Source organism: Curtobacterium sp. RM9, from assembly GCF_054956955.1.
Genome location: NZ_CM143271.1, coordinates 1,640,202 through 1,866,974 on the forward strand (window position 1 = coordinate 1,640,202; position 226,773 = coordinate 1,866,974).

A 226,773-nucleotide genomic window follows, 5' to 3' on the forward strand; every position below is an offset into this window, starting at 1 on the left:
GCTCTCGCTGATCAGGGCACGGTCGGCACTGAGGGCGTCGACCAGGCTGAGCGCCTCGAGCGCGTGACTCGTCAGGGAGTACTGCTCGTCGCCGTCGGGGGAGTTCGAACGGACGAGCCACTGCGCGGCGACCCATTCACGGCAGAGCGCCCGGCCGTTCGGGCGGTGCTCGGTGTCCGCGTCGGACTGTTCGCTGGCGGGGACGCGAGCGCCGGTGGCCTGCAGCCGGGCGACGTGCTCCTCGACCTGCAGGTGCATCCGGTCCGCGGGGACGTACTGGACGTCGCGGTCGAACACCGTGCGGAACACCGCGAGGACGGCGGCGCTCGTGGGACGCGACATCAGCCGGAGCGTGGGGCGCTCCAGGACGGAGCGGACCCGCGCGAACTCGAGGTCGACGTCGGTCATGCTGCCCTTGCGGTCGTGTTCGTTGCAGTACGGGAACAAGAAGAGCCCGACGCGACGGCGCCGGGCTCTTCTCGGGTGTTCTTCAGGCCCTGGATGGGCTCGTGGGCGATACCAGACTCGAACTGATGACCTCTTCGGTGTGAACGAAGCGCGCTACCAACTGCGCCAATCGCCCCCTGCACTGTGTGTGCGGATCGATAGTAGCGGATGTCGGGCGGTCCGCTGAACACGACGCGTCGCCCGGGTGTGGCGGAGATGCCGGACGCTGCCCGATCCGCATGAACCCGGGGGACACGCCCGGTGAACGGGAAGGATTTTGGTGGATGGTGCTGAGTTCGTATAGAGTTCTTCTCGTCGCCGCGACAGCGGAGAGACAGAAGCGGCCCCAGGGTCCTTCGAAATGCGGATGTGGCGCAGTGGTAGCGCATCACCTTGCCAAGGTGAGGGTCGCGAGTTCGAATCTCGTCATCCGCTCGAGTGTGGGAGTCTCCGGACCTCCACGACTCACCAGAGGGTATCCCACCGTTCGGGTACTCACGGAGACGTGAACTCCGATGGTGGGGTGGCCGAGAGGCTAGGCAGCGGCCTGCAAAGCCGTCCACGCGGGTTCGAATCCCGTCCCCACCTCCAGTTCAACTCCTCTGGGCGATTGGCGCAGCGGTAGCGCGCTTCCCTGACACGGAAGAGGTCACTGGTTCGATCCCAGTATCGCCCACCACGAGAAAACCCCCGGGAAACCGGGGGTTTTCGTGTTTCCCGACTGCCGCGGCAGTGGAGCGCGATGGTGCCGGTCGCCGACCGATTGTCGCGACCGGCGACTCGTAGGCTTGCTGGGTGATTGCCCGCGTTCTCGGTTCTGGTCGTCCTCTCGTCGCTCTCCACGGATTCGGTGTGGACCACCGCATCATGCTGCCTCTGGCGGACGCCGTGCAGGACCTGCCCTGGCGGATGGTGTTCCTCGACCTGCCATGGGCCGGAGCCGTCGCGGGGACCACGACCGCGAAGAGCGCGGTCGACGTGGCCGACGAGGTACTCGCCGAGATCGACGACCACCTCGGGGACGAGCCGTTCGCCGTCATCGGCAACTCGTTCGGCGGCATGATCGCCCGACACGTCGCGCACGAACGCCGAGACCACGTCCTCGGTGTCGCGACCCTGGCGGGTGTCGTGCATCCGGAGCACGCGGAGCGTTCCGTCCCGCCGCGGACGGTGCTGCACACCGACCCGTCCGTCCTCGATGCCGCCGGTGACGCGCGAGCAGCGTTCGAGGAGGTCAGCGTCATCCGGGACGCGGCCGCGTTCGCAGCGTTCGAGCGGTACGTGCTGCCCGGTCTCCGAGGCGCTGACGCGGCGGTGATGGACCGCATCGCCGCCGACTACGCACTGGACGCTGTGCCGGAGGAACTCCACCCGGAGCCGTTCACCGCGCCGGCGCTGCATCTGTTCGGGCGGCAGGACGACGTCGTCGGGTACGAGGACGGGCTCGCGCTCCGGGACCACTACCCGCGAGGGAGCTTCGTCGTCCTCGACGCCGCTGGACACAACGTGCACCTCGAGCAACCCGACATCACGACCGCCCTGGTTCGCGACTGGCTGGCGCGTATCGACCGGTAGCGAATCGTCAGCAGGGGACGGGGTCATCGCTGTGGCGGCCGCCGGTCGGGCGTCCGGACACGTTCTGGCATCCTTCCGACGACGGGCTGGGCCTCGGCGTCGGATCCGCCAGGTCCTAGCGCTCGCTGACCGTGGTGACTTCCCCCACCACCTGCTGCTGCACCGCGAACTGCGTCCGGTGCAGCTCCTCGTACCGACCACCGAGCGCCAGGAGCTCGTCGTGCGTGCCACGCTCCACGACGGAGCCGTCCTCGACCACCAGGATCTGGTCGGCGCTCCGGATCGTGGAGAGGCGGTGCGCGATCACCATCGCCGTCCGCCCCTCGAGCGCCTCGCTGAGCGCGGCCTGCACCGCCGCCTCGGAGGTCGAGTCGAGTGCCGCCGTCGCCTCGTCGAGGATGACGACGCGCGGCTGGGCGAGCAGGAGCCGCGCGATGGTCATCCGCTGGCGCTCCCCGCCGGACAGGCGGTAGCCGCGTTCCCCGACCATCGTCTCGAGCTGGTCCGGCAGGGACCGGATGAGCGGTTCGAGGCGGGCGCGGCGCACGGCGTCCCAGACCTGGTCGTCGGTGGCGTCCGGACGCGCGAGGCGCAGGTTCGAGCTGATGGTCTCGTGGAACAGGTGTCCGTCCTGCGTCACCATGCCCATCGTGTGGCGCAGTGACTCGAAGGTGACGTCGCGGACGTCCGTCCCGGCGAGGCGGACCGCACCGCTGTCGGCGTCGTAGAGGCGCGCGAGGAGCTGCGCGATCGTGGACTTGCCGGCGCCCGAGCTCCCGACGAGCGCCACCGTCTGACCGGGCTCGATCCGGAACGAGACGCCGTGCAGGACCTCGTCGCCGCCGCGGGTGTCGAGTGTGGAGACCTCCTCGAGCGAGGCCAGGGACACCTTGTCGGCGGACGGGTAGGCGAACCGCACGTCGTCGAACTCGACGGACACCGGGCCGTCGGGGACCGCCACGGCGTCGGTCTTCTCCTGGATGAGCGGCTGGAGGTCGAGCACCTCGAAGACCCGCTCGAAGCTGACGACCGCGCTCATGATCTCCACCCGTGCGTTCGCCAGGCTGGTCAGTGGCACGTACAGCCGCGTGAGGAGCAGCGCCAGCGTGACGACGTCGCCGGTGTTCAGCTGCCCGCCGAGTGCGAGCGCGCCGCCGAGGCCGTACACGAGGGCCAGGGCGAGCGCGGCGACGAGCGTCAGCGCGGTGACGAACACGAACTGGAGCATCGCTGTCCGGACACCGATGTCCCGGACCCGGGCTGCCCGGACGCGGAACTCCTCGGACTCGTCGGCCGGCCGCCCGAACAGCTTCACGAGCGTGGCGCCGGGGGCGGAGAACCGCTCGGTCATCTGCGTGCTCATCGCGGCGTTGTGGTCGGCGGCCTCACGGCGCAGCGCGGCGAGCCGACCGCCCATCCGCCTCGCGGGGACGAGGAAGAGCGGCAGCATGACGACCGCGAGGACCGTCACGAGCCACGACGTGCTCAGCATCACGATCAGGGTGAGCGTCAAGGCGACGACGTTCGTGACGACGCCGGACAGCGTGCCGCTGAAGGCCTGCTGCGCGCCGATCACGTCGTTGTTGAGTCGGCTCACGAGGGCGCCCGTGCGGGTCCGGGTGAAGAACGCGATCGGCATCTTCTGCACGTGGTCGAACACGGCGGTGCGGAGGTCCAGGATCACGCCCTCGCCGATCCGCGCCGAGTACCAGCGGGTCAGCAGCGACACCCCGGCGTCGGCGACCGCCACGAGGGCGATGACCACGGCCAGCCAGACGATCGTCCCGACGGCGCCGCGGGCCGCGATGACGTCGACCACCTGTCCGGCGAGCACCGGCGTCGCGACCGCGAGGAACGCGCCGACCACGGAGAGCGCGATGAAGAGCACGAGCTTCGCCCGGTACGGCACCGCGAAGGTCAGGATGCGCCGGAGCGTGGCGCGCGAGAACCCGCGCCCGTCCTTCGCGGTGGAGATCTTGTAGAGCGAGCTCCAGGCTGCGCCTTCCATGCTCATGGCGGTTCCTTCCGTCGGCGTCGAGCCGGCAGCCAGGATACGTGCGACCGTGGGGGAGCGGACGCGAGCCGGGAAGCAACGCCGGCTCGACCGGACCCTGGAGCACGGACGATCTGTCCGGCCTACGATCACCACCGTGGATACCGACGACGACGACCGCACCTGGACGGTGCGCTACCGATGGCAGATCGCGATCGGGACCGGCCTGCTCGCCCTGCTGTGCTTCGTCGGCGTGTGCTCCGACGATCCCACGATGCGCTGGGTCGGCGGCGTCGGGCTCCTGCTGCTCGTCGCGTGGGCGTTGACGTTCCAGGTCCTGTTCCGCCGCGGCTGGTAGGCCGACGTCTCGACTACGGCCTCCGCTGCTCCCCGCCGGAGAGGTCCGCCTCGACGTGCTCCCTCGGTTCGAGCGTCGACACGAAGTCGTCGAGGAACGACTGGAGGTCGAACGACTGTCCGTCGTCGGCCGCGGTCCGGCTGTGGTCGCTCATGCCACGAGCGTAGACGACTTCCCTAGACGACCTAGCGAAGTGCGTTTCCGGGAGTGTCAGCCGCGGACCGCACCAGCAGCGCGCAGCGACAGCGTCGACCGCATGCCGGGTGTCGCCCAGACCCGCCCGTCCACCCCGAACGCGAGGACGTCGACACGGCCGCCGGCTCCGCCGACCTCGGTACATCGGGCGAGGTCCTGCTCGTCGCCCGCCACGATCGCCGTCGCCAGGACGTCGGCGGTGACGATGTCGTCGGCGACGACCGTCGCCTGCCGGAAGGCGGGTGCCGCCCGCCGCCACACGTGCTCGCCGCGCTCTGCGGTGCCCGACGTGGCGACCGCCCGCCGGGGGTGGGCCAGCGGGACCACGGCGATGAGCGCCTCCCGGTCGTCCGGGTCCACGATGCCCACGGTCCACGGCCCGCCGACGCACCCACCCCGGACCAGCACGTCGCCGCCGGCGTCGAGGAGCCACGACCCGGTCGGCGCGGACCGGTCGAGGACCGCGCCGGCGTCGCGAGCGGCGAGGGCCTTGACCAGCCCGGAGAGGTCGACGACCCCGTCGGGGCGGTGCGGGGTGAACGCCCCGCCGGTGCGGTCACGCCACTCGAGGGCGAGTGCGTAGGTCTCGCGGACCTCCTCGGGCGTGTCGGCGAGGCGGAGGTCGCCCCGGGCGACCGCCCTGAGGGGCGATGCCGCGTCCCACAGGCTGTACGTGCGGTCGTAGGCGGCGAAGACACGCGACACCTCGCGGACGGCCGCTTCGTCAGCGCCGCGGAGCGAGACGACGGTCCCCATCGTCGCGACCGTGCGGGCGCTCACGACGCGGCCTGGTCGAGGGCGGACTGCAGCGAGGTCACGTACCCCTCGCTCGTGTAGGTGGCACCGCTGACCGCCTGGACGGACGCGGACTGCGCCTGCAGCGCCTCCTGGCGGAGGATCGGCGCGGCTTGCTGGCTGATCGCGACCGAGCGGCCGTCGCGGTCGGTGAGCTGCACGGCCTCGACGTCGGTGAGCTGCCCGCCGCTGACCGTGATCCGCACCTCGACCGGCCCGTACTGCGTCTGGGCGACCGTGCCGGTGTAGGTCCCGTCCTCCCGGCTGGTCGGACTGGAGGCGCTGCTCCCGCCCGACCCGCTGCTCGCGGAACCGTCGGTGCCGGTCGACCCCTCGGTGCCGGTCGAGCCGCCGGTGCCGGTTCCGCCGGTGCTGGTTCCGTCGGTACCGGCGGCGGACCCGGTACCGGCCGTGCCGGCGGTCCCGGTCGAGGTGGACGGCAGGGTGGTGGTCGGCTGGCCGCCGACCTGCCAGGCGATCACGAGGACCGCGGCGGACGAGAGCACGCCCGCGACGACCGCACGGGCCCTCACGAGCCGAACCGTTCCTGGTGGATGCGGTGCTCGGGGACCCCGGCGAGCCGGGCGTCCCGCACCACGAGGTCCGACCACGCCGGTGGTCCACAGACGTAGAGGTCGCTGTCGAGCAGGTCGGGGAACACCGACCGGAGGGTGACGCCCCGCTGGACGTCGTCCTCGGGCATCCAGCTCGTGACCGATCGGGCACGGGGTCCGACCATGGCGTACAGCCGACTCCCGGTGCGGGCGGCGAGGTCGGCGGTCTCGTGCCAGAGGTACTGCTGATCGGCGTCCGAGCCGCGGAGCAGGACCGTCGCCTCGCCGGGGCGGAGGTCGGTGTCCTCGAGGAGCGCGCGGACGGGGGTGATCCCGATGCCCGACGCGACGAGCGCGAGGTGCGGCGCCGAGCGCGCTGCGGTGGTGAACAGCCCGTAGGGGCCCTCCAGTGACACGGCGGCGCCGGGGCGGATCCGTCCGAGCCGAGCGGACCCGGCGCCGAGCTCACGCACGGTGATGCGGGCGCGGTCGGAGGTCGGGACGGCCGAGAACGAGACCGGATGCGCGTGCCACCAGGTGCTGCCGGTCCAGAAGCGCCACACGCCCCACTGCCCGCCGCGGACGCCGAGGCGGTCGAGGTCACGGCCGCTGAGGTGGATCGACACCACCTCGGGAGCGATCGGCTCGACGTCGACGACGCGGATCCGGTGCCGCAGACTGACGACGACGGGCGCGACGAACCGGTACCCGACGACGAGGCCGAACGCGGCGACGTACGACGCGATCCAGTACGCCCGCTGCCAGGTGCCCGCACCGAGGACGCTGCCGACGTTGAGCATGTGCGGGACGGCGACGAGCACGGCCGCGTAGCTGAGCAGGTGCACGACGTGCCAGGCCTCGTACGGCAGGCGCTTCCGGACGGCGACGAGCGAGGTGACGACGACCGCGACGAAGAGCCCCAGCGCGATGTACGCGAGCGGCACGTCCGGCGTGCCGAACAGCGACACGGTGGTGGCGAACAGGGTCGTCCGGTCGCTCGCGCCGTACCCGAGGGTCAGGAGCACCCCGTGCGCGAGCAGCAGGGACAGCACCGGCTTGCCGAGCGCCCGGTGCTGTTCGATCGCGCGGTCCTGTCCCACGAGCCGGTCGATCACCGGGACCCGTGCGGCGAGCACGAGCATGACGAGCACGAGGTCGGTCCCGACCAGCCCGGCGACGATGCCCGCGGCGGTGAGCCAGCCACCGGCACCCTGCACGTGGTGCGATCCCGGCGTGACGAACCAGAGCGCGACGGCGACCGCGGCGGAGGTCCAGGTGACGACGCCGAGGAGGTCCGCACCGACGAGCCGTCGGCGGGTGGCGCGGGCTCGTCGTCGTGCGGCCGTGGGCAGGGACTCCACCGCAGGAGCCGTCGGCAGCGCGGGCGGTCGTGGTGCCGGGCGAGCGGTCTCGATCATGACCTGTCCTGTTCAGCTGGGGTCCGGGTGGCCTCCAGCGTCGAGGCGGCTGCTTGGGCGGTGCTCGGAGCGCGACGAGTGTTCCGTTCGAGATCTCGAGCGTTCTGCCGCGTGGGGAGCCAGCGACGCCGGGAGCCGGACCTCGGCGACCGCGCCGTGCCCGTCGGCCCGGTTGCGGAGCGTGGCGGACCCACCGGCGCGCTCGGCGGTGCCCCGGACGAGCGCCAGTCCGAGTCCGCTGCTGCCGAGCACACTGCGGCGCGACGGGTCGGCGCGGGCGAAGCGCTCGAAGGCACGGGGCAGGAAGCCCTCGGGAACGCCCGCGCCTTCGTCGGTCACGATGAGCACGACCTCCCGGTCTCGTTGGTCGAACGTGAGCCGGACGGCGCCGCCCGGGCCGGTCGCGGCGACGGCGTTGGCCGCGAGGTTGTCGACGATGCGCGCGAACGCAGGAACGCCGATCGGGAGCTCGACGGTGTCGTCCGTGACCGTGGTCTGCAGGTCGACGTCTCGTCCGGCTGCCTCCGGCAGCGAGCGGATGCGGTCGACGGCGGCCATCACCTCGGTGACGAGCTCGGCGACCGTCGCCCGCTCCGAGTCGGTCGGTGCGTCGTCGAGGCGGGTCAGTTCGAGCAGCGAGGTCGCGAGTGCCGCGAGCCGCGCGGTGTCCCGCTCGGCGGCGGTGAGCTCGGCCTCGAGGGCCACTGCGTCGCCACGGTGGCGGTGCGCGAGCTCGAGTCGGGCGGTGAGGGCGGCCAACGGGGTGCGCAGTTCGTGGCTCGCGTCGGACACCATCCGGCGCCCCCGGGCGGCGTCCTCGCGCTGCCGGTCGACGAACCGGTTCAGCGTCCGGGCGAGGGCGGCGAGCTCGTCCTCGACCGGCCCGACCGGCAGGTGCCCGTCGCCGTCCGTGCCGAGGGTGTCGGCGGTCCGCTGCATGCGCTGCACCGGTCGGAGCGCGGCGCCGGTGAGCAGCCAGGCGGTGCCCGCGAAGGCGAGGGCGGCGAGCAGGGCGCCGACGACGAGCGTCCGGTCGATGCGACGCAGGGTCTCCGCACCGGCACGCGCGTCCCGCGCCGCCCACACGTCGACGTCGGCCACCCGTTCGCCGACGACCGTCCAGCGCTCGTCCCCGTCGCGGACCACGATCGTGTCGTCGCGGCCTGCGTCGTCCTCGGCACGTGCGGCGGTCGGCAGCGCGCGCCGCACCGCTCCGGGCAGCGTGTCGACGATCCACCGTCCGTCCCGCGCCCGGACCCCGACGAGGGCGCCCTCGGACGGACGGTCGGGCACCTCGTCGGGGTCCTGCCGGAGGTCCTGCACGAACGGAGCGACGTCCCCCGCGGCGAGCGACCGGTCCGTCGCCGCGATCGCGTGCGTGAACTGCACGTGCAGCGCCACGGACGCCCCGACCAGGACCACGAGGGCGACGAGCACGCTCCCGAGCGTGATCCGGGTCCGGATGCGCAACCGGCCCGGCCGGAGCGTCACGACGGGGTCACCTCGGCGGCGTAGCCGACCCCGCGGACCGTGCGGATGCCCACGTCGGCGCCCGCGGCCTGCAGCTTCTTCCGCACGTAGCTGACGTACTGGTCGACGATGGTCGGGTCGAAGTGCGCGCTGCTTCCCCAGACGTCCTCGAGCACCGATGCCCGGGTGCGGGGCTCCGGCGCGCCCTGGAGGAGGAAGCGGAGCAGCGAGAACTCCTTGACGCTGAGCGGCAGGTCTCGACCACGGACGGTCGCCCGCACCGCGACGGTGTCCAGCCGCACCGAGCCGGCACGCACCACCGTCGGGGTCCCCGCGGCGCGGCGTCGGAGGTGGGCGCGCAGCCGGGCGTTGAGCTCCGCGATCGCGAACGGCTTCGTGAGGTAGTCGTCCGCCCCGGAGTCGAGGCCGAAGACCCGGTCGTCGACGGCGTCGCGGGCGGTCACGAGCACGACCGGGAGGTCCTGGCCCATCTGCCGCAGCCGTCGGCACACCTCGAACCCGGTCATCTCCGGCAGCATGACGTCGATCGCGGCCGCGTCGAAGTCCTCCGCCCGGGCGCGGACGAGCGCCTCGACCCCGTCGGTGACGAGCGTCACGGTGTGTCCCTCGGCGCGCAGCCCCGCGGCGACGAGTGCGCCCATGTCGGGGTCGTCCTCCACCACCAGGATGTTGCCCATCGCCGACCTCCTCTCCGCCATCCTGCCGCGTCGCCCGGCGACCGGGTCGACGCGCACGCCGCGTCGGCTCGCGTGTGAGGTCTCGAGTGAATTCCGAGTGCGTCGAACGGCTGGTCGGGCGACGCCGACGCGGCGCAGGCGCTTGTCTGAGCAGACGTCGTCGGACCGGTCGGCGGTGACCAGGAAGGGCGTCATGCGCTGGCAGTTCGACGGGATCCCGCTCCACCCCCTCTTCGTGCACCTCACGACCGTCGCGGTGCCCGTCGCCGCCCTGACCGCGGTCGTCGTGGCCGTGTGGCCGACCGCGCGCCGGTGGCTGTCGCTGGGGGCACCGCTGATCGGACTCGTCGCACTCGTCTCCGTCCCGCTGGCGACGAGCTCGGGGGAGTGGCTGGAACACCGTGAGCGGGAGACCGCGTTGCTGGAGCGGCACACCGAGCTCGCGGACGGCCTGCTGCCCTGGTCGGTCGCGGTGTTCGCGCTGCTCGTGCTCTGGTGGGGCTGGCACCGGCTCGCTCGCGACCGGGTGACGAGTCGCGGAGTCGTCCGAGCGGTCGGGCTGGTCGGTCCCGTGCTGCTGGTCGCGGTCGGTGTCGTCTCGCTCGTCGAGGTCGTGGTCATCGGGGAGGCAGGGGCGGCCTCCGTCTGGAAGGGCTGAGCACGTCGGGACGGCGGTCGGCCCGACGACCGTGCGCCCCGGCGTGCTCTGGGGACCGCTCAGACGGGCCGGTAGATCGCGATCGGGGGAGCCGACGGGTCTCCGTCGTCATGCGATTCGCCCGACGCGAGCCAGGTCCGGCCCTCGTGCTCGATGGTCGTCGGCAGGTCGCCGTGCACCAGGATGCGGACCGCCGGGTCGTCGCCGTCGATCAGGTCGACGCCGTGCGCCTCGGTGCCGCCGGGGTTGTCGTGGACGTAGCTCATGGTCCGATCAAACCCCCGGAGCCTGGTAGGCTGGTCTCGTACGCGGATGTGGCGCAGTGGTAGCGCATCACCTTGCCAAGGTGAGGGTCGCGAGTTCGAATCTCGTCATCCGCTCGGACAGCAGGCCCCGGTCACTCGACCGGGGCCTTCGTCGTTCTCGCGCTCCGTCGAGCACGTGCCGGGCCGGTCGGTCGTCGGCGCGCCCGGGGTGCGCAGGCTTCGGGTCCCCGCGCACACCGGGCGCAGGGGCTGCACTGCCCCGCGGGCGCGGGATGGGTGGTCCCGCGCTCCGAGAGGACATCCGGAGAGCCCGCCCGATCGGATGGGTCAGACGACGGAAGTGGTGACGACCCGGGCACCCGGGAGTCCGATCCAGCGACGGCCGCCGCCGTCCACCACGGTGACCAGGACGGCGTCGCAGTCGCGGCAGCGTGCCACGGAACCCATGGGCGACATGTGCACGCGCGTCCGGCCCAGCGCACCGAGCGTCCCGCAGCCGGCGCACCGGAGCAGGGTCGTCGTGGGTTCGTCACCGAGCAGGTCGGTGAGGACCCCGGCGAGGGCGTTGCCGTCGACCACGGTCATCACGCACCCCCGAACCGTTCCGCTCGGACGTCCGTGAGGTCGTGCCCCAGCTCGCCGAGCCAGCGCAGGACCTGCTCGACGAAGGGCGTCGACCCGCACACGTAGACGAGGGCGCCGGCGTCGGGCGGGAACACGGCCTCGGCGAGGCGCTCCCGGGTGAGGCGCCCCGCCGGCACGGTCGCGTCCGGCGGAGCGACTCGGCTGTACACGGTCGTCACCTCGAGCGGCGCGTCCGCGGCCACGGCACGCTCGAGCTCGGGCCGGAAGAAGACGTCGGCGGGCGTGCGGACCGCGTACACCAACCGGAAGGGCGAGGCGTCGCCGGCGTCCGCGTGCGCTCCGGCGATCGCGGCCAGCGGCACGATCCCGGAACCGCCGGCGATGAGCTGCACGGGGCGTCCGGAGCCGTCCGGACGCCAGACGAACCACCCGCCGAGCGGGCCGTGCACCTCGACGGCGTCGCCGACCTCGACCGCGTCGACCAGGAACGGCGAGACCTCGCCGCCCTCGACCCGGTCGACGGCCAGCGTCACGCGCGAGCCGTCGCCGGACGACGCGATCGAGTACGAGCGGGACGCCTGGTAGCCGTCCTCGGCGGTGAGGCGCAGGTCGAGGTGCTGCCCGGCGTCGTTACCGGGCCAGGTCGGGACGTCGAGGACGATGCGGCGCGCGTCGGGCGTCTCCGGGGCGACCGACGCGACCGTCGCGGCGTGCCAGGCCGGCCGACGCCGGACGGGAGCCGGTGCGGCGGTGGCGGGGCGCGCCTCCAGGCCGACGCCGGTGGGGACGGGGGCGGGACCGCTCACCAGTACCGCTCCTCCTTCCACGGGTCGCCGTGCATGTTGTAGCCCGCGTTCTCCCAGAAGCCGGGCTCGTCGTCGGCCTGCATGACGATGCCGCGCACCCACTTCGCGCTCTTCCAGAAGTACAGGCCGGGAACGAGCAGTCGGGCGGGGCCGCCGTGCTCGGGGTCGAGCGGCTCGCCGTCGGCCTCGAACGCGATCCACGCCTTGCCGTCGAGGAGTTCGTCGAGCGGGACGTTGGTCGTGTAGCCGCCGTGGCTGTGCACCATGCAGTACTCGTACGAGGTCTCGACGTCGGCGAACAGCTTGTCGAGCGGAACCCCGCGCCAGGGCATGTCCAGCTTCGTCCAGTGCGTCACGCAGTGGATGTCGACCGTGACGTCCTCGACGCCGAGTGCCTGCACCTCGTCCCACGTCCACTCGTGCAGGCCGGACTCGGTGCGGATCGAGAACGTCCAATCGGCTGTGTCGAGGTCGGGCGTCGCCCCGGCGGAGAGCACCGGCCAGTCGCGGACCAGGGTCTGGCCGGGCGGGATGCGGGCGTCGTCGCGGTCGTCGCGTCGACCGCCGAACCCCCTCGTGAAGGTCGCCATCGGTGCTCCTCGTGTCGGTCCCTGCGGGTGGGTGCGGGACCGCTCGTGGTCCGCGCTGTCGTCAGCGTACCGACGCTCGGTGCGCTGCGGTCGGCGACGTCCGGGCCCTCCGAGGGCCCCCGTCGCCCGCGACGACCCTCGCTCGAGTCGACCGCGGCCCGGACGGCCTCGTCACCGCGACGGCGGGACGAGGCCGCTCTCGTGTGCGAGCACGACCGCGTGCACCCGGTCCCGGAGCTGCAGCTTCGCCAGGATCCGACCGACGTGCGTCTTCACGGTCTGTTCGGCGATGAAGAGCTCGGCGGCGATCTCGCCGTTGGACCGTCCGCGGGCGACGAGCAGGAACACGTCACGTTCCCGCTCGGTCAGTGCGTCGAGCACCTCGGTACGCGGGGCGGTCGGCGGCGGGGCGGCGACGAACGCCTCGACGAGGTGCCGGGTCACGCGGGGCGCGAGCAGGGCCTCGCCGGCCGCGACGGTCCGCACCGCGGCGACGAGCTCCTCGGCACTGGCGTCCTTGAGCAGGAAGCCGCTGGCACCGGCGCGGAGCGCGTCGAACACGTAGTCGTCGACGTCGAAGGTCGTGAGCATCACGATCCGGACGGGTCGGTCGGCAGGCGCCGCCGTGATCCGGCGGGTCGCCTCGATCCCGTCGAGGTGGGGCATGCGCACGTCCATCAGCACGACGTCGGGCTGCTCGCGCAGCACGACCGACACCGCCTCGGCTCCGTCCGCCGCCTCGCCGACGACGTCGAGGTCGTCCTGGGCCTGGAGGATCGCCCGCAGTCCCATGCGGAACATCTGCTGGTCGTCGACCACCACCACAGCCGTCATCGGTCTCCTCCGTCGGGTCGCGTGGTGCGCGTGGGGACCGCCGGCGGCGCCGTCGGCCCGGCCGTGGGCAGCGCGACCGTGACGCGGAAGCCGCCGTCCGGGGCCGGGCCGTGCTCGATCGTGCCGCGGAGCGCGGCGACGCGCTCGCGCATGCCCGCCAGTCCGAAGCCACCGTCGTCCGGCGGGACGGCGGCGAGTGCGCCGGACGGCGGTGCCGCGTTGGCGACCTCGACCACGAGGGCGACCCCGCGCCTGGCGACCGTCACGACCGTCTCCGCGCCGGGCGCGTGCCGGGCCACGTTGCCGAGCGCCTCCTGCACGACCCGGTACGCGGTGAGCTGCGCGAGCCGGTCGGCGTCGTCGTCACCGGCGTCGAGCGACAGGCTCACCGGGATGCCGGCGGAGCGCGTGCGCGCGACGAGGTCGGGCAGGTCCACGAGCCGCGGCTGCGGCGCACGTTCGGCGTCCGCCTCGCCGCGGAGCGTGCCGAGGAGCTGCCGCATCTCACGCAGGGCCGTCCGGGAGGTCCCGGCGATCGCGGCGAACTCAGCACGTGCATCAGGCGGCAACCCGGCGAGCCGGTAGGGCGCGGACTCCGCCTGCATGTGCACGACGGACATGCTGTGTGCGACGACGTCGTGGAGCTCGCGGGCGATCCGGGCACGTTCCTCGACGCTGCGGCGCCGCGCCTGCTCCAGTTCCGCGTCGCGGCGTGCCTCGGCGAGCTCGACGCGGACGGCTCGACGCTGCCCGATCGCGACCGCTGCGCCGGCCAGCAGCAGCGTCGACCCGGCGGAGACCACGAAGGTGGACGCCCACACGTCCGCCGGCTCCCACCGGGCCGGGACGACGGCGACGAGCGCGAGGGTGACGACGGTCGCAGCCGTCCACACCGCGGCGGTGATCCGCCAGTCGGTGCGGACACCGAGGACGACCACGAGCGCGCCGAGGCCGATGATCGCGGTCACGGGCAGCGGCCACGGCGCCACGTCGCCGCCGGCGGTGAGGAGCCCGAGCGCGGCGACCGCGACGAGGTGCACGGCCGAGGCCGTCCGGGGCAGGACGGGGGTCAGACCGAGCGAGACGGAGAGCACGGCGGTCACGAGGAGCGCGAGCGGTACCGGGACGTCGTACACGACGGCGGTGACCGGGGCGGCGACGGCGAAGAGCGTGCCGGCGACGACGACGAGGACCAGGCGGGCGACGACGACCGGCCACGTCGCCCACTCGCGTCGCGTCGACCAGGGCCGTCGACGGCGGGTCGTGGTCGGGTGGTCGGGTGTCACGGTCGGGCGGTCTCTCCGGTCGGCGCGGGGGTGCGGACGGTGCGCGGGCTGCGCGTCGGGGTCGTGCCGGGTCGGACGGTCCCGCCCGGTCGCTCGGCGGCTGCGGCGCGACGGACGGCTGCGGCGTCGCGCCTGCGCCCGATGGTACCGACGACCCGGTCCACGACGACGCCGAGCACGATCGCGACCATCATCGACACGAGGGCCGCGACGACCGGCTCGTGCAGGACCGACGACGTCGCGAGGGCGATCCCGACCGAGGTGGCCGCCCATGCGCCGCCGGCGAGGGCGCTGATGCCGAGGAACCGCCGGTAGGGCAGGCGCGTGGCACCCGCGGTCGTGTTCACCGCGACCCGCCCCACGGGGATGTACCGACCGACGAGGATGAGGCTGGCGGGACGACGCTGCATCTGCCGCTCGGCGAAGGCGAACGCCGCCGCGATCCTCGGCCGTCTCGACGAGGCCATCCGGGCGAGACCGATGCGTCGGCCGATCCAGTAGGCGACCGAGTCGCCAGCGACGGCGCCGGCCGCTGCGGCGGCGAGCACGCCCAGGAGGACCGGCTGACCGGAGGTCGCGGCGACCGCGGCGACCGCGACGAGGGCCGTCTCGCTCGGTACCGGCGGGAAGAAGCCGTCGAGCAGGCAGAGCGCGAAGAGCACGACGTACACGAGCGGACTCGCCGCCAGGTCCACGACGAACGGGGTGATCTGGTCGAACACGGTGCGCTCCCTCCGCCGACGACGTTCGTCGACGAGACCGACGCTACGGACGGAGCGTGCCGCTGCCATCCCACCGCGGGGTCGACCGCCCCCTACCGGGGTATGACCTCGTGGCGGTCGAACAGCACGTCCGGCGCGTCCACCCGTCGGTCGGTGACGGTCGTCGGCGCCTCGAGGTGGACGGCCCCGGACGGCATGATGCCCGCGCCGCCGAACCGCTCCATGACGCGCCACTGCGCGACGACGTCCTCGCCGGAGTGCTGCGGCGGGAGCAGGTCCCAGAACCGGAAGCCGCCGACCGCTTCGAGCGCCGCCCGGTCGTAGAGCACGCAGGCCCCGACCCAGGCGACGCGGTACGGCACCCAGGCGCCGGGTTCCACGTCGAGTCCGGCGGCGACGTGCGCCGGGTTCGCCGCGTTGTGCAGCGACAGCCGGTCGAACGCGGGCGTGCCGCGGCGGACCACCTCGGGGACGACGGGGCCGTCCCACGGCTCGAAGACCGCGGTCTCCGCCGGCCGGCGGTCGGCGAGGTAGGACAGGCCCTGGACGGCGCTGCCGACGAAGCCGCAGCCGAGCCGGCGGAGGGCGTCGAGCATCCGCGCGATCGAGCCCGGTTCGAGCCAGACGTCGTCGTCGAGGAAGAGCACGGCGGGGGCCTCGGCGTGCTCCAGCAGGAACTGCCGGTGCTCTGCCAGGCCACGCCGTTCCGGATGGGCGAGGACCGTGACGGACCTGCCCTGCGCCTCCAGGACGCGGAGCATGGCGGCGACCGCCGGCTCGGTGGCGGCGTCGGAACCCACGGACTGGTCGCTGAGGACCAGGCGCAGGTCGACGTCGGTCTGCGCGGCCAGGCCGGCGAGCGTCGTCGCCAGTTCGGCCGGACGGCCGACGGTGGGGACGAGGACGTCGACTTCGGCGGCCGGCCCGCTCGCGCGGGGCGCCGCCCAGGAGCCCGACCAGCGCGCGGTCACGATGCCGGGTCGGGCTCGGTCCGTGCTGCGGCCTCGCGGATGCGACGCACCACGGCGCTGGTGGAGTGCTCGGGCACGTAGTCGACCATGACGACCTCGCCGCCGTAGGCGCGCACGACCTCGGTCTCGCTGAGCATCTCGGGGGAGTAGTCGCCGCCCTTCACGTAGACCTCGGGCTGGATCCGCTCGATGAGGGGGATCGGGGTGTCCGTGGCGAACACGGTCACGAGGTCGACGCAGGCGAGCGCCGCGAGCACGCCCGCGCGGTCCTCGGCGGGGTTGATCGGCCGCTCCGGACCCTTCAGCCGACGGACGGAGTCGTCGTCGTTGAGCGCGACCACGAGCAGGTCGCCGAGGTCACGCGCCTGCCGCAGGTACGTCGTGTGCCCGCGGTGGACGACGTCGAAGCAGCCGTTCGTGAAGACGACGCGGCGACCGGCGTCACGGGCGCGGCGGACGGCCTCGGCGAGTTCGTCGTGGTCGACCACCGTCGCGGCGGGAGCGGTCACCGACTCGAGGAGCGCGGCTGCCGAGCAGACCGAGGTGCCGGCCTCACGCACGACCACGTCGGCGGCGGCCTGGGCGACCCCGACCGCGGTGCGCAGCGGCGCGCCGACGGCGAGGGCGACCGTCGCGGCGGCGCAGAAGGTGTCGCCCGCGCCGGAGGCCTGCTGCTCCGAGGCCGGGATCGCGCGTGTGCGGTGGTGGTCGTCGCCGACGGCCCCCGGTTCGAGCAGGACGGTGCCGTCGCGGTCGAGGGTCACCACGGCCGCACGGGCACCGGAGCGGGCCAGGACGTCGGCGCGGGCGTCGAGCACCGCGGCGACCCGGTCCGGACCCGTCACGATCTGCTTCACGCGGGCGGCCTGCTGCGCGGTCGCACCGCTGCTCAGCAGCGCCACGGTCTCGCCGGCGTTCGGCGTGACGAGGTCGGGGTGCAGTCCGGCCCAGCGCGTGAGGTCGTGCGCGTCGACGACGACCGCACCCGGGCGGTCGCGGTCGAGCATCGGGACGACGTCCTCCGGTCGGACGCCGAGCCCGTAGTCGCACACGACGGCGGCGTCGGCACAGCGGACCGCCCGCGCGACGGCGTCGGCGAGCAGCGCGCCGTGCTCGGCGGTCGGCGACTCGGCGAGCTCGTCGACGCGGACGACGACGCGGTCGCCGCCGACCACGCGCGACTTCGAGGTCGTGCGTGCGCCGGGGACCTCGACGAGGAACGTCGTGTCGACCCCCGCCGCCTCGAGTCGCTGTCGCAGGACGGCCCCGGCCTCGTCGTCGCCGATCAGCCCGACCATGCGGACGCGGGCACCGAGGGCGCGCGCGTTCACGGCGGTGTTGGCGGCGCCGCCGGGGACCGAGACGGTCTCGGTGACGCGGACGACGGGCGCGGCGGCCTCGCGCGACAGCCGCTCGGCCTCGCCCACCGTCCAGCGGTCGAGGATGACGTCGCCGATGACGACGACGAGGGGCTCGCGGTCGTCGACGGTCGCGACGAGGTCGCGCACCATCCGGACGTCGGCGGTCATCGGGTGCTCCCGGTGGTGTCGCGCGTCTCGGGCGTCTCGGGCGTCAGGGCGTGGGGCTCGGCCGTCGCCGCGCCGGGCGCCGCGGTGGCGGCGCTCGGTGCCGGCGGGGCGGCCTCGAGGTGGACGACCGTCGTGGTCGTCATCTCGTCGAGCAGGTGCGGACCGTAGCCGAAGCCGGCGCCCGAGGCACCACGCGGCTGGGCGCTGCCGCCCGGAGCACCACCGAAGACCGCGTTCACCTTGACGGTGCCGACGGGCAGCTCGGCGGCGGCTCGGAGCGCGCGGCCGGTGTCGTTCGTCAGCACGGTGGCGGCGAGGCCGTAGCGGTCCTGGGCGGCGAGTCGGACACCCTCGTCGAAGTCGTCCACGACCCGCACCGGGGCGATCGGCCCGAAGGTCTCCTCGGTGAGGACGAGCATGTCGTCCGTGCAGTCGGTGAGCACCGTCGCCGGGTAGAAGCTGCCCAGGCCACCCGGGGTGACCCCGCCGGTCCGGACCGTCGCTCCCTGTGCGACCGCGTCGTCGACGTGCGCCTGCACGAGTGTGCGGAGCCGGTCGTCCACGAGCGGGCCGTACTGCGCGGCGTCGGACGCGGTCCGGCGCTCGGCCTCGGCGACGAGGGCGGCGACGAAGGGCTCGGCGACGTCGCGGTGCACGTAGACGCGCTCGACGCTCGTGCAGATCTGGCCGGTGTTGGCGAACGCGCCGAGGGCGACCTGCGCGGCGGCCCACTCCGGGTCGACATCGGTGTCGACGATCACGGGGTCGTTGCCGCCGTTCTCACGGATGACGTGGGCACGGGTCGACGCGGCGACCTCGGTCAGCCGGTCGCCGGTCGCGGTGGAACCGACGTGCGCGTAGACGTCGATGCCCTCCTGTGCGAGGAGCAGCTCACCGGTGGCCCCGTCGCCGTCGACCCCGACGAGGACGCCGTCCGGCAGGACCTCGGCGAGCAGGGCGTTCAGCCGGGCGATGGTGGCGGGGGAGCGCTCGCTGCCCTTGTGCACCACGGTGTTGCCGGTGACGATCGCGGCACCGAGGATCCCGCACGCGACGGCCACCGGGTCGTTCCACGGGGTCAGGGCGAGCACGACGCCGCGCGGGTGCGGCAGCGACCAGTCAGCGGCACCGAACTGTCCGCGCAGGGCCTCGCCGCGGTGGACCGGACCGAGCTCCGCGTACTGCACGAGCGTGCCGATGCCGGCCTCGACCCCGCCGAGGGCGTCGCCGGGCACCTTGCCGGTCTCGCGGGTGTTCAGGTCGGCCAGCTCCTGCGCGTGCGCGCGCAGGTTCGCGGCTGCGGCGTGGAGCAGGGCACCGCGCTCCGCCGGTGCCGTCCGTGCCCACGCGGGCGCGGCGGCGCGGGCGCGCGCGACCGCGTTCCGGACGTCCTCCTCGGACGCGCGCCGCACCGTCGACGCGATCGAGCCGTCGACCGGGTTCGTGACCGTGATGACGTCGGCGGTGTCTCGCTGCACGTCGGTGTCGGTGGGGCGCGGGGCTTCGAGCGTCATGGGGTCCTTCCGGGACGGCGGGGTCGAACGGTGGTGGCCGGGAGTCGAACGCTGCTCCCTCGCGCCTGAGCACGCGTCCGGCTTCGCGCTCCGTGACCTTCCGTACCCCGGCCTGTGCCCCGCCCCCGACGCACCCGGTAGACGTGGAGTGTGCAGCAGATCGGTGTGGGCGGAGAACGGTTCGACGACGTGCGGGAGATCGCGGTGCTCCGCGGCGGGGGACTGGGCGACCTGATGTTCGCGGTCCCCGCCTTCGAGGCCCTCGCCGCCGCCTACCCCGACGCCCGCATCACCCTGCTCGGTGGGCCTTCCGCCCCGGCCGTCCTGCGCGGTCGAACGGACGCCGTGCACGCCTTCGAGGAGCTGCCCGTCGTCCCCGGGGTCCGTGACGCCGGCGACGACGCACCGTCCGAGGAGGACTTCTTCGCCCGGCTCGCGGGACGGTTCGACCTCGCGGTGCAGCTGCACGGCGGCGGTCGCAACTCGAACCCGTTCCTGCTCCGGCTCGGCGCCCGACACACCGTCGGAACCGCCACCGAGGACGCCGAGGTCCTGGAGCGCTGGGTGCGCTACGTCTACTACCAGCACGAGGTGGTCCGGGCGCTCGAGGTCGTCTCGCTCGCCGGGGCCGCCCCCGTGACCCTCGACCCCCGGATCGTCGTCGGCGACGACGAGCGGGCCGCGGTCCGCGAGCGGCTCGGCGTCTCCGGTCGACTGCTCGCGATCCACCCCGGTGCGACCGACCCGCGACGACGGTGGAGCCCGGAACGGTTCGCCGCCGTCGCCCTCGCCCGACTCGAGGCCGGCGACGACGTGGTGCTCGTCGGTGACGCGAGCGACGTCCCCGCTGCCCGCGCGATCCGGTCCGCGCTGCCGTCCGCGTTCGTCGACCGCGTGCACGACCTGACCGACGCACTGCCCCTCGCCGAGCTCCCGGCCGTCCTCGCCGCGGCGGACGTGCTGGTGGGCGACGACTCCGGGCCGCGACACCTCGCCGTCGCGGTGGGCACCCCCACGGTCGGGGTGTTCTGGTTCGGGAACGTGGTCAACGCCGGGCCGTTCGACCGCGGGCGGCACCGGGTGCACCTGTCCTTCGTGACGCGGTGCCCGGTGTGCGGCGTCGACGTCACCCAGGTCGGGTGGACCGCCGAGCGCTGCGCGCACGACCCGTCGTACGTCGACGAGGTGCTGCCCGAGCCAGTGCTGGCGGACGTCGCCGACCTCGCCGCGACGCTGCCGGCTCGGGCGGTCCCGGCCGTCCGCTAGTCGGCCGCGCGTGCCCGCGCCGAGCGGGCACCTGCCGCGTCGAGCGGGCAAGACGCGCCGCATGCGTGTCACCGAGCGGGCAGGACACGCCGTCCGGGTGCCGTGAGCGTGACGTATCGGCCACGCTCGGTGGGCAACGGCCGGGCGGGTCCGATCATCGTCATCGTCCGCGCCGAGCGGGCAGGAGACGCCGCGTGCGTGTCACCGGACGTTCAGGACACGCCGTCCGGCTCGGGTGAGCGTGACGGATCGTGCCCGCTCGGCGGGACCCGCTCGGCGGGACGTGCCCGGCGGGACCTGCCCGGACGCGCTGGAGGCGCGGTGCCCGCGGGCACCGCGCCTCCAGCGCACCGCGCGAGCGCGGCGGACAGCAGCCCCTACGGCCAGCTGGGCTCCGTCGCCGGCATGATCGACAGCTCTCGGATCTCGCACCCGGCCGGCTGCGACAGCGCGAACATGATCGAGTTCGCGACGTACTCCGGCTCGATGAGCTGCGCGTCCGGACCCGGCTTGTACTGCTCCGTCCGACCCTCGAAGAACGCGGTCCGCATGCCCGCCGGGATGATGTTCGTCACGCCGATGCGCCCGGCGGTCTCGGCCGCGAGGGCCTGCGAGAACCCGCGCACGCCGAACTTCGACGCCGAGTACGCGGTGCCGTCGCCCACGCCGCGGAGGGCGAGCGACGACGAGATCGTCACGACGCGCCCGTGCGTGGCCTCGAGCGCCGGCAGCGCCGCGCGCACGACGGCCGCCGTGCCGAGCAGGTTGACGCCGACGATCCGCTCCCACGCACCGGACGAGATGTCGCCGATCGGCGCGGGCGTGTCGATGCCCGCGGCGGTGACGACGGCGTCGAGGCCGCCGTGGCGCTCCGCGGCCTCGCGGACGGCTCGCTCGGTCGCCTCGGTGTCGGTCACGTCGACCGCGACGGCGTCGGTGCCCTCCGGCACGGCGTCGACGCGCAGGTCGAGGACGATCGGGGTGCCGCCGGCCTCGGCGACGGCGGCGACGACCGCCGCGCCGAGACCCGAGGCGCCGCCGGTGACGAGGACGCGGCCGATGGGGGTGGTGGGGACGGGCATGGACTTCCTTCCGTGGTGCCGGACCGGGCCGGCGTGGTCGCCGGTGGTGCCGGCTGGGCAGTGCGCGGGGACGGACCGGAGGCGCGGTGCGGACCCGCCCCGCGCCTCCCGTCCGTCAGGGGGTCTCGTCAGCCGACGCGCGCGATGGCGGCAGCGAGGCGGGTCGTGGAACGACCCGGGTGGAACGGGACGGTGACGACGCGGCCACCCCACTCGGCGAGCGTCGCCGTCTCCGGCAGCTCGCTCGCGGTGTAGTCGCCGCCCTTCGCCCAGACGTCCGGGCGGAAGCGGCGGAGCGCCTCGTCCGGGGTCTGCTCGTCGAACACGACGACGGCGTCGACGCAGTCGAGCGCGAGGAGGAGCTCCACGCGGTCGTCCTGGCTCATGATCGGCCGGTCCGGGCCCTTGAGCGTCCGGACCGAGTCGTCGGAGTTGAGGCACACGACGAGGCAGTCGCCGAGCGCGCGCGCCGCGGAGAGCGTCCGGGCGTGGCCGGCGTGCAGAAGGTCGAAGCACCCGCCGGTCGCGACCACGGTGCCGCCGGCGCTCCGGACGTCGTGCACGAGCCGCATGGCGTCGCGGTCGGCGCCGGGGACGGTGAGCGGCGCGGGCCCGGCGTCGGCGAACAGCGCGGTGACGCCGCCGGCGGCCAGGTACTCGGACGCGGCGGTGACGCCGGCGTCGACCGCCTCGGTCACGTCCGCTCCGGACGCCAGGGCGACGGCGACGCTCGCGGCGAGTCGGTCACCGGCACCGCACGGGTCGCCGGCGGTGACGGACGGGGCCGGGACGAAGCGGTTGCCCGTGCCGTCGGCGACGAGCGCACCGCGGTCGCCGAGGGTGACGGCGACGGCGCCGACGCCCCAGCGCTCGACGAGTGCGGCGGCGGCCCCGGTGACGAACGGGACGCCCTGGCCGCTCAGGCCGGTGACGCCGCGCGCCTCCGAGGCGTTCGGGGTGGCGACGGTGATCCCGGGAACGGGTTCGGCGCCCTTGGGGTGCGGGTCCCAGACGACCGGGATCCGCTCGGCGGCCCGCGCGATCGCGTCGCGCACGGCGTCGGCGGCGGCGACACCGCGGCCGTAGTCGGCGACGACGACGGCGTCGACGTCCTCGAGCGCGGCGGTCATCTCGGCGGTGGCCTCGGGGACCGGCGGGGTCGCACAGCCCTCGTCGATGCGGACGAGGGCGTGGTCGACGACGCGCACGCGGGTCTTCACCGGGGTCGGCGCCCCGGACGGTCCGGCGACGACCCGCACGTCGGGCAGGAGGTCGCGGATCTCCGCGCCACGGCCGTCGTCGCTGAGCACGGTGACGAGGGTGACCTCGTGGCCGTCCTTGGCGAGCATGGTCGCGACGAGACCGGCTCCGCCGGCACGACGGTCATCGGTGTGCACGTCGACGACGGGGACCGGGGCGTCCGGGCTGAGTCGTTCGCTCGTGCCGGACACGTCGACGTCGAGCAGCGTGTCGCCGATGACGGCGATGCGGAGACGGCGCGCGGCGGTGCCGTGGACAGCGGTGCCGTGCGCGGCGGCGCCGTGACCGGCGTCCGCGCTCATCGGCGCCCGCCGCGACGGAGGGCGGGTTCCATGGCCCGGCACAGCGCGTGCACGAGGACGAGCTGCGCCTCCTGCACGTTGGCCGACGGTCCGTCGATGCAGATGGCGTCGTCGACCGCGTCGGCGAGCGGGTTCGGCCGCGAGCCGGTCATCGCGATCGTCCGGGCGCCGACGGCACGGGCGGCCTCGGCGGCGCGGAGCAGGTTCGGGCTCTTGCCGCTGGTCGACAGCAGCACGACGACGTCACCGGCGCGGGCGTGTGCCGACACCTGGCGGGCGAACACCTGGTCGTACCCGTAGTCGTTGCCGATGGCGGTGACCGCGGAGCTCTCGGCGTGCAGGGAGATCGCCGAGTAGGCCGGGCGGTCCCCGTCGAACCGACCGGTCAGCTCCGAGGTGAGGTGCTGCGCCTCGGCGGCCGAGCCGCCGTTGCCCGCGGCGAGCAGCCGTCGTCCGGCGACGAGCCGGGCGGCGATGTCGTCCGCCCAGGCCGCGATGTGGTCCTTGTGGTCGACGAGGGACGCGATCACCGGCACGGAGGCCGCCACGTGGTCGACGACGACGCGCGCGCTGGCGGTGGTCGTCTCCTCGTCGAGCCCGGTCTGCTGGTCGATGGTCATCGTGCGTTCCTCTCCGGCTGTGCGGCGCGGGGGATCCGGGCCGCGCGGGTGGTACGGGTGCGGGTGGGCGTCGTCGGGGTGCCGGACGCGGCCGGGGCGACGGGTGCGGCGACGCCCGCGAGCACCCGCTCGTAGACGCGCTCGCTGTCGGCGGCGACCTTGTGCCACGTGTACCGGGTCTCCGCGCGTGCGCGTCCGGCGCGACCGTAGGCCTCGCGGCGCTCGGCGTCGTCCAGCAGGCCGCCGACGGCCGCGGCGACCGCGTCCTCGTCGCGCGGCGGGACGTGCAGGCCGGTGGCGTCCTCGACGACCGTGTCGATGAGGCCGCCGACGCTCGACGCGACGACCGGGCGGCCGCACGCCATCGCCTCGAGCGGCACGATCCCGAACGGTTCGTACCAGGGGGCGCAGACGACCACGTCGGCGCTGCGGTACACGGCGGGCATGTCGTGCTGGCCGAGCTGCCCGCGGAAGGTGACGTGGTCGCGGACGCCGAGCGAGCGGGCGAGCGTGTCGAGGCGCTGGTACTCCGGGTCGTCCGCCAGGTCCGCGCCCGCCGTGCCGGCGCCGCCCACGACGACGAGCTCGACGTCGCGGCCGGCGTCGACGAGCTGCGCGAGTGCGGCGATCGTGGTGCCGACGCCCTTCCGGCGGACCAGTCGCGACGCGGTGAGGACACGGAAGGGACGACCGCGCTCCTCGACGGGCCCGTCCGGGCGGAACAGCTCGGTGTCGACGCCGCAGGGCACCACCGAGATGCTGTGCAGCGGGACGCCGAGCGTCTTCAGCTCGAACGCCTCGTCCGAGCACGTCGCGATCACCTGGTCGACGCTGCGGCCGACGGCGGGTTCGATCCACTCGCGTTCGGCGGGGCTGGTGTCCGCGGATCCCTGGTGGCGACGCTTCACCACGCCGAGCGCGTGGAAGGTGTGCACGACCGGGATCCGGACGCCGCCGGTCCGCGCCTGCACCTGCTGCACGGCCTCGAGGGCCGCGTGCCCGGACATCCAGAAGTGCCCGTGCACGACGTCGGGTCGGTCGACGAACCACTCCGCGGCCATCACCGACGCGAACGTGCCCATGTACGGGAACAGCTCGTCCTTCGGCACGTGCCGTGCGGGTCCGGCGTCGACGTGCACGACCTCGACACCCTCGCGGAGCATCACGCGCACGGGCTGCGTCGGGTCGTCCCGACGCGTGTAGACGGTGACCTGGTGGCCGCGGTCGGCGAGCGCACCGGACAGTTCGGCGACGTGCACGTTCTGCCCACCGGCATCCACACCGCCGAGCACGGCGAGGGGGCTCGCGTGTTCGGAGACCATCGCGATCTTCATCGCACACTCCCTTCCAGGGCGGCGTCCGCCACCCGGTCACGTCGCGCGCCGCGGCTGACGGCGTCGTCGAGCAGGTCGTCCCAGTCCGCGGTGAACCGGGCCAGCGCGTGCCGCGCGAGCACCGCCTCCCGTGCCACGAGGCCGCGTCGTCGCGCTTCGTCGGGGTCCTCCAGGAGCGTCCTGGAGGCGCGCACCAGCTCCTCGACGTCCGTCGCGATCGCGCCGGCCTCGGCGGGCACGGTGCGCGACGCGTCGGTCGTCGCGAGGACGAGCACCGGCATGGCCATGTGCATCGCCTCGATGAGCGAGAGGCCGAGGGAGGTCCAGCGGTTCGGGTGCACGTAGGCGCGTCGTTCGGCGAGCGCGGCGTGCATCGGGTCGGCCTGCACGTCGCCGCGGGCGACGACCCGCTCGCCGAAGCCGAGCTCGGGGAGCCGCTCGGTTCCGATGCCCCAGACGTCGACGGGCGCGACGGCCGCGAAGCGGGGGAGCAGGTCGGTCCCGACGACGCGGTTGCGGCGGACGGGCTCGTTGATGACCACGCCGAGGCGCTCCAGGCTGCCGCTGTAGAGCGGGCCCGGGTCGACGACGCCGTGCTCGACCACCGTGGTCCGGGTCGTGCCGCAGTCCCACATCAGCGCGTTCCAGTGCGTCACGTGCGCGATGGTCAGGTCGTCACGGTCGCGGAAGGGGTGCAGGCTGTTCGGTACGTCGACGCGCGGGGCGTTGTGCTCGACGAACACGATCGGGACGTCGCGGCCGCCGAGCAGGCGCCGGGCCTCCTCGAGCTCCTCGGTGCGCTGCAGCACGACGACGTCGACCTCCGCCTCGGCGACGTCGGCCGGGTCGATCTCGATCGCCGAGTCCGGCCAGTCGCGACCGCCGCGGCCGAGCCCCCACGCGTCCCGAGCGGGAGTGGTCGGGATCAGGTACTCGTGCTGGCCGCGGACGAAGGCGTCCATCCAGCCGCCGTGGACGTGCCACACGAGGATCCGCATGCAGGGCCTTCCGTCGAGGTCGTGGTCGGGCTCCTCGGCCTCCGGGACCTCCGGGGAGGAGGAGAAGGAGGAGCAGTGGCGCACGCTACGCAGGACCCGCTGAACCGGGCCGCAGGCTTCTCCCCGTCATCCGCTGAACGCGGTCGAGGAGCCGTTCGTGCGCGTCGAGCACGTCTTCGACGCGGACCGTGGACAGGCACGGGTGCCCCGGGACCGGGCAGTCGCGGGCCCGGCTGAGGCGGCACGGCGCCTCCTGGTCGCCGAGCAGCTCGACGAACGGCGCGTACGGCGCCCACTTGATGGCGGGCACGACGGGGGAGAACAGGCTGACGATCGGTGCCCCGACGGCGGCCGCGAGGTGCGCCGGGCCGGTGTTGCCGACGACGACCACCTCGGCGTGCGCGAGCACCTCGGCGAGGCCGGCCGGGCTCGTCCGACCGCCGAGGTCGATGCCGGTGTCGCCTGCCACCTCGGCGGTGAGGTCGCGTTCGCCGGGCGACCCGGTGACGACCACGGGGACCCCGCGCGCGGCGTAGGCGGCGACGAGCGCGCGGTGGTGCGCCGGCGGCCATGAACGCGCCTCGACGCTCGCGCCCGGGTGGACGACCACGTAGCGGTCCAGACCGGCCACCTCGTCGGGGAGGTCGGCGTCACGACGCACGGCGAGCCTCCCGTCGTCCTCCGGCGGCAGCCGGAACCCGGCCGCCTCGGCGATCCGCAGCGCGCGCTCGGCCTCCGGGATCTCCTCGGGCAGGTCCTCGCCCGGTCGGAGCCGCACGTCGAGGAGCGACCCGGGGTGGTCGACGGACGCGCCCGTGATCGTCGCGACCCCGGCGAGGCGCAGGAGCAGGGCGACCGGCAGCGGGGACTGGTGGAACGACGTCAGGACGACCGCGACGTCGGGGCGCTCCTCGGTGACGAGCGCGCGGAACTCGCCGAGGACGGCGTCGTCGATCGGCCGTGCGGTCTCGGTGACCCACGGGGCGGCCCAGACGCGGACGCGGTCGACGCCGGGCAGGAGCGCGGCGGCGGGGGCGCCCTGGGGGCCGCAGAGCATCGTGACGTGCGAGGCACCGGCGGCGACGGCGCGCACCGCCGGGCCGGCGACGAGGACGTCACCGAAGGAGTCCAGGCGCACCACGAGGACGCGCGGGCCGGCGGGCACCGCTGCCGCTGCCACCCCCGACGCGTCCGTGGGGCCCTGCCGTTCCGCGCTCACGCCCGCGGCACCGCGACGCGGGCGAGCACGAGCGTGACGGCCTCGTCGAGGTCCGCCGCGACGGTGTCGGCGGCCTCGACCTCCTCGGTCCGGGTGCGCGGTGTCGGCACGAGGATCCCCTGGGCGCCCGCGGCTGCGGCAGCGCCCACGTCGGCACCGATGTCCCCGACGACCACCAGTTCCGTCGGTGACAGCCCGAGCCGCTCGGCCGCGTCGAGGACCATGCCCGGGCGGGGCTTCCGGCACGCGCATCCGTTGCCGGCGTCGTGCGGGCAGACGCACCACACGTCGAACGGGCCGACGAGCTCGTCCACCCGCGCGTTCGTCGCGTCGACCTGCTCGCGGGTCGCCAGGCCCTTCGCGATCGCGGACTGGTTCGTCACCACCCCGACAGCGAGCCCGGCAGCGCGGGCCCGCTCGACGGCCCGGTGTGCACCGGGGACCGGGACGACCTTGTGGGGGTCGGCGTTGTACGGGACGTCGATCACGAGGGTGTCGTCACGGTCGAAGAGCAGGCCGCGGATGACGCGGTCCGGTGCGAGAGCCATCCTCCAGTCGTACCGGTCCGCCGGTGTGGGCGTGACCGGAGCGGCGCGTCGCTGCGTTCAGCGGACGGGGCCGACGTCGCCAGGGTCCGCCCGGTACGTTCGGCGGGTGACCGCCGCCGACACCATGCCCCCGTCCGACGGGCGCCCCGAACTGCTCGTGCTCCGCGCCATCAAGCTCGGCGACGTCCTCGTCGCCGTGCCCGCGCTGCACGCCCTCCGCCGCGCCTTCCCGGACCACCGCATCTCCCTCGCCACCACCGCCTGGCTCGCCCCCGTGGTCGAACTGCTGCCCGGGGTCGAGGTGCACCTCGCCCAGCACGGCCTCGACCACCCGATCCACGCCGCCGCCGGCACCGTGGACGTCGCGGTCAACCTGCACGGTGCCGGTCCGGAGTCCTCGGACCTCGTCGCGGCACTGGGTGCCCGCCGCGTGATCGGCCACCACGACCCGGACCACGGGTACGACGGCCCCGAGTGGGCGCACGACGTCCACGAACGCGACCGATGGACCCGTCTGCTCGTTTGGCACTGCATCGAGGCCGACCCGGACGAGGTCACCATCGCACGCCCCGCTGCACCGCCCGCCGTGGACGGTGCTGCCGTCGTGCACATCGGCGCCTTCCACGGGGCGCGGCACTGGCCCACCGACCGCTTCGCCGCGGTGGTGCGTGGGCTGCGGGAGCGCGGTCTCGACGTGGTCCTCACGGGAGGCGCGGACGACGTCGTCCGGTCGCTGGAGGTCGCCGAGGCGGCCGGCCTGGCGCCGGAGGCGGTCCTGGCCGGCTCCCTGGGGCTGCAGGAGTTCGCGGGCGTCATCGCCGCCGCGCGACTCGTCGTCACGGTGGACACGGGCGCCGCGCACCTCGCCTCCGCGTACGGCATCCCCTCGGTCGTCGTCTTCGGACCGGCCCCGCCCGAGGCCTGGGGTCCGCCCGCCTCGGGGCCGCACATCGTGCTGACCGACGCCTCGGTCCGCCGCGGCGACGTGTTCGCCGAGGACCCGGACCCGGCGCTGCTCGCGGTCGGCGTGCAGGACGTCCTCGACGCGGTCGACTCGCTCGGCGTCACCGCGCCGCGGTCGGCGTGACCGGTCAGGCGGGGCGTCCGCGGTCGCTGTGACCGGTCGGGCGGGATGTCCGCGGTCGCTGTGACCGGTCGTCCGGTCGGTCGGTAGCGTCGCTCCGGAAGGCCCGGAGACTCCGGCGCCGACGAGGAGGCACACGTGTTCGAAGCCGCGAACATCCGGGACTGGATCGGCCTGCCGGTCGTCGACGAGACCGACGACAAGGTCGGCACGCTGGAGAGCATCTACTACGACACCGCGACCTCGGAGCCGGCGTTCGGCGCCGTCACGACCGGGCTCGTCGGCTTCCAGAAGATCGTGTTCGTGCCGCTGCAGGGCGCGCTCGTGGCGCCGAAGCACCTCCGGGTCCCGTACCCGAAGAAGGTCGTGAAGGAGGCTCCCACGATCGCCACCGACGGCGAGCTCGACGCCGCGACCGAGCCGGAGCTGTACCAGCACTACGGGCTCGAGTACCGCACGGGCACCGGGGGAGAGCGGCGGCTCGGACGGCGCTGACCGGGTCGTCCGGCGGGTTCCGGGTCAGCGACGGCGCGGACGCCGCTGACCGGTGCGTTCGGCGGGTTCCCGGTCGGGGGGCCGGTAGCCTGGTCCGCCCGACCCGACCCAGGAGGCATCCCTGTCCCACTCCGTCCGCTCGACGCTGCTCGCCGCCCTGGCCCTCGCCGGCCTGCTCGCCGGCGCGCTGAGCGGACCGGGGGCTGCGGAGGCTGCCCCGATGTGGCCGGTGCCCCAGCCGTTCCCGGCGACGACCGCACCGGCCGAGGCGCTGGCCGGTCTGCCGCCGGGCAGCGAGTACGTCGCCCTCGGTGACTCGTACTCGGCTGGCTTCGGGTTGTCGGACCCGACCCACCTGCCGACGAACGCGTGCGGCCAGTCCGCGCAGGACTACCCGCATCGCCTCGCAGCACGGTTCGGTCTGGCCCTGACCGACCGGACCTGCGGCGGGGCGACGAGCGCGGACGTGACGAGCGGGTTCCAGTTCAAGGGCGTGCCTCCGCAGATCCGCTCGTTGTCCGAGGACACCCGGCTCGTGACCCTCACGATCGGCGGGAACGACGCCGACCTGTTCGGCACCGCCGCGTCCTGTCTCGCCCTGTCCGCGGACGGTCCGGTGTTCTCCGGCCGCGACGCCCCGTCGTGCCGCAGCACCCTCGTCCACGACGGTGCGGACCAGCTCGCGACGAGGATCGAGTCCCGGGTGGCACTCGGCGTCGCGGACACGCTCGCGCAGGTGCGGGCCGCGGCCCCGAACGCCCTGGTCGTGCTGCTCGGGTACCCCGCGATCTTCCCCGACGCCGAGCACACCCCGAAGGGCGGCTGCTTCCGGTCGGCCATCGACCTCGCGACCCTCACCGGGTCCTTCCCGCGGAACTCCTTCCCGTTCACGAAGACCGACGTGCGGTACCTGCACGGCGTGCAGGAGCGGCTGAACGACGTCTCCCGCACCGCGGCTGCGGCCGCGGGCGTACGGTTCGTCGACGCCTTCGCGGCATCGCAGGCGCACTCGGCGTGTGCGACGAAGCGGCCGTACGTCTCCGGGGTGTCGCTCGACGGCTCCTCGAACCTGCGACAGATCGACCTCGAGCCCGGCGCGCTGCACCCGAACACGCGGGGTGTGGCCTGGCTGACGGACCGGGTCGCGGACGCGGTCCGCGACGAGGTCGGCTGACCTGTCGGGTCAGGCGGTGGCCGCCGCCGCGTGGGAGTGCGCCGCAGGCGGCACGACACACACTGGCGACACTGTCTCCCTGAGGACGTCGTGCAGGACGGAACCGGAGAGCGCCCGCACGTGACCGAGCCCGAGCACGACGAGGCAGGCGCGGCGGGTGTGCGACGCGATGGCGTGGCCGGGGTGCCCCTCCACCAGCAGCGGGCGGAAGCGCACGTCGGGGTACCGCGACGTCAGGTCGACCGTCGATCGTTCGAGCACCTCGGCGTTGCGGGAGCGCCACCGGAGCGGGTCCTCGGCGAAGTCGGTCAGCCCGGTGCGGGTGAGCACGGGCATCTCCCACGGGCGGAGCAGGGTCACCCGGCGGTGCCGCCGTCGGGCCTCGTCGACCGCGATCGTCACGGCCTCCTCGTCCAACGGGTCGTCGACCGCCAGGACGACGTCCCCGTCGATCGGGTGCGGGCCGTCCGGCACCAGGACGGTGGGCACGGCGGCACGTGCGGCCACCCGGGCGGGTGCTGCTCCGGCGGTCGAACCGCGGCGGCTCCGGAACGTGCCGATCACGAGCAGGTCGCCGTCGTCCGACTCCTCGACGAGCGCACTCGCGAAGGACCCCGCGTGCCGACGGATCTCGACCCGGGCGTCCGGGAGGGCCCGACGAGCAGCATCGGCGACGGCGTCAGCGACCCGGACGCCGTCCGGCCCGACCCGACCCTCGATCGCCGGGTCGACACCGATCACGCGCACCCGGTCCACCCCTGTCCCGGCGCGCCCCGCGAGCCAGTGGAGCGCCTCCTCGTGCGGATGCGCCGCGTCCGCCGCCACCGTGATCGTCCGCCATCGTCCGTCCATCCCGATCGACCTCCTCGTCGCGGGGTCCTCGGGGCGTCACACCGGCGCTCCGTGGCGTGCAGGCTACTCCGCCGGACCGCGCGCGTAGCCTGCTCGTGTGGATGTCCTCAGCGCCGGGCTGCTGCTCTGGAGACCGTCCGACGACGGCGTCGAGGTCTTCGTCGCGCACATGGGCGGACCGTTCTGGCGACGGCGGCCGCGTGCCTGGTCGATCCCGAAGGGCCTGGGCGAGTCGGGCGAGGAACCGCTCGCCACTGCTCGCCGCGAGTTCCACGAGGAGATCGGTGTGCCGGCGCCCGACGGGGACGTCCTCGACCTCGGCGAGGTGCGCCAGGCCTCCGGCAAGCGCGTCCGGGTGTTCGCCATCGCCGCGCCGGGCCTCGTCGTCGACGAGGTGCGGTCGAACACCGTGCGGCTCGAGCTCCCGCGCGGGTCCGGGCGCTTCGTCGAGGTGCCCGAGGTCGACGAGGCTCGATGGGTCTCGGTCGAGGCGGCGCGCGAGCTGCTCGTCGCCGGACAGGTCGCCGCACTCGATCGGCTGCTCGCGGCGCTGCGCGACGCCTGACGTCACGGATCGGTCACGGCACGACCCCCGTTCGCGGGACGCCGATACCCTGAGCAGACGTCGCGGCAGGGCGGCGTGGGTACAGGGGAGTACGCATGCAGCGCTGGCGTGTGGCCACGGCGGGATCGACCGCGATCGTCCTCGGGGTGGTGCTGGCGATCGGTGGGGCGACGAGCGCATCGGCTGCGCCGACCGGGCACTGGGGGACCTTCACGCTCAGCGGATCGAGCAGGGCGTACACGGGCACGATGACGCTGCCCGGTTTCCCGGACACCACCTTCACGTCCGACTCCCGGCAGTCGACCGTGATCAGCGGCGCATCGACGTGGCAGGGGCCGACGACGGGTCCGGGCGGAGCGTACGGCTCGAGCCGCGGCAGCACGTACCTCAACCAGCGACCGGTCGCCGACTCGCCCACGGCCGCCGGCGCCTCGACCACGACGTACACGTTCGACGGCCCGACGCCCGGGAACGGCAGCTGGTCGTTCGTGCTCGGCGACGTCGACGCCGATCAGGCAACGGTCTCCGCGACGGTGCAGGGCGGGGCCGCTGCCACCGCCGTCCAGCTCGGCCACCAGAGCACGTACAACTCGTGCTCGTCGGTGTCCCCGGGTGGATGGTCGTGCCCGGCCGACCCGGGGGGCGTCCCGCCCGGCCGTGACGTCCCGACCTGGGACCCGGCGACCCGGACCCTCACCGGCAACGCGGCGGCGAACGACACCGCCGGCGCCACGGCCTGGTTCACGCCCACGGTGCCGCTCGAGACGCTGACGATCACGTACCAGCAGCGAAGCGGTTTCCCGGTGTACCAGACCTGGTTCGCGAACCGGACCGCCGGGATCAGCGGCACCGCGACGCTGGACGGCACACCGGTCCTCGGAGCGACGGTCACGGTCACGGCACCGCGCGGCACGGTGTACGCCACGACGACGAACCCGGACGGCGCGTACTCGTTCCCGCAGCTCCCGGTCATCGGCGGCTACGAGGTCGCGATCACACCGCCGGTCGGAGCCACCGGCCCGGTGCAGCCGATCGTCGTCTCGTTGAACACCCCGCCGGGCGGGGCCGACGCCGTGGCGGACTTCCCGTTCGCGACGCCGGAGGAGACGACCTCGGTGATCGGCACCGTCACCGACTCCCGGGGCAACCCGGTCGCGAACGTGCCGGTGACGATCACCGACCCGACCGACCCGACCGCGCCGCCGCTCGTCGAGACCACCACGAACAGCGACGGGGTCTACACCGGCTCCGACCTGCCCGCGAACACCGCCCTCGACCTCTCGATCGCGGGCGGGACCCCGACGACGATCACGACCGGTGACGCCGGTGCCGCGCCGGCGGAGCCCGCCGCGATCGTCGTGTCGCCGGCGGTCGTCGCCACCGTCATCGGCGTCGTCACCCTCGACGGTGCAGCGGTCCCCGCCGGAACGGTGGTCGAGCTGCTCGACCAGACCGGCGCGGTCGTCGGCGCGGACACGACCGACGCCGCCGGCAGCTACACCTTCGCGACCGTCGCCGGCACCTACGCGGTCCGCACGACCGTGCCGATCCCGGGCGCGACCGGCGCCACGACGGCCTCGGTGTCCGCGGTCGCGGGCACCACGGTGCGGTCGGACCTGCCGTTCCTGACCCCCGCAGCCCCGGCGCTCGTCACCACGAGCCAGCCGGGCACGGTGAGCGACACCGCCGGCGCTCCTGTGGGTGGTGTCGTCGTCACGGCCACCCCGACCGATCCCGAGGCCGGCGCCACCGTCACGACGACGACCCGGGCGGACGGGGCCTTCGCCCTCACCGGCCTCCAGCCGACGACGGAGTACACCGTCGCCGTCGACGGAGCCGACCCGGTGACCGTCACGACGCCCGACACCGGCGCGGCCGCGGCCGTGTCGTTGCGGGTGGCGGCGGCGACCCCCGCCCCCACCCCAGGTCCGACGGCCACACCGTCGCCGAGCCCGACGGTGCCCGCTCCCGCGCCCGGCGGCTCGGACCCGGTGTCCTCGACGGGCGGCTCGTCGACCGCCGGGGCGCTGGCGTACACCGGCGTCGAGGTCACTCCGGGAATCATCGCTGTCGGGGTGCTGGTGCTCCTCGGTGCCGGACTGCTGACCTTCCGCGCGGTGCGCAACCGCCGGCGCACCTCCCACCTGCAGGACTGACGGCCGGGCGGGCAGCCGGGGCTCCCGGGCCGACCCTCCGGTCCCACGACCGGTCCGGGTACCACTCCGGTCGCACGACACGCCGCCGACACCTGCGCCCGACGACGCGTCGTGCGACCGGAACGCCCGCGCGGCACGTCGTGCGACCGGGACCGTGGGCGGGAGGTGTGCCACCGGCGCCCGAGCGTGCGGGACACGCCGCTCGCGTTCGCCCGACGCGCACGACCTGTCGCCATGCCGGTCCGAGTGTGACGGATCGTGCACGCTCGACGACGCGGAGGGCCGGCGGCACGTGCGCCCGCGGGCCTCAGCCGCGCTGCGTGCCGACCGACCCCGTCGCCGTGCTCGACCCGGACCGCGTCCGCACGGCCCCGGTCACGACGCCGATCGACCCCGTCATCGTCTGGATCGCCCGACCCACCACCGGCACCGACGTCGTGACGACCGCGAGCGAGGACGTGATCGCCTCGATCGACGACGTCGACAGGTGCTCCTGCACGTGGGAGTGCACCGGGAAGCCCCGACGGGCCAGGACCACGACGCTCAGCGCGCCGACGAGCACGACCGCCCCGGCCATCGGCAGGAACTGCAGCCCGACGATCCCGAGCGCCTGCCCACCGATCGCCGCGCCGCCCGCGATCCCGATGTTCGACGCTCCGTTGACGAGCGCGCCGGCGATGTCGGGGGAGACGCCGCCGGTCCGGATCGCCGCCGCCATGAAGAGCGTGCCCGTGGTGCCGTTGGCTGCCATCCACACCCCGGCGACGACCATCGTGCCGACGAGGGAGCCGTGCACGAACGGCATGACGCCGAGCGCGAGCGCCATCACGGCGACGGCGACGACGAGCGTCTGCCGCGGGGCCTTGTCGACGAAGACCCCGGCGAGCCAGAGCCCGACGACCCCGGTGCCGCCGAGCACCAGCAGTGCGCCGCTGACCATCCCGGCATCGAGTCCGGCGTCGATCGTGTACGGCCCGACGTAGGTGTAGACGACGTAGTGTCCGGCGAAGAGCAGGAGGTCGGCGACCACGACCGACAGCAGACCGGTCCGGGCCCAGGCGCGCGGCGAACCGATGTGCGGCGACGCGGTGCCGCGCACCGCCGGCAGGAAGAGCAGCGCGACGACCGCGAGCGCCGCAGCGGCGACGGCGACCGCGCCGACCGCCGGGCGCCAGCCGATGGACTGCGCGACCCAGGTTGCGACCGGCACGCCGATCACGAACCCGAGCGAGCTGCCCGAGTAGACGAACGCGATGGCTCGACCCGCGAGTCGCGGCGGGACGATGCGCGTGGCGTAGGCGGACGCGACGGAGAAGAAGAGGGCGTGCGCGACGCCGCCGACGACCCGACCGGCACACACGACGGCGAAGCTCGGCGCGACCGCGACCATGACGTTCGACAGCGTGTACCCGACCAGGGTCGCGACGAGCACGGTCTTGCGGGGGAGCCGTGCCGTGAACGAGGTCAGCGGCAACGCGAGGACCGCGACGGCCGCCGCGTACACGGTGACGACGATCCCCATCGTCGACTCGGACACGCCCAGGTCGGTGCTCATCGGACCGAGCAACCCGACGGGCATGAGCTCGGTCGTGATCGCGAAGAACGTGGCGAGACCGAGGACGGCGATGCCGACGATCGACCCGCTGGTGACGGTGATCGGCCGCGTGTGCGTGGACACGGCCGAGGTGGTGGTGTTGGTGGACACGCTGCTGACCTCCTCCGGGGAACGGTGGAGCGCGCGACGACGCCGTGACGGCGTGGTCGATCGGCCGGAGCCGGTCGTGCGGGGCGCGCTCGCTCGGGTCGAGGACCGGTTCTGCCCGGCTCGGACCCGCTGTGTGGATGATGTGGTGACGACTCCACGGCGAGTGCGCTCTTCCAGTGTTGCACGGCGCATCCGGATCGCGCGAGGCCTCGCAGGAGATTCTTCGGAGCGCTCCAACGGGCCACGATCGACGTGGCCGGTCAGTCCGCGTTCGTGACCGTCCCCTGCACCCCGCCGCCGCGGAGCGTCAACGTCAGCGTGCCGCTCATCGACTGCGCGGACAGCGACACCGAACCGTGCAGCGCGTCCTGCCGGGGGTAGCACGCCGACGTCGACTCGATGCGGTTCGCCGTCGCCACGAGGCAGATCGTCGACCGGTCCGTGCCGACCCCCGCCCAGACGCTCCACGGCGTGGCGAAGGTGCTGCCGTCGAGCGCCCGGTTCGAGAAGATCAGGCGGGTCGACCGCAGGCTGATCGGCGCTTCGACGGCTCCGGGCAGCTGGTCGGCGTACGTCTGCGGCGCATCGAGCACGTCCTCGAGCGTGATCGCGCCCGCCGTCGGGGTGACCGTGGGCGCTGCCGCCGGTTCCGCCCGCGTCGTCCCCACGAGCGTTCCCGCGGCGAACGCCACGGCGACCGCCGCGGCCGCCCCGACCACGGTCCACGCACCGCGACGCCCGGGGCCGACCAGTCCGGCGAGCCGCGTCCGCCAGCCCTGCGGACCGTCCTGGAGGCGCCCAGCACCTCCACCGTCACCGTGCTGTCCGTCGTCCACCGGCTCCAGGGCGCGTTCCGACTCGGCAGCACCACGCTCGTCCTCGCCCTGGTCGGCACCGTCCGTCGTCCGATCGGAGGACCCGGCGTGCGTCGCGGAACCGGTGCGCACCGGAGTCGCGCCCGCCCCGCCGTCCAGGCCAGCGCCTCCTGGCCGACCCGTCGGGACCGCACCGCCGCGGCCGACGCGCTCCGCGCCTCCCGGCCGCCCCACCGCACCGGGCGACCGTTGCGCGTCGGACCCGGCGAGCGCGAGCCGCGCCGCCGCCGCGTCCTCCGGTCGGACGTCCGCACCCCAGGCGAGCGCCTCGAGTCGTGCTCGTTCCGCTGCGACGTCGTCGTCGGCCATGCTGCGCTCCTCGTCCGATCGGTGCGGACCGCTCCATCGTCCCACCGTGCCGCTGCCCGCGTTCACCCAGTGCGAGGGGCGTAGACGGGGCGGATGAGCGACAAGCACGACACCGACCCGGAGACCCTCGAGCCGCTGAGCCACGACACCCAGTCGGGCGAGGCCGACTACGTCGCGACGAGCCCGGGCGGGAGCGGGACGGAGCGGCACGTCCCCCTCCCGGAGGAGGAGCAGGGCCGCGGCACCGAGTACGACCCGGTCGACCAGGGCCCACAGCAGGAGGGCCAGGGCGGCTGACCCCTCCGCTGGCGGTGCGGTCCGACGGCGCCGTCCGCGCTACCGCAGCACCCGCCGCAGCACCGCCCGCTCCCCGAGCGTCCACGCCGCACTCGTGACCACGTAGAGCGCTGCCGCGAGCGGTGCGATCGCCGCGAACACCACGGTGACGAACGGTGCCCACCGCCCGATCGCCGCACTCGCCGCCGCCCCCGGCACGGTCGGGTCCGGCGCGACCGCCGGCACCCACCGCGCGTTCGCCCGCCGTGAGAGCTCGACGAGGACGGCGAGCACCGCGAGCAGCAGCACGACCACCCAGGCGTGCAGCCAGAGCGGCGAGGTCACGACGGCGACGAGCGAGTGTCCGAGCGGGACTCCGGCGAGCGTCGCCGCGAGCAGGACGTTCGCGGCGCCGTCGATCGAGGCGTGCGAGAACAGGGCGTAGACGAGTGAGAGCACCGGTGCCTGCGCGAGCACCGGCAGGCACCCCGCGAAGGGGGAGACCCGCTCGTCGGTGTGGAGTTGCTGCAGCGCACGCTGCAGCCGCTCGGCGTCCTTGCCGTACCGCTCCCGGAGCTCGGCGATCCGGGGCGCGAGCCGTCGTCGGTCGCGCTCGGCCCGGACCTGGAGCACGGCGAGCGGCACGAGGACGGCGCGGACGGCGAGGGTGAGGAGCACGACCGCGGCGGCGGCCGCCAGGTCCCCGGCGACGGGGGAGAGCATCCCCGTGAGGGCGGTGAGCAGGTCGGCGCCGGCGTGCAGCAGCGGCCCGATGAGGGGCAGGGTGGAGAGGTCCATGGGGTTCCGATCGGTCGAGGTGGAGAGGTCGCTCGTGCGGCCTGCACCACCGATCGGTGGTCAGGCCGGCAGCGTCGCTCCCGGGGCCCGCGATCGCGTGTGCCCGTCCGCGTCGGGGTGGCTCCAGGCGATCCTCGTGACGAGGTCCTCCGGCCCGCGCTCCGGCGGCACCGCCCGCCCGGCGTCCAGACCGAGCACGACGGCGAGGAGCCGTGCGACGAGCACGGCGACCGCGACGGCGGTGAGCCCGAGGGTGGCGACGGCGACGAGCGGGAGCGCCCCGACCGAGGGGTCACCGAGCACCAGCACCGCGCAGCAGCGGAGGAGGAACTCGACGACGGTCATGGTCCGATCAGCGTAAGCCCCGCGCGCCGCGCTCGGGCGGCGCACCCGGCCGGGCAGGATCACAGGCATGACCGCAGGTTCGCCGAGCACCCCAGCGACCCTCGCCCTGGAGCGGGCGGGGATCCCGTTCACCCCGCACGTGTACGAGCACCACGAGACCGCCACGAACTTCGGTGAGGAGGCCGCCGCCGCGCTCGGCCTCCGCGAGGAGCAGGTCTTCAAGACCCTCGTGGTGTCGGTGGACGGCGCCCTCGCGGTGGCGATCGTGCCGGTGGCGAACCGGCTCGACCTCAAGGCGATCGCGGCGGCCCTCGGCGGCAAGAAGGCGACGCTCGCGCAGCCGGCCCTCGCCGAGAAGCGCACCGGGTACGTCGTGGGCGGCATCAGCCCGGTGGGGCAGAAGACCCGGCTGCGGACCGTGGTCGACGAGTCGGCGCTCGGCTACACGACGGTCTTCGTGTCCGGCGGCCGTCGCGGGTTCGACATCGAGGTGGCTCCGGTGGACCTCGTGCGCGTCACCGAGGCGGTCACCGCCCCGATCGCACGCACCTGACCCCCGCCCTCCGGACCTGAGTCAGGTCGCCGCAAGTTCTCCGCGCGGACGGGAATGGTCCCGCTCCTCCTGCGTTGCATTGAGTCGAAGGCACTCAAGTTCCCAGGAGGTCCCGTTGCCAGAGACGTTCGGCCCGACCAGCGGCAGTGACTCGTTCGACGAGTTCCTGGCGCGTCTCCTCGCGGCCCAGAACACCGGCGCCCAGCGATCCGTACCGCTGGGACGCCCGGTCGACATCACACGGCTGCTCAGCCGCCGTACCCACGACCTGCTGCAGCGCACGGCGGAGTACGCCGTCGAGCAGGGGCAGCACGAGGTCGACGCACTGCACATCCTGCACGTGCTCGTCCGCACCGAGCCCTTCACCGCCGTGCTCCGGCACGCCGGCGTCGACCCGGAGCAGTTCGCCGCCGAGGTCGAGCAGCGGCTGCCGATGGCTCGCGACACCGTGCCCGAGCCGACCGGCCGCCCCGCCCTGACCGGCACCGCTCAGCGGATCCTCGTCGAGGCCACGCAGGCCGCGCGCGGCTTCGGCAGCACGTACACCGACCCCGAGCACGTCTTCTTCGCGCTCGTCATGGACCAGGACACCGTCACCGGGCAGCTGCTCGCGAGTGCCGGGGTCACCCCGCAGGTCATGCAGGACCACGCCCAGCAGGCCGCGGCAGCAGCACGAGAGGGGCGCCCCATGCCGGGAACCACCGACGCCGCGACCGAGACGACGAGCGAGACCCCGACGCTCGACCAGTTCGGCACCGACCTCACCGAGCGCGCCCGCGAGGGCCGCATCGACCCGGTGGTCGGCCGCGCCGACGAGATCGAGCAGACCGTCGAGATCCTGCTCCGTCGCGCCAAGAACAACCCCGTCCTGATCGGCGAGCCCGGCGTCGGCAAGACGGCCATCGTCGAGGGCCTCGCCCAGCGCATCGCCGACGGTGACGTGCCCGTGCTGCTCCAGGGCAAGCGCGTGGTCGCGCTCGACCTCGCCGCCATGCTCTCCGGCACCCGGTACCGCGGCGACTTCGAGGAGCGCCTGACGAAGGCGATGGACGAGATCGCCGCGCACGCGGACGAGCTGATCGTCTTCGTCGACGAGCTCCACACGGTCGTCGGCGCCGGTGGCGGCGGCGAGGGCGGCTCGATGGACGCCGGCAACATCCTCAAGCCCCGCCTCGCTCGCGGCGAACTGCACCTCGTCGGCGCGACGACCCTCGCGGAGTACCGCCGGATCGAGAAGGACGCCGCACTCGAGCGCCGCTTCCAGCCGGTCACGGTCGGGGAGCCGAGCGTCGAGGACGCGGTCGCGATCCTCACCGGCCTCGCTCCTCGGTACGAGGAGCACCACGAGGTGACCTACACCGCCGAGGCCCTGCGGGCCGCGGTCGAGCTGTCGCACCGCTACGTCACCGACCGGCATCTGCCGGACAAGGCGATCGACCTGATCGACCAGGCCGGTGCCCGCCGCCGCCTCGCCCTGTCGGGCGATGTGGACGTCGAGGCGCTCCGTGCCCAGGTGGCGACGCTGAGCGCGTCCAAGGACGCGGCGGTCGCCGAGGAGCAGTACGAGGAGGCGTCGCGCCTGCGCGACGAGATCGACGGACTGGAGGCGCGGATCACCGCAGCCTCGGAGGGTGACGCCGGTCGCGCCTCCCGTCCGACGCCCGCCGACCGGGTGATCACCGAGGCCGACGTCGCGGAGGTGGTGGCACGCGCCACCGGCATCCCCGCCACCCGCCTGTCCCAGGGTGACCGCACGCGCCTCGCCTCCCTGGAGGACGAGCTCCACGAGCGCGTCGTCGGCCAGGACGAGGCGGTGCGCGCGATCGCGACCGCCGTCCGGCGCAGCCGGACCGGCATGGGCGACCCGCGTCGCCCGGTCGGCAGCTTCCTGTTCCTCGGCCCCACGGGCGTCGGCAAGACCGAGCTCGCGAAGGCCCTGGCGGGGTCGCTGTTCGGGGACGAGTCCGCGATGCTGCGCTTCGACATGAGCGAGTTCGGGGAGCGGCACACCGTCTCGCGGTTGGTCGGTGCCCCTCCGGGGTACGTCGGCTACGACGAGGCCGGGCAGCTGACCGAGCGCGTGCGCCGCAACCCGTACTCGGTCGTGCTGCTCGACGAGGTCGAGAAGGCGCACCCGGACGTCTTCAACCTGCTGCTGCAGGTGCTCGACGACGGTCGGCTCACCGACGGCCAGGGGCGGACGGTCGACTTCCGGAACACGGTCGTCATCATGACCTCGAACATCGGGTCCGAGTTCCTCGCGTCGCGCTCCGGTGCCCTCGGCTTCGCTCCGGTCGGGTCCGACGGCGGGTACGCGGAGGACGACCTGCGGGCCCGGGTGATGGGCAAGCTCCGCGAGTCGATGCGGCCGGAGTTCATCAACCGGATCGACGACATCGTCCTGTTCCGCAAGCTCGAGCGCTCGCAGCTCCGGTCGATCGTCGACCTGCTGCTGCAGGACACCGCGCTCCGCCTGCTCGCGCAGGACATGACGCTCTCGGTGTCGGACGCCGCGACGGACTGGCTCGCCGAGCACGGCTACGAGCCGGAGTACGGCGCCCGCCCGCTCCGCCGCCTGATCCAGCGTGAGGTCGACGACCGCATCGCGACCCTCGTGGTGGACGAGCAGGTGCACGGCGGCGACACCGTTCGGATCGACGTCGTCGACGACGCGCTCGTCGCCCGCGTCGAGGTGCCTGCGACGGTCTAGTCGGCGCATCGAGAACGGCCCCGGTACCGGATCGGTACCGGGGCCGTCCTGCGCGTGCAGGAATGCGCTCGGAACGGTTCCGAGAAATGGGTTGCGGGGGTGCTGGGAATGTGGATAGTGTTCACGAGCACACCACGTCAGCACGAGACCGAGAGAGGGGGCTGACCATGTTCATGACCACGACGACCCCGTTCCGTGGAACCCGTGGGACCAGCTGCACCTCGCTCCTGGTCCGCTGACCTCGGGCGTCCCGCACCGGTCGACACCTGCCGTCCCCGCTCCGTCGGGGTCCGCTGCCCCTGCTCGCGCTCCGCGTTCGATCCCGGCCCGTCCGGTCTGATCGGTCTGCGGAGAATGCGCGGTCCGGGTCGCATCGGAATCGGCTGACCCTGCGGCGCCTGCGTTCTCCGGCTGCTCGTTCTCCGTTCCGTTCCGGAACCGTTGCGGAATGCACCGCGCTGCATTCCTGCATTTCCCGTGCGCCCCTTCCCGGGCGTCTTCTTCCGTGCCCGCATCCCGGGTCGATCCGTCGCGCCCGTTCCCGGGCGTCCCGTCCGAAAGCGAACCACCGTGTCCTCGAAGACCACGTCCATCCGTCCGCCCGACACCGTCGCACCGCAGCGGCGCGTGTCCCTGGCCGACCGCATCGCCCTGCGTGTCGGCATGTCCCTGATCATCTGGAGTCGTCGGACGCACCGCGTGCGACCGTCGGTCGACTTCGCCACGCGGCAGCGGCTCGAGCGTGAGCTGCGCGAGCGCGAGCTCGCCGTCCTCGTGCAGGGCGCCGCCATGCGGATGTGGCGCTGACGCGCCGCAGCCGTTCCGGTCGGCCTGCCGCGGGCGCGGCAGCAACCCCTCCGTGAGGGCGACAGATCTCCCCGGTCCTCCCGGGCAGATCTGTCGCTCTCGCGTGCCAACCGCGCCAGCGCGACTCGCGCCGGTGCGACTCCCGCCAGCGCCACCCGCGGCGGCGCCACTCGCGATCCGGCCCGCGGGCGGGCCGGCCACCCGCGTGCCGCAGCCGGCGGGCACGATGCACCCCGCGCCTCCCGTACCGTTGTGTGGTGACCGAAACCGCTGCTGCACTCGTCGAACGCCTCACCGCCATCGTCCCGGACTTCCCGAAGCCGGGCATCCTGTTCCGCGACGTGACCCCGGTCTTCTCCGACCCGGTGGCGTTCGGGCGGGTGTGCGAGGCCCTCGCGGCGCCGTTCGCGATCGGCGGCGGGTTCCAGGCCGTCGCCGGGATCGAGGCGCGCGGGTTCGCCCTCGCCGGCGGGATCGCGGCGCAGCACCAGGTCGGCGTGCTGACCGTGCGGAAGGCCGGCAAGCTCCCCGGCGAGGTCCTCAGCGAGCAGTACGCGCTCGAGTACGGCGAGGCCGAGCTCGAACTGCGCCCGGGGCAGCTGCCGCAGGGCACGCGGGTGCTCGTCGTCGACGACGTCCTGGCGACCGGGGGGACCGCCGCGGCCACCGTCACCCTGCTCGAACGCGCCGGGTACGAGGCCATCGGCTTCGCGTCGCTGCTCGAGCTCGACGGCCTCGCCGGTCGGGAGCGCCTCGAGCCGCGTCTGCCCGTCACCACGCTCGGTCGCGTCCCCGCCTGAACGCCCGCGGCCGCGCACTAGTCTTGACCCACCCCTGAACCGACCGAGGAGCACCACGATCGTGACCGATGCAGTCGCACCCGAGCCCGCAGACCTGCCCCAGGCACCCGAGCCCCGCACCGCGACGACGACCACGACGGGCACCGAGCTCTTCGACGGTGAGCGCGGGGTCGTCGCCATCCGCGTCGGCGGCGTCCTCAAGGACCTGGCGGCCGACGTGCAGGCCGGCGAGACCGCCGAGGCCGTGACCCTGCAGGAGCAGGACGGGCTCGACATCCTCCGCCACTCGGCCGCACACGTGCTCGCGCAGGCCGTGCAGCAGATCAACCCCGACGCCAAGCTCGGCATCGGCCCGCCCGTCACCGACGGCTACTACTACGACTTCGACGTCGCCGAGCCCTTCACGCCCGAAGACCTCAAGGCGATCGAGAAGGGCATGGACCGCATCGTCAAGCAGGCCCAGCGCTTCCGTCGCGTCGTCGTGACCGACGACGAAGCACGCGAGCGCATGGCGGGGGAGCCCTACAAGCAGGAGCTCATCGGCCTGAAGGGCGCCGCCGAAGCCGGAGACTCCGGCGAGAGCGTCGAGGTCGGCGCCGGCGAGCTGACCGTGTACGAGAACGTCGACCCGAAGTCCGGCGAGGTCGTCTGGCAGGACCTCTGCCGCGGCCCGCACGTCCCGCACACCCGGTGGATCGGCAACGCCTCGAAGCTCATGCGCGTCGCGGCGGCGTACTGGCGCGGCTCTGAGAAGAACCCGCAGCTCCAGCGCATCTACGGCACCGCGTGGCCGGACAAGGACCACCTGAAGGCCTACCAGCTCCGTCTCGAAGAGGCAGCGAAGCGCGACCACCGCAAGCTCGGTGCCGAGCTCGACCTGTTCTCGTTCCCCGACGAGATCGGTTCCGGTCTGGCGATCTTCCACCCGAAGGGCGGCATCATCCGCCGCGAGATGGAGGACTACTCGCGCCGTCGGCACGAGCAGGAGGGCTACTCCTTCGTCTACACGCCGCACATCACCAAGGGCGACCTGTTCGAGCAGTCGGGCCACCTCGGCTGGTACAAGGACGGCATGTTCCCGGCCATGCACATGGACGAGGCGCACGACGAGGACGGCAACGTCACCCGGCAGGGGGCGGACTACTACCTCAAGCCGATGAACTGCCCGATGCACATCCTGGCGTACCGCTCGCAGGCCCGGTCCTACCGCGACCTGCCCCTGCGGATGTTCGAGTTCGGCACGGTCTACCGCAACGAGAAGTCCGGCGTGATCCACGGCCTGACCCGCGTGCGCGGCATGACCCAGGACGACGCCCACATCTTCACCACGCAGGAGAAGATGAAGGAGGAGCTCACCACGACGCTCCAGTTCGTGCTCTCGCTGCTGCGCGACTACGGCCTCGACGACTTCTACCTCGAGCTCTCCACGAAGGACCCGGAGAAGTACGTCGGCGACGACGACGTGTGGGAGGTCGCGACGAACACCCTCCGCGAGGTCGCCGAGGAGTCCGGCCTCGAGCTCGTCCCGGACCCGGCGGGTGCGGCCTTCTACGGCCCGAAGATCTCGGTGCAGGCGCGTGACGCGATCGGCCGCACCTGGCAGATGTCGACCGTGCAGCTCGACTTCAACCTGCCGGAGCGCTTCGAGCTCGAGTACACGGCCCCGGACGGCTCCCGGCAGCGCCCGGTGATGATCCACCGCGCCCTGTTCGGCTCGATCGAGCGCTTCTTCGGCGTCCTGACCGAGCACTACGCGGGTGCGTTCCCGGCGTGGCTGTCGCCGGTGCAGGTCGTCGCGATCCCGGTCGCGGCGGAGTACGGCGACTACCTCGACGAGGTCGTCGCGAAGCTGCGTTCGCACGGCGTCCGCGCCGAGGTCGACCACTCCGACGACCGGATGCAGAAGAAGATCCGCACGCACACCAAGGCGAAGGTGCCGTTCCAGCTCATCGCCGGTGGCGACGACCGCGACGCCGGGGCGGTCTCGTTCCGGTTCCGTGACGGTCGACAGGACAACGGCGTGCCGGTGGACGAGGCGGTCGACCGCATCCTCACCGCCATCCGCGAGCGCGCGCAGGTCTGATGGACCGCACGGGAGGCACGGACCCTGTCCCCGGGACCGGTCACGTCGTCGACGTGGCCGGCTCCGGGGCCCCCGGTGCGACCCACACGTCGGCTCCGGTCGGTGCTCCCGTCGGTGCCGCCGGGACCGGCGGCGCCGACGACCCGCTGGTGATCCGCGACGCCGCGACCGGCGCCGCGGTGCCGGACGCCTTCCAGCGCCTGTGGAACCCGCACCGGATGGCGTACATCGACGCCGGCCGCGACGGCGAAGGCCGCGGACACCGGGACGACTGCCCGTTCTGCGAGGCACCGCGGAAGTCGGACGAGGACGCCCTGATCGTCGCCCGTGGTGAACACGCGTACGTCCTGCTCAACCTGTACCCGTACAACAACGGCCACCTGCTCGTCTGCCCCTACCGCCACGTCCCGCTCTACGACGAGGCGACGGCGGACGAGACCCGCGAGATCGCCGAGCTGACCCAGACCGCGATGCGGGTACTCCGGGCGGTGTCGCACTGCGACGGCTTCAACATCGGCATGAACCAGGGCGAGGTCGCCGGCGCCGGGGTGGCCGCACACCTGCACCAGCACATCGTGCCGCGCTGGGCGTCGGACGCGAACTTCTTCCCGATCATCGCCCGGACGAAGTCGATGTCGCAGCTCCTCGGCGAGACCCGCCGACTCGTCGCCGAAGGGTGGCCCGCTGCGGACTAGGATGGTCCGCATCATGAGCGACAGCACCAGCACCTCGGGCACCAACGGCACCTCGATCACCGGCTCCGACCGCGTCAAGCGCGGCCTCGCGGAGATGCTCAAGGGCGGCGTCATCATGGACGTCGTCGACGCCGAGCAGGCCCGCATCGCCGAGGAAGCCGGCGCGACCGCCGTCATGGCCCTCGAGCGCGTCCCCGCCGACATCCGCGCGCAGGGCGGCGTCGCCCGCATGTCCGACCCGTCGATGATCGAGGAGATCATCGCCTCGGTGTCGATCCCCGTCATGGCCAAGGCCCGCATCGGCCACTTCGTCGAGGCCCAGGTCCTCCAGGAGCTCGGCGTCGACTACATCGACGAGTCCGAGGTCCTGTCGCCCGCCGACTACGTCAACCACATCGACAAGTGGAACTTCACGACCCCCTTCGTCTGCGGTGCCACGAACCTGGGCGAGGCGCTCCGTCGCATCACCGAGGGCGCGGCGATGATCCGTTCCAAGGGCGAGGCCGGCACCGGTGACGTGTCCGAGGCCACCAAGCACATCCGCACGATCTCGAAGGAGATCGCGGCCCTCCGCCACCTCAAGGAGGACGAGCTCTACGTCGCCGCGAAGGAACTGCAGGCCCCGTTCGACGTCGTGAAGGAGGTCGCGCAGACCGGCAAGCTCCCGGTCGTGCTCTTCACCGCCGGTGGTGTCGCCACCCCGGCCGACGCCGCGATGATGATGCAGCTCGGCGCGGACGGCGTGTTCGTCGGCTCCGGCATCTTCAAGTCGGGCGACCCGGCGAAGCGTGCGGCGGCGATCGTCAAGGCCGTCACGTTCCACGACGACCCGAAGGTCATCGCCGAGGTCTCCCGCGGTCTCGGCGAGGCGATGGTCGGCATCAACGTCGCCGACGTCCCCGCCCCGCACCGTCTCGCCGAGCGCGGCTGGTGAGCGCCCGACCCCGCATCGGGGTCCTCGCGCTGCAGGGCGACTTCCGCGAGCACATCGCCTCGCTGACGGAGCTCGGCGCCGACGTGGTGCCGCTCCGTCGTCCGGAGGAGATCGACGCCCTCGACGGCGTCGTGATCCCCGGCGGTGAGTCGAGCGTGATGGACAAGCTGTCCCGCACGTTCGGCGTCGCCGAGCCGCTCAGTGCCGCGATCCGCGGCGGGTTGCCCGCGTACGGCACCTGCGCCGGGATGATCATGCTGTCCTCCCGGATCGCCGCGGGCATCCCGGGGCAGCAGACCCTCGACGTGCTCGACACGACCGTGCGCCGGAACGCCTTCGGCAGCCAGAACGACTCCTTCGAGACCGACATCCCGATGCCGGCCCTCGGCGACGCCCCGGTGCACGCGGTCTTCATCCGCGCGCCCGTGGTGGAACAGCACGGCGAGGGCGTCGAGGTCCTCGGGGCGCTGGCCGACGGACAGGTCGTCGCGGTGCAGCAGCGGAACGTGCTCGCGAGTGCGTTCCACCCCGAGGTCGCGGGGGAGGACCGCTTCCACCGCCGGTTCCTCGACCTCGTCCGCTCCGCCTGACCCGACCGCGCGACGCGACCCGCGGGGCGGCGGCGTTCCGCGCCTGGCGGCCGGTAGACTGGACCGGATTTTCGGCTAGACGCAAGGAGCACCGTGTCCGGGCATTCCAAGTGGGCAACGACCAAGCACAAGAAGGCGGTCATCGACCAGCGCCGTGCGAAGTCGTTCGCCAAGCTCATCAAGAACATCGAGGTCGCCGCGAAGATGGGCGGCGCGGACCTGTCGGGCAACCCGACCCTGGTCGACGCCGTCCAGAAGGCCAAGAAGACCTCGGTGCCGAACGACAACATCGACCGCGCCATCAAGCGCGGCGCCGGCCTGACCGGTGAGTCGATCGAGTACACGACGATCATGTACGAGGGCTACGCCCCGAACGGCGTCGCGATGCTCATCGAGTGCCTCACCGACAACAAGAACCGCGCCGCGGCCGAGGTCCGGACGGCGATGTCCCGCAACGGCGGCACGATGGCCGACCCGGGCAGCGTCGCCTACAACTTCTCCCGCAAGGGCGTCATCTCGGTGACGAAGGTCGACGGCCTCGACGAGGACACCGTCATGACGGCCGTGCTCGACGCCGGTGTCGAGGACGTCATCGACCAGGGCGGCGGCTTCGAGGTCATCACCGAGGCGAGCGACCTCGTGGCGGCACGGACGGCGCTGCAGGACGCCGGCATCGACTACGACTCGGCCGACGCCGAGTTCGTGCCCGGCGTCAAGGTGCCGGTCGACGCCGACACCGCGCGCAAGGTCTTCAAGCTCATCGACGCGCTCGAGGACAGCGACGACGTGCAGAACGTCTACGCCAACTTCGACATCCCCGCCGACGTGCAGGCCGAGCTCGACGAGGACGAGGACTAGCCGATGCTGCGCGTGCTCGGGGTCGACCCCGGGCTCACGCGGTGCGGCGTCGGCGTGGTCGAGGTCGCACCGAACCGGCGCGCACGGCTCGTCCACGTGACCGTCGTGCGGACGCCCGCGGACATGGCGTTGGAGCAGCGGCTCCTGCGCATCGCCGACGGCATCGCGGCCGAGATCGACGAGCACCGTCCCGAGGCGGTCGCGGTCGAGCGCGTCTTCGCACAGGCCAACGTCCGGACCGTGATGGGGACCGCGCAGGCGGCCGGCCTGGCGCTGCACGCCGCCGCGGCGCGCGGCCTGCCGGTCGGGCTGCACACGCCGTCCGAGGTGAAGGCCGCCGTGACCGGGTACGGCAACGCCGACAAGCGGCAGGTGCAGACCATGATCGCGCGTGTCCTCGGACTCGACGAGGCACCGAAGCCAGCCGACGCCGCCGACGCGCTCGCCCTCGCCGTGTGCCATGCCTGGAGGCTCGGATCACCCGACACGCTCGGCACCCGTCCCACGAACCTCACCCCGGCACAGCGCGCGTGGCGCGACGCACAGGGCGGCACGGTCGACTCGCCGCTCGCGCGCGCGGCCGCTGCCGCGGCCCGCTCGCCGCGTGGCTCGTCGGCGCCGTCTGCGGTGCCCCGTAGGCTCGGGGCATGATCGCGAGTCTCCGGGGCACCTGCATCGACGTCGCCGGGTCGAGCGTCGTGATCGAGGTCGGGGGAGTCGGCTACGCCGTCACGGTGACGCCCGCTCACGCCCTGACCATGCGGCACGGGTCCGAGGTCTTCCTGCGCACGGCGATGATCGTGCGCGAGGACGAGCACCTGCTGTTCGGCTTCGAGACCGCCGAGGCGCTGCAGGTGTTCGACCTGCTCCGCGGTGTGTCCGGCGTCGGACCGAAGTCCGCACTCGGCGTGCTCGCCCACCTCGATCCCGCGCAGGTCGCCAACGCCGTCGCGCACGAGGACGACGGCGCCTTCCGCAAGGTCTCCGGCATCGGCCCGAAGACCGCCAAGCTCATCATCGTGGCCCTCTCCGGCAAGCTCGCCGCCTACGAGCAGGCAACCGTGCCCGTCTCGGCCGGCGGCGCATCCGCCCACCCCGCTGCAGAGGACGTCGTCACCGCGCTCGTCGGTCTCGGCTGGCGTGAGGACGCCGCCCGCCGCGCGGTCGAGGACACCGTGGCGAACGAGCCCGGCGTGGCAGCGATGGGCACCCAGGCGCTGCTGCGTGCGGCGCTCGGTGCGCTCCGTCCTGCGGGGGCCGGCCGGTGAGCGGGCTGACCGCGGCCGACCCCGAGTCGCAGGAGGAACTCGCCTTCGAGGGTGCTCTCCGCCCGAAGTCGCTCGACGAGTTCGTCGGGCAGCGCAAGGTCCGCGGCCAGCTCGACCTGCTCCTCAAGGCCGCTGCGATGCAGGACCGCACGCCCGACCACATCCTGATGGCGGGCCCGCCCGGGCTCGGCAAGACCACCCTCGCGATGATCGTGGCCCACGAGTCCGGTCGTCCGCTGCGGATGTCGAGCGGCCCGGCGATCCAGCACGCCGGCGACCTGGCGGCGGTGCTCTCCTCGCTCGTGCCCGGCGAGGTCCTGTTCATCGACGAGATCCACCGGATGGCGCGTTCCGCGGAGGAGATGCTCTACCTCGCGATGGAGGACTTCCGGATCGACGTCATGGTCGGCAAGGGTGCCGGCGCGACGAGCATCCCGCTCGACCTCGCCCCGTTCACCCTCGTGGGCGCGACCACCCGCGCCGGTCTGCTGCCGAACCCGCTCCGCGACCGCTTCGGCTTCACCGCGCACCTCGAGTTCTACGAGAAGGGCGAGCTCGAACAGGTCCTCATCCGGGCCGCGCACCTGCTCGAACTGCAGATGGACCGATCCGCCCTCCGCGAGATCGCCGGGCGCTCCCGTGGCACCCCGCGCATCGCGAACCGTCTCCTCCGGCGGGTCCGTGACTACGCCCTCGTGCACCGGACGACGGACGGCATGGCTGCGGTGCAGGGCGCGCTCGACCTGTACGACGTCGACGAACTCGGCCTCGACCGCCTCGACCGCGCCGTCGTCGAGACGATGCTGACGCGCTTCGACGGCGGACCGGTCGGCCTGAACACCCTCGCGGTGTCCGTCGGCGAGGAACCGGAGACCATCGAGTCGGTCGTCGAACCGTTCCTCGTGCGGGTCGGCCTCGTCACCCGCAGCCCGCGCGGGCGGATCGCGACCCCCCAGGCGTGGCGGCACTTCGGCATCACGCCGGGGCAGGGCGTCGGCGGGCTGCCGGGGCTGTTCGACGCGGACGACGCCGACTGACACCACCGCAGCGCTCAGGGTGACATGCCACGCACAGACGTGTGCCCTAGACTGCTACGGCCCGAAACCGAGCAAACAGAGAAGGCACCGCATCATGGGTCAAGAAACCATCCTCATCGTCATCGTCGTGGCGTTCGCTGCCTTCATGTTCTACAACAGCCGGAAGCGCAAGAAGCAGCAGGCCGAGCTCGCGGACAAGATGCTCCCGGGCGCCCGCGTCATGCTGTCCTTCGGCCTCTACGGCACCCTCCTCTCGGTCAACGAGGAGAAGGTCACCGCCGACGTCGAGATCGCTCCCGGCACCGTCGTGACCGTGCACCGGCAGACGCTCTCCCGCGTCGTAGACGACAACGCGTCGGACATCGAGACCACGGCCACTCCGGAGGATGAGACCGCCGCGCCGAAGCCCGTCGCCGAGCTCAACGGTGAGCCGATCTACGGCGAGCGTGTCGACGAGGTCGACCCGACGAAGCGCAAGACCGAAGACTGACCTCCCTGTGCCCCCGGGTCCACCGACCCGGGGGCCTGACCCTGCCGCCGGTCCTCTGCCGTCGGTCCTGACAGAAAGACGAGACGACCGGTGGCACGATCGACACCCGTCAAGAAGGCGATCCGCTCGCTCACCTGGTTGGTGGTCCTGATGGCCGTCCTCGCCGGGCTCAACACCGCTGCGTCGGTGCTGGCGGCGAACACCAAGGACGACACGGGCAAGTGGTTCGCCGGCGCGAGCTGGGTCCCAGAACTGGCGCTCGACCTCCAGGGCGGCACGCAGCTCACGCTCGCGGCGCAGAACACGGCCGGCGGTTCGGTGACGAGCCAGCAGCTCAACCAGGCCGTGAACATCATCCGGCAGCGCATCAACGCGACCGGCGTCTCGGAGTCGCAGATCAACACGCAGGGGACGAACAACATCGTCGTCTCCATCCCGGGCAAGCCGGACAAGGCGACGATCGACCGCATCGAAGCGGCGGCCAAGCTCACCTTCCGTCCGGTGCTCTACACGGAGGCCGCGACCAACACCGCGGTCGGTGGCACCGACGGCTCCTCGGCCTCGCCGACGCCGTACTCGCCGCCCGCCTCCCTGCAGGCCACCCCGAGCGCGAAGCCGACGAACGGCAGCGACCTCGCGCAGGTCACCCCGGCGCTGCAGGACCTCTACACGAACTACAACTGCAAGGCGCCGGACGACGTCACCACGGCGCCCGACGACCAGCCCCTCGTCACGTGTGACCAGGACGGTGCCGCGAAGTACATCCTCGGCCCGGTCGAGGTCAACGGCTCGGGCATCAGCAACGCGACGTCCGGCCTCGCGACCGACTCGCAGGGTGCGACGACCGGTCAGTGGGCCGTCAACCTGACGTTCAAGGGCAAGAGCTCGGACGACTTCCGCGACGTCACCAGCCGCCTCGTGAAGCTCCAGGCGCCGCAGAACCAGTTCGCCATCGTCCTCGACGGCACCGTCATCACGGCGCCGGCGTCGAACGCCGCGATCACCAACGGCAAGGCGCAGATCACCGGCAACTTCACCGCGGAGACCTCGAAGACCCTCGCCGACCAGCTCAAGTACGGTGCGCTGCCGATCAACTTCCAGGTGCAGTCGAACGAGAACATCTCGGCCACGCTCGGCACCGCCCAGCTCGTCGGCGGCCTCGTCGCCGGTCTGATCGGGCTGATCCTGGTGATCATCTACTCGATCATCCAGTACCGCGCGCTCGCGTTCGTGACGGTCCTGTCGCTGGGCGTCGCGGCGGCACTGACGTACCTCGTCATCGCGATCATGTCGTGGCGCGTGGACTACCGGCTCTCGTTGGCGGGCGTCGCGGGTCTGATCGTCGCGATCGGCATCACCGCGGACTCGTTCATCGTCTACTTCGAACGCATCCGCGACGAACTGCGCGACGGCCGCGGCCTCGAGAGCGCCGTCGAGTCCGGCTGGAAGCGTGCCCTCCGCACGATCCTCGCGTCCGACTCGATCAACTTCCTCGCCGCGGTCGTGCTCTACGTGCTCGCGGTCAGCGACGTGAAGGGCTTCGCGTTCACGCTGCTCCTCACCACCCTGATCGACGTCGTCGTGGTCGTGCTCTTCACGCACCCGATGATGCAGCTCATCGCCCGCAGCCGCTTCTTCGGCGAGGGCCACAGGTTCAGCGGGCTCGACCCGAACGCCCTCGGCGCCGTGTACCGCGGTCGTGCGCAGTTCCGCGCGCCCGTGGTCGACGGCAAGCGCCAGCAGCGCAGCGCGGGCGAGGCGCAGCGCCGCCAGACGATCGCCGAGCGGAAGGCCCAGCAGGCCGCCGCCGACAAGGGCACCACGACGGACGGGAAGGACGACTGATGGCCAGCTTCAGCCAGTTCGGCAGCGACCTCTACACGGGGAAGCGCTCGTACGACATCGTCGGCCGACGCAAGACCTGGTACCTCGTCGCCCTCGTGGTCATCGTGGTGTCGCTCGTGGTGCCGTGGCTCCGCGGCGGCTACCAGCTCGGCATCGAGTTCACCGGCGGGTCCGAGTTCACGATCTCGAACGCGAAGACCCTCGATCAGACCATCGCGACCCGCACCGTCGAGTCGATCGTCCCCGAGGGCGTCCCGCGGGTCTCCCAGGTCGGCCAGGACGGCATCCGGGTGCAGACCGAGCAGCTCACGGACCGCGAGACGACCGAGGTGCAGGACGCCCTGGCCAAGGCGTACGACGTGTCCGACGACCAGGTCGCCGCGACCTACATCGGTGCGACGTGGGGTGCCGACGTCCTGAACCAGGCCATCCGCGGCCTGGTGATCTTCCTCGCCCTCGCAGCGGTGGTCATGGCGCTGTACTTCCGCACCTGGAAGATGTCGCTCGCCGCGATGGCCGCGCTGCTGCACGACCTGCTCATCACCGCCGGTGTCTACGGCATCGTGGGGCTCGAGGTCACCCCGGCGGCCGTGATCGGCTTCCTGACGATCCTCGGCTACTCGCTGTACGACACCGTCGTCGTGTTCGACAAGGTGCGCGAGAACACCAGCCGCGAGTCCCACCGCACCTTCGTGCAGTCGGTCAACCTCGCGGTGAACCAGACGCTGGTCCGCTCGATCAACACCTCCGTGGTGGCCCTGCTGCCGGTCGCGGCGATCCTCTTCATCGGGTCGTACGTCCTCGGCGCGGGCACCCTGCGCGACATCTCGCTCGCGCTCTTCATCGGCATCATCGTCGGCACCTACTCGACGATCTTCATCGCATCGCCCATGTACGCCCACCTGCGCGAGAACGAGCCGAAGATCAAGGAAGCCGACGCCAAGAAGCGCGCGGCGGCGAAGAAGCTCGAGACCGAGCGGCAGCGCGAGGTCGACGCGACGGCGGGCGCCTGAGCATGGCGATCGAGGACATCGACGTCGCCGAGGCGCAGCGACGCATCGCGGCCGGGGCCAAGCTGTTCGACGTGCGCGAGCAGGGGGAGTGGGACGAGGTCCATGCGCCCCAGGCCACGCTCGTCCCGATGTCCGAGCTCGTCGCCCGGTGGCAGGAGATCGACGGGGGCGACCAGCCCGCGATCGTCGTCTGCCACTCGGGCGGTCGCTCGGCCCGGGTCGTGGCCGCGCTCGAGCAGTCGGGCGTCCCGGCGGTCAACCTCGTGGGCGGCATGACCGCGTGGGAGCAGGCCGGCGGGCCCGTGGTCCGGGGCAGCCAGGACGCCCCGGACGCCCAGGGCGAACCGCGTCACGAGCACTGACCGGACGCGCGTAGTCTTGTCGGAACGAGCTCGGACCGAGTCGGGAGGCGCTTCATGACGGACACGCGTGCATCCACGCCGCAGGACGCCACCGCGCCGAGTGCGCCCGGCCAGGCCGCAGGGCGACCCGGGTCCGCGCCGCGACCGACGAGTCCGCTCGGACCGAACACCACGGGCAACATCGGCTCGCTCCGCTCCCTGCTGCCCCGGCTGTTCTCGCGAGCCCAGCCGGCCGGCGCGGTCGACACGCTCATCCGCACGGTCCGCTCGCACCACCCGAAGGCCGACGTCACGCTCATCGAGCGCGCGTACTCGGTCGCCGAGCGGGCGCACGACGGCCAGAAGCGCAAGTCCGGCGAGCCGTACATCACGCACCCGGTCGCGGTCGCGCAGATCCTGGCCGACCTCGGCATCGGCACGATCACGATCGCCGCCGCGCTCCTGCACGACACCGTCGAGGACACCGACTACCAGCTCGACCAGCTGCGGCAGGACTTCGGCGACGAGATCGCGATGCTCGTCGACGGCGTCACGAAGCTCGACAAGGTCAAGTACGGCGACAGCGCCCAGGCCGAGACCGTCCGCAAGATGGTCATCGCGATGTCGAAGGACATCCGGGTCCTCGTCATCAAGCTCGCCGACCGGCTGCACAACGCGCGCACGTGGGGCTTCGTGGAGTCGGCCTCCGCCACGCGGAAGGCGAAGGAGACCCTCGAGATCTACGCGCCGCTCGCGCACCGGCTCGGCATCCAGATGATCAAGCTGGAGCTCGAGGACCTGTCGTTCGCGGTGCTGCACCCGAAGCTCTACGTCGAGATCGACAGCCTCGTGAAGGAGCGACAGCCGAAGCGCGAGCAGTTCGTGCAGAACGTCATCGGCACGCTCAAGAAGGACCTGAAGGCCGCCAAGGTGCGCGGCGAGGTGATGGGCCGGCCGAAGCAGTACTACTCGATCTACCAGAAGATGATCGTCCGCGGGCGTGAGTTCGACGAGATCTACGACCTCGTCGGCATCCGGGTCCTCGTGCCCACCGTCCGCGACTGCTACGCCATGCTCGGCTCGGTGCACGCGCGGTGGACGCCGCTGCCCGGTCGCTTCAAGGACTACATCGCCACACCGAAGTTCAACCTGTACCAGTCGCTGCACACCACGGTCCTCGGACCGCAGGGTCGCGCGGTCGAGATCCAGATCCGCACGCACGAGATGCACCAGCGTGCCGAGTTCGGTGTCGCGGCCCACTGGAAGTACAAGCAGCGCGCCGCCGGGCGGGACGTCGACACGGCGTCGACGACCGACGACCAGGACATGGCGTGGCTCGCCCACATCACCGACTGGCAGGCGGAGACCAGCGACCCGGGGGAGTTCCTCGACTCCCTACGCTACGAGATCGGCGCCAAGGAGACCTACGTCTTCACGCCCCAGGGCAAGGTGATCGGCCTGCCGGCCGGTGCGACCCCGGTGGACTTCGCGTACGCCGTGCACACCGAGATCGGCCACCGCACGATGGGCGCGAAGGTGAACGGGCGGCTCGTCCCGCTCGAGAGCCAGCTCTCCAGCGGTGACGTCGTCGAGATCTTCACGTCGAAGAACCCCGACTCCGGCCCGAGCCAAGACTGGCTGACCTTCGTGCGGAGCCCGCGGGCCCGCAACAAGATCAAGCAGTGGTTCACGAAGGAGCGCCGCGAAGAGGCCATCGAGCAGGGCCGTGACGCGATCGCCCGGGCGATGCGGAAGCAGAACCTGCCGCTCCAGCGGATCATGAGCCAGGACTCCATCTCCGAGGTCGCCTCGTCGATGCGCTACGACGACGTGTCGGCGCTCTACGCGGCGATCGGCGAGGGGCACGTCTCCACGCAGTCGGTGATCGAGAAGGTCCTCGGCAACGTGCAGGCGGAGACCGAGACCGACGAGCCCGAACTGGCGTTCCCGCGTCAGGTCACGAGCCGGCAGCTGCGCAACAGCGACAGCGGGGTGCTGGTCCGCGGCGCGCCGGACATCCTGGTGAAGCTCGCGAAGTGCTGCACGCCGGTGCCGGGCGACCAGATCGTCGGCTTCATCACCCGTGGTCAGGGCGTGTCGGTGCACCAGGCGTCGTGCACGAACGTGAAGTCGCTCATGAACGAGCCGGACCGGATGATCGAGGTCGAGTGGGCGCCGTCGTCCAAGTCGGTCTTCCTCGTGCAGATCCAGATCGAGGCGCTCGACCGTTCCGGGCTGCTCAGCGACGTCACGCGCGTCCTCACCGACCACCACGTGAACATCCTGTCCGCCACGGTGTCGACCTCGTCGGACCGCCTGGCGCTCAGCCGCTTCGTGTTCGAGATGGGTGACACCACGCACCTCGACCGGGTGCTCAACGCCGTCCGGCGCATCGACGCGGTCTACGACGTCTACCGCGTCAGCGCGGGCTAGCGCTCCGCGACGCCGGGGGCGACCCGGGCGTTGTCCTCGACGGCCCTGAGCCGTCGCTCCGCCTGACGCACCATCGGGACGACCCCGAGGGTCGCCAGGTGACGGTGGACCTCGTCGGCGCACACCCCGCCGACGGCGAGCAGCCCGGTCACGGCGAGGCGCTCCGGCGACGCGAACTCGACCGTCCGCAGCAGATCGACGGTCGTGCGCAGCGGCGTCGTCACGGGCAACGCGGCCAGCCGCTCGACCTCGTGCTCGGCGAGCCGCGCCTCGCGCAGCCGGAACGTCGGGTCCACGCGCCCCCGCACGTGGGGCGGGAAACAGACCTCGAGGGGCTCCGGTGGTCGCGACACCGCACCCCAGATCCACGCGGCCGTCAGCGCGCACGCCACGAGCTGCCGCTCGCCGAGCACCCACGCGATGGCCTCCGCACGGAGCGACGGCGTCTGCGGCTCAGCGGGGGAGGCCCAGCACGGTCCGACAGCGACGAGCTCCCCGGCGAGCACCGCGGCGCGGAGTTCCGCCTCCGGCCAGTCGTCGCTCGTCACGAGTCGCGGATGCACCTGGTCATCCTGCACCACGCGCCGGTCCGGCGGGTACCCCTGTGGAGAGGGCGGCGCCGTGGCGGTGACCGGACGTCGGACGCCAGGCGCGGCACCAGCCGGCACCGCGCCTCCCGTCCGTTGGGAGTCCGCTCAGCGGAGGACGTGCGCCCGGTGCACGAGCGCTGCCGCCCCGATGAGCGGGCCGTCCTGCGAGAGCCCGGTCGGCACGATCCGGACCTTCGTGACGAAGCCGAACTCGACGCGCTCCGCGACGGCCTGGCGGGCGTACTCGAACAGGTCGGGCGTGACGTGCGAGAAGCCCCCGCCGATCGCGACGACCTCGAGGTCGACGAGGCTCGTGGCGGCGGCGATCGCCTGGCCGAGCGCACGGCCGCTCCGCTGGACTGCTGCGACGGCGATCTCGTCGCCGGCGGCGTACGCGGCGGAGAGCTCCTCGCCGGTCGTACCGGCGAAGCCCTGGCGCTGCGCCCAGGCGACGGTCTTCGGGCCGCTCGCGACGGCCTCGAGGCAGCCGGTGCCGCCGCACGCGCACGGGTCGTCGAACCCGCCGCACTCGACGTGCCCGATGTGCCCGGCGTTCCCGGTGGGGCCGCTGACGGTGCGACCGTGCAGGATGAGGCCGCCGCCGACGCCCGTCGAGACGATCATGCCCATGACGTGGTCTGAGCCCTGTGCCGCGCCGATCCAGTGTTCGGCGAGCGTGATGGCCAGCCCGTCCATGCGCAGCGTCACCGGGATGCCCTCCGGCACGTGCGCGGCCACCCGGTCACGCAGCGGGTAGCCGCGCCAGACCGGCATGTTCAGCGGCGAGACGAGCCCGTGCTCCTCGTCCACCGGGCCGGCCGAGCCGATCCCGACACCGACGAGCGTCGCACCCCCCGGCAGTGCGGCGAGGGCGGCGGTGACGACCTCGTCGACGGCAGCCTGCAGCTCCTCCGAGGTGCGCTGCGGCCCGGTCGGGCTGCGGTGGCGTGACGGGGCCAGGACGACACCCTCGTCGGTGACGAGCGCGGCCTCGACCTTCGTGCCGCCGAGGTCGACGGCGAGGGCGAGCGGGGTGGACTGGCGTGCGGTGGTCGACATGCTCGCTCCGATGCGGCGGTCTGGAGGCGCGGTGCGGGTCCCGGCGCGCAGGTCGCGTCCGGCGGGCACCGGCCCGGTGCTGGTGGATCGGGTCAGTAGGACGAGGTGTCGTCGCCGAGGGCGGAGGCGGCGCCGGTCTCCACGCGGTGGGCGACCTCGTCGAGGATGCGCGCCGAGGCGCTCGTGCCGATCCGGTCCGCACCGGCCTCGACCATCTCGAGCAGGGTGTCGAGACCGCGGACGCCACCGGAGGCCTTCACGCCGGTGTCGGCGCCGACCGTCTCGCGCATGAGTCGGATGTGCGAGGCGGTCGCTCCGCCGCCGGCGAAGCCCGTCGACGTCTTCACGAACGCTGCGCCGGCGGTCTGCGCGGCACGCGAGGCGGCGACGATCTCGTCGTCGGTCAGGAAGGCGGTCTCGAGGATGACCTTCACCACGGTGGCGCCGGCAGCGTCGACGACGGCGCGGACGTCCTGCTCGACACGCTCCCAGTCGCCGGACTTCGCCGCGCCGATGTTCTGCACCATGTCGAGCTCGAAGGCGCCGTCGGCGAGGGCCTGCAGCGACTCGGCCACCTTGGCCGCGGTCGAGGTGGTGCCGTGCGGGAAGCCGATCACGGTGCCGACGCCGACCCCGGTGCCCTGCAGACGCTCGACGGCGTGCTGCACGTCACTCGGTCGGACGCACACGCTGAACACGCGGTACGCGGCCGCTTCGTCGAGCTGCGCGTCGACGTCGGAGCGGGTCAGCTCGGGCTTCAGGATCGCGTGGTCGATGAGACCACGGACGGCATCGACGGTGACGGGGAACGCTGCATTGTCCACTCGGCAAGCCTACCCGGAGCCGGGCGGCGTACCGTGCCCCGCATGCACGTGCTCGTCACCGGCGCCACCGGGTACATCGGCGGCCGCCTCGTCCCTCGTCTCCTCGAAGCCGGACACACCGTCCGGGTCTTCGTCCGCACCCCTCGGAAGCTGCAGGACGTCCCCTGGCATGACGACGTCGAGATCGCCGCGGGCGACCTGCAGGACGCCGAGGCCGTCCGCGCCGCGGTGCAGGACGTCGAGGCCGTCTACTACCTCGCGCACGCGATGGGCGCGGACGGCGACTTCGAGCGCGCCGAACGCGACGCCGTCGAGACGATGGCCCGCGAGGGCCGCGACGCCGGCGTCCGCCGGTTCGTCTACCTCGGTGGGCTGCACCCGGACGGCGAGCTCTCGAAGCACCTCCGCAGCCGCAAGGAGGTCGGGGACGTCCTGCTCCGTTCCGGCGTCCCGACCATCGCGTACCAGGCCGGTGTCGTCATCGGCTCCGGCAGCACCTCGTTCGAGATGATCCGCCACGTCACGGACGTGCTGCCCTGGATGCCCGCGCCGCGCTGGGTGCGCAACCGGATCCAGCCGATCGCCGTGCGCGACGTCCTGTACTACCTCGTCAAGGCACTCGACATCCCCGCCGACGTCAACCGCACGTTCGACATCGGCGGGCCGGACGTCCTGAAGTACGGGCAGATGCTCAACGGCTACGCGGTCGAGGCGAAGCTCCCGCAGCGTCGCTTCACGGTCCTGCCCGTGCTCACGCCCGGCCTGTCGGCGCACTGGTTCAACCTCGTCACGCCGATCCCGAAGAAGCTCGCGACGCCGATCATCGAGTCGCTGCAGTTCGAGTGCGTGCAGCGTGAGCACGACATCGACGAGGTCGTCCCGCGGCCCGAGGGCGGTCTGACCCCGTACCGCCGGGCGGTCCGTCTGGCGCTGTCCCGGATGCGGGAGGGCGAGGTCGAGACGAGCTGGCGGAGCGCCACCCTGTCGTCCACCCCGGCCGATCCGCTGCCGAGCGACCCGGACTGGGCCGGACACACCGTCTACGTGGACGACCGCAAGCGGCACACGTCCGCCTCGGCCGAGGACGTCTGGCGCGTCGTCGAGGGCATCGGCGGCGAGAACGGGTGGTACTCGTTCCCGCTCGCGTGGGTCGCCCGCGGCTGGATGGACAAGGTCGCCGGCGGCGTCGGGCTGAGTCGGGGCCGCCGCGACCCCCACCGCCTCGAGCAGGGCGACGCGCTCGACTGGTGGCGCGTCGAACAACTCGACCGCGGGCACTACCTGCGGCTGCGTGCGGAGTTCAAGTCCCCGGGCCGAGCGTGGCTCGAGATGACCGTGACGCCGAACCCGGAAGGCGGCAGCGACTACCACCAGCGGGCGATCTACTTCCCACAGGGGCTGCCCGGACGCCTGTACTGGTACGGCATCCTGCCGTTCCACGGCGTCATCTTCCCCGGCATGGTCGAGCGCATCACGGCGGCGGCGGAGCGCGAATCGCAGCACACCGAGTCGACGGGACGGAACTGGACCCAGCAGAATGGGCACACCGAACCGGCACACGAGGAGGCAGCATGACCGAGGGAAGCACGACCGTCCTGTTCCTGGGCGACAGCATCACGGCGCAGGGCTCCTGGGGTGACTGGCTGCCCGGGGAGCGCACGCTGAACCAGGGCATCAACGGCGACACCACCGACGGGGTGCTCGAGCGCCTCGACCGGGTGATCGCCGAGCAGCCCGAGGTGATCGTCCTGCTCATCGGCACGAACGACTTCGGCAACCACCGCTCCAGCGTGGAACACGTCGTCCGCGGCGTCGAGTCGATCCTCGTCCGGCTCCGGCGCGAGCTGCCGGGCGTCCGACTCCTGCTGGTGTCGATCCTCCCGCGTCAGGCCGAGTGGGCCGCGAAGATCGAGGAGGCGAACCGGCACCTCCGGCAGTTCGTCGCCACGTGCCACGCGCAGTACCTCGACGCGTGGCCGGCACTGGCCGACGGCGACCACCTCGACCAGCGGTTCACCGACGACGGACTGCACCTCACCGACGAGGGCTACCGCGCCTACGTGGCCGAACTGCTGCCGGCACTCGAGCGGGTCCGGGACCTCCCGCCGATGTCCCGCCCGATCCAGGCCATCGACCTCGAGGAGGCCGGTGCCTGATGGCGTCGCGCAAGGGCCGGCCCCCGGCGGGGTCGTCGCTGCGCGGGGTGCAGGCCCCGTCGGCGCGTCCCGCTGACCGGTCCGGGTCGGCGACGGCCGTGGGCGGTCGCACGACCCCGGGTTTCACACGGCCGGCACTCGCGCCGTCGTTGCTCGCGGCCGTCGTGTTGATCTCGTGCGTCGCCATCGTGGACTCGTCCGCGTTCGTCTTCGCACGGTGGGGCGTGACCGTGCTCGCGCTCATTGTGCTCGTGTTCGCGGTGCGCGGCCGGACCTGGTGGGCAGCGCTGCTCGTCGCGGCCGTCGCGGTGTGCTGGAACCCGGTCGTCGTCGTACCGATCCCGGGCCAGGTCTGGGCGGCCCTGCAGCTCCTGGCCGCCGCGCTCTTCGTGGCGGTCGGCATCGCGGTGAAGGTGCCGCGCGAGGCGGACGCGGGGCGCGCCTCCCGGCCGTGACCGAGGCGACCACGCGCGGACCGCAGCGTCCGCGCGGTGCTGCCTGACCGGTGGACGGACGGCTGCTGACCGGGCGTCCGCGTGGACGGTAGGATCGTCGAGGCGGACGCAGGGTCCGTCGATCGCACCCGAAGGGCCTGGATGAGCAACGAGACCGAGCCGGTGACCGAGAGTCCGCTGCTGACCCCTCGACCGTCGTCCGGCGGTCTCGAGCGGCCCGACGTCGTCGTGCGGAAGGGGCGCCTGACGCTCGTCAACGGGCACCTGACGCCGCAGCAGTCCATGATCGAGGACCTCCTGTTCCTCGACGACGCCCTCACCGCCGGTGACGTCGACCACCTGCTCATCCGCGGCAACGACCAGCGTCCGGTGATCGCGGTCGACGAGCGCGACCGCCAGCGTGCCGAGAGCGCCGTGATGGCCGCCGCCGCGAACGAGCCGTTCTACGCCAAGCCGCCCGGGCAGCCCGCGGTGCTCGTGATCGACGACGGCTTCGGCCACGCCGACGAGAACGTCCTGCGTGTCTTCCGGCCCCGCGTCGAGCCCCTCGGACGCCTCCGCTACGGTGCCGAGACCAGCGTGCAGCTCGAGTTCTGGCGTGTCACGGACACCGAGGTCCTGGCGCCGAAGGAGAACGCGCTCATGCGGCGCAGCCTGCCGATCGACGAGTTCGTCGTCGTCGACATCGAACGCTACGGCCGCACCTGGCGCACCGTCGAGCACATGTTCGACGACCACGTGTCCGACATCCGCTTCCCGATCGACATCGTCTTCTCGTGGGTGGACGGCAACGCGGTCGAGTACCAGCGCGCGCGTCAGGCCGCGCAGGCGGGCGCCGTCCTGGGGGAAGGCGACGACGCCCCGGCCCGGTTCCGGCAGATCGACGAGCTGAAGTACGCGCTCCGCTCGGTCCACACGTTCGCCCCGTGGATCCGCCAGATCTACATCGCGACGGACTCGCCCGCACCCGCCTGGCTCGCCGACCACCCGAAGGTCCGCATCGTCCGCAGCGAGGAGTTCTTCGCCGACCCGTCCGTCCTGCCGACGCACAACTCGCAGGCCGTCGAGTCGCAGCTCCACCACATCCCGGGCATCAGCGAGCACTTCATCTACTCGAACGACGACATGTTCTTCGGCCGCATGGTCGACCCGTCGGTGTTCTTCAGCCCGGGGTCGGTCACGAAGTTCATCCTCGCGACGACCCGGATCGGGCTCGGGTCGAACAACCCGGCACGCAGCGGGTTCGAGAACTCCGCACGGGTGAACCGACGGCTCCTGCAGCAGCGGTTCGGCGCGGTCACCACGCGCCACCTCGAGCACGCGCCGACGCCGCTGCGCGCGTCGATCATGACCGAGATGGAGCACGAGTTCGCCGATGAGTTCCGGGCCACGGCCGCGTCGCGGTTCCGTGCGGCGGACAACATCTCGGTGACGAACTCGCTCTACCACTACTACGCGCTGCTCACCGGTCGGGCGATCGTGCAGGAGAACGCTCCGGTGCGGTACATCGACACGACGATGCAGTCCGGGCTCCGGGCGCTCGAGGAGCTGCTCAAGAAGCGGAACGTCGACTTCTTCTGCCTGAACGACGGCAGCTTCCCCGAGGTGTCGGACGAAGAGCGGACGCAGCGGGTGACGGACTTCCTCGAGAAGTACTTCCCGTTCCCGGCCCCGTGGGAGCGCACAGCCGAGTAGGGCTGGCCCGGCGCGCCGAGTGTGCCAGATCTGGCACACTCGGCGCTCCCGCCCGACGACTTCTGCCCGCGCGGCGAGACGCTCGCGGCGTGTCCTGCACGCGCGGTGCGCCGGCTCGGGCGGGTGGGCTCCTGCGGCCGTCCGCAACCAGCCGGGCGCCGCGTGTGCCAGATCGGGCACGCTCGACGTTCTTCGGCGACGACTTCTGCCCGCTCGGCGATGTGCGCGCGGCAGGTCCTGCCCGGTCGGCGACGTGGTGCCCGGGCCCGGGCCCGAGCACGGGCCGACGTCGGAGGGGGCGGGTCAGCGTCGGACGGGGGAGGTGGGCACCGCGTCGAGCGTGAACACCGGGATGCTCGCGGTCACCGGGGCCGGTTCCACGGCTGCCGGGATCGTCACGCCCGCGGCGGCCAGGCGCGCCTCGGTCTCGTCCGCAGAGACCGGCTGTCCGACCGTGGCGTAGTGGCCGATCGGCACGACCGAGTGCACGACGTTGTTGCCGTACACGTGCACCAGGTTGTACGACTGGGCCCCGTCCCGCCCACGCGTTCCGCCCTGGAACTCGGTGAGGTCCTGCGTGTAGCACGTGGCGCTGGCCACCGAGACGGGGATGCCGGCGAACACGGCGCTCGTCGAGTAGTGCAGGTGTCCGGCGATGATCGCGATCACGTCGCTGCCCTCGACGACCTCGGCGAGGGCGTCCTGGTCGCGGAGCTCCACGAGCACGGCGAGGTCCTGCACGCTCGGCACCGGCGGGTGGTGCATGGCGAGGATCGTGCCGTGCGGCGCGGCCTCGGAGAGGACCTCGGCGAGCCAGTCGAGCTGCTCGGGGGAGACCTCGCCGTGGTGGGCACCGGGCACGCTCGTGTCGAGCGTGATGACCCGGAGCCCGTTCACGTCGTAGACGAAGTCCACGGGGCGATCCGTCGGTTGCAAGCCGAAGAGCTCCTGGCGGAACGCGCCACGCTCGTCGTGGTTGCCCATCGCCCAGATCACCTGGGCGCCGATGCGCTCGGCCGCCGGCTCGACGATCTGGCGGATCCGGGCGTACGCCCCGGCCTCGCCCTTGTCGGCCACGTCGCCGGTGACGACGATCGCCTCCGGCCGGGTACCCGACGCCTCGATGTCCGCGATGATCTCGCTGAGACGTGCTGCGGAGTCGACGTCGCCGTAGAGGTCGCCGTCACCCGCCACGAGGTGGGTGTCGCTGAGGTGGAGGAGGAAGTGGTTCGGCCTGGGGTGTTCGGCCGTCCGGCTGTCCATCGGTTTCTCATTCCGTTGGCGGGTGCGAGGTGCAACACAGTGCCACACCGTCCTGCACGAGTCCAGCACGCCGTTCTGAACCCGCGGTGAACGGCCACGGAGTGTCGGGCAAACGGAAGACCCCCATCGCGCGGTGCGCGATGGGGGTCTCCGGTCCAGCCGTGGATCAGTGGTCGCCGGGGCCGACCTGGGGAGCCGAGTGGCTGCCCGTCAGTTCCGGGCCGTGGTGCGCGGCGTGCGCGGCCTCGAGCTCGGCCTTCGTGACCGGCGCGATGCGGTCCTCGAAGAAGAAGCGCGAGACGTTCGCACGGAGCTTCTGCACCTGCGTGATCTTGCCCTGGGCGTTCGGGCGGATCATGAGCGGCTTGTACTCGTTGAACTGCAGGAGCTTCCAGCGCTCGTACTCGTCGAGCTGCTCGTGCACCTCGATGTACTCGCCGTGGGGGAGTCGGACGATACGGCCCGACTCGTAGCCGTGCAGGACGATCTCGCGGTCCTTCTTCTGCAGCGCGAGGCAGACGCGCTTCGTGATCCAGAAGGCGACGAACGGGCCGAGGACCGTCGTGGCCTGGATGACGTGGATCACGTGCTCGATCGACACCATGAAGTGCGTGGCGATGAGGTCCGACGAGGCCGCGAACATCAGGCTCAGGTAGAGCACGATGCCGGCGGCACCGATGCCGGTGCGGGTCGGGGCGTTGCGCGGACGGTCGGCGAGGTGGTGCTCACGCTTGTCGCCGGTCACCCAGCCCTCGAGGAACGGGTAGAGGAAGATCGCGAGGATCAGCCCGACCAGGACCGCGATGGGGGCGAGGATGTTGAACGACACGGTGTAGCCGAACCACACGACCTCCCAGTGCGGCGGCACCAGACGGAGCGCACCGTCGGCGAAGCCGATGTACCAGTCAGGCTGGGTACCGGCGGACACCGGGGACGGGTCGTACGGGCCGTAGTTCCAGATCGGGTTGATCGTGAACAGCGACGCGATGAGGGCGAGGATGCCCGCGACGATGAAGAAGAACCCACCGGCCTTCGCGGCGAACGCCGGGAGGATCGGGACACCGACGACGTTCTCGTTCGTCTTGCCCGGACCGGCGAACTGCGTGTGCTTGTTGATGACGACGAGCACGAGGTGGACACCGAGGACCGCCACGAGGATCGCCGGCAGCAGCAGGATGTGCAACGTGTACAGGCGGCCGACGATGTCGGTGCCCGGGAACTCGCCGCCGAACAGCAGGTAGGCGATCCAGACGCCGATCACCGGGACGCCCTCGATCATGCCGACGATGATGCGGAGACCGTTGCCGGAGAGCAGGTCGTCGGGGAGCGAGTAGCCCGTGAAGCCCTCACCCATGGCGAGGACCCAGAGGATGAAGCCGAAGACCCAGTTGAGCTCACGCGGCTTGCGGAACGCACCGGTGAAGAACACGCGGGCCATGTGCAGCATGATCGAGGCCACGAACAGCAGGGCTGCCCAGTGGTGGATCTGCCGGACGAAGAGACCGCCGCGGATGTCGAACGAGATGTTCAGCGTCGACTGGAGCGCGGTGGACATCTCGACGCCCTTGAGCGGGACGTACGAGCCGTTGTAGACGACCTCGGTCATCGACGCCTGGAAGAAGAACGTCAGGAACGTGCCGGAGAGCAGCACGACGACGAAGCTGTACAGGGCGACCTCGCCGAGCATGAAGCTCCAGTGGTCGGGGAAGATCTTGCGCCCGACCTCCTTCACCAGGCCCGAGATGCTCGTGCGCTCGTCGATGTAGTTGGCGACCCCGCCGATGATGCGGGATCCACGCTCCGGCGCGGCCTTGGCGGCCGACTCGGGGCGGGTGGTGGTTGTGCTGCTCATCAGCGTTCACGCTCCCAGAAGGACGGCCCGACCGGCTCGTGGAAGTCGCTCTTGGCGACCAGGTAGCCGTCGTCGTCGATCTCGATCGGAAGTTGGGGGAGGGGACGTGCGGCCGGTCCGAAGATGACGTCACAGTTGTTCGACACGTCGAACGTGGACTGGTGGCACGGGCACAGCAGGTGGTGCGTCTGCTGCTCGTAGAGCGCGACCGGGCAACCGACGTGGGTGCAGATCTTGGAGTACGCGACGATGCCGTCGTAGCCCCAGTTCTCACGGCCCTTGGCGGGGTTCAGGTCCTTGGGGTCGAGGCGCATGAGCAGGACGGAGGCCTTGGCCTTCTCCTCGAGCATGTGCTCCGAGTCGAGCATCCCGTCGGGGATGACGTGGAAGACCGAGCCGATCGTGACGTCGGACGCCTTGATCGGGAGACCGGTCGGGTCCTTGGTCAGGCGCATGCCCGACTTCCAGAACGTGTGGCGGAGCAGCTCGTTCGGGTCCTCGGCAGGGGCGAGGTCGCGGACCAGCACGATGCCGGGCAGCGGGAAGGCCGCCAGGGCGCCGATCATCGAGTTGCGGATCAGCTTGCGACGGCTGAACCCGGACTCCTTGTCGGCGAGCCGGAAGGCCTCGACCGCCTTCTCGCGGGTGGCGTCCGTGCCGCGGGTGCTGTGGCGGAGCTCGGAGATCTCGCGGTCGACCACGAGGGACTTCGACCAGTAGACGGCACCGAGACCGAGCGCGAGCAGGGCCAGGGCGATCGCCAGACCGAGCCAGAGGTTGCCGGTCCGGACGGTCCCGAAGTCCTCGGGGTCGATCGGGAAGGCCACGTAGGCGGCGATCGCGAGGACGCTGCCGACGATGGACAGGTAGAAGAACGTGGCGACCTGACGCTCGGCCAGGCGCTGCTTCTTCGGGTCGACGTCCGTGCGACGCGCGCGGTGCGGCGGCTCGCCCGGGTTCTCGAACGGGTCCGCGGGGACGACCGCGGTACCGGTCGCCGTGCTGGTCGTGCCGTGCTTCTCGACAGCCGAGGACGAGCTCAGTGTCTCGTCGCCGTGCTCTGCCATGGTGTTCCCTTCAGTGTCGTTCGACACGGACGATCAGTTGGACTTCGCGGTGAGCCAGACGGTCATCGCGACGACCGCGCCGAGCCCGAAGATCCAGATGAACAGACCCTCTGCCACCGGGCCGAGGGAGCCGAGGGCGAAGCCGCCGGGGGACTTGTTGTCCTGCACGTACTTGAGGTACGTGATGATGTCGGCCTTCTGCTCCGGGGTGAGGTTCAGGTCGTTGAACACCGGCATGTTCTGCGGGCCGGTGAGCATGGCCTCGTAGATGTGCTTGCCGGAGACCGTCTGCAGGTTCGGCGCGTACTTGCCCTCGGTCAGTGCGCCGCCGGCACCCGCCACGTTGTGGCACATGGCGCAGTTGATGCGGAAGAGCTCGGCGCCCTCTGCCGCGTCGCCCTTCTGGCCGTTGGTGAGCTCGGAGGACGGCACCGACGGGCCTGGGCCGAGCGACGCGACGTACTGCGCGAGCGCGTCGACCTGCTCGTCCGTGAACTGCGCCGGCTTCTCCTCGGCCTGCGGGCCCTGGGCGGCCATCGGCATGCGGCCGGTACCCACCTGGAAGTCGACCGACGCCGCACCCACACCGATGAGGGACGGGCCCTCGCTGGTGCCCTGCGCGGACAGACCGTGGCACGTGGCGCAGTTCGAGGCGAAGAGCTTCTGGCCCTCGTTCACCTGGGACTGGCTCGACGCGGCCACGGTGCTGGTGGTGCTGTCGTCGGCGTTCGCCGTGGAGCTGAACAGCGCGTACGCACCGCCGGTGGTCATGAGACCGACGACGATGAGCGACACGGTCGCCATCGGGGAACGGCGGCCCTTCTTGGACTTGCTTCTGTTGAACATGCGGTGGGGGCTATCCAGTTCCTACTTGAGAAGGTAGATGACGGCGAAGAGGCCGATCCAGACGACGTCGACGAAGTGCCAGTAGTACGACACGACGATCGCGGTGGTCGCTTCCTTGTGACCGAAGTTCTTGGCGGCGAAGCCGCGGCCCAGCGTCAGGAGGAAGGCGATGAGGCCGCCGGTGACGTGCAGACCGTGGAAGCCGGTCGTCATGTAGAAGGCGGAGCCGTAGGCGCTGGAGGAGAGCGTGATGCCCTCGTGCCAGAGGTTGGCGTACTCGAAGATCTGCCCGCAGACGAAGATCGCGCCCATGCAGTACGTGACGAAGAACCACTCCGTCATGCCCCACTTGGTCGGGTTCCAGCTCGTGCGGTGCACCTGGAAGCGCTCGGCGGCGAAGACCGCGAACTGGCAGGCGAAGCTGGACAGCACCAGGATGATCGTGTTCACCGTGGCGAACGGCACCTCGAGCTTCGACGTCTCGGTCGCCCAGAGCTCGGGCGAGGTGCTGCGCAGCGTGAAGTAGATCGCGAACAGGCCGGCGAAGAACATGACCTCGCTGCCCAGCCACACGATCGTCCCCACGGCAACGGCGTTCGGCCTGTTCAGGACCGGACCGCTGGCGGATCTGGAGAGAGGGGTGCTAGTCACGTCCTCCATTATGGCCGAAACCACTGACAGTGTTTTCGCAGGCGACTGGCGGGTCTTCCGAATTCACTACGATCGAGCCATGTCGCTCACACCCTCCTGGCCTTCGGTGATCAGCGCGCTCATGGCGCGCGAGGACCTCTCGATCAGCCAGTCCTCATGGGCCATGGAGGAGATCGTGCAGGGGCGCGCCACGGCCTCCCAGATCGCGGCGTTCGCCGTGGCTCTGCGGGCGAAGGGCGAGACCGTCGACGAGGTGGTGGGCTTCCGGGACGCGATCCTCGACGCCGCCGTCCCGCTCGACGTCGACCCGATGGCACTCGACATCGTGGGCACCGGCGGGGACGTGGTCGGCACCGTGAACGTCTCGACGATGGCGGCGATCGTCATCGCGGCGGCCGGCGTGCCGGTCGTCAAGCACGGCAACCGCGCCAGCTCGTCGAAGTCCGGATCGAGCGACGTGCTCGCCGCTCTCGGCCTCGACCTCACGATGGACGCCGCGCGTGTCGCGGAGACCTTCCGGCGTGTCGGGCTGACGTTCGCGTTCGCGAGCGCCTTCCACCCCGGGTTCGCCCACGCGGCGCCGGTCCGCCGCGAGATCGGCGTGCCGACGGTGTTCAACTTCCTCGGTCCGCTCGTGAACCCCGCCCGGTGCGAGGCGAACGCGGTCGGCGTCGCGCAGCTCGAGCTGGTACCGATCATCACGGGCGTGTTCCAGACCCGCGGGGCGACGGCGCTGGTGTTCCGCGGCGACGACGGCCTCGACGAACTCACCACGACGGGGCACTCGCACATCTGGGAGGTCACGGGTGGCCGCGTCATCGAGCACGACCTCGACCCGCGCGACCTCGGGATCGCCCGTGCCCGGACCGAGGACCTGCTCGGCGGCGACCCCGAGCACAACGCCGCCGTCGTGCACCGGGTGCTCGCGGGGGACACCGGACCGGTCCGGGACATCGTGCTGCTGAACGCCGCAGCCGGGCTGGTGTCGTTCCGGCTCGCCGAGGACCCGGAACAGGCGGACCGACCGATCCTGCAGCGCTTCCGCGAGCAGCTCGTCGTCGCAGCGGATGCGATCGACTCCGGCGCCGCAGCGCGCAAACTGGCCGACTGGGTGGGCGCGACCCCCGCCGACTGACCGCGCTCCGCACCGCAGTCGACCCGGACGGCGGCACCACGGTCGTCGGACGCACGCACAGGAGGCGCGGTGCCGGTCCGTCGGACCCGCACCGCGCCTCCAGGCGGACACCTCACACGCGCGTCAGCGCACGTCCTCGTCGACCCAGTCGAAGGTCTTCGTGACGGCCTTCTTCCAGAGGCGGATCTGGCGGTCCCGCTCGGCGTCGTCGAGCTGCGGCTCCCAGCGCCGGTCCTCCTGCCAGTTGGCACGGAGCTCGTCGAGGTTCGCCCAGAACCCGACGGCCAGGCCGGCGGCGTAGGCGGCACCGAGGGCGGTGGTCTCCGCGACGACCGGTCGGACGACCGGCACGTTGAGGATGTCCGCCTGGAACTGCATGAGCGCGTCGTTGGCGGTCATGCCGCCGTCGACCTTGAGCTCCGTCAGGTCCACGCCGGAGTCCGCGTTCACGGCGTCGAGGACCTCGCGGGTCTGCAGCGCCGTCGCCTCGAGGGCGGCACGGGCGATGTGGCCCTTGTTGACGTAGCGGGTCAGGCCGACGAGCGCACCGCGGGCGTCCGGACGCCAGTACGGCGCGAAGAGCCCCGAGAACGCCGGCACGAAGTACACGCCGCCGTTGTCCTCGACGGTCTTCGCGAGCGCCTCGACCTCGGGCGCGCTGCCGATGATGCCGAGGTTGTCGCGGAGCCACTGGATGAGCGAACCCGTGACGGCGATCGATCCCTCGAGGGCGTAGTGCGTCTCCTGGTCGCCGAGCTTGTAGCCGACGGTGGTGAGCAGGCCGTTCTCCGACCGGACGATCTCCGTGCCCGTGTTGAAGATGAGGAAGTTGCCGGTGCCGTAGGTGTTCTTCGACTCGCCCTGGTCGAACGCCGCCTGACCGAACGTCGCGGCCTGCTGGTCGCCCAGGATGCCGGCGATCGGGACCTCGCGGAGGAGGCTCGACGACTCGACGTGGCCGTAGACCTCCGAGGAGCTGACGATCTCGGGGAGCATCGCCTTCGGAACGCCGAAGTCCGCGAGGATGTCGTCGCGCCACTGCAGCGTCTCGAGGTCCATGAACAGCGTGCGCGAGGCGTTCGTGACGTCGGTCTTGTGCACGCCGCCGTCGGTGCCGCCGGTCAGGTTCCAGAGGACCCAGGTGTCGGTGGTGCCGAAGAGCAGGTCGCCCGCCTCGGCCTTCTCGCGTGCACCCTCGACGTTCTCGAGGATCCAGGCGATCTTGGTGCCGGCGAAGTACGTGGCGAGGGGGAGGCCCACGATCGCCTTGTAGCGGTCGGTGTCGCCGTCGGCCAGCTTGTCGACGATCGACTGGGTGCGGGTGTCCTGCCAAACGATGGCGTTGTAGACGGCCTTGCCGGTGTTCTTGTCCCAGACCACCGCGGTCTCGCGCTGGTTCGTGATGCCGACCGCCGCGACGTCGTGGCGGGTGATGTCGGCGCGGGACAGTGCCTGGCCGATGACCTCACGGGTGTTGTCCCAGATCTCCGCCGGGTCGTGCTCGACCCATCCGGCGCGCGGGAAGATCTGCTCGTGCTCCTTCTGTCCGACGGAGATGATCGAGCCGGAGTGGTCGAAGACGATCGCTCGGGTGGAGGTCGTGCCCTGGTCGATGGCGACGATGTAGTCGGCCATTGGTGCTCCTTTGCGGGTTCGTTCGGTGTGGGGGATCAGACGAGGGGGAGGAGTGCGTACGACAGGCCCGCGGCGAGTGCGCCACCGACGAGCGGGCCGACGACCGGCACCCATGCGTACGACCAGTCGCTCGTGCCCTTGCCCTTGATCGGCAGGAGGGCGTGCGCGATGCGCGGACCGAGGTCACGGGCCGGGTTGATGGCGTAGCCGGTCGGGCCACCGAGGGAGACACCGATCGCGATCACGAGGAAGGCGACGGGGATCGCGCCGAGCTCGGCCGGGGTCTTGCCGTTCGTGAACGCGATGACGACGAACACGAGGACGAACGTGCCGATGATCTCGGTGACGAGGTTCCAGCCGTAGGAGCGGATGGCCGGGCCGGTGGAGAAGACACCGAGCTTGGCGGCGGCGTCGGGTTCCTCGTCGAAGTGCTGCTTGTACGCCAGCCAGACGATCACGGCGCCGATGATCGCTCCGATGAGCTGCGCGAGCCAGAACAGCAGCATCGCACCGACGGTGATGTTGCCGAGGATGGCCTGCGCGAGGCTCACGGCGGGGTTGAGCTGACCGCCGGACTTGTACGACACGGTGACACCGGCGAAGACCGCGAAGCCCCAGCCGATCGTGACCATGAGGAAGCCGGCGCCGAAGCCCTTGGACTTCGTGAGGGAGACGGCGGCGACGACGCCACCACCGAGGATGATGAGCATCGCCGTGCCGACGAGCTCGGAGAGGAACTTGACGCCGATGTCTTCCATCGGAGACCTCCTGTGCTGTGAGAGGGGGTCCGGCGTGCTGATCCGGCACTCCCCGTCGAGTGATTGGCCCGAGCATACTGACGCGCATCGAGCCGGTGCGAGTGGATGGTGAGCGAACGGCGGGAAAGTGCACGAACGTGCAGGTGCGGTGTCCCCGCGGGGTCCCCGACCCGACGCGGGCGCCGCGGATGGATGCACGAACGTGCACCGCGGGGGAACGGGCGGCCGTTGTAGATTGGCGGCACTCCGGTCGACGACGCACGGTGTGCAGGGTGCGGCCGGTCCGACACGACAGTGGAGGCTCCGCATGAAGAAGCTCATCAACGACCCGCAGGCCGTGGTCACCGAGACCGTCCGTGGCTTCGCCCGCGCACACGCCGACCACGTCGTCCTGGTCGAGGACCCGATCCACCTGCACCGCGCGGACGCCCCGGTGCCGGGCAAGGTCGGCATCGTCAGCGGCGGCGGCAGCGGCCACGAGCCCCTGCACGCCGGGTTCGTCGGGTACGGGATGCTCGACGCCGCCGTCCCCGGCCCGGTGTTCACCAGCCCGACCCCGGACCCGATCGTCGCCGCCACCAAGGCCGTCGACGGGGGAGCGGGCGTGCTCCACATCGTGAAGAACTACACCGGCGACGTCCTCAACTTCGAGACGGCCGCCGAGCTCGCGGCGATGGACGACGTGCGCGTCGAGGCCGTGGTGGTCGACGACGACGTCGCCGTGCAGGACTCCCTCTACACGGCGGGCCGACGCGGTGTGGCCGGCACGGTCGTCGTCGAGAAGTGCGCCGGCGCGGCCGCTCAGCGCGGCGACGACCTCGACACGGTGGCCGCGGTCGCCCGGCACGTCAACGAGGTCACCCGATCGATGGGCCTGGCGCTGTCCTCGGGCACGGTGCCGCACGCGGGAGAGCCCTCGTTCACGCTGGCCGACGACGAGGTCGAGCTCGGCATCGGCATCCACGGCGAGCCCGGCCGTGAGCGCATCGCGATGGCCTCGGCCGACGAACTCGTCGACCGCGTCCTCGAACCCGTCCTCACCGACCTCGACGCTCCTGCGGGGTCGAAGCTGCTGCTGCTCGTGAACGGCATGGGCGGCACGCCGCTCTCCGAGCTCTACATCGTCTACCGACGCGCCGCCGAGGTGCTCACCGACCGCGGCCACGAGGTCGCGCGTAGCCTCGTGGGGGACTACGTCACGTCCCTCGAGATGCAGGGGTTCTCGCTCACCGTCACGGTGCTCGACGACGACCTCACCGCGCTCTGGGACGCTCCGGTGGAGACCCCGGCCCTGCGCTGGGGCCGCTGACCCACCGCACACACCGAGGAAGGGACATCCATTGGCGCTCGACACCGCATGGGCAATCGACTGGGTCCGTCGCACCGCCGCGACGATCGACGACCACCGGGCGGAGCTCGTCACGCTCGACCGCGAGATCGGCGACGGCGACCACGGCGAGAACCTCGACCGCGGCTTCCGGGCGGTGCTCGAGGCCGTCGACGGCGGGTCCTTCGAGACCCCGGGCGCGGTCCTCAAGGTCGTCGCGACGAAGCTCATCTCGACGGTGGGCGGTGCGGCCGGTCCGCTCTTCGGCACCGCGTACCTGAAGGCCGCGCAGGCGGCCGGCGACGCCGCCGAGCTGGACGCGCAGACCCTGGTCGCCGTGTTGGCCGCCGCGCGGGACGGCATCGTGTCACGCGGCAAGGCCGAGGTCGGCGACAAGACCATGGTCGACGCGTGGTCGCCCGCGGTGGACGCCGCTCGGGCAGCGGCCGAGGCCGGAGACGCACCCGAGCAGGTCCTCGCCGCTGCGGCCGACGCCGCCGCCGAGGGTGCCGCCTCGACCGACCCGCTCGTCGCACGGAAGGGCCGCGCCAGCTACCTCGGTGACCGCGCCGTCGGACACCGCGATCCGGGGGCGCAGTCCTCGGCCTACGTCCTGCGCGCCGCGGTGGACGCCGCGTGAGCGTCGGGGTCCTGGTCGTCTCGCACAGTGCGGCGATCGCCAGCGGCACGGTCGAGCTCGCCCGGCAGATGGCGGCCGACGTACCGATGGTGGCCGCCGGTGGAACGGACGACGGCGGCATCGGCACGTCGTTCGAGGCGATCACCGCGGGGATCGAGGAGCTCTCGTCGGCGGACGCCGTCGTCGTGCTCTGCGACCTCGGCTCGGCCTACCTGACGACCGGCACGGCGCTCGACTTCCACGACGACGACGTCAGGGCGCGCGTGCACGTCTCGCAGGCACCGCTCGTCGAGGGTGCGGTCGCGGCGGCCGTCGCAGCGCAGACCGGCGGCGACGTGGACGCGGTGCTGGCCGCCGCGGCCAGCGCCGCGGGGTCCGCAGCCGACGCGGACGACGCGAGCAGCGCCTCCCGTCCGGCCGACGACCCGACCGGAGGCGCGGTGCCGGACGCGCAGACCGGCCCGGTCAACGACGGGGCCGTCTCGACGACCGTCGAGCTCGTCAACGAGAGCGGGCTGCACGCCCGTCCGGCGGCCGAGTTCGTGAAGGCGGCCGCGAAGCACGAGGCCTCGGTCCGGGTGAACGGGGTCGACGCGAAGAGCCTGCTCGCGATCATGGCGCTCGCGCTGCCGAAGGGCGCGCACGTGACGATCGAGGCGACCGGCCCGGACGCACAGGGCGCAGTCGACACGCTCGCCGACCTCGTGCGGTCCGGCTTCGGGGAGTGACCCGGGTGTGACGACGGACCGATCCGGCGGGCGGCCGGGTCGGACCCGTCGGACCGGTCGGATCAGGGCGCGGCGAACTCCTGCACGCCGGTGACCCGGAGCAGGTCGAGCTTCGCCGCGTCCTCGCTGCCCGGCACCGCGGTGTAGACGACGATGCGCAGGTCGCTGCCGGGGACGCTCAGCACGTCGCAGTCGATCTCGATCGGCCCGACCGGGCTGTGCACGACCTTCCGACTCGTCCGGTGCTCGGCGATCCTGCCGCCGTGCCAGCGGCGCTCGAACTCCGGCGACTCGCGGCGGAGCCGGGCGACCAGGTCAGCCAGCCGTCGGTCGGCCGGGTAGCGGCCCACGGCGGAACGCAGGTCGGCCACCAGGTCGCTCGAGAAGTCCTCCTGGTGGGTGTCGTCCCACTCGACGCCGTCGTGCCCCTGGGTGAAGTGGCGCCACACGAGGTTGCCCTCGATGCCGGTCCACCGCCCGGGGTCGCCCGACACCGCGGCCCAGAGGTCGTTCCACAGCACGATGTCGTGCGCGGCCGTGAACACCGCGAGGGGCACGTCCCCCAACCGGTCGACCATGCGCTGGACACCCGGTGGCACGTGCCGCGGCACGATCCCGCGCGACGGCACCGCCGCGCCGCCGACCCGGTACAGGTGGTCGCGCTCGGCCTCCGTCAGCCGGAGGGCCGTGGCGAGGGCGCCGAGCATCTGCGGGGACGGGTTCGTGGCGCGGCCCTGCTCCAACCGGACGACGTAGTCGACACTCACCCCGGCGAGCGCCGCCAGTTCCTCGCGCCGGAGTCCGGCGGTCCGCCGACCCGGTCCGGCCGGCAACCCGACCTCCGCCGGGCGGACCCGGTCCCGCCAGGCGCGCAGCACCTCCGCGAACTCGCTCATGCCCCCATCATCACCCCGGACGCGGCGGCGTTCCTGGTACTGCCGGTCCCACCGTCGTCGGGTGCCTGGGAGTCCCGCGTCGGCCCGGGCATCGTGGACGGCATGACCACCACACTCATCACCGGGGCGGGCCGCGGCCTGGGCCTCGAGACCGCCCGCCGCCTCGTCGAGGCCGGCCACACCGTCTACGCCGGACTCCGCGACCCCGGCGCCGGCGACGGCGTCCGTGCACTCGGTGCCCACGTCGTGCAGCTCGACGTCGCCGACCAGGCGAGCGTCGACGCGGCGATCGCCTCGCTGCCCGAGCTCGACGTCCTCGTGAACAACGCCGGGGTCCTCGGCACCTCGTTCGGCGTGGACGACCTCGACGCCGCCGCGATGGCCGCCGTCCTCGACACGAACGTCGTCGGGGTGGTGCGGGTGACGCAGGCGGCGCTGCCGCTGCTCCGGGCTTCGTCGAACCCGGTCGTCGTGAACGTCGCCTCCGGCGTGGGGTTCGCCCGCTGGCTGACCACCCCCGGGCACGACGAGTACCCGGTGGCCGCCGTGCCCTACGCGGCGTCGAAGGCGGCGCTCATCGCGCTGACCGTGCAGTACGCGAAGAACCTGCCGGAGTTCCGGGTGAACGCGAGCGACCCGGGCTACACCGCCACCGAGTTCAACGGGTACGGCGGGCACCAGACCATGACCGAGGGCACCGACGCGACCGTGGCGCTCGCGACGATCGGGGCGGATGGTCCGACGGGGGAGTTCCACGACCGGACCGGGCGCATCGAGTACTGACCCGTCGGAGGGTGCGGGGTGCAGGGCGCGTGGCGGGATCGCCACGCGCCCTCCGTCCGTCCGCCGCTCGCTGCCCGCCGGGGTCGGCCGCCCGTCGGGCGGCCGCGCGTCGGGCGGCCGCGGCCGTGCGCGTCGAAGCCGCAGAACGCGGAGCCGACCGCGTGCCCAGGGTCACCGGAGTTGCGTCCCCGCTGACACCGACGTCGACCGGACCCGAGGAGGACACCATGACCGATCAGGACGGGCGAGAGCCCCGCCGCGACGCATCGCCCCTCCCGGGCGACCGGGACGACGCGACCACGGGGTCCGGCGACGCCCGCGCCGTGGCAGCCGACCGCGGCCCGACCCAGCGCGAGAGCGTGCTGGACCGCGAGCGCGAGGAGTTCGGCGGCATCAAGTGGGGGTCGGCCTTCTTCGGGTGGTTGACCGCCACCGGTACGGCGGTCCTGCTGACCGCGGTCCTCGGTGCCGTCGGCGCCGGGGTCGGACTGGGCGCGAACGGCGGCGACGCCGGCGCCGCGGCCGACGCTGCGAGCGGCAACGCGGACGTGGTCGGCATCGTCGGCGCGATCGCCCTCGCCGTGGTGCTGTTCGTCGCCTACTTCTGCGGCGGCTACGTCGCCGGTCGGATGGCCCGCTTCGCCGGACTGAAGCAGGGCGTCGCCGTCTGGATCTGGGCGCTCGTCATCGCGGTCGTGGTGGCGATCGTCACCGCGGTCGCCGGATCGCAGTTCAACGTCCTCGGCACGCTCAACGGCTTCCCCCGGATCCCGATCGACGAGGGCACGCTCACCGTCACCGGGATCGTCACGGCGGTCGTCGTCGCCGTCATCAGCCTGGTCGGCGCGATCCTCGGCGGCATCGCCGGGATGCGCTACCACCGCAAGGTCGACCGGGTCGGTCTCGGCCGCTGAGCCGGACCCTCCGACCGACCCACCACCTCACCCGAACAGGAGTCACCATGATCGACAACAGCACCGTGAACAGCCTCTTCGACGCCCGCGTCCAGGACCCGGACGGCGACAAGATCGGCACCGTCAAGCAGGTCTACCTCGACGACAACGACGGCCGTCCGCTCTTCGTGAGCGTCGCGACCGGACTCTTCGGCACCTCGGAGTCCTTCGTGCCGCTCGAGGGCGCCGACCTCGTCGGTGACGAGCTGCACGTCCGGTACGCGAAGGAGCAGGTCAAGGACGCGCCGCGGATCGAGGCCGACGGCGCGCTGAGCGAGGACGAGCAGGACACGCTGTTCCGCCACTACGGTCTGGCCGGGCACACGTCCGGCACGACCGGCGGCACGACCCTCGGGTCGGACGACACGGAGGGCGTCGGCACGGTCGACGGATCCGCCGCCGGCGTCGGTGGCGCCGACTTCTCCGGCCTCGACGGCGATGTCCGCCGCGACGACACCCTCGACCGGGACACCGTCGGTCGCGACACCTCCGGCCCGACCACGGACGACGCGATGACCCGCTCGGAGCAGCGCCTCGACGTCGGCACGGAGCGCGTGCAGACCGGCAAGGCGCGGCTGCGCAAGTACGTCGTCACCGAGCAGCAGGAGGTGACGGTGCCGGTGCAGCACGAGGAGGTCCGACTCGAGCGCGAGCCGATCACCGACGCGAACGTCGGTGCGGCGACCAGCGGTCCCGACCTGTCCGAGGAGGAGCACGAGGTGACCCTGAGCGAGGAGCGCGTGGTCGTCGACAAGGAGACCGTGCCGGTCGAGCGTGTCCGGCTGGACACCGAGACGGTCACCGAGCAGGAGCACGTCACCGAGGACGTCGCGCACGAGGAGATCACGCTCGACGAGGACGGCGACGGCCGCACCCGTCGCTGACGCGACCACCTGACGGACGGGAGGCGCGTGGCGGATCCGCCACGCGCCTCCCGTCCGTCGTCGGTCGCCCTCAGGGCGCCGTGTCGACCACCGACGTCGTCACCGACGTCGAGTCGGTCACGGTCCCGGCGGGCAGGGTGCGGGTGGCCTTCCCGACCAGGGAGCGGGTCCCGATGAAGTCGCCGGTGGTCGGGTCGACGACGACCTCGGTGTACGCGTCCTCGCGGCCGGCCTCGGTGCGGCCGATGCCGACGCCCTTCCGGCCGTCCAGTGTGACCGCGTCGTGCGTGACCGTCGCACCGGGGATCCGCGCGAGGACCCGGTACATGGCGCTGCGGAGGTCGGCCGGGACCATGCCGGTGGCGAGCCGGTCGGTGATGAGCACCGTCATCGCCTCCTCGTGGCTGACCGAGCCGGAGGCGTGCGCGGACACCCAGTCGTAGAGCGCATCGGGGTCGCGGGGCATCGTGGCGAGGTCCGCCGGAGTCCAAGGGTCCCCGTAGAAGGCGCCGTCGCGGGCCCGGAAGGTACCGGTCGGGTAGCCGTTCGAGGGGTCGGCCTTCCACGCCGCCTCGACCTCGGCCGCTCGCTCCGCCGGGAAGTACGCGGTGGGCGCGCCGGAGGTGCGGACGAGGGTCCACTCGGCGCTCGGGTCCGCCGGGCGCCAGACCGTCAGCGAGTACGGCACGAGCGCCGAGGAGTCCTCGGTGAAGAACGCCTGGCTCTGCTCCTGCACCTCGACCTCGAGGTACTGGCCCGGGCCGACGACCGGGTCGCTCGTGTGCTGCGTCGCGTCGGCCGCCCGCCGGAACAGCTCGGCGGCGGTGGCGGCCTGCGGAGCGGACCCGACCACCGGGACGTGCTCGCTGGCCCCGGTCAGGTCACCGGCGATCAGGACGGTCGCGAGTGCGGTCACGGCGACGACGGTGCCGACCGCGCCGATCGTCCAGCGGGACCGGACGTGGCGACGGCCAACGGTGCGGGCGAGCACCTCGCGGCGGATCGGTGCGACGGCGTCGTGGAGGGCGGCGCCCTCGGGCGGTGGGACGGTGATCATGAGGTCTGCTCCATCCCCTGCGCCGCTCGGCTGGAACGGAGCCGGGCGCGGGATCGTTGGATGCGCTTGCGCGCGTTGGCGGGGGAGAGGCCGAGCATGGCGGCGGCCTCGTCGTACGACCGGTCCTGCAGCAGGCAGAGCTCACAGAGCTCACGGTCAGGGGAGTCGAGCGCAGCGATCTCCTCGCGGACCCACCGCAGCTGCTGCACGGCCTCGTCGTGCGCGACCTGGCGGTACCAGGCCTCGTCGGCACCGCTGTGCTCGTCGAGCTCGTCCACCCGGTGCGTCCGGCGCTGCCGGTTGGCGTTCATGGCGACGTACCGCGCCGTGGTCAGCAGCCACGGCAGCGCCGAGCTCCCGACGATGCTGACGTCCTTCCGCCGCCGCCACGCGACGACGAAGGTCTCCTGCACGACGTCGTCGACGTCCGAACGCTGGTCGGCGAGTCCCCAGGCGTAGCGGAAGACCGCTCGCGTGTGCCGGTCCAGCAGCGTCGTGTACGCAGCCGCGTCGCCGCGAGCGATCGCCGCGACGAGGTCGACGTCCGTGGTCGTGGTCGTGGTCGTGGTTCCGTCCGGGATGGAGCCCGGCCCCCTCGGTCTGTTCACTGTTGCCTCCGATCATGGGGTGTCGGCGGCGGAGCACGTGTGACAAACCGGTGCGTGTCCGTCCGGCGTCGACCCCGTTCTGTCAGGATCGGGGCATGCGCGCAGTCCGGTACGAGCAGTTCGGGTCCGTCCCCGCGATCGTGGAGCTCCCGACCCCGGAGCCCCCTGCCGACGGCGTCGTCGTCACCGTCCGCGCCACCGGGGTCTGCCGGAGCGACTGGCACGCGTGGAAGGGGCACGACGACTCCGTGCACCTGCCGCACGTCCCCGGACACGAGTTCGCCGGGGTCGTCGCCGCCGTCGGGCGGGACGTGAGCGTCGTGACTGCGGGGGACCGGGTCACCGCGCCGTTCGTCTTCGCGTGCGGGACGTGCGAGCAGTGTCGCGCAGGTGCGACGCAGGTGTGCACCCGGCAGGAACAGCCCGGCTTCACGCTGCCCGGGTCGTGGGCAGAGTCCGTCGTGGTGCCGCACGCCGACGTCAACCTCGTGCCGCTGCCCGACGGCGTGGACTTCGCAGAGGCTGCGGGGCTCGGCTGCCGGTTCGGCACGGCGTACCACGCGCTGCATGCTCGCGGACGGGTCGCTGCAGGGGAGTGGGTCGTGGTCTTCGGGTGCGGCGGCGTCGGCCTGTCGGTGGTCATCGTCGCGATCGCAGCCGGCGCGCACGTGGTCGCGGTCGACGTGTCGACTGCCGCCCTGGCCCGCGCTGCCGAGCTCGGCGCGACGACCGTGCCGATGGACGAGCACGCGGTCGGAGCGGTGCGCTCGGTGACGGGCGGCGGCGCGCACCTGTCCGTCGACGCGTTCGGCAGCCGGGCCACCTCGGTCGCCGCGGTGGCCTCGCTCCGTCCGCGCGGACGACACGTGCAGGTCGGGCTGCTGCTCGACGACGAGGCCGCGCCGGCGATCCCGATGGGCCGGGTGATCGCGGACGAGCTCGAGCTGCTCGGCAGCCACGGCATCTCCGTCGGTGAGTACGCCGCGATGCTCGACGACGTCGTCACTGGCCGACTGCGTCCGGCGGAGTCGATCGGTCGCACGGTGGCGTTCGAGGACCTGCCGGGGGAGCTCGTCGCGATGGACGGGCCGCCGCGGTCGGCGGGGATGACGGTCGCGGTGCTGTGACGACGCCGTCCGGCGGGATGCGGGAGCGCTCGCCGATGCGAGTTGACATAAGAGCGGATGATCGCAGCGATCATTCGCTGGTAGCCGGTAGCCCTGCTAAACCGGTGGCTAGCCGTCGCAGTCTCCGCGGAGCGGGTCGTCGGGTATTCAGGTGAGGTTCACGCGCTGAAGTCCGGTGCTGGTCATGATGGCCAGGTGGAGGCCGACTGAGGCCACAAAACTTGCAAGGTCTTGCCCCGGGTGGGTAGGGAGAACCACAGTGGACCGGGCGGGGGGAGGGGTGATGTGGCGAGAATAATCAAGGAGTTGCGCAATCGCCATGCGGACATCTTCGCGGGTCGAGTTTCCTTTCACTTCGAACAGTTCTCGGTCCTCGTCGACCCAGGTGTCAGTGTAAAGTCGAGCGCTTTGTCCCTCTATCCGGATCTCTATCCTCGATCCGACCTTTCCGTTCTCGCCTAGCCAATCGATCAGCCTGTCCTCCAGGATACGTTCCCGGCGGGTACTCCCTGAGTCCTCGATGCCCGAGCGCGTGGACATGAGCGTGTTACTAGCCTCAGGTGGGATGACGCGGGTCCGAGTTTCCGTCGCGGGCGACTCGGCGATGGGATGAGCGTCGGCCGCAGGCAGGTCCTCGGAGTCGACCCGGTGGAGTGTGAATACGAACATCGGGCGTAGCTCTTTCTTTCTGAAACCGGGGCCCGTTTCCACCCGATAAGGCGCCGTCTCGTCGACCGCGAATTGTCCAAGATATTCATGAATGCGCGCCTGAGAGCCGGGCATTTTCCCAACGGCAATGAACAGGTGCACTTCGCGGCCCGTATCCACCGAGTCGGCGAGTATCTTATTGCGCCGGGTGAGGGCTTGAGGGCCGTCGGAACCCTCACCGGTGTAATAGAAAGTGCGGTCGGTTGCATCTGCCCAGCCGTCAAACGCGTACCCATACAGGGCGCCTGCGTCCGGGTCGGAGAAGAGGAATATGTGCTGGCCGCCCGCGGGAGTGAGCATCCCGCCTTGGATGCCGCCGCCGAAGCGAGAATTTAGTTCCTTGCGGGTCACCCGGTCGCCAGCATGCACTGTTAAGGCTGGATCGGACAGATGAAGGATCGTCATGAGTGCACCGTACTAGACCAGGGGCCATCGCCGTCCTATTAGGAGCCACGGAGAGGCGTTGACGCCCCGCTTTCCGTACCGGCGGAAGCTCACGCGTAGCGCTAGGTCATACCAGGGTGAATTCCTCATCCGCGCGGTGCGACGGGAGCCCAGTGAAAGACGCTCTTACCTATCTGTCCGCACAACCGGCGCGATCCTGCTTGCGCTCCCTCTCACGATTGAGCTACTGGCGGACTCGGCGCTCGGTTCGCAGCCCAGCGCCGCGTGGACACGGAACGGCGAGCGGGCCTTCGCCGGTCAGCATCCTGACATAATATGCATTATCGGCGCTCGTTCTGGCGCCCCAGAAGGGGCCGTACTGGCTCAGCGCGCGCTGTCGCTCCGCGGTGACGGGAACGCGGCGTCTGGCCGCAACCCGAATGCAGCCAGACCCGACATCGTCCCGACCAGATCGTCGGGCACCAGATGAGTACACCAGTGACCGCTGCGCCGTGCGACACCCACAACGTGGGGAGAACGCGCGTTCTCCGGCCGTCTGGCTGGTCCGCCAGTGCCGTCGGCCCATGTCCATCTACTTGCTCTCCATCGGCATCGGCTTCCAGTGCGTGTCGAGTGTGGTCCGCGGAGACCTCGGCGTCCTCCCGGAGGTGTTCCTCGCGCTGCAGGTCATGGTCCTCGCGGTGGTCGTGCCGCCTGGTTGACTCGGGGCATGCCCGCGGTCGACGTCCTGAACCTGGTCCTCGGGTCGGTGTTCCTGCTCTGGGGTGTGGCGCTCGTGGTGTTCTGCGACCCATTCACCCGCGGGGCGCGTCGCATGCAGGCGTTCCTCTTCGGTGAGCTCGGTCGGAAGACCGCTGCGCCGTTCTCCCCCGGGCTGACCGTCGCGTGCGGGAGCGTCTTCGCGCTCTTCGGCGGGTTCGTACTCGTGCGGCTCCTGCTCGGCGACCCGCTCGTGCCCGCCTTCCCGGGCTGAGTCGAGCCCGCCGGAACGTGACGGGTCGTCATCCGGCCGGCAGCGGCACTTCGGCCTCGGGGAGCATGCGCGTCATCCGCACGACGGATGGCCCCGCGCCGAGCCCCCGCCAGGCTCGACCCATGCACAACGAACGAACGACGAGCGGGGGCACGGTCCCCGAACTCGTCGTGCACGACGATGCGGTCCGTGCGAACACCGCCTGGTTCGCCGCACGCACCGGTGGTCGTCTCATGGCCGTCCTCAAGGCCGACTCCTTCGGGCACGGATCCGTCGCCCGCTCCGTGGTCGAGGCAGGGGCCGCCGCGATCGGCGTCACGAGCGTGACCGAGGCCCTCGCCGTCCGCGAGGTGGTCCCGGACGTCCCGGTCCTCAGCTGGCTGAACCCACTCGACGCCGACTTCGAGAGCGCCGTCCGCGCCGAGGTCGACCTCGCGGTCTCCGGACCCGAGCTGCTCGACGCCGTCAGTCGTGCCGCCGCTCGGGTGGGACGCCCAGCCCGGATCCACCTGCACGTCGACCTCGGTATGTCGCGGGACGGTGCATCGCCGGCGACGTGGCCGGCGCTGTGCGAGACCGCCGAGATGCTCGAACGGCACGGCACCGTCCGCGTGGTCGGCGTGATGGGACACATGTCCTGCGCGGACCGCCCGGAGGACCCGCAGAACGACCGGGAGCGCCTGCTCTTCGCCAACGCCGTCCGGACCGCACGACGGCGTGGCCTCACGCGGTTCACCGCGCACCTCGCGGCGACCGCGGCGACCATCACCGGCGTCGGTGCCGGTCACGGACTCCACCGGATCGGCGCGGGACTCTTCGGCATCGACCCGTCGTCCACCTCCGACGCGCTGCAGCCGACGCTCTCGCTGACCGCCCCGGTCGTCGGGAGCCGCACCGTCCCGGCAGGAACGGGGATCGGGTACGGGCACGATCACGTCGCGGACCGGGCGACGAACCTCGCGCTCCTCCCCCTCGGGTACGCCGACGGGCTGCCGCGCGCGGCGTCCGAGCGCGCCGAGGTGCAGGTGCGCGGACGCCGCCGCCCGGTCGTCGGCCGGTTCTCGATGGACATGATCGTCGTCGACACCGGTGCGGACCGTCTGCACCTGGGTGAGACGGTGACCCTGTTCGGCCGCGGGACCGCGGGTGAGCCCACCGTCGCCGACTGGGCCCGGTGGGCCGGGACGATCGAGCACGAGATCGTCACCCGGGTCGGCACCCGCGTCGCCCGCGTGCACCGGACCGCGACCACCACCGGAAGCGGGCCGACCGTGGCGACACCCACGACCACCACCACGTCCCACCGACCGGAGGCCGTCCGTGCCTGAACGCAACTCCCCCCGCCGCGTCGCCGTGATCGGCGGCGGCGCCAACGACGAGCACGAGGTCTCCCTCGCCTCCGCGGCCGCCGTCACCCGGGCGCTCCGCTCGCTCGGCGACGAGGCCGTGCCGCTGACCGTGTCGCGTGACGGCGGATGGCGGCACACCGACGGTGGGGCGCTCTCCCCCGCCGGAGCCGTCGCCGTCCTCACCGGGTGCGACGCCGCGTTCCCCGTCCTGCACGGCGTGCACGGCGAGGACGGTGCCGTCGCCGGACTGCTCACGATGATCGGGGTGCCGAACATCGGGTCCCCGGTGCGCGCGGGCGCACTCGGCATGGACAAGTGGGTGACGAAGACGATCGCCGAGGCGCTGGGGATCCGGACCGCCCCGGGCGCCCTGCTGCGAGTCGGCGAGCCGATCGGCGCACCGCCGGTCCCCCTGCCCGCGGTCGTGAAGCCCGCGACGGGCGGTTCGAGCAACGGCGTGACCGTCGTCCGTCAAGCGGCGGACTACGCGGATGCCGTCGACGTCGCGCGATCGGCCGGCGAGGACGTCGTCGTCGAGGGGTTCGTCACCGGGAGGGAGGTCGACATCGCCGTCCACCGCGACCCGGACGGTCACCTGTGCCACGGCGCGACGCTGGAGATCGGTGTGGCGGACGGCGCCGTCTTCGACCGCGACCAGAAGTACGACGGCAGCGCGGACTTCACGGTGCCCGCCCGCCTCGACGACGACGACCACGCGGCGCTGGTCGACGCCGCGACCACGCTCTACGCAGCGCTCGGTTGCGCGGGGGTCGCTCGGTTCGACTTCTTCGTCACCGCGGACGGCGTCGTGCTCAACGAGGTGAACACCGCGCCCGGGTTCACCGAGCAGTCGCAGGTCCCCCGGATGTACGAGGCGACCGGGACGAGCTACGCGGCCCTGGTGGACACGCTCGTCTCGGTCGCGCTCGTCGGTCGGTCAGGAGGCTGACGGGCTCTCGTCGCCGGTGGGGACGTCGTCGGCGTCGATCTCGAGCGCGGCTTGCTCGTCGCCGTGCTCCTCGAGGTCCGAGCGGTCCGTGTCGGGCTGCTCCGGAGCGTCGGCCTGGGTGGTCTCTTCTGCGGGGTCTGGCTGGCTGTAGGTCATGGCGCGGACGCTACGCGCGTCCTCCTGAGCAGGCGCGGCGCGGTCCGGTGGCCGCGTCCGTGCGGACGGGAGGCGCGTGGCGACCCCGCCACGCGCCTCCCGTCCGCTCGGTGCGGCTTGCTCGGACCTCAGCTCTGCGTCAGGAGGGCCGCCGTGAGGATGTACCCGACGATGCCGATCACGATGGCGATCGCCGAGAGGATGATCCCGGCCAGGACCATGCCGCGGTTCAGGCCGCGACGTCGGGCGAGGATGCCCAGGACGAGCCCGATGATGCCGGCGACGATGCCGATGATCGCGAGCACGAAGCCGCCGGCCACGCCGACGATGCCGAGGACGAGGGAAGCGACCGCGAGGCCGTTGCCGCCGCGTGCTGCGGGTGTGTTCGAGGGTGGGTAGGCGTTGTCGGACATGCGGGGCTCCTCGTGTCGGGAGGCCGAGCGCACGGGTTGCGCGCGGCCATCTCGTCAGAGGCTATGCGTTGGAAGCGAGGCTGGTTCAGTTCTCGACGATCAGGCCTCGACGTAGGCGGCCAGGTGCTCCCCCGTCACCGTGCCACGGGCGGCGACGAGGTCCGCCGGCGTGCCCTCGAAGACGATCCGCCCGCCGTCGTGCCCGGCGCCCGGCCCGAGGTCGATGATCCAGTCCGCGTGCGCCATCACCGCCTGGTGGTGCTCGATGACGACGACCGTCCGCCCGGCGTCCACCATCCGGTCGAGCAGCCCGAGCAGCTGGTCGACGTCGGCGAGGTGGAGCCCGGTGGTCGGTTCGTCGAGCACGATGGTGCCGCTGCGTTCGCCGAGGTGCATGGCGAGCTTCAGGCGCTGCCGCTCGCCACCGGACAGGGTGGTGAGCGGCTGTCCGATCGTCAGGTAGCCGAGCCCGACGTCCACGAGCCGAGCCGCGATCGCATGCGCCACCGGGATCCGGACCTCGGGCGAGGCGAAGAACTCGGAGGCCTGGGCGACGGGCATCGCGAGCACCTCGCTGATGTCCTTGCCGCCGAGCCGGTACTCGAGCACGGACTGGTCGAACCGCTTGCCGCCGCACTCCGAGCACGGCGTCGCGACCCCGGCCATCATGCCCAGGTCGGTGTAGATCACCCCGGCGCCGTTGCAGACCGGGCACGCGCCCTCGGAGTTCGCGCTGAACAGGGCGGGCTTCACCCCGTTCGCCTTCCCGAAGGCCTTCCGCACGGGTTCCAGCAGCCCCGTGTAGGTCGCCGGGTTGCTGCGCCGGGACCCGCGGATCGGACTCTGGTCGACGAGCACGACGTCGTCGAGCGGCGCGAGCGAGCCGTGCACGAGCGTGCTCTTGCCGGACCCCGCGACCCCGGTGACGACGGTGAGCACGCCGGTGGGCACGTCGACGTCCACGTCGTGCAGGTTGTGTGCCGAAGCCCCACGGACCGGGATCGAGCCGGTCCGCTCGCGCACGACGGACTTGCACCGGACGCGGTCGTCGAGGTGGCGGCCGGTCACGGTGTCGCTCGCGCGGAGGCCGGCCACCGACCCCTCGTAGCAGAGGCGTCCGCCTGCGGTGCCGGCACCCGGACCGAGGTCCACGACGTGGTCGGCGATCGCGATCACCTCGGGCTTGTGCTCGACGACGAGGACCGTGTTGCCCTTGTCGCGCAGCCGGAGCAGCAGGCGGTTCATCCGCTCGATGTCGTGCGGGTGGAGTCCGGTGCTCGGCTCGTCGAACACGTACGTGACGTCGCTCAGCGACGACCCGAGGTGCTTCACCATCTTCACGCGCTGCCCCTCGCCCCCGGACAGCGTGCCCGTCGGCCGATCGAGCGAGAGGTAGCCGAGGCCGATCTCGACGAAGGAGTCGACGGCGTCGCGCAGTCCGTCCAGCAGCGGCCCGACGGTCGGCGCGTCGAGGGCGTGCAACCACGTGGCGAGGTCGGTGATCTGCATGGCGCAGACCTCGGCGATGTCCTTGCCGTCGATGCGCGACGACCGCGCGGTGTCGTTCAGCCGGGTGCCGTCACAGGCCGGGCAGGTCGTGAACGTGACCGCCCGGTCGACGAAGGCGCGGACGTGGGGCTGCATCGCTTCGCGGTCCTTCTGCAGGAACGACCGGCGGACACGGAGGACCAGACCCTCGTACGTCATGTTGATGCCGGCGATCTTCAGCTTCGTCGGCTCGCGGTACAGCAGGTCGTGGCGCTCCTGCTCGGTGTAGTCGCGGATCGGACGGTCCTTGTCCACGTACCCGGACTCGGCGTACATCCGGACCATCCAGCCGTCCCCGCCCCACCCCGCGATCGTGATGGCGCCCGCCGCCAGCGACTTCGACTCGTCGAAGAGCTGCGTCAGGTCGATGTCGCTCACCGTGCCCCGGCCCTCGCACTCGGCGCACATGCCGCCGAGTCGCGAGAACGTGACGTGCTCGGCCTTGGCGTCCTTGCCCTTCTGCACCGTGATCGCCCCACCGGCGGTGACCGTGGCGAGGTTGAACGAGAACGCGTTCGGTCCGCCGACGTGCGGCTCGCCGAGCCGGCTGAAGAGCACGCGGAGCATGGCGTTGGCGTCGGTCACCGTGCCGACGGTGGAGCGCGGGTCGGCACCGATGCGTTCCTGGTCGACGACGATCGCGGTGGTCAGCCCGTCGAGCAGGTCGACGTCCGGTCGCGCCGCGGACGGCATGAAGCCCTGCACGAAGGCGCTGTACGTCTCGTTGATCATCCGCTGGGACTCGGCGGCGATCGTCGCGAACACGAGCGAGCTCTTGCCCGAACCGGACACGCCCGTGAAGACCGTGAGCCGCCGCTTCGGGAGGTCGACGTCGACGTCCTGGAGGGTGTTCTCACGCGCGCCACGGACCCGGATGCGGTCGTGGCCGTCGGCTGGGTGCTGCACGCTGTCCTGCATGCGATGACTGTAGCGACGGCGCCCCGCCGCCCGGGAGCCCCCGTCGCGAGCTGTGGAGAGCCCTGCGGTCAGCTCCGGCTGTGCAGACGGACGAGCGCGGGGAGCTCGGCGGGCTCGAAGTCCTCGTCGGTGGCGTCGAGCTCGTCGGCGGTCCACCAGTGCGAGGCGAGGATGTCGACGCGCTCGTCGTCCGTCCACTCGGCGTCGGACAGCTCGAAACCGGGGGTCCGCACGACGTAGAACTCGCTGTGGCCGCGGTCGTGGTCAGCCTGGTCCCAGGTGACCGCGAAGTCCCACGTCCAGACGGACTCGCCGGGGTCGTCGATGACGATGCCGGTCTCCTCGCGGAGCTCACGCACCGCTGCGTCGCGGTGGCTCTCGCCCGGGTCGACGCCGCCACCGGGGGTGATCCAACGGTGCTCTCCACCGGACGACGGCGACCGCGTGTCCATCAGGAACACGCGGTCGTCGGGGTCGAGCAGGATGATGCGGGAGGAACGGCGCAGTCCTTCGGTCGCGGTCACCCCGACGACGTTACTGCGTGAAGCCGCTGACGTCGCCGACGAGCTTGGTGTGGTCGGCCGGGATCGGCTCGACGGCCGCGAGGGCGATCTCGGCGGCGAACTCGGACACGCTGTAGAGCTTGCCGACCTCCTGCCGACGGCCCTCGATGGCGCCGGGGTTCAGACGGTTGAGCAGGGTCGCCGTGATGGTGCCCTCGATCATGTCGCCGGAGACCACCACGAACTCGATGCCGGCGGCCTCGAGCTGCGGGATGAACTCGCGGAGGGCGAGCTCGCCCGCGCGCTTGCTCTTGGCGACCGGGACGTACTCGTCCATCGTCTCGGCCGTCTCGACGAAGTGGGCCTGGTGGCTCGTCACGAACACGACACGGGAGCCGGCGGGCATGTGCGGCACGGCGGTCTGCAGCATGTCGACCTGCGCGTCGCGGTTCAGACGGAGCGCGTAGTCCTCGCCGAGCCCGGACTCCATGCCGCCGGAGGCGTTCAACACGAGGAGGTCGATGCCGCCCCACTCGGCGACGACGGTGTCGACCATCGCCTGGACGGAGTCGTGGTCGGTCAGGTCGGCGCCGACCGCGAGGGCGGAGCCGCCGGCCGCGACGACCTTCTCGGCGATCTGCTCGGCGCGCCTGGCCTTGTTCCGGTAGTTGACGACGACCTTCGCGCCGGCCTCGGCCAGGTAGCCGACGGTGTCGGCGCCGATTCCGCGGGAGGCCCCGGTGACGAGGGCCCGCTTGTCGGCGAGGGATCCGGGGGCGAGGGGGTTGGTCACGGTCGTGTCCTCCAGGTAGCGGTTCGGGCGCGCACGAGTCTAGCGACCGCTGGGTGGCGGCCGACACATGCCTGATATCTTGTACTGAGTTGGACCGGCCGTCGCGACGCAGCGACCCGCGTGCGCGACCGAGGGAGGGAGATCGCGTGAACGTCGACTGGATCCAGACGGTGGTCTGGGTCGGACTGGTGCTGTTGCTCGGGGTGGTGGAGGTCTTCACCCTCGACTTCATCTTCCTCATGCTCGCCGCGGGTGCCGCGGGCGGCCTCGTCGCCGCCCTGCTCGGCGCCCCGTGGTGGCTCTCGGCGATCATCTCCGCCGCCGCCGCGCTCGTGCTGCTCTCGCTCGTCCGGCCGCGCCTCGTCTCGGCGCTCGGCCGGAACGCCGACCCGCACCGCACCAACGTCGAGGGCCTCATCGGCCTGCCCGGCACGGTCGCGGTCGCGTTCACCACGTCGAGCCCCGGCCAGGTCCGCCTGGCGAACGGCGAGACGTGGAGCGCCCGCATCGCAGCCGGGTCCCCCGACCGCACACCGCCGCTCGGCACCCCCGTGGTCGTCGAGTCGATCGAGGGGTCGACCGCGGTCGTCCGCCTCGGAGAAAGGGCCACCTCGTGACCATCTCCCCCGGGACGATCGCACTGCTCGTCCTCATCCTCGTCGTCGTGATCTTCGTGATCGTCGTCCTGTCCCGCGCGATCCGCATCGTGCCCCAGGCGTCAGCGGGCATCGTCGAACGGCTCGGCAAGTACCACAAGACCCTCAACCCCGGGTTGAACCTGCTGGTGCCGTTCATCGACCGGCTCCGTCCGCTGATCGACATGCGCGAGCAGGTCGTCTCCTTCCCGCCACAGCCGGTGATCACCGAGGACAACCTCGTCGTCTCGATCGACACGGTCGTCTACTTCCAGGTGACCGACGCCCGCGCGGCGACCTACGAGATCGCGAACTACCTCGGGGCCGTCGAGCAGCTCACGACCACCACGCTCCGCAACGTCGTCGGTGGCCTCAACCTCGAAGAGGCCCTGACGAGCCGTGACAACATCAACGGCCAGCTCCGCGTCGTCCTCGACGAGGCCACGGGCAAGTGGGGCATCCGCGTCGGCCGTGTCGAGCTGAAGGCGATCGAGCCGCCCGTGTCGATCCAGGACGCCATGGAGCAGCAGCTCCGTGCCGAGCGCAGCCGTCGTGCTGCGATCCTGCAGGCCGAGGGCACGAAGCAGTCTCAGATCCTCGAGGCCGAGGGGCAGCGGCAGGCGGCGATCCTGCAGGCCGAGGGTGACGCGAAGGCCCAGGTCCTCCGAGCCGAGGGTGAGGCGCAAGCCATCGCCACGGTGTTCGAGGCGATCCACACCGGCGACCCGGACGAGAAGCTCCTCTCCTACCAGTACCTGCAGACCCTGCCGAAGATCGCCGAGGGCACCGCGAACAAGCTCTGGATGATCCCGAGCGAGTTCACCGAGGCGCTCTCCGGCATCGCGAAGGGCTTCACGGCCGGTCGTTCCGGTGGCGCTCCCGCTGCCGGTGGCCCGGCGGGCGGCGACTTCCTCTCGCGCATCTCGAAGCTCGCGAACGAGAGCCTCGCGAACACCGCCGCCGCGGACACCGCGACGGCCGCCACAGCACGCCCGGAGGCCACCGCCGCGGACATCGTGCCGGAGCCGGAGCTCGACGCGCGACTCGCCGAGTCGAACCGGAGCGTCGACGCTCACCTCCAAGCCAGCGACGCCGCAGCGCAGCAGCGGCTCGCCGACGACCAGCAGTAGTCCGGACACGACGACGCCCCCTCCGGTTCCGGAGGGGGCGTCGTCGTGTTCGTGGGGTGTCAGGCGCCGCGACGTGCGCGGAGGAACTGGAGGCGCTCCTGCAGGAGTTCCTCGAGCTCTTCGCGCGAGCGACGCTCCAACAGCATGTCCCAGTGGGTCCTCGGCGCCTTGACGTCCTCTGCCGCGACCTCGACGGGGATCCCGTCGTCACCGAGCAGTCGTCCCTCTCGCCCGGAGCGGGGGTCCGCCCAAGTTGCAGGGACGTCCGCCTCGGCCGCGAAGACCACGTCGAAGGTCTCGCCCGAGTCCGTCTGGAAGACCGCGCGCTTCCGGTCCGAGAGCTCGACGCCCTCCTCGCTCTGGAGACTCTGGCTCCCGAGCCGCATCCCGCGGAGACTCCGATCAGCCATGTGTGTGCTCCTCTCGCTCGTCTGCCCTCCTCAACACTGTCCCACGGGGCATCACTCCCGACGGGGCGCATTCACAGTGCGTTCCCAGTGGCCGCGCACGGCGAGCAAGCGCGGGGACGAACTGCACTCGCCCGACGCGTCCCGTCGGGCGCCACGGGCGCAGGCGGTCCGACCGGGTCAGCGGCGCGAGCGGCGGCGCGCCCACGGTGCGCAGGCGAGGAGCACGAGGAACCCGCCCAGCGTGAGCACGAGGGTGATCGACCCCGACGCGACCGTCGCGGGCGTCGTGGTCGTCCCGAGTGGCACGTCGGTCACCATCGACGTCGCGGTGTAGGCAGGGACGCGGTCGATCGTGCGCCCGCTGGGGTCGATCACCTGCGACGCTCCGACCGTGGAGATGTTCACGAGGGACCGCCCGGTCTCGATGGCGCGGAGCCGGGCGATCTCGAGCTGCTGCAGGTTCTCGTCCGTGCCGTCGAAGTCGGCGTTGTTCGTCTGCGCGAGGATCACCTGCGCTCCCCCGCGTGCCATGTCCCTGGTCAGGCCGTCGTCCACGATGTCGAAGCAGATCGCGATGCCCGCCCGGACTCCGGCGACTGACAAGACGTTCGGCTTCGTGCCGGGCGTGTAGTCGCGCTGCAGCAGGCCGATCAGCGAGGGCGCGAGCTTCGAGAAGAACCAGCGGTCGGGGACGTACTCACCGAAGGGCACGGGACGCTTCTTGTCGTACGACGACTGCCAGCCGTCCGCCGTCCACACGAAGGAGGTGTTGTGCAGCACGCCCGTCGACGTCTGGGTGATCGCCCCGGCGACGAGCGGTGCGCCGACCGAGTCGACGACGCTGTCGAGCGCGGAGGCGATCACGGGTTCGCGGCGGGGGTCGTACTCGGCGGACGCCTCCGGCCACACGACCAGGTCGACGTCCCGAGCCCCGACGTCGGTCGCCGCCACCTGCGCGTTCAGCACCTCGCCGGGCTGCGCGCCGTCGAAGTACCCGGCCGGGCCGTTGCCCTGCACGGACTCGATCCGGACGGTGCCGTCGACGTGCGTCGGCCACGCCGGCACCGCGAGCACCGCGGCGACGAGCAGTCCGGCGGTCGCGACGCGCATCGGCACGCGGACCGTCGCCCCCGGTGTCCGGGGCACCACGAGCGCGAGCGACACCACCACCGCCACGCAGTAGACGACGACGAAGCTCACGCCGAGCACGCCGACGTACGCCGCGAGGTGGGTGAAGGGCCCCTGTGACTGGGACAGGCCGACACGCCCCCAGGCGAAGCCGCCGTACGGCCAGCTCCCCGAGAACCACTCGCGCCCGGTCCAGAGTGCGGCGACGACGGCCGGGAGGCCCCACACCCGTCCGGCGGTCGAGGGCACCACGCGCGCGACCCAGCGGTACGCGAGGGCGATGGCCACGATGCCGAGGGCGGAGAACGCCGCTTCGAGGAGCGCGAGGGCGAACCACGGGACCGGACCGAGGTACCGCCCTGCCCAGGAGATCGCCGGCACCCAGAACGCGGCGCCCGCCACGTACCCGAGCCAGGCGGCACGTCGCGCGCGCTGCCCCATCGCCGCGAGCAGCATGCAGGCGACCGCGGGGTACGCGAGGAACCACCAGCCGGGCGACGGGAACGAGAGCGCGAAGAGCACGCCGCCGATCACCGCGAGCGGGAGCGCCTGCGCGACGGGCAGGGCCGCGAACGGGCTCGGCGCGGCGATCGCCGTGTGTCCGAGGCCGCGCGCCCGGCCGGCGCCGCGCGCCGCGCCCGTGCCGCGGGGCAGCACGGAGGCGCGTCGGGCGGCGGACCCAGCGCCCACCGGGCGCACGGGTGACTCGGGAACCGGCACCGTGCCTCCCGTCAGACCGCCGCGTAGGCGACGATGCCGCGGCGCACCGCGTCCGTCGCCCGCCGCGCGGTCTGGGCGAGGTCCTCGTCGCCGGCGTTCCGGAACTGGTCGAGCAGGTCGATGACCTGCTTCGACCACCGCACGAAGTCACCGGCGGGCATGTCGAGCGTCCGGAGGACGTCGTCGAGCGCCGAGCCGGACGCCCACCGGAACATGCCGACCGACATCGCCGGCGTCGGCGGCTGTGACCCGGCGAGCCGGGCTTCGCGCTCGACGTCGTCGAGGCGGGCCCAGATGGTCAGGGTCTCGTCGAGTGCGGGGCGGAACGCGCCGCGGGGCAGGGCGTGCTCCGTTCCCGGGGCGTCCTCACGGCGGGGCTGGTAGACGATCGTGGCCGCCATGGCCGCGAGCTGTGCGGGCGTGAGGTCCTTCCATACCCCGGCCTCGAGGCACTCAGCGACGAGGAGGTCCCGCTCGCCGTAGATGCGCTGCAGCCGTCGGCCACCCGGCGCGACCGTCGCCTCGCCGTCACCCGAGGGCACGAGGTACCCGAGCTGCAGGAGCACGTCCGTCACGCGGTCGAAGGTCGTGGCGACGGCACCCGTGCGGGAGCGGATCTGCTGCACGAGCTTGTCGTTCGAGCGCTTGAGCTTGTACCAGCGCTCGGCCCAACGGGCGTGGGCCTCGCGGTCCGGGCAGGCGTGGCAGGGGTGCCGCTGGAGGCGTCGACGGACGTCGGTGATCGCCGCCTGCCGCTCGGCGCGTGCGCCGTGGGACGCCTCGCGCCCGCCGGGCACGTTCGTCCGCTCGAGGTCGGAGAGCTCACGACGGAGGGCGGCGTACTCGGTGAAGTCCCCGAGGTGGCACTCCATCGCCTGCCGGTACCCGTCGAGCGACTCCTGCTGCGACCGGACCTTGCGGGCGAGGTCGACGACCGAGCGGTCGGCCTGGAACTGCGCGAACGAGGTCTCGAGGACCTCACGCGTGCGTTGCCGGCCGAACTGCTCGATGAGGTTGACGGCCATGTTGTACGTCGGCTTGAACGAAGAGTTGAGCGGGTAGGTGCGGCGGCTGGCGAGCGACGCGACGGCCTGCGGGTCGAGGCCGTCCGTCCACTGGATGACCGAGTGGCCCTCGACGTCGATGCCCCGGCGACCGGCGCGACCGGTGAGCTGGGTGTACTCCCCCGGCGTGATCGGCACCCGGGCCTCACCGTTGAACTTCTCGAGCTTCTCGAGCACGACGGTGCGCGCGGGCATGTTCACACCGAGCGCCAGGGTCTCCGTCGCGAAGACGACCTTGAGGAGCTTGCGCTGGAAGAGGTCCTCGACGACCTCCTTGAACGCGGGCAGCAGGCCGGCGTGGTGCGCCGCGACCCCGCGCTCGAGGCCCTCGAGCCACTCCCAGTACCCGAGGACGGCGAGGTCTTCGTCGAGCAGCGTGCGGCAGTGGTACTCCGCGGTCTCGCGGATCTCGTTGCGCTCGTCGGCCGTCGTGAGCGAGATGCCCGACCGGAGCACCTGACGGACGCCCTGGTCGCAGCCGTTGCGGCTGAACACGAAGAAGATCGCGGGCAGGAGCATGCGCTCGTCGAGCACCTTCGCGATCTGCTCGCGGTACATCTTCTCGGTGCGCGGACCACGGCGCTCCGGGTAGCCGCCGCGCCCGCGCCGGCCGCGGTGTCCGCCGCCGTTCCGTTCGCTGCGCGAGGCGCCGCCGACCAGGCGGAGGAGTTCCGGGTTGACGCGGTTCGTCGCCGCGGCGCCGCTCGAGTCGAACAGGTCGACCATCTTCGAGCCGACGAGCACGTGCTGGTCGAGCGGGACCGGGCGGTCCTCGGAGACGATGACGTCGGTGTCGCCGCGGACGGTCTGCAGCCAGTCGCCGAACTCCTCGGCGTTCGACACCGTCGCGCTCAGCGACACCAGGCGGACCTCGGTCGGGAGGTGCAGGATGACCTCTTCCCACACCGCGCCGCGGAAGCGGTCGGCGAGGTAGTGCACCTCGTCGAGCACGACCCACGCCAGGTCGTCGAGCAGGTCGGAGTCGGCGTAGATCATGTTCCGGAGCACCTCGGTGGTCATCACGACCACACGGGCACGCGGGTTCACGTTGGTGTCGCCGGTGAGCAGCCCGACCTCGGACTCGCCGTAGACCTGCACGAGCTCGCTGTACTTCTGGTTGCTCAGCGCCTTCATCGGCGTCGTGTAGAAGACCTTCGCCGTCGGCTGGCGCATCGCCAGCCAGATCGCGAACTCGGCGACGACCGTCTTGCCCGCGCCGGTCGGTGCCGCCACGAGGACGCTGCGGCCCTGGTCGAGCGCATCGCAGGCCGCGAACTGGAACGGATCGAGGTCGAACCGGAGGTCCGTCCGGAAGAGCTCGAGGTTGCGGGAACGGCTGCGGGCCTTGGCCGCCGCGAAGCGTTCCGCTGCACTCGGGCGCGCGTCGCCCGTCCGGGTGGGGGTCACAGGCCGTACTCCTCGTCGAGCTTCGCCTGGCGCTTGGCGGCCCGGCGGTCGTGCAGCCACGTCACGAAGCATGCCCCGAGGTAGAGCACCACCATCGGGACCGCGAGCAGGAACATGGAGATGACGTCGGCCGAGGGCGTGACGATCGCGCAGAACACCAGGATGCAGAGGATCGCGACGCGCCAGGACCGGATGATCGACGACGCCGAGAGCACCCCGACGAAGTTGAGCAGCACCAGGAACACCGGCAGGACGAACGCGATGCCGACCGCGACGATGAGCTTGATGACGAAGTCGTAGTAGGCCTTCGCATCGACGATCGACGTGTCCTGCGCCGACACGAAGCTGCCGAGGATCCCGACGACGTGCGGCAGGATGTACCACCCGAACCAGCAGCCGGCGAAGAACAGCGGGATCGCGGTGCCGAGGAAGCCGAACACGTACTGCTTCTCGCGCCGCACCAGGGCCGGGACGATGAACGCCCACACCTGGTACAGCCACACCGGGCTGGCGATGACGATGCCGATCGTGATCGCGATCTGCAGCCGCAGGTCGAAGGCGCCGGTGATCATCGGGAAGTTCAGCTCGGCGGTGTGGCCGCCGACCTCCGCCAGCTGTGCCACCGGAGCACGCAGGGAGTCGAGCACGAAGGGCGTCAGGAACCAGCCGCCGACCGCACACACCGCGATCGCGATGACTGCCTTGAACAGACGGTTCCGCAGCTCGAGGAGGTGCTGCCCGAGCGACATGCGGCCCTCGGTGTCCTTCGTCGGACGTCCGGTCCGCCTCGCTCGCCCGCGCGCGGTCGTCGAAGCCATGCCCCGATCCTACGGGGTCGGCGCCGACAGTCCGCCGCGCTCGCGCGCGCTGTCAGCGGGTCCTCGGACTGGAGGCGCGGTGCCGGCCCGACCCGCGCCCCCGGTCCCGGGGACGGTCGCGACCGGAGCCGCCGGCCCCGAGCCGAGCGATCAGTCGGCGGAGAGGGCTGCCGCCGCGAAGTCGCGGACCGCCGCGCGGGCCGCCGGCGGGTCGAGCACGACCGCGCGGCCCGGTAGCCCGGCCACGAGGCGGACGACCCCGTCGAAGCCGTTCGACGCCGCGAGCCGGATCCGGACCCGGCCGTCCTCGTCCATCGCGTCCGCGGTGTCGGCGAGGAAGTCGGCCACGAGTGGCAACGACGAGCAATCGAGTTCGACCGTGACGATGACGTCCTCGGTCGACTGCTGGAACAGGGTGTCCGGGATCACGACGTCGTCGATCGACTTCTCCACCGGGCGGTCGTCGACCCGGACGGCGGACATGCGGTCGAGCCGGAAGGTCCGGAGCGCCTGTCGGTCGAGGTCCCACGCGCGGAGGTACCAGTCGGTGTCGATCGACTCCACGCGGAGCGCGTCGACCCGGCGCGTGCTGCCCTGGGTGCGTGGTCCGGCGTACTCGAAGGCCAGGCCACGGCCTTCGGTCATCGCGTGCCGGATCGTCGCGAGCGCCGCGTCGTGGAGGTCCTGACCGACGGCGACGTTCGAGGCCGCTCCCCCGGCACCGCGGGACAGCTTCGCCATGAGTGCCCGGATCGCATCGCGGTCGGCCGCCTCGGGCAGCGCCGAGAGGTACTGCAGGCCGGCGATGAGCGCCGAGGCCTCGCGCGCGGAGAGTCGGGGTGAGTCGTCGATCGCGACGAGGTTCGTCAGCACGATCATGTCGTTCTGGTCGAAGTCGTCCCAGGCGATGTCGAAGAGGTCGCCGTGCTGGTACTGCATGGTCTCGCCGGGGACCCCCGACACGGCGATGAGCTCGACCGCCCGACGGATCCGGGTCTCCGGGACGCCGAAGTGCCGCGCGGCCTCGGCCACCGACACACGCTCGCGGTCGATCAGGTACGGCACGAGGGCGAGCAGGAACGCGAGCTTGTCCTGCGCCTGGAGGGGCTGCTGGTCAGCCACGGGAGACCTCCTCGGAGTGGTCGGCGACGAGGGCTCGGAGCCGCTCGGTCACCCGGTCGCGCAGGTCGGCCGGCTCGAGCACGTGCACCTCGGGCCCGTACGCGGCGAGCTCCTCGGCGAGGATCTGCGGGTCGACGTGGTGGAGCACGAGCACGCCGTCGCCCGTCGCCTCGGTGTCCCGCCGACGGCCGAGGCGGCGCTCGGCGTCGGAGCCCGGCTCGACGCGGATGCGTGCCGTGCGCTCGGCCCAGATGCGGTCGAGCTCGGCGAGGGCGCGTTCGCCAGCTCCGGCCGGCGCCGGGTGCTGCCCGACCTCGTACGTGGCGACCGGCCCGACGATCCGGGACAGCAGGTAGTTCTTCACCGAGTCGGTCGCGAACTCGTGCGCCGCGAGCATCCACCGGCCGCCGTGCTGCACGAGCGCGAGCGGTGCCAGCTCACGGCGACGGGCCTCGTGCTGGCCCGGGGTGATGTAGTCGAACCGCACCGCGGCGGCACGGTCGAGCGCGGCGCGGAGCGGTTCGAAGGCGGCATCGCGGGCACGGAGCCGCGGCGCGTAGATGTCGACACCCAGCGCACCGGGACCGTCGTCCTCGGACCCCGCTGCACGGACCTTGAGGAGACCGCGGCGGGAGTCGGCGGACAGCGCGCCCTCGCGCCACGCCATCGCCGCCAGGGAGAGCAGGGCGGACTCGTCCGGTGTGAAGCGGACGTCGAGGGGCAGGTCGTACTCGCCCTTCGGGATCCGGTAGCGCAGCGTCTGGTTGTTGCCGGCGGAACCCGGCGTCTCGATCGTCTCGAGCGGGATGCCGAGCTCGCGCACGTCGTCCTTGTCACGCTCGAACTGGCGCTCCAGCGACGCGTTGTCGCCACCCGTCGTCCAGCGCTGCCGGTACCCCTGCACGTTCGCGAGGATCTCGGCCTTGGTCAGCCCGGACTCCGTCGAGAGCAGTGCCAGGACGAGGCTGAAGAGCCGCTCCTCGGCAGGCACACGGGGGGCTCGGGTCGCTGGCACGAGCCGATCCTACGGCAGCACGGATGCACGGGAGTGCATCCGCGGCCGCTCCGTGGACGGACCGAGGAGGGTCAGGCCGGGACCTTGCCGAGCAGGTCGATCACGTAGGCGTAGGCCGCCCCCTGCTCGTGCACGATCGCGAGGACCTGGTCGCCGACGCGGTGACCGACGATGGCCTTGCGGATGCTCTCCGGCACCTGGCCCTCGGCCAGCGGCACGGTCTGCGCGCCGGCCCCGTCGGTCCAGGTCGAGCCGGCCACGGTGTCGTTGCCGCTCTCGCTGCCCCACGAGACGGCGGTGTACTTGATGAGCGCGGTGTCCTTGTCCGTGAACTCGGCGCCGGAGCCCTTGCGGAGCAGGTGGGTCTCGTCCCCGGAGGGCGCCTTCCACGACGGGATCGTGATGCCGGGCGCACCGTTCGGCGCGAGCACGACGGCGGGCATCCCGTCGCCGGCGAGCTGCGGGACGCCGGTCGCCCGGGCGTCGTAGGCGCGCTTCACGTCGATCACGGCCACGACGGCGTCCTCGGTCTTCCCCGAGGTGGTGTCGCCGCCCGAGCCCTGCGAGTTCAGGGCGCTCTGCGGCAGTGCGACGGCGAGGCGGTCCCCGACGTGGGCACACTCGAGCGATGCGCCGAGCGCGCCGAAGTTCGAGGCACCCGCGGTGATCGGCGGGGTCTGGCCCGCGTAGCCGCTGGTCTGCGCGACGGAACCGGTGGAGCCGTCGACGAGCGTGTACTCGATGAGGACGGGCGTGCCGTCCTCGATCTCGCGCCCGTCGCCCTGGCGCAGCACCGACACCTGCGTGCCCTTGACCTGCAGGCCCTTCGGCACCGAGACCTTGGGCTCCTTGCCGAACGTGCCCGTGGCGGTCACGGCCTCGGACGCGGCACCGGGTGCGGCACAGCTCGACGGCGTGGACCCCGCCCCGCTGGCGGCGCAGCCGGTGAGTGCTGCGGCGAGGCCGATGGTGACCAGGAGTGCGGGGATGGCGCGCACGGATCCTCTTTCCGTTCGATGCAGGACGGGCACGGTCGTCAGCCTACCGGTCGCCCTCGGCCGACCCGGACCCGGCAGGAGCCGCATCCGCTCCGGCCGGAGCCGCACCCGCTTCGGCTGCCGCGACCTTGCGCGCCTGGGCCGCCGCCTGCCGGGCGACCTTGCGGAGCTTCTTGTCGCTCGCGGACCGCTCGCCCACGGCGCCGGGGGTCCAGGCCTCGACGTCCTCGTCGGAGAACTCGGCCTTGCCGGCACGACGCTTGAGGTTCGGCAGCACGACGCCGTCGGCGAGGCGACGGGCGGTCACGAGGAAGCCGGTGTGTCCGACCATGCGGTGGTCCGGACGGACCGCGAGCCCCTCGACGTGCCAGGTCCGCACCAGGGTCTCGCTCGACTGCGGGTCGGTGAAGCGTCCGGTGTCGCGGAGCGCCTCGGCCGTGCGGGACAGCTGCGTGACCGTGGCGACGTAGCAGACGATGAGGCCGCCGGGGACCAGGGCGTCGGCGGCGGCGTCCACGCACTCCCACGGCGCGAGCATGTCGAGCACCACGCGGTCGACGCTCTGCGGCTCGGTGGCGTCGGGCAGTTCCTCGACGAGGTCCCCGACGGTCACCGACCAGTTGTCCGGGACGGCGCCGAGGAAGGTGCCAACGTTGCCGCGGGCGATGGCGGCGAACTCCTCGCGGCGCTCGAACGACTGCAGCTGCCCGGTCGGACCGATCGCGCGGAGCAGGAACAGGGAGAGCGCACCGGACCCGACGCCGGCCTCGACCACGCGGGCGCCCGGGAACACGTCGGCGAAGGCCACGATCTGCGCCGCGTCCTTCGGGTACACGATCGCCGCCCCGCGGGGCATCGACATCACGTAGTCGTTGAGGAGCGGCCGCAGCGCGAGGTACTCGTCACCCGTCGACGCCCGGATCACCGAGCCGTCGGGCTGCCCGATCACGTCGTCGTGCCGCAGGACGCCGCGGTGGGTGTGGTACTCGCCGCCGGTCTCGAGCGACAGCGTCGTGAGCTTGCCCTTCGGCCCGGTCAGCTGGACGCGGTCCCCGGCCCGGAACGGGCCGCGGGGCGGGGTGTGCGGGGCGCCGCCCGCGGTGTGCGGCAGGGCGTCGGTCATCGTGCGGTCTCCTCGACGTGGGCCGGCGTGGCGGACGGCTGCGCGCCTCCCGGCTGGTGGGTGGCGGCGCGGGCGGCCAGGGCCGGACCCGTCAGCTCGGCCAGGCGGTCGACGTCCACGCCCGCGAGGGAGGTGAGGTGCACGTCGCCGCCGTCGATCTCGGACAGCGGCACGATGTGCTCGACCGCGACGGTCACGGCGCCGGAGGCGACGGCCGAGGCGACGCCGGTGGCGGAGTCCTCGATCGCGACGCAGGCGGTCGGGTCGACGCCGAGCTGCGACGCGGCGGACAGGTAGGCGTCCGGGTACGGCTTCGGGCGGTCGACGTCGTCCCCGGCGACGACGACGCGGAAGCCACGCGCGCCGAGGGCCTCGGCAGCGACGAGGGCCATCTTGCGGCGGGACATCGTCACGAGCGCCGTCGGGACGCCGCGGTCGTGCAGCTCCTCGACGAGCTCACGCGCGCCGGGTCGCCACGGCAGGTCGCCCTGCTGCAGGCGCTCCATGACGTAGTCGGTCATCCACTGGATGATCTCCTCGACCTCCATGTCGACGCCCTTGTCGCGGAGGATCTCGCCGGAACGCTCGAGGCCGCTGCCGACGAGCGCGAGGCCGTCCGCGTGGGTCCACTCGGCGCCGTAGCGGTCGGTCAGCTCGACCTGGGACTGCTGCCAGATCGGCTCGGTGTCGATGATCGTGCCGTCCATGTCCCACAGCACCGCTGCGGGCAGGACTCGGTCGGGGCGCTGGGCGGTCACGGGCGACGAGTCTACCGGGGCGCAGGTCGTCGGGTCGGCCGCGCTGCTCCGTCCGCTGTTCCGCGCACGGCGTCCGCCGCTGCTCCGCCCCGACGTCCGCCGCTGCTCCGCCCCGGCGTCCGCCGCTGTTCCGCCCCGACGTCCACCGCTGTTCCGCTCGCCGCGGACGGTCGCACGCGCGGCCGGTGCCCGGCCCTATCCTGGGTGGTCAGTACCCTGCTCCGGTCGCGCGCGCCGCGTGGTGCGCGCGCCCCGCTCCACCACCAGGAGGCCCCTCCGTGCCACAGCACTCCCCCTTCAGCGACGGCCGACTGCTCGTCGTCGCGTTCGAGGGCTGGAACGACGCCGGCGAGGCGGCGAGCGGCCTCGCGCGACGCATCGTCGACGCCCTCGACCTCGACGAACTCCGGGAGCTGGACGGCGAACGGTACGTCGACTACCAGTTCAACCGTCCGACCGTCGGCAGCGACGACGACGGCGTCCGTGGGATCCAGTGGCCCCGCATCGTGCTGCACGGTCCCGCCGCCGGCGCCGAGGGACGCCCGGTGATGAGCGCGACCGGTGCCGAGTCCGAGCGCGACGTCTACGTGCTCGTCGGTCCGGAGCCCTCCCGGACGTGGCGCGGGTTCTGCGCCGAGATCATCGACCTCGCCGACGTCTACTCGATCGACGCGGTCGTCTTCGTGGGCGCGATGCTGGCGGACGTGCCGCACACCCGACCGATCTCGGTCTTCGTGTCGAGCGAGGACGCCGGCGTGCGGAGTGCCTTCGACGTCGACCGCTCCTCGTACGAGGGGCCGACCGGGATCCTCGGGGTGCTCGCCGACGCCATGGACAAGTCCGGGCTGACCACGCTGTCCCTCTGGGCCTCGGTGCCGCACTACGTGCACAACTCCCCCTCACCGAAGGCCACGCTGTCGCTGCTCGACAAGATCGAGGAGCTCACCGACGTCACCGTGCCGCGGGGCACCCTGCTCGACGAGGCCACCGAGTGGGAGGAGGGCATCGACGCCCTCGCCGCCGACGACGAGGACATGGCGACCTACATCGGGCAGCTCGAGCAGGCGCGGGACACCGTGGACTCCCCCGAGGCGTCGGGGGACGCCATCGCACAGGAGTTCGAGCAGTACCTGCGGCGCCGGGAGCGCAAGGACGGGAAGGACGGCGGCACCGCCGGGGGCGAGGGCCCTTGGCGGCCGCAGCCGCCGCAGTAGGCGGTCGCCACCGACGGACGGGAGGCGCGGTGCCGGCTGGCACCGCGCCTCCCGTCCGTGCTCGGCCCGCGCCGAGCGGGCCCGATCTGTCACCCTCGGCGCGTCTCGCCGACGGATCTCGTCCGCTCGGCGATCCGCGCGCGGCATGTCGTGCCCGCTCGGCGACGGCCGCCGCCAGACGCGTCCGGCGCCCGGCGCCCGCCGCCGGTCGCCCGGCGCCTCGGGGCTCAGCCCAGGCGGATGCCGAGCAGGGCGTCGACGAGGTCCACCAGCTCAGGCGTGACCGCGGTCCCGCCCGTGATCGCGGTGTCCACCGCCGCGACGGCACCCGGCGTGTCGAGGTCGTCCGCGACCCGGGCACGGATCCGCGCGACCACGGCGGCGGCGTCGTCCGCGTGCCCGGCCGAGGTGCCGGCGGCCCACGCGTCCCACGTCGCCAGCCGCGTCACGGCGCTCGTGAGCTCGTCGTCGAACCACTCCCAGTCGTCGGAGTACTTGTGCGACAGCAGCGCGAGGCGGATCGCCCGCGGGTCCGCCCCGTCGTCGAGCAGTCCCCGCACGGTGACCAGGTTGCCGAGCGACTTCGAGATCTTCGACCCCTGGTACGCGATCATCCCGGTGTGCACGAAGGCGTTCGCGAGCGGCTGGTGTGCGAGGGCCGCGGCGTGGCCGGCACTCATCTCGTGGTGCGGGAAGACGAGGTCGCTCCCGCCGCCCTGCACGCTGATCGGCAGGCCGAGTCGGTCCCCCGCGATCACGCTGCACTCGATGTGCCACCCCGGACGGCCCGGACCGACCTCGGTGTCCCAGCTCGGCTCCCCCGCACGGGCCGCGCGCCACAGCAGCGGGTCGAGCGGGTCGCGCTTGCCGACGCGTTCCGGGTCGCCGCCGCGTTCGGCGGAGAGGGCGAGCATCGTCTCGCGGTCGAGCCGGCTCTCGTCGCCGAGCACCCACGCCTCGGTCGGGCGGTTCACGTCGAAGTAGACGTCGTCGCCCTCGGCGTCGTCGGTCGGCACGTCGTAGGCGTACCCGGTCTCCTGCAGGTACGCGACCGCCTCGGCGATGCGCTCGACCTCGTCCGTGACGGCCACGAAGTCGTCGGGCGGGAGGATGCGCAGGGCCTCCATGTCGCGGCGGAACAGGTCGATCTGCGAGGCGGCGAGCTCACGCCAGTCGACACCGTCACGAGCGGCGCGTTCGAGCAGCGGATCGTCGACGTCGGTCGTGTTCTGGGCGTACTCCACCTCGAGCCCGGCGTCGCGCCAGACCCGGCCGAGCGTGTCGAACGCCAGGTACGTCGCGGCGTGCCCGAGGTGCGTCGCGTCGTACGGCGTGATGCCGCACACGTACAGCGCCGCGCGCTCCTCGCCCCTGGTCGGGTCGACGGGGCCGCCGGCGGCGGTGTCGTGCACCACGGGTCGGGGCGCGGCGCCGGGGACGGACGGGACGGACGGGACCTGCCAGGCCCTCACGGCTGGATCACTCCGAGCGACAGCAACACGATGAGCACGATACCGAGTGCGATCCGGTAGACCACGAAGGGCAGGAAGCTCCGCTTCGCGATGTAGTTCATGAACGCTGCGATCACGACGAAGCCGACGAGGAACGCCACGACCGTCGCGATGAGCGTGTCGGTGAGTCCGAACGGCGCCCCGGTGTCGCCGAGGCTCGTCGCTGCCTCGTACAGCCCGGAGAGGAAGACCGCGGGCACGGCGAGCAGGAACGCGAACCGGGCGGCGGCCGGACGCGTGTAGCCGAGTGCGAGGCCCATCGACACCGTGGCACCCGAACGGGAGACGCCGGGCACGAGCGCGAGCATCTGCGCGAGGCCGATCAGGATGCCGCCGCCGAACGTCATGTGCTCGATGCGCCGCACCTTCCGGCCGACGACGTCGAGCACACCGAGCACGATGCCGAACCCGATGAGGACGATCGCGACGATCCACAGCGACCGGAACGTGGTCTCGATGGAGTCCTTGAGCACCAGCCCGGCGACGCCGATCGGGATCGTGCCGAGGATGACGAGCCAGCCGAGGCGGGCGTCCGGGTCGTTCCGCGGGACGGTCCGGCCGGACAGCGACCGGAACCACCGACCGACGATCCGCGTGATGTCCCGCCAGAAGTAGATGAGCACCGCGGTCTCGGTGCCGAGCTGCGTGACGGCCGTGAAGGCCGCGCCGGGGTCCTTCGCGTCCGGCAGGAACAGGCCGACGATGCGCAGGTGCGCGCTCGACGAGACGGGCAGGAACTCGGTGAGTCCCTGGACGAAGCCGAGGAAGATCGCCTCGAGGATGTGCATCGAGCGGGGCCTTTCGGGAGCAGCGGGACGGTCACCGCCCGGAGGCGACCACCGAGAATATCAGTACGTGGCGAGGAGGTCGCCGAGGACGCGCCGCCCGAAGGCGAGCGAGTCGAGCGGCACCCGCTCGTCGACCCCGTGGAACATCGCCGGGAAGTCGACGCCCGCCGGCAGCTGCAGCGGCACGAACCCGTACCCGGCGATGCCGAGCGTCGAGAGCGCCTTGTTGTCGGTCCCGCCGGACAGCAGGTACGGCAGCACCGGGGCGCCCGGGTCGTGCCGACCGAGGACGTCGCGGACGGCGTCGACGAGCGGCCCGCCGAAGTCCTGTTCGAGCCCGATGTCGCGGAAGGACATCACGACCTCGACGTCGTCGCCCGCGAGCTCCCGGACACGCTCGAGCACGCGCTCCTCGTCCCCCGGCAGGCACCGGACGTCGACGAGCGCCTCGGCGTGGTCGGGGATCACGTTGTGCTTGTACCCGGCGGTCAGCACCGTCGGGTTCGAGGTGGTGTGCAGTGCGGCGTGGATGAACCGGGAGGCCGACCCGGTCGCCAGCGCGACCTCGTCGGGACCGGTCACGGTCGGGTCGACGCCGAGGAACCGCGCGACCTCGGCCACCATGGCCTCGGTCGTCGCCGACAGGCGGACCGGCCACTCCTCGCTGCCGATCCGCGCCACGGCGGCCGCGAGCGTCGTCACGGCGTTGTCCCGGATCACGTGCGAGCCGTGCGCCGCGGTGCCCCGCGCGACGAGCTTGATCCACATCAGGGCCTTCTCGCCGGTCTGCAGCAGGTAGGCGCGACGGTCGCCGAGCGTGATCGAGTAGCCGCCGACCTCGCTGATCGCCGCGCTCGCCCCCGCGAAGACCTCGGGGTGGTGCTCGACGACGTGGTGCGAGCCGAGCACGCCGCCCGCCTCCTCGTCCGCGAAGTACGCGATGACGAGGTCCCGCTCGGGAGCGCCCTGCCGCTCGATGACGTCGGCCAGGGACGTCAGCATCATCGCGTCCATGTTCTTCATGTCGACGGCGCCGCGTCCCCACAGCATGCCGTCGCGCACCTCGCCGCCGAACGGGTCCACCGACCAGTTCGCCGGGTCCGCCGGCACCACGTCGAGGTGGCCGTGCACGACCAGCGCCGACTTGTCACGGTTCCGCCCGGGCACCCGCGCGACGACGCTCACCCGGTCCGGTTCGGACTCGAACAGCTGCGGCTCGAGTCCGAGGTCGCGCAGCTTCGCCTCGACGTACTGCGCCGCCTCGGTCTCGCCGCGGGACTTCCCCTCGCCCCAGTTCGTCGTGTCGATGCGGATGAGGTCTCGCGCGATCGCGGCGGTGGCCTCGAGGTCCGGCTGGGCGTCGCTCATGCCGCCAACGCTACCGGTCCCCCGCTGCCCCGATCCCGGCGCCGTTCCGCGGGACTCGCCCGGGATGCACGCCCGTGTTCATCGTGCGTTCAGAGCCGTGCTAGTGTCTTCTCTCGGCAGGAACGCCGGGGAAACAGCCCGGAGCGACAGTCGAACACGTGGGATCGAGAGAGACCACACACCCTGTCCGGGTGGCGGAATTGGTAGACGCGCTAGCTTGAGGTGCTAGTGCCCGTATTAGGGCGTGGGGGTTCAAGTCCCCCCTCGGACACAAGAAATGCACTGCCCCCTGGCCTTTCGGCCCGGGGGCATTTCTTGTTGTGTCCCCCGGCGAGCATCGCCATCGCTGCGCTCAGGGCGACGCCGCCTTGCCAGTTCGCTTCGCTCACGGCAGCCCGAGACATCAGCCGCTTCGCTGCACTCGTGGCCGGGACGGGGGTCACCTCCGGTACGGCCGTCACTCCGGTAGGGCCGTCACTCCGTTCGGCCCGTCACTCAGGGAGGGCCGTCACTCCGGTCTGCCTGTCACGGCGGAGACCAAGGGCGGACGGGAGGCGCGGGGCGGGGATGCGCCGCGCCTCCCGTCCGGCCGTGGCCGGCACCAGGGCCTCGCTCAGCGGCTGCGCAGCCGCCGCACCACCAGCACCACCGCGACCAGCGCCGTCAGCCAGCCCCAGTTCGCCACCACGGGGTCGAGCAGTTGGTGCCGCCAGTCGGAACGGCTCGACCCCAGCCGCGACGCGATCGGGTGCTTCCCCCGCTCCGCGCGGATGCCGGTCTCGCGGATCACCCGGTCGGGCCGACCACGCACCGCATCCGTCACCCGGTGCGTCGCGACGTCGATCCGGTCGCCCAGCACGAGGAGCAGCCAGTGCGCGAGCCGCCCCTCGCTGAACCGGCTGTACGCGACGCGCTTGACCACACCGGCGAGCCCGGACAACGGCTGCGCCGTGCCGAACACCGGCGTGACGTGCGCGTGCTCGATCGACCGCTCACGGCCTTCGGCGCCGTCCTGCTGCTCGGGGACCTCCCAGTGCGCTCCGGTGGCGCTGCCGGCCTCGCGGGAGAGCTTCGGCACCGACGGACGGTCGGCGAGGTCGAGGTCGCTCCCCCACCCGGGGATGCGCGCGCGGAGCTCGTCGGCCGACGGCACGCGGCGCGGTGGATCGGCGATGTACGGCGTGTGATCGGCAACGGGCGGGGTCTGATCGGACACGGGTCCTCCTCCTGACGGGGTGCTCACGGCACGACGACCGTCTTGATGCAGTCGTCGAGCTTCGACGAGAACAGGTGGTAGCCCTCGGCGATGTGCTCCAAGGGGATGCGGTGGGTGATGATGTCGCTCGGCTTCAGGTGACCCGCCTGGATGTGCTCCAGCAGCCGCGGCCACTGCCGCTTCACCGGAGCCTGGTTCGTGTGGATCGTGATGCCCTTGTTCATGGCGTCGCCGAACTTCACGGCGCTCGGGATCGGTCCGTAGGCGCCGACCGCAGAGACGGTGCCGCCCTTCCGGACGCCGTCGATCGCCCAGTTCAGCGCCGTGGGCGATCCGCCCTGCAGCTTGAACTTCGAGGTCGTCACCTGCTGCGTGAAGTTGCCGTCCGCCTCGGCCCCGACCGCGTCGATCACGCTGTCCGCACCGAGGAAGTCGGTCTGCTTCTTCATCTCCAGCACGACGTCGTCGACCTCGGCGAAGTTGATCGTCTCGGCGTGCGCGAACTCCCGCGCCTTCGCCAGCCGGTACTCGAGCTGGTCGACGACGATCACGCGCCCGGCACCCATCAGCCAGGCGGACTTCGCCGCGAACAGCCCCACCGGACCCGCTCCGAGCACCACGACGGTGTCTCCCTGACGGATCGACGCGAGCTGCGCGCCGAAGTACCCGGTGCTCAGGGCGTCGGTCATGAGGAGGGCGTCCTCGGGGTCCAGCCACTCCGGGATCACCGACGGTCCGACGTCGGCGAACGGCACGCGGACGCGCTCCGCCTGCCCGCCGTCGTACCCACCCGTGGTGTGCGAGTACCCGTAGATCCCGCCGACGGCGGTGGCGTTCGGGTTCACGTTGTGGCAGTTCGAGAACAGGCCACGCGCGCAGAACCAGCACGACCCGCAGAACACGTTGAACGGGACCATCACCCGGTCTCCCACGCTCAGGTTCCGGACCGACGACCCGACCTGCTCGACGACACCGATGAACTCGTGCCCGAAGGTGTGGCCGACGCGGGTGTCCGGCATCATGCCGTGGTACAGGTGCAGGTCGGAGCCGCAGATCGCCGCCCGCTCGACGCGCACGACGGCGTCGTTCGGGTGCTCGATCCGGGGGTCCGGCTTCTCCTCGACGCGGACCCGGTACGGTCCGCGGTAGGTCATGGCGCGCATCCGCGCTCCTCTCGCTCGTGTCCCCACGCTGACGAGGGGCACGTGCGAGCCGACACAGGAAGGACGGGAGGCGCGGTGCCAGCTGGCACCGCGCCTCCCGTCCGTCAGGTGGTGACGCCTAGGACTTGGAGGCCTCGACGAAGTTGCGACGGGGGTCCGTCTCCTTGATGAGGCTGGTCGCGTCGCGACCGGACACCGCACCGGTGACCCAGCCGATGACGATGCGGACCTTCCGGTTCAGCGTCGGCATCGCGTACACGTGGTACGAGCGGTGCGCGAGCCACGCGAGGAGGTTCGTCATCTTGATGCCCTTGATGTTGCCAGCGCCCTTGCCGATGCCGTACGAGGCGACCGTGCCGATGGACGGGTGGCGGTACTCCTCGAGCGGCTTGCCGGTGATCGTGGCGACCACGTTGTCCGCGGCGACGACGGCCTGGCGGACGGCGTTCTGCGCGTTCGGCGGGTAGTACGCCGGCTGCTTCTCGGCCGTCAGGTCGGGGACCTGTGCGACGTCGCCGAGGCCCCAGACACCCGGGACGACCTCGTGCGTGTCCTCCGCCTCGACCTGGAGCTTCGCGTTGGCGGCGAGGTGCCCCTTCGGTCCGCGGGGCAGGTCGGTCGCGTCGAGGAGCGGGTTCGGCTTGACGCCGGCGGTCCAGACGATGAGGCCGGCCGCGAACTCGTCGCCGTCGGACAGCTTGACGACGCCGCCCTCGCAGCTCGGCATGGTGGTCTTCAGGCGGACGTCGATGCCGCGGGCACGGAGGGACTCGAGCGTCCACTTCGACAGCTCCGGCCCGACCTCGGGCGCGACGCGGTCGAGCGCGTCGATGAGGACCCAGCGCGGGTGCTCGCCGGCGAGCGACGGGTAGGTGCCGATCGCGGCCTGGGAGACGTCGAACAGCTCGCCGATGGCCTCGACGCCGGTGTAGCCACCGCCGATGAAGATGCTCGTGAGCAGGCGGCGACGCTCGTCCTCGTCGCGGGTGGCCGCGGCCTTCGCGATGTTGTCGAGCAGCTTCGCGCGGACGTAGGCCGCCTCTTCCACGGTCTTGAAGCCGACGCCGTGCTCCTCGAGCCCGGGGGTCGGGAACGTGCGCGTCACGGAGCCGAGCGCGACGACGAGCTGGTCGTAGCCGAGCGTGCGGTCGTCACCACCGGCGGTCGCGATCGAGACGGTCTTGTCCTTCGACGAGATCCCGGTCACCTTGCCCTGGATCACCCGGGTCTTGCGGAGCGCACGGCGCAGCTCGAAGGTGACGTCCTTCGGCGCGATGTGGCCGCCGGCGACCTCGGGCAGGAACGGCAGGTACGTGTAGTACGTGTTCTGGTCGACCAGCGTGATCCGCATCGGGACCGTCGCGGCGTGCTTCTGGAGCTGCTTGACGGTGGTGTAGCCAGCGGAACCGCCGCCGAGGACGAGGACGTGAGGGATCGAGTCTGCCATTCCTCCGGTCTACCGGACTTTCCCTTGCGGTGTCATGAGCCGCGCGGGTGGTCGCGCAGACGCCACCACGCGGTCTCGGCGAGTTCGGGGCCGGTGTAGACCCCGTGCGGGGTGCGCCGGGCCTCGGTGAGGGAGAACGTGCGCAGCCGGTACCCGCCGCCGAAACGGTCGACGATCGCCTCGGGCGAGGACTCCGCGTCGCGCTTGACGTACCAGGTGCGGTCGTCGACCGGGTCGAGCACGCCGAGCCCTACCGGCGCCCGCCGATGCGGGAGCGCAGCACGTCGATGCGCTTCTGGATCTGCTCGATGCTCGCCTGGGCGACGGCCGGACCGCCGCTGATCCGACGGAGCTCGGCGTGGATGGCGCCGTGCGGCTCGTTCGAGTGGCGCGACCAGATCGACACGAGTCGCGCGAGCTCGGTGCGCTGCTCCTTGATCGTCTGGTACATCGGCCGGTTCTCGTCCTCCTTCGGCTTCGGCAGGCCGTCCTTCGCGGTGCGTCCCTTGGAACGCTTCGCCTGGGTCGCCTGCCGGGCACGGAGGAGGTCGCGCACCTGGTCGGGTTCGAGGAGCCCCGGGATCCCGATGAAGTCGAGCTCCTCGAGCGAGCCGACCTCGCCGCCGGAACCGAACTCGCCGCCGTCGTAGAGCACACGGTCGAACGACGCCTGCGAGTCGAGGGCCTCGAAGGGCTGCACCTCGAGGAGGCTCTCCGAGGCGCGGTCCTCCTTGTTCGCCTCGGCGACCATGGCGTCCTCGGGGTTGTACATCCCGTCGTCGGCGTCCTTCGGTCGGTCGAGGGCGTGGTCGCGCTCGAGCTCGAGGGTCGCCGCGAGCGCCATGAGGTTCGGCACGCTCGGCAGGAACACGCTCGCGGTCTCCCCGCGACGACGGGCCCGGACGAAGCGGCCGATGACCTGTGCGAAGAACAGCGGCGTGCTCGCGCTCGTGGCGTACACGCCGACGCAGAGCCGCGGGACGTCGACGCCCTCGGACACCATGCGGACGGCGACCATCCAGCGGGAGGTGTCCTCGGCGTAGGCCTGGATGCGGCTCGACCCTGCGGCCTCGTCGGACAGGACGACGGTCGGCCGCTCCCCCGTGATGCGCTGCAGGATCCGGGCGTACGCGCGGGCGGTCGTGGTGTCGGTCGCGATGACCAGGCCACCGGCGTCGGGGACACCGCGACGCACCTCGGTGAGGCGCTTGTCGGCGGCGGACAGCACGGCGGGCATCCACTCGCCCTCGGGCGACAGGGCCGTGCGCCAGGCCTGCGCGGTGATGTCCTTCGTCACCTGCTCGCCGAGCGAGGCGGACATCTCGTCGCCCATGCGGGTCTTCCAGCGCATCTGGCCGGCGTACGCCATGAAGAGCACCGGTCGGACGACGCCGTCCTTGAGCGCGCGGCCGTAGCCGTAGTTGTAGTCGGAGATCGAGGTCCGGATGCCCTGCTCGTCGGGGGCGTACTGCACGAACGGGATCGGGGCCGTGTCCGAACGGAACGGGGTACCGGACAGGGACAACCGACGGGTGGCTTTCGTGAACGCCTCGCGGATGCCGTCGCCCCACGTGAGTGCGTCACCGCCGTGGTGGACCTCGTCGAGGATCACGAGCGTCTTGCCGCCCTCGGTGATCTTCTGGTGTACCTCGGGGTTCATGCCGACCTGGGCGTAGGTGATCGCGACGCCCTGGTAGTGGCGGCCGAACATGCCGTCGCCGTTCTTGAACATCGGGTCGATGCGGATGCCGACGCGGTCGGCGGAGTCGGCCCACTGGCGCTTGAGGTGCTCGGTCGGCGCGACGACGACGATCCGGTCGACGGTCCCGCGGGCGAGGAGCTCGGTCGCCAGCCGGAGGGCGAACGTGGTCTTGCCGGCGCCGGGGGTCGCGGCTGCGAGGAAGTCGCGCGGCTCGGTCTCGAAGTACTTCGTGAGGGCCTCGACCTGCCAGGCGCGGAGCTTCGACGCGGTCCCCCAGGCTGCGCGGTCGGGGAACGCGGGCGAGAGGTGCTGGACGGCGGCGTTGCCCGCGGTCTCGGCGGCAGCGGCGGCCTCGTCGTGCGAGGCGGCGGTGCCGTCGGGCGTGGTCTCCGACGGGGCGGCGGTCGCCGTGCTCGGCGCGGACGGACCGCTCGTCGCGGCGGGTTCGTCGCTCCAGAGGGCGGCGGGCTCGGACCCGGTCCCGGTTCGCCCGGAGCCCGGCTGATCGGTGTACTCGGCTGCGCTCACTCCGCGAGACTCTACCGCCACGGCGCCCGCTGCCGGTCGCGCGGGGCCGTCACCCGCGGTCCTGTCGGGCGTGCGGCACGTGCCCCTCGGGCGTGCCGCGCACCAGCGAAGCCGGACGGAGCACACCGGCTCCGAAGCGGGCAGCGACGGCGTCGACCGTGGTCTCCGTCTCGCGCCACGGCGCGTCGTCGTCCCACAGCGCGTTGCTCGCCGCCGCGGGGACGAGGTTCTCGCCGCGGACGCCGATCAGCCGGATCCGGTTGCCCGGCTGGTGCAGGGCGTCGTACAGCTCGACCGCCTCGCGGTGCAGGCGCTTCGCCACGTCGGTCGGCTCGGCGAGCGTGCGGGAACGGGTCAGGGTCGTGAAGTCGGTGTACCGGACCTTGAGCGCGACGGTCCGCGCCTGCACCTCGGCGCGCCGGAGCCGGACCGCCACCTTGTCGGCGAGCCGCAGGAGCTCGCGCGCCACGTCGTCGCGCTCGGTGAGGTCGTGGCCGAAGGTGACTTCGTGCCCGATCGACTTCTCGCCGACACCGGTCTCGACGGAACGGGGGTCGCGGCCCCACGCCAGGTCGTGCAGGCGTTGGCCGCCGGCGGGCCCGAGGGCGGACACGAGCGACCCGAGGGGCGTGTGCGCGAGGTCGCCGACGGTGCGGATGCCCCGGCGTTCGAGCTTCTCCTGCGTGGTGCCGCCGACGCCCCAGAGCGCGGACACCGGCTGCGGGTGCAGGAACGCCACCGTGTCGGCCGCGGGGACGACGAGCAGCCCGTCCGGCTTCGACCGGCTCGACGCGAGCTTCGCCACGAACTTCGTCGACGCGGCACCGACCGAGCAGCGCAGCCCCGTCTCGGCGTGGACCGCGGCGCGGATCGCCCGGCCGATCTCCCACGGGGTGCCGTACAGACGCAGGGCCCCCGCGACGTCGAGGAAGGCCTCGTCGATGCCGAGCTTCTCGACGCGCGGCGTGAAGCGCTCGAACACGGCCATCACGGTGGCGGACTTCGCGCTGTACTTCTGGAAGTGCGGCTCGACGATCACCGCGTTCGGGCACCGGCGCTTGGCGACCGCCATCGGCATCGCCGAGTTCACCCCGTACTTGCGGGCCTCGTACGTGGCGGCGGTGACGACGGAGCGGTCGGAGTCGTGCCCGACGATGACCGGGAGGCCGACGAGGTCGGGACGGTCGAGCAGCTCGACCGAGGCGAAGAAGGCGTCCATGTCGACGTGCAGCACCGTCGCGGTGACGTCGTCGACTGGCGCGTCGGACACCAGCCGGTTGCGACCGTCCTGCTTGCTCACACGGCGATGATGCCAGGCACCGCCGACATCGTGCGGCGCGGTGCACGGCGGCTGCGCTTGGCGTCGGCGCGCCCGAGCTCGGCCGGACGCGCGCCTCCCCCAGCGGGCCGCCGTCGGCCGGGCGCCCGTCTACCCCAGCGGGCCGAGCTCCGCCGCGGCGATCGTCCGCGCCGCCGAGTCCCGCGTGGACGGGTGGTACTGCCCCGCGCGCACGTCCCGCGCCAGGCGCGCGAGCTCGGACGACGCCCGGTAGGCGCTCCCGCCGACCACGCGCATCGCCTCGTCCACCACGTGCGCGGCCGTGTCGACCGCCCGCGCCTTCGTGCCGACGAGCAACGGGAACCACCGCGCGCCGAGGTCGTCCTGCTCGTCCACCGACCGGGCGAGGGACCCGACCTGCAACGCCACGGCGTCGACGGCGCCGCTGGCGTCCGCGATCGCCCGGCGCACGTCGGGGTCCTGCGACCGGAGGACCCCGTCACGCCCCGTGCGCGCGGAGACCGCCGCCACGGCCAGCGCCACGGCCCGCGAGGCGATCCCCAAGTACACCGACGCGACGAGCAGCTCGAACGCCGCGAAGATTCCGAACACGAGCGGGTCCTGCGTCGGACCGACCGGCAGCACGCGCACGATCCGCTCGGCGGGGACGTGCACGCCCTGCAGCAGCGTCGTCCGACTCTGGGTCGCGCGCATGCCGAGGGTGTCCCGGTCGTCCAGGTGCTCGACATCGCCGTCCGAGCGGACCACGAACCCGTGCACGAGACGCGGTTCCGGCCCGCTGGTGTCCTTCCCGAACACGCTCAGCACGTCCCACGCCGGCGCGAGCGACGTCGACACCTTCGTGCCGGTGAACCGGTACCCGCCGTCACCGTCGGGCTCCGCGGTCGTCGTCGAGTCGAACAGCACGGCGTCGTTGCCGGGCTCGCTCACCCCGAAGGCGAGCAGGTGGTCGTCGGACGCGTGGTCGGTGACGGTCTGGAGGAACGCACCGCCCCGCGCGGACACGCTGCGGGCCGCCTGCACCCAGACCTGGTGCATCCCGAGCCCCAGGGCCGTCGCCGGTGCGGCCTGCGCGAGCAGCCGCTGCACCTCGGCCGTCGCCGCGAGTCCGAGTCCCGCTCCGCCCTGCTCGACGGGCACACCGATCCGGAGGTAGCCCGCCGCGCGCAGCTCGTCGAGGTCCTCGGCGCAGAACGCGTTGTCCGCGTCGTACCCGGGCGCCCGTGCCGCGATCCGGGCGAGCAGGTCGTCGGGCAGGCTCCAGGCGGGGTTGGCCTTCGTCATGGCACGAGACTACGGTTCGGTGCGTGTCAGCTCGTCATCCGTGGTCCAGGTACGTCGCGATCGGTGACTCGTTCACCGAGGGGATCGGCGATCCGGACCCCACGGTGCCGGGCGGCAACCGCGGCTGGGCCGACCGGGTGGCCGAGGTCCTCGCGCACGGCGCGGACGACTTCGCCTACGCGAACCTCGCGATCCGCGGGCGGCTCCTGCAGCAGATCATCGACGAGCAGGTGGAGTCGGCGCTCGCGCTGCACCCCGACCTCGTCACGGTGTCGGCGGGCGGGAACGACATCATCCGGCCGGGCTCCGACCCGGACGAACTCGCCGAGCGGGTCGACGCGATGGTCGCGCGGCTCCGGAGCGACGGCGCCACGGTCGTGCTGTTCACCGGCCCCGATGTCGGCATGACCCCGGTGCTCGGCATGGTCCGCGGCAAGACGGCGATCTACAACGAGAACCTGCACGCGATCGCGCTGAAGCACGGGTCCCTCGTCGCGGACATGTGGGCGCTCCGGGTGCTCCGCGACCCGCGGATGTGGGCGCCCGACCGGCTCCACCACTCGCCGACCGGGCACGCCACCGTCGCCGCGGCGGTGCTCGATGTGCTCGGCGTCGAGCACGGCCTCGAGCCGTTCACCCCGGAGCCGCTCGAGGCCCGGCCCTGGCGCGAGGCCCGCGCCGAGGACCTCGGCTGGGCGCGCGAGTACCTCGTACCGTGGGTGGTGCGCCGCATCCGACACACGTCCTCCGGCGACGGTGTCTCGCCGAAGCGCCCCGAGCTGCAGGACGTCGTCGAGCACCGCTCCGACACGCCCTAGTCCGCGGATCGCTCAGTCGGCCGGGCGCCGGAGCGTGAGCGGTCCGTCGTGCAGCGGCTGCGTCGCCCACTCGCTGGTCGCGGTGCCCGTCGCCGGGTCGAGCCGCACGTGCGCGAGGTGCGGCGTCTCCACGAACCGGACGTCGAGCAGCACCGCTCCGTCGGTGGTCGCCGCCATGCTCGCCGCGAGGGGTCCCCCGACGGCCCACTCCCCCGTGCCGACCGGCACGACGAGCAGGCCGCCGTCGACCTCGATCGTGGCCCGCCAGCCGTCGGCGCCGTGGTCGAGCCGGACCGCGTCGAAGACGCCGGTCGTCTCGTAGGAGCCGGCCGAGGCTCCGGACGGGACCGCCCCGTCGACCGGAGGCAGCCCGAGTGCGGCGAGCCGTGCCTCCAGGGCGGTGTCGGCGGCCGTGTCGGTGTCCGCAGCGTCGATGGCGGGCAGCAGGTGCTGCCAGGCCGCGTCGAGGACCGCCTGCATGTCGACGGTCTGCCCGGTGAGCGCGAGGACGACGTCCTGCTCCGGCAGGACGACGCAGAACTGCCCGTACGCGCCGTCTCCGCGGAAGCCGTGCCGGGCCATCCAGAACTGGAATCCGTAGCCCTGGCTCCAGTCCGGGTTCTCCTCCTGCGGGTTCTCGACCTGACGGCTGGTGGCGAGGTCGACCCAGTCCTCGTGGAGGATGCGCTGCCCGTCCCAGACGCCGCGCTGCAGGTACAGCTGCCCGAGTGCCGCGACCGCGGAGGTGGTGGCGTGGCAGCCGCTGAAGCCGAGCTCGGCGCCGGTCTCGTCGCGCTTCCAGGCGAGGTCGTCGATGCCGAGCGGGTCGAGGAGCCGCGGGCGGAGCCACTCCACGAGCGAGCCTCCGGTCACGCGTCGGACGATGGCCGCGAGCGTGTACGTGCACGGCTGGTTGTAGGCGAAGACCGTGCCGGGTTCCTCGTCGGGCGGGGTGAGCAGGAAGCCGCGGACGAGGTTCTCGGGGTCGGCGGCGCGGGCACGCTCCAGCGTCTCCTCGCGGTGCCCGCTCGCCATCGCGAGGACGTGGCGCACGCGCATCCGGCGGCTCCGCTCGTCGGTGACGTCCGCGTCGAGCTCGGGGAAGTACGACAGGACGGTGGCGTCGAGGTCGACGAGCCCGTCGCGGACGGCGATCCCGACGCCCGCGGCGGTGAAGCTCTTGCTGAGCGAGTAGAGCAGGTGCACGCGGTCGGGGGCGTACGGCGCCCACCAACCCGCAGCGGCGAGCTGGCCGTGACGGAGCAGCACGATGCTGTGCGGCTCGACGTCGGGGGTGTTCTCGAGGGCGTCGAGGAACGCGGACACGCCGCGGGCGTCGATGCCGAGGGCGGACGGGGTGCTGCGGGGGAACGTCGTCGTCACACCGCCGACCCTACGCAGGCCGGGCCGACGCTGCGTCGCGGCGCGCGCAGGCGGGGGCTGCGGCGCGCGGCCCGTCGTGTCAGGCGCCCTGGAACGGGTTCGTCCAGCGCCACCACACACCGGGGTCGTCGATCGACCGCTCGAGCACGAGCGGCACCGTCACCGGGTCGTGGTGCGAGATCGTGAACCGCACCCGGCCGACCCGCTCGCCCGCGGTGCCGAACGTCACGTCCTCGAGCGTCGTCTTCGCCGTCACCGTGGTGTCGCCCCACACCAGGACCTGGGCGGCCTGACGGCTCACCGCGTCCACCTCGTCCTGCCAGGGCGTCGAGAACGTGCCGAAGGTCTGGCCCTCGTGCGTCAGGGTCACCACCTGGAAGTCGTCCGCCACCGACCGGAGCAGTCGCTGCACGTCGACGTCGAGCGACTCGTGGTCCACGCCGCCGAGCATCGCGCCGACGACGGTGACCTGCTGGCCGCCGCGCTCGTACGTCGCGGCGAAGAGCAAGCACGCCCCCGCCTCGTCGAGCGTGCCGGTCTTGATGCCCTCGACGCCGTCCAGTCCGAGGAGCTTGTTCGAGTTCTCGATCGGTCCGACCGTCGGGATCGTGACCTGCTTGGTGCCGACGACCTGCTTGACGACCGGGTTCGCCAGGGCGAGCTGCCCGAGCGACACGAGGTCCGTCGCCGTCGAGCGGTTGCCCGCGTCGAGGCCCGTCGGCTCCTCGATGGTGGTGTGGTCGAGGCCGTGCGCGTCGAGCCAGTCGTCCGCGGCGGCCCGGTAGGCGTCCATCGACCCGAACGCCCAGAGCGCGAGCGCCCCGGCGTAGTTGTTGGCCGACTTCATGAGCATGACCTGCAGCGTCTGGTACTCGGACAACTGCAGGCCCGCGGGCATCGGCGCGACCTCGCCGTTCACCGCCAGGTACTTCGCGTACAGCGCCTCCATCGCGGGCGTGAACCGGATCGAGGGCCCGGTCTCGCCCGTGCGCAGCGGCCGCTCGTCGAGCACCACGAGTGCCGTGACCACCTTCGAGATGCTCGCGATCGACCGTGGCGCCGTGTCACCGCTCGTCCGGAGGCTCTCCGGGAAGTCCGTCGCCTCGACCGCGGTCGCGCCGTAGGCCGGGAAGGTCAGGTCGGCGACCGCCGCCCGCGGAGCCGAGTAGGTCGCGGTCACCGCGCGAGCCGGGGCGAACGGCACGAGGGCCGCGGCCGCCAGGTAGCCGACGAGGAGCAGGAGGACCGCCACGACGGCGATCGTCACGGGCCTCCGGACGGCGGAACGGGGGCGGCGGACGACTCCTGACACGAGACCCGAGCGTACTGGAGGCGCGTGGCGGGGCCGCCGAGCCCGCCCGGCCCGGCGCATGGCCGGGTCCGGCGCGTCGTGCGACGGGAGCGGGGCGGTCGGGAGGCGCGTGGCGGGGTCCGTCAGCGGGTCGCGTCGAACGCTTCCTGGCACGCGGTGACCTCGTCACGGTGCTGCTCGGACCACGTCTTGAGCTGCCGCACCGTCTGGTGCAGCGACAACCCGAGACCGGTCAGCTCGTAGGTGACGGTGACCGGGACGGTTGCCATCGCGATCCGGGACACCAGGCCGTCCCGCTCGAGCGATCGCAGCGTCTGCTCCAGCATCTTGGGGCTGACGCCCGCGAGGACCCGAGCGAGTTCCGAGTACCGCATCGGTCGTGGGTCGCCGTCGCAGTCCGGACCGCTGCCGAGCGCGGACAGCACGAGCGTCACCCACTTCCCCGACACCCGGGCGAGCAGCTGCTGACTCGGGCACGCCGCGAGGAACGCGTTGTACTGCACCTTCGCCTCGGCCTTCTTCTCGGCCGCCGTCATCGTCGCCATCGCGCCCTCCCGGATACCTACGCACTTCTGGGTAACTCCTTCCCATCGGGAAGCAGTCCGTCAAGGCTGGACCACGTCATCACGTTCCACAAGCCCGGAAGGCAACCATGAACACCACACCCACCGACCTCCCCGGCGGCACCTGGACCCTCGGCGACCGCACCGTCGCCCGCTTCGGCTACGGCGCCATGCAGCTCGCCGGCCCCTGGGTCATGGGACCGCCGAAGGACCACGACGCCGCGATCGCCGTGCTCCGAGCTGCCGTCGCGAGCGGCATCACCCACATCGACACCGCCGAGACCTACGGCCCCCGCGTGGTCAACGGCCTCATCAAGGAGGCCCTGCATCCGTACGCCGAAGACCTGCTCATCGCGACGAAGGCCGGCGGACGACGGGATGCCGACGGGGGCTGGCCCGCGGCGAGGAAGCCCGACGAACTCCGCGCGCAGATCGACGACAACCTCGACCAACTCGGTGTCGACACACTCGATCTCGTCCACCTCCGCCTCGGCGACGCCGACGGCCCCGTCGCGGAGGACGTCACCGAGGCGATGGCCACGCTCGTCGACCTGCGAGAGCAGGGGCTCATCCGGCACCTCGGCGTCAGCAACGCCACCGCGGACCAGGTCGCCCAGGCGCGCGGCATCGCGCCGATCGTCTCCGTGCAGAACATGTACAACCTCGCCAACCGGTGGGACGACGACCTGATCGACGAACTCGCCGCGGACGGGGTCGCGTACATCCCGTTCTTCCCCCTCGGCGGCTTCAGCCCGCTCCAGACCGACGCACTCTCGGCCGTTGCGAGCCGGCTCGGCTCGACACCGATGTCCGTCGCCCTCGCCTGGCTGCTCCGGCGGTCGCCGAACATCCTCCTCATCCCCGGCACCTCGTCCACGCAGCACCTCCACGAGAACATCGCAGGTGCCGGAATCGAGCTGTCCGGAGACGACCTGCGCGATCTCGACAGCGTCGCGGGCTGACTCCTGGTCGACCCAGCGTGCGACACCGCCGGTGGCGCGTCGTGCAACCGGAGCGGGGCGGACGGGAGGGGCGCGCCGGCGCCGGGGCGCGCCTCCAGGACGGAGCGGCCGGAGCGGCCGAGCCGCGTCTACCGGGCGCGCTGGGCGTGGGCGACCGCCCACAGGCCGACGGCGCTCGCCGCGGCCACGTTGAGCGAGTCGACGCCGTGCGCCATCGGGATCCGGACGGTCGTGTCGGCGGCGGCGACGGCCTCGTCGGTGAGGCCCTGCCCCTCCGTGCCCATCACGAGCGCGACCTTCGCCGGGACGTCGGCGACGAAGGCGTCGAGGTCGACCGAGCGGTCGGTGAGCGCCATCGCCGTCAGGTGGAAGCCCTCGGCGCGCAGCTCGTCGGCCGCCGCGGGCCACTCGCCGATCCGGGTCCAAGGCACCTGCAGCACGGTGCCCATGCTCACGCGGACACTCCGGCGGTAGAGCGGGTCGGCGCACCGCGGGCTGACGAGCACCGCGTCGGCACCGAGGCCGGCGACGCTCCGGAACACCGCGCCGACGTTGGTGTGGTCGACGATGTCCTCGAGGACGACGACGAGCCGTGCGTCGCGCACGACCTCGGCGACCGAGGGCAGCTCCGGCCGGTGCATCGCCGCGAGGGCCCCGCGGTGCATCCGGAAGCCGGTGAGCTCCTGGAGCAGGGCGTCGGGACCGACGAAGACCGGGCCGTCGTGCTCGGCGACCAGCGGCAGCACGCTGTCCAGCCACTTCTCCTGCACCAGGACGCTGCGCGGGACGTGTCCGGCGCGGACGGCCCGCTCGATGACCGTGTTCGACTCCGCGATGTACAGACCGCCCTCGGGCTCCGAGACCCGACGCAGCGCGACGTCCGTCAACCGGGCGAAGTCGTCGAGGCGGGGGTCGTCGAGGGAGTCGATGCGGACGGCGTGCACGGGGCTCGATTCGATGGCGTGACAGGGGAAGTGACCGTGGCGGTCGGCTGTTGAGGGTACCGTGAAGCCGATGCCTCCGAGTGACGAGTCCACCACCGCGGTCGACCTCGACCGAGCCGTCGAGCTCCTCGCCGGCAAGCGCATCGCCGTGCTCTCCGGCGCCGGGCTGAGCACCGACTCCGGCATCCCCGACTACCGCGGCGAGGGCCGGGCCGTCCGCAAGCCGATGACCTTCCAGGAGTTCCGGTCCGACCCGGCGAAGCGGCAGCGCTACTGGGCCGGGTCGCACCTCGGCTGGCGCACCTTCGCCGCCGCACGACCGAACGCCGGCCACGAAGCGCTCGCCGCGCTCGAACGGGACGGCATCGTCACCGGCGTCGTCACGCAGAACGTCGACGGCCTGCACCTCCGGGCCGGGTCCCGACGGGTCGTCGAGATCCACGGGTCGATGGACCGCGCGGTGTGCCTGACGTGCGGACAGGTGTTCTCGCGTGCCGACCTGGCCGCCGTGCTCGACCGCCTCAACCCCTGGATCGACGAGCCCGGCTCCGTGCAGCTCCAGCCGGACGGCGACGTCGAGATCACCGAGGTCGAGCGCTTCCGGGTGCCGGACTGCTCGGTGTGCGGCGGTGTCCTGAAGCCCGACGTGGTGTTCTTCGGCGAGTTCGTGCCCGCCGAGAAGTTCCGCGAGGCCGTCTCCATCGTGGCCGAGGCCGACGCCTTCCTCGTGGTCGGGTCCTCGCTCACGGTGAACTCCGGCGTGCGGCTCGTCGACCACGCCACCCGACGCAAGCACCCGGTCGTGATCGTGAACCGTGGCACCACCCGGTCGGACCGACGCGCCGCGGTGAAGCTCGACGCGGGGACCACCGAGACGCTGCAGGCCCTGGCGGAGCGGCTCGACCCCGAGACGCTCACCGCGACCACGGAGGCCGCCGACTCCGGTCTGCGATGATCGACCGGTGACGACCCTCCTCTACCTCGTCCGGCACGGCGAGACCGACTGGAACGCGCAGCGACGCATCCAGGGCTCGACCGACATCCCCCTCAACGACACCGGACGCGCGCAGGCCGCAGCGACCGCGTCGCTCCTGACCCGGCGGTCGTTCGACGCCGTCGTGGCGTCGCCGCTGTCCCGGGCGTTCGAGACCGGCTCGATCATCGCCGAGCGGCTCGGGCTCGACGTCCCCGCGACGTACGCCGGCCTGGCGGAGCGCTCCTACGGCGAGGCCGAGGGCCTGACCGACGACGAGGTCGTCGCCCGCTACCCGCACGACGACGTCCCCGGTCGGGAGTCCCGCTCCGCGCTGCTCGCCCGCGCCACCGAGACACTCGCCGAGATCGCGGTCCGGTACGACGCCGGCACCGTGGTCGTCGCCACGCACGGCGCGGTGATCCGCAGCGTCGTGAACGCTGCCGCTCCCGGCACGGCCGACCGGCACAGCACGCTCATCCGCAACGGTTCGGTGCACTCCTTCCGCTGGGACCCCGAGCGGTTCCGGGCCGAGCTCGTGCGGTTCGACGACCCGATCGACGAGGTCTCGGACGAGCCGGGCAGTGCGGCGTTCGCGACGCAGAACCCGCTCGAGCGGCGCGGCTGACGCTCGCGCCCGGGTCGGCGCCGGCCGCGTCTGCCGGCCCGGACGCCGGAACCGTCGGCCCCGGGCAGTGACGCCGGACTAGGCTCCTGGACACCCGACGACCGGTCGGGCGAGGGAGCACCATGAGCATCGACGGAAGCGGCGGTCCGAGGCCCGGACGGCCCGGACGCCCCGAGGTCCAGGACGACGACGACCTCGACCGTGCCTTCGGCCACGACACCGCCTCCGTCGCGACGGCTCCCCCGCGACAGCGTGTGCGCCGAGGAGCGCTGGTCGGCGTGTTCGTCGTGGCCGCCGTCGGCCTGCTCGCCGTCGCGCTCCTCTCGATCGTCGGCAGCGTGCAGAACGGTGTCGGCGGGGTCTTCCCCCGCCCGGACGCGGCGCAGCAGCGGTTCGACACCGCGGCACGTGACGTCCGAGGTGTGCAGGACGTGCGGGCCGACGACCCGGTGAAGACCTCGTTCGCGAGCTACGACGTCGTGTCCACGGTCACGGTGGACCCGGCACTGGCGGACGGGCAGCGCGACGCCGTGGTCCGGGCCCTCGTCCGCGCGGCGCAGGAGACCAGCGGGAACGGCGTGCGGGTCTGGGCCGTGGTCGACCTCGGCCCGATCGAGGTCGGCGTCTCCGGCGACCGCGAGGTGACCGAGCGCCGACTCGACCTCGCCCGCGCCGTCGACGCGATCGGTGGGGTCCGCACGGTGCGCTGCTCGTGGGCTGCCACACCCTCGGACGACCCCGGGCAGCAGCGGGTGGCGCTCGGCTCGACCGGGCGGGGGCCGGCGCTCGGCGCCGTCGTCGCGAAGGCGACGCAGCAGGCGGAGGCCGCGTTCCCGGGCTCGGCCGTCACGGCGACCACCGTCCGCGGCTGACGGACGCCGCGGCTCACCAGCGCCGCGGCCGACGGGAGGCACGGTGCGGCCCCGCCATGCGCCTCCAGCCCGACCGTGTGGCGGACGGGAGGCGCGGCGCGGCCCCGCCACGCGCCTCCAGACCGACCGTGTGGCGGACGGGAGGCGCGGCGCGGCCCCGCCACGCGCCTCCAGTCCGATGGCGGCTCCGACCTACCGAGCCCGCCCGCGTGCCCGCCCGCGTGCCCGCGCCGCGACGGCCTGCTCGACGGCCTCGACGACCCGCGCCGCGGAGTCCGCCCAGCGGAACCGCGCGGCCTGGTGCAGGGACGCCGCCGATGCCTCGTCCCACCGCGCGTCCAGCCGCCGCACCGCTGCCGCGACGCCGGCCGGCGAGGACGGGTCGAAGTACTCCGCCGCGTCGCCACCGATCTCGCGGAAGATCGGGATGTCGCTGACCGCGACCGGAGTGCCGACGCCCATCGCCTCGACGAGCGGGATGCCGAAGCCCTCGTCGTGGGACGCCGTGACCAGCGCGGTGGCGGAGCGGAGGACGTCGAGGTACTCGTCGTCGGTCGCGCCGTCGTGGAAGACGATCGAGCCGGTCGGGGCGAGGCGCGTCAGGCGGCGGCGGTCGGCCTCGGACACCCGGGACATGCAGTGCAGCGTCCAGTCGGCCCCGAGCAGCGGGAGCGCCTCGGCGAGGGTCTCGACGTTCTTGTACGGCATGAAGGAGCCCATGTAGACGAGCGTCTGCTGCCGCGCTCCCCCGCTCGGCCGGGGCTCGGCCGGGTCGGCGGCGTTGTACGCGACCGTGACGGGACGCTTCGTGAGCCGGTGTTCGGCGATCAGGCCGGCAGTCGTACCGGACACCGTGACGACGCCGTCGGCGCCGTTCAGCAGCACCCGCTGCGGGACCCAGCTGAGGTGGAAGGCCCGCCAGCCGAGCCGGAGCGGCCACGAGAACTCGCGCGGCGGCGTCCGGTTGCGGTAGTAGATCAGGTCGTGGAGCGTCAGCACGAGGGCGTAGCGCCGGCCACGGGACCCCATCGTCTGCATCGGCGAGAAGACCGCGTCGAGGCCGAGCCGGTTGACGTGCCGGGCGACGAGCGGCTCGCCGGCGTCGGTCGGTGCCGGCAGGAGCGCCCACGGCATCCCCGGCGGCAGGGACTCGAGCTGGCGTTCGTCGTGCACGAGCAGGGTGTGGTCGTGCCGGTCGGGCAGGTGCGCGACGATGCCCGCGGTGAAGCGGCTGATCCCGTCGTGCCGACCGATCCGCACGTAGCGGCAGTCGATGCCGATCCGGAGCCGCGTCACGAGGCAGCCTCGTCGGTCGACGGGCCGGTGGCCGCGGGCCGGTCGGCCCCGTCGGTCGAGGGGCCGGCGGCCGTGGGTCTGGCCGCCGCGGGCTTGTGCTGGCGCCCGCGTCCTGGCCTCGTCGCGGGCGTGTCCGCCATCCGCCGGAGCACCGCGTCGGCAGCGGCACCCGGCGTCTCGTAGTGCACGAGGTGCCCGACGTCCGGGACGACGACGAGCTCGGCGTCGGTGAGCCGGTCGGCCAGGGCACGTTGCTCCGGGACCGCGGTGATGTCGTCGTGCTCGGCGGCGACCAGCAGCACCGGCACGGCGATCCGGTCGGCGTACTCGGAGACGTCGTGCGTGACGGAGGTGCGGAACGCCTCGAGGACGCTCCGTCGGTCGGCGAAGGCGGAGAAGTACCGGTCGTGCTGGTCGTGCACCCACCGGCGCAGGTCACGGTCGTGCGACTTGAGCATGGCGACGCTCATCGCCCGCACGATGCCGGCGTTGCGGAGCAGACCGAGGCCGAGCGGCTTCGGCAGGAGCGCTCCCGCGCGGTAGTAGCCGATGGCGACGGCGGTGGCGATCCCCCGCGGACCCTGCAGCGCCGGAGCGGCGATCGGGTTCACGAGCACGAGGAGGCGGGTGTCCAGTCCCCCGGCGACGGCCGCCGCGACGACGATCGACCCGAAGGAGTGGCCGAGCACCACCGCGGCGCGCGTCAGGCCGAGGGCCGCGTGGAAGGCGGTGAGCCAGCCGGCGTAGGCGTCGATGTCCGAGGTCGGCAGCGGGTCGGACACGCCGAAACCCGGCAGGTCCGGCACGACGACGCGGACCCCGGCGGCGTGGTCGGCGGCGCGCCCGGCGCGCCCGGCGCGCCCGGCGTGCCCGGCCCGCTCGGCGCGCCCGGTGTGCTCGGGGGCGACGAGGTGCGCCGCGATCGTCTCGAGCCCGTGGTGGTCGCCGCGGAACCCGTGCACCGCGAGGACGGTCTCGGCGGCGTCGGCCGGTCCGTACTCCCAGTAGTGGGTGGTGCGGCCGTCGACCTGCACGGCCCGGTGCACGACCGGGGTGGCGGCCATGAGCGACTGGTACGGGGAGAGCACGGGCGGTTGCATCCCGGCCAGTCTACGAACGGCGCGCGGGAACCCGCGGACAGTCGCAGGGTCACGCGCCTATCGTGTCCGGGGCGGGCCCTGCCGCCGGTCCGCCGTACATCGACGAGGAGCACGGTTGACCTTCACAGCCCCGATCCAGCTGCCCGGACTGACCCTCGACCCGCAGTGGCACAAGCGGTCGGTCTTCTACGAGTGCATGATCCGTTCGTTCGTCGACTCGAACGGCGACGGCATCGGCGACATCCAGGGCGTCATCGGCAAGCTCGACTACCTGCAGTGGCTCGGCGTCGACGCGCTCTGGCTGCCGCCGTTCTTCCAGTCGCCGATGCGCGACGGCGGCTACGACATCCAGGACTACAAGGCGATCCTGCCGGAGTTCGGCACGCTCGACGACTTCCGCGAGCTCGTCACGAAGTCGCACGAGCGCAACATGCGGATCGTCATCGACATGGTCCTCAACCACACGAGCGACCAGCACGAGTGGTTCCAGCAGTCCCGCGAGGACCCGGACGGCCCCTACGGCGACTTCTACGTCTGGCGCGACACCGACGAGCACTACCAGAACATCCGCATCATCTTCGTGGACACCGAGGAGTCGAACTGGACGTTCGACCCGGTCCGCCGGCAGTTCTTCTTCCACCGGTTCTTCTCGCACCAGCCCGACCTCAACTACGAGAACCCGGCCGTGGTCGAGGCCGTGTACGACGTCGTCCGGCACTGGCTCGACATGGGCGTCGACGGGCTCCGGCTCGACGCGATCCCCTACCTGTTCCAGTCCGAGGACGGCAACGGCGAGGGCGAGCCGGAGACGCACGAGTTCATCAAGAAGCTCCGTGCGATGGTCGACGACGAGTACCCGGGGCGCGTCCTCCTCGCCGAGGCGAACCAGTGGCCGCGCGAGACGGCGGCGTTCTTCGGCACCGACGAGGAGCCGGAGTGCCACATGGCGTTCGACTTCCCGGTGATGCCCCGCATCTTCTACTCGCTCCGCGCGCAGCACGCCGCCGAGCTCAAGGCGATCCTCTCCGAGACCCTCGACGTGCCCGAGAAGGCCGCCTGGGGCGTCTTCCTCCGCAACCACGACGAGCTGACGCTCGAGATGGTGAGCGAGGAGTACCGGCAGGCGATGTACGGCTGGTACGGCTACGACCCGCGGATGCGCTCGAACATCGGCATCCGTCGTCGGCTCGCGCCGCTGCTCGACAACTCCCGCGCGGAGCTCGAGCTCATCCACGCGCTGCTGTTCTCGCTGCCCGGGTCGCCGTTCCTCTACTACGGCGACGAGATCGGGATGGGCGACAACATCTGGCTGCCGGACCGCGACTCCTCGCGCACGCCGATGCAGTGGACGCCGGACCGCAACGCCGGGTTCTCGACCGCCGACCCGGGCAAGCTCTACCTGCCGGTCGTGCAGTCGCTCGTCTACAACTACGCGCAGGTGAACGTCGAGGCGCAGCTGGCGCAGTCCCGCTCGCTGCTGCACTGGGTCCGCAACGTCATCCACGTCCGCAAGGCCCACCCCGTCTTCGGCATGGGCACGCTCGCGGTCCAGGAGACGTCCAACGACTCGGTGCTCGCCTTCGTCCGTTCGTGGGAGGGGTCGGGGCAGCAGTTCGGTCCGTCCGCCGAGGACGTCCTCTGCGTCTTCTCGTTCGCCACGAACCCGACGTCGGTGACGATCACGGCACCGGAGTACGCGGGTCGGCCGCTGTACGACCTCTTCGGCGGCGGGTCCTTCCCGTCCTTCGACGAGGACGGCACCGTGACGCTCACGATGGGCACACAGTCCTTCTACTGGCTGCACATCGGGGCACCGACCGGCGCGTAGGCGGTCGCCCCGGTGCGGTCTGGAGGCGCGGCTCGCCCGGTGCAGGGCGGGTCGCGTCCGGCGTGTCGGTGCGTCCCGTTAGCGTGGGTCGCGTGACGTACTCCACTGCAGCGCTCGACACACCAGCCCCCGCCTCCGGCGCGGTGCAGGACCTGACCGGTCGCCCGTGGTGGCACGCGCTCGGCGTCTTCGACCTCGAGACCACCGGCGTCGACGTCGAGACCGCGCGGATCGTCACGGCCCACGTCGGGCTGATCGACATGACCGGCCGCTCCATCGTCGAGGGCGCGTGGATCGCCGACCCCGGGGTCGAGATCCCCGAGGGCGCGGCGGCCGTGCACGGGTACACCACCGAGCGCGCCCGGGCCGAGGGGCGTCCGGCCGGCGAGGTCGTGGCCGAGATCGTCGCCGCGGTCGAGGCCGTCTTCGCGCGCGGGATCCCGCTCGTGATCTACAACGCCCCGTACGACCTCACCGTCCTCGACCGAGAGGCGAAGCGCCACGGCATCGCCTCGCCGGTGATCGGCAACGTCGTCGACCCGCTCGTCATGGACAAGGCGCTCGACACCTACCGGAAGGGCAAGCGCACGCTCGAGGCGGCGTCCGCCCTGTACGGCGTCACGCTCGACGACGCACACGACGCCGGGGCCGACGCCGTGGCCGCCGGCCGCGTCGCGCAGGCAATCGCCGCCAAGTACCCGGACGAGCTCGGCGTGACGGCGGAGGAGCTGCACCGCAAGCAGGTCGCCTGGTGCGCCGACCAGGCCTCGTCGTTCCAGGACTACATGCGGAAGCAGCGCGACCCGTCGTTCACCGCGGACGGCCGCTGGCCGCACCGCGGGACAGCGTCGAGCATGTAGCATCGCGGCGGGGGCGCGTTCGACTGTGAGCGTCCTCATCCGCCGCTGGACGACGCACTGACCGGGAGACCGCACCACGTGTTCTTGAAGACCTTCGGATGGTCGCTCGCGATCACCGTCATCGCCCTCGCCACCGCCCTGGTCTACGGCGGGTGGAGCGCCGTCATCATCACGCTGATCCTCGGCGTGCTCGAGATCAGCCTGAGCTTCGACAACGCGGTCGTGAACGCGCGCATCCTCGAGCGGATGAACCCGTTCTGGCAGCGGATGTTCCTCACCGTGGGCATCGTCATCGCGGTGTTCGGCATGCGGGTGCTCTTCCCGCTGCTCATCGTCGGCGTCACGGCGCAGCTGAACCCGGTCGAGGCCGTGCAGCTCGCGCTCGAGAAGGGCCCGATCGACGAGCCGGGCACCTACGCGTACCTGCTGCACGAGGCGCACCCGCAGATCGCGGCCTTCGGCGGCATGTTCCTCCTGATGATCTTCCTCGACTTCATGTTCGAGGACCGCGACATCCTCTGGCTGAAGTGGCTCGAACGGCCGCTGCTGTTCGTCGGCAAGCTGCCGATGGTGAACGTCGTCATCGCGCTCGTGCTGCTCGCCGTCTTCGCCATCTCGTCCGGCGACCACCAGAGCGTGGTCCTCGTCGCGGGCATCGCCGGCCTCGTGACCTACTTCCTCGTCACCGGGCTCGGCGGCCTCTTCGACGTCGACGACCCCGAGGACGAGGGCGATGCGCTCGAGAGCAACGCGCACATGGTGGCCGAGGCCGACCGCATCGCGAAGAAGCGCCGCGTCGGGCACGTGGCCGGTCGCGCGGCCTTCCTGCTGTTCCTCTACCTCGAGGTCATCGACGCGTCGTTCTCGTTCGACGGCGTGATCGGCGCGTTCGCGATCACCGCAGACCCGATCATCATCGCGCTCGGCCTCGGCCTGATCGGCGCGATGTTCGTCCGCTCGCTCACGGTGTTCCTCGTCCGCCAGGGCACCCTCGACGAGTTCGAGTACCTCGACCACGGCGCGCACTGGGCGATCGGCGCCCTCGCGCTCATCCTGCTCGTGACGATCACGACCGAGGTCAACGAGGTCGTCACCGGTCTCATCGGCGTCGTGTTCATCCTCGCGGCGTTCGCCTCCTCGGTCGTCCGCAACCGGCGGAAGGCCGCCGAGCGCACGGACGAGCCGGCCGCCCTCGTCCACTGAGCCGCGTCGTACCGACTCCGCACCACGTTCCGCACCCCGCTCCGACGAAAGGTCACACCATGGGTCTCAGCCTCCAGAAGGGTCAGTCGCTCTCCCTGACGAAGCAGGACGGCAGCGCACTGTCGCGCGTCCGACTCGCACTCGGGTGGGACGCCGTCGCGACGAAGCGCGGGCTCTTCGGCGGTCGCAAGGAGGCCGAGGTCGACCTCGACGCGTCCGCGATCTTCTTCGACGCGCAGGGCACGCCGGTCGACTACGTCTGGTTCAACCAGCTCCGCAGCAAGGACGGCTCGGCGCAGCACACCGGTGACAACCTCACGGGGGCCGGCGAGGGCGACGACGAGACCATCCGCATCGACCTGGGCGCCGTGCACCCCGCGGTCGCGCAGATCGTGTTCGTGATCAGCAGCTACAGCCGGCAGACGTTCGACAACGTGCAGAACGCGTTCTGCCGGGTGGTCGACGACTCGACGCCCGGCGCCCCCGAGGTCGTCCGGTACCAGCTCACCGAGTCCGGGCCGCACACCGCGATGGTGATGGCCAAGGTCTCCCGCGGTACCGGCGGCTGGACCTTCGCCGCGATCGGCGAGCGGGCGAACGGGCGGACCGTGCAGGACCTCGTCGCGCCGGCCGCGGCCGCACTCTGAGCCGTCCGGAAGGAACCACCGCCATGGCGACGCTCTCCCTCTCCAAGGGCAACAACCTCTCCCTCACGAAGACCGACCCCGGCCTGCGCCGGGCGATGATCGGCCTCGGCTGGGACCCGCGCACGACCGCGGGCGAGCAGTTCGACCTCGACGCCTCCGCGCTGCTCGTCGGCGCGAACGGCCGGGTCCGCTCGAACGACGACTTCATCTTCTACAACCAGCTCCAGTCCGCCGACGGCGCGGTCGTCCACCAGGGCGACAACCGCACCGGCGAGGGCGAAGGCGACGACGAGCAGATCCTCATCGACCTCGACGCGGTCGCTCCGGACGTCGAGCGCGTCGTCATCGTCGTGACCATCGACCAGGCGGACGCCCGTCGGCAGAACTTCGGCCAGGTCCGCGGCGCGTTCTGCCGGGTCGTGAACGACGAGACCGGCAACGAGGTCGTCCGCTTCGACCTCACCGAGGACGCCGCCTCCGAGACCGGCATGATCTTCTCGGAGATCTACCGGTACAACGGGGAGTGGAAGTTCCGCGCCGTCGGGCAGGGCTACGCCACCGGACTCCGCGGCGTGGCGACCGACTTCGGCGTCGTCCTCGACTGACCCAGCTCGTCCCCGAGACAGCACCGACCGAACCACCTGGAAGGACCCGACCATGGCAGGACTCTCGCTCGCCAAGGGCAACAACCTCTCGCTCACCAAGACGAGCCCCGGCCTGACCGTCGCGACCGTCGGGCTCGGCTGGGACCCGCGCACGACGTCGGGCGAGCAGTTCGACCTCGACGCGTCGGCGCTCCTGCTCGGCGAGTCCGGCAAGGTCCGCTCGGACGCCGACTTCATCTTCTACAACCAGCCGCGCAGCGCCGACGGGGCCGTGGAGCACAAGGGTGACAACCGCACCGGCCAGGGCGACGGTGACGACGAGCAGATCTCGATCGACCTGCAAGCGCTCCCCGCCGACGTCGTCCGCGTCGTCATCGCCGTCTCGATCGACCAGGGCGAGGCCCGCCGCCAGAACTTCGGCCAGGTCCGCAGCGCCTACTCCCGCGTGCTCGACCAAGACGGCACCGAGATCGTGCGCTACGACCTCTCCGAGGACGCCGCGCCCGAGACCGCGATGATCTTCTCCGAGGTCTACCGCAACGGTGCCGAGTGGAAGTTCCGCGCCGTCGGTCAGGGCTACACGACCGGCCTCGCCGGCATCGCGACCGACTTCGGCGTCCAGCTCGGCTGAGCCGGGCACCACGACACGACCGCCCAGACGACACAGGAGACCACCGATGCCCGGACCCCTCGCTCCGCCGGAGCCCGCCGACTCGTCCGAGGACGCCCTCGTCCTCCGGCCCGCCGACGCGGCCGAGACGGTCACGCCCGACGACGCGCCCGGCATGGTCCCGGTCGACGCATCCCGTCAGGCTGCGATCGCGGCGCAGGCGCGCGAGTTCGTCGACGAGGTCGCGGCGCTCGACCCCCGCTCTCCGGAGTTCGGTCAGAAGGTCGACGGCATCAACCAGATCGCCGGCAGCGAGATCGCCCGCTCGGGCGGCTTCTCGTCGCGGATGCTCGAACGGTCGCAGTCCTCGGTGGCGGGCGCCCGTCGCACCGGGGACAGTGCCCAGGTCAAGGTGGCGACGACGCTCGGCGACCTCCGCTCCACCGTCGAGGACCTCACGCCGAACCAGGCTGACCTGAGCACCGGACGCAAGATCCTCGGCATGATCCCGGGCGGCAACAAGCTCGCGAAGTACTTCCAGCGCTACGAGTCCGCGCAGACCCAGCTCGACCGCATCATCAAGTCGCTCATGGCCGGGCAGGACGAGCTCCGCAAGGACAACGCCACTCTCGCCGACGAGAAGGTGCAGCTCTGGGAGACCATGCAGCAGCTGAGCGAGTACGCGGTGTTCGCGAAGGCCCTCGACCAGGCCACCGTCACCAAGGTCGAGTCGCTCCGGAACGCCGGCCGGGTCGACGAGGCACAGAAGCTCGAGTCGGACGTGCTCTTCCCGGTGCGGCAGCGGCACCAGGACATCCTCACCCAGCTCGCCGTGTCGGTGCAGGGCTACCTCGCGATGGACCTCGTCCGGAAGAACAATACCGAGCTCATCAAGGGCGTCGAGCGAGCCCGGACCACCACGATCGCGGCGCTCCGCACGGCCGTCGTCGTCGCGCAGGCGCTCGCGAACCAGCGGATGGTGCTCGACCAGATCGATGCCGTGAACAACACCACGAACGCGATGATCCTGCAGACCAGCGAGATGCTGCGCGACCAGACGACCCGCATCCACCAGCAGGCCACGAGCTCCGGCGTCAGCGTCGAGACGCTGCAGCGGGCCTTCGACAACGTCTTCCAGACGATGGACGCGATCGACTCGTTCCGCTCCGAGGCCGCCAAGAACATGTCCTCGACGGTGAGCGCGCTCGAGGCCGGCATCCAGCGGGCGAAGCCGTACCTCGAGCGCGCGGTGCAGTCCGACGACGACCCCCGGTCGGTCGGCCGATGACCCGGACGGTCGCGCACCGTGCGTGACCGACTCCGCGCGCTGTTCGGGCGCGACGACGACCGCGACGACGCGGAGCGGCACCAGGACCGGCCCGCCGCGACTCCCGAGGAAGCCGCCGCGGCCGCCGCGGCGCGCATCGACGTCCGTGGGGCCGGTGGCGCGGTGGACGACCATGCGGTGGCGGCCGGGCTCGACGACCTGCGGGCGTACGTGCGCGCCGCCGGCGCCGACCTGCCGACCGTGATCTCGTCGCGGATCCGACACGTCGAGGACCTCCTCCGCGAGGCCGCGGGCACGACCGTCGCCCGCGGGGCCTCCACCGAGCAGCGTTACCTCTTCCAGGCGGTCGTCGACGACTACCTGCCGACCCCGGTCCGGACCTACCGGTCCCTGCCGGCGTCCGACCGACAGGACGACACCCCGGCCACCCGGACCCTCGCGGAACAGCTCGACGTCGTCGCCGGGACCGTCGAGGACATGCACGAGCAGATCAGGAGCGGAGCCATCGCCGAACTCTCCACCCACGGGCGCTTCCTCCGTGACCGCCTCGGCGACGGCGACGCGGGTCTCCGTCTCCGCGGAGCGGACTCGTGAGCGGGCGGCTCGTCCCCGGCGCGAACGCGGCCCTCACCGCCGAGAACCCCGGGCTCGACGCCGTCGTCGTCGGGATCGCCTGGGACCAGATCGTCAGTCGCGGCCCCTCGGCAGAGCTCGTGCCGGTCGCCCTGGTGTGCGGCGCCGACGGCCTCGTGCTCTCCGACGAGGACCTCGTGTTCTTCAACCAGCTCGAGAGCGCCGACGCCTCGGTCCGGTACCTCGACGAGTCCGACGACGAGGAGATCGACGTCGACCTCGCGTCGGTCCCGGACGTGGTCGACAAGATCGTCTTCGCGGTCTACCTCGACCCGGACCGACGCTCCCCCACGAACTTCGGATCCGTACGGTCGATGTCGATCCGCGTCAGCACGACCGACGGCCGCGAACTCGTGTCCTTCGCGCTGCCGTCCGACCGCAACCACACCATCGACGCGGTGATCCTCGGCGAGCTCTACCGGCACCGCGCGGACTGGAAGTTCCGCGCAGTCGGGCAGGGCTACACCACGGGGCTCACCGGGTTGCGCAACGACCACGGCATCGGCCGTCGCCGATGACGTCCGCACACCCCTGGCTCCGGCGACGCGTCCGCCCAGTGCCGTCCGCGCTGGCTGCGCCGCCGTCCGCTGCGCCGCCGTCCGCTGCGCCGCCGTCCGCTGCTCCGCCGTCCGCTGCTCCGCGCCCCGCGGCTCCGGCTCCGGCGGCTCCGGCTCCCGGCACGCCAGCCGCGCCGGTGCCGACCGGCGGCGGCCTGCAGCTGTCGTTCGGTCGCGGTCCCACCGGCTCCGCCACCGCCTCGGCCCCCGCACGCAGCGCGTCGGTCGCGTCACCACCCGCCGCGGGAGCAGCGGGCGGCACGGCGGGCGTCCCCACGCCGCGCACGGCCAGCCCGTCGCCGCGCGTGGCCGCCCGGCTCGCGGACCGCCAGCGTCGGGTGCGCCCCTTCCCGGCGCCGGACCCCAGGGACGTCCGGGTGCTCGACGCCGACTCCCCCGTCGTCCGGGTCGACCGTCGACGCTCGGCGGTGGGCACCCTCGTCGTGTCCGGCTGCACGAGCACCGTCTGGGAGAGCGTCGACCACCTCGTCGGCGCGGCCACGGTCGACGGCGGGAGCGCCGGACGCGTCGTGACGACGCCGGGCAACCGTCCGCTCGTGGGCTTCGACGACGGCAGCGTCCTCGTCGCGCTCCGGCACGTCCGCAGCCTGCGCCGCGCGCTGTTCATCGCGCGCGGCCCCGATCGGCTCACGGTCGCACTCCACGACGGCACCGCCTTCGCGGTCGACCCGGGCACGCCGGACACGATGACGATCCTCGCGCTGTCCGTGGTCGACGGCGAGGTCGAACTGCGCGCCGAACCCTTCCCCCGGGCTCCCCACGACGGCGAGGTCTTCGCCGCCTTCGGCTTCACCCTCTCCGCACCCTCGATCGGAGCCTGACCCGTGCGCCACTTCGCCGAACTCGAACGGAGCGACCCCGAGGGGCATGCGGCGTTCTTCCGCCAGCCGCCCGAGGACGTCACCCGGACGAGCCCGCCCGAGCTGCGCGCGATGGCCCTCGGCGCGACGCTGTACACACCGGGCATCCGACCCGACCTCGTGCGCGACGTCCGACGGCAGCGCGCCCTCGGCGCCGCGTCCATCGTGCTCTGCTTCGAGGACTCGGTCGCGGACGGTGACCTCCCCCGCGCCGAGGACAACGTCGACGCAGCCCTGCGGGAGCTCGCCCGCGGCGAGGACAGCACCGACCTGCCGCAGCTCTTCGTCCGCGTCCGCAGCGCGGAGCACCTCACCCGGTTCGCAGACCGACTCGGCGACGTCGCCCTCGATGCGCTGAGCGGCATCGTGCTGCCGAAGTTCGAGGCCGAGGACGGAGCTGGCGCACGGTGGTTCGACGTCCTCGACGCGCTCAACGCCGACCGCGAGGACGACCGCCGCCTCACCGTGATGCCGATCCTCGAGTCGCCGTCGATCATCCACCGCGAGACCCGGACCGAGGCGCTCACCGCGATCCGCGACCTCCTCGTCGACCGGCGCCAGGACGTGCTCGCCGTCCGGATCGGTGCGACCGACCTCTCCAGCGTCTACGGGCTCCGCCGCCCGTCACACCTGACGGTGTACGACGTCCAGATGCTGGCCTCGGTGATCGGTGACGTCGTGAACGTCCTCGGCCGGGCGCGGGACGGGTTCGTGGTGGCCGGCCCGGTCTGGGAGCACTACCCCGACTCCGACCGTGTGTTCCGCACACAGCTCCGCTCGACGCCCTTCGAGCAGGCTGGCGACCTCGCGCTCCGCCGGGAGCTCCTGCTCAAGGGCTTCGACGGTCTCCTGCGCGAGGTGACCCTCGACCGCGCCAACGGGCTCACCGGCAAGACCGTGATCCACCCGCGGCACGTCCCGCTGGTGCACGCGATGTCGGTGGTGAGCGACGAGGAGTTCTCGGACGCCTCGGACGTCCTCGCGAACACGACCGGCGGAGCGGCCGCCTCCCGGTACGGCAACAAGATGAACGAGATGAAGCCCCACCACCAGTGGGCCGTACGGACGCACCTCCGCGCCCGGGCCTTCGGCGTGGCCGCCCCCGACGTGACCTTCGTCGACCTGCTCGAACGGAGCATCCCGTGACCGTCCCCACGCCCGCCGACCTCGGGGTCGTCCTCACGGATGCTCCCCCGGTCGACGCACCGCTCGTCCCGCTCGCCGATCTCGTCCACGTCGCGCTGCGTCGCAACCCGAAGCGCGCGCACCTGCTGGTCTCCACCGTGCTCGCGAAGCACGTGCCGACCGTCCCCGCGGTGGCCCTCGCCGCTGGCGAGGCCCTCGGTGCACGGGTGGCCGACGCCCTCGACGGCGGGCGCCGGCTCGACGCCGCAACCGTGGCCCGCTTCGTCGACGTCCTCCGGACGGCCGGGCTGGCGCGGACGACGGCCGACGTCGCCGCTGCCGCCCAGGACACCGTGCACCGCACCGCGACCACGCTCCGCACCGACCTCGCCGTCCACCGTCCCGACGAGCCGGACGTGCTCGTCCTGGGCTTCGCCGAGACCGCCACGGCCCTCGGCGCGATGGTGGCCGAGGTGCTCGGCTCCCGGTACCTCCACTCCACGCGGCACGACCCCGTCGGCGCGACCGCCGCAGCAGGGTTCGACGAGGCGCACTCGCACGCGACCGCGCACCGCCTGCTCCCCGTCGACGACGACTGGCTGCCGGACGCCGGCACGGTCGTCCTCGTCGACGACGAGCTGAGCACCGGGGCGACGGCGCGCGCCACCATCCGCGAGCTGCACGCCCTCGTTCCCCAGCGGCGGTGGGTCGTCGCCGCCCTCGTCGACCTCCGCACGCCCGCTGACGTCGCCGCGACCGACGACCTCGCGGCGGAACTCGGCGTCCCGGTGACCGTCGTCGCGCTCGGGCGGGGCGCGGTCGCCCTGCCCGCCGGACTCGCGGCGGCCGCCGCGGAGGTCGTCGTCGACCACGCGGCGGCGGTGACCGACGGGGCGGCGGCGCCCAGTGCCTCCAGGCCGGACCCGGTGACCGCCGTGCCGTCCGCAGCGACCGCCGTGGACCGCTTCGGCGTCTCCGCACGACGGGTCCGGCAGCCGCGGACCGACGTCGAGGGGCTCGCGGCCGACCTCCGCGTCGCACTGGGCGAGGAGCCGGGGCGGGTCCTCGTGCTCGGCGCCGAGGAGCACATGCACACGCCGCTCGCGACGGCCGACGCGCTGCGGCGGACCGGCGTCGACGCGACGTTCTCGACCACGACGCGGTCGCCGATCGCGGTGCTGGACGACCCGGCGTGGCCGGTGCGGTCGGGCGTGCGGTTCCGGTCTCGGGAGCGGACCGTCGACGGGCCGGGCGAACGGTTCGCCTACAACGTGCGCGGGTTCGACGCGATCGTCGTGCTGCCGGAGCCGGGCACGGAGCGAGCGCTCCTCGACGACGACGACGGACTGCTCGCGGCGCTCGCCTCGGTCACGTCGCGCGTGCTCCTCGTCGAGGCGCCACTCGCCGTCGCCGCTGCCGACGGAGCCGGCGGCCCGCGCCCGCTGACCGGACCGTCGTTCGGGTCATACGAGCCCGACGACGTCACGTGGCTGTTGCAGGACCTCGCGGACGTCGCGCTCGAGGCCGACACCGCCGACCGTGAGCGAGCCATCCAGCTCGAGGGGGCGAACTACGCCGAGTCACTGCCCGTCGAGTACGTGCCGTCCGAGGCCTACGAGCGGCTGTACGAGGACGCGCTGCACCGTTCCGCGGGCCGCATGGCCGAGGCCGTCGGCGTCGTCACCGAGCTCGTGCTCCGCGACCGTCGGCGCCCGGTCCTCGTGTCGCTGGCACGCGCCGGGACGCCGATCGGCATCCTGATGCGCCGATGGGCCCAGCGACGACACGGCGTCCTCCTGCCCCACCTGACCGCGAGCATCGTCCGCGGGGTCGGCATCGACGAGACCGCTCTCCGCTGGCTCGCCGCGCACCACGACCCCGACGACGTCGTGTTCGTCGACGGTTGGACCGGCAAGGGAGCGATCACCCGCGAACTCACCGCCGCCCTCGAACGCTTCGCCGAGACGGACGGCGTCCGGTTCAAGGACGACCTCGCCGTCCTCGCCGACCCCGCCGGGTGCACGCCGCTGCACGGGACGCGCGACGACTACCTCGTGCCGTCGGCCTGCCTCAACTCCACCGTTTCCGGGCTCGTCTCCCGCACCGTCTTCAACCGGGCCGTCACGCCGCTCGGCACCCTGCACGGAGCGAAGCAGTACCGGCAGCTCGGGGCGCGCGACCACTCCCGCGCCTTCGTGGCCGCGATCGAGGACCGCTTCGACGATGCGCTCCCGCGCGTGTCCGCGGCGCTCACCGTGTCGACGGCCGAGGACCGTGCGGTCGACTGGCGGGGAATGCGGACCGTCGAGGCGATCGGCACCGAGTACGGCATCGACGACCTGCACCTGGTCAAGCCCGGCGTCGGCGAGACCACCCGCGTGCTGCTCCGACGGGTGCCGTGGCAGGTGCTCGTCCGGGACCCGTCGGACGTCGACGTCGCGCACGTCGTCGCGCTGGCCCGCGAGCGGGGCGTCCCGGTGGTGACCCGACCCGACCTCGCGTACAGCTGCGTCGGACTCATCCACCCGCTGGGCAGCCGGGTGACGGAGGCCGCCACCGCTGGCGCCGCGCCGGCCGAGACGGCCGCACCGTGACCGCCGTCGTCGGGTTCGACCTCGACCGCACGCTCGTGTACTCCGCCGCCGCGCTGCTGCTCGACGGCCCCGACGCCGAAGCCCCGCCGCTCGTCGTCACCGAGGTGTACCAGGGCGCCCCGCTCTCCTTCATGACCCGGGCCTCCGAGGAGGCACTCGCCGACCTCGCCCGCGCCGCCACCGTGGTCCCCGTGACCACCCGCACCGTGGCGCAGTTCCGCCGGATCCGGCTGCCGCTCCCCACCGAGGGGTGGGCGGTCACGACGAACGGCGCCGTCATCCTCCGCGACGGCGCGCCGGACGCCGAGTGGACCGCGACCCTCAGCGCGGACATCGCCGCCAGCTCGTCCCCGCTGCCCGAAGCCGAGGCACGCTTCCTCGCGATGCTCCCGGAGGACGCCCTGCTCCGGAACCACCGCGCCGAGGAGCTGTTCGTCTACGCCGTCGTCGACCGCGCGGCGCTGCCCGACGGTGCGCTGTACGCGCTCACCGACGCCCTCGAGGAACTCGGCTGGGTCGTCTCGCTCCAGGGCCGCAAGCTGTACGCCGTGCCGCAGGCGATCCGGAAGGAGCGTGCACTCGCCGAGGTCGCCGCGCGCGTCGGCGCGACCACCTCGGTGGCGGCTGGCGACTCGCTGCTCGACCGGGACATGCTCGCGTGGGCGGACGTGGCGCTCCGTCCTGCGCACGGGGAGCTGCACGCGGCGGGCTGGACCGCGCCGCACTGCTCCGTGACCCGTGCATCGGGGGTCCTGGCAGGCGAGGAGCTCGTCCGCCTGGCTGCCGCTGCGGTCGCGGTCGAGCGCGCCTGAGGCGGGCGGGGGCTGCGCCGCGTCGCGGGGCACTGCGTCCGTCGGGAGGAACGGTGCCGCCCCGCCCCGCCCCGCGCCTCCCGCCCGTGACGCGCGGACGGGAGGCGCCGCGCCCGCCCGCCACGCGCCTCCCGCCCGTTCCTTCCCAGAGCGCCCGCGAGGGTAGGTGGTTCCGGGCGTACCTGGTCGGAAGTTCCCGCCCGCTCCGCCCGTTCCCGCCAGGTACGCCCGTTCCCACCGGGCGCCCCGCCCCGCCCGACGTCGCCCCGCCCCGGCGTCGCCGCGCCCGCCCCGGCCGCCACCGCCCGCACCCAGCAACGCAGAACGGGCGGCCCTCCCGAAGGAGGACCGCCCGTCCGAGCGCGAACGCGGACTTACTTGCTGAAGCCCTTGAAGCGCTGGTTGAACTTCTCGACGCGACCGGCCGAGTCGAGGATGCGCTGCTTGCCCGTGTAGAACGGGTGCGACGCGGACGAGATCTCGACGTCGATGACCGGGTAGGTCGCACCGTCGAGCTCGATGGTCTTGTCGCTGGTCGCGGTCGAACGCGTCAGGAACGTCTCACCGGAGGCCAGGTCGCGGAAGACGATGGCGTTGTACTCGGGGTGGGTGTCGGTCTTCATGGAGATTCCTCGGTTGCAGATGGGTCGGAGTGCGCAGGGACTCGAGTGAGCGCTGCACGGGAAGTCTGCGGCGTGCGCCAGCCGTCTACGTTACCAGAAGACCGGCCGGAACAGGAGCCGCGCCACACGGCGGGTCAGGCGGCGCGAGCGGTCCAGCGCCCGGCGTCCTTCGTGACCGTGAGCTCGACGCCGAACGCCTCGCTGAGCGTCGTCGCGGTGAGCACCTCGTCGATGGGCCCGGCCGCCTGCACGTGCCCGCCGGAGAGGACCAGCGCGTGGGTGAACCCGGCCGGGATCTCCTCGACGTGGTGCGTGACGATGACGATCGCGGGCGAGTCCCCGCTCTGGGCGTAGCCGCCGAGGGTGCGGACGAGGCTCTCGCGCGCGCCCAGGTCGAGCGACGCGGCCGGCTCGTCGAGGAACAGGATCTCGGGGTCGGTCATCACCGCCCGGGCGATCTGCACGCGCTTCTGCTCGCCGTCGCTGAGCTCGCCGAAGGTCCGCTCCGTGAAGTCCCCGAGGCCCCACTCGTCGAGCACGCGCTGGGCGCGCCGGACGTCGAGCTCCTCGTACTCCTCGTTCCAGCGACCGGTGACCGAGTACGCGGCGGTGAGCACCACGTCGACGACCTTCTCGGTCACCGGGATGCGGCGTGCGAGGGCGGTCGACGCGAACCCGATGCGCGGACGCAGCTCGAACAGGTCGGCCCCGCCGAGCTCGGTGCCGAGCACCTCGACGTCACCCGAGGTCGGGAACGTCTGGGCGCCCGCGACCTGCAGCAGCGTGGTCTTGCCGGCGCCGTTCGCACCGAGCACGACCCAGCGTTCGTCGTCCTGCACCTCCCACGAGATCCCGTCGAGGATGGTGGCCCCGTTGCGGACCACGGAGACGTCTGACAAGCGCACGACCGAGGGCATGCGACCAGCCTAGAGGTTCCGGCCGAGCACCTCGTCGTAGACCTGCCGCGTGCGCGTCGCGATCGCGTCCCAGGTGAACTCGGACTCGACGCGCAGGCGTCCGGCTCGGCCCATGAGCTTCGCGAGGCCCTCGTCCGCGAGCACCTCGTCGAGGGTCCGGGCGAGGTCGGCGACGAAGCGGTCCGGGTCGGTCGGCGTGCCCGTGCCGTCCTGGGCCTGGTCGATGGGGACGATGCGGCCGGTGAGGCCGTCGGCGACGACCTCGGGGATGCCCCCGGTGCCCGTGCCGACGACGGGGATCCCGCACGCCATCGCCTCGAGGTTCACGATGCCGAGCGGTTCGTAGACCGAGGGGCAGACGAACACGGTGCCGGAGGACAGCACGTTGACGATCTCCCGGTGCGAGAGCATCCGGTCGATCCAGACGACACCCTCGCGCTGTTCGCGCAGCGTCGAGACGAGGTCGGTGACCTCGGCCATGATCTCGGGGGTGTCGGGGGCTCCCGCGCACAGCACGATCTGCACGTCCGACGGCAGGGAGGCCACCGCGCGCAGCAGGTAGGGCAGGCCCTTCTGCCGCGTGATCCGGCCGACGAACACGACGCTGCGCTTGGACGGGTCGATCCCGAGGCCGCGCACGGCGTCCTCGTCGACCATCGGCTGCCACTCGTCGATGTCGATGCCGTTGTAGACGACGTGCACCTTCGCCGGGTCGATCGACGGGTACGACCGGAGGATGTCCGCCCGCATCGCCTTCGACACCGCGATCACGCCGTCAGCCGACTCGAACGCCTCGCGCTCCATCCAGCTCGACAGCCGGTAGCCCCCGCCGAGCTGCTCGGCCTTCCAGGGGCGGAGCGGCTCGAGGCTGTGGGCCGTGACGACGTGGGGGACGCCGTGCGTGAGCTGAGCGATGCGACCCGCCGCGTTGGCGTACCAGGTGTGCGAGTGCACCAGGTCGGCGCCCGCGACGTCGGCCGCGATGGCGACGTCGGTACCGAGCGCCTGCAGCGCGCCGTTCGCGTTCTCGAGCCCGTCCGGGGTGCGGTACGCCCACACGCCCTCTTCGTCGCGGAAGCCACCGAAGGCCCGCACCCGCACGTCCGTGTCCGTCCCCGACCGCAGCGCAGCCGTGAGCTCGGCCACGTGGACACCCGCTCCGCCGTAGACCTCCGGCGGATACTCCCTGGTCAGTAGATCGACTCGCACGGGTTCAACGTAACCGGTTCCCACTTCCACCGCATACTGTGAGCGACATGGCACCAAAGAAGGTCTTCGGCATCGTCCTCGCGGGTGGCGAGGGAAAACGGCTCATGCCGCTCACGGCCGACCGTGCGAAACCCGCCGTCCCGTTCGGCGGGAACTTCCGGCTCATCGACTTCGCGCTCTCGAACCTCGTCAACTCCGGTCTGCAGAAGATCGTCGTCCTGACGCAGTACAAGTCGCACAGCCTCGACCGCCACGTCGCGGAGACCTGGCGCATGGAGGGCCTGCTCGGGTCGTACGTCGCGTCGGTGCCGGCGCAGCAGCGACTCGGCAAGCGCTGGTTCGCGGGTTCGGCGGACGCCATCCTGCAGTCGCTCAACCTGCTGCGTGACGAGCGGCCCGACATCGTCGTCGTGGTCGGCGCGGACCACGTCTACCGGATGGACTTCCACCAGATGGTGGAGGCGCACATCGCTTCGGGCCGGAGTGCCACGGTCGCAGCGATCCGCCAGCCCATCGGTCTCGCCGACCAGTTCGGTGTGATCCAGGTCGACGCCGACGACCCGACGAAGATCGACGCGTTCCTCGAGAAGCCGAAGGACGCCGTCGGCCTCGCGGACTCCCCCGGCGAGATCCTCGCCTCGATGGGCAACTACGTCTTCGACGCCGACGCCCTCGTCGACGCGGTGCTCCGCGACGGCCAGGTCGAGGGGTCGAACCACGACATGGGCGGCGACATCGTGCCGGACTTCGTCGCGCGCGGCGACGCCGGCGTGTACGACCTCAAGCGCAACGACGTGCCCGGGTCGAACGAGCGCGACCGGTACTACTGGCGCGACGTGGGGACGATCGACTCGTTCTACGACGCCCACATGGACCTCATCGCCCCGGTGCCGGTCTTCAACCTGTACAACCAGGACTGGCCGATCTTCAACCAGCAGACGAACCTGCCCCCGGCGAAGTTCGTCCGCGACGCCAACGGCAACACCGGGTCGACGGTCGACTCGCTCGTGTCCCTCGGCTGCCTGGTGTCCGGCGCCCAGGTCGAGCGCAGCATGATCGGCCCCTGGTGCGCCATCGACTCGGGCGCGAAGGTGCTCGACTCGATCGTGTTCGAACGCGCCTCGATCGGCGCCGGCTCGATCGTGAACCGCGCGATCCTCGACAAGGACGTCGTCATCGCGCCCGGCGCGCAGGTGGGTGTCGACCGCGAGGCCGACGAGGCCCGCGGCTTCACGGTCACCGAGTCCGGCATCACCGTCGTCGGCAAGGGCGTCCGCGTCGACGCCTAGTCGCGGAGGCGCGGACCGCGTACCGGTCTGGAGGCGCGGCTGACGTCACACACGTCGGCCGCGCCTCCGTCAGTCGGTACCGTTGGTGCGTGCCGCGCTTCCTCGTCGTCCTCGATGCCGATTCCACCCTCCTCGAGGACGAGGTCATCGAACTGCTGGCCGACAGCGCCGGGACCCGGCCACGCGTCGAGGCGATCACGGAGCGCGCCATGCGCGGTGAGATCGACTTCGCGGAGAGCCTCCGGGAGCGTGTCGGGACCCTTGCGGGCCTCCAGACCGACGTGTTCCGTCGTGCACAGGAGGCGGTCCGTGTGACCCGGGGCGCCGATGAGCTCGTCCGCGGCGTGCACGCCGCCGGCGGCACCGTCGGCGTGGTTTCCGGCGGGTTCCACGAGGTGCTCGACCCGTTCGCCCGGCGACTCGGGCTGGACCACTGCCGGGCCAACCGGCTCGAGGTCGTCGACGGCGCCCTCACCGGGCGGGTGCTCGGCGACGTCGTCGACGCGCACGCGAAGGCGGCCGCGCTCCGGGAGTGGGCCGCCGCGGACGGCGTGGACGCTGCGCACACCGTGGCGGTCGGCGACGGCGCCAACGACCTCGAGATGATGCGCGTCGCGGCGCTGAGCGTGGCGTTCGACGCGAAGCCGCGGGTCCGCGAGCAGGCAGACGTCGCGGTCGTCGACCGCGACCTGTCGCCGGTGCTCGCCGCGCTCGGCCTGCGCGGCTGAGCGCGGACGGCCCGTCTCGGCTAGTGGCCCATCCCGAGGCCGCCGTCGACCGGGATGACCGCTCCGGAGACGTACCCGGCGCCGTCGCTCGCGAGGAAGAGCGTCGCGTCGGCCACGTCGTCCACGGTGCCGTACCGGCCTGCCGGGATCTGCTTCTTGAACTCGGCCTGCAGTTCCTCGGGGAGCGCGGCCGTCATGTCCGTCTGGATGAACCCCGGCGCCACGACGTTCGCCGTGATGCCGCGGGAACCGAGCTCGCGGGTGATCGAGCGCGCCATGCCGACGAGGGCCGCCTTCGACGACGCGTAGTTCACCTGGCCGACCTGGCCGTAGGCGCCGACCACGCTCGACATGAGCACGATGCGGCCGAACTTCGCCTTCATCATGCCCTTCGTCGCACGCTTCACGGCGCGGAAGGTGCCGGTGAGGTTGGTGTCGACGACGCTCGTGAAGTCCTCCTCCGACATGCGGAGCAAGAGCTGGTCGTTCGTGATGCCGGCGTTCGCGACGAGCACCTCGACCGGGCCGAGCTCGGCCTCGACCTGCGAGAACGCGGCATCGACCGAGGCGGAGTCGGTGATGTCCGCTGCGACAGTGAGCGCGCCCTCGGGCCCGCCCTGGCCGCTCCGCGAGGTGACGGCGACCCGGTGTCCGGCGGCGACGAACCGCACCGCGAGGGCGTGGCCGATGCCGCGGTTGCCGCCGGTGATCAGGACGGTACGGGGGGTGCTCATGGTCGCTCCGTTTCGGTGGGGACGGTGGTCGGCGTCGCCCAGGGAGGGCCGGACACGCCCGGACGAGCGTACCGGAGGGCGACACCGACGATCCGTCCCCCGCACTGTGCGGCGTCTGTCGGTGGCCGGGCTTAGGCTGGAGCCTGCGAAGAGGAAAGAAGCCGGATGAAGACCACCAGCGGCCGATCGTCATCGACCCGAACCACCCCGTTCCGAGCATCATCGCGCCGCTCGACCGGGTCGCAGAGCATCACTGCCCTGCCGGACTCCCCCGAGCAGGAACGCGCCCAGCGCCTCTCGAAGTACGTGTGGCAGATGGTCGTCCGTGTCGTCTGCTTCGTGGGGGCCGTGCTCGTCTACACGATCTGGCACTCCTGGCTCGCGGTCATCCCGATCGTCCTCGCCGCCGTGATCCCCTGGGTCGCGGTCATCGTCGCGAACGCCGGCAGCCGCACCGAGAACGAGGTCGTCCGGCCCGCGGGAGCGATCGAGCTCTACGACGCCGTCGACCCCCGCCTCCGTGAGCAGCAGGAGGACGCTCGGGCGCAGGCGTACCGCGACGAGCAAGAGCGTCTGCGCGAGGCTGCCCAGCACGCGCAGGAAGAGTGGCAACGCAACGGCGATCGGTCCCGTGTCTGGCCGGGCCGGAACGGCGGCCGCCGCTGATGGGTGCGACGTTCGACCTCTTCACCGAACCCGGCTCGACGCCGGTGTGCTCCCGCGCGGGCTGCTCGTCGACCGCCGAGTGGCGGGTGAACTGGCGCAACCCGCGCATCCACGCGATCGACCGCGTGAAGATCTGGGCGGCGTGCGAAGAGCACCGTGACTTCCTCGCCGACTACCTGCGCTCCCGCTCGTTCCCCGTGCGGGTCACGGGCATGCACGAGGACGTCGACCGCCTCGACGACCTGCGCGACCCGGCCGACGCCCCGAAGAACGACGTCGGTGTGCGTGCTGCCGGGGAGCGCCGGTGAGCTTCGACCCCGCTTCCCGGTACGGCCGTCGGCACGCGCAGAAGGTCGCGCGCGCCTCGGCTCGGGGCGGGTCGACCCCTGCTCCGCGCGACGAGCCGGACCGGGTCGACCGCGAACCCGACGAGCCCTTCGTCGGGTGGCGCTTCGTGCGCAGCCGACGGTGGCTCGGGTACTTCGCCATCGCGGTCGCGTTCGCGATCGTCTGCGCGCTGTTCGGCATGTGGCAGTGGGACCGCCGGAACGAGGCCGTCCGCCAGAACGAACAGGTCGCGCAGAACTACGACCACACGCCGGTCCCGGTGACCGAGGCCCTGCCGACGGCGTCGAGCTGGGACGACTCGCAGGAGTGGCTCCGGGTCAGCGTCACCGGCCGGTACGACGTCGCCGACCAGCTCCTCGTGCGCAACCGCGTGCACAACGGCCAGCCGGGCTTCGAGGTCCTCACGCCCCTCGTCACCGCGGACGGCCGCGCGTTCGTCGTCGACCGCGGCTGGGTGCCGACCGGCAACGCCCAGGACGCCCCCGACCACGTCCCCGCACCCCCGTCCGGTCAGGTCACGGTGACCGCTCGGCTGCAGCAGAGCGAGCCGCGGATCCCGGGCCGCACCGACCCGGCGCACACCGACCAGGTGCAGTCGGTCACACTCGCCGACGTCGCCGCGAAGGTCGACGCCCCCATCTGGACGGGTGCGTACGGTCAGCTCGCCGCCGAGTCCCCCGCGCCCACCGAGGCGAGGCCGCTCGGCTGGGACCGGCCGACGGCGGACACCGGCCTGCACCTCAGCTACTTCATCCAGTGGTTCCTCTTCGCCGCGGGCGGCTTCGGGTTCCTGGCCTACGTGATGGTGCAGGAGTACCGGAACCTCAACCAGGACGATCCTGACGAGCGCGAGCGCGCCCTCGAGCGGCAGCGCCGCAAGGACGCCAAGCCGAAGTCCGACGCCGAGGTCGAGGACGAGCTGCTGACCCGCTGAGCGGCGCGCGCCTGACGAGCACGCGCCACGCCAGCTCGACGAGCACGCGCCACGCCAGCTCGATGAGCGCGCGTCACGCCAGTTCGACGAGGCGCGCTACGCCAGCTCGATGAGCTCGGCGTAGTCCTTGTTCCAGTGGTCCTCGGTACCGTCCGGCAGCAGCAGGACGCGCTCCGGGTTGAGCGCCTCGACCGCGCCGGCGTCGTGCGACACCAGGACGACCGCACCTTCGTAGCCGGCCAGGGCGCCGAGGATCTCCTCACGCGACGCCGGGTCGAGGTTGTTCGTCGGCTCGTCGAGGAGGAGGACGTTCGCACCCGAGACGACGATCATCGCCAGCGAGAGCCGGGTCTTCTCGCCACCGGAGAGCACGCCGGCCTTCTTGTAGCCGTCGTCACCCGTGAAGAGGAACGACCCGAGGACACGGCGGGCCTCGGTCTCGGTGAGGTTCGGCGACGCGGACACCATGTTCTCGATCACCGAGCGGTTCACGTCGATGTTCTCGTGCTCCTGCGCGTAGTAGCCGATCCGCAGACCGTGGCCCGGCAGGATCTCGCCGGTGTCCGGCTGGTCGGCGCCCGCGAGGATCCGCAGGAGCGTGGTCTTGCCGGCGCCGTTGAAGCCGAGGATGACGACGCGCGAGCCGCGGTCGATCGCCAGGTCGAGTCCGGCGAAGATCTCCAGCGACCCGTACGACTTCGACAGACCCTCGGCCATGAGCGGCGTGCGACCACAGGCGACCGGCGTCGGGAAGCGCAGCTTCGCGACGCGGTCCACGGCGCGCTCGTCCTCGAGTCCGGCGAGGAGCTTCTCGGCACGCGCGACCATCTGGTGGGCAGCGGCGGCCTTCGTGGCCTTGGCGCCGAAGCGGGCGGCCTGGTCCTTGAGGGTCGCGGCCTTCTTCTCGGCGTTCGCGCGCTCCTTGCGGCGGCGCTCCTCGTCGGCAGCACGCTGCCGCTGGTAGAGCCGCCACCCCATGTTGTAGACGTCGATCGTCTGGCGGTTCGCGTCGAGGTAGAACACCCGGTTGACGACCTCGTCCACGAGCTCGACGTCGTGGGAGATCACGATGACGCCGCCAGGGTAGGTCTTGAGGTGCTCGCGCAGCCAGATGATCGAGTCGGCGTCGAGGTGGTTGGTCGGCTCGTCGAGGATCATCGTCTCGGCGTCCGAGAACAGGATGCGTGCCAGCTCGATGCGACGACGCTGACCACCGGAGAGCGTCTTGAGCTGCTGGTCGAGGATGCGGTCCGGCAGCTTGAGGTTCGACGCGATCGACGCAGCCTCGGCCTCGGCCGCGTAGCCGCCCAGGGCGTTGAACTGGTCGTCGAGGCGGCTGTAGCGGCGCATCGCCTTCTCGGCGACCGACGCGTCCTCGCTCGCCATGTCGAGCGTGGCCTGCCGGATGCCCTCGACGAGCTCGCCGAGGCCGCGGGCGTCGAGGATGCGCTTGCGGGCGGTGTCCTCCGGATTGCCCGAGCGCGGGTCCTGCGGCAGGTAGCCGATCTCGCCGGACCGCTCGATCTTGCCGTCGGTCGGCTGCGTCTCCCCCGCCAGGGCCTTCGTCATCGTGGTCTTGCCGGCGCCGTTGCGCCCGACGAGGCCGATCTTGTCGCCCTTCTCCACACGGAAGGAGACGTTCTCCATGAGGAGGCGAGCGCCTACGCGGATCTCGAGGTCGTGCACGGCAAGCACTAGAGGACGTCCAATCAGTTGGTGATGTGCACAACGACGTGTGCGGGAGGTGCACCGCTACGCTGACGGGACCGATGGTCCCGAACGGGACCAGCAGTCCATTCTAGGAGAATCCATGACGAACGCCACCGGGTTCGCTCCCCGCGCAGTCCTCGCCGACCGGCTGCGCACCTCCGGCCTGTCCACCGACGCCGTTCTGGTGGCCGGCGGCGCGCTGTTCACCGCCGCCCTCGCCCAGCTCGAGGTGCCGATGTGGCCGGTGCCGATCACGGGGCAGACCCTGGCGGTCGTACTCGTCGGCGCCACGCTCGGCGCCCGCCGCGGCATGCTCTCGTTGCTGGTGTACGCGGTCGCGGGCCTCGCCGGCGCCCCCTTCTTCGCCGACATGCAGGGCGGCCTGCAGGCCCTGGCGACCCCGAGCTTCGGCTACGTCGTCGGCTTCGTCCCGGCCGCCGGCCTGGTCGGCTGGCTCGCGCGCCGGAACTGGGACCGCGGCGTCGGCCGTGCGACGGTCGCGATGCTGCTCGCCAGCGCCATCCCGTTCGTCACGGGCCTGCCCTGGCTCGCCGTCGTGCTCGGCCAGCTCGGCGCGCCGAACGACCTGCAGTCGGTGCTCGCCGCCGGCCTGTACCCGTTCGTCATCGGTGGGGTCGCCAAGGCCCTCATCGCCGCGGGCGTCCTGCCCCTGGCCTGGAAGCTCGTCGGCCGCCGCTGACACGCTCGACACGAAGGGCCCCGCACCGTCCGGTGCGGGGCCCTTCGTCGTTGCGGGGCGGCGCGGCGAGCGGCGCGGCGCGGCGAGCGGGCAGGACACGCCGCGGGCGTTCCGTCGAGCGGGCAGGACACGCCGCGGGTGTTCCGTCGAGCGGACAGAATGCGCCGCGTGTGTCCCGCGAGCGTGACGTACATCGCCCGCTCGGCGGGGCGTCGCGCACCCGCACCGACGACGGACGGGAGGCGCGGTGCCAGCTGGCACCGCGCCTCCCGTCAGTTCTCTGGTTGCGTCTAGATCGAGAACCCGAGCGCGCGCATCATCTCGCGCCCGTCGTCGGTGATCCGCTCCGGACCCCACGGCGGCATCCAGACCCAGTTGATGCGGAACGCGTCGACGATGCCGTCGAGCGCGTTCGCGGTGTCGCCCTCGATGACGTCCGTCAGCGGGCAGCCCGCGCTCGTCAGCGTCATGCTGATCACGAGGGCGTTGGCCTCGTCGTCCATCGCGAGGTCGTAGATGAGCCCGAGGTCGACGATGTTGACGCCGAGTTCCGGGTCCTGGACCTCCTTGAGGCCCTCGACGACCTCGTCGAACTTCTCCGGGGAGAGTGCGGTGATCATCAGTTGCCCGCCGCCGCTGCCTGCACGTAGCGGTCGTAGCCCTCGTTCTCGAGGCGCTCGGCGAGCTCCGGGCCGCCCTGCTCCGCGACCTTGCCCGCGACGAACACGTGCACGAAGTCCGGCTTGATGTAGCGGAGGATGCGCGTGTAGTGCGTGATGAGCAGCACGCCGAGGCCGGTGGCGCCCTTCGCGCGGTTCACGCCCTCGGACACGATCTTCAGCGCGTCGACGTCGAGGCCGGAGTCGGTCTCGTCGAGGACGGCGAACTTCGGCTTGAGGAGCTCGAGCTGCATGATCTCGTGGCGCTTCTTCTCGCCGCCGGAGAAGCCCTCGTTGACGTTGCGCTCGGCGAACGACGAGTCCATCTTGAGGTCGGCCATCGACTGGCGGAGGTCCTTGACCCAGCCGCGCAGGGCCGGGGCCTCGCCGTCGATCGCGGTCTTCGCAGTGCGGAGGAAGTTCGACACCGTGACGCCCGGGATCTCGACCGGGTACTGCATCGCGAGGAACATGCCGGCACGAGCGCGCTCGTCGACGCTCATCGCGAGGACGTCCTCGCCGTCGAGGGTGATCGAGCCGCCGGTGACGTTGTACCGCGGGTGGCCGGCGATCGTGTAGGCGAGGGTCGACTTGCCGGAGCCGTTCGGCCCCATGATCGCGTGGATCTCGCCCTCGTTGATGGTGAGGTCGACGCCCTTCAGGATCTCCTTCGTGCCCTGGTCGGTGTCGATCGAGACCTGCAGGTCACGGATTTCGAGAGTGGACATGTACGTTCCTTCGGTTGCAGCTGGTGTGCGGCGTCAGCCGCGCGGGAAGTGTGTGAGAGGCGTGCGACGGAGGTCAGTCGACCGCGACGGGATCGTGCACGTCGACGTAGACGTCGCCCTCGCGGACCTCGACCCGGAAGACCGGGACCGGCTCGTAGGCCGGGAAGTTCTGCGGCTTGCCGGTCGCCAACGAGAAGCGTGACCCGTGGGCCCAGCACTCCAACGTGTCGCCTTCGACGAACCCCTCGGCCAGGGAGATGTCCCCGTGCGTGCAGGTGTCACCGATGGCGTGTACGACGCCGGCGGAGTCCTTCACGATCGCCACGGCGGTGCCGTCGACGACCACGCGCATCGGGCTGTCGACCGCGATGTCCGACTCGGCGCAGACCTTCTCGGCCATCAGGCGTCCGCCTGCTCGACCTCGGGGTCCGCTGCGGTGATCACGGTGCGACCCTCGGCGAGTTCCTGCTCGACCGCCGCGATGAGCCGCTCCTCGAGCTCGGGCGCGCCGATCTTCTGGATGACCTCGACGAGGAAGCCGAGCACGACGAGCCGTCGCGCCTCTTCCTCGGGGATGCCGCGGGCCTGCAGGTAGAACAGCTGCTCGTCGTCGAAGCGACCGGTCGCGCTCGCGTGGCCGGCGCCCTCGATGTTGCCCGTCTCGATCTCGAGGTTCGGGATGCTGTCCGCACGGGTGCCGTCGGTCAGCACGAGGTTGCGGTTCTGCTCGTACGAGTCGGTGCCGTCGCCGTCGCGCCCGATGAGCACGTCGCCGATCCAGACCGTGTGCGCGCCCTCGCCCTGCAGCGCGCCCTTGTAGTTGACGCGGCCACGGGTGTTCGGGGCGTCGTGGTTCACGTACACCTGCTGCTCGATGTACTGCCCGGCGTCGGCGAAGTACACGCCGTACATCTCGGTGTCGGCGCCCTGGGCACCGAGGTGCGTCGAGGGGTTGACGCGCACGACGTCGCCGCCGAGCGACACCACGACGTGCTTGAGGAAGGCGTCGCGGCCGACCTCGGCGAACTGCGTCGACACGTGCACCGCGTCGTCGTCCCAGTCCTGCAGGCTGACGACCGTCAGACGAGCGCCGTCACGGACGACGATCTCGACGTTCTCGCTGAGCAGCGCCGAGCCGCGGTTGTCGAGCACGACGATGCCCTGCGCGTGCTGCTCGGCGGTGATGACCGTGTGCGCTGCGCGGGCCTGCGTGCCGAAGTCCGAGCGGGTGATGCTGATCGACTCGAACGACTCGGTCGCCTTGACCGTCACGGCGAGCACGGCGTCACGGGCGGTCCACGCCGCCGCCGACGCGCGGTCCTCGGGCAGACCGGCGGAGCCGACGCGCGGGTCGTCGCTGCGGCCCCACTCGACGTCGGCACCCTCGGTCTGTCGGGCGAGGAACGGGTACGGCGACCCGTCGAGCCCACCGTCGAGCAGCGGCCGGAGCTTGGCGAGGGGGGCGAACTTCCAGTTCACCTCGCGGCCGGTGACCGACGGGAACGCGTCGACGTCACCGGAGCGGAACCGTTCGGAACGGGTCTGCACGGGCACGGACGTGTCGCGCGCGTCCCATCCGCCGTCGGAGTGTGCACGGGCACCGTGCTGCTCGGTCCCCTGCTGGGCGGCGGCGGACGGCTCGACCGGCTGGTCGATGTGCGGCGCCGGGTCGGTCTGTGTCGGGTTGGTGCTGGTGTTCGACATCTAGCCGACGGATCCTTCCATGCTCATCTCGATGAGCTTGTTGAGTTCGAGCGCGTACTCCATCGGGAGCTCGCGGGCGATCGGCTCGATGAAGCCGCGGACGATCATGGCCATCGCCTCGTCCTCGGGCATGCCGCGGGACATCAGGTAGAACAGCTGCTCCTCGCTGACGCGGGAGACCGTGGCCTCGTGACCGAGCTGCACGTCGTCCACCCGGATGTCGATCGCCGGGTAGGTGTCGCTGCGGCTCACGGTGTCCACGAGCAGCGCGTCACAGCGGACGGTGTTCGCGGCGTGGTGGGCGTTCGGGTCGACGCGGACCTCGCCGCGGTAGCCGGCGCGGCCGCCGCCACGGGCGATCGACTTCGAGACGATCGACGACGTCGTGTACGGCGCCATGTGGATCATCTTCGCGCCCGCGTCCTGGTGCTGGCCCGGGCCGGCGAACGCCACCGACAGGGTCTCGCCCTTGGCGTGCTCACCGGCGAGGTAGATCGACGGGTACTTCATCGTGACCTTCGACCCGATGTTGCCGTCGATCCACTCCATCGTCGCCCCCTCGTGCGCGATGGCACGCTTGGTGACGAGGTTGTAGACGTTGTTCGACCAGTTCTGGATCGTCGTGTAGCGCACGCGGGCGTTCTTCTTCACGATGATCTCGACGACCGCGGAGTGCAGCGAGTCCGACTTGTAGATCGGCGCCGTGCAGCCCTCGATGTAGTGGACGTAGGAGTCCTCGTCCGCGATGATCAGCGTCCGCTCGAACTGGCCCATGTTCTCGGTGTTGATCCGGAAGTAGGCCTGCAGGGGGATCTCGACGTGGACGCCCTTCGGCACGTAGACGAACGAGCCGCCGGACCACACGGCCGTGTTCAGCGCGGCGAACTTGTTGTCGCCGGCCGGGATCACGGTGCCGAAGTACTCCTCGAAGATCTCGGGGTGCTCACGGAGCGCCGTGTCGGTGTCCATGAAGATGACGCCCTGCTGCTCCAGGTCCTCGCGGATCTGGTGGTAGACGACCTCGGACTCGTACTGCGCCGCGACGCCGGCGACGAGGCGCTGGCGCTCCGCCTCGGGGATGCCGAGCTTCTCGTAGGTCGCGCGGATGTCCTCGGGGAGGTCCTCCCACGACTGCGCCTGCTTCTCGGTGGAGCGGACGAAGTACTTGATGTTGTCGAAGTCGATCCCGGTGAGGTCGGCGCCCCACGTCGGCATCGGCTTGCGTCCGAAGAGCTGCAGGCCCTTGAGGCGGTTCTTGAGCATCCACTCGGGCTCGTTCTTGAGGTTCGAGATGTCGGTGACGACCTCTTCCGAGATGCCACGACGAGCCGAGGCGCCGGCGGAGTCCGAGTCGGACCAGCCGAACTCGTATTGGCCGAGCCCTTCGAGCTCGGGACGGTCGATGAGCACGTCGGACATGGTCTCCTCGTTTCCTTCTTCGCGGCAGCGTCTCCGGGTGCAACCCGTGGCGTCCGGACGCCATTCCACCGCAGACCCCCGACAGGGGGTTCGGCGGCGTTGCTGCCTCGCAACGTCGATGGTTCCACGCAGTCGCCGACGTGATCGGCGATCTCGGCCCATTCGGAGCCGGCGCCTGCCTAGACTTGACTGCTGCTGAACCCTCGAATCCTACAGGTTCACCGCACGGAACAACAGGAAGGCACCACCCTCGTGACTCGCGTCGGATCCCCCGTCGACCAGGACGTCCGGACCACGCGGTGGTGGTCCCTCCCCCGCGTCGTCGACCAGCGCGTCGTGGTGCTCGCCTGGGCGTCCTTCGTGGTCGAGGTCGTGCTCATCGGCACGGGCGGCCTCGTCCGGCTCACGGCGTCCGGGCTGGGCTGCCCGACGTGGCCGAAGTGCACGGCCGACTCCCTCGTCTCGACGCCCGAGATGGGCGTCCACGGCGTCATCGAGTTCGGGAACCGGCTGCTCACGTTCGTGCTCGTCGTCGTCGCGATCGCCACCTTCCTCGCGGTCGTGCGCCTGCGCCGCACCCGCCCGGAGCTGTTCTGGCTGGCCTTCGCGCAGGGCGCGGCGATCCCGGTGCAGGCGGTCATCGGGGGCATGAGCGTCGTGACGAACCTCAACCCGTTCGTCGTCGGTCTGCACTTCGTGGTCTCCGCCGCGCTGACCGCGGTCACCGCGACCCTCGTGTACCGAGCCATGAACGGTCCGCGCACGGCGGACAGGCTCGTCCCCCGCTGGTACACCGGCGTCGTGCGCGGCACCGTCGCCGCGGTCGTCGTGACCGTGCTCGTCGGCATCCTCACCACCGGCAGCGGCCCGCACGCCGGCGCCGACGAGGCCGTGGACGGCGGCCGACTGCACCGCACCGGCTTCGACCCGGCGGTCATGGAGCACCTGCACGCCGTGCCCGCGTACGTCCTCTTCGCCCTCACCCTGGTGCTCGTCGTCGGGGCAGTGCGCCTGCGCTCGTCGAGCCGGTGGGCGCTGCTGCTCCTCGTGGTCGAGTTCGTGCAGATCGCCGTCGGCCTGACCCAGGCGCGCACGGGCCTGCCGGTCGGACTCGTCGGCACGCACATGGTCCTGGCCGGCCTGCTGGTCGGCGCGGTGACGGTCGTCGTGCTCTCGACCCGCGGGAGCGCCGGCCGCACGGCTCCGCGCGAGGCCCTGCGCGCCTGACGTCCCCAGCTGACGGGCCCCGCTCGGGTCGCCCCGTCCGCATCAACACCCCACGCGTCGATCGACGCGTGGGGTGTCGCTCGTTGCGCACACATCCGGTGCGTGCGCATCGTTCGACGATGTGCGCGTCGATCGACCGGTGCGCCGTCGGTCGATGCACACGCGAGCATCGCGCCGCCGGACGGCGCAGACGCAACCGTCCCGCGGTCGCGGTGACCGACCGCCGGACTGGAGGCGCGGGGCGGGCCGGCACCGCGCCTCCAGACCGGTGGACGGTCGCCCTGCAACGACGAAGGCCGTCGGCGGACCGGCGGCCTGTCCGTCGTGCGGCTACGACGAGAAGGTGAAGACCTGCGGGAGCAGCGGGTCGATCCCCACGGCGATGAACAGCAGCGTCAGGTACGTGATCGAGCTGTGGAAGACGCGCATGGGCTGGACGTGCTCGACGTGCTGGATGGCCCGCGAGTACAGCCGGTGGGACTCGACCACGAACCAGATGCCGCCGGCGAGGGCCACCACCGTGTAGAGCGGCCCCATGTGCGCCACCGGGATGAGCAGCAACGAGCAGACCAGCGTGGCCCAGGCGTAGAGGACGACCTGCAGCCCGACGACGGTCCGACCGCGGACGACCGCGAGCATCGGGACGTCGGCGGCGTCGTAGTCGTCGCGGTACTTCATCGACAGCGGCCAGTAGTGCGGTGGCGTCCAGAGGAAGATGACCATGAAGAGGATGACCGGCGCCCAGGTCAGCGAGCCGGTGACGCCCGCCCAGCCGATCAGCACCGGCATGCAGCCCGCGCTGCCGCCCCACACGATGTTCTGCGGCGTGCGGCGCTTGAGCCACAGCGTGTAGACGCACACGTAGATGAGGATCGCGACGACGCTCAGTGCGGCGGCGAGCCAGTTCACGAGGAAGCCGAGGACCGCCGTGGACAGGACGGCGAGGACCCACGAGAAGACCAGGGCCTCGCGGTCGGACAGCTCACCGGTCACGAGCGGGCGTGTGCTGGTCCGCTTCATGAGCCGGTCGATGTCGCGGTCGATGTAGCAGTTGAACGCCGACGCGGAGCCCGCGGACATCGCGCCACCGAGCATCGTCCAGAAGACGAGCCAGAGGTCCGGCACCCCGCGCTCCGCGAGGAACATCGTCGGCGCGGTGGTGACGAGCAGGAGCTCCATCACGCGCGGCTTCGTCAGCGAGACGTACGCACGGACCTTGCGGGACAGTGGCGATCGGGGTCGATCGGTGTCGGGCCTGGTCACGGTGGCAGTCGGCAAGGGAACCTCAGTCTGTTCGCGTCAGCTCGCACACTCGGTGGACGGCTCCGTCGTCGTCGGGGCGTGCGTCGACCCGGAATGCACACGGGTCCTCGACAGTTTAGGCCATCACGGCGCCGCGACGATGCCCCGCCCGCCATCCGGACCGAACTCGTCGCGTCCCGCCGTCCGTGCGGGAGCCCCGCGACAAGTCGACACGCCCGGCCGGTCGCCCTCCACAGCAGTCGCCCGAGCATCGCTCGTGCACAACCGTCGTCACCTGGACCCCTTCTGAGTGCTCGGTCACTATGCTGGACATGCCCTCCCGCAGTGCGTGCCCCGATGACGTCGGCCGCCAACGAGCCGGTCGGCCGCCGCATGTCGGCGACACGACGAACGGTCCCGGGACGGCGATCATGTCCGTGCGATGGCACGAGCCCTCGCACATGTCGCATCAAGAAGGGTCAACATCCAAGTGGCTGAATTCACCTGGGACGCCATCGACAGGAAGGCCGTCGACACGGCCCGCGTACTCGCCGCCGACTCGGTCGAGGCCGCCGGCAACGGTCACCCCGGCACCGCGATGAGCCTCGCGCCGGTCGCCCACCTGCTCTTCCAGAAGGTGATGCGTCGCGACCCCAGCGACTCCACCTGGATCGGCCGCGACCGCTTCATCCTCTCCGCGGGTCACGCCTCGATCCTGCAGTACGTGCAGTTCTACCTGCACGGCTACGGCCTCGAGATCGACGACCTGCAGCACCTCCGCAAGTGGGGCTCGAAGACCCCGGGTCACCCGGAGTACGGCCACACCGACGGTGTCGAGATCACCACCGGCCCGCTCGGCCAGGGCCTCGCCTCGGCGGTCGGCTTCGGCTACGCGCAGCGCTTCGAGCGCGGCCTGTTCGACCCGGAGACCGCCGACGGCGAGTCGCCGTTCGACCACTTCACCTACGTGATCGCCGGTGACGGCGACATGCAGGAGGGCGTCACGAACGAGGCCGCCAGCCTCGCCGGCCGCCAGCAGCTCGGTCGCCTGGTCGTCTTCTACGACTCGAACCAGATCTCGATCGAGGACGACACCGACATCGCGTTCTCCGAGGACGTCGCCGCGCGCTACGAGGCGCTCGGCTGGCACGTCCAGCACGTCGACTGGAAGAAGACCGGCGAGTACTCCGAGGACGTCGAGGAGCTGCACCGCGCGGTCGAGGCCGCCAAGGCCGAGTCGTCCAAGCCGTCGCTCATCGTCCTCAAGACGATCATCGGCTGGCCGTCTCCGACCAAGCAGAACTCCGGCAAGATCCACGGCTCGGCGCTCGGCGCCGACGAGCTGAAGGGCCTCAAGGAGGTCCTCGGCTTCGACCCGGAGAAGACCTTCGAGGTCGACCCCGAGGTGCTCGAGTACACCCGCGGCGCGGTCGCCAAGGGCCAGGAGCAGCACGCCGAGTGGCAGAAGACCTTCGACGCGTGGGCCGCGGCCAACCCGGAGAAGAAGGCGATGCTCGACCGCATCAACGCCGGCGAGCTCCCCGAGGGCCTCGAGGAGGCGCTGCCGGTCTTCCCGACCGACAAGGACGTCTCGACCCGCGCCGCCTCCGGCAAGGTCATCAACGCCATCGCGCCGCTCATGCCCGAGTTCTGGGGCGGTTCGGCGGACCTCGCCGAGTCGAACCTCACCACGATCGAGGGCGCGAAGTCCTTCGGTCCGGCCGAGGCCTCGACGAAGACCTGGAGCACCGACCCGTACGGCCGCGTGCTGCACTTCGGCATCCGCGAGCACGCGATGGGTTCGATCCTCAACGGCATCGTCCTGCACGGGAACACCCGCCCCTTCGGTGGCACGTTCCTCATCTTCAGCGACTACATGCGTCCGGCGGTCCGTCTCGCCGCGCTCATGAAGGCGCCGGCGATCTACGTCTGGACCCACGACTCCATCGCCCTCGGCGAGGACGGCCCGACGCACCAGCCGATCGAGCAGGTCACCGCGCTCCGTGCGATCCCGGGTCTCGACGTCGTCCGTCCGGCCGACGCCAACGAGGTCTCCTACGCCTGGCTCGAGATGCTCAAGCACAAGGACCGCCCGGCCGGCATCGCGCTGAGCCGTCAGAACCTGCCAGTGTTCGAGCGTGGCGAGGGCGACGCCTCCGGTGACACCTTCGCTTCCGCGAAGAACGTCGCCAAGGGCGCGTACGTGCTGGCCGAGGCGCCGAACGGCACCCCGGACGTCATCCTCGTCGCGACCGGTTCCGAGGTCCAGATCGCGGTGGACGCCCGCGAGCAGCTCAAGGGCGAGGGCATCAACGCCCGCGTCGTGAGCGCGCCGTCGCTCGAGTGGTTCTTCGAGCAGTCCGAGTCCTACCGCGAGCAGGTCCTGCCGAAGGCCGTCACCGCGCGCGTCTCGGTCGAGGCCGGCATCGCCATGAGCTGGCGCGACATCGTCGGCGACAAGGGCCGCAGCGTCTCGATCGAGCACTTCGGTGCCTCGGCCGACTACCAGACGCTGTTCAAGGAGTTCGGCTTCACGACGGAGCACGTCGTGGCCGCTGCCAAGGAATCGATCGCAGCTTCCTGACCCATCGGGGCCGGGTCCGGTACGCCGGACCCGGCCCCGCTGCCGGGAGGCGCGGTGCCTCTCGGCCCCGCGCCTCCCGGCCCACAGACCACGACACCACGGCACCGATCGCGGCATCCGCGCCGGGCCGGTCGACGAAAGAAGAAGAGAAACACATGGCTGACAACACCCCCACCGCCGCCCTCTCCGCGGTCGGCGTGAGCATCTGGCTCGACGACCTGTCGCGCGAGCTGCTCGAGACCGGCAAGCTGACCGAGCTCATCGAGCAGAAGAACGTCGTCGGTGTCACCACCAACCCGACGATCTTCGCCTCGGCCCTCGCCAAGGGCGAGCGCTACGACGCGCAGGTCAAGGAGCTCGCCGCCGCGGGCACCGACGTCACCGCCGCGATCTTCGAGATCACCACGCAGGACGTCGCCAACGCGTCGGACGTCTTCAAGCCGATCTACGACGAGACCAAGGGCTTCGACGGCCGCGTCTCGATCGAGGTCGAGCCGGGCCTCGCCCACGACACCGCGAAGACCATCGAGCAGGCCAAGTTCCTGTTCGAGAAGGTCGGCCGCGAGAACGTCCTCATCAAGATCCCGGCGACCGTCGAGGGCCTCGAGGCGATCACCGAGGTCATCGGCGCCGGCATCTCCGTCAACGTGACCCTGATCTTCTCGCTCGAGCGTTACCGCGCCGTCATCGACGCCTACCTCGGTGGCCTCGAGAAGGCCAAGGCCGCCGGCCACGACCTCTCGAAGATCCACTCGGTCGCGTCGTTCTTCGTGTCGCGCGTCGACTCCGAGATCGACAAGCGTCTCGACGCCGTCGGTACCGGCGAGGCCAAGGCCCTCAAGTCGAAGGCCGGCATCGCCAACGCGCAGCTCGCCTACCAGGTCTGGACCGAGGCGTTCGCGACCGAGCGTGCCCTGGGCCTGCTCGAGTCCGGCGCCAACACGCAGCGTCCGCTGTGGGCCTCGACCGGTGTCAAGGACCCGTCGCTGCCCGACACCCTGTACGTGACCGAGCTCGCCGCACCGAGCACGGTCAACACCATGCCGGGCAAGACGCTCGACGCCACGTTCGACCACGGCGAGATCCACGGCGACGCCATCGCCGGCTCGTTCGAGGGCGCGCAGCAGGTCATGGACCAGATCGCCGCCGCCGGCGTGGACTACGACGAGGTCGTCGCCCTGCTCGAGAAGGAGGGTGTCGACAAGTTCAACGTATCCTGGGGCGAGCTCGTCGACACGGTGAAGACCGCGCTCGAGAACGCGAAGTAAGTGACCGTCTCCATCGCCGCGAGCGGCGACGCTGCCCGGGCCGTCGAGACGGTCGTCCCGGGCCTCGTCGCCGACCTGGTCGCCTCCGGCATCACCGCGCAGGACCCCGAACTCTGGGGCCCGGCGGCTGAGGCCGAGGCGGCGAAGCGCCTGGGCTGGGTGGAGGCCGTCTCGGTCTCCACCCCGCTCGTCGCGGAGATCACCGCCCTGCGTGAGCAGCTCCGTGCCGACGGGGTCGACCACGTCGTCCTCGCCGGCATGGGCGGCTCCTCACTCGCACCGGAGGTGATCACCCGCACGTACGGCGTCCCGCTGACGGTCCTCGACTCGACGGACCCGGCGCAGGTCCGGGCGGCGGTGGAGCACGGCCTCGAGCGCACCGTGCTCGTGGTCTCGTCGAAGTCGGGCTCGACCCTCGAGACCGACTCGCAGCGACGCGTCTACGAGCAGGCGTTCCGCGATGCCGGCATCGACCCGGCGAAGCGCATCGTCGTCGTCACCGACCCGGGCTCCCCGCTCGAGGCCGAGGCGACAGCGTCCGGCTACCGCGTCTTCACCGCCGACCCGAACGTCGGCGGCCGCTACTCGGCGCTCACCGCCTTCGGTCTCGTGCCGTCCGGTCTGGCCGGTGCGGACGTGCAGGAGCTCCTCGACGAGGCCGACGCCATCTCGGCCCTGCTCGCCGTCGACACCGACGAGAACCCCGGGCTCGTGCTCGGTGCGGTCCTCGGCGGGACCGAGCCCCTCCGGGACAAGATCGCGATCGTGCCGGACGGCACCCACATCGTCGGCTTCGGCGACTGGGTGGAGCAGCTCATCGCGGAGTCGACCGGCAAGGACGGCCGCGGCCTGCTGCCCGTCGTCCTCGACGCCGACTCCCCCGAGGTCTCGGCCGGACTGGCCGACGTCCAGGTGATCCGACTCGTCGGGTCCCGCGACGACGAACGCCACGTCGAGCCGGGCGAGGTCGAGATCGCCGGCACGCTCGGCGGCCAGCTCCTCGTGTGGGAGTACGCCGTCGCCGTCGCCGGCCGCCTGCTCGGCATCGACCCGTTCGACCAGCCCGACGTCGAAGCCGCCAAGGTCGCGGCGCGGGCGCTGCTCGAGGACCGTCCGGAGCCGCAGGCTCCCGCCTTCGTCGAGGACGGCATCGCCGTGCACGCGACCCCGGGACTGACGGTCGGCACCACGATCGCGGACGCCGTGTCGCGCCTCCTGGCCGAGGTCGGCCCGAACGGCTACCTCGCCGTGCAGGCCTACGTGGACCGCACCGCGGACACCGGGCTCGCGACGCTGCGCGACGCCCTCGCCGCCCGCGCCGAGCGCCCCGTGACGTTCGGCTACGGCCCACGGTTCCTGCACTCGACCGGGCAGTACCACAAGGGCGGACCCGCGAACGGCGTCTTCCTGCAGATCGTGGCGGACGAGCCCGAGGACCTCGCGGTCCCGGGGCGGCCGTTCACCTTCGGTCAACTCATGCAGGCCCAGGCGGCCGGCGACGCGAGCGTGCTCGCGGAGCACGGGCGCCCGGTCCTGACCCTCACGACGTCGGACGTCGCCGCTGTCACCGCAGCCCTGCGCTCCGCCGTCTCCCTCTAAGACTCTCGAAGGAGTTCACCGACCCATGTCACCGGTGGCGATCACCCCGGAGCACAATCCGCTCCGGTTGCCGACGGACCGTCGACTGAACCGGATCGCGGGACCCAGCACCCTCATCATCTTCGGTGTGACGGGTGACCTGTCCCGCAAGAAGCTGATGCCCGCGGTCTACGACCTCGCGAACCGGGGGCTCCTGCCCCCGGGGTTCGCCCTCGTCGGTTTCGCCCGACGCGACTGGGAGGACCAAGACTTCTCCCAGCTCGTGCACGACGCCGTCAAGGAGCACTCCCGCACCCCGTTCGACGAGGACGTGTGGCGTCAGCTCGAACAGGGCATCCGCTTCGTCCAGGGATCGTTCGACGACCCGGAGGCGTTCCGTGAGCTCAAGCGCACGGTCGACGACCTCGATGCCGAGCGCGGCACCCTGGGCAACCACGCCTTCTACCTCTCCATCCCGCCGAAGATGTTCCCGGTCGTCACCGAGCAGCTGAAGCTGTCCGGGCTGACCGAGAAGCGCGAGGGCTCGTGGAGCCGCGTGGTGGTCGAGAAGCCCTTCGGCTCCGACCTCCGCACCGCGCGCGAGCTGAACGCCATCGTCGAGAGCGTCTTCGCTCCCGACGACGTGTTCCGCATCGACCACTACCTCGGCAAGGAGACCGTCCAGAACCTCCTGACGCTCCGGTTCGCGAACCAGATGTACGAACCCATCTGGAACTCGAACTACGTCGACCACGTGCAGATCACGATGGCCGAGGACATCGGCGTCGCCGGTCGTGCCGCGTACTACGACGGCATCGGCGCGGCTCGCGACGTCATCCAGAACCACCTGCTGCAGCTCCTCGCGCTCACCGCGATGGAGGAGCCGGTCTCGTTCAAGGCGTCGGACCTCCGCGCCGAGAAGGAGAAGGTCCTCTCCGCCGTCCGGCTCCCGGACGACCTCGCGACCGCCACCGCGCGCGGGCAGTACGCCGGCGGCTGGCAGGGCGGCGAGAAGGTGCTCGGCTTCCTCGACGAAGCGGGCATGAACCCCGAGTCCGGCACCGAGACGTACGCGGCCATCAAGCTCGACATCGCCACGCGGCGCTGGCAGGGCGTGCCGTTCTACCTCCGCGCCGGCAAGCGTCTCGGTCGCCGCGTGACCGAGATCGCCATCGTGTTCAAGCGCGTCCCCGAGGACGTCTACGGCAACACGCAGTCGCCGCTCGGTCAGAACGCACTCGTCATCCGCGTGCAGCCGGACGAGGGCGTCACGCTCCGCTTCGGCTCGAAGGTGCCGGGCGTCGGCACGCAGGTGCGCGACGTCACGATGGACTTCGGCTACGGCCACGCGTTCACCGAAGCATCGCCGGAGGCGTACGAGCGACTCATCCTCGACGTGCTCCTCGGCGACCCGCCGCTGTTCCCCCGTCACCAAGAGGTGGAACTGTCGTGGAAGATCCTCGACCCGATCGAGGAGTTCTGGGCCACGCAGGGCCAGCCCGAGCAGTACCGTCCCGGCACGTGGGGTCCGGCGTCCGCCGATGCCCTGCTCGCCCGTGACGGCCGGACCTGGAGGCGTCCATGAAGATCGACATGCCGAACACCACGGTCTCGAAGATCCAGAAGAAGCTCGTCCACATCCGCGAGGAAGGTGGCGCCGTCGCCCTCGGGCGCGTCCTCACCCTCATCATCTCGACGGCCCTCGGCCACGAGGAAGAGGCGATCGAGGCTGCGAACGAGGCCTCGCGCGAGCACCCGATGCGCGTGATCATCGTGTCGAAGAACGCCGGGGACACGAAGTCGCCCGGCCGCCTCGACGCGCAGATCCGCGTCGGCAGCGACGCGGGCGCCAGCGAGGTCATCGTCCTCCGCGCGTACGGCGAGACCGCGACCGACGAGGAGAGCCTGGTCACGGGCCTCCTCCTGCCGGACGCGCCCGTCGTGGCGTGGTGGCCCCAGACCGCACCGGACCAGCCCTCGGCATCCGCCCTCGGACGGATCGCCCAGCGCCGGATCACCGACGCTGCCGCGCAGAAGGACCCGAACGGTGCCATCGAGGCGCTCGGACGGAGCTACGTCCCCGGCGACACCGACTTCGCCTGGACACGGCTGACGCTCTGGCGGAATCAGCTCGCCGCGGCGCTCGACCAGCCGCCGTACGAGCCGATCACCGCAGTCGAGGTCTCCGGTGCCTCCGACAGCCCGTCGACGATCCTGCTGGCAGCCTGGCTGCAACTGCGACTCGAGGTGCCCGTCTCGGTCACCACGTCGCCGCGTGCGACCGGCTCGAGCGGCATCCACGGCGTCACGCTCGTCCGCGAGTCCGGCACCGTCGAACTCGAGCGCTCCCTCGTGGACGTCGCGACGCTCTCGATGCCCGGACAGCCGACGCACGACCTGTCGCTGCCGCGCCGCAACCTGCGTGACTGCCTGGCCGAGGAACTCCGTAGACTCGACCCGGACGTCCTCTTCGGAGACGTCGTCAAGCACGGGGTGCCCCAGCTGCGCGAGTCGATCGCCGGCTGATCGCCCCACACGGTCAGGACGTCCGGTCGTCGCCAGCCCCGCGCGGGCGACGACCGGACCACCGACCGGACCGAAGGCGGTCGCACCGGTCGGCCGCCATGAACACGGGAGTCACGTGACCAACGAACGGCGGGTGCTGGTGCACCCGGACAAGCAGGCCCTCGGCGCATCGGTCGCCGCACGCTTCATCACGAAGATCATCGACGTGCTCGACGAGCAGGAGCGAGCGGACATCGCGATCAGCGGTGGGTCCGTGTCCTCGCTGGTCCTCGCCGCGATCGGTCAGTCCCCGGCGCGCGAGAGCGTCGACTGGTCGAAGGTGCACGTGTGGTGGGTCGACGAGCGCTGGGTGCCCGCGGGCGACGCCGACCGCAACATCACCGGGACGCAGACCGACTTCTTCGACCACGTCGACATCCCCGAGTCGAACATCCACCCGATCGCGGCGTCGGACGCCGGCATCTCGATCGAGGACGCCGCGACGCAGTACGAACGCGAGCTGCAGGACGCCGCTCCCGAGGGCGCCGTCGCACCGCGCTTCGACATCACGCTCCTCGGCGTCGGCCCCGACGGCCACACCGCGTCGCTCTTCCCGGAGTTCCCGCAGCTCTCGGTCACCGACCGCGCCGTGCTCGCCGTCGACGACTCCCCCAAGCCGCCGCCGCAGCGCCTCACGCTGACCTACCCGGTCATCAACGCGTCGCAGCGTGTCTGGGTGATCCTGTCCGGTGCCGAGAAGGCGTCGGTGCTCGGTCTGGCTCTCGCCGGTGCCTCCGTGGACGAAGTCCCCGTCGGCGGCGTGCAGGGTCGGAAGCGCACGGTCTTCTTCGTCGACCAGGACGCCGCACGCGACGTGCCGGAGAACCTCATCGCATCGACGTACTGACGTCGCGACGCACGGACGGGAGGCGCGGTGCCGGTCGGCACCGCGCCTCCCGTCCGTGTCGGCGCAGGTTCCAGCGCTGAGAACGAGCGTCGCCGACGCGTGCCGAACGTGCACGACATGCCGCGCGCGTCTGCCGTGCGGGCCGGATCGGGCCCGATCGGCGCCGCCCGGCGACGGGAGTCGCCCGCCCGGCGACTGCGCCCGGGCGTGCCGCCGCGCTCCGGTCGCACGACCCGCGGCGCCGAGCGGAGTCGCGCGGCAGGTCGTGCGACGAGCACCCAGCCCGCCGAACCGACCCGCCTCCGACCCACGCCCGCACGACGGAGGCCCCCGCACCACGTGGTGCGGGGGCCTCCGGACGTCGGACGACGTCGACTACTTCGCGGTACCGCGGCGCTCCCGGAGCTGCTGCAGCGCGTCCTCGAGGAGCTGCGCGGCCTCTTCCTCGGTCCGGCGCTCCTTCACGTACGCGAGGTGCGTCTTGTAGGGCTCGGTCTTCGCGACCACCGGAGGGTTCTCCTTGTCGCGCCCGGCCGGGAGCCCGCTCGACGGCGAGTCGACCGTCTCGGGGATCTCCTCGTCGGGGAGGTTCGCGGCGAAGTACCGCACGACCTCGTTGCCGAGGGCGTCCCAGTACGAGATCGCCACACGCTCTGCCTGGACCCCGCGGTCCTGCTCCCCCATGGGGCCTGCGCCTACGCGCGACCCTCGAATCGCACTGCCTCCGCTTGCCATTGGATCAGCTCCCCGCCGTGAACTTGTTGATGAGACCGAGCACGATGATGGACACGATCCAGACCAGACCGAGGATCACCGTGATGCGGTTGAGGTTGCGCTCGGCGACGCCGGACGCCCCGAGGTTGCTCGTCACGCCGCCGCCGAACATGTCGGAGAGGCCGCCACCGCGGCCCTTGTGCAGCAGGATGAGGAGCGTGAGCAGGAGGCTCGTGATCGCGAGCAGGACCTGCAGCACGACGGAGAGAATCGCCACGACGTACCTTTCGTGTCAGTCAGCCTTGCAAGTGTACCGGGCCGCCGAAGCGACCGGGGCCACCGGCTCGGGCGTGGCCCGCGAGCACCGCGGGCCGGACGTGGCTCAGGCCGGTCACGCGGACGCGACCGGCCTGAGCGGGTGGATCAGAGTCCGACGTGCTGGCGGAAGCGCGCGATGGCCGCGAACTCCTGCACGTCGAGCGAGGCGCCACCGACGAGCGCGCCGTCGATGTCGGGCTCGCGGAGGAAGCCGGCGATGTTGCCCGACTTCACCGAGCCGCCGTAGAGCACGCGCGTGGCGGCAGCGACCTCGTCGCCCCACGCCGCGGCGATCGCGCGGCGGAGGGCGGCGCAGTCGTCCTGCGCCTGCTCGGACGTGGCGGCCTGGCCGGAGCCGATGGCCCAGACCGGCTCGTACGCCACGACGATCTCGGACGGCTTCACCGCGTCGAGGACGACCCGGAGCTGCTCGACCGGGACGACTCCCGCTCCGCGCTGTTCGCGCTCCTCGCCGGTCTCACCGACGCAGACCACCGGCACGATGCCGTGCTTGACGGCGGCAGCGGTCTTCGCGGCGACGACCTCGTCGGTCTCACCGTGCATCGTGCGACGCTCGGAGTGTCCGACGATGACGTACTGCGCGTCGAGCGCGGCGAGGAAGGCCCCCGAGACGTCACCGGTGTAGGCACCGGAGTCGTACTGCGAGAGGTCCTGGGCGCCGAACCGGATCGACAGCTTGTCTGCCGAGATGAGCGTCTGCACGCTGCGGAGGTCGGTGAAGGGCGGGAACACCGCGACCTCGACGTCGTCGTGGTCGTGGCGGGCGTCCTTCAACGTCCACGCGAGCTTCTGGACGGTCGCGATCGCCTGCAGGTGATCGAGGTTCATCTTCCAGTTGCCGGCGATGAACGGCGTGCGGGTCATCGGGACCACCCCAGCGCTTCGAGACCGGGCAGCGACTTGCCCTCGAGGAACTCGAGGCTCGCACCGCCGCCGGTCGAGATGTGCCCGAACCGGTCGTCCGAGAACCCGAGCGACCGGACGGCCGCCGCGGAGTCGCCGCCACCGACCACGCCGAGGCCGTCGACCTCGGTCAGGGCCTGCGCGACGGTCTTCGTGCCGGCCGCGAACGCCGGGAACTCGAACACGCCCATCGGGCCGTTCCAGAACACCGTCTTCGAGCCGGACACCGCCGCGGCGAACCGCTCGGCGGTCTCCGGGCCGATGTCGAGCCCGATGCCGTCTGCGCCGAACGAGGAGGACTCGATGGCGTCTGCCGCCACCGTCTCGTGGTCGGCGTCCGCAGCGAACCCGGAGGCCACCACGACGTCGGTCGGCAGGTCGATCGTCACGCCGAGTTCGTCGGCCTTCGCCAGGTAGGCGCGGACGGTGTCGAGCTGGTCCTGCTCGAGCAGCGACTTCGCCACCCCGTGGCCCTGGGCCGCGAGGAAGGTGAAGAGCATGCCGCCGCCGATGCAGAGCGTGTCGACCTGCGGGAGCAGGTGCTCGATGACGCCGAGCTTGTCACTGACCTTCGATCCACCGAGCACGACCGTGTACGGCCGTTCCGGGGTGGCGGTGAGCCGCTCGAGCACGCGGAGCTCGGACTCGATGAGCGAGCCGGCAGCGCTGGGGAGCGCGGCGGCGAGCTCGTAGACCGAGGCCTGCTTGCGGTGCACGACACCGAAGCCGTCCGACACGAACGCGTCGCCGAGGGCGGCGATCCGTTCGGCGAACTGCCCGCGCGAGGCAGCGTCCTTCGAGGTCTCCTCCGGGTTGAACCGGAGGTTCTCGAGCAGCAGGACGTCGCCGTCCTCGAGGGCCTCGGCCGCAGCGGTGGCCTCGTCGCCGACGGTCTCGCCGACGAACGTGACCTCCTTGCCGAGCAGCTCGGAGAGGCGCTGCCCCACGGGGGCGAGCGAGTACTCCGGTGCCGGCGACCCGTCGGGCCGACCGAGGTGCGAGATCACGATGACCCGCGCGCCGGCGTTCACCAGGGTGTTCAGCGTGCCCAGCGACGCCCGCACGCGGCCGTCGTCCGTGATCCGACCGTCCTTGAGCGGGACGTTCAGGTCGCAGCGGACGATGACACGCTTGCCGGCGAGGTCGCCGAGGTCCTCGAGGGTGCGCAGGCTCATGCCGAGAGTCGCTCGCCCACGTACTCGGTCAGGTCGACGAGGCGGTTCGAGTAGCCCCACTCGTTGTCGTACCACGAGGTGATCTTGACGAGCTTGCCGATGACCTTGGTCAGACCGGAGTCGTAGATCGAGGAGTGCGGGTCGGTCGTGATGTCGGTCGACACCAGCGGGTCCTCGCTGTAGAGCAGGATGCCCTTGAGCGGCCCCTCGGCGGCCTCCTTGTAGGCGGCGTTGATCTCGTCCACCGTGACCTCGGACGAGGTCTCGAGGGTGAGGTCGGTGATCGAACCGGTCGGCACCGGCACGCGCAGGGCGTAGCCGTCGAGCTTGCCGGCGAGCTCGGGCATGACGAGGCCGATGGCCTTCGCCGCACCGGTCGAGGTCGGGACGATGTTCAGGGCGGCGGCGCGGGCACGACGCGGGTCCTTGTGCGGGCCGTCCTGCAGGTTCTGGTCGGCGGTGTAGGCGTGCACCGTCGTCATGAGGCCACGCTCGATGCCGAACTTGTCGTGGAACACCTTGGCGAGCGGCGCGAGGCTGTTCGTGGTGCAGGACGCGTTCGAGATGATGTTGTGGTTCTCGGGGTCGTACTGGTCCTCGTTCACGCCGAGGACGATGGTGACGTCGTCACCCGTCGCCGGGGCGGAGATGATGACCTTCTTGGCACCGGCGTCGATGTGCTTCTGCGCATCGGCGGCCTTGGTGAAGAAACCGGTCGACTCGATGACGATGTCGACGCCCAGCTCGCCCCACGGGAGGTTGGCGGGGTCGCGCTCCGCCAGGACCTTGATCGGCTTGCCGTCGACGACGATGCTGTCGCCGTCGAGCTCGACGGACACACCGAGACGACCCGTGATGGAGTCGAACTTCAGCAGGTTCGCGAGGGCCGCGTTGTCGGTGAGGTCGTTCACCGCCACGATCTCGAGGTCGGAGCCCTTCGCGAGGGCGGCCCGGAAGAAGTTACGGCCGATGCGGCCGAAGCCGTTGATGCCGATCTTGACGGTCAATGGATCTCCTGTTGGGTGTGGAGCGCCCAGGGGGCGCTGCTTTCGGAGTCGGGGGCCCGTCGGGCCCGCGTGTGGTGGACGATACGCCCCGTAACGTCGCCGTAACGACCCTAGCAGTCGGACACTGCGCGACCGCGCCGGATGACGGTCCGTCCGGACGGTCCCGCGGGCGGCGGTGGACCCGCCCCGGAACGGACTGGAGGCGCGGTGCCAGCTGGCACCGCGCCTCCAGTCCGTCGGGCGGGAACGTGCGGGACTACGCCCCCTCGAGCTCCTCGGGCACGCTGGCCTCGGTGCCCGGCACGCCGGTGTCGACGGCCTTCTTGTCGGCCATCGCGAGCAGGCGGCGGATGCGACCGGCGATGGCGTCCTTCGTCATCGGCGGGTCGGCGTGCTGGCCGAGTTCGTCGAGCGAGGCGTCGCGGTGCTGCAGACGGAGGGAGCCGGCGTACTTGAGGTGGTCGGGGACCTCGTCGCCGAGGATCTCGAGCGCACGCTCGACCCGGGCGCACGCGGCGACGGCGGCCTGCGCCGAACGGCGGAGGTTGGCGTCGTCGAAGTTGACGAGGCGGTTCGCGGTCGCGCGGACCTCGCGGCGCTGGCGCATCTCCTCCCAGTCCGCGGTGGTGCGCGCGGCGCCCATCGCGGTGAGCATCTGGCCGATGGCCTCGCCGTCGCGGATGACGACGCGGTGCACGCCACGGACCTCGCGGCCCTTCGCCGCGATGCCGAGACGGGACGCGGCGCCCACGAGCGCCATCGCGGCCTCGTTGCCGGGGCAGGTGACCTCGAGCGCGGCCGCCCGGCCGGGGTCGGTCAGGGTGCCGGAGGCGAGGAAGGCACCGCGCCAGACGGCGGCGAGGTCCTCGCGGTTGCCGGTGGTGAGGCGGTTCGGCAGCCCGCGGACCGGGCGGCGGCGAGCGTCCATCAGCCCGGTCTGGCGCGCGAGGGTCTCCCCCGCCTCGAGCACGCGGACCAGGTAGCGAGTGCCACGTCGCGACGACGCCGAGGAGCCGACGCTCGCCTCGGAACGGACGCCGTAGAGCTCCGCGAGGTCCTTGCGCACGCGGTGCACGATGATCCGGGTGTCGAGCTCGACCTCGACGGCGATCCTGCCGGAGATGACGTGCAGGCCGCCCGCGAACCGCAGGATGGTCGCGAGTTCGGCGGCGCGGACCGTGTTGCGGTTCACGACGACCCTGGCCAGTTCGTCCTTGACCTCGGCAGTCAACGGCACAGCATCATTCCTAACGTTTCTTCTGGTGGGGTCCGCGGGTCCGGCGCACGTGGGAGGAGCGGCCGGAGGGACGGTCACTCCCGGCCGAGATCTCGGTTCTTCACACGCACGGCGACGCCTGGCATCCCCCGGAGGAGACTCGCCAACTCGGCGACGATGGCGACCGAGCGGTGCTTGCCGCCGGTACAGCCGATGGCGATCGTAGCGTGTCTTTTGTTCTCGCGCTGGTAGCCCTCGAACACCGGCTCGAGCACGGAGGCGTACCGGTCGACGAACGGACGGGCCCCGGCCTGGGCCAGCACGTAGTCCGAGACGGGCTGGTCGAGCCCCGTGTGCGCGCGGAGTTCGGGCACCCAGTAGGGGTTCGGCAGGAACCGCACGTCGGCCACCATGTCGGCGTCCGCGGGCAGCCCGTACTTGAAGCCGAAGCTCATCAGCGTGACCTGGACCCCGACGAAGTGGTCGTCGGCGAACCGCTCGGTGACGGTGTTCGCGAGTTGGTGGATGTTCAGGTCGGAGGTGTCGATGACGACGTCGGAGGCCTCGCGGAGACCGGACAGCCGGGCTCGCTCACGACCGATGCCGTCGAGGAGCGTGCCGTCCTCCTGGAGCGGGTGCGGTCGGCGGACCTGCTCGAAGCGTCGCACCAGGACGGCGTCGGTCGCCTCGAGGAAGAGCACCCGCACCCGGGCGGACGTGGTCGAGCGGACCTGCTCGACGGCCTGCTCCGGGTCGGTGAAGAACCGACCGCCGCGGACGTCGACCACGGTGGCGATCTTCGGGATCTTCTCCCCCGCACGGTCGGCGAGCTCGGTGAGCGGCCCGAGCATCTGCGTCGGGAGGTTGTCCACGACGTACCAGCCGAGGTCCTCCAGCGCCTTGCCGACGGTGGACCGGCCGGCACCGGACATGCCGGTGACGATGAGGATGTCGTGCTGCTGCGGCGATCGGGTCGTCGTCTGGGCGCTGTCGGTCATCTGGGAGTGGGCTCCGTCGTGGCGGCCCGGGCGCGTCGCCCGGGGAGGTCTCGGCTGCGGGTCCAGGCTATCGCCCGGACCGCTCGGGAGGCGCGGTGCACGTCAGGCCGGCAGGTGCGGACCGTCGCCGGTCACCGCGGGGACCGTGGCTGGGCCGTCTGCGCGGCTCGCCTCGTCCGTCGCGGGCTCGTCCGGAGACGCCGCGCTGGCGGGTTCCGGCGCGCTGGCGAGGTCGGGCGCACTGGCCGGGCTCGGCGCGCTCGGCGTGCTCGTCGGGACCTTCGCGAGCTTCGTCACGACGGCAGCCGCCGTCGCCGGACCGACACCGTTCACCTCGCCGATCTCCTCCGCGGTCGCCTCGCGCAGCCGGGCGACCGACCCGAAGTGCTTCAGCAGTGCGTTGACCCGCGTCGGGCCGAGTCCGGGGATCTCGGACAGCTGCGACCGCACGTCGCGCTTCCGCCGGGTGCGCTGGTGGGTGATCGCGAACCGGTGGGCCTCGTCGCGGATCCGCTGGATGAGGAACAGCGCCTCGGAGTTCCGCGGCAGGATCACCGGGAAGTCGTCGTCCGGCAGCCAGAGTTCCTCGAGCCGCTTCGCGATGCCCACCAGGGCGATGTCGTGCACCCCGGCCTCGTCGAACGCCCGCTTCGCCGCCTGCACCTGCGGCTGCCCGCCGTCGACGATGAGGAGCTGCGGGCGGTAGGCGAAGCGCTTCGTGGGCTTCGAGCCCTCGACGACGTCGTCGCTCGTGACGTCCGGGACATCCGGCATCGCCGCGTCCTCGTCGAGCCGGGCCAGCCGCCGCGAGAGGACCTGGTACATGCTGTCGGTGTCGTCGGTCGTCTCGGCGATCGTGTAGCGGCGGTACTGGTCCTTCCGGGGCAGTCCGTCCTCGAACACGACCATGGAGGCCACGACGTTCGTCCCCTGCAGGTGCGAGATGTCGTAGCACTCCATGCGCAGGGGTGCCTCGGTCATGCCGAGGGCGTCCTGGATGTCGGCCAGCGCCGCGGACCGCGTCGTGTAGTCGGCACTCCGCTTGGTCTTGTAGAGCATCAGCGCCTGGGCGGCGTTCTGCGCGGCCGTCCGGGCGAGCCCGGCGCGGTCGCCCCGCTGCGCGGTGCTGAGCTTCGTGCCCCGACCACCACGACGCTCGCTGAGCCACTGCTGCAGTGCCTCGGCGTCCTCCGGCAGCTCGGGCACGACGACCTCGCGCGGGATGTCGTCGCTCGTCGCGTAGTTGCCCTGCACGATCTGCTCGACGAGGTCGCCCGTGCTGATGTCGAGCTCCTTGTCGACCACCCAGCCGCGGACACCCCGGATGCGCCCGCCACGCACCGAGAAGAGCTGCACCGCGGCGGCGAGCTCGTCCTCCGCGACGCCGAACAGGTCGAGGTCGACCGAGTCGCGGAGCACCACGGCGGACTTCTCGAGCACCGCCTCGAGCGCGCCGACCTGGTCGCGGTACCTCGCGGCCTGCTCGTAGTCCATGGCGTCGGCAGCGGCACCCATGCGCTGGCGCAGGGTCGTGATCACGCGACGGTCGTAGCTGCCCATGAACCGGACGAACTCCTCGACGATCGCGCGGTGCTCGGCGATCGTGACCTTCTGCGAGCACGGCCCCCCGCACTTGCCGATCTGCCCCGGGAAGCACGGCTTGCCCGTCTGCATCGCTTTCTTGTAGGACGAGTCCGAGCAGGTGCGGATCGGGAACACCTTGATCATCAGGTCGATGGTGTCGTGGACCGCCCAGATCTTCGGGTACGGCCCGAAGTACTTCGCACCCTTGATCCTGCGGTTGCGCGTCACCATCACCCGGGGCGACTCCTCGCCGAGGGTGATCGCCATGTACGGGTACGACTTGTCGTCCCGGAACTTGACGTTGAAGGGCGGATCGAACTCCTTGATCCAGGTGTACTCGAGCTGCAGCGCCTCGATCTCGGAGCCGACCGTGGTCCACTCGACGCTGCGCGCGGTGAGCACCATGCGGCGGGTGCGCTCGTGCAGGGTGCGCAGCGGAGCGAAGTAGTTGCTCAGTCGGGCCCGGAGGTTCTTCGCCTTGCCGACGTAGAGCACCCGTCCGGCCTCGTCACGCCACCGGTAGACGCCCGGGTCGGTCGGGATCTCCCCCGCCTTCGGCCGCCACGGCACGGTGTCCGCCACCTACCGAGCACCCGCCTTCTGCTTCGCGCCCTGCTTCGGCGCGGCCGCGCCGTGCTGCCGCTCCTGCCTCGCCTGCCGGGCACCGACGGCCTGCTCCTTGCCGACCCGCGCGTCCTGCGCGTCGAAGATCTCGCGCAGGAACACGCCGGTGTGGCTCTCCGGGACGTCTGCGACGTGCTCCGGGGTGCCGGTCGCGAGCACGGTGCCGCCGCCGGAGCCGCCCTCGGGGCCCATGTCGACGAGCCAGTCGGCGGACTTGATCACGTCGAGGTTGTGCTCGATCGTGATGACCGTGTTGCCCTTGTCGACCAGGCTCTGCAGCACGAGCAGCAGCTTCCGGACGTCCTCGAAGTGCAGACCGGTGGTCGGCTCGTCGAGCACGTACACGGTGCGGCCGTTCGAGCGTCGCTGCAGCTCGGTCGCGAGCTTCACGCGCTGCGCCTCGCCACCGGAGAGCGTCGTGGCGCTCTGGCCGAGACGGACGTAGCCGAGCCCGACGTCGACGAGCGTCGCCATGTACCGGTGGATCGCCGAGATCGGCTCGAAGAACTCGGCCGCCTCGCTGATCGGCATGTCGAGGACCTCGGAGATGTCCTTGCCCTTGTAGTGCACCTGCAGGGTCTCGCGGTTGTACCGCGCACCACCACAGACCTCGCACGCGACGTAGACGTCGGGCAGGAAGTTCATCTCGATCTTGATCGTGCCGTCACCCGCGCAGTTCTCGCAGCGGCCGCCCTTGACGTTGAAGCTGAAGCGCCCGGGCTGGTAGCCACGCGCCTTCGCCTCGGGCGTCTCGGCGAAGAGCTGCCGGATCCGGTCGAACACGCCGGTGTACGTCGCCGGGTTGGACCGCGGGGTGCGGCCGATCGGCGCCTGGTCGACGTGCACGACCTTGTCGAGCTGGTCGAGGCCCTTCACACGGGTGTGCTTGCCGGCGATGTGCCGGGCACCGTTGAGCTGGTTGGCGAGCACCTTGTAGAGGATGTCGTTGACGAGCGTCGACTTGCCCGAGCCGCTGACCCCGGTGACCGCCGTGAACACGCCCAGGGGGAAGTCGACGTCCACGTTCTTCAGGTTGTTCGCCCGGGCACCCTGCACGCTGATCACCCGCTTGTGGTTCACCGTGCGGCGCTCGACGGGCACCTCGATCGCCCGACGACCGGCGAGGTAGTCACCGGTGATCGAGTCGTGGTTGGCGATGATGCCCTCGTACGAGCCGGAGTGCACGACGTTGCCGCCGTTCACACCCGCGCCCGGTCCGATGTCGACCACCCAGTCGGCCGTCCGGATGGTGTCCTCGTCGTGCTCGACGACGATGAGCGTGTTGCCGAGGTCCTTCAGCTTCACGAGGGTGTCGATCAGTCGGCGGTTGTCGCGCTGATGCAGTCCGATGCTCGGCTCGTCGAGGACGTAGAGCACGCCGGTCAGGCCGGAGCCGATCTGTGTCGCGAGTCGGATGCGCTGCGCTTCGCCGCCGGAGAGGCCGCCGGCCCCACGCGCCAGGGTGAGGTAGTTCAGGCCGACCTCGAGCAGGAACTCGAGCCGGGCGCGGATCTCGCGCAGGACCGCGGCGGCGATGTGCGCCTCGCGGTCGGTGAGGGTCAGCTCCTCCATGAAGCCGTAGGCCTCGTCGAGGGCCATGTCGGTGACGTCCGCGATGCTCCGGCCGTCGACCGTGACCGCGAGGACCTCGGGCTTCAGGCGCGTGCCGTCGCACACCGGGCAGGGCACCTCGCGCAGGTAGCCCTGGAAGCGCTGCCGCTGCGAGTCCGACTCGGCCTCGGCGAACTTGCGCTCGATGTAGGGCATGACGCCCTCGAAGCCGCTGGTGTACCGCATCTCGCGGCCGAAGCGGTTCCGCCACGACACCGAGACCTCGAAGTCCTTGCCGGTGAGGATCGCCGCCTGCACCTTCGGGTCGAGCTGGTTCCACGGGGTGTCCAGCGAGAAGCCGAGCTCCTTGCCGAGGCCACCGAGGAGCTTCTCGAAGTACGAGTACAGGCCGCTCGTGCCGGTCCACGGCAGGATCGCGCCGTCACGGAGGGACGCCTCGGGGTCACCGAGCACCAGGTCCGGATCGACCGACATGCGCGTGCCGAGGCCGGAGCACTCGGGGCAGGCGCCGAACGGGGCGTTGAACGAGAAGGTCCGCGGCTCGATCTCGGTGAGGGCGAGCGGGTGGTTGTTCGGGCACGAGAGGTTCTCGGAGTAGGTCCGGACCGCACCGGGGCCCTCGTGGTCGACGAGGTCGATGCCCACCGTGCCGTTCGTCAGGCGCAGGGCGGTCTCGAGCGAGTCCGTCAGGCGACCGAGGATGTCGTCGTTCGCGACGAGGCGGTCCACGATCACCGAGATGTCGTGCTTGACCTGCTTCTTGAGCTTCGGCGGGTCGCTGAGCTGCACACGCTCCCCGTCGACGATCGCGCGGGCGTAGCCGGACGCCGCGAGCTCCTGGAAGAGGTCGACGAACTCGCCCTTCTTCTTCGAGACCACGGGTGCCAGCACCTGGAAACGCGTGCCCGACTCGAACTCCATGAGCTGGTCGGCGATCTGCTGCACGCTCTGCTTGCTGATCACCTCGCCGCACACGGGGCAGTGCGGCACGCCGATGCGCGCCCAGAGCAGGCGCATGTAGTCGTAGACCTCGGTGATCGTGCCGACCGTCGACCGCGGGTTCCGGTTCGTCGACTTCTGGTCGATCGACACCGCGGGCGACAGCCCCTCGATGAAGTCGACGTCGGGTCGGTCGACCTGCCCGAGGAACTGGCGCGCGTACGCCGAGAGCGACTCCACGTAGCGGCGCTGGCCCTCGGCGAAGATCGTGTCGAACGCCAGCGAGGACTTGCCCGAACCGGAGAGCCCGGTGAACACGACGAGCGAGTCGCGCGGGATCTCGAGGTCGACGTCCCGCAGGTTGTGCACGCGAGCACCCCGCACGCTGAGCGTCGAGGTGCTGTGCGGCGCCGTGCCGCCGGGGAGGTGGAGGTCTGCGGGCTCGCCGAAGGCGTTCCGGCCCGAGGTCGAGGTACCGCGGTCAGAGGTGATGGTCATCGCTGTCGATTGTACGAAGCGACACCGACATTCAGCCGCGCTCGGCCGTCACCCGAGTGCGTCGAGAGCGAACGCGACCCCCGCCGCACGCTCGCTGGCCGCCCAGAGCCGTGCGGCCTCGGTCCGGTCGTGGGCCCGCGGCTCGGCCCGGACGACGCTCGCCGGACCGCGGAGCTGCATCCATCCGGACGGCCCCCAGTACTGCCCCGACCGGACGTCCGCGCCGACGGCGGCGTGCACGAGCGGCGCCGCGCCGGCGTCCTTGCCCTGCACCACCGGGCGGAGCAGGGGCGAGCGGGCCGGGCGTACCCAGGCGGGCTCACGACGCGATGCCGTGATCTCCGGTCGGGCCGGCGCGAGCACGTCGAGTGCGAAGCCCGGGTGCGCGACGACGCTCGTCACCGGCGACCCGGCATCGGCGAGGCGTTCGGCGAGCTCGAAGCCGAAGAGCATCACCGCGAGCTTGCTCCGGCCGTACTGGCGGTGGTCGGCGTAGACCGGGCCGGCGCCGAGCGGGTCGTGGCGGTCGAGCCGTGCCCAGCGGTGCGCGATCGACCCGAGGTGCACGACGCGTCCGGCGCGCCGTTCGAGCAGCGGGAGCGTCAGCGCGGTCCAGGCGAAGTGGCCGAGGTGGTTCGTGCCGATCTGCAGCTCGGTGCCCTGTGCCGTCCGGTGGAGCGTCCCCGCGCCGACCACCCCGGCGTTGTTGAGCAGCGCGTCCACGCCGTCGGGAGCGATCCGTGCGAGGGTGTCCGCGGCCTCGCGCACGACGTCGAGGTCGGCGAGGTCGAGGTGCAGCAGCACGGTGTCGGCGCCGGCGACGTGCCGGTGGATGCTGCGCTCGGCCGCCGCCGCACGGTGCGGGTCGCGCGTCGCCAGCACGACCCGGTGTCCCGCCGCGGCGAGCTGCTCGGCGGCGTGGTAGCCGAGGCCGGCGCTGGCACCGGTGACGACGACCGTCCGCCGACCGGCGGCGGCGTCAGCGGACATGCCCGGCCGACTCCATCTGGCGCAGCGCCTTCTTGAGGTCCTGCACCTCGTCGCGGAGTCGTGCCGCGAGTTCGAACTTCAGCTCGGCGGCGGCCTGCAGCATCTGCTCGTTGAGGTCGGCGATGGTGGCCTCCAGCTGGGTGGCGCCCTCGCCCGCGATCCCGCCGCGCTTCAGGTTCGGCGTCGGGGATCGGCGCCCGTCTGCACCAGGGCGACCCTCGAGCAGCGCCTTCGTGTCGTCGTTCTCGCGCTGCAGCACCTCGGTGATGTCGGCGATCTTCTTCCGCAGCGGCTGCGGGTCGATGCCGTGCTCGAGGTTGTACGCCACCTGCTTCTCGCGGCGGCGGTCGGTCTCGTCGATGGCCTGCCGCATCGAGTCGGTCATCTTGTCGGCGTACATCAACACCTGGCCCGAGACGTTGCGTGCGGCACGACCGATCGTCTGGATGAGCGACGTCGACGAGCGGAGGAAGCCCTCCTTGTCGGCGTCGAGGATCGCCACGAGCGACACCTCGGGCAGGTCGAGACCCTCGCGCAGCAGGTTGATGCCGACCAGCACGTCGTACACACCCTGGCGCAGCTCGGTGAGCAACTCGACGCGCTTGAGGGTGTCGACGTCGGAGTGCAGGTACCGCACGCGGACGCCGGCGTTGCCGAGGAAGTCGGTGAGCTCCTCCGCCATGCGCTTCGTCAGGGTCGTCACCAGGACACGCTCGTCCTTCTCGACGCGCAGCTGGATCTCCTCGAGCAGGTCGTCGATCTGGCCGTCGCTCGGCTTGACCACGATCTCCGGGTCGACGAGGCCCGTCGGACGGATGATCTGTTCGACCACGCTGTCGGTGACGCCGAGCTCGTACTTGCCCGGGGTGGCCGAGAGGTAGACCTTCTGCCCCACGCGGTCGAGGAACTCCTCCCACGTCAACGGGCGGTTGTCGAGTGCGCTCGGCAGACGGAACCCGTGCTCGACGAGCGTCCGCTTGCGGGAGGCGTCGCCCTCGTACATCGCGCCGATCTGCGGCACGGTGACGTGCGACTCGTCGATGACGATGAGGAAGTCGTCCGGGAAGTAGTCGAGCAGGCAGTGCGGCGCCTCACCCGCGACGCGGCCGTCCATGTGCCGCGAGTAGTTCTCGATGCCCGAGCAGAACCCGATCTGCTCCATCATCTCGATGTCGAAGGTGGTGCGCATGCGCAGGCGCTGGGCTTCGAGCAGCTTGCCCTGCCCCTCGAGTTCTCCGAGCCGCTCGGCCAGCTCGACCTTGATGTCGGCGATCGCACGGTGCATGACGTCGGTGTCGGCGACGTAGTGGGAGGCCGGGAAGATCGACACCGCCGGCAAGTCGTCGATGACGTTGCCGGTGAGCGGGTGCAGCGAGGACAGCGCCTCGATCTCGTCACCGAACATCTCGATGCGGATCGCGTGCTCCTCGTACATGGGGATGATCTCGAGGGTGTCGCCACGGACCCGGAAGGTGCCGCGGGCGAAGTCGACGTCGTTGCGCTGGTACTGCATCGAGACGAACTTGCGGACGAGCTGGTCGCGCGGGATCGTCTGACCGACGTGCAGCGCCACAGAGGCGTTCATGTACTGCTCGGGCGTGCCGAGGCCGTAGATGCAGGACACCGTCGAGACCACGACGGTGTCGCGACGGCTGAGCAGCGAGTTCGTCGTCGAGTGCCGGAGCCGCTCGACCTCGGCGTTCACCGAGGAGTCCTTCTCGATGAAGGTGTCCGTCTGCGGGACGTACGCCTCGGGCTGGTAGTAGTCGTAGTACGACACGAAGTACTCGACCGCGTTGTTCGGCATCAGGCCGCGGAACTCGTTCGCGAGCTGCGCGGCGAGGGTCTTGTTGTGCGCGAGCACGAGCGTCGGGCGCTGCACCTGCTCGATGAGCCACGCCGTCGTCGCCGACTTGCCGGTTCCGGTGGCGCCGAGCAGCACGACGTCGGTCTCACCCGCGTTGATGCGTCCGGCGAGTTCGGCGATCGCCGCGGGCTGGTCGCCGCTCGGCGAGTACTCGCTGATGACCTCGAACGGGCGGACCGCGCGCGTGGGCTCGATAGACACTGCCATGCCGACAACGGTAGTCGGGACCCCTGACACCGGCGGCCCGTGATCGCCGTGGGCAGAACGCCCGTCGCGCCGCCGTGGGACGGCTCAGCGCCGCCCGGCGACGATGCGCTCCCAGACCTCGTCCGCCGACCGGACCGTCTCGTCCAGCGTCCCCGTGGCGTCGACGACGTGGTCGGCCAGGGCCAGGCGGTCCGCATCGCTGGCCTGCGCCGCCACGCGCCGCTCGGCCTCGTCACGTGCCGTCCCCCGGTGCTCGACCAGCCGCTCGACCCGCTGCGCCGCCGGGGCGTCCACCACGACCACCGCGTCGAACCGGAGCGGCCGGCTCCCCCGTGCCTCGGCGAGCAGGGGCACGTCGTAGACCACGACCGCATCCGGGTCCGCTGCCTCGGCCGCGTCGAACGCCGCCTGCGCCAGGCGCCACACCTCGGGATGGGTGATGGCCTCGAGGTCCTTCCGAGCCGCCGGGTCCGCGAACACGATCGCGCCGAGGGCCGGACGGTCGAGCGACCCGTCGGCCGCGATCACGTCCGGGCCGAAGCGCTCCCGGACGGCCGCGAGCCCGGGGCTGCCCGGCGCGACGGCCTGCCGTGCGAGACGGTCCGCGTCCACGACGACGGCGCCGCGCTCGGCCCAGCGGGACGAGACGGTCGACTTCCCCGCGGCGATGCCGCCTGTGAGTCCGATGATCTGCACCGACCCAGCGTACCGACGCCCGTGCCCCGGACGGCCGGAAGCCCGGCACCCCTTCGCAGGGGTGCCGGGCTTCCGGTGGCGGTGATCAGCTCGATCAGTTGGAGGAGCTGAGCTTCTCGCGGAGCGCCGCGAGCGAGGCGTCGTCGGCCAGGGTGCCCTGACCGTTCGACTCGCTCGTGAAGGACGACGACGACGACGAGGAAGCGCTGGCCGGGAGGTCGAAGCCACCCTGCGCCTCGTCGGCGATGGTCTTCGCGACCTGCGCCTTGTGGGCCTCCCAGCGGGACTGGGCGGCAGCGTACTGACGCTCCCACTCCTCGCGCTGGGTGTCGAAGCCCTCGAGCCACTCGTTCGTCTCCGGGTCGAAGCCGTCCGGGTACTTGTAGTCGCCCTTCTCGTCGTACTCCGTCGGCATGCCGTAGAGCGCCGGGTCGAACTCGGTGCCCTCCGGGTCCACGCCCTCGTTCGCCTGCTTGAGGCTGAGCGAGATGCGGCGACGGTCGAGGTCGATGTCGATGATCTTGACGAAGACCTCGTCACCGACGGACACGACCTGCTCGGCGAGCTCGACGTGCTTGTTCGAGAGCTCCGAGATGTGCACGAGGCCCTCGATGCCGTCGGCAACGCGGACGAAGGCACCGAACGGCACGAGCTTCGTGACCTTGCCCGGCGCGATCTGACCGATCGCGTGGGTGCGGGCGAAGACCTGCCACGGGTCCTCCTGCGTGGCCTTGAGCGAGAGCGACACGCGCTCGCGGTCCAGGTCCACCTCGAGGATCTCGACGGTGACTTCCTGACCGACCTCGACGACCTCGCTGGCGTGCTCGATGTGCTTCCAGGAGAGCTCGGAGACGTGGACGAGACCGTCGACGCCACCCAGGTCGACGAACGCACCGAAGTTGACGATCGACGACACGACGCCCTTGCGGACCTGGCCCTTGTGGAGGTTGTTGAGGAAGGTGGTGCGCGACTCGGACTGCGTCTGCTCGAGCAGGGCGCGGCGCGAGAGGACCACGTTGTTGCGGTTCTTGTCGAGCTCGAGGATCTTCGCCTCGAGCTCCTGGCCCAGGTACGGGGTCAGGTCGCGGACGCGACGCAGCTCGATGAGCGAGGCCGGGAGGAAGCCGCGGAGACCGATGTCGACGATCAGGCCGCCCTTGACGACCTCGATGACCGTGCCGGTCACGACGCCGTCGGACTCCTTGATCTTCTCGACGTCGCCCCACGCGCGCTCGTACTGCGCACGCTTCTTCGACAGGATGAGGCGGCCTTCCTTGTCCTCCTTCTGGAGGACCAGGGCCTCGACCTCGTCGCCGACCTGGACGACCTCGTTGGGGTCGACGTCGTGCTTGATCGAGAGCTCGCGCGAGGGGATGACGCCCTCGGTCTTGTACCCGACGTCGAGGAGGACCTCGTCGCGGTCGATCTTCACGACGGTTCCGGAGATCAGATCGCCGTCGTTGAAGAACTTGAGGGTCTTCTCGACCTCGGCCAGGAAGTCATCAGCCGAGCCGATGTCGTTGATGGCGACCTGCTTGGGAGCCTTGGTCGTGGTGGTTGTCATGTAGAGATTGCTCCGAACGGACATGAGTCGGGCCGTGACGGCGAGGGAGCGACCCCCTGGTCCGTTCCCGATGCAGGAACGAGCCGTCGCAGCGATGTGATTGGTGGCGCGGATTGCGCCGCTCGAGTCTACCCACGCCGGAGGCGCGCCACAACCGGGCGTGTCCGCCCGTGTCGCGGAGTGGACGAGGTCACCCGAGCAGCGCGCTCCGGAGCGTGTCGAGGCCGACGCCGCCGAGCGCGAGCGCCCGGTGGTGGAAGGACTTCAGGTCGAAGGACGCGCCCTCGCGGGCGGCGAGCTCGTCGCGGATCGACTCCCACACGCGCTGCCCGACCTTGTACGACGGCGCCTGTCCGGGCCAGCCGAAGTAGCGGGCGACCTCGAAGCGCACGAACTCCGGCGCCATGTTGACGTTCTGCCCCATGAAGTCGAGCGCGTACTCCCACGTCCAGGCGCCGCCGTCGGGGTTCGTCTTCTGCAGGTGCACACCGATGTCGAGCACGACGCGGGCAGCGCGCATCCGCTGGCCGTCGAGCATGCCGAGGCGGTCGCCGTCGTCGTCGAGGAACCCGAGCTGCTCCATCAGGCGCTCGGCGTACAGCGCCCAGCCCTCGACGTGCCCCGACGGACCCGCGAGCTGTCGGCGCCAGGTGTTCAGCTCGCCCCGGTTGTAGACGGCCTGGCTGATCTGCAGGTGGTGGCCGGGGACGCCCTCGTGGTACACGGTCGTCTTCTCGCGCCAGGTGCCGAACTCGGTCACGCCCTGCGGCACCGACCACCACATCCGGCCGGCGCGCGAGAAGTCGTCGGACGGCCCGGTGTAGTAGATGCCGCCTTCCTGGGTGGGGGCGATCCGGCACTCGAGGCGCTTGATCGGGTCGGCGATGTCGAAGTACCTGCCGTCCATCGCCCGGATCGACTCGTCGCTCGTCTCCTGCATCCAGCGCCGCAGGGCGTCGGTGCCGTGCAGGATGCGGGACGGATCGGCGTCGAGGACCTCGATGGCGCGGGCGACCGACGCACCGGACTCGATGCGGTCGGCGATGCGCTCCTGTTCCTCGCGCATCCGGGCGAGCTCCTCGATGCCCCACTCGTACGTCTCGTCGAGGTCCACGGCGGCGCCGAGGAACCGACGTGAGTGCAGCTCGTAGTCCGCGCGCCCGACGGCGTCGACCGGGGTCGCGAGCGGGAGCAGCTCGTGCTCGAGGAACTGCCCGAACGAGCGGTAGGCGGCCGCCGCGACCTCGGCCCCGCGGGCGAGGTCGGCGCGCAGCGACTCGGGCAACGCCGTGCCGTCGTCGAGCGTCGCACCCTCGGCGAACTGCGCGAAGAAGCCGTCCTCGGCGCCGTTGCGCGCAGCCTGCTCGGCGATCAGCGCGACCTGGCGCTTCGCGGGGGTCACGTCCTCGCGCGTTCCTTCGAGCAGGGTCTCGCGGATCCCCTCGAGGGCGTCCGGCAGCGCCTGCAGCCGACCGGCGACGTCGCGCCAGTCGGTCTCCGTCGCGGTCGGCATCAGGTCGAGGACGTCGCGGACCTCCTGCGCCGGGCTGGCGATCACGTTGAGGTCGCGCAGGTGCAGCTTCCGGTCGTACGACTCGAGCACCAGGTCGAGCTCGGCGCCGAGGTCGGTCTTCGTGACACGGTCGACGTCGTCCACCGCCTCGGCGGCGTCGAGCGCGCGCTTGGCGGTGCGTGCGGCGTCGGCCTTTGCGGTCGCTCCCGCCGGCGAGGTGTCGCCGTACCCGTCCGTCCGGCCCGGCACGCCGATGTACGTGGCGACGGTCGGATCGAGGTCGACGAGGGTGGTCACCCAGTCCTCGGCGACCCGGTCGACGGCGGACGGCTGGCGGACGGGACGGTCTTCGCTCATGCTCCGACCCTACCGAGGTGCCGTCCGGACCTGTCTCGGCGGACCGGACCTGTGGACGCCGCCGCAGCGGGACGGACCGGAGACGCTGTCCTGTGGACGACGCGGTGCCCGGCCCGCACCGGGACGGACCGGAGGCGCGGTGCGGGCCCGCACCGCGCCTCCAGTCCGACAGCGGTGCTGCCCGGACCGATCGGCGTCAGTGCGCCGCGGCCTCCCAGTTCGGGCCGACGCCCACCGAGACGTCGAGCGGGACGCTGAGGTCGGCCGCGCCGCCCATCCGGGTGCGCAGGATCTCCTCGACGCGCTCCTGCTCCCCCGGAGCGACCTCGAGGATCAGTTCGTCGTGGACCTGCAGCAGCAGGTGCGAGCCCAGCTCGCCGTCGCGCAGGTCGGCCGCGACCCCGAGCATCGCGATCTTCATGATGTCCGCCGCGGACCCCTGGATCGGCGCGTTGAGGGCGGCCCGTTCCGCGTTCTCGCGGAGCACCCGGTTCGGGCTCTTCAGGTCCGGGAACGGGCGACGACGACCGAAGATGGTCTCGGTGTAGCCGTCCTCGCGCGCCTGCTCGACGACGCCGCGGAGGTAGTCGCGGACCGCGCCGAACCGGGCGAAGTACTCGTTCATGAGCGTCCGGGCCTCGGACTGCTCGATCCGGAGCTGCTTCGACAGGCCGAACGGGCTGAGGCCGTACGCGAGCCCGTACGACATCGCCTTGACCTTGGTCCGCATCTCGGGGCTGACGTCGGCCGGCTCGACGCCGAACACCCGCGCGCCGACGAAGCGGTGCAGGTCCTCGCCCGCGTTGAAGGCCTCGATCAGACCCGGGTCGCCGGAGAGGTGCGCCATGATCCGCATCTCGATCTGCGAGTAGTCGGCCGTGATGAGCGTCGTGTACGGCTCGGCGACGGCGAACGCCGACCGGACGCGGCGACCCACCGCGGTCTTCACCGGGATGTTCTGCAGGTTCGGGTCGGTGGACGAGATGCGACCGGTGCTGCTGCCGGTCTGCTCGTAGCTGGTGTGGATGCGGCCGTCCACCACCGCGGCGTCGAGCGTGTCGACGATCTGCCGGAGCTTCGTGGCGTCGCGGTGCTGCAGCAGCAGACCGAGGAACGGGTGCGGGTGCTGCTCCTGCAGGTCGGCGAGGCTCGCGGCGTCGGTCGAGAAGCCGGTCTTCGTCTTCCGGGTCTTCGGCATCGCGAGCTCGGTGAACAGGACCTCCTGCAGCTGCTTCGGCGAACCGAGGTTCACCTCGTGCCCGATCTCCGTGAAGGCCTGCTGCGCCAGTTCGGCGGCGCGCTCCCCCAGGTCGTGCGACAGTCCGGTGAGCACCGGGCGGTCGATGCCGACGCCGATGGTCTCCATGCCCGCGAGCACCGGGACGAGCGGCAGCTCGATCGTGTCGAGCACCCGGAGGGAGGAATCGTCGATGCGGGCGCGGAGCGCGGTGTCGACGCGGAGGACGTACCAGGCGTGCACCCCGACGTTGACCGGGTCCGTCTCCGGGACGAGCTGGTTCGGGTCGGCCGTCGGGAGTTCCTCGCCGAGCTCCTGGTACACGAGGTCGGCGAGCGGCTGCCCCTGCTTGCCGGGCTGCGCCAGCCACCCGCTGATCCGGGCGTCGCCGGCGATGCCGCCGACCGTGATGCCGACCGTCGCCAGCGCCTTGATCGCGGCCTTCGCGTCGTGGAAGTGCTTCGGTGCGTCGGAGGCGAACCACGCGGCGAGCTGCTCGTAGTCCTTCGCGCCGCTGCCGCCGGGCACCAAGACGGCGTCGTCGTGGGTCGCGATCCCGATCGCGCTGAGGCGCCCGTCGATGAGCTCGACCGTGACGCCGAACCCGTTCTCGGCGTCGTTCGCGCCCTTGCGCTCGAGCCAGTAGCCGAGTTCCTCGTCGATGATGGTCTGCACCGGCGGCGGGGTGGGCGCGCCGCTGTCCACCGAACCGGGAGCGTCGGACGCATCGGCCGGCTCGCCGGTGCCCGCGACCTTGAACACGCGGTCGAGCAGTGTGCGGAACTGCAGCTTGGCGAAGAGGTCGCGGACGGCCTGCTCGTCGAGCGGACGGAGCGCGACGTCAGCCGGACCGACGGGCAGCTCGACGTCGTTCACGAGCCGGTTCAGCTTCCGGTTCCGGATGGCCCGGTCCTTCTGCTCGCGCAGGTTGTTGCCGACGACGCCCTTGATCTCGTCGGCGTGCTCGAGCACGCCGTCGAGCGAGCCGTACGCCGTGACCCACTTCACCGCGGTCTTCTCGCCGACCTTGTCGATGCCGATCAGGTTGTCGCTCGTCTCGCCCACGAGCGCCGCGATGTCGGGGTACTGGTGCGGCTCGATGCCGTAGCGCTCGTACACCTTGTCGCGGTCGTACCGGGTGAGCTCCGAGACGCCGCGGACCGACGGGTACAGCAGCGTGACGTCGTCGTTCACGAGCTGGATCGAGTCGCGGTCGCCGGAGACGACGTACACCTGGTAGCCCTGCTCCGACCCCTGACGGGCGAAGGTCGCGAGGATGTCGTCGGCCTCGTAGTCCTCCTTCGTCACCGTGGTGATGCCCATCGCCTCGAGCGCCTGCTGCAGGAGCGGGATCTGGCCCTTGAACTCGGGGGGCGTCTCGGAACGGGTGCCCTTGTAGTCCTCGTACTCACGCGTGCGGAACGAGAACCGGGAGATGTCGAACGCGACCGCGAGGTGAGTCGGCTTCTCGCGCTGCAGGAGCATGAGCAGCATCGAGATGAAGCCGTGGATGGCGTTCGTGTGCTGCCCCTCGCGGTTCACGAAGCTGTCGACCGGCAGCGCGTAGAAGGCCCGGAAGGCGAGCGAATGGCCGTCGATGACCATGAGGGTAGGCTTTGCGGAGTCCGACACCCGGACAGCCTACCGACGGCCCCCGACAGGCCGGACACGTCCGGAAGGACCCGCGTGACCGACGAAGCGACCACCGCCCTGGACCCGAGGATCGCCCTCCGCGGGACGGGTGAACTCGCCGAGAAGATGGGCATGGTCATCACCGAGATGACCGCGGAGCACGCCGTCGGCACGATCCCCGTCGAGGGCAACCGGCAGCCGATCGGGCTCCTGCACGGCGGCGCGTACGTCGTCCTGGCCGAGAGCCTCGGGTCGATGGCGGCGAACGTGCACGCCGGCCCCGGCCGCTACGCCGTCGGCATCGAACTGAACGCCTCGCACTCCCGGAGCGCCACGAGCGGCCTGGTCACCGGCACCTGCACGGCGCTGCACCTCGGCAACACCCTCACCACGCACGAGATCGTCCTCACCGACGACCAGGGGCGGCGCTGCTCCACCGTCCGCATCACGAACATGATCCGCGACGCCCGCTGACACCTCCGTCCGACGGGCACATCACGAAGGAGTGACCGCCATGCCCGTGTCCGACTGGAAGATCGAACTCATCATGGTGCCGGTCGCCGACGTCGACCGCGCCCGCGACTTCTACGAGCGCATCGGCTTCTCGATCGACCACGACCAGCGTGTGTCCGACGAGGTCCGCTTCGTCCAGGCGACCCCGCCCGGCTCCGCCTGCTCCATCGCCTTCGGGCAGGGCATCATGTCGCCGGACGTGGTCCCGGGGTCGCTCAAGTCGATCCAGGTCGTCGTGCCGGACGCCGACGAGGCCCTCGCACACCTGCAGGACCTCGGCGTCGACGCGGTCGGTGTCGACGAGATGGCATGGGGCCGGTTCGTCTTCTTCACCGACCCGGACGGCAACGCCTGGACCCTGCAGCAGCTCCCGCCGCGGCGCTGAGCCGTCCGCGGTCAGTCCTCCGGCGGCCGCTGCAGCAGCAGTCGGGCGTCACCGAACCCGAGCCGTCGGTAGAGGGACTCCCCCGCCACGCTCGAGTGCACCGAGGTGCGTTCGACCCCGAGTCGGTCGGCGACGTCGAGCAACGCCGTGACCAGGCGTCCCGCGACGCCCGCGCCGCGCAGCTCGGGATGGACGTAGACGGTCTGCACGTCGCCGGTCAGGCGCAGCGCCGGCCGGTCGGGTGTCGGCGGCCGGGCCACCAGCCCGAGCCACGCCATGCCGAGCACCCGCCCGGCGCGTTCCGCGACGACGCACCGGTGGCTGTCGGGGTGGGCCGCAGCGAAGGCGGTCATCACGGCACGGTACTCGTCCGCGGTCGCGGCGGGCGCCGCCCCGCCCTCCTGCACGCTCCACCGCCACCGCAGGTCGGCCACCGCCGGCATGTCCTCCGGTCTGGAGGCACGGATCACCACGTCGTCCATCGCTCCACCCTGCCAGGTGGCCGGGCGGGGCGGGCGCACGCCGCGCCTCCAGACCGGCGTCGGTGCGGGAACGGCGAGAGCGCCGCCTCCCCGGAGGGAGACGGCGCTCTCGTGCGAGCGACGCGGCGCTACTTCTTGGCGCTCAGCTGCTCGATGATCGCCTTGGCGACGTCGTGCATGGTCAGCCGGCGGTCCATCGACGCCTTCTGGATCCAACGGAACGCCTCGGGCTCGGTCAGGCCCATCTTCTCGTTGAGCAGGCCCTTGGCGCGGTCGACGAGCTTGCGGGTCTCGAAGCGCTCGACGAGGTCCGCGACCTCGGCCTCGAGCGTGATGATCTGCTGGTGGCGCGAGAGAGCGATCTCGATCGCGGGGAGCAGGTCGTTCGGGGTGAAGGGCTTCACGACGTAGGCGAGAGCACCGGCCTCGGTCGCGCGCTCGACGAGGTCCTTCTGGCTGAAGGCCGTCAGGAGGACCACGGGGGCGATGTGGTTCTTCGACAGCTTCTCGGCCGCGGAGATGCCGTCGAGCTGCGGCATCTTGACGTCCATCACGACGAGGTCGGGGCGGAGGTCCGTGGCGAGCTGCACGGCGGTCTCGCCGTCGCCCGCTTCGCCGACCACTTCGAACCCGTTGTCGCGGAGGATCTCGACGATGTCGAGGCGGATGAGCGACTCGTCCTCGGCGACGACGACGCGACGGGGTGCTGTTGCAGTTGCTTCTGTGTCACTCACGCCCAGCAGCCTACTAGACAGACGGCTGCCGGTCCGTCAAGAGGTCTTGCTGTCCGTACGAGTGGCGGGACTCGAACCCGCACGCCGTGAGGCAGAGCATTTTGAGTGCCCCGTGTCTACCGTTCCACCACACTCGCGAGACCACCAGGCTAGCAGCGCACCGCCACCCTCACGTCGCGGCGCCGCTCCCGACCGTCCGCCCGCGTCGCCGGTCGAGCGTCAGCACGAGTGCCGCACCCGCGGCACCGATCACCGCCCCCACGGTGTTCATCAGCCAGTCGTTGGTGTCGCACGCGCGCCCGAGTGCGGGTGCGAGCGCCTGCACGACCTCCAGGAGCGCCGACAGTCCGGACACGCCGAGCCCCACCGCCACGGGGCGTCCGGACGCCAGCCCGGCGAAGAGGGCGAGCGGCAATAGCAGCGCGATGTTCGCCAGCGGCTCGACGCCCTGGAACGGCACCCTGAACTGGACGGTGCAGGTGACACCACCACCGCGTGCGCCGTCGGGTGCCATCGTCAGGACGAGCGGCGCGACGAGGGCGATCCCGGCGAGGACGAGCAGGCTCCGACGGGCCCGGGCGCGGTGCAGGACCCAGCCGAGGCCGAGCGCGACGACGACGGCCAGCCAGAACCCGAGCGGGACCAGCGACGCGTGGTCGACGAGGAAGGTGGAGATCACGTCCAAGCGTCCCACGGCCCGGCGGCCGGGACGATCAGGCCGGGCGGGCACGCCATGGTCGTCACGCCACGAGGGCACCCCTGGTGACGACCCACGGCGCTGTCCCCGACACCCGGAGGCGGCAGACGGAGCGCGAAGGCCGCTCCGCCGAGCAGCCCGTCGTCGGCGTACGTGAGGGTGCCTCCGTGGGCGGACGCGATCCCCCGCGCGATCGGCAGGCCGAGTCCCGCGCCGCCGGTCCTCGCGTCCCGCGCTGCCTCGAGCCGCACGAGCCGGTCGAACACCCGCTCGCGGTCCGCGCCGGGGACGCCGGGCCCGTCGTCGTCGACGCGGAGCACCACCCCGTCCGGACCGGACGACAGCGCGAGTCGGACGGTCCCGGTGCCACCGGTCGCCCGGGCCGCGTTGTCCACCAGGTTGCCGACGACCTGCGCCAGACGGTCGGCATCGACGTCCACGTGCACCGGTCCCCCTGGTAGGTCGAGCCGGAGGTCGAGGCCGGGCAGCCGGAGCTGCAACCGCTCGGCCTCGGTCCGCAACCACTCCGCGAGGTCGGTCCGGCGCCGGTCGAGCGCCAAGCCGCGGTCGAGTCGGGCCATGGTGAGCATGTCGTCGACGAGGCGCGCCGCACGGTCGGCCTGCTGGACGACGTGCACGGCGAGCACCTCACGCGTGGCCGGGTCGTCGTCGCCCGTCCGGACGAGGGTGTCGGCCGCCGCTCGGACACCGGCGACGGGGGTGCGCAGCTCGTGGGCGGCGTCGGACAGGAACGCGCGGACCCGCTCCTCGGCCGCGAGCGCCTTGCTCTCCGCACCCTCGACGGCGTCGAGCATCTCGTCGAGGGCAGCCGCGACCCGGCCGATCTCGGTGTCGGTGCGGGAGGGGCGCAGGCGTCGGCCCCGGTCCCCGCCGGCGATGGACCGCGCGGTCCGGGTCATCTCGTCGAGCGGGCGGAGCGAGCGTCGGACGACGAGCACGACGCCGACGACCGCGACGCCGAGGAAGGCCGCCGATGCGCCGCCCATCACCCAGCCGAGCTGCGCGAGGGTGTCCTGCACGTCGCGGGTGCCGGCGGTGAGCGTGATCCGCGTGCCGTCGTCGAGGTCGGAACGCAGCGTGAGCACGCCGTCGTCCTCGCGCACCGAGGACGATTCGACGGTCGCGCCGCCGGACCCGGTCGTGGCGGCCGCGGTGCCGTCGGCTTCGGCCTCCGGGCGAGGGGGCCCCGGCAGTCCGGTCGGGTCCTTCGGGCCCGCGCGGAGCTGCGCCGGGCTCGGTCCGGCCTCGACGGCGGCGCCGTCCGGTTGGACGATCCGCACCGACAGGCCCTGTGCGGAGAGCCGGTCGGCGAGGTCGTCGGCGTCGAGGACCCCGACGAGCGCGGCAGCCGCTGACGCCCGGTCCCGGAGCCGGTCCGCGACCTGACCCCGCAACCGGGCGCCGAGGACCGCCTCGACGGCGACGACGAGCCCGGCGAGCAGCACCGCGAGCAGCGCGATGATCGCCACGACGGTGCGGAGGCGGAGGGACGTGGTGCGCAGGTGCGCGTCGGCCGGTGTCATGCGGCGCCCCGGTCGACCGCGAGCCGGTAGCCGAGGCCGCGGACGGTGTGCACCAACCGGGGCCCGTGCACCTCCATCTTGCGGCGCAGGGCGCTGAGGTGGACCTCGACGAGGTTCGCAGCGACGTCGTCGTAGCCCCAGACCTGCGTCGTGATCTGTCCCTTCGACACCGTGCGGCCACGGCTCTCCGCGAGGAAGCGCAGCAGCCGGAACTCGGTTGCGGTCAGGTCGATCGCCACCCCGGCACGGCGGACCGTCGCGGCCTCGGGATCGAGCACGAGGTCGCCGACCTCGATCACCGACGGCACGCGGCCGCGACGTCGGAGGACGGCGGTGACCCGGGCGACGAGCTCGGCCATCGCGAAGGGCTTCACGACGTAGTCGTCGGCGCCCTCGGCGAACCCGCGGAGCCGGTCGTCGAGCTCGTCGCGCGCGGTCGTCATCACGACGGCGGCGTCCGACCGCGCCCGGATGCGGGCGGCGAGCAGGATGCCGCTCGGTCCGGGGAGCATCCAGTCGAGCAGGACGAGGTCGGGCGCACACCGGTCCAGCACGGCGGCGATGTCGCGGCCGTCGGGAGCCTCGGTCACGAGCCACCCCTCGGCACGGAGGGTCGTCGCGACGGCGGCGCGGAGGGAGTCGTCGTCCTCGACCACGAGGATACGTGCGGGTGCGGTCACGGCGGACACCGTAGGTCGGCTCCGCCATCACGGAGCATGGAACGGACTGGAGATCCCCTGTGCTTCAGTCCTGCTTCAGATTCGAGCTCGACCGTCGTCCTCGTCGCCGGACCGCCCGGGTCCGGCCAGACGAAGGAGACACACCATGCAGGACGAACGACACGACCACCGCCGCCGCACCCTCCGCCGCATCGGGATCGGATCGGCCGCGGCTGCCGCACTGCTGCTCGGCGGTCTCGGAGTGACCGCGGCGGTGGCTGACGGTGCGGGGACGACGCCCGCGGCGGCACCGTCCGGCGCGCCGAGCGGTGCACCGAGTGGCACGCCCACCGGAGCCCCGTCGGGTGCTCCCTCCGGCGGCCCGGCGGACGGCAAGGCGCCGGCGGACGGCAAGGGCCCCGCGGACGGCAAGGCCCCGACCGACGGGAAGGCCCCCGCTGGACCCGCTGCCGGAACGGCCCCGGGGTGTGTCGCCCTGCCGGCTCCCGGCGGCTCGGGACCCGCCGACGGATCCGCCCCGACGCCGCCGGCCCCGCCCGTGCCGCACGCCGACGGCAAGGACGGCAAGGACGGCAAGGACGGCAAGGACGACTCCGCTCCCACCCCGCCCGCAGCCCCGACCGACCGAGGCACCCCCACCCCGGCGCCGACGACCGGTTCCTGACGCGGGAGCGTCACCAGCACACCCCGTCGGGCCACGGACCCGGCGTCGAACCAGGCCCCCACGCTGGTTCGACGTCGGTCCGGTGGTTCGTCCCGGGTCTGCACGGAGGTGCCGAGTAGGTTGGTCGACACCGCGTCCCGCGCCACCAGCGCTCCACTGGACGACGGCGACCACCCTCCGCGCACGGGAGGGTCCGGCCGAGGATCAGGGTGCGCAGGTGACGGATGGACATCGACGACCGCGGCTCCGCACGGGCGGCCCTCGTCGCGGCGCTCGACGTGGTCGACGCGGCACCGGGGGAACGCTTCGAACGGATCGTCCGGATCGCCCGCGAGGTCTTCGGCGTGCCCTACGCCTACGTCAACGTCCTCGACGACGACCTGCTGCACACCCTGACGCCGAACCTCGCCGACGAGCAGACCACCGGGCCCGTCGAGTGGTCGTTCTGCCAGCTCACGGTGCAGCGACCGGAGCCGACCGTGGTCCCCGACACGACCCTCGACCCGCGCACCGCCGCCCTGCCCGGCGTGACGAGCCGCGGCATCCGGTTCTACGCCGGCGTCCCCCTGACGCTGCCGGGTGGGATCCCCGTCGGCACCCTCTGCCTGATGGACGACCGGCCACGCGCCTTCTCGCTGCAGGACGAGGCGGCTCTCATCGACTTCGGGCGGTGGGCGGAGCGTGCGCTCGCGCAGGGCCTCCGGAACGACCGTCTGCAGGACGTCGTCGCCGCGCTCGCCCCGGCACCGGTCGACCTCCGCGGCTACCGGATCGCGGCGGTCACGGTGCCGTACGGCGACGTGAGCGGCGACGTGCACGACTGGTCGGTCGTCGACGGACGCCTCTCGCTCACCCTCGCCGACGTGATGGGCAAGGAGCAGCCCGCGGGCCTCCTCGCCGCCGGGATCCGCGCCGCGCTCCGCCAACACCGCAGCTCCGACGTGCTCACCGCGGTCGCGCACGCCGAGCCGGCCCTCAGCGAGGACCTCGGGCGTGCGAACGCGTTCGCGACGCTCTTCCACGCGCGGCTGGCGACCGACACCGGCGCGGTCGAGACGGTCGACGCCGGGCACGGGCTCGCCGTGCACGTGACCGCCGGCGGCACGGCGCGCATGCTCCGGTCGCACGGGCTCCCGCTCGGCCTGCACCACGTCGGGACTCCCCGCTCGGCCGGGCACCTCGTGCTCGCCCCCGGCGACTCCCTGATCGTGGCGAGTGACGGTGTGCTCGACCTCGGCGACGGCACGGTCGACACCCTCCGGGACCTCGCACAGACCCTGCGCCGGGCACGGAGCACCGCGGCGTTCCTGGAGACGGTCCGGCTCCGGGCCGCCGAGCGCGCCGAGGACGACGTCACCGTCCTCGTGCTCACCCGCGACGCCGAGCCCGCCGAGCCAGCTGGACCGGCCGACTGACCGTCCGCGGGCGACCGGCGCGCACAACGGGCGCGCAGGACGGACGGCGTCCGGACCGCGGAGCGACCGCCAGGTAGCGTCGGGGACAGCAGGTCCGACAGGGAGGGGTACTCGTGGACTCTCGAGCCGTCCGGACGTTCCGTGTGTTCGTGGTCGTCACCGCCGTCGTCGCGATCGTCCTCGGCATCGTCGCGATCGCCTGGCCGCGCCCGTCGCTCGTCGTCGTCGCGCTGCTCTTCGGCGTGTACCTCGTCGTCGCCGGCGCACTGCGCGTCGTCGCAGCCGTCCGCGGGCACGGCACGCCGTCGCTGTGGCGCTGGACCTCGGGCGTGGTCGGCACACTCGTCGGTCTCGCCGGCCTCGTGGCCCTGCTCGATCCCGCCGTGCCGCTCGTCGTGTACGCCTTCCTGGCCGGCATCGGCTTCATCGTCGAGGGCATCGCGGCGCTCGTCGGCGGGTTCGTCGGGCACCCCGGGTCGTCGCGGGTCCCGACGGTCGTCAGTGGGATCCTGTCCGTGCTCGGCGGCATCGTGGTGCTCGTGGCACCCGGTCTCGCGCTGACCGTCTTCATGGTGTTCTCGGGCATCGCGCTGATCGTCGTCGGCGCGGCAGCGCTCCTGCTCCTGCCCCCGCGCGCAGCGGTCCGACGCTAGGTCACAGCGGAGCGGCCCGAGCGCACCGCCCCCGTGGAGCCACTCCGTCCGGCTACGCCGCGCCGGTCCCGAACAGCAGCCCCAGCCCGTAGGTCACGGCCGCGGCGCCGAACCCGATCGCGAGCTGCCGGAGCGCCCGACGGAGCGGCGACGCCCCACTCAGCACGCCCACGACCGCGCCCGTGCCGAGCAGCGCGATCCCGACGAGCAGGGCGGCCAGTGCGATCGCGGCCCACCCCTCGAGGCCGAACAGGTACGGCAGCACGGGGATGATCGCCCCCGAGGCGAAGAAGCAGAAGCTCGACACCGCCGCGCTCATGCCGTTGCCGATCGCCTCGTGGTCGTCCGCCTCCGCGGCTGCGGTCACCGCACGGCCGCCGAGGACCTCGTCGGCATGGGCTCGCGCCGCGTCCTCGTCCATGCCCCGCGCCCGGTAGACGAGTGCCAGCTCGTTCGCGTCGACGTCGAGGTCGGCGACGGCCCGTCCGGCCTCGGGGTGCGGTGCCGAGGCCGTGAGGAGCTCACGCTGCGACCGCACCGAGACGTACTCCCCCGCACCCATCGACAGCGCGCCGGCGAGCAGCCCGGCGATGCCGCTGAGCAGCACGAAGTGCCGGTCCGCCCCGGAGGCGCTGATGCCGATGATGAGCGCCAGGTTCGACACGAGGCCGTCGTTCGCCCCGAACACCGCCGCGCGGAACGTCCCCGACAGGCGCATCCGGCCGCGGTTCGCGAGCCCGCGGACGACCTCGCCGTGGATCCGCTCGTCGGCGGCCATCCGCGCGGTCGCGTCGGCGTCCTCGGCGTAGGGCGACCGGTCCTCGGCGCGCTGCATGAGCGCGAGCACGAAGACGGAGCCGAACCGCTTCGCGAGCCCGGCGAGCACCCGCGTGCGCAGGCTGCCCCGCAGGGGTCGCCCGACGTCCTTCCCGAGCAGGTCGACCCAGTGCTGCTCGTGTCGGCCCTCCGCCTCGGCGAGGGCCGCGAGGATCTCACGCTCCTCGCCCGACCGGCGTGCGGCGAGGTTCCGGTAGACGGCGGCTTCTGCGCGCTCGTCGGCGAGGTAGCGCCGCCACCGACGGACGTCGGCTGCGGTGGGAGCGGACCGGGTGTCGTCCTGGAGGTTCACACCGGTCATCCTGCCCGGTCACCACCCCGGGTGGCGACTCCACGGCGCGTGGTGCGCCGACCGGACCGGCGCGCGGACCGCACCGTGGGGGTGGAACGCGACGGGGCGCGGACGGGAGCCGACGGCGCGTGGTGCACCGTGCCTCCCGTCCGCGCCCCGTGGTGCGCAGACCGTACGGTCAGCTCCGGACGTAGGCCGGCGCTGCCTCGGCGTGGGCGTCGCCCACCCGGTGCACGCGCAGGTCGTTCGTCGAGCCCTCGAGCCCGGGAGGCGAGCCGGCCGTCACGATGACGCGGTCGCCGGGGGCGGCGAGACCGTTCGCGAGGAGCACGTCGTCCACCTGCGAGAAGAGCTCGTCGGTGTGCGTCTTGCGCTCGACGAGGAACGAGCGGACGCCCCAGGTCAGCGCCATGCGCCGGCGGGTCGCCTCGTTCGGGGTGAACGCGATGATCGGCAGGCCGTGGCGGAGGCGCGACATGCGGCGCGCCGAGTCCCCGGACTCGGTGAACACGCAGAGGTAGGACGCCTCGGTGAACTCCGCGATCTCCACCGCGGCGAGCGTGATCGCGCCGCCGAGGGTGCGCGGCTTGGTGCCGAGCGGCGCGATGCGCTCCAGGCCGTGGTCCTCGGTGGACTCGACGATGCGGGCCATGGTGCGGACGGTCTGCACGGGGTACTCGCCGACGCTGGTCTCGCCCGAGAGCATGACCGCGTCCGCACCGTCGAGGACGGCGTTCGCGACGTCGGAGGTCTCCGCGCGGGTCGGGATCGGGGACGAGATCATCGACTCGAGCATCTGCGTCGCGACGATGACCGGCTTCGCCATGCGGCGGGACAGCTCGACGGCGCGCTTCTGCACGATCGGCACGGCCTCGAGCGGGAGCTCCACACCGAGGTCACCACGGGCGACCATGATGCTGTCGAAGGCGTCGATGATCTCCTCGAGCGCGTCGACGGCCTGCGGCTTCTCGACCTTGGCGATGACGGGGAGGCGCTTGCCCTCCTCGTCCATGATCTCGTGGGCGCGGTCGACGTCGGCGGCGTTGCGCACGAACGACAGCGCGATGAGGTCGGCACCCTGGCGGATCGCCCAGCGGAGGTCCGCCTCGTCCTTCTCGCTCAGCGCGGGGACGTTGACGGCGACACCGGGCAGGTTGATGCCCTTGTTGTTCGACACGGTGCCGGCGACGACGACCTCGGTGCGGACCCGCACGCCGTCGGTGTCGAGCACGCGGAGGCGGACGCGGCCGTCGTCGATGAGCAGCGGGTCGCCGGGCTTGACGTCCTGCGGGAGGCCCTTGAACGTCGTGCCGCAGATCTCCTTCGAGCCGGGGACGTCCTCGGTCGTGATCGTGAAGACGTCACCGACCGCGAGCTCGTGCGGGCCGTCGGCGAACTTCGCCAGCCGGATCTTCGGACCCTGCAGGTCGACGAGGATCGCGACCGGCTTGCCGAGCTCCTCGGCGGCGCGACGGACGTTCTCGTAGTTGGCCTCGTGGACGCTGTAGTCACCGTGGCTGAGGTTGAGGCGGGCGACGTCGACGCCCGCTTCGATGATCTCCTTGACGGTCTCGTAGTCCGACGTTGCCGGTCCGAGCGTCGAAACGATCTTTGCGCGTCTCAATGGATTCCTTCGTGGTTTCGGATGGTGCTTGGGTTTCCGCGCCGTGGGGCCGCGCGGAACGAAGCGAGGCCACCAGCACCTTACCGAGTGCCGGTGGCCTCACGCTCACGAGTGGGTGGCCATCAGACGGCGATCGCGCGGTCGGTCGCCTTGACGGGAGCCGGGAGGATCGTGGAGCCCTCGAGGTACTCGTCGACCTTGGCGGCAGCGGCACGGCCCTCGGCGATCGCCCAGACGATCAGCGACTGGCCACGACCGGCGTCACCGGCGACGAAGACGCCCGGCTCGTTGGTCGAGTAGTCGGCCTGGCGCGCGACCGCGCCGGACACCGTCGACGGCAGGCCGAGCTGCGGCTCGAGCGTCTCGGTCTCCGGACCGGTGAAGCCCATCGCGATGAGGACGAGGTCCGCGGGGATCTCGCGCTCCGTGCCGCTCTTCGGGACACGCCGACCGTCGAGGTACTCGGTCTCCGCGACCCGGAGCGCCCGGACCTCGCCGGCCTCGTTGCCGAGGAACTCGACGGTGGAGGCGAGGTAGTGCCGCTCGCCGCCCTCCTCGTGCGCGCTCGTGACCTCGAACACCGTCGGGAACATCGGCCACGGCTGCTCGGTCGGACGCTCCAGCGGCGGCTGCTTGCCGATCGCCAGGTTCGTCACGCTCAGCGCGCCCTGCCGGTGCGCCGTACCGATGCAGTCCGCGCCGGTGTCGCCGCCGCCGATCACGACGACGTGCTTGCCCTCCGCGGTGATCTGGTTGTCGACCGTGGTGCCGGCGTTCGCCTTGTTCTGCTGGACGAGGTAGTCCATCGCGTAGTGCACGCCCACGAGGTCACGCCCGGGGATCGGCAGGTCGCGCGGCACCGTGGCGCCGGTCGCGACGACGACCGCGTCGTAGCGGGACTTCAGGTCGTCCCAGGTGATGTCCACGCCGATCTCGACGCCCGCACGGAAGCGGGTGCCCTCGGCCTGCATCTGGGCGAGGCGCGCGTCGATCTGGCGCTTCTCCATCTTGAAGTCCGGGATGCCGTAGCGCAGCAGGCCGCCGATCCGGTCGTCACGCTCGTAGACCGCGACGGTGTGCCCGGCGCGCGTGAGCTGCTGGGCGGCGGCGAGCCCGGCGGGGCCGGAGCCGACGACCGCGACGGTCTTGCCGGTGAGGCGCTCCGGCGGGTGCGGGGTGACCCAGCCGTTCTTGTAGGCGTCCTCGATGATCGAGACCTCGACCTGCTTGATGGTCACCGGCGGCTGGTTGATGCCCAGCACGCACGAGGCCTCGCACGGGGCGGGGCAGAGCTTGCCCGTGAACTCCGGGAAGTTGTTCGTCGCGTGGAGCCGCTCGATCGCCTGGCGGCCCTCACCGCGCCACGTCAGGTCGTTCCACTCCGGGATGAGGTTGCCGAGCGGGCAGCCCTGGTGGCAGAACGGCACGCCGCAGTCCATGCACCGGCCGGCCTGCCGCTTGAGCGCGCCGGACTCCTGCTGCTCGTAGACCTCTTTCCAGTCCATGAGCCGCACGGGCACGGGTCGGCGGGGCGGGAGCTCGCGCTCCTGCACCTTCAAGAAGCCCTTGGGGTCAGCCACCAGTTACCTCCAGGATCCTGTTCCAGACGACGGTCCCGTCGGGGTCGAGCCCCTCGTCCACCGCCTGCTGTCGGGTCTCGAGCACCGCCGCGTAGTCGCGCGGCAGCACCTTCACGAACTCGCCGAGGTCGCCCGAGGCGAGCAGGTCGCCCGCGAGGGTCGACCCCGTCTCGGCCTCGTGCTGCCGCAGCAGGTCCGTGACGATCTCGACGTCCGCGCTGTCGAGCGGCTCCAGGCGGAGCTCGCCGGACGCGAGGGCGTCGCTGTTCACGTGGTCCTCGCGCAGCCCGCGGACGTACGCCGTCCCGCCGGACATGCCGGCGCCGAGGTTCCGGCCGGTCTCGCCGAGGATCAGCGCGAGGCCGCCCGTCATGTACTCGAGCGCGTGGTCGCCCACGCCCTCGACCACGGCGGTGGCTCCGGAGTTGCGCACGAGGAACCGCTCGCCCACGATCCCGCGGATGAACATGCTGCCCTGCGTCGCCCCGTAGCCGATGACGTTGCCCGCGATGACGTTCTCGGCCGGGTCGAACGCCGACTCGGAGTCCGGGCGGACCACGATCGCGCCGCCGGACAGGCCCTTGCCGACGTAGTCGTTGCTGTCACCGACCAGGCGGAGCGTGATGCCCGCCGGCAGGAACGCTCCGAGCGACTGACCGGCGGAACCGCGCAGGGTGATGTCGATCGACCCGGCGGGCAGGCCGTTCTCGCCGTGGCGCAGGGTGACCTCGTGCCCGAGCATGGTGCCGACGGCGCGCTCGGTGTTGCGGATCGGGAGGTCGAGCGTCACCGAGCCGCCGTGCTCGAGCACGTCGGCGGTCTGCTGGATGAGCTGGACGTCGAAGTGCTCGTCGAGCTCGTGGTCCTGCTCGCGCACGTGGCGACGCGGCTCGTCGCGGTCGAACGTCGGGCCGGCGAGCACCGGGCCGAGGTCGAGCCCCGACGCCTTCCAGTGCTCCACCGCGCGGTCGACGTCGAGCGCGTCGGCCTGGCCGATCGCCTCGTCGAGGGTGCGGAAGCCGAGCTCGGCGAGGAGCTCACGGACCTCCTGTGCGATGAACTCGAAGAAGTTCACGACGAACTCGGGCTTGCCGGTGAAGCGCTTGCGGAGCTCCGGGTTCTGCGTCGCGACGCCGACCGGGCACGTGTCGAGGTGGCACACCCGCATGAGGATGCACCCCTCGACCACGAGCGGCGCGGTGGCGAAGCCGTACTCCTCGGCACCGAGCAGCGCGGCCACGACGACGTCGCGTCCGGTCTTCATCTGCCCGTCGACCTGCACGACCACACGGTCGCGCATGCCGTTCAGCATGAGGGTCTGCTGCGTCTCGGCCAGCCCGATCTCCCACGGGGTGCCGGCGTGCTTGAGCGAGTTCAGCGGGCTCGCGCCGGTGCCGCCGTCGTGGCCGGACACGAGCACCACGTCGGCGAGGGCCTTCGTGACGCCGGCCGCGACCGCACCGATGCCGGACTGGCTGACGAGCTTCACGTGGACGCGTGCCGACGGGTTCGCCCGCTTCACGTCGAAGATGAGCTGCTTGAGGTCCTCGATCGAGTAGATGTCGTGGTGCGGCGGCGGCGAGATGAGGCCGACGCCGGCGGTCGCGTGCCGGGTGCGCGCGACCCACGGGTACACCTTCTGCGGCGGGAGCTGGCCGCCCTCGCCCGGTTTCGCACCCTGCGCCATCTTCAGCTGGATGTCGGTGGCGTGCGTCAGGTACATGCTCGTCACGCCGAACCGACCAGAGGCCACCTGCTTGATCGCGCTGCGACGCTCGGGGTCGAGCAGCCGCTCGACGTCCTCACCGCCCTCGCCCGTGTTCGAGCGGGCGCCGAGCCGGTTCATCGCGATCGCGAGGGTCTCGTGCGCCTCCTGCGAGATCGAGCCGTAGGACATCGCGCCGGTGTTGAACCGCTTCACGATGGACTCGATCGACTCGACCTCGTCCAGCGGGACGGGCGTGCGGACGCCGTCGCGGAAGCGGAACAGCCCCCGGAGCGTCATGAGCTCCTCGGACTGGTCGTCCACGGCCTTCGAGTACTCGCGGAAGATGTCGTACCGGCGCGATCGCGTCGCGTGCTGCAGGCGGAACACCGTGTCCGGGTTGAACAGGTGCGGCGGGCCCTCGCGGCGCCACTGGTACTCGCCGCCGGTCTGCAGCCGCTCGTGGGACAGCACGGCACCGTCCTGCGGGTACGCCTGCGCGTGACGCTCGGCGTTCTCCTTCGCGATCACATCGATGTCGACGCCGCCGAGGATCGACGAGGTACCGGTGAAGTAGCGGTCGACGAACGCCTGACTCAGGCCGACGGCCTCGAACGCCTGCGCGCCGGCGTAGCTCGACACGGTCGAGATGCCCATCTTCGACATGATCTTCAGGACGCCCTTGCCGAGCGCCTTGATCACGTTCTTGACGGCCTGCTCCGGGGTGATCCCGCTGATCATGCCCTGGCGGACCAGGTTCTCGCAGGTCTCCATGGCCAGGTACGGGTTGATCGCGGACGCGCCGTACCCGATGAGGGTCGCCACGTGGTGGACCTCGCGCACATCGCCGGCCTCGACGATCAGGCCGACCTTCATCCGCTGCTCGGTGCGGATGAGGTGGTGGTGCACCGCAGCGAGGAGCAGGAGGCTCGGGACGGGTGCCTGCTCGGCGGTGCCGTCACGGTCGGACAGCACGATGAACTGCTTGCCCGACTCGATCGCGGCGTCGACCTCGTCGCACACGGCGGCGATGCGCTTCTGCATGGCCTTCTTGCCGGCGTCGACGCGGTACATGCCCTTGATCGTGACGGTCAGGTGCCGACCCGAAGCGGTCTCGAAGTGCTGGATCTTCGCGAGCTCGTCGTTGTCGATGACCGGGAAGTCGAGCGTGATCTGCTTCGCGTGCTCGGGGCCGGCCGACAGCAGGTTGCGCTCCGGACCGAGGCCCATTCCCATCGACGTGATGACCTGCTCGCGGATCGAGTCCAACGGCGGGTTCGTCACCTGGGCGAACTGCTGGGTGAAGTAGTCGAACAGCAGCCGCGGACGCTGGGACAGCACCGCGATCGGTGTGTCTGAGCCCATCGCACCGAGGGGCTCCGCACCGGTCTGCGCCATCGGACGCAGCAGGATGCGGACCTCTTCCTCGGTGTACCCGAAGGCACGCTGCCGACGGGTGACCGACGCGGGCGTGTGCACGACGTGCTCGCGCTCCGGCAGGTCGCCGAGGTTGATCCGGCCCTCCTCGAGCCACTCGGTCCAGGGGCCCGCGGTCGCGAGCTCGCGCTTGACCTCGTCGTCCTCGATGATGCGACCGGCCTCGGTGTCCACGACGAACATCCGGCCCGGACGCAGGCGGCCCTTGCGCACGACCTTGCCGGCCGGGACGTCGATGACGCCGGTCTCCGAGCCCATCACGATGAGGCCGTCGTCGGTGACCAGGAACCGACCGGGGCGCAGGCCGTTGCGGTCGAGCGTCGCACCGACCAGCGAGCCGTCGGTGAACGTGATCGCGGCCGGGCCGTCCCACGGCTCCATGAGCATGGAGTGGTACTCGTAGAAGGCCCGGAGCTGCGGGTCCATCCCGGTCTGGTTCTCCCACGCCTCCGGAACCATCATCGACACCGCGTGCGGCAGCGAGCGACCGGTCAGGGTGAGCAGCTCGAGGACCTCGTCGAACGAGGCCGAGTCACTCGCGCCCGGGCTGACGATCGGCAGCAGCGGCGTGACGTCGCCGAGCAGCTCGCTCTCGAGCTGGGACTGACGGGCACGCATCCAGTTGCGGTTGCCCCGCACGGTGTTGATCTCGCCGTTGTGCGCGAGCGTGCGGAACGGCTGCGCGAGCGGCCACGACGGGAACGTGTTCGTGGAGTAGCGCGAGTGCACGATCGCGAGCTTCGACGCGAAGCGCTCGTCGGAGAGGTCGGGGTAGAACGGCTCGAGCTGGAGCGTCGTGACCATGCCCTTGTAGACCATGGTCCGGCTCGACAGCGACATGAAGTAGACCTCGGTGTCGTGCTCCGCGCGCTTGCGGAGCCGGAAGGTCTGCCGGTCGAGGGCGATCCCGCTCCACGACGCGCCGTGCACGTCGTGACGCACCGAGGAGACGAACAGCTGCTCGAACGCGGGCATCGCCGCACGGGCCAGGGTGCCGAGCACCTCGGGGCGCACGGGCACCTCGCGCCAGCCGAGGACCTTGAGGCCCTCCTCGCGCGCCAGGCGCTCGACGGCGCCCTTGGCCGCGTGCCGGGCGTCGTCGTCGAGCGGCAGGTAGGCCGTGCCGACGGCGTACTCCCCCGCGGCGGGCAGCTCGAACGACACCTCGTCGCGCAGGAACGCGTCCGGCACCTGGCAGAGGATGCCCGCGCCGTCACCGGTGCCGGCGTCCGAACCGACGGCACCGCGGTGCTCGAGGTTGCGCAGGGCACCGAGCGCGGCGTCGACGATGTCGTGCCCGGCGGTGCCGCGGAGGGTCGCGACCATCGCGAGCCCGCAGGCGTCCTTCTCGTTCGCCGGGTCGTACATGCCGACGGCGTCCGGGACGGCCGAGAACCGACGGTGCGGCGGCACGAGCGGTGCCGGGGACTGGGGTGGCTGGAGCGCCATTGGGGAACCGTCCTCACGAGGAAGTGGAACAGGGACAGCGGTGGCCCGGTGGTGCGTTCCGCCCGAGCGGGCGGGACTGGTGCCCGTGCCCACCGTCGGGGAGTTGCCCCGTCGGCGTGCGAGGTGTCGGCCCGCTTGTGGCGGACCCGGAGGGAGGTGGTGCGGCTCTGGGCTGCTGGTCGTCGGCACCGGCGGAGACCGGCGACGCGGGAGGGGTGCTTCCCTAGGCTCGACCAGCGGCGGTCGGGACCGGATCGGAGCCCTCGACGGGCGCCGCGGCGTCGTCGTCGTGTTCCGACCAGGTGTCGTCCGAGTCTACATCGGACTTCGCGCGCGGCCCGCGACCCGGCAGGTACGGGCTCGGCTCGGCGCCGGTGTGCCGTCGCGTCTGCACGAGGAAGACGATGATGCCGATCAGGATCGCGGCGAAGGCCATCCAGACGTTCGTGCGGATGCCGGCGAAGGTCTCGCTCGTGTCGACGCGGATGGACTCGAGCACGGAGCGGCCGGTGCCGTACCAGATCAGGTACAGGGCCATGACCTTGCCCCACTGCAGCCGGAAGCGCTTGTCGAGCAGCAGGATCACCACGACGCCGCAGACGTTCCAGATGATCTCGTAGAGGAACGTCGGGTGGAACAGCGTGCCCTCCGGCAGGCCCTTCGGGAACGCCGCGTTCGACGACTCGATCTGCAGCCCCCACGGCAGGCTGGTCGGCATGCCGAACAGCTCGTGGTTGAAGTAGTTGCCGAGGCGACCGAACGCCTGTGCGAGCAGCACACCCGGCGCGATCGCGTCGATCAGCGAGGTGAAGCGGAGGCCGACCTGACGGCAGCCGATCCAGGCGCCGACGGAGCCGAGGATGAGCGCCCCGAAGATCGCGAGGCCGCCCTCCCAGACGTAGAGGAAGCTCAGCGGGTCGCGGCCCGGACCGAAGTAGTCGCTGACGTGGGTGAAGACGTGGAACAGCCGTCCACCGATGATGCCCAGCGGCACCGCCCAGATCGCGATGTCGATGATGATCCAGCGCTCGACCCCCCGGGCGTTGAGCCGACGGTTGGCGAGCACGACCGCCGCGACGATCCCGAGCAGGATGCAGATCGCGTAGGCGTGGATGCGGAAGTCGAGCGGCAACGACCAGCCGAACACGTCACGCAGCCACGCGGTCAGGTCGAAGTACTGCCACGCGGTGCTCGGGCTCGGGATGCTCAGGAGGGCCATTGCGGTGCTGTCGCCTTTCGGTGCTGGCTGGGCCGACGGCCGACGCACGCGTCGGCCCCGATCACTGTAGCGCGGGCAGAGGGGTGGGCAGGACCGCGGCGGACGGTCCTGTGGGAACCGTGACCCGACGGACGCCAGGCGCGGTGCAGGTGACCGGTGTCGGTCACCTGCACCGCGCCTCCTGTACGAGGCAGGTGGACCGTCAGCGGCGCTGCGCGCCGGCCGTGAGGTCTGCCGCCCGGTCCGCCACACCCTGCACGCCCAGGTCGGCGAGGGCGCGCACGAACGCGGAGCCGACGATCGCGCCGTCGGCGTACTCGAGCACCTCGGCCACCTGGTCGGCCGTCGAGATGCCGAGGCCGACACAGGTGCGCTCGACGCCCGCGTCCCGCAGGCGGGACACGACCGTGCGCGCGGCGGTGTCGACGCCGACCCGGGCGCCGGTGACGCCCATCGTGGAGACCGCGTAGACGAAGCCGCGGCTCGTCTCGACCGCCTGGCGCATCCGGGTGTCGGTGGAGGACGGGGCGGCGAGGAAGACCCGGTCGAGGCCGGTCCGCTCGGACGCGCTGATCCACGCGCCGCCCTCGTCCGGGATGAGGTCGGGCGTGATGAGGCCGGAGGCGCCCGCGGCGACGAGTTCGTCGGCGAACCGCTCGACGCCGTACCGGAGCACCGGGTTCCAGTACGTCATCACGAGGACGGGGACGTCGGCGCGGCTGGTGATCTCGTGCACCGCGTCGAAGACCTGCGCGACCTTGAACCCGTTCGCCAGGCTCTCCTCGGCCGCGCGCTGGATGACCGGGCCGTCCATCACCGGGTCCGAGTACGGCAGGCCGAGCTCGATGACGTCCACGCCGTTCTCGGCGAGGGCGACGGCGGCGTCGACGCTCGTCTGCACGTCGGGGAAGCCGGCCGGCAGGTAGCCGACGACGGCGCCGGCGCGCTCGGCGTTCGCCGCGTCGATGGTGGTCGCGACGGAGTGGCCCGTCGTCCGTTCGTCCGTGCTCACAGCTGCACCGCGTTCTCGTCGAGGATCCCGAAGTACCGGCTCGCGGACGCCACGTCCTTGTCGCCACGTCCGGAGAGGTTGACCAGGATGACGCCGTCGGGGCCGAGCTCCTTGCCGAGCTTGATCGCGCCCGCCAGGGCGTGCGACGACTCGATCGCGGGGAGGATGCCCTCGGTGCGGCTGAGGAGGCGGAAGGCCTCCATGGCCTCGGCGTCGGTGATCGGCTCGTAGGTCGCGCGGCCGATCGAGGCGAGGTAGGCGTGCTCCGGGCCGACGCTCGGGTAGTCGAGGCCGGCGGAGATGCTGTGGCTCTCGATCGTCTGGCCGTCCTCGTCCTGCATGAGGTACGACATCGTCCCCTGCAGCACGCCGGTGCGGCCGAGGGAGATGCTCGCGGCGTGGCGCCCGGTCTCGATGCCGTCCCCGCCCGCCTCGTACCCGTGCAGGCGGACGGACTCGTCGTCGAGGAACGCCTCGAAGATGCCCATCGCGTTCGACCCGCCGCCGACGCACGCGGCGACCGCGTCCGGCAGCCGACCGACCTTGTCGAGCACCTGCTGCCGGGCCTCTTCGCCGATCACCTTGTGGAACTCACGGACCATCTCCGGGAACGGGTGCGGGCCGGCGACCGTGCCGAGCAGGTAGTGCGTCGAGTCGACGTTCGCCACCCAGTCGCGGAGCGCGTCGTTGATCGCGTCCTTCAGGGTGCGCGAACCCGTCTCGACCGGGATCACCTCGGCGCCGAGCAGGCGCATCCGGGCGACGTTGAGGGCCTGGCGCTCGGTGTCGACCGCGCCCATGTAGACGACGCAGTCCATGCCGAACAGCGCCGCCGCGGTGGCGGTGGCGACACCGTGCTGACCGGCGCCGGTCTCGGCGATCAGGCGGGTCTTGCCGAGCCGCTTCGCCACGAGCGCCTGGCCCAGCACGTTGTTGATCTTGTGCGAGCCGGTGTGGTTGAGGTCCTCGCGCTTGAGGATCACCCGGGCGCCACCGGCGTGCTTCGCGAACCGCGGCACCTCGGTGATGATCGACGGACGACCGGTGTAGTCGCGCTGGAGGGTGTCGAGCTCCTCGCGGAAGGCCGGGTCGGCCCAGGCCTCGCGGAAGGCGGCTTCGAGTTCGTCGAGGGCGAGCACGAGCGACTCGGGGACGAAGCGTCCGCCGAAGTCGCCGAAGTACGGGCCCTGCAGGTCGCGGAGTGAGGTCACGATGGGTCTCCCGGGAGGTGCCGGACGCGGAGCGCGGGACGCGGTGCGGTCGGCGGGGACGGAGCCGTTCCGGCCGGCGGGGCCGGTGGACGACTGGTGGGCGTCGCTCAGCCGCGGGGACGGCCGAGGCCGTCCGCTGCGGCGACGAAGGACGCGAGGGTGGCGGCGGGGTCGTCGCCCGTGACGAGCGCCTCACCCACCAGGACGACGTCGGCACCCGCGCTGCGGTAGTGCGCGACGTCGGCGGGACCGGCGACGGCCGACTCGGCGACGCGGACGACCCCGTCGGGGATCCGGTCGGCGAGGGAGCCGAACAGGTCGCGGTCCAGCGAGAAGTCGGTCAGGTCGCGGGCGTTCACGCCGAGGATCCGCGCGCCGGCGTCGAGGCCACGTGCGACCTCGTCGGCGGAGTGTGCCTCGACGAGGACCCGCATGCCGAGTTCCTCGGCCAGGGCGTGCAGCTCGACGAGGCGGGCCTGGTCGAGCGCCGCGACGATCAGCAGCACGAGGTCGGCGCCGGACGCCCGCGCCTCGATCACCTGGTACGGGTCCGCGATGAAGTCCTTGCGGAGCACCGGCACGCCGACCCGGGCCTTCACGGCCTCGAGGTCGGCGAGGCTGCCGAGGAACTTCCGCCCCTCGGTGAGCACGCTGATCGTCGACGCCCCACCGCGCTCGTAGTCGGCGGCGAGGGCGGCCGGGTCCTCGATGGCGGCCATCGACCCGCGGGACGGGCTGGCGCGCTTGACCTCGGCGAGGATCTTCACCCGGTCGCCCGGTGCCAGGAAGTCGAGGGCGTCGAGCGGGGACGCGACGCGGTCGAGGTCACGCTCGACGTCCGCGTACGGACGGTCGAGGCGACGGGCCGCGGCGTCCTCGAGCGCACCGGCGACGAGGGTCTCGAGCACGTTCGCCATGCGGGACCTACTCGCCGTGGTGCTTGGGGACGAACTTCGGGCCGTCGACGCCGTAGCCCGCGCGCTTCATGACCGCGCCGACGACGAGGCCGATGACCACCACGGCAGCGGAGGCCCAGACGCCCCAGGCCTGGTCGAACCAGAAGAACAGCGTGCCGGCCGCGAATCCGATCAGCATGATCACGACGGCGGTCCAGGCTGCCGGCGAGTGGCCTTCGCCGAGTTCTGCGGGCTCAGTGTTGCTCACGGTGCTCCTCGTTCTGTTCCGGCGTCGTCGTCTGACCGGCGCCGATCCGATCCTACCGTGTCGTCCGGCGCGGCTCCCCCGGCCGCGCCGCCCGCGGCCGGCTCGACCTCGGTCGGGTCGACGCCGGCGCTGAGGTCGTCCCAGTCGACGACGGCGTCACGCTGCACGGGGGCCGCTGCACGGGCCTGCGCCTGCGCCCCGGCCGTCGCCGCGCCGTACTTCCGACTCGGGCCCGGCCACGAGCGCTGCACGACGAGCACCACGATCCCGAGCACGACCGCGAGGGCCCCGCCCACGATGCCGACCACCGGCCAGCCGGACACGTCCACACTCGACACCGCTCGGCGCACGGCACCGAGGTCGCTGACCCCGGCCACCTCACCCACCGCGCTCTTCGCCGCGGCCACCGGGTCGGTGAGCGCCACGATGCCGGTCGCGACCACCCCGAGGCCGAGCAGCACCTCGATGCAGGCGAGCACGACCCGGACGACGGGCCCGGCGATGGTCATCGCGAGGAACAGCGCGAGGCTGGCGATGGCGAGCGCGGTGTACTGCGGCACGACGGCGGCACCGTCGGCGTCCACCGTGGACCGGACGGCGGACCCGGTCTGCAGGTGCACGATGAACCAGGTCTGCGTCCACGCGAGCATGATCAGCCCGGCGACCGCGAGGCCCGCGACGACGACGAGCGGTCGGGAGCGGCGGGACGTCACGGGCGCACCTCGCGCATCCGGTTGGCGGTCGCCACCGCGCGCAGCGGCGCCGCGGCCTTGTTGACGGCCTCGGCGTGCTCGGTCGCGGGGTCCGAGTCGGCGACGAGCCCGGCACCGGCCTGCACCCGCGCGACCCCGTCCTGGATCAGGGCGGTCCGGATGGCGATCGCGAGGTCGGCGTCCCCGGCGAAGTCGAAGTACCCGACGACGCCCGCGTAGGCACCGCGGGTCGCCGGTTCGAGCTCGTCGATGATCTCGAGCGCGCGCGGCTTCGGCGCCCCGGAGAGCGTGCCGGCCGGGAACGTCGCCCGGAAGACGTCGATCGCGGTCGCGTCCGGACGGACGGCCCCCTCGACGCTCGACACGAGGTGCATGATGTGACTGAACCGCTCGACCGTCATGAACTCGGTCACGGCGACCGTGCCGGGCTCGCACACCTTCTGCAGGTCGTTGCGCGCCAGGTCGACGAGCATGAGGTGCTCGGCGCGCTCCTTCGGGTCCTCGAGCAGGTCCTCGCCGAACCGGACGTCCTCCTCCGGGGTGGCGCCGCGGGGCCGGGAACCTGCGATCGGGTGCGTGATGGCCCGTCCGGCCTGCACCTTCACGAGGGCCTCGGGCGAGGCGCCGACGATCCAGTAGGGGTCGCCCGCTGTGTCGGCGAGCGACAGGAAGTACATGTACGGGCTCGGGTTGAGCGTCCGCAGCACGCGGTAGACGTCGAGCGGTTCGGCGGTGACCTCGTGGTCGAAGCGCTGCGAGATGACGACCTGGAACACGTCGCCGTCGCGGATGAAGTCCTTCGACCGCGTGACGGCGGCCATGTACTCGTCCGGCGTCGAGCGGTGCGTCGGGGTCGGCTCGGCGATGTCGAACGCCTCGGCCACGGTGGCGACGGACGGCTGCACGAGGTCGCCCTGCATGCGGTCGAGCCGGGACTGGGCGTCCGCCCACATCGTGTCGGCGTCGTCGGTGCCGTCGGCGAGGACGCTCGCGACGAGCAGCACGAGTCCGGTGCGGTGGTCGAGCGCGGCGAGCTCGGACACGAACGCGAGTGCCTGCCCGGGCACGGTGAAGTCCGACGGCGGGACGTCGGGCAGGTGTTCGAGCTGCCGGACGGCCTCCCACCCGATGAAGCCGACGGTGCCGCCGACGAGCGGCGGCGTGCCGGGGATGCGCGGCGTCGCCCAGCGCTCGTGCAGGCGCCCGAGCACCTCGAGCGGGGCTCCGTCGAGCGAGTCCACGGCGCGCGACGCGGGGATCCCGGTGTCCACCCACACGGCGCGGTCGCCGTCCTGCGTGAGCACGCCGAAGCTGCGCACGCCCACGAACGACCAGCGCGACCAGAGTCCGCCCTGGCCCGCGGACTCGAGCAGGAAGGACCCGGGTCGGCCGTCGGCGAGCTTCCGGTAGACGCCGACCGGCGTCTCGCTGTCCGCGTAGAGCGCGCGCACGACGGGGACGACCCGGTGGTCACCGAGGAGCGCGTCGAACTCCGCTCGGGAGGTCGTGTGCGGCTGCTCCGAGCCGGTCGCGGCCGTCACGGGGTCTCCTCCACTGCCGTGCTCGCCCCGGTCGACGACGGTGCCGTCGACGACGGTGCACCGGACGTCGCCGGGGACGGCGCGGACGCCGTCACCGGGTCGAGCGGGTCGACGTCGAAGCAGCGGTGCGCGCCGGTGTGGCACGCCGCGCCGACCTGCTGCACGGTGACGAGCAGCGTGTCGTCGTCGCAGTCGAGCGCCGCAGCGCGGACGTACTGGGCGTGCCCGGAGGTGTCGCCCTTCCGCCAGTACTCCTGCCGGGATCGCGACCAGAAGGTCACCCGCCCCTCCGTGAGGGTGCGGCGGAGGGCTTCCCGGTCCATGTAGCCGAGCATGAGGACGTCCTTCGTGGACTCCTCCTGCACGACGGCGGGGAGCAACCCGTCGAGCCCGAACCGTGCGCGGTCGAGGACCGCGTCCGTGCTGGTGCTGGTGCTGTCGGTCATGAGGCTCCTAGCCTACGGCGGCGGGTCAGCGGACCGGGTGCCCGGCCGCGCGCAGCGCGGCCTTGACGTCCCCGATGGTCATCTCGCCGCGGTGGAAGACACTGGCGGCGAGGACCGCGTCGGCGCCCGCCTCGACGGCCGGGGCGAAGTGGTCGACGCGCCCCGCGCCTCCGGAGCCGATCACCGGCACCGAGGAGACCGCACGGACCGCGGCGATGAGGTCGAGGTCGAACCCCTCCTTCGTGCCGTCCGCGTCGATCGAGTTGACGAGCAGTTCGCCGGCGCCGCGCTCCACGCCCTCGCGGGCCCACGTGATGGCGTCGAGGTCGGATTCCGTGCGGCCGCCGTGCGTCGTGACGACGAAGCCCGAGGGCATCCGGTCACTGCGCTTGACGTCGAGCGACAGCACGACCGCCTGCGCGCCGAAGCGGTCCGCGATCTCGCCGACCAGGGCGGGGCGGGCGATCGCGGCGCTGTTCACGCCGATCTTGTCCGCGCCGCACTGCTGCAGCCGCGAGACGTCGTCGACGCTCCGCACGCCGCCGCCGACCGTGAGCGGGATGAAGACCTGCTCGGCGGTGCGGGTGACGGTCTCGTACATCGTGGCGCGGTTCTCGACCGTGGCCCCGACGTCGAGGAACGTCAGCTCGTCGGCGCCCTGCTCGTAGTAGCGGGCGGCGAGCTCGACGGGGTCGCCGGCGTCCTGCAGGTCGAGGAAGTTGACGCCCTTGACGACCCGGCCGCCTTGCACGTCGAGGCACGGCACGACCCGCACGGCCACGCCGCCCTGCGCCGCGGGGGTGCCCGTCGTCGGGGTGCTCACAGGCGCGCGGCGTGGATCGGGCTGACCAGGATCGCGCGGGCGCCGAGGTCGTAGAGCGCGTCCATGATGAGGTTGGCGTCCTCGCGCGGGATCATCACCCGCACGGCCGACCAGTCGCGGCCGTGCAGCGGGGAGACCGTCGGGGACTCGATGCCGGACGCCACCGCGGTCGCCTGCTCGAGCAGGTCGGTCGGGATGTCGTAGTCGAGCATCACGTAGCCGCGGGCGACCAGGACGCCCTGCAGCCGACGGCGGAGGACGTCGATGCCGGGGATGGTCTCGTCGGTCGAGATGAGCAGCGCCGTCGACTCCAGGATGACCGGGCCGAAGATCTCGAGGCCGGCCGCGCGGAGCGTGCTGCCGGTCGACACGACGTCGGCCACCGCGTCCGCGACGCCGAGCCGGACCGCGCTCTCCACGGCACCGTCGAGCTTCACGAGGGTCGCGGTGACGCCGTGCTGCGCGAGGAACTCCCCGACCAGGCCCGGGTAGCTCGTCGCCACCCGCACGCCGTCGAGGTCCTGCAGGTCGGTGAACCGGCCGGGTGTGCCGGCGAACCGGAACGTCGAGTCGGCGAACCCGAGCGCATCGACCTCGTGTGCCGCCGAGCCGGAGTCGAGCAGGAGGTCGCGGCCGGTGATGCCGACGTCGAGCGCACCCGAGCCGACGTACGTCGCGATGTCCCGCGGCCGCAGGAAGAAGAACTCGACGCCGTTGCGCTCGTCGAGCAGGTGGAGCGCCTTCGGGTCACGGCGACCGGCGTACCCGGCCTCCTTGAGCATCTCGGAGGCGGTCTCGGACAGCGAGCCCTTGTTGGGCACGGCGATGCGGAGCATCAGGTCTGCTTTCTGGTGGAGGTCGGTGACGGCTGGAGGTGGCTGCTGCGCCGATCGGCGCTGCCAGCGCTGCCTACAGATGTCGCCAGACGTCCGCCGGGGTGAGCCCCTTCGCGACCATGAGGACCTGCAGGTGGTAGATCAGCTGCGAGATCTCCTCCGAGGTGCGCTCGTCGCCCTCGTACTCCGCCGCCATCCAGACCTCGGCGGCCTCTTCCACGATCTTCTTGCCGATCTGGTGCACGCCGGCGTCCAGTTCGGCGACGGTGCCGGAGCCCTCGGGGCGCGTCCGCGCCTTCTCGGTCAGCTCCGCGAACAGGTCGTCGAACGTCTTCACGGGGACCAGGCTACCGTCCTGCGCGCCCGCGTCCGACGCACCGTCCGGACGGGAGGCACGCCCCGCCGCCGCCGCGTCGCTCGCCGCGGTCACGCGCGGGCCGCCGCGGCCGCTTCGCGCAGGTCCGCGATGCGCTGCGCCGGCTCGCCGCCGTAGACGGCGGAGCCCGCCACGAGCGTGTCGGCACCGCTCCGCACGGCCTCGGGCACGGTGTCCACCGCGATGCCGCCGTCGACCTCGAGCCAGACGTCGAGCCCGGAGGCGTCGACCGCGGCGCGGGCGTCGGCGAGCTTCGGCATCACCGACGGCATGAACGACTGGCCGCCGAAGCCCGGCTCGACCGTCATGAGCAGGATCATGTCGTAGGCGTCGAGGTGGTGCAGGACCTGCGTGATCGGCGTGCCCGGCTTCACCGCGACCGCCGCACGGGCGCCGTTCGAACGGATCGCGGCAGCGGTCGCCACCGGGTCGTCCGCCGTCTCGAAGTGGAACGTGACGCTCGACGCACCCGTCTCGGCGTACTTCGGTGCCTGCGTGTCGGCATCGGTGATCATGAGGTGCACGTCGAGCGGCACCGGGGAGACCTCCTGCAGGCGCTGCACGATCGGCAGGCCCAGCGTGAGGTTCGGCACGAAGTGGTTGTCCATCACGTCGACGTGCACGAGGTCGGCGCTCTCGATGCGGTGCAGCTCCCGCTCGAGGTTCGCGAAGTCGGCGGACAGGATGCTCGGCGAGATGCGGATGGTCACCCGCCAACCCTACCGAGCGCCGCTCGACCCCCGGCGTCAGGCCGAGCGGCGGAACAGGGCGACGAACATCGCGTCCGTGCCGATCCGGTGGGGCCAGAGCTGCGCGACCGGGCCGTCCGCCACCTGCGGGTCCCGAGCCGCAACGGCGCGCAGGACACCGGCGGTGTCGAGCTGCTCGAGGACGTCGCCGTGCCGTGCCATCAGCGCGTCGACCTGCCCACGCGTCTCCGCGAGGTGCGGCGAGCACGTCACGTAGGCGAGCGTGCCGCCCGGCGCGAGCGCGCGGACCGCGGCGTCGAGCAGCTCGGCCTGCAGCGCCGCGAGCTCGGGGACGTCCTCGGGCTGCTTCCGCCACCGTGCCTCGGGTCGACGCCGGAGTGCGCCGAGGCCGGTGCACGGCGCGTCGAGGAGGATCCGGTCGAAGCGCTCGTCCTCGGGCCGACCGAACCGCCGACCGTCGCCCTCGACGACGGTCACGGTCCGCTCGTACCCGGTGAGGGCCTTCCGCACCAGTCCGGCACGCGCCGGAACGAGTTCGTTCGCGACGAGGGTCGCGCCGCCCTGCTCGGCCTCGGCCGCGAGGAGCGCCGCCTTGCCGCCGGGTCCGGCACACATGTCGAGCCACCGCTCCCCCGCCCGCACGGCGGACGAGCGGCTCAGCGCGAGGGCCGCGAGCTGCGACCCCTCGTCCTGCACCCGCATCCGGCCGGCGGCCACCCCCGGCACCCGCGCGGGGTCGCCGACGATGCCGCGGACGCCGACCGGCGAGACCGGACTCGCGTCCGCCACCACGACGGTGGACGGAACGGGAGGCGCGGTGTCGGACGCGTCGTCCGCCGCGCTGCCGTCGTCGGTCGCGTCCGGGGCGTCGGTCCGGTCCGCCGCATCGGTGGTGGTGGCGGCGTCGTCGTCCGCCGCCTCGGCATCGGCATCGGCATCGGTCGAGGCGGCGGTCGCGGTCCGCACGTCCTCGTCGGTGGCGCGACCCGGCAGCGCCACGAGCTGCACCCGCGGCGCGACGTTGTCGGCGGCGAGCAGCGCGGCGAGCTCGTCGCGGGACCGCTCGGCCGCGAGGGCGTCCCGCAGTGCGGACACGACCCACGCGGGGTGGGACCAGCGCGTCGCGAGCAGGGCGTCTCCCCCGCGGCCCGCGGTGATCGGCTCGTCCCACTCGGCGTCGGTGCGGGCGGCGACCTTCCGGAGGACGGCGTTCACGAAGCCCGTCGCACGGGTGGCGCCGACCTCGCGGGCGAGCTCGACGGTCGCGGAGACGGCGGCGTGCGTGGCGGTCCGCATCCCGAGGAGCTGGTGCGTCCCGAGTCGGAGGACGTCGAGCACGTCGGACTCGATGTTGTCGAGGCGTCGGCCCGAGGCGAGGGCGATCACGGCGTCGTAGCGCCCGAGCATCCGGATCGTGCCGTAGGTCAGCTCGGTGGCGAACGCGGCGTCGCGGGCGGCGAGGCCAGCACGCCGGATGCGCGCCGGGAGGAGGAGGTTCGCGTAGGCGTCGTCGACCTGCACGGCACGCAGGACGTCGAAGGCGACGCGTCGGGCGCTCACCGCACGGGGGCGCTGGGGACCGCGACGGCCCTGCCCACCGGAGCGCTGTCCGCCACGCCGCTGACCTCCGCTGCGCTGTCCGTCGGGTCGCTGACCGGTCGCGCTCACGAGAGGACCTTCCCGTCGAGGGTGCCGAGGCCCCGGGCCCACGCAGCGGCGTCCATCGCCTTCTTCCCGGCCGGTTGCACCTCGGTGAGGACGAGCGGCTCGTCGGCGGTCCCGACGAGCAGCCGCCCGTCGACGAGCCCGAGCGCGCCGGGCGCGAGGGACGGGGCGGAGGAGGGCGCGCCTCCCGACCGGGCGCTGCGGAGCAGCTTCACGCGGGTCTCGCCGAGGTGGGCGTACGCGCCGGGCTCGGGCGTCACGCCGCGGAGGTGGGCGTGCACGGCGGCGGCGGGCGCGGCGAAGTCGGTCCGACCGTCCTCGATGGTGGTCTTCGGCGCGAGCGTCGGCTCGCCGGTCTGCTCGTGCGCGACCGCGGTGCCGGCCGCCAGGCCGTCGACGACCCGGAGGACCGTGTCGGCGCCGCGCTCGGCCATGTCCGCGAGGACCTCGCCGGCGGTCGCCTCGGGGTCGATGTCGTACGGGTCGCTCGCGAAGACCGGGCCGGCGTCGAGCGCCTCGACGAGCTGGAAGACCGTCGCAGCGGTGCGGGCGTCGCCGGCCATCACGGCACGCTGCACGGGTGCGGCACCGCGGTACGCCGGCAGGTCCGAGAAGTGGAGGTTGATCCAGCCGAGCCGCGGGGCGTCCAGCGCCGGGCGGCGGAGGAGCGCGCCGTAGGCGACGATGACGCCGAGGTCGACCTCGAGCGCGGCGATCCGCGCGGTGACCGCATCGTCCACGCGGACCGCCTCGATCACCGGGAGGCCGAGCTCGACGGCGGTCTGCGCCACCGGCGTCGGCGTCAGGACGCGCTTGCGGCCCTGCGGGGTGGGTGGCCGGGTGAGCACGGCGGCGATCTCGTGGTCGGACGCCGCGAGACGGCGGAGGGTGGGGACGGCCGCAGCGGGGCTGCCGGCGACGACGAGGCGCATGGGTTCCATCGTCCCACGGGTGCGGTGTCCCCCGTGCGCGGACACCGGACCGTACTGGGAACGCGCCGTGACGGTGCTGGGTAGCGTGCGGGACATGAGCGACGTCACCACCTCCACCAACCGCTACGCCGGTTCCTCCATCCAGAAGGTCGCGCTCGTCGTCGGGATCGTCTTCCTGCTCGTCGGGATCGCCGGGTTCATCCCGGGCCTGACGACCGGCGACCTGGCCGGGGCGGGACACGACTCGATGGCGATGCTGCTCGGTGTCTTCCAGGTGTCGGTCCTGCACAACATCGTGCACCTGCTGTTCGGCGTCGTCGGGCTCCTCGCGGCGAACCGGGCTTCGGGGTCGCGCATGTACCTCGTCATCGGCGGCGTCGTGTACTTCGTGCTCTGGATCTACGGCCTGTTCACCGCGGGCCACGACTCCGGCGCGAACTTCGTGCCGCTGAACAGCGCTGACAACTGGCTGCACCTCGTGCTCGCCGTCGGCATGGTCGCGCTCGGCATCGTCTTCCCGCGCGAGCGTCGACGTCCGGTCGGGGCCTGACGCCACGCCCGGTCCTCGACGACGAACGACGTCCCCGCTGTCGTACGACAGCGGGGACGTCGTTCTCCGTCTCCACGGCAGCGGGCCCGGGCGCGGTCAGACCTCGGTGAAGGGCTCGGCGTCGTCCAGACGCACCCGGAGCGCGGGTGCCGCACGACGGCGGTTGCCGCCCGGCAGCACGCGGCGGGTCGACGAGCGCCGGATCACCTCGGCCTTCAGCGTCGCCGCCACCTGCGCGCCGTGCGCGTACGGGAAGCGCACGATCGACCGGACGGTCCCGGGCAGGGCGTCGTCGGCCACCGGCACCGGCCCGAGCACCGCGCCGGCTGTCAGGCCGTCGAGGGCGTCCACCGCGGCGGTGACGGCCTCGTCGGTGCCGGTCAGGGTCGCGACGCGGACCGCCGGCGGGAAGTGCAGTTCGCGCCGGTCCGCGAGTTCGTCGTGCGCGGGGCCGTCCAGCCGCCAGAGGGCCATCGCGGTTGCGAGCTTGCCGCCGATGCCGACGAGGTAGACCTCCGCTCCCGGGGCGCCCTTCGCCGCGGCGTTCGTCCAGAAGCGCAGCACGTCCTCCTGCACGCGGAGCCCTTCGCGCGCGAGCATCCGCTCCCCGTCCAGCAGCAGCACGCAGGCGTAGCCCCCGGGTACGGACGGCTCCGCGCCGCGGGTCGCCACGACGACGGCGGGTCGGGCGGGTACCTCGTCGAGCGGGCGGGACCCGTCCGCGACGACGATGCGCGTGCCGGGGAACGCGCGCCCGAGTTCGTCGGCGGTCCGTTGCGCTCCCTGCCCGACGGGCTTCACGGTGCCGTTGCCGCACGTCGGGCACCGGAAGCCGACCGCCAGCGCCCCGCAGAACCGGCACTGCGGCGTCGCACCGCGGTGCGGTTGTCCCAGCGGCCCGCCGCAGATCCGGCAGTGCGCTCGTTCGCCGCACTCGGCACAGACCAGCCCGGTGCCGAAGCCTGGGCTCGCGACCTGCACGAGGACCGGTCCGTGCTGGCTGGCCTCCCGGGCGGCGCGCCACGCCGTGCTCGGGATGCGGGCCTGCGCGGCGAAGCCCTCTGCACCGACCTGCTGCACGGTGGGGATCACCTTCGGGGAGGGCACCCGGTGCGGGGCCACCTCCTGCAGCCAGTGCAGCTCGACGAGCCGCTGCACGTCCGTGCTCCGCGCGTGCGAGACGAACAGGAGCGCGGCTCCGGACTGCGCGGCGCGGACGAGGGCGACGTCGCGGGCGTGGACGTACGGGGCCCGGGGCTCGGCGAAGGAGGCGTCGCCGTCGTCCCACATGGCGATGAGCCCGAGGTCGGCGGCCGGCGCGTAGACGGCGGCGCGGTTGCCGATCGCGACGACGGCGTGCGTGCGCGCCTGCAGGAGGGCCTTCGCACGTTGCCCGTTCGTCTGCTTGGCATCGAACCGGACGACCCGCTCGGGCGGCAGCACCGCGAGCAGGGCGCGTTCGAGGTCGGTGACGTCGCGGAAGTCGGGGACGGCGACGACCGCGGAGCGCTCGGCGGCGACGGCGTGCGCTGCCGCCTGGGCGACGGTGGCTGCCCAACCCGGCACCCACACCGGTTCGGCGGCGGCATCGGCCGGGGTGCCCTGCGCGACCGGGGTGAGCGCCACCGGGTGCGGCACCGCGGCGACCGCAGCGCGCCCGCGGTCGGTGACCAGCGCCTCCAGGACGCCCTCGGCGTACCCGGTGACGGGCGGTGCGACGACCGACGGCGGCGACCACTCCGGGTCCCGCGCCAGCCAGGCCTTCTCGGCGCGCACCTGCCGGGGCGGCACCGCCAGTCGGAGCACGTCCGAGGCGACTCCGGCAGCGCGGTCGGCCACGGCGCGGGCGAGCCGCCAGACCTCCGGCGCGAGGACCGGGACGGGCGACACGACCTGCTCGACCGGGCTGAGCTCGCCCGGCCAGTCCCCTTCGGAGACCACCTCGACGACGTACGCGTCGGACATCCGTGCACCGGTGCGCAGCGGCACCTTCACCCGGACCCCCGGCACGCAGTCGTCCTCGAGCCCGGCCGGCACCCGGTAGTCGAACAGACGGTCCAACTGCGGGAGCGGCGAGTCGAGGACGACGCGCGCGACGGTGGTCACACGGTGCCTAGACGGCGGCGGCGACGAGTCCTGCGGCGGCGCGGAGTTCCTCGACGCGGTCGAGCTGCTCCCAGGTGAACCCGGGGAGCTCACGGCCGAAGTGGCCGTACGCGGCGGTCTGCGCGTAGCGCGGCTTGAGGAGGTCGAGATCGCGGATGATCGCGGCCGGACGCAGGTCGAACACCTGCAGGATCGCGGCCTCGATCGTGGCGTCGTCGACGTGCCCGGTGCCGAACGACTCGACGTACAGCCCGACCGGCTTCGCACGGCCGATCGCGTACGCGACCTGCACCTCGAGTCGGTCCGCGAGCCCCGCGGCGACCGCGTTCTTCGCGACCCAGCGCAGCGCGTACGCCGCCGAACGGTCGACCTTCGACGGGTCCTTGCCGCTGAACGCGCCACCACCGTGCCGGGAGGCCCCGCCGTACGTGTCGACGATCACCTTGCGGCCCGTGAGTCCGGCGTCGCCCTGCGGGCCACCGATCTCGAACCGGCCGGTGGGGTTCACGATCACGTCGACGTGCGAGGAGTCCAGTTCGACGAGGTCGAGCACCGGACGGATGACGTGCTCGGTGATCTGCGCGGTGAGCTCGTCGAGCGTCACCGCCGGCGAGTGCTGCGTGGAGAGCACGACGGTCTCGACGGTCTTCGGCACGACGCCGTCGTACCCCACCGTGACCTGCGTCTTGCCGTCCGGGCGGAGGAAGTCGAGCACGCCCGTCTTGCGGACCTCGGCCAGCCGCTCCGCGAGGCGGTGCGCGAGCCAGATCGCGACGGGCATGTACTCGGGCGTCTCGTTCGTCGCGAAGCCGAACATGATGCCCTGGTCACCCGCGCCCTGGCGGTCGAGCGGGTCCACCCCGGTGCCGGAACGGCTGTCGAGCGACTCGTCGACGCCCTGGGCGATGTCCGGCGACTGCGCGCCGATCGACACCTCGACACCGCAGGTGCGGCCGTCGAAGGAGACCTCGGACGAGTTGTAGCCGATCCCCGTGATGACGTCACGGACGAGCTTCGGGATCTCCACGTAGCCGGACGTCGTGACCTCGCCGGCGACGTGCACCAGGCCCGTCGTCACCATCGTCTCGACGGCGACGCGCGCGTGCGGGTCGACCGTGAGCAGTGCGTCGAGGATCGTGTCCGAGATCTGGTCACAGATCTTGTCGGGGTGCCCCTCCGTCACCGACTCGGACGTGAAGAGGCGCAGCTTGGTGCTCGTCACCGCGATCAGTCGGAGGGCTGCTGCTGCTTGGTGACCGTGAGCTTGTCCTCGTTGATCTCGTGCAGCGCGACGGACAGCGGCTTGTCGTCGATCGTCGAGTCGACCAGCGGGCCCACGTTGTCGAAGAGCGAACCCTCGTGCAGGTCGGCGTAGTAGTCGTTGATCTGGCGCGCGCGCTTGGAGGCGAAGATGACGAGCGCGTACTTCGACTCGACCTTGGCGAGCAGGTCGTCGATGGGCGGGTCGATGATGCCCTGGGGGTTGGCCATGGGGTTCTCCTCGGTCTTCGGGCGTCGGACCGCGCGAGTGCGCGGGACGCGGACGCGCCCGTCAGGGCGCAGTGAACAAGTCTACGACCTGCCGTGCCGCCGTGCCGACATCTGAGTTCACGATCCGCACGTCGAACTCGTCCTGGGCGGCCAGTTCGACCTTCGCGGTGTCGAGCCGGCGCGCCTGCTCCTCGGCGGACTCGGTGCCACGACCGATCAGGCGGCGGACCAGTTCCTCCCAGGTGGGGGGCAGCAGGAACACCAGGACGGCCTCGGGCATGGCGTCGCGCACCTGCCGCGCGCCCTGCAGATCGATCTCGAGCATGACCTTGTCGCCGGCGTCGAGCGCGCGGTCGATGGGCGGGCGCGGGGTGCCGTACCGGTAGGAGTTGTGGACGGTCGCGTACTCGAGGAGCTCACGGTCGCGGATCATCCGGTCGAACTCGGCGTCGTCCACGAAGTAGTAGTGCACGCCGTCGACCTCGCCGGGCCGGGGCTTCCGGGTGGTCGCGGAGACGCTGAGGTTCACGTCCGGGAAGTGCTCGCGGATGTACGCGCTCACGGTGCCCTTGCCGACGGCGGTCGGGCCGGCGAGCACGACGAGCTTCGAGGTGCTCCGCTTCCGGCCGCGCGCGGCGAGCCAGTCGGCCAGCACGGTGCGCTGCCGGGAGCCGAGACCGCCCAGGCGCTTCGACGGCGCGACGCGCAGCTCGCCCATCACGGCGTCGGCCCGCGCGGGACCGATGCCCGGCAGGCTCGTGAGCAGGTCGCGCACGCGCAGGGACTTCTCCGCCGGGGCGTCCTCGTCCGACCACGCCGCGCGGGCGACGTCGAGCGCCGAGCGCTCCCCCGACGCCACGTCGGCCTTCACGGCGGCGCGGGCGCGGCGAGCCGCGACGGCGGCGCGGGCCGCGGCGACCCGGTCGACCTCCGGCGGGTTGCGGTGGGCGGGCAGGTCGGCACGGTCGTCCGCGCCGCCGGTCGCTCCCGTCGTGTCCGCCGTCACGCGGCCGCCCCCAGTGCCGTGCGGATGCGGTCGGCACGGTCCTGCACGAGCGCGGCGACGCCCTCGGGGCCGTCGGTGAGCAGGCCGCGGGACTCGCTCACGAGCACCTGCTCGGCCCGTGCACCGTACAGCGCGCGGAGGTCCTCGATGCGGGCCCCCTGGGCGCCGAAGCCCGGCGCGAGCACCGGCGCGGAGCCGATCGCGTCTGCGTCGATGCCGAAGTCGGCGAGGTCGAGGGTGGCGCCGAGCACGAGCCCGACGTCACCGAGGGGCTGCTCGCCGGCGGTCCGGTTGTCGTCTGCCACATCCGAGACGATACCGGCCGCGACGGTCCGCCCGGCACGCGGGCCCTCGGCGAGCACCGCCGTCTGCAGCACCCGTGCCTCGGGGTTGCTCGTCGCGGCGAGCACGAACACACCGGCACCGTTCGCCCGCGCGACGTCGACCGTGCCCGCGAGGGAGCCGTACCCGAGGTACGGCGACACCGTCATGGCGTCCGCCCGGAACGGCCCGTCGCGGTCCAGCCACGCCAGCGCGTAGTCGTCGCCGGTGGACCCGATGTCGCCCCGCTTCACGTCGGCGACGACCAGGAGGCCCGCATCACGTGCACGACGCAGGGTCGCGTCGAGCGCACGGTAGCCCTCGACCCCCGCGGCCTCGAAGAAGGCGATCTGCGGCTTCACGATCGCGGCGCGGCCGGCGGCCGCGTCCACGAGGGTCGCGCCGAAGGCCGTCAGGCCGGCCTCGTCGCGGCCGAGCCCCCACGCCGCCAGGGTGTCGGCGTGGGGGTCGATGCCGACGCACAGGGGGGAACGCTCCCCCATGGCGGCGGCGAGCCGGACGCCGAAGGAGGGAGTGCCTCCAGACCGGGTCCCCGACACGTCCGCCGTCACCAGGTCGCGCGCTCGAGCGCGTAGTCCTGCAGACTGCGCACCGAGTGGGGCGTGCCGATCGTCTCGATCGCGGCGACCGCCGCACCGAGCTGCGCGATCGTCGTGAACAGCGGCTTGTCCGCCGCGACCGTCGCCGCGCGGATCTCGTATCCGTCCGCGCGACCGGCCGCACCGGACGGGGTGTTGATGACGATGTCGACCGCGTCGCGTGCGAGCAGGTCGACGACGCTCTCGCCGCCCTCGCTGTACTTGCCGACCAGGGTCACCTCGATGCCGTTGCGGCGGAGCACCTCGGCGGTGCCCTCGGTCGCGGTGATGGTGAACCCGAGCTGCTGCAGGCGGTGCACCGGCAGGACGACCTGGCGCTTGTCGGTGTCCGCGACGCTCACGAACACCGTGCCGCTCGTCGGCAGACCGCCGTACGCGGCGTCCTGCGACTTGAGGAACGCGCGCGGGAAGTCGCGGTCGATGCCCATGACCTCGCCGGTCGAGCGCATCTCCGGGCTGAGCACCGAGTCGACGACCTGGCCGTCGTGGGTGCGGAACCGGCGGAAGGGCAGCACGGCCTCCTTGACGGCGACCGGCGCCTGCGCGGGCACCGAGGAACCGTCGCGCTCGGGCAGCAGGCCCTCGGTGACGAGCGCGTCGATGGACGTGCCGGTCATGATGCGCGAGGCCGCCTTGGCGAGCGGGATGCCGAGCGCCTTCGACACGAACGGGACCGTCCGGCTGGCACGCGGGTTCGCCTCGAGGACGTAGAGCACGCCGGCGCCGATCGCGAACTGCACGTTGAGCAGCCCCCGGACACCGATGCCGCGGGCGATGCGCTCGGTCGCCTCGACGACGCCGCGGATCTCCGCCTTGCCGAGTCCGACCGGCGGGAGCGTGCAGGCCGAGTCGCCGGAGTGGATGCCGGCCTCCTCGATGTGCTCCATGATGCCGCCGATGTAGAGCCGGTCGCCGTCGAACAGCGCGTCGACGTCGATCTCCACGGCGTCGTCGAGGAACCGGTCGACGAGGAGCGGCAGGTCCGGGCCGATGATCGCCTGGTCCGCCATCCGGTCGAAGTAGTCGGCGAGGGCGGACGGGTCGTAGACGATCTCCATACCGCGGCCGCCGAGCACGAACGACGGGCGGACGAGGACCGGGTAGCCGATCTCCTCGGCCACCGCGGTCGCGCTCTCGAGGTCGTGCGCGGTGCCGTTGCGCGGCGCGAGCAGTCCGGCCTGCTCGAGGATCGCGGCGAACTGCCCGCGCTCCTCGGCCGAGTCGATCGCGCTCGGGGTCGTGCCGAGGATCGGGATGCCCGCGGCCTCGAGCGGCTTCGCCAGACCCAGTGCGGTCTGACCGCCGAGCTGCACCACGACGCCGACGAGCTCGCCGGACGCCGCCTCGGCCTCGATCACCTCGAGGACGTCCTCGGTGGTGAGCGGCTCGAAGTAGAGCCGGTCCGAGGTGTCGTAGTCGGTGCTCACCGTCTCGGGGTTGCAGTTGATCATGATGGTCTCGAACCCGGCGTCGCTCAGCGCGAAGGACGCGTGCACGCAGGAGTAGTCGAACTCGACGCCCTGGCCGATGCGGTTCGGGCCGGAGCCGAGGATGACGACCTTCCGGCGGTCGCTCGGGACGACCTCGGTCTCGGTGTCGTACGACGAGTAGTGGTACGGCGTGAGGGCCGGGAACTCGCCGGCGCAGGTGTCGACCGTCTTGAAGACCGGGCGGATGCCCTCGGCGTGCCGGGCGTCACGGGCCTCCTGCTCGGAGATGCCGCGCAGCGACGCGATCTGGGCGTCGCTGAAGCCGTGCTCCTTCGCCCTGCGCAAGGTGTCGGCGTCGAGCGTCTCGGCGGCGGCGACCTCGGACGCGACCTCGTTGATGAGGACGATCTGGTCGATGAACCACGGGTCGATCTTCGTGGCCTCGAAGACCTCGTCCGCGGTGGCGCCGGCGACGAGCGCCTGCTGCACCGTGACGATGCGGCCGTCGGTCGGGGTCTTCGACTTCTCGAGCAGGGCGGCCTTGTCGAGCTCGGCCGCCGGGGTGTCCCAGTGGAACGACGAGCCGCGCTTCTCGAGCGAGCGCAGCGACTTCTGCAGCGCCGTGGCGTAGTTGCGGCCGATGGCCATCGCCTCGCCGACGCTCTTCATGGTCGTGGTCAGCGTGGCGTCGGCGGCCGGGAACTTCTCGAACGCGAACCGCGGGGTCTTCACCACGACGTAGTCGAGCGTCGGCTCGAAGCTCGCCGGCGTCACCCGCGTGATGTCGTTCTCGATCTCGTCGAGGCGGTACCCGATCGCGAGCTTCGCGGCGATCTTGGCGATCGGGAACCCGGTGGCCTTCGACGCGAGCGCGGACGAGCGGGACACGCGCGGGTTCATCTCGATGACGATGAGCCGGCCGTTGGACGGGTCCACCGCGAACTGGATGTTGCAGCCACCGGTGTCGACCCCGACGCGACGGATGATGTCGATGCCGATGTTCCGCATGTTCTGGTACTCGCGGTCGGTCAGCGTCAGCGCGGGGGCGACGGTGATCGAGTCGCCGGTGTGCACGCCGACCGGGTCGACGTTCTCGATCGAGCAGATCACGACGGTGTTGTCGTAGTTGTCCCGCATCAGCTCGAGCTCGTACTCCTTCCACCCGAGGATCGACTCCTCGAGCAGGACCTCCGTCGTCGGCGACGACTGCAGGCCGTCGCCCACGAAGCGGACGAGTTCCTCCTCGTTGTAGGCGAAGCCGGAGCCGAGACCACCCATCGTGAAGGACGGCCGGACGACGAGCGGGTACCCGAGGTCCTGTGCGTACTCCTTGGCCTCGTCGAGCGTGTGCGCGATGTGGCTGCGGGCGACGTCGGCACCGGACTCGAGGACGAGCTCCTTGAAGAGCTGGCGGTCCTCACCGCGCTGGATGGCGTCGACCTTCGCGCCGATGAGCTCGACGTCGTACTTGTCGAGGATGCCCTCGGCGTCGAGCTTGATGGCGGCGTTCAGCGCCGTCTGCCCGCCGAGGGTCGGCAGCACGGCGTCGGGGCGCTCGATCTTGATGA

Annotated in this window: 212 protein-coding genes and 7 tRNA genes (2 of these 219 running past the window's edge); 88 read left to right on the plus strand and 131 right to left on the minus strand. The window is 72.0% G+C overall.

Annotated elements, in window-relative coordinates:
* Together ACY3FI_RS07765 and ACY3FI_RS07770 are read right to left on the minus strand one after the other, a co-directional pair.
* Positions 1-408 carry the 5' end (the start) of a DUF3375 domain-containing protein gene (locus ACY3FI_RS07765; RefSeq protein ID WP_462550212.1) on the minus strand. Its footprint begins 1,128 nt before the window's first position, so the window shows 408 of its 1,536 coding nt (coding positions 1-408); the start codon lies at positions 406-408; the stop codon falls past the left edge of the window.
* 102 nt (positions 409-510) lie between these two features.
* A tRNA-Val gene (locus ACY3FI_RS07770) sits at positions 511-583 on the minus strand.
* A gap of 227 nt (positions 584-810) precedes the next feature.
* On the opposite strand from ACY3FI_RS07770, the gene ACY3FI_RS07775 reads away from it, so the two are divergent.
* From ACY3FI_RS07775 to ACY3FI_RS07790, 4 genes are all read left to right on the plus strand, one after another.
* Positions 811-882 (plus strand) — tRNA-Gly (locus ACY3FI_RS07775).
* Between the two features lie 82 nt (positions 883-964).
* Positions 965-1,038, plus strand: a tRNA-Cys gene (locus ACY3FI_RS07780).
* Positions 1,039-1,051: 13 nt separating this feature from the next.
* A tRNA-Val gene (locus ACY3FI_RS07785) sits at positions 1,052-1,126 on the plus strand.
* Between the two features lie 116 nt (positions 1,127-1,242).
* On the plus strand, positions 1,243-2,022 hold the full coding sequence (locus ACY3FI_RS07790) for an alpha/beta fold hydrolase (RefSeq protein ID WP_462550213.1): 780 nt from the start codon (positions 1,243-1,245) through the stop codon (positions 2,020-2,022).
* Positions 2,023-2,137: 115 nt separating this feature from the next.
* Here the strand turns inward: ACY3FI_RS07790 and ACY3FI_RS07795 are convergent, their stop codons facing one another.
* Positions 2,138-4,036, minus strand: coding sequence for an ABC transporter ATP-binding protein (locus ACY3FI_RS07795; protein WP_462550214.1), 1,899 nt, complete (start codon positions 4,034-4,036; stop codon positions 2,138-2,140).
* Between the two features lie 136 nt (positions 4,037-4,172).
* On the opposite strand from ACY3FI_RS07795, the gene ACY3FI_RS07800 reads away from it, so the two are divergent.
* Positions 4,173-4,373 (plus strand): hypothetical protein, encoded by a 201-nt coding sequence (locus ACY3FI_RS07800; protein ID WP_462550215.1) that lies wholly within the window; start codon positions 4,173-4,175, stop codon positions 4,371-4,373.
* A 13-nt stretch (positions 4,374-4,386) separates the two neighbouring features.
* On the opposite strand, the gene ACY3FI_RS07805 is transcribed toward ACY3FI_RS07800, so the two are convergent.
* Genes ACY3FI_RS07805 through ACY3FI_RS07830 form a run of 6 tightly spaced genes read right to left on the minus strand, consistent with a single transcriptional unit; the run spans position 4,387 to position 9,503 of the window.
* Positions 4,387-4,527: a hypothetical protein gene (locus tag ACY3FI_RS07805; protein WP_462550216.1), complete on the minus strand. Its 141-nt coding sequence runs from the start codon at positions 4,525-4,527 to the stop codon at positions 4,387-4,389.
* 56 nt (positions 4,528-4,583) lie between these two features.
* The gene (locus ACY3FI_RS07810) at positions 4,584-5,348 is read right to left on the minus strand and encodes an FAD:protein FMN transferase (RefSeq protein WP_462550217.1); all 765 of its coding nucleotides are present in this window, start codon (positions 5,346-5,348) and stop codon (positions 4,584-4,586) included.
* Positions 5,345-5,896 carry an FMN-binding protein gene (locus ACY3FI_RS07815; RefSeq protein WP_462550218.1) on the minus strand — a complete coding sequence of 184 codons (552 nt, stop codon included), beginning with the start codon at positions 5,894-5,896 and terminating at the stop codon, positions 5,345-5,347. The genes ACY3FI_RS07810 and ACY3FI_RS07815 overlap by 4 nt, the downstream gene beginning before the upstream one ends.
* Positions 5,893-7,335, minus strand: a complete 1,443-nt coding sequence (locus ACY3FI_RS07820; RefSeq protein ID WP_462550219.1) for a ferredoxin reductase family protein — start codon at positions 7,333-7,335, stop codon at positions 5,893-5,895. Before ACY3FI_RS07820 ends, ACY3FI_RS07815 begins: the two co-directional genes overlap by 4 nt.
* A 12-nt stretch (positions 7,336-7,347) precedes the next feature.
* Entirely contained in the window at positions 7,348-8,826 is a 1,479-nt protein-coding gene (locus tag ACY3FI_RS07825; protein ID WP_462550220.1) for a sensor histidine kinase, read from the minus strand.
* Positions 8,823-9,503 (minus strand): response regulator transcription factor, encoded by a 681-nt coding sequence (locus ACY3FI_RS07830; RefSeq protein WP_462550221.1) that lies wholly within the window; start codon positions 9,501-9,503, stop codon positions 8,823-8,825. The genes ACY3FI_RS07825 and ACY3FI_RS07830 overlap by 4 nt, the downstream gene beginning before the upstream one ends.
* 193 nt (positions 9,504-9,696) lie before the next feature.
* On the opposite strand from ACY3FI_RS07830, the gene ACY3FI_RS07835 reads away from it, so the two are divergent.
* Positions 9,697-10,161: a DUF2231 domain-containing protein gene (locus ACY3FI_RS07835; protein WP_462550222.1), complete on the plus strand. Its 465-nt coding sequence runs from the start codon at positions 9,697-9,699 to the stop codon at positions 10,159-10,161.
* 59 nt (positions 10,162-10,220) lie between these two features.
* On the opposite strand, the gene ACY3FI_RS07840 is transcribed toward ACY3FI_RS07835, so the two are convergent.
* The gene (locus tag ACY3FI_RS07840; RefSeq protein ID WP_462550223.1) at positions 10,221-10,427 is read right to left on the minus strand and encodes a hypothetical protein; all 207 of its coding nucleotides are present in this window, start codon (positions 10,425-10,427) and stop codon (positions 10,221-10,223) included.
* Between the two features lie 42 nt (positions 10,428-10,469).
* On the opposite strand from ACY3FI_RS07840, the gene ACY3FI_RS07845 reads away from it, so the two are divergent.
* Positions 10,470-10,541 (plus strand) — tRNA-Gly (locus ACY3FI_RS07845).
* 213 nt (positions 10,542-10,754) lie between these two features.
* Here ACY3FI_RS07845 and ACY3FI_RS07850 read toward each other — a convergent pair.
* From ACY3FI_RS07850 to ACY3FI_RS07890, 9 genes are all read right to left on the minus strand, one after another.
* Positions 10,755-11,012 (minus strand): DUF6510 family protein, encoded by a 258-nt coding sequence (locus tag ACY3FI_RS07850; protein WP_462550224.1) that lies wholly within the window; start codon positions 11,010-11,012, stop codon positions 10,755-10,757.
* Positions 11,012-11,818, minus strand: coding sequence for an FAD-binding oxidoreductase (locus ACY3FI_RS07855; RefSeq protein ID WP_462550225.1), 807 nt, complete (start codon positions 11,816-11,818; stop codon positions 11,012-11,014). Before ACY3FI_RS07855 ends, ACY3FI_RS07850 begins: the two co-directional genes overlap by 1 nt.
* Complete coding sequence (locus ACY3FI_RS07860; protein WP_462550226.1) at positions 11,815-12,408, minus strand: molybdopterin-dependent oxidoreductase; 594 nt, start codon at positions 12,406-12,408, stop codon at positions 11,815-11,817. Before ACY3FI_RS07860 ends, ACY3FI_RS07855 begins: the two co-directional genes overlap by 4 nt.
* A gap of 171 nt (positions 12,409-12,579) precedes the next feature.
* On the minus strand, positions 12,580-13,242 hold the full coding sequence (locus ACY3FI_RS07865) for a response regulator (protein WP_462550227.1): 663 nt from the start codon (positions 13,240-13,242) through the stop codon (positions 12,580-12,582).
* A complete protein-coding gene (locus tag ACY3FI_RS07870) occupies positions 13,239-14,528 on the minus strand; it encodes a sensor histidine kinase (protein ID WP_462550228.1) in 1,290 nt (429 codons plus the stop codon). The genes ACY3FI_RS07865 and ACY3FI_RS07870 overlap by 4 nt, the downstream gene beginning before the upstream one ends.
* Positions 14,525-15,250 (minus strand): DedA family protein, encoded by a 726-nt coding sequence (locus ACY3FI_RS07875; protein ID WP_462550229.1) that lies wholly within the window; start codon positions 15,248-15,250, stop codon positions 14,525-14,527. The genes ACY3FI_RS07870 and ACY3FI_RS07875 overlap by 4 nt, the downstream gene beginning before the upstream one ends.
* 92 nt (positions 15,251-15,342) lie before the next feature.
* Entirely contained in the window at positions 15,343-16,221 is an 879-nt protein-coding gene (locus ACY3FI_RS07880) for a glycosyltransferase family 2 protein (protein ID WP_462550230.1), read from the minus strand.
* A complete protein-coding gene (rfaE2, locus tag ACY3FI_RS07885) occupies positions 16,218-17,750 on the minus strand; it encodes a D-glycero-beta-D-manno-heptose 1-phosphate adenylyltransferase (protein WP_462550231.1) in 1,533 nt (510 codons plus the stop codon). The genes ACY3FI_RS07880 and rfaE2 overlap by 4 nt, the downstream gene beginning before the upstream one ends.
* A complete protein-coding gene (locus tag ACY3FI_RS07890) occupies positions 17,747-19,264 on the minus strand; it encodes an aldehyde dehydrogenase family protein (RefSeq protein WP_462550232.1) in 1,518 nt (505 codons plus the stop codon). Before ACY3FI_RS07890 ends, rfaE2 begins: the two co-directional genes overlap by 4 nt.
* Before the next feature lie 150 nt (positions 19,265-19,414).
* Between ACY3FI_RS07890 and ACY3FI_RS07895 the strand changes: the two genes are divergently transcribed.
* Positions 19,415-20,530 carry a glycosyltransferase family 9 protein gene (locus ACY3FI_RS07895; RefSeq protein WP_462550233.1) on the plus strand — a complete coding sequence of 372 codons (1,116 nt, stop codon included), beginning with the start codon at positions 19,415-19,417 and terminating at the stop codon, positions 20,528-20,530.
* 377 nt (positions 20,531-20,907) lie between these two features.
* Here ACY3FI_RS07895 and ACY3FI_RS07900 read toward each other — a convergent pair whose 3' ends face one another.
* From ACY3FI_RS07900 to ACY3FI_RS07930, 7 genes are all read right to left on the minus strand, one after another.
* The gene (locus tag ACY3FI_RS07900) at positions 20,908-21,612 is read right to left on the minus strand and encodes an SDR family oxidoreductase (protein ID WP_462550234.1); all 705 of its coding nucleotides are present in this window, start codon (positions 21,610-21,612) and stop codon (positions 20,908-20,910) included.
* A gap of 128 nt (positions 21,613-21,740) precedes the next feature.
* Positions 21,741-23,174 (minus strand): PfkB family carbohydrate kinase, encoded by a 1,434-nt coding sequence (locus ACY3FI_RS07905; RefSeq protein ID WP_462550235.1) that lies wholly within the window; start codon positions 23,172-23,174, stop codon positions 21,741-21,743.
* On the minus strand, positions 23,171-23,794 hold the full coding sequence (locus tag ACY3FI_RS07910) for a D-sedoheptulose-7-phosphate isomerase (RefSeq protein ID WP_462550236.1): 624 nt from the start codon (positions 23,792-23,794) through the stop codon (positions 23,171-23,173). Before ACY3FI_RS07910 ends, ACY3FI_RS07905 begins: the two co-directional genes overlap by 4 nt.
* Positions 23,791-25,128, minus strand: a complete 1,338-nt coding sequence (locus ACY3FI_RS07915; protein WP_462550237.1) for a glycosyltransferase — start codon at positions 25,126-25,128, stop codon at positions 23,791-23,793. The genes ACY3FI_RS07910 and ACY3FI_RS07915 overlap by 4 nt, the downstream gene beginning before the upstream one ends.
* Entirely contained in the window at positions 25,125-26,126 is a 1,002-nt protein-coding gene (locus ACY3FI_RS07920) for a glycosyltransferase (protein ID WP_462550238.1), read from the minus strand. Before ACY3FI_RS07920 ends, ACY3FI_RS07915 begins: the two co-directional genes overlap by 4 nt.
* An 85-nt stretch (positions 26,127-26,211) precedes the next feature.
* Positions 26,212-27,306 (minus strand): glycosyltransferase family 9 protein, encoded by a 1,095-nt coding sequence (locus ACY3FI_RS07925; RefSeq protein WP_462550239.1) that lies wholly within the window; start codon positions 27,304-27,306, stop codon positions 26,212-26,214.
* Between the two features lie 35 nt (positions 27,307-27,341).
* The gene (locus ACY3FI_RS07930) at positions 27,342-27,893 is read right to left on the minus strand and encodes a D-glycero-alpha-D-manno-heptose-1,7-bisphosphate 7-phosphatase (RefSeq protein WP_462550240.1); all 552 of its coding nucleotides are present in this window, start codon (positions 27,891-27,893) and stop codon (positions 27,342-27,344) included.
* Positions 27,894-28,017: 124 nt separating this feature from the next.
* Between ACY3FI_RS07930 and ACY3FI_RS07935 the strand changes: the two genes are divergently transcribed.
* From ACY3FI_RS07935 to ACY3FI_RS07945, 3 genes are all read left to right on the plus strand, one after another.
* On the plus strand, positions 28,018-28,980 hold the full coding sequence (locus ACY3FI_RS07935) for a glycosyltransferase family 9 protein (protein ID WP_462550326.1): 963 nt from the start codon (positions 28,018-28,020) through the stop codon (positions 28,978-28,980).
* A gap of 135 nt (positions 28,981-29,115) precedes the next feature.
* Entirely contained in the window at positions 29,116-29,472 is a 357-nt protein-coding gene (locus tag ACY3FI_RS07940; protein WP_462550241.1) for a PRC-barrel domain-containing protein, read from the plus strand.
* A 220-nt stretch (positions 29,473-29,692) separates the two neighbouring features.
* A complete protein-coding gene (locus tag ACY3FI_RS07945) occupies positions 29,693-30,646 on the plus strand; it encodes an SGNH/GDSL hydrolase family protein (protein ID WP_462550242.1) in 954 nt (317 codons plus the stop codon).
* Between the two features lie 9 nt (positions 30,647-30,655).
* Here ACY3FI_RS07945 and ACY3FI_RS07950 read toward each other — a convergent pair whose 3' ends face one another.
* On the minus strand, positions 30,656-31,498 hold the full coding sequence (locus ACY3FI_RS07950) for a universal stress protein (protein ID WP_462550243.1): 843 nt from the start codon (positions 31,496-31,498) through the stop codon (positions 30,656-30,658).
* Between the two features lie 97 nt (positions 31,499-31,595).
* Between ACY3FI_RS07950 and ACY3FI_RS07955 the strand changes: the two genes are divergently transcribed.
* Together ACY3FI_RS07955 and ACY3FI_RS07960 are read left to right on the plus strand one after the other, a co-directional pair.
* Entirely contained in the window at positions 31,596-32,063 is a 468-nt protein-coding gene (locus ACY3FI_RS07955) for an NUDIX hydrolase (protein WP_462550244.1), read from the plus strand.
* 95 nt (positions 32,064-32,158) lie between these two features.
* Positions 32,159-34,219: a carboxypeptidase regulatory-like domain-containing protein gene (locus ACY3FI_RS07960; protein ID WP_462550245.1), complete on the plus strand. Its 2,061-nt coding sequence runs from the start codon at positions 32,159-32,161 to the stop codon at positions 34,217-34,219.
* A 307-nt stretch (positions 34,220-34,526) separates the two neighbouring features.
* Here the strand turns inward: ACY3FI_RS07960 and ACY3FI_RS07965 are convergent, their stop codons facing one another.
* Positions 34,527-35,924, minus strand: coding sequence for an MFS transporter (locus ACY3FI_RS07965; protein WP_462550246.1), 1,398 nt, complete (start codon positions 35,922-35,924; stop codon positions 34,527-34,529).
* A gap of 260 nt (positions 35,925-36,184) precedes the next feature.
* A complete protein-coding gene (locus ACY3FI_RS07970) occupies positions 36,185-37,108 on the minus strand; it encodes a hypothetical protein (RefSeq protein WP_462550248.1) in 924 nt (307 codons plus the stop codon).
* 93 nt (positions 37,109-37,201) lie between these two features.
* Between ACY3FI_RS07970 and ACY3FI_RS07975 the strand changes: the two genes are divergently transcribed.
* Complete coding sequence (locus ACY3FI_RS07975; protein WP_462550249.1) at positions 37,202-37,405, plus strand: hypothetical protein; 204 nt, start codon at positions 37,202-37,204, stop codon at positions 37,403-37,405.
* A gap of 39 nt (positions 37,406-37,444) precedes the next feature.
* On the opposite strand, the gene ACY3FI_RS07980 is transcribed toward ACY3FI_RS07975, so the two are convergent.
* Both ACY3FI_RS07980 and ACY3FI_RS07985 read right to left on the minus strand, forming a co-directional pair.
* The gene (locus ACY3FI_RS07980; protein ID WP_462550250.1) at positions 37,445-38,182 is read right to left on the minus strand and encodes a YidC/Oxa1 family membrane protein insertase; all 738 of its coding nucleotides are present in this window, start codon (positions 38,180-38,182) and stop codon (positions 37,445-37,447) included.
* A gap of 60 nt (positions 38,183-38,242) precedes the next feature.
* Positions 38,243-38,527, minus strand: coding sequence for a DUF6412 domain-containing protein (locus ACY3FI_RS07985; protein WP_462550251.1), 285 nt, complete (start codon positions 38,525-38,527; stop codon positions 38,243-38,245).
* A 67-nt stretch (positions 38,528-38,594) separates the two neighbouring features.
* On the opposite strand from ACY3FI_RS07985, the gene ybaK reads away from it, so the two are divergent.
* The 17 genes from ybaK (at position 38,595) to ACY3FI_RS08070 (ending at position 56,984) form a co-directional block, all read left to right on the plus strand.
* Positions 38,595-39,080 (plus strand): Cys-tRNA(Pro) deacylase, encoded by a 486-nt coding sequence (gene ybaK / locus ACY3FI_RS07990; protein ID WP_462550252.1) that lies wholly within the window; start codon positions 38,595-38,597, stop codon positions 39,078-39,080.
* A 115-nt stretch (positions 39,081-39,195) separates the two neighbouring features.
* On the plus strand, positions 39,196-41,790 hold the full coding sequence (locus ACY3FI_RS07995; protein WP_462550253.1) for an ATP-dependent Clp protease ATP-binding subunit: 2,595 nt from the start codon (positions 39,196-39,198) through the stop codon (positions 41,788-41,790).
* Positions 41,791-42,360: 570 nt separating this feature from the next.
* Positions 42,361-42,597: a hypothetical protein gene (locus ACY3FI_RS08000; protein ID WP_462550254.1), complete on the plus strand. Its 237-nt coding sequence runs from the start codon at positions 42,361-42,363 to the stop codon at positions 42,595-42,597.
* A gap of 257 nt (positions 42,598-42,854) precedes the next feature.
* Positions 42,855-43,397: an adenine phosphoribosyltransferase gene (locus tag ACY3FI_RS08005; protein ID WP_462550255.1), complete on the plus strand. Its 543-nt coding sequence runs from the start codon at positions 42,855-42,857 to the stop codon at positions 43,395-43,397.
* A gap of 61 nt (positions 43,398-43,458) precedes the next feature.
* Entirely contained in the window at positions 43,459-45,480 is a 2,022-nt protein-coding gene (gene thrS, locus ACY3FI_RS08010; protein ID WP_462550256.1) for a threonine--tRNA ligase, read from the plus strand.
* Positions 45,480-46,175: an HIT family protein gene (locus ACY3FI_RS08015; protein WP_462550257.1), complete on the plus strand. Its 696-nt coding sequence runs from the start codon at positions 45,480-45,482 to the stop codon at positions 46,173-46,175. Before thrS ends, ACY3FI_RS08015 begins: the two co-directional genes overlap by 1 nt.
* 13 nt (positions 46,176-46,188) lie before the next feature.
* On the plus strand, positions 46,189-47,109 hold the full coding sequence (pdxS, locus tag ACY3FI_RS08020; RefSeq protein WP_462550258.1) for a pyridoxal 5'-phosphate synthase lyase subunit PdxS: 921 nt from the start codon (positions 46,189-46,191) through the stop codon (positions 47,107-47,109).
* Entirely contained in the window at positions 47,103-47,699 is a 597-nt protein-coding gene (pdxT, locus tag ACY3FI_RS08025; protein ID WP_462550327.1) for a pyridoxal 5'-phosphate synthase glutaminase subunit PdxT, read from the plus strand. Before pdxS ends, pdxT begins: the two co-directional genes overlap by 7 nt.
* Positions 47,700-47,792: 93 nt before the next feature.
* Positions 47,793-48,557 (plus strand): YebC/PmpR family DNA-binding transcriptional regulator, encoded by a 765-nt coding sequence (locus tag ACY3FI_RS08030; protein ID WP_462550259.1) that lies wholly within the window; start codon positions 47,793-47,795, stop codon positions 48,555-48,557.
* 6 nt (positions 48,558-48,563) lie between these two features.
* On the plus strand, positions 48,564-49,208 hold the full coding sequence (gene ruvC, locus ACY3FI_RS08035) for a crossover junction endodeoxyribonuclease RuvC (protein WP_462550328.1): 645 nt from the start codon (positions 48,564-48,566) through the stop codon (positions 49,206-49,208).
* Positions 49,205-49,825: a Holliday junction branch migration protein RuvA gene (ruvA, locus tag ACY3FI_RS08040; RefSeq protein ID WP_462550260.1), complete on the plus strand. Its 621-nt coding sequence runs from the start codon at positions 49,205-49,207 to the stop codon at positions 49,823-49,825. The genes ruvC and ruvA overlap by 4 nt, the downstream gene beginning before the upstream one ends.
* The gene (ruvB, locus tag ACY3FI_RS08045) at positions 49,822-50,862 is read left to right on the plus strand and encodes a Holliday junction branch migration DNA helicase RuvB (RefSeq protein WP_462550261.1); all 1,041 of its coding nucleotides are present in this window, start codon (positions 49,822-49,824) and stop codon (positions 50,860-50,862) included. Before ruvA ends, ruvB begins: the two co-directional genes overlap by 4 nt.
* Before the next feature lie 94 nt (positions 50,863-50,956).
* Positions 50,957-51,352, plus strand: coding sequence for a preprotein translocase subunit YajC (locus ACY3FI_RS08050; RefSeq protein WP_462550262.1), 396 nt, complete (start codon positions 50,957-50,959; stop codon positions 51,350-51,352).
* A gap of 90 nt (positions 51,353-51,442) precedes the next feature.
* Positions 51,443-53,197 (plus strand): protein translocase subunit SecD, encoded by a 1,755-nt coding sequence (gene secD / locus ACY3FI_RS08055; RefSeq protein ID WP_462550263.1) that lies wholly within the window; start codon positions 51,443-51,445, stop codon positions 53,195-53,197.
* Positions 53,197-54,210 carry a protein translocase subunit SecF gene (gene secF, locus ACY3FI_RS08060; RefSeq protein ID WP_462550264.1) on the plus strand — a complete coding sequence of 338 codons (1,014 nt, stop codon included), beginning with the start codon at positions 53,197-53,199 and terminating at the stop codon, positions 54,208-54,210. The genes secD and secF overlap by 1 nt, the downstream gene beginning before the upstream one ends.
* A 2-nt stretch (positions 54,211-54,212) precedes the next feature.
* Positions 54,213-54,572, plus strand: a complete 360-nt coding sequence (locus ACY3FI_RS08065; RefSeq protein WP_462550265.1) for a rhodanese-like domain-containing protein — start codon at positions 54,213-54,215, stop codon at positions 54,570-54,572.
* A gap of 54 nt (positions 54,573-54,626) precedes the next feature.
* Complete coding sequence (locus ACY3FI_RS08070) at positions 54,627-56,984, plus strand: RelA/SpoT family protein (RefSeq protein WP_462550266.1); 2,358 nt, start codon at positions 54,627-54,629, stop codon at positions 56,982-56,984.
* Here ACY3FI_RS08070 and ACY3FI_RS08075 read toward each other — a convergent pair.
* The 3 genes from ACY3FI_RS08075 to deoC form a co-directional block, all read right to left on the minus strand.
* Positions 56,981-57,547: a type IV toxin-antitoxin system AbiEi family antitoxin gene (locus tag ACY3FI_RS08075; protein ID WP_462550267.1), complete on the minus strand. Its 567-nt coding sequence runs from the start codon at positions 57,545-57,547 to the stop codon at positions 56,981-56,983. The two genes, ACY3FI_RS08070 and ACY3FI_RS08075, sit on opposite strands and share 4 nt — an antisense overlap.
* A 132-nt stretch (positions 57,548-57,679) precedes the next feature.
* On the minus strand, positions 57,680-58,633 hold the full coding sequence (locus tag ACY3FI_RS08080) for an ROK family protein (protein WP_462550268.1): 954 nt from the start codon (positions 58,631-58,633) through the stop codon (positions 57,680-57,682).
* Positions 58,634-58,725: 92 nt separating this feature from the next.
* Positions 58,726-59,457, minus strand: a complete 732-nt coding sequence (deoC, locus tag ACY3FI_RS08085) for a deoxyribose-phosphate aldolase (RefSeq protein WP_462550269.1) — start codon at positions 59,455-59,457, stop codon at positions 58,726-58,728.
* 42 nt (positions 59,458-59,499) lie between these two features.
* On the opposite strand from deoC, the gene ACY3FI_RS08090 reads away from it, so the two are divergent.
* The 4 genes from ACY3FI_RS08090 (at position 59,500) to ACY3FI_RS08105 (ending at position 63,763) form a co-directional block, all read left to right on the plus strand.
* Complete coding sequence (locus ACY3FI_RS08090) at positions 59,500-61,032, plus strand: SDR family oxidoreductase (RefSeq protein ID WP_462550270.1); 1,533 nt, start codon at positions 59,500-59,502, stop codon at positions 61,030-61,032.
* Entirely contained in the window at positions 61,029-61,613 is a 585-nt protein-coding gene (locus ACY3FI_RS08095; protein WP_462550271.1) for a GDSL-type esterase/lipase family protein, read from the plus strand. Before ACY3FI_RS08090 ends, ACY3FI_RS08095 begins: the two co-directional genes overlap by 4 nt.
* Positions 61,613-62,068, plus strand: a complete 456-nt coding sequence (locus tag ACY3FI_RS08100; protein ID WP_462550272.1) for a DUF6804 family protein — start codon at positions 61,613-61,615, stop codon at positions 62,066-62,068. The genes ACY3FI_RS08095 and ACY3FI_RS08100 overlap by 1 nt, the downstream gene beginning before the upstream one ends.
* A 141-nt stretch (positions 62,069-62,209) precedes the next feature.
* Positions 62,210-63,763: a stealth family protein gene (locus ACY3FI_RS08105; RefSeq protein WP_462550273.1), complete on the plus strand. Its 1,554-nt coding sequence runs from the start codon at positions 62,210-62,212 to the stop codon at positions 63,761-63,763.
* A 303-nt stretch (positions 63,764-64,066) separates the two neighbouring features.
* On the opposite strand, the gene ACY3FI_RS08110 is transcribed toward ACY3FI_RS08105, so the two are convergent.
* The 5 genes from ACY3FI_RS08110 to ctaE all read right to left on the minus strand — a co-directional run bounded on the left by ACY3FI_RS08110 (position 64,067) and on the right by ctaE (position 69,451).
* On the minus strand, positions 64,067-65,026 hold the full coding sequence (locus tag ACY3FI_RS08110; protein ID WP_462550274.1) for a phosphodiesterase: 960 nt from the start codon (positions 65,024-65,026) through the stop codon (positions 64,067-64,069).
* Positions 65,027-65,192: 166 nt separating this feature from the next.
* Positions 65,193-66,878: a cytochrome bc1 complex cytochrome b subunit gene (gene qcrB / locus ACY3FI_RS08115; protein ID WP_462550275.1), complete on the minus strand. Its 1,686-nt coding sequence runs from the start codon at positions 66,876-66,878 to the stop codon at positions 65,193-65,195.
* Positions 66,878-67,945, minus strand: coding sequence for a cytochrome bc1 complex Rieske iron-sulfur subunit (gene qcrA, locus ACY3FI_RS08120; RefSeq protein ID WP_462550276.1), 1,068 nt, complete (start codon positions 67,943-67,945; stop codon positions 66,878-66,880). Before qcrA ends, qcrB begins: the two co-directional genes overlap by 1 nt.
* A gap of 33 nt (positions 67,946-67,978) precedes the next feature.
* Positions 67,979-68,791, minus strand: a complete 813-nt coding sequence (qcrC, locus tag ACY3FI_RS08125) for a cytochrome bc1 complex diheme cytochrome c subunit (protein ID WP_462550277.1) — start codon at positions 68,789-68,791, stop codon at positions 67,979-67,981.
* A gap of 21 nt (positions 68,792-68,812) precedes the next feature.
* Positions 68,813-69,451: an aa3-type cytochrome oxidase subunit III gene (ctaE, locus tag ACY3FI_RS08130; RefSeq protein ID WP_462550278.1), complete on the minus strand. Its 639-nt coding sequence runs from the start codon at positions 69,449-69,451 to the stop codon at positions 68,813-68,815.
* A 70-nt stretch (positions 69,452-69,521) separates the two neighbouring features.
* On the opposite strand from ctaE, the gene trpD reads away from it, so the two are divergent.
* The gene (gene trpD / locus ACY3FI_RS08135; RefSeq protein ID WP_462550279.1) at positions 69,522-70,577 is read left to right on the plus strand and encodes an anthranilate phosphoribosyltransferase; all 1,056 of its coding nucleotides are present in this window, start codon (positions 69,522-69,524) and stop codon (positions 70,575-70,577) included.
* A gap of 123 nt (positions 70,578-70,700) precedes the next feature.
* On the opposite strand, the gene glpK is transcribed toward trpD, so the two are convergent.
* Positions 70,701-72,212 carry a glycerol kinase GlpK gene (gene glpK, locus ACY3FI_RS08140; protein ID WP_462550280.1) on the minus strand — a complete coding sequence of 504 codons (1,512 nt, stop codon included), beginning with the start codon at positions 72,210-72,212 and terminating at the stop codon, positions 70,701-70,703.
* Between the two features lie 35 nt (positions 72,213-72,247).
* Positions 72,248-72,970 carry an MIP/aquaporin family protein gene (locus tag ACY3FI_RS08145; RefSeq protein WP_462550281.1) on the minus strand — a complete coding sequence of 241 codons (723 nt, stop codon included), beginning with the start codon at positions 72,968-72,970 and terminating at the stop codon, positions 72,248-72,250.
* A 307-nt stretch (positions 72,971-73,277) separates the two neighbouring features.
* Here ACY3FI_RS08145 and dhaK point away from each other — a divergent pair, with 307 nt between their 5' ends.
* The 3 genes from dhaK to dhaM are packed head-to-tail and all read left to right on the plus strand — an operon-like array spanning position 73,278 to position 75,665.
* Positions 73,278-74,279: a dihydroxyacetone kinase subunit DhaK gene (gene dhaK / locus ACY3FI_RS08150; RefSeq protein WP_462550282.1), complete on the plus strand. Its 1,002-nt coding sequence runs from the start codon at positions 73,278-73,280 to the stop codon at positions 74,277-74,279.
* 31 nt (positions 74,280-74,310) lie between these two features.
* Positions 74,311-74,937 (plus strand): dihydroxyacetone kinase subunit DhaL, encoded by a 627-nt coding sequence (gene dhaL, locus ACY3FI_RS08155; RefSeq protein WP_462550283.1) that lies wholly within the window; start codon positions 74,311-74,313, stop codon positions 74,935-74,937.
* Positions 74,934-75,665 (plus strand): dihydroxyacetone kinase phosphoryl donor subunit DhaM, encoded by a 732-nt coding sequence (gene dhaM, locus ACY3FI_RS08160; RefSeq protein WP_462550284.1) that lies wholly within the window; start codon positions 74,934-74,936, stop codon positions 75,663-75,665. Before dhaL ends, dhaM begins: the two co-directional genes overlap by 4 nt.
* Before the next feature lie 62 nt (positions 75,666-75,727).
* Here the strand turns inward: dhaM and ACY3FI_RS08165 are convergent, their stop codons facing one another.
* The gene (locus ACY3FI_RS08165; protein WP_462550285.1) at positions 75,728-76,561 is read right to left on the minus strand and encodes a helix-turn-helix transcriptional regulator; all 834 of its coding nucleotides are present in this window, start codon (positions 76,559-76,561) and stop codon (positions 75,728-75,730) included.
* Between the two features lie 102 nt (positions 76,562-76,663).
* On the opposite strand from ACY3FI_RS08165, the gene ACY3FI_RS08170 reads away from it, so the two are divergent.
* From ACY3FI_RS08170 to ACY3FI_RS08180, 3 genes are all read left to right on the plus strand, one after another.
* The gene (locus ACY3FI_RS08170; protein WP_462550286.1) at positions 76,664-77,344 is read left to right on the plus strand and encodes an SDR family NAD(P)-dependent oxidoreductase; all 681 of its coding nucleotides are present in this window, start codon (positions 76,664-76,666) and stop codon (positions 77,342-77,344) included.
* A gap of 227 nt (positions 77,345-77,571) precedes the next feature.
* Positions 77,572-78,258 carry a hypothetical protein gene (locus ACY3FI_RS08175; RefSeq protein ID WP_462550287.1) on the plus strand — a complete coding sequence of 229 codons (687 nt, stop codon included), beginning with the start codon at positions 77,572-77,574 and terminating at the stop codon, positions 78,256-78,258.
* Positions 78,259-78,305: 47 nt separating this feature from the next.
* The gene (locus tag ACY3FI_RS08180; protein ID WP_462550288.1) at positions 78,306-79,181 is read left to right on the plus strand and encodes a DUF2382 domain-containing protein; all 876 of its coding nucleotides are present in this window, start codon (positions 78,306-78,308) and stop codon (positions 79,179-79,181) included.
* Between the two features lie 70 nt (positions 79,182-79,251).
* Here ACY3FI_RS08180 and ACY3FI_RS08185 read toward each other — a convergent pair whose 3' ends face one another.
* Both ACY3FI_RS08185 and ACY3FI_RS08190 read right to left on the minus strand, forming a co-directional pair.
* Positions 79,252-80,238 (minus strand): CU044_5270 family protein, encoded by a 987-nt coding sequence (locus ACY3FI_RS08185; RefSeq protein ID WP_462550289.1) that lies wholly within the window; start codon positions 80,236-80,238, stop codon positions 79,252-79,254.
* Positions 80,235-80,846: an RNA polymerase sigma factor gene (locus ACY3FI_RS08190; RefSeq protein WP_462550290.1), complete on the minus strand. Its 612-nt coding sequence runs from the start codon at positions 80,844-80,846 to the stop codon at positions 80,235-80,237. Before ACY3FI_RS08190 ends, ACY3FI_RS08185 begins: the two co-directional genes overlap by 4 nt.
* Positions 80,847-80,941: 95 nt before the next feature.
* On the opposite strand from ACY3FI_RS08190, the gene ACY3FI_RS08195 reads away from it, so the two are divergent.
* A complete protein-coding gene (locus ACY3FI_RS08195; protein WP_462550291.1) occupies positions 80,942-81,973 on the plus strand; it encodes an alcohol dehydrogenase catalytic domain-containing protein in 1,032 nt (343 codons plus the stop codon).
* Between the two features lie 147 nt (positions 81,974-82,120).
* On the opposite strand, the gene ACY3FI_RS08200 is transcribed toward ACY3FI_RS08195, so the two are convergent.
* Entirely contained in the window at positions 82,121-83,086 is a 966-nt protein-coding gene (locus ACY3FI_RS08200; protein ID WP_462550292.1) for an SRA domain-containing endonuclease, read from the minus strand.
* Between the two features lie 563 nt (positions 83,087-83,649).
* On the opposite strand from ACY3FI_RS08200, the gene ACY3FI_RS08205 reads away from it, so the two are divergent.
* From ACY3FI_RS08205 to ACY3FI_RS08220, 4 genes are all read left to right on the plus strand, one after another.
* Positions 83,650-83,787: a hypothetical protein gene (locus ACY3FI_RS08205; RefSeq protein ID WP_462550293.1), complete on the plus strand. Its 138-nt coding sequence runs from the start codon at positions 83,650-83,652 to the stop codon at positions 83,785-83,787.
* Positions 83,788-83,795: 8 nt separating this feature from the next.
* Entirely contained in the window at positions 83,796-84,059 is a 264-nt protein-coding gene (locus ACY3FI_RS08210) for a hypothetical protein (RefSeq protein WP_462550294.1), read from the plus strand.
* Between the two features lie 122 nt (positions 84,060-84,181).
* Positions 84,182-85,387, plus strand: coding sequence for an alanine racemase (gene alr / locus ACY3FI_RS08215; RefSeq protein WP_462550295.1), 1,206 nt, complete (start codon positions 84,182-84,184; stop codon positions 85,385-85,387).
* On the plus strand, positions 85,380-86,357 hold the full coding sequence (locus tag ACY3FI_RS08220) for a D-alanine--D-alanine ligase family protein (protein WP_462550296.1): 978 nt from the start codon (positions 85,380-85,382) through the stop codon (positions 86,355-86,357). Before alr ends, ACY3FI_RS08220 begins: the two co-directional genes overlap by 8 nt.
* Here ACY3FI_RS08220 and ACY3FI_RS08225 read toward each other — a convergent pair.
* The 5 genes from ACY3FI_RS08225 to ACY3FI_RS08245 all read right to left on the minus strand — a co-directional run bounded on the left by ACY3FI_RS08225 (position 86,346) and on the right by ACY3FI_RS08245 (position 90,688).
* Complete coding sequence (locus tag ACY3FI_RS08225) at positions 86,346-86,513, minus strand: hypothetical protein (protein WP_462550297.1); 168 nt, start codon at positions 86,511-86,513, stop codon at positions 86,346-86,348. The two genes, ACY3FI_RS08220 and ACY3FI_RS08225, sit on opposite strands and share 12 nt — an antisense overlap.
* Positions 86,514-86,641: 128 nt before the next feature.
* Positions 86,642-86,926, minus strand: coding sequence for a hypothetical protein (locus ACY3FI_RS08230; RefSeq protein ID WP_462550298.1), 285 nt, complete (start codon positions 86,924-86,926; stop codon positions 86,642-86,644).
* A 99-nt stretch (positions 86,927-87,025) separates the two neighbouring features.
* Positions 87,026-89,392 carry an excinuclease ABC subunit UvrA gene (locus ACY3FI_RS08235; protein WP_462550299.1) on the minus strand — a complete coding sequence of 789 codons (2,367 nt, stop codon included), beginning with the start codon at positions 89,390-89,392 and terminating at the stop codon, positions 87,026-87,028.
* A 68-nt stretch (positions 89,393-89,460) separates the two neighbouring features.
* Positions 89,461-89,916: an NUDIX hydrolase gene (locus tag ACY3FI_RS08240; protein WP_462550300.1), complete on the minus strand. Its 456-nt coding sequence runs from the start codon at positions 89,914-89,916 to the stop codon at positions 89,461-89,463.
* A gap of 10 nt (positions 89,917-89,926) precedes the next feature.
* On the minus strand, positions 89,927-90,688 hold the full coding sequence (locus ACY3FI_RS08245) for an SDR family oxidoreductase (protein WP_462550301.1): 762 nt from the start codon (positions 90,686-90,688) through the stop codon (positions 89,927-89,929).
* Positions 90,689-90,834: 146 nt separating this feature from the next.
* On the opposite strand from ACY3FI_RS08245, the gene ACY3FI_RS08250 reads away from it, so the two are divergent.
* Both ACY3FI_RS08250 and ACY3FI_RS08255 read left to right on the plus strand, forming a co-directional pair.
* Positions 90,835-91,305 (plus strand): NfeD family protein, encoded by a 471-nt coding sequence (locus ACY3FI_RS08250; RefSeq protein WP_462550302.1) that lies wholly within the window; start codon positions 90,835-90,837, stop codon positions 91,303-91,305.
* Complete coding sequence (locus ACY3FI_RS08255) at positions 91,302-92,453, plus strand: SPFH domain-containing protein (protein WP_462550303.1); 1,152 nt, start codon at positions 91,302-91,304, stop codon at positions 92,451-92,453. Before ACY3FI_RS08250 ends, ACY3FI_RS08255 begins: the two co-directional genes overlap by 4 nt.
* A gap of 59 nt (positions 92,454-92,512) precedes the next feature.
* Here ACY3FI_RS08255 and ACY3FI_RS08260 read toward each other — a convergent pair whose 3' ends face one another.
* From ACY3FI_RS08260 to ACY3FI_RS08300, 9 genes are all read right to left on the minus strand, one after another.
* Complete coding sequence (locus ACY3FI_RS08260) at positions 92,513-92,863, minus strand: RNA polymerase-binding protein RbpA (protein WP_462550304.1); 351 nt, start codon at positions 92,861-92,863, stop codon at positions 92,513-92,515.
* Positions 92,864-93,040: 177 nt separating this feature from the next.
* Positions 93,041-94,681 carry an apolipoprotein N-acyltransferase gene (lnt, locus tag ACY3FI_RS08265; protein ID WP_462550305.1) on the minus strand — a complete coding sequence of 547 codons (1,641 nt, stop codon included), beginning with the start codon at positions 94,679-94,681 and terminating at the stop codon, positions 93,041-93,043.
* A gap of 41 nt (positions 94,682-94,722) precedes the next feature.
* Positions 94,723-97,182, minus strand: a complete 2,460-nt coding sequence (locus ACY3FI_RS08270) for a DEAD/DEAH box helicase (RefSeq protein WP_462550306.1) — start codon at positions 97,180-97,182, stop codon at positions 94,723-94,725.
* The gene (tatC, locus tag ACY3FI_RS08275) at positions 97,179-97,931 is read right to left on the minus strand and encodes a twin-arginine translocase subunit TatC (protein WP_462550329.1); all 753 of its coding nucleotides are present in this window, start codon (positions 97,929-97,931) and stop codon (positions 97,179-97,181) included. Before tatC ends, ACY3FI_RS08270 begins: the two co-directional genes overlap by 4 nt.
* A 219-nt stretch (positions 97,932-98,150) precedes the next feature.
* Positions 98,151-99,122 carry a helix-turn-helix transcriptional regulator gene (locus tag ACY3FI_RS08280; protein WP_462547063.1) on the minus strand — a complete coding sequence of 324 codons (972 nt, stop codon included), beginning with the start codon at positions 99,120-99,122 and terminating at the stop codon, positions 98,151-98,153.
* A complete protein-coding gene (locus tag ACY3FI_RS08285) occupies positions 99,115-100,137 on the minus strand; it encodes a helix-turn-helix transcriptional regulator (RefSeq protein ID WP_462547064.1) in 1,023 nt (340 codons plus the stop codon). Before ACY3FI_RS08285 ends, ACY3FI_RS08280 begins: the two co-directional genes overlap by 8 nt.
* A 71-nt stretch (positions 100,138-100,208) precedes the next feature.
* A complete protein-coding gene (locus tag ACY3FI_RS08290) occupies positions 100,209-101,135 on the minus strand; it encodes an FKBP-type peptidyl-prolyl cis-trans isomerase (RefSeq protein WP_462547065.1) in 927 nt (308 codons plus the stop codon).
* 43 nt (positions 101,136-101,178) lie between these two features.
* Complete coding sequence (locus ACY3FI_RS08295; protein WP_462547066.1) at positions 101,179-102,258, minus strand: tRNA (adenine-N1)-methyltransferase; 1,080 nt, start codon at positions 102,256-102,258, stop codon at positions 101,179-101,181.
* Positions 102,255-103,016, minus strand: coding sequence for an HAD family hydrolase (locus ACY3FI_RS08300; protein WP_462547067.1), 762 nt, complete (start codon positions 103,014-103,016; stop codon positions 102,255-102,257). Before ACY3FI_RS08300 ends, ACY3FI_RS08295 begins: the two co-directional genes overlap by 4 nt.
* Before the next feature lie 278 nt (positions 103,017-103,294).
* Between ACY3FI_RS08300 and ACY3FI_RS08305 the strand changes: the two genes are divergently transcribed.
* Positions 103,295-104,230: a proteasome assembly chaperone family protein gene (locus ACY3FI_RS08305; protein WP_462547068.1), complete on the plus strand. Its 936-nt coding sequence runs from the start codon at positions 103,295-103,297 to the stop codon at positions 104,228-104,230.
* Positions 104,231-104,457: 227 nt separating this feature from the next.
* Here ACY3FI_RS08305 and mshC read toward each other — a convergent pair whose 3' ends face one another.
* The 3 genes from mshC to ACY3FI_RS08320 are packed head-to-tail and all read right to left on the minus strand — an operon-like array spanning position 104,458 to position 107,897.
* A complete protein-coding gene (mshC, locus tag ACY3FI_RS08310; protein WP_462547069.1) occupies positions 104,458-105,702 on the minus strand; it encodes a cysteine--1-D-myo-inosityl 2-amino-2-deoxy-alpha-D-glucopyranoside ligase in 1,245 nt (414 codons plus the stop codon).
* Positions 105,699-106,529, minus strand: coding sequence for an undecaprenyl-diphosphate phosphatase (locus tag ACY3FI_RS08315; protein ID WP_462547070.1), 831 nt, complete (start codon positions 106,527-106,529; stop codon positions 105,699-105,701). The genes mshC and ACY3FI_RS08315 overlap by 4 nt, the downstream gene beginning before the upstream one ends.
* Positions 106,530-106,589: 60 nt before the next feature.
* On the minus strand, positions 106,590-107,897 hold the full coding sequence (locus tag ACY3FI_RS08320; RefSeq protein WP_462547071.1) for a M20/M25/M40 family metallo-hydrolase: 1,308 nt from the start codon (positions 107,895-107,897) through the stop codon (positions 106,590-106,592).
* A 185-nt stretch (positions 107,898-108,082) separates the two neighbouring features.
* Between ACY3FI_RS08320 and ACY3FI_RS08325 the strand changes: the two genes are divergently transcribed.
* Positions 108,083-108,168, plus strand: a tRNA-Leu gene (locus tag ACY3FI_RS08325).
* A gap of 342 nt (positions 108,169-108,510) precedes the next feature.
* On the opposite strand, the gene ACY3FI_RS08330 is transcribed toward ACY3FI_RS08325, so the two are convergent.
* From ACY3FI_RS08330 to ACY3FI_RS08360, 7 genes are all read right to left on the minus strand, one after another.
* Complete coding sequence (locus tag ACY3FI_RS08330; RefSeq protein ID WP_462547072.1) at positions 108,511-109,113, minus strand: hypothetical protein; 603 nt, start codon at positions 109,111-109,113, stop codon at positions 108,511-108,513.
* 23 nt (positions 109,114-109,136) lie between these two features.
* Complete coding sequence (locus ACY3FI_RS08335; RefSeq protein WP_462547073.1) at positions 109,137-110,276, minus strand: zinc-dependent alcohol dehydrogenase; 1,140 nt, start codon at positions 110,274-110,276, stop codon at positions 109,137-109,139.
* Between the two features lie 118 nt (positions 110,277-110,394).
* On the minus strand, positions 110,395-111,723 hold the full coding sequence (locus ACY3FI_RS08340) for an NAD(P)/FAD-dependent oxidoreductase (RefSeq protein WP_462547074.1): 1,329 nt from the start codon (positions 111,721-111,723) through the stop codon (positions 110,395-110,397).
* Positions 111,724-111,755: 32 nt separating this feature from the next.
* Positions 111,756-111,965, minus strand: coding sequence for a hypothetical protein (locus ACY3FI_RS08345; RefSeq protein ID WP_462547075.1), 210 nt, complete (start codon positions 111,963-111,965; stop codon positions 111,756-111,758).
* Positions 111,966-111,973: 8 nt separating this feature from the next.
* A complete protein-coding gene (locus ACY3FI_RS08350) occupies positions 111,974-113,953 on the minus strand; it encodes a DEAD/DEAH box helicase (protein ID WP_462547076.1) in 1,980 nt (659 codons plus the stop codon).
* A 49-nt stretch (positions 113,954-114,002) separates the two neighbouring features.
* A complete protein-coding gene (dinB, locus tag ACY3FI_RS08355) occupies positions 114,003-115,253 on the minus strand; it encodes a DNA polymerase IV (RefSeq protein ID WP_462547077.1) in 1,251 nt (416 codons plus the stop codon).
* 129 nt (positions 115,254-115,382) lie between these two features.
* Positions 115,383-116,537 carry an acyl-CoA dehydrogenase family protein gene (locus ACY3FI_RS08360; RefSeq protein ID WP_462547078.1) on the minus strand — a complete coding sequence of 385 codons (1,155 nt, stop codon included), beginning with the start codon at positions 116,535-116,537 and terminating at the stop codon, positions 115,383-115,385.
* A gap of 23 nt (positions 116,538-116,560) precedes the next feature.
* On the opposite strand from ACY3FI_RS08360, the gene ACY3FI_RS08365 reads away from it, so the two are divergent.
* The gene (locus ACY3FI_RS08365; protein WP_462547079.1) at positions 116,561-117,355 is read left to right on the plus strand and encodes an SGNH/GDSL hydrolase family protein; all 795 of its coding nucleotides are present in this window, start codon (positions 116,561-116,563) and stop codon (positions 117,353-117,355) included.
* A gap of 12 nt (positions 117,356-117,367) precedes the next feature.
* On the opposite strand, the gene ACY3FI_RS08370 is transcribed toward ACY3FI_RS08365, so the two are convergent.
* From ACY3FI_RS08370 to ACY3FI_RS08380, 3 genes are all read right to left on the minus strand, one after another.
* Positions 117,368-118,738, minus strand: a complete 1,371-nt coding sequence (locus tag ACY3FI_RS08370) for a serine hydrolase domain-containing protein (RefSeq protein ID WP_462547080.1) — start codon at positions 118,736-118,738, stop codon at positions 117,368-117,370.
* Between the two features lie 79 nt (positions 118,739-118,817).
* On the minus strand, positions 118,818-120,050 hold the full coding sequence (locus ACY3FI_RS08375; RefSeq protein WP_462547081.1) for a D-alanyl-D-alanine carboxypeptidase family protein: 1,233 nt from the start codon (positions 120,048-120,050) through the stop codon (positions 118,818-118,820).
* 122 nt (positions 120,051-120,172) lie between these two features.
* Entirely contained in the window at positions 120,173-120,595 is a 423-nt protein-coding gene (locus ACY3FI_RS08380; protein ID WP_462547082.1) for a winged helix-turn-helix transcriptional regulator, read from the minus strand.
* A 107-nt stretch (positions 120,596-120,702) separates the two neighbouring features.
* Here ACY3FI_RS08380 and ACY3FI_RS08385 point away from each other — a divergent pair, with 107 nt between their 5' ends.
* On the plus strand, positions 120,703-121,575 hold the full coding sequence (locus tag ACY3FI_RS08385; protein WP_462547083.1) for an oxidoreductase: 873 nt from the start codon (positions 120,703-120,705) through the stop codon (positions 121,573-121,575).
* A gap of 128 nt (positions 121,576-121,703) precedes the next feature.
* On the opposite strand, the gene ACY3FI_RS08390 is transcribed toward ACY3FI_RS08385, so the two are convergent.
* The gene (locus tag ACY3FI_RS08390) at positions 121,704-122,519 is read right to left on the minus strand and encodes a TrmH family RNA methyltransferase (RefSeq protein WP_462547084.1); all 816 of its coding nucleotides are present in this window, start codon (positions 122,517-122,519) and stop codon (positions 121,704-121,706) included.
* Between the two features lie 70 nt (positions 122,520-122,589).
* Between ACY3FI_RS08390 and ACY3FI_RS08395 the strand changes: the two genes are divergently transcribed.
* The 3 genes from ACY3FI_RS08395 (at position 122,590) to ACY3FI_RS08405 (ending at position 124,992) form a co-directional block, all read left to right on the plus strand.
* Positions 122,590-123,474, plus strand: a complete 885-nt coding sequence (locus ACY3FI_RS08395) for a Sir2 family NAD-dependent protein deacetylase (protein WP_462547085.1) — start codon at positions 122,590-122,592, stop codon at positions 123,472-123,474.
* A gap of 7 nt (positions 123,475-123,481) precedes the next feature.
* Complete coding sequence (locus ACY3FI_RS08400) at positions 123,482-124,120, plus strand: histidine phosphatase family protein (RefSeq protein WP_462547086.1); 639 nt, start codon at positions 123,482-123,484, stop codon at positions 124,118-124,120.
* 122 nt (positions 124,121-124,242) lie between these two features.
* Positions 124,243-124,992, plus strand: a complete 750-nt coding sequence (locus tag ACY3FI_RS08405; protein ID WP_462547087.1) for a hypothetical protein — start codon at positions 124,243-124,245, stop codon at positions 124,990-124,992.
* A 192-nt stretch (positions 124,993-125,184) separates the two neighbouring features.
* On the opposite strand, the gene ACY3FI_RS08410 is transcribed toward ACY3FI_RS08405, so the two are convergent.
* Both ACY3FI_RS08410 and ACY3FI_RS08415 read right to left on the minus strand, forming a co-directional pair.
* Positions 125,185-126,288: a glycosyltransferase family 4 protein gene (locus ACY3FI_RS08410; RefSeq protein WP_462547088.1), complete on the minus strand. Its 1,104-nt coding sequence runs from the start codon at positions 126,286-126,288 to the stop codon at positions 125,185-125,187.
* The gene (locus tag ACY3FI_RS08415) at positions 126,285-127,388 is read right to left on the minus strand and encodes an alpha/beta fold hydrolase (RefSeq protein ID WP_462547089.1); all 1,104 of its coding nucleotides are present in this window, start codon (positions 127,386-127,388) and stop codon (positions 126,285-126,287) included. Before ACY3FI_RS08415 ends, ACY3FI_RS08410 begins: the two co-directional genes overlap by 4 nt.
* 115 nt (positions 127,389-127,503) lie before the next feature.
* Here ACY3FI_RS08415 and treS point away from each other — a divergent pair, with 115 nt between their 5' ends.
* The 13 genes from treS to ACY3FI_RS08480 all read left to right on the plus strand — a co-directional run bounded on the left by treS (position 127,504) and on the right by ACY3FI_RS08480 (position 141,031).
* Entirely contained in the window at positions 127,504-129,216 is a 1,713-nt protein-coding gene (gene treS / locus ACY3FI_RS08420; protein WP_462547090.1) for a maltose alpha-D-glucosyltransferase, read from the plus strand.
* Between the two features lie 92 nt (positions 129,217-129,308).
* Positions 129,309-130,076: an exonuclease domain-containing protein gene (locus tag ACY3FI_RS08425; protein WP_462547091.1), complete on the plus strand. Its 768-nt coding sequence runs from the start codon at positions 129,309-129,311 to the stop codon at positions 130,074-130,076.
* 78 nt (positions 130,077-130,154) lie between these two features.
* Positions 130,155-131,279 (plus strand): DUF475 domain-containing protein, encoded by a 1,125-nt coding sequence (locus tag ACY3FI_RS08430; RefSeq protein ID WP_462547092.1) that lies wholly within the window; start codon positions 130,155-130,157, stop codon positions 131,277-131,279.
* Between the two features lie 59 nt (positions 131,280-131,338).
* Positions 131,339-131,926 carry a TerD family protein gene (locus tag ACY3FI_RS08435; protein WP_462547093.1) on the plus strand — a complete coding sequence of 196 codons (588 nt, stop codon included), beginning with the start codon at positions 131,339-131,341 and terminating at the stop codon, positions 131,924-131,926.
* Positions 131,927-131,949: 23 nt separating this feature from the next.
* Positions 131,950-132,531 (plus strand): TerD family protein, encoded by a 582-nt coding sequence (locus ACY3FI_RS08440; protein ID WP_462547094.1) that lies wholly within the window; start codon positions 131,950-131,952, stop codon positions 132,529-132,531.
* Between the two features lie 52 nt (positions 132,532-132,583).
* Positions 132,584-133,162: a TerD family protein gene (locus ACY3FI_RS08445; RefSeq protein ID WP_462547095.1), complete on the plus strand. Its 579-nt coding sequence runs from the start codon at positions 132,584-132,586 to the stop codon at positions 133,160-133,162.
* Positions 133,163-133,208: 46 nt separating this feature from the next.
* Positions 133,209-134,429 (plus strand): toxic anion resistance protein, encoded by a 1,221-nt coding sequence (locus ACY3FI_RS08450; RefSeq protein ID WP_462547096.1) that lies wholly within the window; start codon positions 133,209-133,211, stop codon positions 134,427-134,429.
* 18 nt (positions 134,430-134,447) lie between these two features.
* The gene (locus ACY3FI_RS08455; RefSeq protein ID WP_462547097.1) at positions 134,448-135,023 is read left to right on the plus strand and encodes a hypothetical protein; all 576 of its coding nucleotides are present in this window, start codon (positions 134,448-134,450) and stop codon (positions 135,021-135,023) included.
* Entirely contained in the window at positions 135,020-135,580 is a 561-nt protein-coding gene (locus tag ACY3FI_RS08460; RefSeq protein WP_462547098.1) for a TerD family protein, read from the plus strand. The genes ACY3FI_RS08455 and ACY3FI_RS08460 overlap by 4 nt, the downstream gene beginning before the upstream one ends.
* Positions 135,581-135,756: 176 nt before the next feature.
* Complete coding sequence (locus ACY3FI_RS08465) at positions 135,757-136,461, plus strand: hypothetical protein (RefSeq protein ID WP_462547099.1); 705 nt, start codon at positions 135,757-135,759, stop codon at positions 136,459-136,461.
* 3 nt (positions 136,462-136,464) lie between these two features.
* Positions 136,465-137,646, plus strand: a complete 1,182-nt coding sequence (locus ACY3FI_RS08470; protein WP_462547100.1) for an HpcH/HpaI aldolase/citrate lyase family protein — start codon at positions 136,465-136,467, stop codon at positions 137,644-137,646.
* The gene (locus tag ACY3FI_RS08475; RefSeq protein ID WP_462547101.1) at positions 137,643-140,219 is read left to right on the plus strand and encodes a phosphoribosyltransferase domain-containing protein; all 2,577 of its coding nucleotides are present in this window, start codon (positions 137,643-137,645) and stop codon (positions 140,217-140,219) included. The genes ACY3FI_RS08470 and ACY3FI_RS08475 overlap by 4 nt, the downstream gene beginning before the upstream one ends.
* Positions 140,216-141,031, plus strand: a complete 816-nt coding sequence (locus ACY3FI_RS08480; protein WP_462547102.1) for an HAD family hydrolase — start codon at positions 140,216-140,218, stop codon at positions 141,029-141,031. Before ACY3FI_RS08475 ends, ACY3FI_RS08480 begins: the two co-directional genes overlap by 4 nt.
* A gap of 374 nt (positions 141,032-141,405) precedes the next feature.
* Here ACY3FI_RS08480 and ACY3FI_RS08485 read toward each other — a convergent pair whose 3' ends face one another.
* From ACY3FI_RS08485 to glgA, 3 genes are all read right to left on the minus strand, one after another.
* On the minus strand, positions 141,406-141,654 hold the full coding sequence (locus ACY3FI_RS08485; protein WP_022905175.1) for a type B 50S ribosomal protein L31: 249 nt from the start codon (positions 141,652-141,654) through the stop codon (positions 141,406-141,408).
* 134 nt (positions 141,655-141,788) lie between these two features.
* The gene (locus ACY3FI_RS08490; protein ID WP_462547103.1) at positions 141,789-142,571 is read right to left on the minus strand and encodes an ABC transporter ATP-binding protein; all 783 of its coding nucleotides are present in this window, start codon (positions 142,569-142,571) and stop codon (positions 141,789-141,791) included.
* 9 nt (positions 142,572-142,580) lie between these two features.
* Positions 142,581-143,780 carry a glycogen synthase gene (glgA, locus tag ACY3FI_RS08495; protein ID WP_462547104.1) on the minus strand — a complete coding sequence of 400 codons (1,200 nt, stop codon included), beginning with the start codon at positions 143,778-143,780 and terminating at the stop codon, positions 142,581-142,583.
* Positions 143,781-143,827: 47 nt separating this feature from the next.
* Here glgA and ACY3FI_RS08500 point away from each other — a divergent pair, with 47 nt between their 5' ends.
* Positions 143,828-145,069 carry a glucose-1-phosphate adenylyltransferase gene (locus ACY3FI_RS08500; protein WP_462547105.1) on the plus strand — a complete coding sequence of 414 codons (1,242 nt, stop codon included), beginning with the start codon at positions 143,828-143,830 and terminating at the stop codon, positions 145,067-145,069.
* Between the two features lie 89 nt (positions 145,070-145,158).
* Entirely contained in the window at positions 145,159-145,797 is a 639-nt protein-coding gene (gene serB / locus ACY3FI_RS08505; RefSeq protein ID WP_462547106.1) for a phosphoserine phosphatase SerB, read from the plus strand.
* A 20-nt stretch (positions 145,798-145,817) separates the two neighbouring features.
* Here the strand turns inward: serB and fabG are convergent, their stop codons facing one another.
* Positions 145,818-146,531 carry a 3-oxoacyl-ACP reductase FabG gene (fabG, locus tag ACY3FI_RS08510; protein ID WP_462547107.1) on the minus strand — a complete coding sequence of 238 codons (714 nt, stop codon included), beginning with the start codon at positions 146,529-146,531 and terminating at the stop codon, positions 145,818-145,820.
* A gap of 165 nt (positions 146,532-146,696) precedes the next feature.
* Here fabG and ACY3FI_RS08515 point away from each other — a divergent pair, with 165 nt between their 5' ends.
* The 3 genes from ACY3FI_RS08515 to ACY3FI_RS08525 are packed head-to-tail and all read left to right on the plus strand — an operon-like array spanning position 146,697 to position 148,479.
* Entirely contained in the window at positions 146,697-147,197 is a 501-nt protein-coding gene (locus ACY3FI_RS08515; RefSeq protein ID WP_462547108.1) for a DUF3099 domain-containing protein, read from the plus strand.
* Positions 147,197-147,505: a hypothetical protein gene (locus ACY3FI_RS08520; protein WP_462547109.1), complete on the plus strand. Its 309-nt coding sequence runs from the start codon at positions 147,197-147,199 to the stop codon at positions 147,503-147,505. Before ACY3FI_RS08515 ends, ACY3FI_RS08520 begins: the two co-directional genes overlap by 1 nt.
* Positions 147,502-148,479: an SURF1 family cytochrome oxidase biogenesis protein gene (locus ACY3FI_RS08525; RefSeq protein ID WP_462547110.1), complete on the plus strand. Its 978-nt coding sequence runs from the start codon at positions 147,502-147,504 to the stop codon at positions 148,477-148,479. Before ACY3FI_RS08520 ends, ACY3FI_RS08525 begins: the two co-directional genes overlap by 4 nt.
* Before the next feature lie 96 nt (positions 148,480-148,575).
* Here the strand turns inward: ACY3FI_RS08525 and ACY3FI_RS08530 are convergent, their stop codons facing one another.
* A complete protein-coding gene (locus tag ACY3FI_RS08530) occupies positions 148,576-150,174 on the minus strand; it encodes an ABC-F family ATP-binding cassette domain-containing protein (RefSeq protein ID WP_462547111.1) in 1,599 nt (532 codons plus the stop codon).
* Between the two features lie 115 nt (positions 150,175-150,289).
* Here ACY3FI_RS08530 and ACY3FI_RS08535 point away from each other — a divergent pair, with 115 nt between their 5' ends.
* Complete coding sequence (locus tag ACY3FI_RS08535; RefSeq protein ID WP_462547112.1) at positions 150,290-150,889, plus strand: biotin transporter BioY; 600 nt, start codon at positions 150,290-150,292, stop codon at positions 150,887-150,889.
* A gap of 290 nt (positions 150,890-151,179) precedes the next feature.
* On the opposite strand, the gene ACY3FI_RS08540 is transcribed toward ACY3FI_RS08535, so the two are convergent.
* The 5 genes from ACY3FI_RS08540 to sufB all read right to left on the minus strand — a co-directional run bounded on the left by ACY3FI_RS08540 (position 151,180) and on the right by sufB (position 155,399).
* Positions 151,180-151,509: a metal-sulfur cluster assembly factor gene (locus ACY3FI_RS08540; protein ID WP_022902786.1), complete on the minus strand. Its 330-nt coding sequence runs from the start codon at positions 151,507-151,509 to the stop codon at positions 151,180-151,182.
* Positions 151,509-152,276 (minus strand): Fe-S cluster assembly ATPase SufC, encoded by a 768-nt coding sequence (gene sufC / locus ACY3FI_RS08545; RefSeq protein WP_462547113.1) that lies wholly within the window; start codon positions 152,274-152,276, stop codon positions 151,509-151,511. The genes ACY3FI_RS08540 and sufC overlap by 1 nt, the downstream gene beginning before the upstream one ends.
* Positions 152,277-152,349: 73 nt before the next feature.
* Positions 152,350-152,676 carry a non-heme iron oxygenase ferredoxin subunit gene (locus ACY3FI_RS08550; RefSeq protein WP_462547114.1) on the minus strand — a complete coding sequence of 109 codons (327 nt, stop codon included), beginning with the start codon at positions 152,674-152,676 and terminating at the stop codon, positions 152,350-152,352.
* A complete protein-coding gene (gene sufD / locus ACY3FI_RS08555) occupies positions 152,676-153,980 on the minus strand; it encodes a Fe-S cluster assembly protein SufD (protein ID WP_462547115.1) in 1,305 nt (434 codons plus the stop codon). The genes ACY3FI_RS08550 and sufD overlap by 1 nt, the downstream gene beginning before the upstream one ends.
* The gene (gene sufB / locus ACY3FI_RS08560; RefSeq protein ID WP_462547116.1) at positions 153,981-155,399 is read right to left on the minus strand and encodes a Fe-S cluster assembly protein SufB; all 1,419 of its coding nucleotides are present in this window, start codon (positions 155,397-155,399) and stop codon (positions 153,981-153,983) included. It lies immediately after the preceding gene.
* Between the two features lie 252 nt (positions 155,400-155,651).
* Here sufB and ACY3FI_RS08565 point away from each other — a divergent pair, with 252 nt between their 5' ends.
* Positions 155,652-156,626 (plus strand): COX15/CtaA family protein, encoded by a 975-nt coding sequence (locus tag ACY3FI_RS08565; protein ID WP_462547117.1) that lies wholly within the window; start codon positions 155,652-155,654, stop codon positions 156,624-156,626.
* A 330-nt stretch (positions 156,627-156,956) separates the two neighbouring features.
* Here the strand turns inward: ACY3FI_RS08565 and ACY3FI_RS08570 are convergent, their stop codons facing one another.
* On the minus strand, positions 156,957-157,889 hold the full coding sequence (locus tag ACY3FI_RS08570; RefSeq protein ID WP_462547118.1) for a heme o synthase: 933 nt from the start codon (positions 157,887-157,889) through the stop codon (positions 156,957-156,959).
* Positions 157,890-158,358: 469 nt separating this feature from the next.
* Here ACY3FI_RS08570 and tkt point away from each other — a divergent pair, with 469 nt between their 5' ends.
* The 6 genes from tkt (at position 158,359) to pgl (ending at position 166,710) form a co-directional block, all read left to right on the plus strand.
* Positions 158,359-160,452: a transketolase gene (tkt, locus tag ACY3FI_RS08575; RefSeq protein WP_462547119.1), complete on the plus strand. Its 2,094-nt coding sequence runs from the start codon at positions 158,359-158,361 to the stop codon at positions 160,450-160,452.
* A gap of 155 nt (positions 160,453-160,607) precedes the next feature.
* Entirely contained in the window at positions 160,608-161,720 is a 1,113-nt protein-coding gene (tal, locus tag ACY3FI_RS08580) for a transaldolase (RefSeq protein ID WP_462547120.1), read from the plus strand.
* Complete coding sequence (locus tag ACY3FI_RS08585; RefSeq protein ID WP_462547121.1) at positions 161,721-163,319, plus strand: phosphoglucose isomerase-related protein; 1,599 nt, start codon at positions 161,721-161,723, stop codon at positions 163,317-163,319.
* Between the two features lie 25 nt (positions 163,320-163,344).
* Positions 163,345-164,883, plus strand: coding sequence for a glucose-6-phosphate dehydrogenase (gene zwf, locus ACY3FI_RS08590; protein ID WP_462547122.1), 1,539 nt, complete (start codon positions 163,345-163,347; stop codon positions 164,881-164,883).
* Positions 164,880-165,824, plus strand: coding sequence for a glucose-6-phosphate dehydrogenase assembly protein OpcA (locus tag ACY3FI_RS08595; protein ID WP_462547123.1), 945 nt, complete (start codon positions 164,880-164,882; stop codon positions 165,822-165,824). Before zwf ends, ACY3FI_RS08595 begins: the two co-directional genes overlap by 4 nt.
* Positions 165,825-165,939: 115 nt before the next feature.
* Complete coding sequence (gene pgl / locus ACY3FI_RS08600; RefSeq protein ID WP_462547124.1) at positions 165,940-166,710, plus strand: 6-phosphogluconolactonase; 771 nt, start codon at positions 165,940-165,942, stop codon at positions 166,708-166,710.
* 375 nt (positions 166,711-167,085) lie between these two features.
* Here pgl and ACY3FI_RS08605 read toward each other — a convergent pair whose 3' ends face one another.
* The 15 genes from ACY3FI_RS08605 to polA form a co-directional block, all read right to left on the minus strand.
* Positions 167,086-167,445, minus strand: a complete 360-nt coding sequence (locus ACY3FI_RS08605; RefSeq protein ID WP_462547125.1) for an RNA polymerase-binding protein RbpA — start codon at positions 167,443-167,445, stop codon at positions 167,086-167,088.
* 4 nt (positions 167,446-167,449) lie between these two features.
* Entirely contained in the window at positions 167,450-167,701 is a 252-nt protein-coding gene (gene secG / locus ACY3FI_RS08610; RefSeq protein ID WP_058727797.1) for a preprotein translocase subunit SecG, read from the minus strand.
* A 146-nt stretch (positions 167,702-167,847) separates the two neighbouring features.
* On the minus strand, positions 167,848-168,627 hold the full coding sequence (gene tpiA, locus ACY3FI_RS08615; RefSeq protein WP_462547126.1) for a triose-phosphate isomerase: 780 nt from the start codon (positions 168,625-168,627) through the stop codon (positions 167,848-167,850).
* A complete protein-coding gene (locus ACY3FI_RS08620) occupies positions 168,624-169,841 on the minus strand; it encodes a phosphoglycerate kinase (RefSeq protein WP_462547127.1) in 1,218 nt (405 codons plus the stop codon). Before ACY3FI_RS08620 ends, tpiA begins: the two co-directional genes overlap by 4 nt.
* On the minus strand, positions 169,838-170,848 hold the full coding sequence (gene gap / locus ACY3FI_RS08625) for a type I glyceraldehyde-3-phosphate dehydrogenase (RefSeq protein WP_058749583.1): 1,011 nt from the start codon (positions 170,846-170,848) through the stop codon (positions 169,838-169,840). Before gap ends, ACY3FI_RS08620 begins: the two co-directional genes overlap by 4 nt.
* A 256-nt stretch (positions 170,849-171,104) precedes the next feature.
* On the minus strand, positions 171,105-172,085 hold the full coding sequence (whiA, locus tag ACY3FI_RS08630; RefSeq protein ID WP_462547128.1) for a DNA-binding protein WhiA: 981 nt from the start codon (positions 172,083-172,085) through the stop codon (positions 171,105-171,107).
* 74 nt (positions 172,086-172,159) lie between these two features.
* Entirely contained in the window at positions 172,160-173,062 is a 903-nt protein-coding gene (gene rapZ / locus ACY3FI_RS08635; RefSeq protein ID WP_462547129.1) for an RNase adapter RapZ, read from the minus strand.
* A gap of 102 nt (positions 173,063-173,164) precedes the next feature.
* Positions 173,165-175,228: an excinuclease ABC subunit UvrC gene (gene uvrC, locus ACY3FI_RS08640; RefSeq protein ID WP_462547130.1), complete on the minus strand. Its 2,064-nt coding sequence runs from the start codon at positions 175,226-175,228 to the stop codon at positions 173,165-173,167.
* Positions 175,229-178,279, minus strand: a complete 3,051-nt coding sequence (gene uvrA / locus ACY3FI_RS08645; RefSeq protein ID WP_462547131.1) for an excinuclease ABC subunit UvrA — start codon at positions 178,277-178,279, stop codon at positions 175,229-175,231.
* A gap of 48 nt (positions 178,280-178,327) precedes the next feature.
* On the minus strand, positions 178,328-179,269 hold the full coding sequence (locus tag ACY3FI_RS08650; RefSeq protein WP_462547132.1) for an SDR family NAD(P)-dependent oxidoreductase: 942 nt from the start codon (positions 179,267-179,269) through the stop codon (positions 178,328-178,330).
* The gene (gene uvrB, locus ACY3FI_RS08655) at positions 179,259-181,331 is read right to left on the minus strand and encodes an excinuclease ABC subunit UvrB (protein WP_462550330.1); all 2,073 of its coding nucleotides are present in this window, start codon (positions 181,329-181,331) and stop codon (positions 179,259-179,261) included. Before uvrB ends, ACY3FI_RS08650 begins: the two co-directional genes overlap by 11 nt.
* A gap of 96 nt (positions 181,332-181,427) precedes the next feature.
* The gene (coaE, locus tag ACY3FI_RS08660) at positions 181,428-182,039 is read right to left on the minus strand and encodes a dephospho-CoA kinase (RefSeq protein WP_462547133.1); all 612 of its coding nucleotides are present in this window, start codon (positions 182,037-182,039) and stop codon (positions 181,428-181,430) included.
* Between the two features lie 94 nt (positions 182,040-182,133).
* On the minus strand, positions 182,134-183,603 hold the full coding sequence (gene rpsA, locus ACY3FI_RS08665) for a 30S ribosomal protein S1 (protein WP_462547134.1): 1,470 nt from the start codon (positions 183,601-183,603) through the stop codon (positions 182,134-182,136).
* Between the two features lie 190 nt (positions 183,604-183,793).
* Entirely contained in the window at positions 183,794-185,473 is a 1,680-nt protein-coding gene (locus tag ACY3FI_RS08670; RefSeq protein WP_462547135.1) for a DUF885 domain-containing protein, read from the minus strand.
* 196 nt (positions 185,474-185,669) lie between these two features.
* Entirely contained in the window at positions 185,670-188,342 is a 2,673-nt protein-coding gene (polA, locus tag ACY3FI_RS08675; protein ID WP_462547136.1) for a DNA polymerase I, read from the minus strand.
* A 126-nt stretch (positions 188,343-188,468) separates the two neighbouring features.
* Between polA and ACY3FI_RS08680 the strand changes: the two genes are divergently transcribed.
* Both ACY3FI_RS08680 and ACY3FI_RS08685 read left to right on the plus strand, forming a co-directional pair.
* A complete protein-coding gene (locus tag ACY3FI_RS08680) occupies positions 188,469-188,816 on the plus strand; it encodes a PaaI family thioesterase (RefSeq protein WP_462550331.1) in 348 nt (115 codons plus the stop codon).
* A 40-nt stretch (positions 188,817-188,856) separates the two neighbouring features.
* A complete protein-coding gene (locus tag ACY3FI_RS08685; RefSeq protein ID WP_462547137.1) occupies positions 188,857-189,240 on the plus strand; it encodes a VOC family protein in 384 nt (127 codons plus the stop codon).
* 11 nt (positions 189,241-189,251) lie between these two features.
* Here the strand turns inward: ACY3FI_RS08685 and ACY3FI_RS08690 are convergent, their stop codons facing one another.
* The 6 genes from ACY3FI_RS08690 to ACY3FI_RS08715 form a co-directional block, all read right to left on the minus strand.
* Positions 189,252-189,722, minus strand: coding sequence for a GNAT family N-acetyltransferase (locus ACY3FI_RS08690; protein WP_462547138.1), 471 nt, complete (start codon positions 189,720-189,722; stop codon positions 189,252-189,254).
* Positions 189,723-189,850: 128 nt separating this feature from the next.
* On the minus strand, positions 189,851-190,456 hold the full coding sequence (locus ACY3FI_RS08695) for an ANTAR domain-containing response regulator (RefSeq protein WP_462547139.1): 606 nt from the start codon (positions 190,454-190,456) through the stop codon (positions 189,851-189,853).
* A 56-nt stretch (positions 190,457-190,512) separates the two neighbouring features.
* Positions 190,513-190,593 (minus strand) — tRNA-Leu (locus tag ACY3FI_RS08700).
* A gap of 32 nt (positions 190,594-190,625) precedes the next feature.
* Positions 190,626-191,135 (minus strand): VanZ family protein, encoded by a 510-nt coding sequence (locus tag ACY3FI_RS08705; RefSeq protein ID WP_462547140.1) that lies wholly within the window; start codon positions 191,133-191,135, stop codon positions 190,626-190,628.
* A complete protein-coding gene (locus ACY3FI_RS08710) occupies positions 191,132-192,697 on the minus strand; it encodes a HAMP domain-containing sensor histidine kinase (RefSeq protein ID WP_462547141.1) in 1,566 nt (521 codons plus the stop codon). Before ACY3FI_RS08710 ends, ACY3FI_RS08705 begins: the two co-directional genes overlap by 4 nt.
* Positions 192,694-193,377: a response regulator transcription factor gene (locus tag ACY3FI_RS08715; RefSeq protein WP_462547142.1), complete on the minus strand. Its 684-nt coding sequence runs from the start codon at positions 193,375-193,377 to the stop codon at positions 192,694-192,696. The genes ACY3FI_RS08710 and ACY3FI_RS08715 overlap by 4 nt, the downstream gene beginning before the upstream one ends.
* Before the next feature lie 145 nt (positions 193,378-193,522).
* Between ACY3FI_RS08715 and ACY3FI_RS08720 the strand changes: the two genes are divergently transcribed.
* The 3 genes from ACY3FI_RS08720 (at position 193,523) to ACY3FI_RS08730 (ending at position 196,109) form a co-directional block, all read left to right on the plus strand.
* Entirely contained in the window at positions 193,523-194,041 is a 519-nt protein-coding gene (locus ACY3FI_RS08720) for a hypothetical protein (protein ID WP_462547143.1), read from the plus strand.
* Between the two features lie 224 nt (positions 194,042-194,265).
* Positions 194,266-195,456, plus strand: coding sequence for a PP2C family protein-serine/threonine phosphatase (locus tag ACY3FI_RS08725; protein WP_462547144.1), 1,191 nt, complete (start codon positions 194,266-194,268; stop codon positions 195,454-195,456).
* A gap of 113 nt (positions 195,457-195,569) precedes the next feature.
* Positions 195,570-196,109 carry an HdeD family acid-resistance protein gene (locus tag ACY3FI_RS08730; protein WP_462547145.1) on the plus strand — a complete coding sequence of 180 codons (540 nt, stop codon included), beginning with the start codon at positions 195,570-195,572 and terminating at the stop codon, positions 196,107-196,109.
* A gap of 52 nt (positions 196,110-196,161) precedes the next feature.
* Here ACY3FI_RS08730 and ACY3FI_RS08735 read toward each other — a convergent pair whose 3' ends face one another.
* The 18 genes from ACY3FI_RS08735 to ACY3FI_RS08820 form a co-directional block, all read right to left on the minus strand.
* Complete coding sequence (locus ACY3FI_RS08735; RefSeq protein WP_462547146.1) at positions 196,162-197,247, minus strand: VIT1/CCC1 transporter family protein; 1,086 nt, start codon at positions 197,245-197,247, stop codon at positions 196,162-196,164.
* A gap of 169 nt (positions 197,248-197,416) precedes the next feature.
* A complete protein-coding gene (pyk, locus tag ACY3FI_RS08740; RefSeq protein WP_462547147.1) occupies positions 197,417-198,862 on the minus strand; it encodes a pyruvate kinase in 1,446 nt (481 codons plus the stop codon).
* A 122-nt stretch (positions 198,863-198,984) separates the two neighbouring features.
* Complete coding sequence (locus tag ACY3FI_RS08745; RefSeq protein ID WP_462547148.1) at positions 198,985-200,442, minus strand: glutamate synthase subunit beta; 1,458 nt, start codon at positions 200,440-200,442, stop codon at positions 198,985-198,987.
* A complete protein-coding gene (gene gltB, locus ACY3FI_RS08750; RefSeq protein WP_462550332.1) occupies positions 200,435-204,952 on the minus strand; it encodes a glutamate synthase large subunit in 4,518 nt (1,505 codons plus the stop codon). The genes ACY3FI_RS08745 and gltB overlap by 8 nt, the downstream gene beginning before the upstream one ends.
* Before the next feature lie 304 nt (positions 204,953-205,256).
* Entirely contained in the window at positions 205,257-206,252 is a 996-nt protein-coding gene (gene lgt, locus ACY3FI_RS08755) for a prolipoprotein diacylglyceryl transferase (protein ID WP_462547149.1), read from the minus strand.
* Positions 206,253-206,454: 202 nt separating this feature from the next.
* Entirely contained in the window at positions 206,455-207,264 is an 810-nt protein-coding gene (gene trpA / locus ACY3FI_RS08760; RefSeq protein ID WP_462547150.1) for a tryptophan synthase subunit alpha, read from the minus strand.
* Positions 207,261-208,475 carry a tryptophan synthase subunit beta gene (trpB, locus tag ACY3FI_RS08765; RefSeq protein ID WP_462547151.1) on the minus strand — a complete coding sequence of 405 codons (1,215 nt, stop codon included), beginning with the start codon at positions 208,473-208,475 and terminating at the stop codon, positions 207,261-207,263. Before trpB ends, trpA begins: the two co-directional genes overlap by 4 nt.
* Positions 208,476-208,582: 107 nt before the next feature.
* A complete protein-coding gene (trpC, locus tag ACY3FI_RS08770) occupies positions 208,583-209,383 on the minus strand; it encodes an indole-3-glycerol phosphate synthase TrpC (RefSeq protein WP_462550333.1) in 801 nt (266 codons plus the stop codon).
* 16 nt (positions 209,384-209,399) lie between these two features.
* The gene (locus ACY3FI_RS08775) at positions 209,400-209,639 is read right to left on the minus strand and encodes a DUF6704 family protein (RefSeq protein WP_462547152.1); all 240 of its coding nucleotides are present in this window, start codon (positions 209,637-209,639) and stop codon (positions 209,400-209,402) included.
* Positions 209,636-210,352, minus strand: a complete 717-nt coding sequence (locus ACY3FI_RS08780) for a Trp biosynthesis-associated membrane protein (RefSeq protein WP_462547153.1) — start codon at positions 210,350-210,352, stop codon at positions 209,636-209,638. The genes ACY3FI_RS08775 and ACY3FI_RS08780 overlap by 4 nt, the downstream gene beginning before the upstream one ends.
* Entirely contained in the window at positions 210,349-211,893 is a 1,545-nt protein-coding gene (locus tag ACY3FI_RS08785) for an anthranilate synthase component I (protein WP_462547154.1), read from the minus strand. Before ACY3FI_RS08785 ends, ACY3FI_RS08780 begins: the two co-directional genes overlap by 4 nt.
* Positions 211,890-212,339: a phosphoribosyl-AMP cyclohydrolase gene (gene hisI, locus ACY3FI_RS08790; protein WP_462547155.1), complete on the minus strand. Its 450-nt coding sequence runs from the start codon at positions 212,337-212,339 to the stop codon at positions 211,890-211,892. Before hisI ends, ACY3FI_RS08785 begins: the two co-directional genes overlap by 4 nt.
* A gap of 25 nt (positions 212,340-212,364) precedes the next feature.
* Positions 212,365-213,162, minus strand: a complete 798-nt coding sequence (gene hisF, locus ACY3FI_RS08795) for an imidazole glycerol phosphate synthase subunit HisF (protein ID WP_462547156.1) — start codon at positions 213,160-213,162, stop codon at positions 212,365-212,367.
* On the minus strand, positions 213,159-213,998 hold the full coding sequence (gene hisG, locus ACY3FI_RS08800; protein WP_111226125.1) for an ATP phosphoribosyltransferase: 840 nt from the start codon (positions 213,996-213,998) through the stop codon (positions 213,159-213,161). The genes hisF and hisG overlap by 4 nt, the downstream gene beginning before the upstream one ends.
* Before the next feature lie 73 nt (positions 213,999-214,071).
* Positions 214,072-214,335: a phosphoribosyl-ATP diphosphatase gene (locus ACY3FI_RS08805; RefSeq protein WP_058726551.1), complete on the minus strand. Its 264-nt coding sequence runs from the start codon at positions 214,333-214,335 to the stop codon at positions 214,072-214,074.
* Between the two features lie 89 nt (positions 214,336-214,424).
* Complete coding sequence (gene rpe / locus ACY3FI_RS08810; protein ID WP_462547157.1) at positions 214,425-215,084, minus strand: ribulose-phosphate 3-epimerase; 660 nt, start codon at positions 215,082-215,084, stop codon at positions 214,425-214,427.
* A 36-nt stretch (positions 215,085-215,120) separates the two neighbouring features.
* On the minus strand, positions 215,121-216,644 hold the full coding sequence (locus ACY3FI_RS08815; protein WP_462547158.1) for an RsmB/NOP family class I SAM-dependent RNA methyltransferase: 1,524 nt from the start codon (positions 216,642-216,644) through the stop codon (positions 215,121-215,123).
* Positions 216,645-216,748: 104 nt separating this feature from the next.
* Positions 216,749-217,681, minus strand: coding sequence for a methionyl-tRNA formyltransferase (locus ACY3FI_RS08820; RefSeq protein ID WP_462547159.1), 933 nt, complete (start codon positions 217,679-217,681; stop codon positions 216,749-216,751).
* A gap of 94 nt (positions 217,682-217,775) precedes the next feature.
* On the opposite strand from ACY3FI_RS08820, the gene ACY3FI_RS08825 reads away from it, so the two are divergent.
* The gene (locus tag ACY3FI_RS08825; RefSeq protein ID WP_462547160.1) at positions 217,776-218,231 is read left to right on the plus strand and encodes a DUF4383 domain-containing protein; all 456 of its coding nucleotides are present in this window, start codon (positions 217,776-217,778) and stop codon (positions 218,229-218,231) included.
* 96 nt (positions 218,232-218,327) lie between these two features.
* Here the strand turns inward: ACY3FI_RS08825 and ACY3FI_RS08830 are convergent, their stop codons facing one another.
* The 6 genes from ACY3FI_RS08830 to carB form a co-directional block, all read right to left on the minus strand.
* Positions 218,328-220,337: a primosomal protein N' family DNA-binding protein gene (locus ACY3FI_RS08830; protein ID WP_462547161.1), complete on the minus strand. Its 2,010-nt coding sequence runs from the start codon at positions 220,335-220,337 to the stop codon at positions 218,328-218,330.
* 7 nt (positions 220,338-220,344) lie between these two features.
* Positions 220,345-221,559 (minus strand): methionine adenosyltransferase, encoded by a 1,215-nt coding sequence (metK, locus tag ACY3FI_RS08835; RefSeq protein WP_462547162.1) that lies wholly within the window; start codon positions 221,557-221,559, stop codon positions 220,345-220,347.
* A 5-nt stretch (positions 221,560-221,564) separates the two neighbouring features.
* Positions 221,565-221,828 carry a DNA-directed RNA polymerase subunit omega gene (gene rpoZ / locus ACY3FI_RS08840; protein WP_065959155.1) on the minus strand — a complete coding sequence of 88 codons (264 nt, stop codon included), beginning with the start codon at positions 221,826-221,828 and terminating at the stop codon, positions 221,565-221,567.
* A 61-nt stretch (positions 221,829-221,889) separates the two neighbouring features.
* Positions 221,890-222,783 (minus strand): guanylate kinase, encoded by an 894-nt coding sequence (gene gmk, locus ACY3FI_RS08845; RefSeq protein WP_462550334.1) that lies wholly within the window; start codon positions 222,781-222,783, stop codon positions 221,890-221,892.
* Between the two features lie 47 nt (positions 222,784-222,830).
* A complete protein-coding gene (gene pyrF, locus ACY3FI_RS08850) occupies positions 222,831-223,730 on the minus strand; it encodes an orotidine-5'-phosphate decarboxylase (protein ID WP_462550335.1) in 900 nt (299 codons plus the stop codon).
* A protein-coding gene (gene carB, locus ACY3FI_RS08855) for a carbamoyl-phosphate synthase large subunit (protein WP_462547163.1) crosses the window boundary here: on the minus strand, positions 223,724-226,773 show its 3' portion. 229 nt of this gene lie beyond the right edge of the window; only the last 3,050 of its 3,279 coding nucleotides appear in the window; the start codon falls outside the window, past its right edge; it ends in the stop codon at positions 223,724-223,726. The genes pyrF and carB overlap by 7 nt, the downstream gene beginning before the upstream one ends.

What these genes read in the sequence shown, in the direction of transcription:
- ACY3FI_RS08335 (WP_462547073.1), bottom strand. Translation starts at nt 110,276, where the DNA reads ATGCGCGCCATGACCTACCGCGGACCGTACCGGGTCCGCGTCGAGGAG.
- ACY3FI_RS08175 (WP_462550287.1), top strand. Translation starts at nt 77,572, where the DNA reads ATGACCGATCAGGACGGGCGAGAGCCCCGCCGCGACGCATCGCCCCTC.
- rpoZ (WP_065959155.1), bottom strand. Translation starts at nt 221,828, where the DNA reads ATGGCCAACCCCCAGGGCATCATCGACCCGCCCATCGACGACCTGCTC.
- ACY3FI_RS07850 (WP_462550224.1), bottom strand. Translation starts at nt 11,012, where the DNA reads ATGACCGTGGTCGACGGCAACGCCCTCGCCGGGGTCCTCACCGACCTG.
- ACY3FI_RS08485 (WP_022905175.1), bottom strand. Translation starts at nt 141,654, where the DNA reads ATGAAGACCGACACCCACCCCGAGTACAACGCCATCGTCTTCCGCGAC.
- ACY3FI_RS07860 (WP_462550226.1), bottom strand. Translation starts at nt 12,408, where the DNA reads ATGGCGACCTTCACGAGGGGGTTCGGCGGTCGACGCGACGACCGCGAC.
- ACY3FI_RS08620 (WP_462547127.1), bottom strand. Translation starts at nt 169,841, where the DNA reads ATGAGCCTGCGCACCCTCGAGGACCTCGGCGACCTCGCCGGCAAGCGT.
- ACY3FI_RS08090 (WP_462550270.1), top strand. Translation starts at nt 59,500, where the DNA reads ATGCACGTGCTCGTCACCGGCGCCACCGGGTACATCGGCGGCCGCCTC.
- ybaK (WP_462550252.1), top strand. Translation starts at nt 38,595, where the DNA reads ATGACCGCAGGTTCGCCGAGCACCCCAGCGACCCTCGCCCTGGAGCGG.
- ACY3FI_RS08445 (WP_462547095.1), top strand. Translation starts at nt 132,584, where the DNA reads ATGGCAGGACTCTCGCTCGCCAAGGGCAACAACCTCTCGCTCACCAAG.
- ACY3FI_RS08595 (WP_462547123.1), top strand. Translation starts at nt 164,880, where the DNA reads ATGAAGATCGACATGCCGAACACCACGGTCTCGAAGATCCAGAAGAAG.
- tpiA (WP_462547126.1), bottom strand. Translation starts at nt 168,627, where the DNA reads ATGACCCGCACGCCGTTCATCGCCGGCAACTGGAAGATGAACCTCGAT.
- ACY3FI_RS08320 (WP_462547071.1), bottom strand. Translation starts at nt 107,897, where the DNA reads ATGAGCGACGCCCAGCCGGACCTCGAGGCCACCGCCGCGATCGCGCGA.
- ACY3FI_RS08145 (WP_462550281.1), bottom strand. Translation starts at nt 72,970, where the DNA reads ATGGAAGACATCGGCGTCAAGTTCCTCTCCGAGCTCGTCGGCACGGCG.
- ACY3FI_RS07865 (WP_462550227.1), bottom strand. Translation starts at nt 13,242, where the DNA reads ATGACGGCTGTGGTGGTGGTCGACGACCAGCAGATGTTCCGCATGGGA.
- ACY3FI_RS08385 (WP_462547083.1), top strand. Translation starts at nt 120,703, where the DNA reads ATGAACACCACACCCACCGACCTCCCCGGCGGCACCTGGACCCTCGGC.
- ACY3FI_RS08050 (WP_462550262.1), top strand. Translation starts at nt 50,957, where the DNA reads ATGGGTCAAGAAACCATCCTCATCGTCATCGTCGTGGCGTTCGCTGCC.
- tal (WP_462547120.1), top strand. Translation starts at nt 160,608, where the DNA reads ATGGCTGACAACACCCCCACCGCCGCCCTCTCCGCGGTCGGCGTGAGC.
- ACY3FI_RS08490 (WP_462547103.1), bottom strand. Translation starts at nt 142,571, where the DNA reads ATGCCCTCGGTCGTGCGCTTGTCAGACGTCTCCGTGGTCCGCAACGGG.
- ACY3FI_RS08605 (WP_462547125.1), bottom strand. Translation starts at nt 167,445, where the DNA reads ATGGCAAGCGGAGGCAGTGCGATTCGAGGGTCGCGCGTAGGCGCAGGC.
- ACY3FI_RS08440 (WP_462547094.1), top strand. Translation starts at nt 131,950, where the DNA reads ATGGCGACGCTCTCCCTCTCCAAGGGCAACAACCTCTCCCTCACGAAG.
- ACY3FI_RS08450 (WP_462547096.1), top strand. Translation starts at nt 133,209, where the DNA reads ATGCCCGGACCCCTCGCTCCGCCGGAGCCCGCCGACTCGTCCGAGGAC.
- ruvA (WP_462550260.1), top strand. Translation starts at nt 49,205, where the DNA reads ATGATCGCGAGTCTCCGGGGCACCTGCATCGACGTCGCCGGGTCGAGC.
- ACY3FI_RS07835 (WP_462550222.1), top strand. Translation starts at nt 9,697, where the DNA reads ATGCGCTGGCAGTTCGACGGGATCCCGCTCCACCCCCTCTTCGTGCAC.
- uvrA (WP_462547131.1), bottom strand. Translation starts at nt 178,279, where the DNA reads ATGACCATCACCTCTGACCGCGGTACCTCGACCTCGGGCCGGAACGCC.
- ACY3FI_RS08650 (WP_462547132.1), bottom strand. Translation starts at nt 179,269, where the DNA reads ATGTCCGCTGACGCCGCCGCCGGTCGGCGGACGGTCGTCGTCACCGGT.
- ACY3FI_RS07900 (WP_462550234.1), bottom strand. Translation starts at nt 21,612, where the DNA reads ATGCCCGTCCCCACCACCCCCATCGGCCGCGTCCTCGTCACCGGCGGC.
- ACY3FI_RS07945 (WP_462550242.1), top strand. Translation starts at nt 29,693, where the DNA reads ATGTGGCCGGTGCCCCAGCCGTTCCCGGCGACGACCGCACCGGCCGAG.
- ACY3FI_RS08095 (WP_462550271.1), top strand. Translation starts at nt 61,029, where the DNA reads ATGACCGAGGGAAGCACGACCGTCCTGTTCCTGGGCGACAGCATCACG.
- ACY3FI_RS08435 (WP_462547093.1), top strand. Translation starts at nt 131,339, where the DNA reads ATGGGTCTCAGCCTCCAGAAGGGTCAGTCGCTCTCCCTGACGAAGCAG.
- ACY3FI_RS08720 (WP_462547143.1), top strand. Translation starts at nt 193,523, where the DNA reads ATGCAGGACGAACGACACGACCACCGCCGCCGCACCCTCCGCCGCATC.
- ACY3FI_RS08205 (WP_462550293.1), top strand. Translation starts at nt 83,650, where the DNA reads ATGTCCATCTACTTGCTCTCCATCGGCATCGGCTTCCAGTGCGTGTCG.
- qcrB (WP_462550275.1), bottom strand. Translation starts at nt 66,878, where the DNA reads ATGAGCAGCACAACCACCACCCGCCCCGAGTCGGCCGCCAAGGCCGCG.
- ACY3FI_RS08315 (WP_462547070.1), bottom strand. Translation starts at nt 106,529, where the DNA reads ATGCACATCCTCGAGGCGATCTTCCTCGGCTTCGTCCAGGGACTCACC.
- ACY3FI_RS07805 (WP_462550216.1), bottom strand. Translation starts at nt 4,527, where the DNA reads ATGAGCGACCACAGCCGGACCGCGGCCGACGACGGACAGTCGTTCGAC.
- gltB (WP_462550332.1), bottom strand. Translation starts at nt 204,952, where the DNA reads ATGTACGACCCGGCGAACGAGAAGGACGCCTGCGGGCTCGCGATGGTC.
- glpK (WP_462550280.1), bottom strand. Translation starts at nt 72,212, where the DNA reads ATGGCCGACTACATCGTCGCCATCGACCAGGGCACGACCTCCACCCGA.
- ACY3FI_RS08070 (WP_462550266.1), top strand. Translation starts at nt 54,627, where the DNA reads ATGACGGACACGCGTGCATCCACGCCGCAGGACGCCACCGCGCCGAGT.
- ACY3FI_RS07950 (WP_462550243.1), bottom strand. Translation starts at nt 31,498, where the DNA reads ATGGACGGACGATGGCGGACGATCACGGTGGCGGCGGACGCGGCGCAT.
- ACY3FI_RS08710 (WP_462547141.1), bottom strand. Translation starts at nt 192,697, where the DNA reads ATGACACCGGCCGACGCGCACCTGCGCACCACGTCCCTCCGCCTCCGC.
- ACY3FI_RS08065 (WP_462550265.1), top strand. Translation starts at nt 54,213, where the DNA reads ATGGCGATCGAGGACATCGACGTCGCCGAGGCGCAGCGACGCATCGCG.
- sufB (WP_462547116.1), bottom strand. Translation starts at nt 155,399, where the DNA reads ATGTCCGACGTGCTCATCGACCGTCCCGAGCTCGAAGGGCTCGGCCAA.
- qcrC (WP_462550277.1), bottom strand. Translation starts at nt 68,791, where the DNA reads ATGTTCAACAGAAGCAAGTCCAAGAAGGGCCGCCGTTCCCCGATGGCG.
- ACY3FI_RS08735 (WP_462547146.1), bottom strand. Translation starts at nt 197,247, where the DNA reads ATGACCGGTGTGAACCTCCAGGACGACACCCGGTCCGCTCCCACCGCA.
- zwf (WP_462547122.1), top strand. Translation starts at nt 163,345, where the DNA reads ATGTCACCGGTGGCGATCACCCCGGAGCACAATCCGCTCCGGTTGCCG.
- ACY3FI_RS07985 (WP_462550251.1), bottom strand. Translation starts at nt 38,527, where the DNA reads ATGACCGTCGTCGAGTTCCTCCTCCGCTGCTGCGCGGTGCTGGTGCTC.
- rapZ (WP_462547129.1), bottom strand. Translation starts at nt 173,062, where the DNA reads ATGACCGACAGCGCCCAGACGACGACCCGATCGCCGCAGCAGCACGAC.
- ACY3FI_RS08295 (WP_462547066.1), bottom strand. Translation starts at nt 102,258, where the DNA reads ATGACCGACGCCCTGCCGCACACCGCGGGCGGCGCCCCGCACACCCCG.
- ACY3FI_RS08825 (WP_462547160.1), top strand. Translation starts at nt 217,776, where the DNA reads ATGAGCGACGTCACCACCTCCACCAACCGCTACGCCGGTTCCTCCATC.
- fabG (WP_462547107.1), bottom strand. Translation starts at nt 146,531, where the DNA reads ATGAGCACCCCCCGTACCGTCCTGATCACCGGCGGCAACCGCGGCATC.
- ACY3FI_RS08395 (WP_462547085.1), top strand. Translation starts at nt 122,590, where the DNA reads ATGCCTCCGAGTGACGAGTCCACCACCGCGGTCGACCTCGACCGAGCC.
- rpsA (WP_462547134.1), bottom strand. Translation starts at nt 183,603, where the DNA reads ATGACAACCACCACGACCAAGGCTCCCAAGCAGGTCGCCATCAACGAC.
- ACY3FI_RS08820 (WP_462547159.1), bottom strand. Translation starts at nt 217,681, where the DNA reads ATGCGCCTCGTCGTCGCCGGCAGCCCCGCTGCGGCCGTCCCCACCCTC.
- ACY3FI_RS08080 (WP_462550268.1), bottom strand. Translation starts at nt 58,633, where the DNA reads ATGTCGACCACCGCACGCCAGTCCACCCCGCTCGCCCTCGCCGTCGAC.
- hisG (WP_111226125.1), bottom strand. Translation starts at nt 213,998, where the DNA reads ATGCTCCGCATCGCCGTGCCCAACAAGGGCTCGCTGTCCGAGACCGCC.
- secF (WP_462550264.1), top strand. Translation starts at nt 53,197, where the DNA reads ATGGCCAGCTTCAGCCAGTTCGGCAGCGACCTCTACACGGGGAAGCGC.
- ACY3FI_RS08230 (WP_462550298.1), bottom strand. Translation starts at nt 86,926, where the DNA reads ATGTCCGACAACGCCTACCCACCCTCGAACACACCCGCAGCACGCGGC.
- tatC (WP_462550329.1), bottom strand. Translation starts at nt 97,931, where the DNA reads ATGTCGCTCGGGCAGCACCTCCTCGAGCTGCGGAACCGTCTGTTCAAG.
- ACY3FI_RS08170 (WP_462550286.1), top strand. Translation starts at nt 76,664, where the DNA reads ATGACCACCACACTCATCACCGGGGCGGGCCGCGGCCTGGGCCTCGAG.
- ACY3FI_RS08405 (WP_462547087.1), top strand. Translation starts at nt 124,243, where the DNA reads ATGAGCATCGACGGAAGCGGCGGTCCGAGGCCCGGACGGCCCGGACGC.
- ACY3FI_RS08185 (WP_462550289.1), bottom strand. Translation starts at nt 80,238, where the DNA reads ATGATCACCGTCCCACCGCCCGAGGGCGCCGCCCTCCACGACGCCGTC.
- rfaE2 (WP_462550231.1), bottom strand. Translation starts at nt 17,750, where the DNA reads ATGACCGCCGACGTCCGGATGGTGCGCGACCTCGTCGCGACCGTCGAC.
- ACY3FI_RS08500 (WP_462547105.1), top strand. Translation starts at nt 143,828, where the DNA reads ATGGCACCAAAGAAGGTCTTCGGCATCGTCCTCGCGGGTGGCGAGGGA.
- ACY3FI_RS07905 (WP_462550235.1), bottom strand. Translation starts at nt 23,174, where the DNA reads ATGAGCGCGGACGCCGGTCACGGCGCCGCCGCGCACGGCACCGCTGTC.
- ACY3FI_RS07840 (WP_462550223.1), bottom strand. Translation starts at nt 10,427, where the DNA reads ATGAGCTACGTCCACGACAACCCCGGCGGCACCGAGGCGCACGGCGTC.
- ACY3FI_RS07910 (WP_462550236.1), bottom strand. Translation starts at nt 23,794, where the DNA reads ATGACCATCGACCAGCAGACCGGGCTCGACGAGGAGACGACCACCGCC.
- ACY3FI_RS08340 (WP_462547074.1), bottom strand. Translation starts at nt 111,723, where the DNA reads ATGGCAGACTCGATCCCTCACGTCCTCGTCCTCGGCGGCGGTTCCGCT.
- ACY3FI_RS08165 (WP_462550285.1), bottom strand. Translation starts at nt 76,561, where the DNA reads ATGAGCGAGTTCGCGGAGGTGCTGCGCGCCTGGCGGGACCGGGTCCGC.
- ACY3FI_RS07975 (WP_462550249.1), top strand. Translation starts at nt 37,202, where the DNA reads ATGAGCGACAAGCACGACACCGACCCGGAGACCCTCGAGCCGCTGAGC.
- ACY3FI_RS07960 (WP_462550245.1), top strand. Translation starts at nt 32,159, where the DNA reads ATGCAGCGCTGGCGTGTGGCCACGGCGGGATCGACCGCGATCGTCCTC.
- ACY3FI_RS08550 (WP_462547114.1), bottom strand. Translation starts at nt 152,676, where the DNA reads ATGGCCGAGAAGGTCTGCGCCGAGTCGGACATCGCGGTCGACAGCCCG.
- ACY3FI_RS07820 (WP_462550219.1), bottom strand. Translation starts at nt 7,335, where the DNA reads ATGATCGAGACCGCTCGCCCGGCACCACGACCGCCCGCGCTGCCGACG.
- sufC (WP_462547113.1), bottom strand. Translation starts at nt 152,276, where the DNA reads ATGTCCACTCTCGAAATCCGTGACCTGCAGGTCTCGATCGACACCGAC.
- ACY3FI_RS08235 (WP_462550299.1), bottom strand. Translation starts at nt 89,392, where the DNA reads ATGCAGGACAGCGTGCAGCACCCAGCCGACGGCCACGACCGCATCCGG.
- ACY3FI_RS08105 (WP_462550273.1), top strand. Translation starts at nt 62,210, where the DNA reads ATGAGCAACGAGACCGAGCCGGTGACCGAGAGTCCGCTGCTGACCCCT.
- ACY3FI_RS07930 (WP_462550240.1), bottom strand. Translation starts at nt 27,893, where the DNA reads ATGGCTCTCGCACCGGACCGCGTCATCCGCGGCCTGCTCTTCGACCGT.
- ACY3FI_RS07830 (WP_462550221.1), bottom strand. Translation starts at nt 9,503, where the DNA reads ATGGGCAACATCCTGGTGGTGGAGGACGACCCCGACATGGGCGCACTC.
- ACY3FI_RS07935 (WP_462550326.1), top strand. Translation starts at nt 28,018, where the DNA reads ATGCCCCCGTCCGACGGGCGCCCCGAACTGCTCGTGCTCCGCGCCATC.
- ACY3FI_RS07915 (WP_462550237.1), bottom strand. Translation starts at nt 25,128, where the DNA reads ATGAAGATCGCGATGGTCTCCGAACACGCGAGCCCCCTCGCCGTGCTC.
- ACY3FI_RS08225 (WP_462550297.1), bottom strand. Translation starts at nt 86,513, where the DNA reads ATGACCTACAGCCAGCCAGACCCCGCAGAAGAGACCACCCAGGCCGAC.
- ACY3FI_RS08180 (WP_462550288.1), top strand. Translation starts at nt 78,306, where the DNA reads ATGATCGACAACAGCACCGTGAACAGCCTCTTCGACGCCCGCGTCCAG.
- ACY3FI_RS08110 (WP_462550274.1), bottom strand. Translation starts at nt 65,026, where the DNA reads ATGGACAGCCGGACGGCCGAACACCCCAGGCCGAACCACTTCCTCCTC.
- dhaK (WP_462550282.1), top strand. Translation starts at nt 73,278, where the DNA reads ATGAAGAAGCTCATCAACGACCCGCAGGCCGTGGTCACCGAGACCGTC.
- ACY3FI_RS08685 (WP_462547137.1), top strand. Translation starts at nt 188,857, where the DNA reads ATGCCCGTGTCCGACTGGAAGATCGAACTCATCATGGTGCCGGTCGCC.
- ACY3FI_RS08015 (WP_462550257.1), top strand. Translation starts at nt 45,480, where the DNA reads ATGGACCGCACGGGAGGCACGGACCCTGTCCCCGGGACCGGTCACGTC.
- ACY3FI_RS08380 (WP_462547082.1), bottom strand. Translation starts at nt 120,595, where the DNA reads ATGGCGACGATGACGGCGGCCGAGAAGAAGGCCGAGGCGAAGGTGCAG.
- ACY3FI_RS08515 (WP_462547108.1), top strand. Translation starts at nt 146,697, where the DNA reads ATGAAGACCACCAGCGGCCGATCGTCATCGACCCGAACCACCCCGTTC.
- sufD (WP_462547115.1), bottom strand. Translation starts at nt 153,980, where the DNA reads ATGTCGAACACCAGCACCAACCCGACACAGACCGACCCGGCGCCGCAC.
- ACY3FI_RS08680 (WP_462550331.1), top strand. Translation starts at nt 188,469, where the DNA reads ATGGGCATGGTCATCACCGAGATGACCGCGGAGCACGCCGTCGGCACG.
- ACY3FI_RS07890 (WP_462550232.1), bottom strand. Translation starts at nt 19,264, where the DNA reads ATGACGCTCGAAGCCCCGCGCCCCACCGACACCGACGTGCAGCGAGAC.
- ACY3FI_RS08210 (WP_462550294.1), top strand. Translation starts at nt 83,796, where the DNA reads ATGCCCGCGGTCGACGTCCTGAACCTGGTCCTCGGGTCGGTGTTCCTG.
- ACY3FI_RS08200 (WP_462550292.1), bottom strand. Translation starts at nt 83,086, where the DNA reads ATGACGATCCTTCATCTGTCCGATCCAGCCTTAACAGTGCATGCTGGC.
- ACY3FI_RS08195 (WP_462550291.1), top strand. Translation starts at nt 80,942, where the DNA reads ATGCGCGCAGTCCGGTACGAGCAGTTCGGGTCCGTCCCCGCGATCGTG.
- alr (WP_462550295.1), top strand. Translation starts at nt 84,182, where the DNA reads ATGCACAACGAACGAACGACGAGCGGGGGCACGGTCCCCGAACTCGTC.
- ACY3FI_RS08260 (WP_462550304.1), bottom strand. Translation starts at nt 92,863, where the DNA reads ATGGCTGATCGGAGTCTCCGCGGGATGCGGCTCGGGAGCCAGAGTCTC.
- pdxS (WP_462550258.1), top strand. Translation starts at nt 46,189, where the DNA reads ATGAGCGACAGCACCAGCACCTCGGGCACCAACGGCACCTCGATCACC.
- ACY3FI_RS07970 (WP_462550248.1), bottom strand. Translation starts at nt 37,108, where the DNA reads ATGGCCGACGACGACGTCGCAGCGGAACGAGCACGACTCGAGGCGCTC.
- ACY3FI_RS08690 (WP_462547138.1), bottom strand. Translation starts at nt 189,722, where the DNA reads ATGGACGACGTGGTGATCCGTGCCTCCAGACCGGAGGACATGCCGGCG.
- qcrA (WP_462550276.1), bottom strand. Translation starts at nt 67,945, where the DNA reads ATGGCAGAGCACGGCGACGAGACACTGAGCTCGTCCTCGGCTGTCGAG.
- ACY3FI_RS08535 (WP_462547112.1), top strand. Translation starts at nt 150,290, where the DNA reads ATGACGAACGCCACCGGGTTCGCTCCCCGCGCAGTCCTCGCCGACCGG.
- ctaE (WP_462550278.1), bottom strand. Translation starts at nt 69,451, where the DNA reads ATGGAGGACGTGACTAGCACCCCTCTCTCCAGATCCGCCAGCGGTCCG.
- ACY3FI_RS08670 (WP_462547135.1), bottom strand. Translation starts at nt 185,473, where the DNA reads ATGAGCGAAGACCGTCCCGTCCGCCAGCCGTCCGCCGTCGACCGGGTC.
- ACY3FI_RS08415 (WP_462547089.1), bottom strand. Translation starts at nt 127,388, where the DNA reads ATGCAACCGCCCGTGCTCTCCCCGTACCAGTCGCTCATGGCCGCCACC.
- lgt (WP_462547149.1), bottom strand. Translation starts at nt 206,252, where the DNA reads ATGGCCCTCCTGAGCATCCCGAGCCCGAGCACCGCGTGGCAGTACTTC.
- ACY3FI_RS07795 (WP_462550214.1), bottom strand. Translation starts at nt 4,036, where the DNA reads ATGAGCATGGAAGGCGCAGCCTGGAGCTCGCTCTACAAGATCTCCACC.
- trpD (WP_462550279.1), top strand. Translation starts at nt 69,522, where the DNA reads ATGTCGCTCACACCCTCCTGGCCTTCGGTGATCAGCGCGCTCATGGCG.
- ACY3FI_RS07980 (WP_462550250.1), bottom strand. Translation starts at nt 38,182, where the DNA reads ATGGACCTCTCCACCCTGCCCCTCATCGGGCCGCTGCTGCACGCCGGC.
- ACY3FI_RS08100 (WP_462550272.1), top strand. Translation starts at nt 61,613, where the DNA reads ATGGCGTCGCGCAAGGGCCGGCCCCCGGCGGGGTCGTCGCTGCGCGGG.
- ACY3FI_RS08540 (WP_022902786.1), bottom strand. Translation starts at nt 151,509, where the DNA reads ATGATCACCGCACTCTCCCCGGAGAAGTTCGACGAGGTCGTCGAGGGC.
- ACY3FI_RS08360 (WP_462547078.1), bottom strand. Translation starts at nt 116,537, where the DNA reads ATGACGAAGGCCAACCCCGCCTGGAGCCTGCCCGACGACCTGCTCGCC.
- hisI (WP_462547155.1), bottom strand. Translation starts at nt 212,339, where the DNA reads ATGACCGACAGCACCAGCACCAGCACGGACGCGGTCCTCGACCGCGCA.
- ACY3FI_RS08520 (WP_462547109.1), top strand. Translation starts at nt 147,197, where the DNA reads ATGGGTGCGACGTTCGACCTCTTCACCGAACCCGGCTCGACGCCGGTG.
- ACY3FI_RS07920 (WP_462550238.1), bottom strand. Translation starts at nt 26,126, where the DNA reads ATGCGGATCCTCGTGTGGCACGTCCACGGCGGCTGGATGGACGCCTTC.
- ACY3FI_RS08725 (WP_462547144.1), top strand. Translation starts at nt 194,266, where the DNA reads ATGGACATCGACGACCGCGGCTCCGCACGGGCGGCCCTCGTCGCGGCG.